209 protein-coding genes and 2 pseudogenes (2 of these 211 running past the window's edge) are annotated in these 228,909 nt (G+C 62.9%); 105 read left to right on the plus strand and 106 right to left on the minus strand.

Translation table 11 applies throughout. From position 1 onward, the window contains the following. From H163_RS0108740 to H163_RS0108760, 5 genes are all read right to left on the minus strand, one after another. Positions 1–2,012 carry the 5' portion of a transglycosylase domain-containing protein gene (locus tag H163_RS0108740; RefSeq protein ID WP_019964191.1) on the minus strand. It extends 175 nt beyond the left edge of the window, so 2,012 of the gene's 2,187 nt are visible here — the first part of the coding sequence; its start codon is at positions 2,010–2,012; the stop codon falls past the left edge of the window. Positions 2,013–2,199: 187 nt separating this feature from the next. Next, entirely contained in the window at positions 2,200–3,093 is an 894-nt protein-coding gene (gene olsB / locus H163_RS0108745) for a l-ornithine N(alpha)-acyltransferase (protein WP_425298539.1), read from the minus strand. 281 nt (positions 3,094–3,374) lie between these two features. Then, entirely contained in the window at positions 3,375–5,762 is a 2,388-nt protein-coding gene (locus H163_RS0108750; protein WP_115336511.1) for a PAS domain-containing hybrid sensor histidine kinase/response regulator, read from the minus strand. Between the two features lie 141 nt (positions 5,763–5,903). Beyond that, positions 5,904–6,815, minus strand: a complete 912-nt coding sequence (locus H163_RS0108755) for a methylated-DNA--[protein]-cysteine S-methyltransferase (protein WP_019964194.1) — start codon at positions 6,813–6,815, stop codon at positions 5,904–5,906. Positions 6,816–6,893: 78 nt separating this feature from the next. After that, positions 6,894–8,333, minus strand: a complete 1,440-nt coding sequence (locus H163_RS0108760) for an aminotransferase class V-fold PLP-dependent enzyme (protein WP_019964195.1) — start codon at positions 8,331–8,333, stop codon at positions 6,894–6,896. Positions 8,334–8,451: 118 nt separating this feature from the next. Here H163_RS0108760 and H163_RS0108765 point away from each other — a divergent pair, with 118 nt between their 5' ends. Further along, the gene (locus H163_RS0108765; RefSeq protein WP_019964196.1) at positions 8,452–8,925 is read left to right on the plus strand and encodes an Lrp/AsnC family transcriptional regulator; all 474 of its coding nucleotides are present in this window, start codon (positions 8,452–8,454) and stop codon (positions 8,923–8,925) included. A 143-nt stretch (positions 8,926–9,068) separates the two neighbouring features. Then, positions 9,069–11,000, plus strand: a complete 1,932-nt coding sequence (locus tag H163_RS0108770) for a polysaccharide biosynthesis protein (protein WP_019964197.1) — start codon at positions 9,069–9,071, stop codon at positions 10,998–11,000. Positions 11,001–11,107: 107 nt separating this feature from the next. Here H163_RS0108770 and rfbC read toward each other — a convergent pair whose 3' ends face one another. Genes rfbC through rfbB form a run of 4 tightly spaced genes read right to left on the minus strand, consistent with a single transcriptional unit; the run spans position 11,108 to position 14,484 of the window. Continuing rightward, positions 11,108–11,653, minus strand: a complete 546-nt coding sequence (gene rfbC / locus H163_RS0108775; protein ID WP_019964198.1) for a dTDP-4-dehydrorhamnose 3,5-epimerase — start codon at positions 11,651–11,653, stop codon at positions 11,108–11,110. Further along, complete coding sequence (gene rfbA, locus H163_RS0108780; protein ID WP_019964199.1) at positions 11,650–12,555, minus strand: glucose-1-phosphate thymidylyltransferase RfbA; 906 nt, start codon at positions 12,553–12,555, stop codon at positions 11,650–11,652. The genes rfbC and rfbA overlap by 4 nt, the downstream gene beginning before the upstream one ends. Beyond that, positions 12,524–13,432, minus strand: a complete 909-nt coding sequence (rfbD, locus tag H163_RS22535) for a dTDP-4-dehydrorhamnose reductase (protein ID WP_019964200.1) — start codon at positions 13,430–13,432, stop codon at positions 12,524–12,526. The genes rfbA and rfbD overlap by 32 nt, the downstream gene beginning before the upstream one ends. Further along, a complete protein-coding gene (gene rfbB / locus H163_RS0108790) occupies positions 13,429–14,484 on the minus strand; it encodes a dTDP-glucose 4,6-dehydratase (protein WP_026355643.1) in 1,056 nt (351 codons plus the stop codon). Before rfbB ends, rfbD begins: the two co-directional genes overlap by 4 nt. A gap of 261 nt (positions 14,485–14,745) precedes the next feature. Between rfbB and wecB the strand changes: the two genes are divergently transcribed. The 6 genes from wecB to H163_RS0108815 all read left to right on the plus strand — a co-directional run bounded on the left by wecB (position 14,746) and on the right by H163_RS0108815 (position 21,452). Further along, entirely contained in the window at positions 14,746–15,873 is a 1,128-nt protein-coding gene (gene wecB / locus H163_RS0108795; RefSeq protein ID WP_081625998.1) for a non-hydrolyzing UDP-N-acetylglucosamine 2-epimerase, read from the plus strand. Then, a complete protein-coding gene (wecC, locus tag H163_RS0108800) occupies positions 15,857–17,098 on the plus strand; it encodes a UDP-N-acetyl-D-mannosamine dehydrogenase (protein WP_019964203.1) in 1,242 nt (413 codons plus the stop codon). The genes wecB and wecC overlap by 17 nt, the downstream gene beginning before the upstream one ends. A gap of 278 nt (positions 17,099–17,376) precedes the next feature. Next, positions 17,377–18,957: an O-antigen polymerase gene (locus H163_RS24355; protein WP_019964204.1), complete on the plus strand. Its 1,581-nt coding sequence runs from the start codon at positions 17,377–17,379 to the stop codon at positions 18,955–18,957. Continuing rightward, positions 18,954–19,541: a sugar transferase gene (locus tag H163_RS0108810; RefSeq protein WP_019964205.1), complete on the plus strand. Its 588-nt coding sequence runs from the start codon at positions 18,954–18,956 to the stop codon at positions 19,539–19,541. Before H163_RS24355 ends, H163_RS0108810 begins: the two co-directional genes overlap by 4 nt. A 1-nt stretch (position 19,542) precedes the next feature. After that, complete coding sequence (locus H163_RS23960; RefSeq protein ID WP_081625991.1) at positions 19,543–20,190, plus strand: acetyltransferase; 648 nt, start codon at positions 19,543–19,545, stop codon at positions 20,188–20,190. An 83-nt stretch (positions 20,191–20,273) separates the two neighbouring features. Beyond that, the gene (locus H163_RS0108815; protein WP_019964206.1) at positions 20,274–21,452 is read left to right on the plus strand and encodes a DegT/DnrJ/EryC1/StrS family aminotransferase; all 1,179 of its coding nucleotides are present in this window, start codon (positions 20,274–20,276) and stop codon (positions 21,450–21,452) included. Between the two features lie 83 nt (positions 21,453–21,535). Here H163_RS0108815 and H163_RS0108820 read toward each other — a convergent pair whose 3' ends face one another. The 7 genes from H163_RS0108820 to H163_RS0108850 form a co-directional block, all read right to left on the minus strand. Beyond that, positions 21,536–22,771, minus strand: a complete 1,236-nt coding sequence (locus H163_RS0108820) for a glycosyltransferase family 4 protein (RefSeq protein ID WP_019964207.1) — start codon at positions 22,769–22,771, stop codon at positions 21,536–21,538. Then, on the minus strand, positions 22,768–24,588 hold the full coding sequence (locus H163_RS0108825; RefSeq protein WP_019964208.1) for a heparinase II/III family protein: 1,821 nt from the start codon (positions 24,586–24,588) through the stop codon (positions 22,768–22,770). Before H163_RS0108825 ends, H163_RS0108820 begins: the two co-directional genes overlap by 4 nt. Then, positions 24,585–26,735: a bi-domain-containing oxidoreductase gene (locus H163_RS0108830; protein WP_026355645.1), complete on the minus strand. Its 2,151-nt coding sequence runs from the start codon at positions 26,733–26,735 to the stop codon at positions 24,585–24,587. The genes H163_RS0108825 and H163_RS0108830 overlap by 4 nt, the downstream gene beginning before the upstream one ends. A 113-nt stretch (positions 26,736–26,848) precedes the next feature. Further along, a complete protein-coding gene (locus H163_RS22540; protein ID WP_019964210.1) occupies positions 26,849–28,456 on the minus strand; it encodes a family 78 glycoside hydrolase catalytic domain in 1,608 nt (535 codons plus the stop codon). A gap of 151 nt (positions 28,457–28,607) precedes the next feature. After that, positions 28,608–29,363, minus strand: coding sequence for an AglZ/HisF2 family acetamidino modification protein (locus tag H163_RS0108840; protein ID WP_019964211.1), 756 nt, complete (start codon positions 29,361–29,363; stop codon positions 28,608–28,610). A gap of 2 nt (positions 29,364–29,365) precedes the next feature. Next, positions 29,366–29,980, minus strand: coding sequence for an imidazole glycerol phosphate synthase subunit HisH (gene hisH, locus H163_RS0108845; protein WP_026355646.1), 615 nt, complete (start codon positions 29,978–29,980; stop codon positions 29,366–29,368). After that, positions 29,977–31,110 carry an N-acetyl sugar amidotransferase gene (locus tag H163_RS0108850; protein WP_026355647.1) on the minus strand — a complete coding sequence of 378 codons (1,134 nt, stop codon included), beginning with the start codon at positions 31,108–31,110 and terminating at the stop codon, positions 29,977–29,979. Before H163_RS0108850 ends, hisH begins: the two co-directional genes overlap by 4 nt. A 440-nt stretch (positions 31,111–31,550) precedes the next feature. On the opposite strand from H163_RS0108850, the gene H163_RS0108855 reads away from it, so the two are divergent. The 5 genes and pseudogenes from H163_RS0108855 (at position 31,551) to H163_RS0108885 (ending at position 36,103) form a co-directional block, all read left to right on the plus strand. Continuing rightward, entirely contained in the window at positions 31,551–32,366 is an 816-nt protein-coding gene (locus H163_RS0108855; protein WP_019964214.1) for a glycosyltransferase family 2 protein, read from the plus strand. 278 nt (positions 32,367–32,644) lie between these two features. Then, a complete protein-coding gene (locus tag H163_RS23965; RefSeq protein WP_081625993.1) occupies positions 32,645–33,568 on the plus strand; it encodes a class I SAM-dependent methyltransferase in 924 nt (307 codons plus the stop codon). 84 nt (positions 33,569–33,652) lie between these two features. Next, positions 33,653–33,811: pseudogene (locus H163_RS24970) on the plus strand (SGNH hydrolase domain-containing protein); the annotation flags it as partial. Between the two features lie 128 nt (positions 33,812–33,939). Further along, on the plus strand, positions 33,940–35,262 hold the full coding sequence (locus H163_RS0108880) for a lipopolysaccharide biosynthesis protein (RefSeq protein ID WP_019964218.1): 1,323 nt from the start codon (positions 33,940–33,942) through the stop codon (positions 35,260–35,262). A 16-nt stretch (positions 35,263–35,278) separates the two neighbouring features. Continuing rightward, positions 35,279–36,103: a glycosyltransferase family 2 protein gene (locus tag H163_RS0108885; protein ID WP_019964219.1), complete on the plus strand. Its 825-nt coding sequence runs from the start codon at positions 35,279–35,281 to the stop codon at positions 36,101–36,103. 47 nt (positions 36,104–36,150) lie between these two features. On the opposite strand, the gene coaBC is transcribed toward H163_RS0108885, so the two are convergent. Both coaBC and H163_RS0108895 read right to left on the minus strand, forming a co-directional pair. Next, positions 36,151–37,368: a bifunctional phosphopantothenoylcysteine decarboxylase/phosphopantothenate--cysteine ligase CoaBC gene (coaBC, locus tag H163_RS0108890; RefSeq protein ID WP_019964220.1), complete on the minus strand. Its 1,218-nt coding sequence runs from the start codon at positions 37,366–37,368 to the stop codon at positions 36,151–36,153. An 11-nt stretch (positions 37,369–37,379) separates the two neighbouring features. Beyond that, positions 37,380–38,642: a penicillin-binding protein activator gene (locus tag H163_RS0108895; RefSeq protein ID WP_019964221.1), complete on the minus strand. Its 1,263-nt coding sequence runs from the start codon at positions 38,640–38,642 to the stop codon at positions 37,380–37,382. Between the two features lie 120 nt (positions 38,643–38,762). Here H163_RS0108895 and rsmI point away from each other — a divergent pair, with 120 nt between their 5' ends. After that, a complete protein-coding gene (rsmI, locus tag H163_RS0108900) occupies positions 38,763–39,692 on the plus strand; it encodes a 16S rRNA (cytidine(1402)-2'-O)-methyltransferase (RefSeq protein ID WP_019964222.1) in 930 nt (309 codons plus the stop codon). Further along, positions 39,689–40,075, plus strand: coding sequence for a YraN family protein (locus H163_RS0108905; RefSeq protein ID WP_019964223.1), 387 nt, complete (start codon positions 39,689–39,691; stop codon positions 40,073–40,075). Before rsmI ends, H163_RS0108905 begins: the two co-directional genes overlap by 4 nt. 43 nt (positions 40,076–40,118) lie before the next feature. Here H163_RS0108905 and H163_RS0108910 read toward each other — a convergent pair whose 3' ends face one another. The 11 genes from H163_RS0108910 to H163_RS23660 all read right to left on the minus strand — a co-directional run bounded on the left by H163_RS0108910 (position 40,119) and on the right by H163_RS23660 (position 51,615). Continuing rightward, the gene (locus H163_RS0108910; protein WP_019964224.1) at positions 40,119–40,319 is read right to left on the minus strand and encodes a DUF2256 domain-containing protein; all 201 of its coding nucleotides are present in this window, start codon (positions 40,317–40,319) and stop codon (positions 40,119–40,121) included. Next, complete coding sequence (locus tag H163_RS0108915; protein ID WP_019964225.1) at positions 40,316–41,947, minus strand: FAD-binding domain-containing protein; 1,632 nt, start codon at positions 41,945–41,947, stop codon at positions 40,316–40,318. The genes H163_RS0108910 and H163_RS0108915 overlap by 4 nt, the downstream gene beginning before the upstream one ends. A 68-nt stretch (positions 41,948–42,015) precedes the next feature. After that, the gene (locus H163_RS0108920; protein WP_019964226.1) at positions 42,016–42,525 is read right to left on the minus strand and encodes an MmcB family DNA repair protein; all 510 of its coding nucleotides are present in this window, start codon (positions 42,523–42,525) and stop codon (positions 42,016–42,018) included. Positions 42,526–42,736: 211 nt separating this feature from the next. Next, complete coding sequence (locus H163_RS23655) at positions 42,737–43,864, minus strand: hypothetical protein (protein WP_019964227.1); 1,128 nt, start codon at positions 43,862–43,864, stop codon at positions 42,737–42,739. Positions 43,865–43,958: 94 nt separating this feature from the next. Beyond that, positions 43,959–44,960 carry an alpha/beta hydrolase family protein gene (locus H163_RS0108930; protein ID WP_019964228.1) on the minus strand — a complete coding sequence of 334 codons (1,002 nt, stop codon included), beginning with the start codon at positions 44,958–44,960 and terminating at the stop codon, positions 43,959–43,961. A 191-nt stretch (positions 44,961–45,151) separates the two neighbouring features. Further along, on the minus strand, positions 45,152–46,936 hold the full coding sequence (locus H163_RS0108940; protein WP_019964229.1) for a SulP family inorganic anion transporter: 1,785 nt from the start codon (positions 46,934–46,936) through the stop codon (positions 45,152–45,154). 121 nt (positions 46,937–47,057) lie between these two features. Continuing rightward, positions 47,058–47,951 (minus strand): MBL fold metallo-hydrolase, encoded by an 894-nt coding sequence (locus H163_RS0108945; protein WP_019964230.1) that lies wholly within the window; start codon positions 47,949–47,951, stop codon positions 47,058–47,060. Positions 47,952–47,973: 22 nt separating this feature from the next. Continuing rightward, the gene (locus H163_RS0108950; protein WP_019964231.1) at positions 47,974–48,432 is read right to left on the minus strand and encodes a YeeE/YedE family protein; all 459 of its coding nucleotides are present in this window, start codon (positions 48,430–48,432) and stop codon (positions 47,974–47,976) included. 5 nt (positions 48,433–48,437) lie between these two features. Further along, entirely contained in the window at positions 48,438–48,869 is a 432-nt protein-coding gene (locus H163_RS0108955) for a YeeE/YedE family protein (protein ID WP_019964232.1), read from the minus strand. A 105-nt stretch (positions 48,870–48,974) separates the two neighbouring features. Beyond that, positions 48,975–50,996, minus strand: a complete 2,022-nt coding sequence (locus tag H163_RS0108960) for a bifunctional DedA family/phosphatase PAP2 family protein (protein ID WP_019964233.1) — start codon at positions 50,994–50,996, stop codon at positions 48,975–48,977. Positions 50,997–51,141: 145 nt separating this feature from the next. After that, positions 51,142–51,615, minus strand: a complete 474-nt coding sequence (locus H163_RS23660; protein WP_019964234.1) for an arsenate-mycothiol transferase ArsC — start codon at positions 51,613–51,615, stop codon at positions 51,142–51,144. Positions 51,616–51,906: 291 nt separating this feature from the next. Here H163_RS23660 and H163_RS0108970 point away from each other — a divergent pair, with 291 nt between their 5' ends. Next, the gene (locus tag H163_RS0108970) at positions 51,907–53,592 is read left to right on the plus strand and encodes a tannase/feruloyl esterase family alpha/beta hydrolase (protein ID WP_026355649.1); all 1,686 of its coding nucleotides are present in this window, start codon (positions 51,907–51,909) and stop codon (positions 53,590–53,592) included. Between the two features lie 125 nt (positions 53,593–53,717). Here the strand turns inward: H163_RS0108970 and ptsP are convergent, their stop codons facing one another. The 4 genes from ptsP to H163_RS0108990 are packed head-to-tail and all read right to left on the minus strand — an operon-like array spanning position 53,718 to position 57,947. Then, on the minus strand, positions 53,718–55,709 hold the full coding sequence (gene ptsP / locus H163_RS0108975; protein WP_019964236.1) for a phosphoenolpyruvate--protein phosphotransferase: 1,992 nt from the start codon (positions 55,707–55,709) through the stop codon (positions 53,718–53,720). Positions 55,710–55,743: 34 nt separating this feature from the next. Continuing rightward, on the minus strand, positions 55,744–56,031 hold the full coding sequence (locus H163_RS0108980; protein WP_019964237.1) for a PTS sugar transporter subunit IIB: 288 nt from the start codon (positions 56,029–56,031) through the stop codon (positions 55,744–55,746). 42 nt (positions 56,032–56,073) lie between these two features. Continuing rightward, complete coding sequence (locus H163_RS0108985; RefSeq protein WP_019964238.1) at positions 56,074–56,541, minus strand: PTS sugar transporter subunit IIA; 468 nt, start codon at positions 56,539–56,541, stop codon at positions 56,074–56,076. Continuing rightward, positions 56,538–57,947, minus strand: a complete 1,410-nt coding sequence (locus H163_RS0108990) for a PTS galactitol transporter subunit IIC (protein WP_026355650.1) — start codon at positions 57,945–57,947, stop codon at positions 56,538–56,540. Before H163_RS0108990 ends, H163_RS0108985 begins: the two co-directional genes overlap by 4 nt. A gap of 297 nt (positions 57,948–58,244) precedes the next feature. Here H163_RS0108990 and H163_RS0108995 point away from each other — a divergent pair, with 297 nt between their 5' ends. Then, complete coding sequence (locus H163_RS0108995) at positions 58,245–59,222, plus strand: sugar-binding transcriptional regulator (protein ID WP_019964240.1); 978 nt, start codon at positions 58,245–58,247, stop codon at positions 59,220–59,222. A gap of 81 nt (positions 59,223–59,303) precedes the next feature. Here the strand turns inward: H163_RS0108995 and gyrB are convergent, their stop codons facing one another. The 8 genes from gyrB to mutM form a co-directional block, all read right to left on the minus strand. Beyond that, positions 59,304–61,757: a DNA topoisomerase (ATP-hydrolyzing) subunit B gene (gyrB, locus tag H163_RS0109000; protein WP_019964241.1), complete on the minus strand. Its 2,454-nt coding sequence runs from the start codon at positions 61,755–61,757 to the stop codon at positions 59,304–59,306. A 175-nt stretch (positions 61,758–61,932) separates the two neighbouring features. Then, complete coding sequence (gene recF / locus H163_RS22555; protein WP_019964242.1) at positions 61,933–63,045, minus strand: DNA replication/repair protein RecF; 1,113 nt, start codon at positions 63,043–63,045, stop codon at positions 61,933–61,935. A 442-nt stretch (positions 63,046–63,487) separates the two neighbouring features. Beyond that, a complete protein-coding gene (dnaN, locus tag H163_RS0109010; protein ID WP_019964243.1) occupies positions 63,488–64,606 on the minus strand; it encodes a DNA polymerase III subunit beta in 1,119 nt (372 codons plus the stop codon). 211 nt (positions 64,607–64,817) lie between these two features. After that, positions 64,818–66,305, minus strand: a complete 1,488-nt coding sequence (gene dnaA, locus H163_RS0109015) for a chromosomal replication initiator protein DnaA (RefSeq protein WP_026355651.1) — start codon at positions 66,303–66,305, stop codon at positions 64,818–64,820. Between the two features lie 165 nt (positions 66,306–66,470). Further along, on the minus strand, positions 66,471–66,899 hold the full coding sequence (locus H163_RS0109020) for a rhodanese-like domain-containing protein (RefSeq protein WP_019964245.1): 429 nt from the start codon (positions 66,897–66,899) through the stop codon (positions 66,471–66,473). Between the two features lie 651 nt (positions 66,900–67,550). After that, a complete protein-coding gene (gene rpsT, locus H163_RS0109025) occupies positions 67,551–67,817 on the minus strand; it encodes a 30S ribosomal protein S20 (RefSeq protein ID WP_019964246.1) in 267 nt (88 codons plus the stop codon). A 176-nt stretch (positions 67,818–67,993) separates the two neighbouring features. After that, the gene (locus tag H163_RS0109030) at positions 67,994–68,767 is read right to left on the minus strand and encodes an enoyl-CoA hydratase (RefSeq protein WP_019964247.1); all 774 of its coding nucleotides are present in this window, start codon (positions 68,765–68,767) and stop codon (positions 67,994–67,996) included. Positions 68,768–68,915: 148 nt separating this feature from the next. Further along, a complete protein-coding gene (gene mutM / locus H163_RS0109035; RefSeq protein ID WP_019964248.1) occupies positions 68,916–69,821 on the minus strand; it encodes a bifunctional DNA-formamidopyrimidine glycosylase/DNA-(apurinic or apyrimidinic site) lyase in 906 nt (301 codons plus the stop codon). 271 nt (positions 69,822–70,092) lie between these two features. Here mutM and ubiE point away from each other — a divergent pair, with 271 nt between their 5' ends. Further along, on the plus strand, positions 70,093–70,842 hold the full coding sequence (ubiE, locus tag H163_RS0109040; protein ID WP_026355652.1) for a bifunctional demethylmenaquinone methyltransferase/2-methoxy-6-polyprenyl-1,4-benzoquinol methylase UbiE: 750 nt from the start codon (positions 70,093–70,095) through the stop codon (positions 70,840–70,842). A gap of 3 nt (positions 70,843–70,845) precedes the next feature. Beyond that, positions 70,846–72,429, plus strand: coding sequence for a 2-polyprenylphenol 6-hydroxylase (gene ubiB / locus H163_RS0109045; RefSeq protein ID WP_026355653.1), 1,584 nt, complete (start codon positions 70,846–70,848; stop codon positions 72,427–72,429). A gap of 102 nt (positions 72,430–72,531) precedes the next feature. Here ubiB and polA read toward each other — a convergent pair whose 3' ends face one another. From polA to H163_RS0109060, 3 genes are all read right to left on the minus strand, one after another. After that, complete coding sequence (polA, locus tag H163_RS0109050; RefSeq protein ID WP_019964251.1) at positions 72,532–75,534, minus strand: DNA polymerase I; 3,003 nt, start codon at positions 75,532–75,534, stop codon at positions 72,532–72,534. A 75-nt stretch (positions 75,535–75,609) separates the two neighbouring features. Next, positions 75,610–76,605, minus strand: a complete 996-nt coding sequence (locus H163_RS0109055) for an acyltransferase family protein (protein WP_019964252.1) — start codon at positions 76,603–76,605, stop codon at positions 75,610–75,612. Positions 76,606–76,762: 157 nt separating this feature from the next. Continuing rightward, positions 76,763–77,248, minus strand: coding sequence for an FxsA family protein (locus tag H163_RS0109060; RefSeq protein ID WP_019964253.1), 486 nt, complete (start codon positions 77,246–77,248; stop codon positions 76,763–76,765). Between the two features lie 277 nt (positions 77,249–77,525). Here H163_RS0109060 and H163_RS0109065 point away from each other — a divergent pair, with 277 nt between their 5' ends. From H163_RS0109065 to recR, 9 genes are all read left to right on the plus strand, one after another. Continuing rightward, a complete protein-coding gene (locus H163_RS0109065; RefSeq protein WP_019964254.1) occupies positions 77,526–78,254 on the plus strand; it encodes a Tim44/TimA family putative adaptor protein in 729 nt (242 codons plus the stop codon). Next, on the plus strand, positions 78,251–79,483 hold the full coding sequence (gene mltA, locus H163_RS0109070; RefSeq protein WP_208975358.1) for a murein transglycosylase A: 1,233 nt from the start codon (positions 78,251–78,253) through the stop codon (positions 79,481–79,483). The genes H163_RS0109065 and mltA overlap by 4 nt, the downstream gene beginning before the upstream one ends. Next, the gene (locus tag H163_RS0109075; protein WP_019964256.1) at positions 79,480–80,091 is read left to right on the plus strand and encodes a Smr/MutS family protein; all 612 of its coding nucleotides are present in this window, start codon (positions 79,480–79,482) and stop codon (positions 80,089–80,091) included. Before mltA ends, H163_RS0109075 begins: the two co-directional genes overlap by 4 nt. Positions 80,092–80,128: 37 nt before the next feature. Continuing rightward, complete coding sequence (locus tag H163_RS0109080) at positions 80,129–80,500, plus strand: helix-turn-helix domain-containing protein (RefSeq protein WP_026355654.1); 372 nt, start codon at positions 80,129–80,131, stop codon at positions 80,498–80,500. 127 nt (positions 80,501–80,627) lie between these two features. After that, entirely contained in the window at positions 80,628–83,447 is a 2,820-nt protein-coding gene (locus tag H163_RS0109085) for a [protein-PII] uridylyltransferase (RefSeq protein ID WP_019964258.1), read from the plus strand. Between the two features lie 22 nt (positions 83,448–83,469). Continuing rightward, entirely contained in the window at positions 83,470–85,080 is a 1,611-nt protein-coding gene (gene murJ / locus H163_RS0109090) for a murein biosynthesis integral membrane protein MurJ (protein WP_019964259.1), read from the plus strand. Between the two features lie 111 nt (positions 85,081–85,191). Beyond that, a complete protein-coding gene (gene trpS / locus H163_RS0109095; RefSeq protein ID WP_019964260.1) occupies positions 85,192–86,271 on the plus strand; it encodes a tryptophan--tRNA ligase in 1,080 nt (359 codons plus the stop codon). A 17-nt stretch (positions 86,272–86,288) separates the two neighbouring features. Next, on the plus strand, positions 86,289–86,609 hold the full coding sequence (locus H163_RS0109100) for a YbaB/EbfC family nucleoid-associated protein (RefSeq protein WP_019964261.1): 321 nt from the start codon (positions 86,289–86,291) through the stop codon (positions 86,607–86,609). A gap of 289 nt (positions 86,610–86,898) precedes the next feature. Continuing rightward, entirely contained in the window at positions 86,899–87,507 is a 609-nt protein-coding gene (gene recR, locus H163_RS0109105) for a recombination mediator RecR (protein ID WP_019964262.1), read from the plus strand. 13 nt (positions 87,508–87,520) lie between these two features. On the opposite strand, the gene H163_RS0109110 is transcribed toward recR, so the two are convergent. Beyond that, the gene (locus H163_RS0109110; RefSeq protein WP_019964263.1) at positions 87,521–88,261 is read right to left on the minus strand and encodes a class I SAM-dependent methyltransferase; all 741 of its coding nucleotides are present in this window, start codon (positions 88,259–88,261) and stop codon (positions 87,521–87,523) included. A 292-nt stretch (positions 88,262–88,553) separates the two neighbouring features. On the opposite strand from H163_RS0109110, the gene H163_RS0109115 reads away from it, so the two are divergent. The 8 genes and pseudogenes from H163_RS0109115 to gshB form a co-directional block, all read left to right on the plus strand. After that, a complete protein-coding gene (locus H163_RS0109115; RefSeq protein ID WP_026355655.1) occupies positions 88,554–89,222 on the plus strand; it encodes a sulfate transporter family protein in 669 nt (222 codons plus the stop codon). 42 nt (positions 89,223–89,264) lie between these two features. After that, positions 89,265–90,200, plus strand: coding sequence for a glutaminase (locus H163_RS0109120; RefSeq protein WP_019964265.1), 936 nt, complete (start codon positions 89,265–89,267; stop codon positions 90,198–90,200). Between the two features lie 253 nt (positions 90,201–90,453). Next, entirely contained in the window at positions 90,454–90,858 is a 405-nt protein-coding gene (gene sdhC, locus H163_RS0109125) for a succinate dehydrogenase, cytochrome b556 subunit (RefSeq protein WP_019964266.1), read from the plus strand. An 11-nt stretch (positions 90,859–90,869) separates the two neighbouring features. Beyond that, on the plus strand, positions 90,870–91,253 hold the full coding sequence (gene sdhD, locus H163_RS0109130) for a succinate dehydrogenase, hydrophobic membrane anchor protein (RefSeq protein ID WP_026355658.1): 384 nt from the start codon (positions 90,870–90,872) through the stop codon (positions 91,251–91,253). A 5-nt stretch (positions 91,254–91,258) separates the two neighbouring features. Beyond that, positions 91,259–93,085, plus strand: a complete 1,827-nt coding sequence (sdhA, locus tag H163_RS0109135) for a succinate dehydrogenase flavoprotein subunit (RefSeq protein ID WP_019964268.1) — start codon at positions 91,259–91,261, stop codon at positions 93,083–93,085. A gap of 12 nt (positions 93,086–93,097) precedes the next feature. Beyond that, positions 93,098–93,940, plus strand: a complete 843-nt coding sequence (locus H163_RS0109140) for an FkbM family methyltransferase (protein WP_019964269.1) — start codon at positions 93,098–93,100, stop codon at positions 93,938–93,940. A gap of 55 nt (positions 93,941–93,995) precedes the next feature. Further along, positions 93,996–94,778 carry a succinate dehydrogenase iron-sulfur subunit gene (locus tag H163_RS0109145; RefSeq protein WP_019964270.1) on the plus strand — a complete coding sequence of 261 codons (783 nt, stop codon included), beginning with the start codon at positions 93,996–93,998 and terminating at the stop codon, positions 94,776–94,778. Between the two features lie 205 nt (positions 94,779–94,983). Beyond that, positions 94,984–95,919 (plus strand): annotated as a pseudogene (gene gshB / locus H163_RS22560) (glutathione synthase); the annotation flags it as partial. Between the two features lie 36 nt (positions 95,920–95,955). Here the strand turns inward: gshB and H163_RS0109155 are convergent. Then, positions 95,956–96,777, minus strand: coding sequence for a cyclase family protein (locus H163_RS0109155; protein ID WP_026355659.1), 822 nt, complete (start codon positions 96,775–96,777; stop codon positions 95,956–95,958). Positions 96,778–96,951: 174 nt separating this feature from the next. On the opposite strand from H163_RS0109155, the gene H163_RS0109160 reads away from it, so the two are divergent. The 3 genes from H163_RS0109160 to H163_RS0109170 all read left to right on the plus strand — a co-directional run bounded on the left by H163_RS0109160 (position 96,952) and on the right by H163_RS0109170 (position 99,919). Beyond that, positions 96,952–98,478 carry a YifB family Mg chelatase-like AAA ATPase gene (locus tag H163_RS0109160; RefSeq protein WP_019964273.1) on the plus strand — a complete coding sequence of 509 codons (1,527 nt, stop codon included), beginning with the start codon at positions 96,952–96,954 and terminating at the stop codon, positions 98,476–98,478. A gap of 119 nt (positions 98,479–98,597) precedes the next feature. Further along, positions 98,598–99,446, plus strand: coding sequence for an AraC family transcriptional regulator (locus H163_RS0109165; RefSeq protein WP_244296181.1), 849 nt, complete (start codon positions 98,598–98,600; stop codon positions 99,444–99,446). Between the two features lie 101 nt (positions 99,447–99,547). Next, positions 99,548–99,919 (plus strand): cupin domain-containing protein, encoded by a 372-nt coding sequence (locus H163_RS0109170; protein WP_019964275.1) that lies wholly within the window; start codon positions 99,548–99,550, stop codon positions 99,917–99,919. A gap of 289 nt (positions 99,920–100,208) precedes the next feature. Here H163_RS0109170 and H163_RS0109175 read toward each other — a convergent pair whose 3' ends face one another. The 3 genes from H163_RS0109175 to trpA all read right to left on the minus strand — a co-directional run bounded on the left by H163_RS0109175 (position 100,209) and on the right by trpA (position 103,519). After that, positions 100,209–101,525, minus strand: a complete 1,317-nt coding sequence (locus H163_RS0109175) for a bifunctional folylpolyglutamate synthase/dihydrofolate synthase (RefSeq protein WP_019964276.1) — start codon at positions 101,523–101,525, stop codon at positions 100,209–100,211. Between the two features lie 215 nt (positions 101,526–101,740). Then, entirely contained in the window at positions 101,741–102,655 is a 915-nt protein-coding gene (accD, locus tag H163_RS0109180) for an acetyl-CoA carboxylase, carboxyltransferase subunit beta (protein WP_019964278.1), read from the minus strand. Between the two features lie 36 nt (positions 102,656–102,691). Next, positions 102,692–103,519: a tryptophan synthase subunit alpha gene (gene trpA / locus H163_RS0109185; RefSeq protein WP_019964279.1), complete on the minus strand. Its 828-nt coding sequence runs from the start codon at positions 103,517–103,519 to the stop codon at positions 102,692–102,694. Between the two features lie 336 nt (positions 103,520–103,855). Between trpA and H163_RS24360 the strand changes: the two genes are divergently transcribed. Continuing rightward, positions 103,856–104,023, plus strand: coding sequence for a hypothetical protein (locus H163_RS24360; protein WP_019964280.1), 168 nt, complete (start codon positions 103,856–103,858; stop codon positions 104,021–104,023). 387 nt (positions 104,024–104,410) lie between these two features. Here the strand turns inward: H163_RS24360 and trpB are convergent, their stop codons facing one another. The 3 genes from trpB to H163_RS0109205 all read right to left on the minus strand — a co-directional run bounded on the left by trpB (position 104,411) and on the right by H163_RS0109205 (position 108,661). Then, positions 104,411–105,616, minus strand: coding sequence for a tryptophan synthase subunit beta (gene trpB, locus H163_RS0109195; RefSeq protein WP_019964281.1), 1,206 nt, complete (start codon positions 105,614–105,616; stop codon positions 104,411–104,413). Positions 105,617–105,631: 15 nt separating this feature from the next. Then, positions 105,632–106,291, minus strand: coding sequence for a phosphoribosylanthranilate isomerase (locus H163_RS0109200; RefSeq protein WP_019964282.1), 660 nt, complete (start codon positions 106,289–106,291; stop codon positions 105,632–105,634). A gap of 87 nt (positions 106,292–106,378) precedes the next feature. Beyond that, positions 106,379–108,661 carry an NADP-dependent malic enzyme gene (locus H163_RS0109205; RefSeq protein WP_019964283.1) on the minus strand — a complete coding sequence of 761 codons (2,283 nt, stop codon included), beginning with the start codon at positions 108,659–108,661 and terminating at the stop codon, positions 106,379–106,381. A 144-nt stretch (positions 108,662–108,805) separates the two neighbouring features. On the opposite strand from H163_RS0109205, the gene mutS reads away from it, so the two are divergent. Beyond that, positions 108,806–111,550 (plus strand): DNA mismatch repair protein MutS, encoded by a 2,745-nt coding sequence (gene mutS, locus H163_RS0109210; RefSeq protein ID WP_019964284.1) that lies wholly within the window; start codon positions 108,806–108,808, stop codon positions 111,548–111,550. A 25-nt stretch (positions 111,551–111,575) separates the two neighbouring features. On the opposite strand, the gene H163_RS0109215 is transcribed toward mutS, so the two are convergent. Then, positions 111,576–112,508: a LysR family transcriptional regulator gene (locus H163_RS0109215; RefSeq protein WP_019964285.1), complete on the minus strand. Its 933-nt coding sequence runs from the start codon at positions 112,506–112,508 to the stop codon at positions 111,576–111,578. A gap of 107 nt (positions 112,509–112,615) precedes the next feature. On the opposite strand from H163_RS0109215, the gene H163_RS0109220 reads away from it, so the two are divergent. The 6 genes from H163_RS0109220 to H163_RS0109245 all read left to right on the plus strand — a co-directional run bounded on the left by H163_RS0109220 (position 112,616) and on the right by H163_RS0109245 (position 118,957). After that, a complete protein-coding gene (locus H163_RS0109220) occupies positions 112,616–113,803 on the plus strand; it encodes a CaiB/BaiF CoA transferase family protein (protein ID WP_019964286.1) in 1,188 nt (395 codons plus the stop codon). Continuing rightward, positions 113,800–114,747 (plus strand): hydroxymethylglutaryl-CoA lyase, encoded by a 948-nt coding sequence (locus H163_RS0109225; RefSeq protein WP_019964287.1) that lies wholly within the window; start codon positions 113,800–113,802, stop codon positions 114,745–114,747. The genes H163_RS0109220 and H163_RS0109225 overlap by 4 nt, the downstream gene beginning before the upstream one ends. 37 nt (positions 114,748–114,784) lie before the next feature. Next, positions 114,785–115,771, plus strand: a complete 987-nt coding sequence (dctP, locus tag H163_RS0109230; protein ID WP_208975359.1) for a TRAP transporter substrate-binding protein DctP — start codon at positions 114,785–114,787, stop codon at positions 115,769–115,771. A 5-nt stretch (positions 115,772–115,776) separates the two neighbouring features. Then, entirely contained in the window at positions 115,777–116,307 is a 531-nt protein-coding gene (locus H163_RS0109235) for a TRAP transporter small permease (protein WP_019964289.1), read from the plus strand. Further along, positions 116,304–117,587, plus strand: coding sequence for a TRAP transporter large permease (locus tag H163_RS0109240; RefSeq protein ID WP_019964290.1), 1,284 nt, complete (start codon positions 116,304–116,306; stop codon positions 117,585–117,587). Before H163_RS0109235 ends, H163_RS0109240 begins: the two co-directional genes overlap by 4 nt. A 197-nt stretch (positions 117,588–117,784) precedes the next feature. Next, positions 117,785–118,957, plus strand: coding sequence for an MFS transporter (locus H163_RS0109245; RefSeq protein WP_040678515.1), 1,173 nt, complete (start codon positions 117,785–117,787; stop codon positions 118,955–118,957). Positions 118,958–118,972: 15 nt separating this feature from the next. On the opposite strand, the gene H163_RS0109250 is transcribed toward H163_RS0109245, so the two are convergent. Together H163_RS0109250 and H163_RS0109255 are read right to left on the minus strand one after the other, a co-directional pair. After that, on the minus strand, positions 118,973–119,617 hold the full coding sequence (locus tag H163_RS0109250) for a DUF2799 domain-containing protein (RefSeq protein ID WP_019964292.1): 645 nt from the start codon (positions 119,615–119,617) through the stop codon (positions 118,973–118,975). 90 nt (positions 119,618–119,707) lie between these two features. After that, positions 119,708–120,247 (minus strand): DUF2244 domain-containing protein, encoded by a 540-nt coding sequence (locus H163_RS0109255; RefSeq protein WP_019964293.1) that lies wholly within the window; start codon positions 120,245–120,247, stop codon positions 119,708–119,710. A gap of 22 nt (positions 120,248–120,269) precedes the next feature. On the opposite strand from H163_RS0109255, the gene nth reads away from it, so the two are divergent. Next, the gene (gene nth / locus H163_RS22565) at positions 120,270–121,112 is read left to right on the plus strand and encodes an endonuclease III (protein ID WP_019964294.1); all 843 of its coding nucleotides are present in this window, start codon (positions 120,270–120,272) and stop codon (positions 121,110–121,112) included. Next, entirely contained in the window at positions 121,109–121,645 is a 537-nt protein-coding gene (locus tag H163_RS22570; protein ID WP_019964295.1) for a GNAT family N-acetyltransferase, read from the plus strand. The genes nth and H163_RS22570 overlap by 4 nt, the downstream gene beginning before the upstream one ends. 4 nt (positions 121,646–121,649) lie before the next feature. On the opposite strand, the gene irrA is transcribed toward H163_RS22570, so the two are convergent. Beyond that, on the minus strand, positions 121,650–122,090 hold the full coding sequence (gene irrA / locus H163_RS0109270) for an iron response transcriptional regulator IrrA (protein ID WP_019964296.1): 441 nt from the start codon (positions 122,088–122,090) through the stop codon (positions 121,650–121,652). A 500-nt stretch (positions 122,091–122,590) separates the two neighbouring features. On the opposite strand from irrA, the gene fabA reads away from it, so the two are divergent. The 3 genes from fabA to fabI all read left to right on the plus strand — a co-directional run bounded on the left by fabA (position 122,591) and on the right by fabI (position 125,314). Beyond that, positions 122,591–123,097 (plus strand): 3-hydroxyacyl-[acyl-carrier-protein] dehydratase FabA, encoded by a 507-nt coding sequence (gene fabA, locus H163_RS0109275; protein WP_026355663.1) that lies wholly within the window; start codon positions 122,591–122,593, stop codon positions 123,095–123,097. Positions 123,098–123,208: 111 nt separating this feature from the next. Then, positions 123,209–124,423 carry a beta-ketoacyl-ACP synthase I gene (fabB, locus tag H163_RS0109280; protein ID WP_026355664.1) on the plus strand — a complete coding sequence of 405 codons (1,215 nt, stop codon included), beginning with the start codon at positions 123,209–123,211 and terminating at the stop codon, positions 124,421–124,423. 78 nt (positions 124,424–124,501) lie between these two features. Continuing rightward, positions 124,502–125,314 (plus strand): enoyl-ACP reductase FabI, encoded by an 813-nt coding sequence (gene fabI, locus H163_RS0109285; protein ID WP_019964299.1) that lies wholly within the window; start codon positions 124,502–124,504, stop codon positions 125,312–125,314. Positions 125,315–125,413: 99 nt separating this feature from the next. Here the strand turns inward: fabI and H163_RS0109290 are convergent, their stop codons facing one another. Beyond that, positions 125,414–125,968: an SH3 domain-containing protein gene (locus H163_RS0109290; RefSeq protein ID WP_050474025.1), complete on the minus strand. Its 555-nt coding sequence runs from the start codon at positions 125,966–125,968 to the stop codon at positions 125,414–125,416. A 269-nt stretch (positions 125,969–126,237) separates the two neighbouring features. Between H163_RS0109290 and H163_RS0109295 the strand changes: the two genes are divergently transcribed. Beyond that, complete coding sequence (locus H163_RS0109295; RefSeq protein ID WP_019964301.1) at positions 126,238–127,224, plus strand: 2-hydroxyacid dehydrogenase; 987 nt, start codon at positions 126,238–126,240, stop codon at positions 127,222–127,224. 308 nt (positions 127,225–127,532) lie between these two features. On the opposite strand, the gene dnaQ is transcribed toward H163_RS0109295, so the two are convergent. From dnaQ to H163_RS0109320, 5 genes are all read right to left on the minus strand, one after another. Further along, positions 127,533–128,255, minus strand: coding sequence for a DNA polymerase III subunit epsilon (dnaQ, locus tag H163_RS0109300; RefSeq protein WP_019964302.1), 723 nt, complete (start codon positions 128,253–128,255; stop codon positions 127,533–127,535). 132 nt (positions 128,256–128,387) lie between these two features. Beyond that, on the minus strand, positions 128,388–128,975 hold the full coding sequence (gene coaE / locus H163_RS0109305) for a dephospho-CoA kinase (RefSeq protein ID WP_019964303.1): 588 nt from the start codon (positions 128,973–128,975) through the stop codon (positions 128,388–128,390). Continuing rightward, positions 128,972–129,814 carry a shikimate dehydrogenase gene (locus H163_RS0109310; RefSeq protein ID WP_019964304.1) on the minus strand — a complete coding sequence of 281 codons (843 nt, stop codon included), beginning with the start codon at positions 129,812–129,814 and terminating at the stop codon, positions 128,972–128,974. Before H163_RS0109310 ends, coaE begins: the two co-directional genes overlap by 4 nt. Next, positions 129,811–130,404 carry a Maf family protein gene (locus H163_RS0109315; RefSeq protein WP_019964305.1) on the minus strand — a complete coding sequence of 198 codons (594 nt, stop codon included), beginning with the start codon at positions 130,402–130,404 and terminating at the stop codon, positions 129,811–129,813. The genes H163_RS0109310 and H163_RS0109315 overlap by 4 nt, the downstream gene beginning before the upstream one ends. Before the next feature lie 133 nt (positions 130,405–130,537). Beyond that, entirely contained in the window at positions 130,538–131,386 is an 849-nt protein-coding gene (locus tag H163_RS0109320) for a pyruvate, water dikinase regulatory protein (protein WP_081625996.1), read from the minus strand. Positions 131,387–131,819: 433 nt separating this feature from the next. On the opposite strand from H163_RS0109320, the gene hemE reads away from it, so the two are divergent. The 9 genes from hemE (at position 131,820) to H163_RS0109365 (ending at position 141,979) form a co-directional block, all read left to right on the plus strand. Next, positions 131,820–132,848 (plus strand): uroporphyrinogen decarboxylase, encoded by a 1,029-nt coding sequence (gene hemE, locus H163_RS0109325; RefSeq protein ID WP_019964307.1) that lies wholly within the window; start codon positions 131,820–131,822, stop codon positions 132,846–132,848. A 10-nt stretch (positions 132,849–132,858) separates the two neighbouring features. After that, the gene (gene hemJ, locus H163_RS0109330; RefSeq protein WP_019964308.1) at positions 132,859–133,287 is read left to right on the plus strand and encodes a protoporphyrinogen oxidase HemJ; all 429 of its coding nucleotides are present in this window, start codon (positions 132,859–132,861) and stop codon (positions 133,285–133,287) included. A 280-nt stretch (positions 133,288–133,567) separates the two neighbouring features. Beyond that, complete coding sequence (gene rho, locus H163_RS0109335) at positions 133,568–134,833, plus strand: transcription termination factor Rho (protein ID WP_026355666.1); 1,266 nt, start codon at positions 133,568–133,570, stop codon at positions 134,831–134,833. Between the two features lie 108 nt (positions 134,834–134,941). Further along, entirely contained in the window at positions 134,942–135,517 is a 576-nt protein-coding gene (locus tag H163_RS0109340) for a GNAT family N-acetyltransferase (RefSeq protein ID WP_019964310.1), read from the plus strand. Positions 135,518–135,839: 322 nt separating this feature from the next. Continuing rightward, positions 135,840–137,192: a tRNA uridine-5-carboxymethylaminomethyl(34) synthesis GTPase MnmE gene (gene mnmE, locus H163_RS0109345; protein WP_019964311.1), complete on the plus strand. Its 1,353-nt coding sequence runs from the start codon at positions 135,840–135,842 to the stop codon at positions 137,190–137,192. Between the two features lie 347 nt (positions 137,193–137,539). Continuing rightward, positions 137,540–139,420: a tRNA uridine-5-carboxymethylaminomethyl(34) synthesis enzyme MnmG gene (gene mnmG, locus H163_RS0109350; protein ID WP_019964312.1), complete on the plus strand. Its 1,881-nt coding sequence runs from the start codon at positions 137,540–137,542 to the stop codon at positions 139,418–139,420. A gap of 13 nt (positions 139,421–139,433) precedes the next feature. After that, positions 139,434–140,120, plus strand: coding sequence for a 16S rRNA (guanine(527)-N(7))-methyltransferase RsmG (gene rsmG, locus H163_RS22575; protein WP_051105358.1), 687 nt, complete (start codon positions 139,434–139,436; stop codon positions 140,118–140,120). Further along, the gene (locus H163_RS0109360) at positions 140,117–140,941 is read left to right on the plus strand and encodes a ParA family protein (protein ID WP_019964314.1); all 825 of its coding nucleotides are present in this window, start codon (positions 140,117–140,119) and stop codon (positions 140,939–140,941) included. The genes rsmG and H163_RS0109360 overlap by 4 nt, the downstream gene beginning before the upstream one ends. A gap of 114 nt (positions 140,942–141,055) precedes the next feature. Continuing rightward, a complete protein-coding gene (locus H163_RS0109365) occupies positions 141,056–141,979 on the plus strand; it encodes a ParB/RepB/Spo0J family partition protein (RefSeq protein WP_019964315.1) in 924 nt (307 codons plus the stop codon). 175 nt (positions 141,980–142,154) lie between these two features. Here H163_RS0109365 and holA read toward each other — a convergent pair whose 3' ends face one another. The 3 genes from holA to leuS are packed head-to-tail and all read right to left on the minus strand — an operon-like array spanning position 142,155 to position 146,367. Then, the gene (gene holA, locus H163_RS0109370) at positions 142,155–143,198 is read right to left on the minus strand and encodes a DNA polymerase III subunit delta (RefSeq protein WP_019964316.1); all 1,044 of its coding nucleotides are present in this window, start codon (positions 143,196–143,198) and stop codon (positions 142,155–142,157) included. Positions 143,199–143,210: 12 nt separating this feature from the next. Continuing rightward, positions 143,211–143,774 (minus strand): LPS assembly lipoprotein LptE, encoded by a 564-nt coding sequence (gene lptE / locus H163_RS0109375; RefSeq protein ID WP_019964317.1) that lies wholly within the window; start codon positions 143,772–143,774, stop codon positions 143,211–143,213. Next, complete coding sequence (gene leuS, locus H163_RS0109380) at positions 143,761–146,367, minus strand: leucine--tRNA ligase (RefSeq protein ID WP_019964318.1); 2,607 nt, start codon at positions 146,365–146,367, stop codon at positions 143,761–143,763. The genes lptE and leuS overlap by 14 nt, the downstream gene beginning before the upstream one ends. 329 nt (positions 146,368–146,696) lie before the next feature. On the opposite strand from leuS, the gene H163_RS0109385 reads away from it, so the two are divergent. Continuing rightward, entirely contained in the window at positions 146,697–147,365 is a 669-nt protein-coding gene (locus H163_RS0109385) for a YggS family pyridoxal phosphate-dependent enzyme (protein WP_019964319.1), read from the plus strand. A 177-nt stretch (positions 147,366–147,542) separates the two neighbouring features. Next, entirely contained in the window at positions 147,543–149,480 is a 1,938-nt protein-coding gene (acs, locus tag H163_RS0109390) for an acetate--CoA ligase (RefSeq protein ID WP_019964320.1), read from the plus strand. A 95-nt stretch (positions 149,481–149,575) separates the two neighbouring features. Here acs and H163_RS0109395 read toward each other — a convergent pair whose 3' ends face one another. The 5 genes from H163_RS0109395 to trmD all read right to left on the minus strand — a co-directional run bounded on the left by H163_RS0109395 (position 149,576) and on the right by trmD (position 155,101). After that, positions 149,576–151,027 (minus strand): pilus assembly protein, encoded by a 1,452-nt coding sequence (locus H163_RS0109395; protein WP_019964321.1) that lies wholly within the window; start codon positions 151,025–151,027, stop codon positions 149,576–149,578. Between the two features lie 141 nt (positions 151,028–151,168). Continuing rightward, entirely contained in the window at positions 151,169–151,726 is a 558-nt protein-coding gene (locus H163_RS0109400) for an HNH endonuclease (protein WP_026355668.1), read from the minus strand. Between the two features lie 284 nt (positions 151,727–152,010). Further along, complete coding sequence (gene leuC / locus H163_RS0109405; protein WP_019964323.1) at positions 152,011–153,423, minus strand: 3-isopropylmalate dehydratase large subunit; 1,413 nt, start codon at positions 153,421–153,423, stop codon at positions 152,011–152,013. 262 nt (positions 153,424–153,685) lie between these two features. After that, on the minus strand, positions 153,686–154,177 hold the full coding sequence (rplS, locus tag H163_RS0109410) for a 50S ribosomal protein L19 (protein WP_019964324.1): 492 nt from the start codon (positions 154,175–154,177) through the stop codon (positions 153,686–153,688). A gap of 225 nt (positions 154,178–154,402) precedes the next feature. Next, complete coding sequence (gene trmD / locus H163_RS0109415) at positions 154,403–155,101, minus strand: tRNA (guanosine(37)-N1)-methyltransferase TrmD (RefSeq protein ID WP_019964325.1); 699 nt, start codon at positions 155,099–155,101, stop codon at positions 154,403–154,405. A 192-nt stretch (positions 155,102–155,293) separates the two neighbouring features. On the opposite strand from trmD, the gene H163_RS0109420 reads away from it, so the two are divergent. Then, a complete protein-coding gene (locus H163_RS0109420) occupies positions 155,294–155,788 on the plus strand; it encodes a VanZ family protein (protein WP_019964326.1) in 495 nt (164 codons plus the stop codon). On the opposite strand, the gene rimM is transcribed toward H163_RS0109420, so the two are convergent. Genes rimM through ffh form a run of 4 tightly spaced genes read right to left on the minus strand, consistent with a single transcriptional unit; the run spans position 155,734 to position 158,655 of the window. Next, entirely contained in the window at positions 155,734–156,291 is a 558-nt protein-coding gene (rimM, locus tag H163_RS0109425) for a ribosome maturation factor RimM (RefSeq protein WP_019964327.1), read from the minus strand. The genes H163_RS0109420 and rimM overlap by 55 nt on opposite strands. Before the next feature lie 58 nt (positions 156,292–156,349). Further along, positions 156,350–156,721 (minus strand): 30S ribosomal protein S16, encoded by a 372-nt coding sequence (gene rpsP / locus H163_RS0109430; RefSeq protein WP_019964328.1) that lies wholly within the window; start codon positions 156,719–156,721, stop codon positions 156,350–156,352. 18 nt (positions 156,722–156,739) lie between these two features. Beyond that, positions 156,740–157,078, minus strand: coding sequence for a chorismate mutase (locus H163_RS0109435; RefSeq protein ID WP_019964329.1), 339 nt, complete (start codon positions 157,076–157,078; stop codon positions 156,740–156,742). Beyond that, the gene (gene ffh, locus H163_RS0109440) at positions 157,075–158,655 is read right to left on the minus strand and encodes a signal recognition particle protein (protein ID WP_019964330.1); all 1,581 of its coding nucleotides are present in this window, start codon (positions 158,653–158,655) and stop codon (positions 157,075–157,077) included. Before ffh ends, H163_RS0109435 begins: the two co-directional genes overlap by 4 nt. Positions 158,656–159,021: 366 nt before the next feature. Between ffh and H163_RS0109445 the strand changes: the two genes are divergently transcribed. After that, positions 159,022–159,405 (plus strand): VOC family protein, encoded by a 384-nt coding sequence (locus H163_RS0109445; protein WP_019964331.1) that lies wholly within the window; start codon positions 159,022–159,024, stop codon positions 159,403–159,405. A gap of 199 nt (positions 159,406–159,604) precedes the next feature. Beyond that, positions 159,605–161,047: a TrkH family potassium uptake protein gene (locus H163_RS0109450; protein WP_040678465.1), complete on the plus strand. Its 1,443-nt coding sequence runs from the start codon at positions 159,605–159,607 to the stop codon at positions 161,045–161,047. Positions 161,048–161,070: 23 nt separating this feature from the next. On the opposite strand, the gene ureG is transcribed toward H163_RS0109450, so the two are convergent. The 8 genes from ureG to H163_RS0109490 form a co-directional block, all read right to left on the minus strand. Next, a complete protein-coding gene (gene ureG, locus H163_RS0109455; protein ID WP_026355669.1) occupies positions 161,071–161,691 on the minus strand; it encodes an urease accessory protein UreG in 621 nt (206 codons plus the stop codon). Beyond that, on the minus strand, positions 161,688–162,377 hold the full coding sequence (locus tag H163_RS0109460; RefSeq protein WP_244296178.1) for an urease accessory protein UreF: 690 nt from the start codon (positions 162,375–162,377) through the stop codon (positions 161,688–161,690). The genes ureG and H163_RS0109460 overlap by 4 nt, the downstream gene beginning before the upstream one ends. 68 nt (positions 162,378–162,445) lie before the next feature. After that, positions 162,446–163,084, minus strand: a complete 639-nt coding sequence (locus tag H163_RS0109465; protein WP_019964335.1) for an urease accessory protein UreE — start codon at positions 163,082–163,084, stop codon at positions 162,446–162,448. After that, positions 163,081–163,692, minus strand: a complete 612-nt coding sequence (locus H163_RS0109470) for a glutathione S-transferase family protein (protein ID WP_026355671.1) — start codon at positions 163,690–163,692, stop codon at positions 163,081–163,083. Before H163_RS0109470 ends, H163_RS0109465 begins: the two co-directional genes overlap by 4 nt. A 48-nt stretch (positions 163,693–163,740) precedes the next feature. Further along, on the minus strand, positions 163,741–165,453 hold the full coding sequence (gene ureC / locus H163_RS0109475) for an urease subunit alpha (RefSeq protein WP_019964337.1): 1,713 nt from the start codon (positions 165,451–165,453) through the stop codon (positions 163,741–163,743). A 64-nt stretch (positions 165,454–165,517) separates the two neighbouring features. Continuing rightward, positions 165,518–165,823 carry an urease subunit beta gene (locus H163_RS0109480; protein WP_019964338.1) on the minus strand — a complete coding sequence of 102 codons (306 nt, stop codon included), beginning with the start codon at positions 165,821–165,823 and terminating at the stop codon, positions 165,518–165,520. Positions 165,824–166,103: 280 nt separating this feature from the next. Then, positions 166,104–166,406 (minus strand): urease subunit gamma, encoded by a 303-nt coding sequence (locus H163_RS0109485; protein ID WP_019964339.1) that lies wholly within the window; start codon positions 166,404–166,406, stop codon positions 166,104–166,106. Between the two features lie 31 nt (positions 166,407–166,437). Next, on the minus strand, positions 166,438–167,328 hold the full coding sequence (locus H163_RS0109490; RefSeq protein ID WP_019964340.1) for an urease accessory protein UreD: 891 nt from the start codon (positions 167,326–167,328) through the stop codon (positions 166,438–166,440). A gap of 329 nt (positions 167,329–167,657) precedes the next feature. Between H163_RS0109490 and H163_RS22580 the strand changes: the two genes are divergently transcribed. Together H163_RS22580 and H163_RS0109500 are read left to right on the plus strand one after the other, a co-directional pair. Further along, the gene (locus H163_RS22580; RefSeq protein ID WP_280176609.1) at positions 167,658–169,046 is read left to right on the plus strand and encodes a D-alanyl-D-alanine carboxypeptidase family protein; all 1,389 of its coding nucleotides are present in this window, start codon (positions 167,658–167,660) and stop codon (positions 169,044–169,046) included. Between the two features lie 27 nt (positions 169,047–169,073). Next, positions 169,074–170,276 carry a CobW family GTP-binding protein gene (locus H163_RS0109500; RefSeq protein WP_019964342.1) on the plus strand — a complete coding sequence of 401 codons (1,203 nt, stop codon included), beginning with the start codon at positions 169,074–169,076 and terminating at the stop codon, positions 170,274–170,276. A gap of 4 nt (positions 170,277–170,280) precedes the next feature. On the opposite strand, the gene tesB is transcribed toward H163_RS0109500, so the two are convergent. Beyond that, on the minus strand, positions 170,281–171,144 hold the full coding sequence (tesB, locus tag H163_RS0109505) for an acyl-CoA thioesterase II (RefSeq protein WP_019964343.1): 864 nt from the start codon (positions 171,142–171,144) through the stop codon (positions 170,281–170,283). Between the two features lie 185 nt (positions 171,145–171,329). Here tesB and H163_RS0109510 point away from each other — a divergent pair, with 185 nt between their 5' ends. From H163_RS0109510 to H163_RS0109565, 12 genes are all read left to right on the plus strand, one after another. After that, complete coding sequence (locus H163_RS0109510) at positions 171,330–172,592, plus strand: ubiquinone biosynthesis hydroxylase (RefSeq protein ID WP_040678539.1); 1,263 nt, start codon at positions 171,330–171,332, stop codon at positions 172,590–172,592. Between the two features lie 36 nt (positions 172,593–172,628). Continuing rightward, a complete protein-coding gene (locus H163_RS0109515; protein ID WP_019964345.1) occupies positions 172,629–173,507 on the plus strand; it encodes an SDR family oxidoreductase in 879 nt (292 codons plus the stop codon). Between the two features lie 77 nt (positions 173,508–173,584). Beyond that, positions 173,585–173,782 (plus strand): twin transmembrane helix small protein, encoded by a 198-nt coding sequence (locus H163_RS0109520; RefSeq protein ID WP_019964346.1) that lies wholly within the window; start codon positions 173,585–173,587, stop codon positions 173,780–173,782. A gap of 52 nt (positions 173,783–173,834) precedes the next feature. Next, complete coding sequence (locus H163_RS0109525) at positions 173,835–174,410, plus strand: cob(I)yrinic acid a,c-diamide adenosyltransferase (protein WP_019964347.1); 576 nt, start codon at positions 173,835–173,837, stop codon at positions 174,408–174,410. A gap of 27 nt (positions 174,411–174,437) precedes the next feature. Then, positions 174,438–175,133, plus strand: a complete 696-nt coding sequence (locus H163_RS0109530) for a rhomboid family intramembrane serine protease (RefSeq protein WP_019964348.1) — start codon at positions 174,438–174,440, stop codon at positions 175,131–175,133. A 214-nt stretch (positions 175,134–175,347) separates the two neighbouring features. Continuing rightward, positions 175,348–176,097: an electron transfer flavoprotein subunit beta/FixA family protein gene (locus H163_RS0109535; protein ID WP_026355674.1), complete on the plus strand. Its 750-nt coding sequence runs from the start codon at positions 175,348–175,350 to the stop codon at positions 176,095–176,097. Between the two features lie 27 nt (positions 176,098–176,124). Further along, the gene (locus H163_RS0109540) at positions 176,125–177,063 is read left to right on the plus strand and encodes an electron transfer flavoprotein subunit alpha/FixB family protein (protein ID WP_019964350.1); all 939 of its coding nucleotides are present in this window, start codon (positions 176,125–176,127) and stop codon (positions 177,061–177,063) included. 184 nt (positions 177,064–177,247) lie between these two features. Next, on the plus strand, positions 177,248–178,129 hold the full coding sequence (locus H163_RS0109545; RefSeq protein ID WP_019964351.1) for a 3-hydroxybutyryl-CoA dehydrogenase: 882 nt from the start codon (positions 177,248–177,250) through the stop codon (positions 178,127–178,129). A gap of 7 nt (positions 178,130–178,136) precedes the next feature. Next, positions 178,137–179,630, plus strand: coding sequence for a class I adenylate-forming enzyme family protein (locus H163_RS0109550; protein WP_019964352.1), 1,494 nt, complete (start codon positions 178,137–178,139; stop codon positions 179,628–179,630). A gap of 63 nt (positions 179,631–179,693) precedes the next feature. After that, positions 179,694–179,894: a hypothetical protein gene (locus H163_RS0109555; protein WP_019964353.1), complete on the plus strand. Its 201-nt coding sequence runs from the start codon at positions 179,694–179,696 to the stop codon at positions 179,892–179,894. 365 nt (positions 179,895–180,259) lie between these two features. Next, the gene (locus H163_RS0109560; RefSeq protein WP_147290465.1) at positions 180,260–180,505 is read left to right on the plus strand and encodes a hypothetical protein; all 246 of its coding nucleotides are present in this window, start codon (positions 180,260–180,262) and stop codon (positions 180,503–180,505) included. Between the two features lie 57 nt (positions 180,506–180,562). Then, positions 180,563–180,787, plus strand: coding sequence for a hypothetical protein (locus H163_RS0109565; protein ID WP_019964355.1), 225 nt, complete (start codon positions 180,563–180,565; stop codon positions 180,785–180,787). 129 nt (positions 180,788–180,916) lie between these two features. On the opposite strand, the gene tlpA is transcribed toward H163_RS0109565, so the two are convergent. Beyond that, a complete protein-coding gene (tlpA, locus tag H163_RS0109575; protein WP_019964356.1) occupies positions 180,917–181,591 on the minus strand; it encodes a thiol:disulfide interchange protein TlpA in 675 nt (224 codons plus the stop codon). 55 nt (positions 181,592–181,646) lie between these two features. Between tlpA and argH the strand changes: the two genes are divergently transcribed. From argH to H163_RS0109595, 4 genes are all read left to right on the plus strand, one after another. Further along, positions 181,647–183,032 carry an argininosuccinate lyase gene (gene argH / locus H163_RS0109580; protein WP_019964357.1) on the plus strand — a complete coding sequence of 462 codons (1,386 nt, stop codon included), beginning with the start codon at positions 181,647–181,649 and terminating at the stop codon, positions 183,030–183,032. A 128-nt stretch (positions 183,033–183,160) separates the two neighbouring features. After that, positions 183,161–183,316: a hypothetical protein gene (locus H163_RS24365; protein WP_019964358.1), complete on the plus strand. Its 156-nt coding sequence runs from the start codon at positions 183,161–183,163 to the stop codon at positions 183,314–183,316. Positions 183,317–183,388: 72 nt separating this feature from the next. Further along, positions 183,389–184,654: a diaminopimelate decarboxylase gene (gene lysA, locus H163_RS0109590; RefSeq protein WP_019964359.1), complete on the plus strand. Its 1,266-nt coding sequence runs from the start codon at positions 183,389–183,391 to the stop codon at positions 184,652–184,654. Between the two features lie 177 nt (positions 184,655–184,831). Continuing rightward, complete coding sequence (locus tag H163_RS0109595) at positions 184,832–187,399, plus strand: TIGR02302 family protein (protein WP_051105354.1); 2,568 nt, start codon at positions 184,832–184,834, stop codon at positions 187,397–187,399. A gap of 50 nt (positions 187,400–187,449) precedes the next feature. On the opposite strand, the gene yddG is transcribed toward H163_RS0109595, so the two are convergent. Next, complete coding sequence (gene yddG, locus H163_RS0109600; RefSeq protein WP_019964361.1) at positions 187,450–188,337, minus strand: aromatic amino acid exporter YddG; 888 nt, start codon at positions 188,335–188,337, stop codon at positions 187,450–187,452. A 204-nt stretch (positions 188,338–188,541) separates the two neighbouring features. On the opposite strand from yddG, the gene H163_RS0109605 reads away from it, so the two are divergent. Further along, positions 188,542–189,030, plus strand: a complete 489-nt coding sequence (locus H163_RS0109605; protein ID WP_019964362.1) for a GNAT family N-acetyltransferase — start codon at positions 188,542–188,544, stop codon at positions 189,028–189,030. 261 nt (positions 189,031–189,291) lie between these two features. Here the strand turns inward: H163_RS0109605 and H163_RS0109610 are convergent, their stop codons facing one another. Continuing rightward, positions 189,292–190,317: a DUF2125 domain-containing protein gene (locus tag H163_RS0109610; RefSeq protein ID WP_019964363.1), complete on the minus strand. Its 1,026-nt coding sequence runs from the start codon at positions 190,315–190,317 to the stop codon at positions 189,292–189,294. A 103-nt stretch (positions 190,318–190,420) separates the two neighbouring features. Here H163_RS0109610 and H163_RS0109615 point away from each other — a divergent pair, with 103 nt between their 5' ends. Next, a complete protein-coding gene (locus H163_RS0109615; protein WP_019964364.1) occupies positions 190,421–190,936 on the plus strand; it encodes a gamma-glutamylcyclotransferase in 516 nt (171 codons plus the stop codon). A gap of 31 nt (positions 190,937–190,967) precedes the next feature. Here the strand turns inward: H163_RS0109615 and H163_RS0109620 are convergent, their stop codons facing one another. The 4 genes from H163_RS0109620 to ftsE form a co-directional block, all read right to left on the minus strand. Next, complete coding sequence (locus H163_RS0109620; protein WP_425298544.1) at positions 190,968–191,738, minus strand: lysophospholipid acyltransferase family protein; 771 nt, start codon at positions 191,736–191,738, stop codon at positions 190,968–190,970. 69 nt (positions 191,739–191,807) lie between these two features. Next, positions 191,808–192,446: a YdcF family protein gene (locus H163_RS0109625; RefSeq protein ID WP_019964366.1), complete on the minus strand. Its 639-nt coding sequence runs from the start codon at positions 192,444–192,446 to the stop codon at positions 191,808–191,810. Between the two features lie 236 nt (positions 192,447–192,682). Continuing rightward, positions 192,683–193,726: a cell division protein FtsX gene (locus H163_RS0109630; protein WP_019964367.1), complete on the minus strand. Its 1,044-nt coding sequence runs from the start codon at positions 193,724–193,726 to the stop codon at positions 192,683–192,685. Between the two features lie 22 nt (positions 193,727–193,748). Further along, a complete protein-coding gene (ftsE, locus tag H163_RS0109635) occupies positions 193,749–194,408 on the minus strand; it encodes a cell division ATP-binding protein FtsE (RefSeq protein ID WP_040678468.1) in 660 nt (219 codons plus the stop codon). Between the two features lie 197 nt (positions 194,409–194,605). Between ftsE and H163_RS0109640 the strand changes: the two genes are divergently transcribed. From H163_RS0109640 to H163_RS0109665, 6 genes are all read left to right on the plus strand, one after another. Next, entirely contained in the window at positions 194,606–195,610 is a 1,005-nt protein-coding gene (locus tag H163_RS0109640) for a zinc-ribbon domain-containing protein (protein WP_019964369.1), read from the plus strand. Next, a complete protein-coding gene (hpt, locus tag H163_RS0109645; RefSeq protein ID WP_019964370.1) occupies positions 195,607–196,170 on the plus strand; it encodes a hypoxanthine phosphoribosyltransferase in 564 nt (187 codons plus the stop codon). Before H163_RS0109640 ends, hpt begins: the two co-directional genes overlap by 4 nt. A gap of 1 nt (position 196,171) precedes the next feature. Beyond that, a complete protein-coding gene (locus tag H163_RS0109650; protein WP_019964371.1) occupies positions 196,172–196,567 on the plus strand; it encodes a response regulator in 396 nt (131 codons plus the stop codon). A 234-nt stretch (positions 196,568–196,801) separates the two neighbouring features. Then, positions 196,802–197,692 (plus strand): HpcH/HpaI aldolase/citrate lyase family protein, encoded by an 891-nt coding sequence (locus tag H163_RS0109655; protein ID WP_019964372.1) that lies wholly within the window; start codon positions 196,802–196,804, stop codon positions 197,690–197,692. Between the two features lie 139 nt (positions 197,693–197,831). Continuing rightward, positions 197,832–198,035 carry a DUF1737 domain-containing protein gene (locus H163_RS0109660; RefSeq protein WP_019964373.1) on the plus strand — a complete coding sequence of 68 codons (204 nt, stop codon included), beginning with the start codon at positions 197,832–197,834 and terminating at the stop codon, positions 198,033–198,035. A gap of 8 nt (positions 198,036–198,043) precedes the next feature. Next, entirely contained in the window at positions 198,044–199,402 is a 1,359-nt protein-coding gene (locus H163_RS0109665; RefSeq protein WP_019964374.1) for an MFS transporter, read from the plus strand. Between the two features lie 59 nt (positions 199,403–199,461). Here H163_RS0109665 and H163_RS0109670 read toward each other — a convergent pair whose 3' ends face one another. The 5 genes from H163_RS0109670 to htpX form a co-directional block, all read right to left on the minus strand. Continuing rightward, complete coding sequence (locus H163_RS0109670; RefSeq protein WP_019964375.1) at positions 199,462–201,558, minus strand: methyl-accepting chemotaxis protein; 2,097 nt, start codon at positions 201,556–201,558, stop codon at positions 199,462–199,464. Between the two features lie 173 nt (positions 201,559–201,731). Then, positions 201,732–203,348, minus strand: a complete 1,617-nt coding sequence (purH, locus tag H163_RS0109675; protein WP_019964376.1) for a bifunctional phosphoribosylaminoimidazolecarboxamide formyltransferase/IMP cyclohydrolase — start codon at positions 203,346–203,348, stop codon at positions 201,732–201,734. A 108-nt stretch (positions 203,349–203,456) separates the two neighbouring features. Next, positions 203,457–205,205, minus strand: coding sequence for a heparinase II/III family protein (locus tag H163_RS0109680; protein ID WP_019964377.1), 1,749 nt, complete (start codon positions 205,203–205,205; stop codon positions 203,457–203,459). Positions 205,206–205,332: 127 nt separating this feature from the next. Further along, positions 205,333–206,778 carry a 16S rRNA (cytosine(967)-C(5))-methyltransferase RsmB gene (gene rsmB, locus H163_RS0109685; protein WP_115336507.1) on the minus strand — a complete coding sequence of 482 codons (1,446 nt, stop codon included), beginning with the start codon at positions 206,776–206,778 and terminating at the stop codon, positions 205,333–205,335. A 195-nt stretch (positions 206,779–206,973) separates the two neighbouring features. Beyond that, positions 206,974–208,017: a zinc metalloprotease HtpX gene (gene htpX / locus H163_RS0109690; protein WP_019964379.1), complete on the minus strand. Its 1,044-nt coding sequence runs from the start codon at positions 208,015–208,017 to the stop codon at positions 206,974–206,976. Between the two features lie 248 nt (positions 208,018–208,265). Here htpX and H163_RS22585 point away from each other — a divergent pair, with 248 nt between their 5' ends. The 7 genes from H163_RS22585 to H163_RS0109725 all read left to right on the plus strand — a co-directional run bounded on the left by H163_RS22585 (position 208,266) and on the right by H163_RS0109725 (position 215,611). Next, complete coding sequence (locus H163_RS22585; RefSeq protein ID WP_050474149.1) at positions 208,266–208,517, plus strand: DUF1674 domain-containing protein; 252 nt, start codon at positions 208,266–208,268, stop codon at positions 208,515–208,517. Positions 208,518–208,639: 122 nt separating this feature from the next. Continuing rightward, on the plus strand, positions 208,640–209,863 hold the full coding sequence (locus H163_RS0109700; protein ID WP_019964381.1) for an aminotransferase class I/II-fold pyridoxal phosphate-dependent enzyme: 1,224 nt from the start codon (positions 208,640–208,642) through the stop codon (positions 209,861–209,863). Beyond that, positions 209,860–212,742: a DNA translocase FtsK gene (locus tag H163_RS0109705; protein ID WP_026355677.1), complete on the plus strand. Its 2,883-nt coding sequence runs from the start codon at positions 209,860–209,862 to the stop codon at positions 212,740–212,742. The genes H163_RS0109700 and H163_RS0109705 overlap by 4 nt, the downstream gene beginning before the upstream one ends. Positions 212,743–212,857: 115 nt before the next feature. After that, a complete protein-coding gene (locus H163_RS0109710; RefSeq protein ID WP_019964383.1) occupies positions 212,858–213,511 on the plus strand; it encodes an outer-membrane lipoprotein carrier protein LolA in 654 nt (217 codons plus the stop codon). A gap of 45 nt (positions 213,512–213,556) precedes the next feature. Continuing rightward, the gene (locus H163_RS0109715; protein WP_019964384.1) at positions 213,557–214,624 is read left to right on the plus strand and encodes a hypothetical protein; all 1,068 of its coding nucleotides are present in this window, start codon (positions 213,557–213,559) and stop codon (positions 214,622–214,624) included. Continuing rightward, positions 214,621–214,941 carry a DnaJ family domain-containing protein gene (locus H163_RS0109720; protein ID WP_019964385.1) on the plus strand — a complete coding sequence of 107 codons (321 nt, stop codon included), beginning with the start codon at positions 214,621–214,623 and terminating at the stop codon, positions 214,939–214,941. Before H163_RS0109715 ends, H163_RS0109720 begins: the two co-directional genes overlap by 4 nt. 16 nt (positions 214,942–214,957) lie before the next feature. Further along, positions 214,958–215,611 carry a DNA-3-methyladenine glycosylase family protein gene (locus H163_RS0109725; protein WP_019964386.1) on the plus strand — a complete coding sequence of 218 codons (654 nt, stop codon included), beginning with the start codon at positions 214,958–214,960 and terminating at the stop codon, positions 215,609–215,611. Positions 215,612–215,622: 11 nt separating this feature from the next. Here the strand turns inward: H163_RS0109725 and H163_RS24370 are convergent, their stop codons facing one another. Further along, entirely contained in the window at positions 215,623–216,306 is a 684-nt protein-coding gene (locus tag H163_RS24370) for a hypothetical protein (RefSeq protein WP_147290464.1), read from the minus strand. Between the two features lie 173 nt (positions 216,307–216,479). On the opposite strand from H163_RS24370, the gene H163_RS0109730 reads away from it, so the two are divergent. Further along, positions 216,480–217,250 carry an energy-coupling factor ABC transporter ATP-binding protein gene (locus H163_RS0109730; protein WP_019964387.1) on the plus strand — a complete coding sequence of 257 codons (771 nt, stop codon included), beginning with the start codon at positions 216,480–216,482 and terminating at the stop codon, positions 217,248–217,250. 7 nt (positions 217,251–217,257) lie between these two features. Further along, positions 217,258–217,890, plus strand: coding sequence for a CbiQ family ECF transporter T component (locus tag H163_RS0109735; protein ID WP_019964388.1), 633 nt, complete (start codon positions 217,258–217,260; stop codon positions 217,888–217,890). Positions 217,891–218,102: 212 nt separating this feature from the next. Here H163_RS0109735 and queF read toward each other — a convergent pair whose 3' ends face one another. Genes queF through queC form a run of 4 tightly spaced genes read right to left on the minus strand, consistent with a single transcriptional unit; the run spans position 218,103 to position 220,366 of the window. Continuing rightward, on the minus strand, positions 218,103–218,570 hold the full coding sequence (queF, locus tag H163_RS0109740; RefSeq protein WP_026355678.1) for a preQ(1) synthase: 468 nt from the start codon (positions 218,568–218,570) through the stop codon (positions 218,103–218,105). Positions 218,571–218,572: 2 nt separating this feature from the next. Further along, positions 218,573–219,301, minus strand: a complete 729-nt coding sequence (gene queE, locus H163_RS0109745) for a 7-carboxy-7-deazaguanine synthase QueE (protein WP_019964390.1) — start codon at positions 219,299–219,301, stop codon at positions 218,573–218,575. Further along, complete coding sequence (gene queD / locus H163_RS0109750) at positions 219,298–219,684, minus strand: 6-carboxytetrahydropterin synthase QueD (protein ID WP_019964391.1); 387 nt, start codon at positions 219,682–219,684, stop codon at positions 219,298–219,300. The genes queE and queD overlap by 4 nt, the downstream gene beginning before the upstream one ends. Continuing rightward, positions 219,677–220,366: a 7-cyano-7-deazaguanine synthase QueC gene (gene queC / locus H163_RS0109755; RefSeq protein WP_026355679.1), complete on the minus strand. Its 690-nt coding sequence runs from the start codon at positions 220,364–220,366 to the stop codon at positions 219,677–219,679. The genes queD and queC overlap by 8 nt, the downstream gene beginning before the upstream one ends. Positions 220,367–220,623: 257 nt before the next feature. Between queC and H163_RS0109760 the strand changes: the two genes are divergently transcribed. Further along, positions 220,624–221,055 carry a hypothetical protein gene (locus H163_RS0109760; protein ID WP_147290463.1) on the plus strand — a complete coding sequence of 144 codons (432 nt, stop codon included), beginning with the start codon at positions 220,624–220,626 and terminating at the stop codon, positions 221,053–221,055. A gap of 375 nt (positions 221,056–221,430) precedes the next feature. On the opposite strand, the gene ftsY is transcribed toward H163_RS0109760, so the two are convergent. From ftsY to H163_RS0109780, 4 genes are all read right to left on the minus strand, one after another. Then, positions 221,431–222,678, minus strand: coding sequence for a signal recognition particle-docking protein FtsY (ftsY, locus tag H163_RS0109765; RefSeq protein ID WP_019964394.1), 1,248 nt, complete (start codon positions 222,676–222,678; stop codon positions 221,431–221,433). A 33-nt stretch (positions 222,679–222,711) separates the two neighbouring features. Beyond that, a complete protein-coding gene (gene mtaB / locus H163_RS0109770) occupies positions 222,712–223,980 on the minus strand; it encodes a tRNA (N(6)-L-threonylcarbamoyladenosine(37)-C(2))-methylthiotransferase MtaB (protein ID WP_019964395.1) in 1,269 nt (422 codons plus the stop codon). Continuing rightward, positions 223,977–224,897 carry a diaminopimelate epimerase gene (dapF, locus tag H163_RS0109775; RefSeq protein ID WP_040678470.1) on the minus strand — a complete coding sequence of 307 codons (921 nt, stop codon included), beginning with the start codon at positions 224,895–224,897 and terminating at the stop codon, positions 223,977–223,979. Before dapF ends, mtaB begins: the two co-directional genes overlap by 4 nt. Before the next feature lie 185 nt (positions 224,898–225,082). Beyond that, positions 225,083–225,649, minus strand: coding sequence for a L,D-transpeptidase family protein (locus tag H163_RS0109780; protein WP_019964397.1), 567 nt, complete (start codon positions 225,647–225,649; stop codon positions 225,083–225,085). 170 nt (positions 225,650–225,819) lie between these two features. On the opposite strand from H163_RS0109780, the gene H163_RS0109785 reads away from it, so the two are divergent. Then, entirely contained in the window at positions 225,820–226,503 is a 684-nt protein-coding gene (locus H163_RS0109785; RefSeq protein ID WP_019964398.1) for a response regulator transcription factor, read from the plus strand. 67 nt (positions 226,504–226,570) lie between these two features. Beyond that, on the plus strand, positions 226,571–227,029 hold the full coding sequence (locus tag H163_RS0109790) for a Crp/Fnr family transcriptional regulator (protein ID WP_208975364.1): 459 nt from the start codon (positions 226,571–226,573) through the stop codon (positions 227,027–227,029). A gap of 4 nt (positions 227,030–227,033) precedes the next feature. On the opposite strand, the gene H163_RS0109795 is transcribed toward H163_RS0109790, so the two are convergent. Further along, on the minus strand, positions 227,034–227,924 hold the full coding sequence (locus H163_RS0109795) for a protein-methionine-sulfoxide reductase heme-binding subunit MsrQ (protein WP_019964400.1): 891 nt from the start codon (positions 227,922–227,924) through the stop codon (positions 227,034–227,036). Between the two features lie 95 nt (positions 227,925–228,019). Then, a protein-coding gene (locus tag H163_RS0109800) for a hemolysin family protein (protein WP_051105360.1) crosses the window boundary here: on the minus strand, positions 228,020–228,909 show its 3' portion. 334 nt of this gene lie beyond the right edge of the window; 890 of the gene's 1,224 nt are visible here — the last part of the coding sequence; its start codon lies off the right edge, out of view; the stop codon is at positions 228,020–228,022.

Below are 228,909 nucleotides of genomic sequence, written 5' to 3' on the forward strand. Positions count from 1 at the left end.
AGACCGGCATGCGCCTTGTCCATCGCCCCCTTCCAGATTTCCGCCGGCAGCGATCCGCCCGTCGCCTTTTTCGTCGGGCTGTTGTCATCGTTGCCGAGCCAGACGGTGGCCGTCAGGTTGCCGGTATAGCCGATGAACCAGGCGTCGCGGAAATCCTGGCTGGTGCCCGTTTTGCCGCCTGCCGGGCGCTGGTCTGCGAGCATCGCCTTCTTGCCCGTGCCGGTCACCAGCGTCTGCGCCATCATGTGGTTCATCTGGGCAAGGCGCAGCGTGTCGATCACCTTGCCCGTTCCATCTCCCTGCCGGGCATAGAGCGTGCGGCCCTCCACCGTGCGGATGCGGCGGATGACATGCGGCACAACCCCGTAGCCGCCATTGGAGAAAGGCACATAGGCGGCCGTGATCTCCAGCGGCGTCACCTCCGATGTGCCCAGCGCCAGCGAAGGATTGGCCGCCAGTTGCGAGCGGATGCCCAGCTTCTGCGCCACCTTCACCACCTTTGCCGGACCCGTTTCCACCGCCAGCCGCGCAGCCACCGTGTTGAGGGACATGGCCAGCGCGTCGGTCAGCGTGACATCGCCGTAATACTGTTTGGTGTAGTTCTGCGGCCGCCAGCCCTTGAGGGAGAACGGTTCATCCCGGCGGATCGTGTCCGGCGTCATGCCGCTTTCAAGCGCCGCCAGATAGACGAAGGGCTTGAAGGCGGAGCCTGGCTGGCGGCGGGCGTTGGTGGCACGGTTGAACTGGCTCTTCTGATAGTCCCGGCCACCCACCATGGCCCGTACGGCCCCTGCCGTGTCCATGATGACGACGGCACCCTGCGAGACCCCCAATTCACGTCCTTGGGCATTCAGCGCAGTCACCAGCGCCGATTCCGCTGCTTGCTGCATCACCGGATCAATGGTGGTGTCGACGATGATGTCACTGTCGATGGATCCGGCAAACTGCGGCAGCAGGTCCATCACCCAGTCGGCCACATAATTGGCGCTGGCGGTGTTGCGGTCGCTGACCACATGGGCCGGCTCGGTCATGGCCGTCCGGGCGGTCGCCGCATCAATGAACCCGGCATCGCGCATGGCAGCCAGAACCACCTTGGAGCGTTCAAAAGCCAGCTCGGGATTGCGCGTGGGGGCATAGCGGCTGGGCGCCTTCAGCAGGCCCGCCAGAACGGCGGCTTCCTGCAGGGTGACCAGCCGCGCCGATTTGCCGAAATAGCGCCGCGCGGCTGCATCCACCCCATAAGCGCCTGCCCCCAGATAGACGCGGTTGAGATACATCTCAAGGATCTCGTCCTTGGAGTATTTGGCTTCCAGCCACAGCGCCAGCACCACTTCCTGCACCTTGCGCTTCAGGGTGCGGTCAGGCTCGAGGAACAGGTTCTTGGCCAGCTGCTGGGTCAGCGTCGAGCCGCCCTGCACCAGATTGCCGGAGGTAAAGTTGACCGTGAAGGCGCGGACCAGACCGATCGGGTCCAGCCCGAAATGGTCCTCGAACCGCCGGTCCTCGATGGCAATCACCGCCTGCGGCAGATAGGCCGGAAGCTGCTCCAGCCGCACGGCCTCGCCGCCCGTGTCGCCCCGGTTGGCCAGAAGCTCCCCGGTGGTGGCAACGATCTTCACATTGGGCGGGCGGGCCGGAACCTTCCACTCGGAAGTGGGCGGCAGATGGGCCGCGTAATAGACGACCACACCGGTGGCGGCGATGCCGCCCCAGATGGACAGGACGAAGCCCCAGTAGAACAGCTTGCGGATCAGCCAGAACAGCGGATTGGACGAGCGGGCGCGGCTGCGCCGGGTTTTCTTTTTGGCCTTGCCCTTGCCGCCTGCCTTTGCGGGCCGCTTGCGGCGGGGGGCGGGGGCATCATCTGCGTCATCGGCACGCGGCCGCCGGGGCCGCCTGGCCGGGCGCTCTGCCGAAACGTCTCCGGTTCCCGGGCGCACATCGTAAAGATCGCCGCTGGCAGGGCCAAACGCCGGTTCAATCCGATTGCTGCCTGCCGGGCGGCGTGCCATGAGCCTCTCGTCACTCTGCGGGCCTGCGCGGGGAACACAGGCATTCTGCATCAAACTAGATCGGCTGGTTTAAGGCGGCGTTAAGCCTTGGGTGCCGGCTGAGGCATGGAGGCGGAGCCCCGCAAGCAAAAACCGCCACCCCGGAGAGGCAGCGGTTCCTGGCTTTGACGGCAACTCTTTAGGCGGCTCAGCTTGAGTAGCGTGAGGCGTCCGCACCGTAATGATTCACGTAGCGCTCGTTCAGCTGCGTCACGGGCATGACGATGAGAACGTCGGTGGTGCCGAACTGGTAGTCGACCACAGCCCCGTCACCGATATAGGCGCCGAGGCGCAGGTAGCCCTTCACCAGCGGCGGCAGTTCACGCAAGGTGGCCTTGTCGTTCAGCTCTTCGCGGGCAACGCGGTTCATCTCGACATAGCGCTCCGGCACGGCGCGCACGCGCCAGGGCTCCGGCGCACGGGCGTGGTGGTGCAGGAAGGAAAGCTGGCTGGCGATCCGGTCCGGATCCGTGCCCTCGATGGAGGCACAGCCAATCATCACGTCGATGCGGTGGCGGATCACATAGGCCCAGATGCCGTGCCACAGCAGCTCGACCGTGCGCTTGTTGCGGTAGGGCTTGAGCACGCAGGAGCGGCCCAGTTCCAGAAAGCGCAGGCCCGGATTGGCATCGACCAGCGGCTGGATGTCATATTCGCTGGCGGTGTAGAAGCCGCCGTTTGCCTCGGCCACGTCCTGGCGCAGCAGGCGGTAGGTGCCGACGATCTGCGGCTGCAGGCGTCCCAGCTTGTTGCGCTTCATCGAGGCATGGTCAACGACCAGAAGGTGATCGCAGATGGCGTCAAAGGCATCCATGTCGCGGCGGGCAGCGAGGGTCTGCGCATCGGCGATGGCTGACATTTCCTCGTAGAAGACGTGATAGCGCAGGCGCTGCGCCTTCTTCACCTCACGCGCGGTGCGGGCGAGGCGCACCTCCAGCGAGCCCACGCGGCCAAGGGAAACATCACCGGCAGGACCTGTTTCACCATGCAAGGGCTTCGCAAAGCCGGGAAAGAAACGCGCGGAAATGCCCTGCTCACCCATCATGGGCACGAACTTCTGCACAAGCTTGCGCGGAGAAAATAGACCTGGCCGCATCATCGAGATTCGGTCCCCTATCTGCCTCGGTTGTTTCCCACCGGGGGCCCTGCGAAACCGGTGCCGCAGGCCTCGTTTGTCCTGTCAGGTTGCTGCGCCGTTGCAGTGATTCTCATCCCTTTAACCGGCGAAATCCTGATCTTGCCGTAGACCATAGTTTTCCAACACTAGCATGACAACGGCCAGCGTTCACAATATTTCGTTATGGTAACAATCCGGGAGCGGCACTATGTCCGGGAGGGCAGATTTTCCAATGCCTCTTCAACGGCTTCGCGGGAAAGCGGTTTTGTGAGGAAACCGGCGACACCGCTCGCCCTTGCCCGGTCGCGGGCAGCCGGCATCACGTCCGCCGTGACGACCAGCACCGGCACATGCGGGCGCCCGCGGGCGGTTTCGATCTCGCGGATCTGCGCCATGGCATCCAGCCCGTCGAGCCCCGGCATGTGCAGGTCCATCAGGATGGCATCGAAACTCTGTTCGCTGGCCGCACGCCAGGCTTCCAGACCATCGGGCACCACCGTCACCTCATGGCCGAGCTTGCGCAGCAGCGCTTCGCCCAGAAGGCGGTTGATATCGTTATCCTCCGCCAGCAGCAGCCGCAGCGGCCGGGCCGGGGCAAGCCGGTGCGGCGCGCCGGGAATGCGCTCGGGCGGCAGGTCTACGGCCGCTTCCCAGGCGAGCGTTTCACCGCCTTCGCCCATGAGGCTGGCAATGATGCGCCGGAGCGTGCGCCCGCGCACGGGCCGCACCAGATAGGCGGAGAAGCCCGCCTCGCGCAGCCGGTCCAGCCGGTCCCGCTCCGGCGGGGTCACGAGAACAATGGCCGGCGCGGCGCAGCCCGCTGCCCGGGCCGTGGCCAGCCAGCCCGCGCCATCGGCCACCGCGCCATGTTCCAGCAGCACGAGATCCGCATGGGGCAGGGCGTCGGCCAGCGTGTCGTCCCCCGGCTGCACAAGCTGCGCCCTGGCGCCATGGGTGATGAACTGCAGCGCCAGCGCTTCACCCTCGATCACGCCCTGTGACACGATCACAACGCGCCGGCCTGTCAGGCATTCAAGACCGGCATGACCGGCAGCATCGGGAGCTTCGGGCAGCGGCAAACAGATGCGGAAGACGGCGCCCTTGCCCTCCTCGGCCAGTGCCTCGACCGTGCCTTCCATCAGCCCCACGAGGCGGCGGACGATGGCAAGACCAAGCCCCGTGCCGCCGTAGCGGCGGGCAGGGCCATGGTCCACCTGCTCGAACTCGCCGAACAGCCGTTCGGCATCGGCTGCCGAGAAGCCAATGCCGGTGTCCCGCACTTCCAGCGTCAGCAGGCTGCCGCTGCCCTGCGGCGTGATGGCAAGGCTGATGAGGACGCCGCCCTCTTCGGTGAACTTGATGCCGTTTCCGGCCAGATTGAACAGGATCTGCCGCAGCCGGTTGGCATCGGCCGTGACGATACGGGGAATTGCCGGGTCGGCGGTGAAGCCGATCTCCAGCCCCTTGGCATGGGCACGCGGCGCCAGCAGCTCCACCACATGTTCGGCAAGGCTTTCGAGGTCCACCGGTCCCGGCTGGATCGTCAGTTTGCCGGCTTCGGCGCGGGAAAAGTCCAGCAGCTCGTCGATCAGCAGCAGCAGCGTTTCGCCGGAGGTTTCCAGCGCCCGCACATAGGCTCTCTGCTCATGGGTGAGATGCGTATCCGACAGGAGCGCCGCCATGCCCAGAATGCCGTTGAGCGGCGTGCGCACCTCGTGGCTGACGGTGGCCAGAAAGCGGGACTTGGCCTCGCTGGCGCTTTCCGCATTCTGGCGGGCGGCCAGAAGCTCCTCTTCCATCTTGCGCCGCGCGGTGACGTCACGCAGCACGGTCTGCAGCACCGGCGTTCCGCGCGGCCCTTCGCGCACGGTCACGTCGATGCGGGAGAACCAGCGCGGGCCTTCGCGGGTGTCGAGCAGGATGTCCCCAAAGACGCCGGTGGCTTCGGCGCTGAGCAGGTCCTGCGGCGTATCCGCCAGCGGCAGCTCCAGCTTTTCGCCGGGACGCGGGCTCTGTTCCGGCCAGAACAGGCTTCCGGCCGCCGGATTGGCATAGATGACGTTTTCTTCCATGTCGCGGCGGATGACCACATCGCCCAGCGCATGGAGAATGCTGGCATGGCGCTCGTCGGATTCGCGCAGCTCCCAGGCGGCATCCTCCAGCTCTTCGATGCGCTGGTTCAACCGGTGGGTCTCCACTGCTGCGGTGCCGAGTGCGGTCTGCAGGCGGTGGCGGTCATCATGAATGACACAGGCGATGGCAAGCCCGCCTGCGGCAAAACCGAGAACCAGCGCCAGAAGCCGCTCGTGAGGCCCGCCGCCGAGCAGCAAAAAGGCAGCAATCAGCGCCAGAATGCCGATACCGGCGGCCAATGTGAGAACCCGTTCGTGACCGAACCGGCGCCCGGCGCGGGTCAGTAAACCGGGCTCATCCGGCGCAGATCCGGGCTGACCGGCCTTGCCCTTCGGCGGACGCTTTGCGTCTTTCGGACTTTGCGGGCGCTTCTGCCCCTCCGGGCCGTCCGGCTGCTGTGCCTTAAGGCCCGTTTCCGCTTCAGCCTTGCTGCCGTTTCCGTCTGCAGATTGCGGTCGCATGCCCTGTCCCCAGCGGCCTGCGCGGCAGGCCTGATCCTGATGAAGGCCCGACAAGGTTCTGCGGGCACAGCCGGAAACAAGCTTGCAGTCCAATCCCTTGAAAAAGCCTTTCGAATTTTAGGCTTTTCCGGTTTGTACAGGTCAGCCTCCCATGCTGGTGATCCCGGCTTCCCAGCCGAGGATGGCGCGTTTGCGCGTCAGGCCCCAGTGATAGCCGCAAAGCCCGCCGGTGCGTCCCAGCACCCGGTGGCAGGGCACCACAAAGGAAATCGGGTTGCGGCCCACGGCCGAGCCCACCGCCCGCGCCGCGCTGGGTTTGCCGAGGCTGCGGGCAATGTCGGAATAGGTGGTCGCCTTGCCCATGGGGATCTTCAGCAGCGTGCGCCAGACGCGGATTTCAAAATCGCTACCGATGAAAATGACCTTGAGCGGCGTTTCCTCAGACCAGCTGGCCGGATCGAACACCCGCGCCGCATAGGGCGCTGTTGCCACGTCATCCTCCACGAAGACGGCCGCAGGCCAGCGGCCGGACATGTCGGCAAAGGCCGTGGCTTCCTCGCCCTCATCGGCGAAAGCGAGACCGGCAAGGCCCCGGTCGGTTGCCATGATCAGCACCTGGCCGAAAGGGCAGGGATGAAAGCCGTAGCGGATGGTGAGGCCCGCTCCACGGTTGCGGTAGTCGCCCGGCGTCATCGCTTCGTGGGTGACGAAGAGATCATGCAGCCGCCCCGGCCCGGACAGCCCCACCTCATAGGAGGTCTCCAGAATGCTGGCTGCATCGCGCAGAAGCTCGCGGGCATGATCCAGCGTGATCGCCTGCAGGAATTGCTTGGGCGTCAGCCCGGCCCAGCGCGAGAACACCCGCTGCAGCTGGATCGGCTGCAGCCCGGCCTCGCGGGCAAGGTCTTCCAGCGCCGGCTGGTCCCGCCAGGTATCGGAAATGCGCTCCAGCGTCTGGCGGACGATGGCATAGTCACGCGCGGCCGCCTCCCCCGTTTCGGGAACGGCGGCCGCCTCGCGTCCGGCAAGGTTCAGGTCGAAAAGCTGGGTCATGGCAACGGCAGGTCCGGTGATTGTCAGATCCTGACCCTAACCCCGGCCCTGCGGCCGCGCCACCCGATAAGCGAGCCCTCAGCCCGCCTTGCGGAAACGGGCCGTGCGCGTGTCGGCCACATAGAGCTTTGCCCGCTCCCCCGCTTCTGCCGCCAGGTCCGCGACCGACTGGTGGATGAAACGGGCGGTTTCATCGCTCATCAGATAGCTGAAGTTGAGCCGCGTCCAGCCGGGCTTCTCGATCTCGTCCCCCGCCTGGATCGAGGCGCGCAGGCCTTCCGAGCGCGCCTGAGAGATGCCCAGCAGCCGGTGCGCATAGGGCCCGGCGCAGGCGCAGCCGCCACGGGCCTGGATGCCGTGAAAATCGGACAGCATGCGGGTGAACAGCTGCGGATGCACCAGAGCGCCGTGGCCGTCTTCCACCTGAAAGGCGAAGATGGGCAGCCGGTCCCGCTGATCCGCCGCCAGAATGCGCAAGGCGGGATGCCCGTCCCAGGCGGCGAAGGCCATGCGGGCCAGCGCCTTGTCACGGGCAAGGATGAAATCGCAGCCCACCGCATCCTTCACCGCAAAGGCGAGGCCCGCGCGGATATCGCCCAGCACATTCGGCGTGCCCGCTTCCTCGCGCGCGGCCAGCGAAGCCGAATAGTCATGCCCCCAGGGCGAGACGAAGGACACCGTGCCGCCGCCCGGCCATGTGGGCTTATTGGCGCGCACCGCCGCATTGCGGATGATCAGGATGCCGGATGCCCCAGGCCCGCCGGGGAACTTGTGCGGCGACACCACCACCGCATCCTTGGCGCAGTCCGCCTCAGGCGCCATGGCAATGGGCAGGTAGGGACCGCCGCCCGCATAGTCCCAGAGGGCGAGCGCGCCATGGCGCTTCAGCAGGCGGGTCACCGCATCCACATCCGTCAGAATGCCGGTGACATTGGAGGCGGCAGAGAAAGCGCCCAGCACCAGTGGCCGGTCCTTGAGGCGCAGAAGCTCGGCCTCCAGCTGATCCATATCCGGCCCGCCCTGCGGCGCTTCGGGGATTTCAACTACCTCCGCGCCGCTCTCGCGCCAGGGCAGGATGTTGGAATGATGCTCATAGGGGCCGATGAGAACCGCCGGGCGGCCACCTTCCTGCCCTGCCCCGCCAAAGCCGAACAGGCTGAGCGCCCGGTTGATGCCGGCCGTGGCGCCGGAACCGGTGAAGATGACCGTATAACTTTCATCCGCACCGGTGCTGCGCGCGATCTGTGCCCGCGCCTCGCGGCGCAGCGTGGTCATCCGCGCCCCGCAATAGGACGCTTCCGTATGACTGTTGGCATAATAGGGCAGAACTTCGGTGAGGATGAACTCCTCCACCTGGCGCAGCGCCCGGCCCGAGGCGGTGTAATCCGCATAGGTGATCCTGCGCGGCCCGAAAGCGCCCTCGATCTCCGCGCCCTCGCCGATCAGCCCGGCGCTGAGCGCCTCGGCGGTGCGGGAGGTGCGCAGGCTGCTCTGGAAGGCTTCAAGGCTCATCGGCATGGGATGGTTCCAATGGAAAAAGACTGATGCATCGAAAATTATGCGATCAGGCTTGAGATATGTTCCCACATTTCACATCATTGCGCATCATAGCGATGAAACTGTTCGACAAAGGCGCATGATGATTGATCAGTTCAACAAGGCCATCCTGAAGGCGCTGCAGGAGGATGGCAGCCTGACCCAGCGCGAGTTGTCGGAGAAGGTCCATCTGTCGCCCAACGCCTGCTGGAACCGCATTCAGGCGCTGAAGAAGGACGGCGTGATCACCGGCCAGACGGTGCAGCTTGACCGCACCCGGCTGGGCCTGGATCTTGTCGTCTTCGTGATGATCCGCACGCGGCATCATTCCGCCGAATGGCTGGAGGTCTTCCGCAGCCACGTGGTGCAGATCCCGGAAGTCATCGACTTCTTCCGCATCGGCGGCGACTATGACTACATGCTGAAAGTCGTCACCCGCGACATGGCCAGCTACGACGCCGTCTACCGCCGCCTGATCTCCGGCGTCGAACTCGACAGCGTCACGTCCTACTTCGCCATGGAAGCCATCGAAGAGCAACGCCCCCTGCCTGTGCGGGAGACGAAGGACCGGTGAGGAGTTTGACCGCCTCGGGCATTGCACGTTGTGCTGAATATCAAAAGTTGTGCATACCTATTTCACTGTACGCTGTTATGCTGACGTGATATCGGCAGCTTTTGGAAGCTTTGAATGTTCATTGAGCAGCTAGAATGTCATTGATGCAGATGGATCAGATCGTAGGACCAATTCTTGCGCTGCCCCGCGGCGCCAAGCGCATCATTGCACTTCTGGCCGATGCCGGGATTTGCGTGCTTACAGTTTGGCTCGCCTTCTTCCTGCGGCTGGGAGACTTTGTGCCTTTGACCGGCAATGCCTTGTGGGCTGCCGTTGCCTCCGTGGGGCTGGCCCTGCCCATTTTTGTGGTAACCGGGCTCTACCGTGCCATCTTCCGTTACAGCGGCCTGCCTGCACTGATGGCCGTGACGCGTGCCATTGGCATCTACGGCATTCTCTATGCGGCGCTTTTCACAGCGGTCAGTCTGCCGAATGTTCCGCGCACGGTTGGTATCATCCAGCCTTTGCTGCTCTGCATTTTCATTGGCGGCTCACGGCTTCTCGCACGGTTCTGGCTTGGCGGCCACTACAACAGCATCCTGCGCCTGTCGAGCCGGCCCAAGGTTCTGATCTACGGGGCAAGCCGTCTTGGCCATCAGCTGGCACTTGCCCTGACAAACAGTCCCGAGATGAAGGTCATCGGTTTTCTTGATGACGACCCGATGCTGCACCGCAAGCTTCTCAACGGCTTGCCGGTCCATTCGCCCGACAGCCTCGAAAGCCTCGTGGAAACACATGATATCGCTCATGTGCTGCTCGCTGTCCCCAATCTTGCCCGCGCCCGCCGGAACGAGATCATCAGCCGTCTGCGCGGCCGGGGTGTGGCTGTGCGCACCTTGCCGAGCGTTGCCGATCTGGCGCGGGGCCGTGTTGCCATCTCGGATCTTCAGGATCTGGACATCGACGATCTTCTCGGACGGGAGCCAATCTCGCCGGATCCGGTTCTGCTGGCCAAGAACATCGCAGGCAAAACGGTTCTGGTGACAGGGGCAGGCGGATCGATCGGCAGCGAGCTTTGCCGTCAGATCATGACAGCAGGCCCAGCGCGGCTGCTGCTCGTCGAGCAGAGCGAGTTCGCGCTCTATAATGTTCATCAGGAGCTGGAGCAGAAGTACCGCGACACAGGGATCGAGGTGACCCCACTTCTGGCTTCCGTTGCTGATCCCCTGCGCATGCAGCAGATCATGAAGTCCTTCTCTCCCGAGACCGTCTATCACGCAGCCGCCTACAAACATGTGCCGCTGGTAGAGCACAATCCCTCGGAGGGCATCCGTAATAATGTGTTCGGCACGCTGTGTGTCGCAAAGGCGGCGCAGGAGGCAGGTGTTTCCGATTTCGTGCTGATCAGCACCGACAAGGCCGTGCGCCCCACGAATATCATGGGTGCGAGCAAGCGGCTGGCGGAAATGGTTCTGCAGGCCTTTGCTCAGTCCTGCAGCACAACCACTTACTCCATGGTCAGGTTCGGCAACGTGCTGGGTTCATCCGGCTCAGTGGTGCCGAAATTCCGCCAGCAGATCCGTGACGGCGGCCCCCTCACGCTCACGCATCCGGAAATCACCCGTTACTTCATGACCGTGCCGGAGGCGGCTCAGCTCGTGCTTCAGGCGGGCGCCATGTCGTCCGGCGGTGATGTCTTTGTGCTCGACATGGGGGAACCCGTTCGTATCATTGATCTTGCCCGGAAAATGATCGAGCTTTCCGGTCTTACCGTGAAGGACGAAGAGAATGAGGATGGCGATATCGAGATCCATATCACCGGTCTTCGTCCGGCCGAGAAGCTCTACGAAGAGCTGCTGATCGGCGACAATCCGGCAAGGACATCTCACCCGCGCATCATGAAGGCCCGTGACGATTTTCTGCCCTGGCCCGAGCTTGAGGCGAAGCTGGCCGAGCTGGACCAGGTTGTCCGAAGAAATGACGTCGCAGCCATCCGGACTCTGATGAGCGACCTTGTGTCTGGTTACGTCAGCTCAAGCAGGATTGTTGACTGGATTCATGTCGAGCAGAGCGCCGGGACAAAGCGCATCGCGTGACACAGCATCATTGCCGGTTGAGAACCAGTGACCGTGTCCCGCACGGCGGCAACACACCGCCGTGCTGATTTTACGGGTACGGGCGCAAACGCTGCCCGTGGGACGGATCAGAAGTAATCGGCAGCCCTGAAGCTCTTGGCTTCGCGGTCCTTGCTGCTCACGACAGCCTCGCCATCAATGGGCCAGTCTATGCCGATGTCCGCGTCGTCCCACCGGATAGACCGCTCGCTTGCCTGATCATAGAACGCAGTCGTCTTGTAAAGAAACTCCGTGCCCTCTTCGAGTGCGGCGAAGCCATGCGCGAAGCCGGCAGGCAACCAGAGCTGGTTCCGGTTTTCAGCGGAGAGCAGCGCTCCTACCCATTTGCCAAATGTCGGAGAGCTCTTTCGCAGGTCGACAGCGACATCGTAGGCAGCGCCGCTGACGACGCGCACAAGCTTGCCTTGGGCATGAGGAGGCAGCTGATAGTGCAGGCCTCTGACGACGTTTTTCCGGGACACAGAGTGATTATCCTGCACAAACGTCACACCGCCGCCCGTGACCGTGTCAAATACCCGCTGGCTGAAACTCTCGAAGAAAAGCCCACGGTCATCTGCAAAGGTCCGGGGTTCGAAGAGAACCACGTCAGGAATTGCAAGGCGTTCGTACTTCACGGCCTGCCCCTCTCGCCAAGAATGCGCTTGAGATACTGGCCGTAGCCGCTCTTTCCAAGAGCTTCGGCAAGCGCGAGCATGTCATCATCGCCGATCCAGCCACTGCGCCACGCGATTTCCTCCGGACATGCCACCTTGAGGCCCTGACGGTGCTCGATCGTGGCAATGAACTGGTTTGCTTCCAGCATGGCGTCGTGAGTGCCGGTATCAAGCCAGGCATAACCCCGGCCCATCAGCTCAACCTTGAGGGTGTTCTTCTCCAGGTAGATACGGTTCAGATCGGTGATCTCGAGCTCCCCGCGAGGAGAGGGCTCAAGCGACTTGGCATAGTCAACGACATTGCTGTCATAAAAATAGAGCCCGGTGACAGCAAAGTTGGACTTTGGCTTTGCCGGCTTTTCCTCGATGGACAGAACTGTTCCAGCCTCATCGAACTCCGCAACACCGTAACGTTCAGGGTCCTGCACATGGTAGGCAAAGACCGTTGCGCCATCGTCGCGGCTGCCAGCCTGTTTCAGCAGAACAGGCAGGTCATGACCAAAATAAACGTTGTCGCCGAGGATGAGCGTCACAGGTGCGCCATCGATGAACTCTTCGCCGATCAGGAATGCCTGAGCGAGCCCGTCCGGGCTGGGCTGCACCGCATATTGGATCGAGATTCCCCAGCGTGAACCGTCACCCAGAAGCTGTTCGAAACGCGGTGTATCCTGCGGCGTCGAGATGACGAGAATGTCCCTTATGCCCGCCAGCATGAGCGTGGAGAGCGGATAGTAGATCATTGGCTTGTCGTAGATCGCCAGCAGCTGCTTGGACACTGCGATGGTCGCCGGCCACAGGCGTGTGCCTGAGCCACCGGCAAGAATGATACCTTTACGCGTCACGTTCGCTTCCTCCGATAGCATTGACCGTCCAGTCCCGCATGGCCTCGCGCCAGTCCGGCGCGTCCACATGGAACGCATCCGCAAGGCGGCTGGCATCGAGCCTGGAATTGAGAGGACGTGCAGCTGGCTGTGGATAGTCAGCCGTCGCAATGGCACGGATGTCTTCAGCCCGCAAGGCAAGCCCGCCTCCGGCAGCCCATGCCTCATTCACGATGAACCGCGCGAGTTCTGCGCGATTGGTCTCGCCGGACGGGGACAGATGATAGAGGCCGGCCAGCTGTCTCGCGTCAGGGGCTTCGGCCAGCCGCTGAAGGGCTTTGACAGTCACCTCCGCGATAAAAGCCGCATCCGTCGGTGCACCAGTCTGATCCCCCACAACGTTCAGGCTCTCGCGTTCGCGCGCAAGATTCAGAATTGCCTGCGGAAAATTGCGATGGCCTGAAGCGTAGACCCACGACACGCGGAAAATCAGATGGCTGCAGCCGGACGCCGCGATCGCCAGATCGCCCTCGAGCTTTGTCCGGCCATAGACGCTGAGCGGATTGGTGGGGTCGCTCTCGACATAGGCTGAAGCCTTGCGGCCATCATACACATAATCCGTCGAGTAATGGATGAGCCATGCGCCGGTTTCCCGCGCCTTCGCTGCCATTATCCCCGGTGCATCACGGTTGATGATGCCTGCCAGCTCTGGCTCCGTCTCAGCCTTGTCCACCGCTGTGTAGGCGGCAGCATTGATGATGATGTCCGGCCTAACCTCGTCGATAACTCTGCCGATCCGCTCAAGATCATTCAGCGGAGCCTCATGACGGTCAAGGCCGGTCAGATGCCAGCCGGATGGAAGAGCGCGGCTGATAGCGGCACCAACCTGCCCGTTCTTGCCAAACAGGAGAACTTTCATGCGTATTGCTCAGCGATCCAGTTGCGGTATGCGCCACTGGTGACACGCTCAACCCATTCGGGATTATCTAGGTACCAGCGGATGGTCTTGCGCAGCCCGCTGTCAAAATTCTCCCCGGCGCGCCAGCCGAGCTCATTTTCAAGTTTTGTTGCATCGATGCTGTACCGGCGGTCGTGGCCGGGCCGGTCGCGGACGAAGGCGATCTGGCTGTCATAGCTGCCGCTGGAGCGCGGGCGCCATTCATCGAGCGTCGCACAGATTGCGCGCACGACATCAATGTTCTTGCGCTCGTTACGGCCCCCGATGTTGTAGGTCTCGCCAAGCCGGCCGTTTGCGAGAACGAGACGCAGTGCAGAGCAATGATCCCCCACATAAAGCCAGTCGCGGACCTGCGCACCATCACCGTAGATGGGCAGCTCCTTGCCATTGAGGGCATTGTGAATGACCAGAGGAATGAGCTTCTCGGGAAACTGGAACGGCCCGTAGTTGTTTGAACAATTCGTCACAAGTACGGGCATGCCGTAGGTCGTGCCATATGCCCGCACAAGATGGTCCGATGACGCCTTGCTTGCCGCATAAGGGCTATTGGGATGGTAGGGATGCGTCTCGGAGAAGGGAGCATCCTCCGGTTCCAGCGAACCATAAACCTCGTCGGTCGAAACATGCAGGAATCTGAAGCTATCACGCGCCGCGCCGGTCAGCGATTGCCAATAGTGGCGTGCCGCCTCCAGCACACGGAACGTTCCGACCATATTGGTCTGCACAAAAGCCCCCGGGCCGCTGATGGACCTGTCCACATGACTTTCCGCGGCAAAGTTGAGGATGGCCCGGACTTCGTGCCGCTGCAGAAGATCTGCAATCAGGGATTGATCTTCAATGTCACCCTTGACGAAGTGATGGCGATTGTCCGCCCCCAGCGAAGAGAGATTGTCGAGATTACCCGCATAGGTCAGCTTGTCCAGATTGACGACGGGCTCGCCCTCTTGCTTCAACCAGTCCAGAATGAAATTGGCTCCAATGAAGCCTGCGCCGCCAGTTACCAGAATTGTCATGACCAAATACTCATAAGTCAGGATTTCAACACGCACTTTGACGCTGTACGAAGGCGCATGAAATGTCTCATTCTCCAGACTGAAGCTATATAGCAGGGGCAGGGGCAGGCCAAGCCCTACCCGCGCTCAGGCCTGAACCCATGGAATCCTGCCACCGAAAGTGGCTCGCGGCGTGATGTGAAGTTGACAAGCGTGCGCCCTGTTGTCATTGACAACCTGCCCGTTGAAGGGCTGCTTGCAGCGGCAGACAGGAGTGAAGGCGTGCGCGTACTTGTTTTATTTGGAACTCGCCCAGAGGCCATCAAGATGGCGCCGGTGATTTCCGCTCTCAAAAAGACGCCAGGACTTCATCCCATCGTGTGTTTCACCGGTCAGCACCGCGCCATGGCCCTTTCGGTCATGGAAGTTTTCGGCATCACGCCTGACATTGACCTGAACGTCATGAAGCCCGGCCAGACCCTTGAGGGGCTGACGGCTGATCTCATGATGGCGCTGCAACCTGTCTTTGAAGAGCATAAGCCGGACATGGTTCTGGTGCAGGGCGACACGACCACGGCGATGGTGGGGGCGCTTGCCGCGTTTTACCGCCACGTCCCGGTCGGGCATGTCGAAGCAGGCCTGCGGACCGGCGACATGAAGCAGCCCTGGCCTGAAGAGGCCAACCGCAGGATCATCGGCCTCATGGCAAAGCGCCATTACACGCCGACGAAGCTTGCGACGGACAATCTGCTCCGGGAAGGGGTGCCGCCCGCAGATATCCTCGAAACGGGCAATCCGGTCGTGGATGCGCTGCTGTTCATGCGCAACCGCCTGCACACGGAAGACGCCCTGCGCAACAAGATGGCCGGAGTGTTTGACTGGATCAATCCGGACAAGAAGCTCCTGCTCGTGACCGGCCACCGCCGCGAGAGCTTCGGCAAGGGCTTCGAAGAGATCTGCCTCGCAATCCGGGAAATCGCCGATACGACCGATGCCGAGGTGGTCTATCCCGTGCACCTGAACCCGAATGTGCGCGAACCCGTCAACCGCATCCTGGGCCCTGCCTCGAATGTCCGTTTGCTGGAGCCGCTTGCTTATGACGAGTTCATCTATCTGATGGACAAAAGCGATCTGATTCTGACCGATTCCGGCGGCATTCAGGAAGAAGCCCCGTCATTCGGCACCCCTGTTCTCATCATGCGCGAGACCAGTGAGCGCCGCGAGGCCATTGACGCAGGTGTTGCACGCCTGGTCGGTGCAAACGCAGAGCGCATCGTCACAGAAACCCGGAAATTGCTGCTTGATGAGGCAGCCTACAGCGCCATGGCGCGTGTACATAATCCATTTGGTGATGGCACTGCCTCCCTTCAGATCGCAGAGGATATTCTGAAAAATGCATCCGCTTCGTAAGGTCGCCGTTATCGGTCTTGGCTATGTTGGTTTGCCGACAGCAGCGACGTTTGCACGCTCCGGGCTGGAGGTTCTTGGCGTCGATGTGAACGAGGAGGTGGTGCGTACCATCAATGATGGCCGCATCCACATTTACGAGCGCGACCTCGACATCCTTGTTCACGACATGGTGGTGGCCAAGCGCCTGCAGGCTGCTACAAAGCCCGCTGAATCAGACGCCTTTGTCATTGCCGTGCCGACCCCGGTCAACGCAGACATGACGCCGAACATGACGCTCGTCGACAGTGCCTGCGCCTCGATCGCGCCCGTGCTGAAGAAGGGCGACATCGTCATCATCGAATCCACCTCGACGGTGGGTACGACCGAACGTGCTTCCCGGCTTCTTGCGCAGGCGCGTCCCGATCTGGTGTTCCCGCATCAGGCTCCGGAAGAGGCCGATGTTTTGATGGCCTATTGCCCCGAGCGTATTCTTCCGGGAGCTACGCTTGAGGAACTGGTCAACAACGCCCGCGTTCTCGGCGGTCTGGATCAGCGCAGCTCGAACAGGGCTCTGGAGCTCTACCGGTTCTTCGTCAAGGGCGAGATGATCGTGGCGCATGCCCGCGCCGCGGAGATGTCGAAGCTTACCGAGAATGCCTTCCGCGACGTGAACATTGCCTTCGCCAATGAACTGTCGATGATCTGCGACGAGCTCGACATCGACGTCTGGTCTGTGATCCGCGCCGCCAACCTTCATCCGCGCGTGAATATCCTGCAGCCTGGCGCCGGCGTGGGCGGGCACTGCATTGCCGTCGACCCCTGGTTCATCATTGATCAGGCGCCGAAGACCGCCCGCATCATGCGCATGGCGCGCGAGACGAACCACGCCAAAACGCGGCTGGTTGCGGAGAGGATTGCCGCCGCTGCAGCAAAGCCGTCAGCCGTCATCGCCCTGCTCGGCCTCTCCTACAAGCCGGATATCGATGATTTGCGCGAGAGCCCGTCTCTGGAAATTCTGGACCATTTGCTGGAGCAGGGCTTCTCCAACATCGTCGTGGTCGAGCCGAACATCACCAAGCTTCCGTCCGCCTATGAAACCAAGCCCGTCCGGTTGCTTGGCCTCGATCAGGCCCTGGCCGAAGCGGACGTCATCGGCGTTCTCGTCGGCCACAAGGAATTCTTTGCCGAACGCAGCAAAGTCTACGCAAAGGGCAAGCCTGTCGATCCGGTTGGCCTGTACCGGTAAGACTGGGAGAACACCTGGCGGGGTTCCGATGGGTCATGCGCCAGGCCGGTGCCAGACAGTGAGGGACCCGGCTATGAATCCGGATCCCTCTCGTCCCTCCGGGCGCATTCAAAACAACTTGCATCGCATCCGGATTGCCGGAGAGGGCGCAGGTCTGTTACCGCTCCATGCTGGCAGGCCGATTGCATGACTGCTGAAGCCGGGCCAGCCTGATACAACTTGCTGACAATCAATTTCTGCCGCATCGGCGACGAAATGAATATGAAACAGGTGTGCTCATGAGCTGGATGCCCGCTTCGACGGTTATTGCCTATTTGCTATGCGCGGCCATGCTGCTTTTCGCATGCGCCTTGCGGGCGCGTTGCGGCTCCTGGTCCAATCCGTCCGTTGTCTTTGCCCTGTTCTGGGGCATGATGACGTTGATGCCGGTGTTTTTCGTGCCGGAGATCGAACCGTCTGCATATGCGATCGGCTATATCGCCGCCGCCGTATTTGCCTTTGGTCTTCCTGCGTTTTTCTTCAACTGGAGCGGCCCCCTTGCGGCTTCCGCAGCACGCAGGCAGAGCAACACATCGAGCACATTTCTATCGGGCAATGAAGCAATGCTCTTATTGTTTGCAGGGCAAGCACTTGTACTCGGCTGTATGGCAGCTAATGTTGCTTATCAAGGCTTCTCCGTAGTCGAGTTCATTCTCGACCCCTTTAGCTTAGGCTGCAAGTACCTTCCTTATCGCTACAACGGCCATCTGAAGCAAGTCCACATAGCTCAAATCGGCGTAATTTTAAATTATATTTCAGCATCTTTTGCTGGACTAATCATTGCAAACAGAAATGGATATTTAACTCCTTCGTTCGCGATATTTTTGTCATTGGTCCCTTCCTTGTATTCGGCATCGGCTTACGGGGATAAAGGAACCATACTGCTCACTATTGCCTTTCTATATGGATCAGTTGTTGTTGGGCGAATTCGCAACGGCTCAACAGCGCTTATAACATTTCGTACAATTGCAGCTATTATTCCAATTCTATTAATTGTCGCGTCGGTAGTCGGTATTGCAATGATGAATAGAGGAGGCGGGTCGTGCGTTAGCCAGGAACCCAAAGACAATCAGGAAGAATTGATGGCGCTTTCAGAGGGCGCCATCGAGAGCGATACAGGAGAAACTGCAGGGGGCAATGCGGGGGACGCTGCGGTGCCGACTGCCTCTGAGCCGGCAACCAGCAGGCTAAAGTTCAGCCTTAGATCGTATGCCTTTGGTCATATCTTTGCTTTCTCTTCCTGGTTCGATCATCGTCTAATCGGCGGTGATATGTTGCCTGAACATACTGAGCCTAAACCTGAATTTCACCCCCAGTGGAATTTACATGGTGAGCCTGCATTGTATAGAAACCCCAAGGACCTCACCTATGGGTTTTGGACATTCATGGCGATTGCGCAGTATATCGACCCCAATTATGCAGCACTTGTACCCGAGGGTTACTACGATGAGTACTTTTTGAAAGAAGGCGTCATCCAAACCAATGTTTACACATTTTTCAGAGGCCTGATTAATGATTTTGGCATAGCTGGCTCTATGATTTCATTGATTTTCATTGGGGCAACACTAAATTACGCATATAGAAGACAGCTTCTATTAAAGGCTTCAGCCGCCTCTCAGGCTCTTTATATACATTACGCTGGATATCTTTATACTTCAGCCTTTATTAGCTTACTTATCTGGAGCAGTGTCATTGCATCTGCAATCGGCACATTTGTGATGCTTGCTGTGATCGACTACATTGATCGCAACGGTGGATCGTTCTGGGACGTGCTTTCCCTGCGCCACAAGCGAACCGGCAGGGCTGGAGAGGCCAAGTGAAGCGTTTTGTCGATGTCGTACTGGTGCTGCTTGCTGCACCGCTCTGGGTGCCCTTGCTTGCCATGCTTGCCATAGTTGTGCGGGTCAAGCTGGGCTCACCGGTCTTCTTCAGCCAGATAAGGCCCGGACGTGACGGCAAACCGTTCCGTCTGATCAAGTTTCGCAGCATGACCAATGCTCGTGACGCATCGGGGGCGCTGTTGCCCGACGCGGAGCGTCTACCGCCATTCGGGCGTCTTCTGAGATCAACAAGCCTCGACGAACTGCCTGAACTGCTGAATGTCCTCAAAGGAGACATGAGTCTGGTCGGACCGCGCCCGCTGTTGATGGAATACTTGCCACTCTACAGCGCCGAGCAGGCCCGGCGCCATGAACTGCGTCCAGGCCTTACTGGCTGGGCTCAGGTGAATGGGCGCAATGCGCTGTCGTGGGAAGACAAGTTCAAACTCGACGTCTGGTATGTCGACAATCACAGCCTTTGGCTGGATTTGAAGATTCTTCTGCTTACACTATGGAAGGTCGTCAAGCGTGAGGGAATTTCAGCGTCTGGTGAGGCTACCATGTCACCATTCAAAGGGGAGTAGAATGAAGCTTTACGGAGTTTATGGAGCCAGCGGATTTGGACGAGAGGTGATGCCTCTGTTACGCTGGCAATTGAATAGTCAGCAAGATATTGAGTTCGTTTTTGTGGACGACGGAGGCGGTCCAGACTTGGTCAATGGACACAGATGTATGCCCTTCGATGCTTTTTTCGCAGAACAAGCAGAAGAACGCGCTATAACTATTGCAATTGCGAACAGTTCGGTGCGGTCGAAGTTGGCAAAGAAGTGCACTGATTTGAACATCCAGATCATTGACGTTGCTGCGAGCAACTCCGTTATAATGGACGACGTATTTATATCTGAGGGCTCTATTATTTGCCCATTTGTGACAATAACCTCGAATGTGAAAATTGGCCGCCATTTTCACGCAAACATATACTCTTATATTGCTCATGACTGTATTGTCGGTGATTTTGTCACGTTGGCGCCCGGTGTTATGTGTAACGGAAACGTGCGCATTGAAGACGGTGCTTATGTTGGCGCAGGGGCAATCCTTCGCCAAGGAACACCAGACAAGCCTCTTGTGATTGGAGCTGGGTCTACTGTCGGCATGGGTGCAGTTGTTACTCGTGATGTCCAACCCGGTTCAACGGTGGTAGGCAACCCAGCAAAACCGTTGATCAGAAGCTGACCATTCGGTGAGAAGAAGCAGTTGTCGTCCCGGATAAAACAATCTTGTCAGTCTAGCTTGTCAAATGTTGCAGGACCTGAAATATGTTGAATTCACCCTTTGCACCGTGGCCAAGCTTCAGCGATGAGGAAATTGCCGCGGTTACGGATGTGTTGCGCTCCGGCCGCGTCAATTACTGGACCGGTACGCTCTGCCGGGATTTCGAGAAGGAGTTCGCGGCCTGGTGCGGCGTGAACCACGCAGTCGCCCTGTCCAATGGCACCCTGGCGCTGGATGTGGCACTCAAGGCGCTTGGTGTGGGACCTGGGGACGAAGTGATCGTTACCCCCCGCAGCTTCATGGCCTCCGTATCCACCGTCGCTACCGCTGGTGCCATTCCTGTGTTCGCCGAGGTGGACCGGGATTCGCAGAACATCACCGCCGAAACAATCCGTGCTGTCCTGACGCCACGTACAAAGGCAATCATTCCGGTGCATCTGGCCGGCCAGCCCTGTGACATGGACCCAATCATGGAGCTTGCCGCAGAACACGGGCTGTTCGTGATTGAAGACTGCGCTCAGGCCCATGGCGCCCTCTACAAGGGCCGGAGCGTCGGTTCGATCGGTCATGTGGGGGCCTGGTCCTTCTGTCAGGACAAGATCATGTCCACCGGCGGCGAAGGTGGAATGGTCACCACCAACGACCCTGAACTCTGGTCCGCGATGTGGTCTTACAAGGATCACGGAAAAAGCTGGGAGGGGGTCCATAACCGTCCGCACCCGCCCGGCCCACGCCTTGTTCATGACACCTTTGGCACCAACTGGCGCATGCTCGAGATGCAGGCGGCGATCGGGCTGATCCAGTTGCGCAATCTGGATACATGGGTTGCACGCCGCAACCAGATTGCAGATGCACTGCGCAGCGCCTGCAGCCGCCACACGCAGGTTCTGCGCACGCCGGTGCCAGCGGAAGACATGCACCACGCCTACTACCGTTTCTATGTTTTTGTAGAAGCCGGCAACCTGGCGGATGGCTGGAGCCGTGACCGGATCATTCAGGAGATCAACGAACGCGGTGTTCCATGCATGCATGGCTCTGCATCTGAGATCTATCTGGAACAGGCGTTCGATGGCACGGGCTGGCGGCCTTTGCAGCGCTTCCCCGTTGCGCGGGAGCTCGGGGAAACCAGCATTGCCCTCCTGACGCATCCCACGATCACGGATGAGCAGGTCGGCAAGGCATGCCAGGTTATTGACGAAGTTTGCAAGCTCGCTGCAGCCTGAAACACATGACGATCAGATCCCGGCGACCAATAACCCCGGGATCTGAATCCATTCAGCCTACGATGTCCAGCAGACTAAAAGCGTCAGAACTGGCGTGATCTGCTCTGTGAAGCGGCCTCAAGCCACTCGACGAAGCGATTTCCCAGGATGTCACGTGCGTAGGAGGCTTCAGCAAGTTTCCTGCCATTTCGCCCCATTGCGGCAAGCGCCTCGCGGTCACCCGCCGCCTGCTCCAGAGCATCGGCAAAGGCAGACGGATCATTTGGCGGAACTGCAAATCCACACTGGTTTGCAGTTATCTGTTCTGCCAGCCAGCCAGGGTAATTGTTGAGCACGGGCAATCCGGCTGCAATGTAGTCGAAGAACTTGTTCGGTGATGTTCCGAAGTAAAAAGCGGGCACATTGGCAAGGATCTGCATCCCGATATCGGCAGAAGCCATGAGACCTGCCAGCCGGGCCTTGTCCACGGGATCGGCGAAGATCACATTGGTCAGCCCATCGGCAGCGGCCCGTTTCTGGAGATCCGGCTTCAACTTGCCGTCACCGACGAGCGCAAGCTTGATGTCGTCCCGGCCGCGCCGTTTCAATTCACGTGCCGCATCCAGCACTGCGTCCAGACCATTCGCAATGCCATGGGTGCCGGTAAAAACAGCCAGGAGGTCGGTCTTGCTGACACCTTCCGGCCTCCAGGCGTCCGTATCGGATGCAAAAATATCCAGATCGCAGCCATTCGGGATCACGGTTATCTTTTCGGGCGCAACACCCCGCGCCTCGATGCCGTGGGCAATTCCGGGCGCCAGAGCAATCAACCGGTGAGCCGAGCGGTAGCTTGCCCATTCGAGCACGCTCATCGCCCACAGCACAAGCGGGTTCCGAATGACACCCATTGCCCTTGGCAACTCGGGCCACAGGTCCCGCACCTCGAACACGAAAGGCTTCCGCGTGAAGAGCCTCGCAGCAATGCCCGGAATCCCGGCTGTCAGCGGCGTTGTGGTGGAGAAGACCAGATCTGCCGGTTCGGAAAAGACCAGGCCAATACAGCGCAAGGCATAACGCAGGAACGTGGCGCTGCGCTTCACAAAGCCATCCCGGTTGGAATAGGCGAGATCGTATTCAATAACCTCAATTCCATCCACCACACCGCGCCGGCAGCCATTTGTAAACGGCTGGGTCAGGCCGGTCTTGCCCGCACTGTAACTGCCGCAGACCATGGTGACATGATGCCCCCTGGACACAAGTCTGCGCGCCATCTCGTAGGACCGGATGCCTGCCGAGCCTTTGGGCGTCGAGAAATGCTGATGAAAATAAAGGATCCTCATGGCCAGACAAACTCGCTTGTGACCGTACCTGCCGACGCAAACTCGTATTCAGCGACTTGAACCGGCTGACGCTCCAGATAAAAAAGAGATTCTTCCCGCACCACGATTTCGGCCCGGACGAGGGGCATCGAGGCGGATATGGTCAGGTAATGGGTGCCATCTGTGACCCGGTTGCCGTCGATCCGCCACGGGCCGCCTGCAAGCCGCCAGCGCAGCACCATTCGTTCGAATGGACCTGCGGCGGTATCCGTCACGATCAATCTGTCCGGCGTCAGACGAACACTCCGTCTGTGCTTGTTTCCCCGCCAGTCAGTGTAGGCAGCGGCCACCTCATTCGATGCACCGTCAAAGCGAACATCCTCGGATCGCAGCCAGGCGCCGAACAGAAAACGCCCGAGACGCGGCATCTGATCCCGGCCATCAAAAGACACCGTATTGTGGCCCGCGGCGCCTGCGAACTCTGCAAGCGCTTCGCTGCCGGCGTTGTAGCTGTATGTGCCTGAATCGCGCAGAAGATTTTGGCTCCCGAGCCAGAGATCCACATGCAGTGCATCCGATTGCGCCGGGCGGAACCTGAAACGCGGATACCTGAAGATGGCGCGGGCCTGGCCGGCCTTCAGGATGGCGTAGCCACCATCATCAAACTGGACCGGCCCTGGCAGCGCGGCCGGAACCGCCGGAAGGTCGAGCCCAAGCCAGGCGAAAGCATCGTTCCAGAGCCCGTCTTCTGCATAAGCCCTTTTGCCGCAAAAAAGCGCCATCGAGAGCTGCACGCAGGGCCTGAAGTCGCGGTAGCCACTGTCCGTCAGCGGCAACAGACGGGCGCCATCATTGGCACCCAGATTGGGTCCATCGCCGCTTTCAGGATCCGTCATGGCAAAGAGCCACTCCGACGCGCGGCTGAGCTTCTCGCGGGTTCCTTTCGAGAACTCCGCAAGTCCGGATCTTCTGCGCCAGACATCCGCCATGACCATGCTGTCAAGGAACAGGCGATGGTAGGTCAGGGAATGCTGCGAAAAGCTGCCATCGGCCGCGACCAGATGATTGACCCGGTTCTCAATGAGCTTGCGGCCCAGGCTGGCGTACTGGCGGCCGTCTGTGTTTCCGCACTCCTCGAGCATGGAGCCGCCAATGAAAAGCGCTGCTGCCTCGGAAGTCCCGTGATTGTTGTCCTGACCAATGGCGTACTGGACCGTCGGCTTGATACGCTTGAGGTGTGTTTCGACAAGGTTGAGGAGACCCGGTGCAGGATTGGTAGCATTGCCCGTGATGATGGCCGCCATCGCCAGATGCATGACACGGATTGAGGCTTCCTGCCCGCACTTCCAGTTGGGCCCCAGATAGGGCGGGTTCTTTTCGCACCAGTCACACAACCAGACTTCGAGCTGTTCCCAGCCCTCTTCTTGTCCGGCAGCCGCCCGCTCGGCAGCGGCAATCATCCAGTTGAAGCGGGAAGGCTCCCATATGACCTTGATGTCGCCGGTTTCTGGATCGAAGTCGGGAATCTGCCACCAGGGTCTTTCCGGCCTTGCCAGATTTTTGCCCTTGTAGGGGTTCCCCATCCAGTCAGGCACGCCCGCCATCAGAGGAAACGAACGGGCATCAAAATACGTGGCTTCCCGCTGCCATGCTCCACTTGGCTCAGGACGCTCAAGGCGGGCCGGGGTCCGCACAAAGAACGGCCCTTGCGGCTTCGGCGCCGAAATCCGCTTTACGCGGCTCAGGCCGGATTTGAGACCCAGCCTGTAAAGTCCAACGCGAACGACATTCAAGGGGCCAAGTGCGGCCAGCGTGCGCGCCTTGAGGCCGAAGCTCATGATTGCTCCCGCAACTGCAACGCAGCCGTGATGGTAGCCCGGGCAACCTCAAAAATCTCTTCTGCCGGGATCGGGGACGGTTCGCCCCTGGCGATTGACTGCAGGAAGGCAGCTGCGCAAGCGTCCTGACCCTTGTCCTGCGACCAGCCGCCCATCTTGCGGAAGCCCTGCCAGCCATAGCCCTGCAGGCGGCGGAAATTGTCCAGATGCAGCACACGGCCGGCACAGAAAGCTTCCACGCGCTCCTTCGGAAAATCCTTTGCGCCATTGGCAAAGTAATGGATCGTGCCGAAGGATCCATCAGCGAAGCCGAGCGTGATGACTGCCTTGTCTTCCGTAATTGCGACGCCCGGTGCATTGCCCATGCGCCTTGCGGAAATCGAAACGATCTCCGACCCGGCCAGGAATCGCATCAGATCGACGTAATGGCAGGCTTCGCCGATGATCCGGCCGCCTCCGATGGCACTGTCCTGCGTCCAGTGATTGGGTGGAATGGCGCCCGCGTTCATGGTCATGATGAAGGACTTGGGCTCCTTCACCGTGTCGAGAAGGGACTTCATCTTCTGGACATGCGGCGCAAAGCGCCGGTTGAAGCCGACCATCAACCGGACCGAAGAGGCTGCATCGCCATTTGCCTTGACGTAGGCCGCCTCTACTGCGTCCACATCTTCTGCCGTAAGGGCAAGCGGCTTTTCAACAAAGACATTCTTGCCTGCCTGCAGAGCCTCAATCACAAAACGGGCGTGGGTATCATGTCGTGTTGCAATGGCTACCGTATTGATCTCCGGCGAGCCGAAAATGACACCGCTGTCAGTCGAGGCGTTCGCAAAGCCTGCCTTGCGGGCCTGCACCGCACCACTCGTGCCTCCCGCAGTCACAATGGAATGCAGCTTCGCATTGGCCTTGCTGAAGGCCGGGATGAGGACACGCGAGGCGTAATTGCCTGCACCGATGAAACCAACGACAGGCGCACCGGGGGCAAATGTCTTGTCAGCCGGCGCCAGCGGAATGGTCCGGCGCTGAAGAGCCTCAGGGTCCGTCTGGGGATAGAGGAGCAGAACACCGAGTGCTGACTTGTCGCTCGTCAGCAGGTCATAGGCCTGCGGAGCATCGTCAAAGGGAATCCGGTTAGAAATGAGCGGTTCCACATTGAGCCGCCCGGAGGCCATCATGTCGAGGACGGCCTCGAAGTTGCGCTGTTCCGTCCAGCGCACAAAACCCATCGGGTAGTCCTGCCCCTTTTGTTCGTACTGCGGGTCATAACGGCCCGGCCCGTAGGAACAGGATACCTGGAAGCTCAGTTCCTTCTCATAGAAATCGGCACGGTTGAGCTCGAGCCCCGTAACGCCGACCAGAACAATCCGGCCCCTCTTGCGCGACATCCGCGCGGCTTGCGTCACGGGATCGGAAGAGGCCGTTGAGGCCGTGATGATCACGCCATCGACACCTGCCCCGCGGCTGAAGGCCATGCCTGCAGCAACAGGATCCTCACCCTTGGCCGGATTGCACGTCTGTGCGCCAAATCCGGCTGCAAGCTTGAGCTTTGCCTCGTCGAAATCGATCGCAAGCACACGGCATCCATGGGCCAGCAGAAGCTGGATGGTGAGAAGGCCGATCAAACCGGCTCCGGTCACGACAAAGGCTTCGCCCAGGGTCGGTGCGGCCAGACGCATGCCCTGCAGGCCGATGGCCGCCACCACGGTGAATGCAGCTGCCTCATCGCTGACTTCGTCCGGAATCTTCGCACACAGGTTCTTGGGAACGCTGACAATATCCGCGTGAGGGCCATTCGATGCCACACGGTCACCTGCTGCAAAGCCCTCGCAGCCAGCCCCGGCGTCCGCAACAACGCCAACATGACAATAGCCAAGGGGCAGCGGCTCATTCAGCTTGGAACGAACCGCATCAATAGTTGTCATCAGGCCGTCCGTACGTGCCTTGTCGATGACCATCTTGACGCGTTCCGGCTGTTTAAGCGCCTTCTGCACCAGAGAAGCCCGGCCGAAATCGACCAGCATGCGCTCGGTACCGGCCGAAATGAGGGTGACGCGAGAGGAGATCAGCAGATGTCCTGCCCGTGAGCCGGGAGCCGGTGCCTCAGCCAGAAAGGTCTTGCCGCCACTCATATCCTGAAGGATCTGCTTCATCCTGATTTCCATCTTTCGGTGCGATGGGCGAAGTTCTCATCCATCGCGAGTCTAAATGCAAGCTGTGTGGCCGGTTTCTGTCAGAGTCTGACTGCCGTGGGGTAAACTAGGGTCTAGCCGCGGTAGGTGACAGAATCCAGCCGCCACTCGCCCATGCTAGACGCCTGCTCAACGAATTTTGCCGCGGCCGGAGCTTCGATCGAACAGGTTCGCGCCGTTCCGTCCAGCTTGATGTGGATCGGCCCCAAGGGTGTCGGGACTGTCGCGTCGATGGACAACCCACCGCGCAACAAGGGGGAAAGCGCCCATTCCTGCCAGCCGGGCTGGACAATACGTACACCCAGCACGTGGCGCTGCAACACGTTCAGGAACGCAGCGCCCCAGGCATGGGTCCAGTCGATGTTTTCCTTGAAAGCCGGGTCCCAGGCTTCGTGGGTGATCGTTGCATCGTGAATGTCCAGCATGTTCATCCAGCCACGCCGGCCCGGATTGAGCATCAGCTGCAAGGCCAGTTCACCCGCTCCGGCTTCAAACAATCCATCGAGCAGATATTGTGCTGCATAGACTGAGCAGGGGAACCCGTTCTCGTTTGCCGCAATCCGGGTTTCAATATGTCTTACTGCCTGCGGGATGTTCTCCGGCGGCGTCAGGCCGAATGCCAGCGGAAAGAAGGTGGCGTGGGCGGATTTGTGAGCAGACCCGAGGCCATCCACGAAAAGCCCATCCGCCGGGTCAATGAGCTTGCCGGTGATAGCCATGCGAAGCCGCCCGGCAGTCTGACGGCAAACTTCGGCCTCCGCTTCACGGCCGAGCGCTGCATAAAGTTCGGCAAGGCGAACCTGACCGGCATAAACGAAGGCGTTGACAACCGTGTTGTATGGCACCAGTTCGTAGCCATCCCGCTCGCCCTGAGGCCAATCAACAATATCTTCAAGATAGTCGGCACCAACGGTCTTTACGAAGTCCGCATTGAGCGGGTCCTGCAGTGTTGTCACCAGCCCGGTATCGTCGATGAACTGCGCCAGGGAGAAGATCTGCAGCCGGTCAATGATCTGCGCAAGATACTTCGTGTCACCGGACATTCTGAAGTCAGCCCAGGCGATGAAGATCATGTGAACCATCCATTCGGATGGCCAGGTGGGCTTTGTGAAAAGCGCTTCCAAGGTGCGGCGCGGCACAGTTGGATCAGCCGTAGCCGTATACCAGCCAAGCTGATTTATGAATCCGTCTGCCTCGTAAGGAAGCCGTTCCCTGTCTCCGTCCACGAAGATGCCCATGAAGCTTGTGGCTTCCATGGTATGGAGCCCGAGCTCCATCAGTCTGTTCAATTGCACGGGCACATCGCCTTCACCAGAAAAACGGATGCTGCCGGCTCTGGCGTAACTTCTGTCAACGACAGCTTCCAAAGTCACCGGAAACGGCTCGAGGAGCTGTCCGCCGCTCTCGATCTCCACGTAACGGAACGGCATGACCGGCTGGCCATAGTCCTCCATTCCGCGCAGGTCTGCAGGCGTAAGCGCAGGCCTCAGGGTCTTGCCGGAAACTGTGACTTCGGCTTCGTAATAGCGCACCGTGCCCGGCGGGGTACGGTCAATCCGCCCTTCAGCGTCAAGCGTTTCTCCCAGCCGTATGGTAAGCGGCGTGCCTGCGGGCAGGCCGGGCTCCAGCACGGCATTTCCGAACCAGACCTTGCCGAAGTCATACTGAAGGACGCCCTTCAAAACTCCAGCCTTTGCAGGCTGAATGAGTCGCGCAGTCAGAGGCTGCCACCAGCGCCCGGTCATGTAAAAGACGCCTGCACCACCGGCAAGTGCTGCCGTCGAGAGGCCCGCCAGCAGCAGACCGCGGCGGCTTACCCCGCCTTTGGAGCTCCTAGGAGACAAGCTGCGACGGCCTTTCGTAATTGATCAGCACAGCCTTGAAGGTTCCCTTGAACACGAAAAGACTTCCGGCAGCCGCGCCGCATACGCCGACTGCGTTGATCAGCGCCTCCAAGTCCGCGATCGATCCGGCACCACCCAGAAATGTCATGGGCAGCTCAGTGGCGGCTCTGGCCCGGCGCGCCAAGTCCAGATCATAACCGGACATCGTCCCATCCCGGTCGATGGCGTTGATGACGATCTCGCCTGCGCCCAAAGCCGTTGCCTGCTCGATCCAGTCGGTCAGGCCAATCTTGTGCTTCCGGGTACCATTATGGGTGAAAACAGTGTCGCCCGAGAACAATCCGCCCTTCTTGACGTCGATGGTGACGACCACGCTCTGGCTGCCGATGGCCGATGCCATCTCGCGAATGAGCTCGGGCCTTTCCAGCGCTGCTGCACTGACCGAGACCTTTTCAAAGCCCAAAGAAATGATCCGTGCCGCCTGTTCGGCAGTCGCAACTCCACCGCCGTAGCACAAGGGCATACGGGATTCGATGGCAATGGATCGCAACCGTTCGAAGTCCGGAGCGCGGCCCTTTGCTGTTGCGTCAATGTCTACGAGGATAAGCTCATCAACCTGCTTCTCGTTGAAGATCTTGACCGCGTTCAACGGGTCGCCAACATATTTCCCTGGCTTGAACTTCTCGGTCTTGTTCAGGCCGCCATCATGAATAAGCAGGCAGGGAATGATGCGGGAACGAAGCATGGTCAGATCTCCGCGAAATTCTTGAAGATTGCGAGCCCGTTTCCGTGGCTTTTTTCCGGGTGAAACTGGAAGCCGAAGACGTTCTTGCGGCGCACGCCGCATGCCAGCTCACCGCCATAATTGACGGTGGAAATGATGTCGCTGCTGCTGTCCGGGTCGAAATAAAAGCTATGAAGGAAATAGAAGCCGCGTTCAGCATCCACATCGGTGAAAATGGGCTGTCCATCTGCGGGAGTAATCGAGTTCCAGCCCATGTGGGGAAGTTTCGGAGCTCGGTTCAGGCGGGAGGCGTCAATCCGGCGCACCCGTCCAGGCACCCAGCCAAGCCCATTGCCTTCACCTTCCTCGCTGGAGTTGGCAAGGATCTGCATGCCGACGCAGATTCCCATGGCCATCTTGCCCTTGCCGATGACTTCTTCATTCAGCATGTCGATGATGCCGAGCTTGCCCAGATCATTCATGACCGTATCGAAGGCGCCAACTCCGGGAAGAATAAACCGGTCAGCCCCTGCGAGTTCGTCCGGATTTCCCGAAACCAGGCATGGAATTCTCAAATGCTTGTAAATATTGGCTATAGCAGAAATGTTGCCTGAGCCGTAATCCACAATGCCGATCATCGTTTGACTGCTCTTTCTACGCCCAGCGCCTTGAGTGCGCGCGCTCCGAAATCAAACATCCATTGCCGGTTCGCATAATCCTTGTAGGTCTTCAGCGGCATCTCGTGATAACCGCGCAGCTCCTCAGGGGTAATGCCAAGCTTCGTTGCAATGTAATCGAACTCTTCTCCAATGGTGTCCGGATCATAGGCCGGCTTTTGCAGACGTGACAGCGCTTCTTCGCGCGTCATCTGTCCGGTGAGGATCAGGCTCGAGAACTGGACACGCCGCGTGTCGTAGCCAAAGCGCGTCGGCAGCCAATAGCCTTCATAGAAGCGGGTGAAGCGGGACTCGAAGTGCTTCTGCGGATAGGCCTTCCAGCCATACACGCGCTCCAGCGTCTCGGTCGCGATCTGCTTCGTGTAAGGCAGGTAATTGAGCGGCTTGACCACCTGAACGCCGCGAATGTAGCGCAGGTAAATTTTGTGAAAGAGAATGCTGGAAAAAGGATAGGTCTTAAGTTCACGAGAGCCGAAGCGCCGGTGAATATCCCGCAACTGCGCCATATCGGTGCCATAGTAGAGCCATTCCAGCGGATTGCGAACGCATTCCGTCGCGAAGTTTCCACCGTTCAGGATATACTTGATGTTATGCTTGTTCGCAAAATGGTACAGCGTTGCAATGAACGCGTGATCCTGCGGAATGTCCAGATGCGGGACACCAGACTTGAAGAAGGCGAGCTGGAAGTCGCGCATTTCTTCCCAGTTGATCACTTCTGTGTAGAGATCGAGGCCCAGCTTCTCGACCAGCATCTGAATGTTGTTGACCGCAATGTCCGTGTTCCAGCCGCCGTCCACATGGAAGACAAGCGGCCGCATGCCAAACTCGGTCACGGCGAGATGCAGAAGATAAGAGCTGTCGAGACCACCGCTAAGTCCGATGATGGAATCGAACGGCTTGCCTTTGCCGGACTCGCGGATCTTCTCTACCATGCCCCGGAAGATCTCTTTGCCCTTGTCGTCGGGGTGCCAGTGCGGTGCGACGTCACATTTGAATGACCGGCAGTGATCGCACACGCCATCGGCATCGAACTGGATCGCGCTGTCGCTGGTGTCCATCACGCAATTGGTGCAGATCATATAGGGTCGCATGGAGAAATTCGCTTGCTCTGAGGGTCATATTTTATCTCCTGCGTTGAGCATATTTTGGAGCGCTAGGTCAAGGTATAATGCTTGTTTCCGGTCCGCAGATGGCATCTGGAAGGGGACAAGACCGCAGGAGTGAGAGGATGGAGCCGGCCTGCCAAAGTGGGGCATGATCCAGACAGGCACTGGCCGCAGCGCTCGTCAAAGTTGAGTGGCTCCAGCTCCCCCCTTAGGGTCTTCGACTGCGGGGGGAGCCGGTTTCACAGGAGGACCGGCTTCGCTGTTTCCCGCCTAGAGCACGATTGACGGGTTGACTGAAATCCTCGCCGGTGCGCATAGATCGGTAGAAGACAGCATTGCCGCTCCCGCTGCTGCTGCAGAGCGGTTCTCCACGCAATGCCACAGTCTTGGAGCGTGAAGTTTGAGCTGGGCAAGGGATTTAGCTGATGAACTTGGGATACGTATGCACCAATTTTAATGGAAGCGCCGTCACCCAGAATGCAATCCGCACGCTTCGCCAGATTGAAGGCCATGAAATTCATATTGTCGTTGTCGACAATGGCTCCTCGCCTGAGCAAGCCGAACTGATCAAGGCCTGTCAGGACGACAAGACAACCATTCTGTGCCTCAGCGAGAATCTTGGGTACTTCGCAGGGCTGAATGCCGGGATCAAATTCCTGCGCGAGCACAGGCCAGACGTAACCTGGATGGTCGTCGGCAACAACGACCTCGAGTTTCCCGTCGATTTCTGCGAGAAGCTGGAAGCCATCAGTCCAGAAATCGCACAATATCCCGTCATTTCACCAGATATTGTCACGATGGATGGACAGCACCAAAACCCGCACGTGATTACGCATATTTCGAAAATCCGTGAGCTGTTCTACGATCTTTATTACAGTAACTATCATGTCGGCCTGCTCGTCCATGCGCTGGCGAAGAAGTTCAGGCGCATATCAGACCGGTCAGACGAACAGGAGTGGGAGACGGCCCGCCTGATTTATCAAGGACATGGATCTGCATATATCCTGTCACCACTTTTCTTTGAAGTTTTTGAGGAGCTTTGGGCACCAACATTTCTAATGTCGGAAGAGTTTTTCCTGAGCAAGCAGCTCAGCGACAAGGGCTATGCCGTTTATTACGACCCGCGTGTTACAATTCGTCATCTCTGGCATGGAACACTGGGCAGCATGCCTAGCCGGCGGAGATGGGAATTCGCAAGAGACGCTCACCGCGTCTATCGCCGCTACGTCAAGGTCTTTTGAACCATGTTTCCTGATCAGAGCCCTGCACAAGCGCAATCTTTATGGATTAGGACCATGGGTGAAGGCATCTATCCCAGCAGCCATTGCCGCGTGACGTTATTTTCTGTCGACCGGCTGCTCAATCTTGTTCGCCCTCACGGGTCTTTTGCCTTGCAGGAGGCTCTGACCCTGCACACATCAGCATCCAGGCCGAATACGGAGGGCGGTCCGGGGGTCGTGGAACCATCTGAATTTTCCTCAAATGATGGTTTATTCCAGTTTGCCGGAGTAAGGATCTGATGGAAAATCAGCACTGCCCTATCTGCAAAGGGCATGACCTTGAGATAAAATTACTGGGCAGACGTCCCAGCTATTACTCCTGCAGAAGTTGCGGGCACAATTTTATCAAATCAGATAAAGAAAAACATGAGGACAGCTTCTTAGAGGCTCAGAATCATTATTATGGCGGAGAGTCAATACTACTTGATGATCGCCTGTCTATATTTGAAAATGAGATCATGAAAGAGCGCTTTCGCGTTTTCGGAAAATTTCTCCCGAAAGGCGCTGATGTGCTTGAGGTTGGTCCAGGGGCTGGACATGTTCTGAAATGGCTTTCAAGGCGCGGGCACCAGGTGACGGGCGTTGAGCATTCGCAAACACTGGCGCAGCAACTTACAGACCGTCACCAATTGCCGATCATAAATGCCGAGTTCGAGACTTACGACTTTGGCGAAAGCTCGTTTGATACGTTTTGTTCGTTCCATGTCATCGAGCATGTACTGGACCCACTCGCTCATCTCATCAAGGCCTTTGAGGTCGTGAAGCCGGGTGGACTTGCCTTCATTGCAACGCCGAATGCCGACTCCTGGGAACAGCGGGCTGCTCCGAAGCTTGGACCGAATTTCGACGCTGCGCATCTGCATATCTTTTCGCCGCAGTCACTGCAGATGGCCTGCGAACAGGCAGGCTGGCAGATCGTCTACCAGTCGACACCGGAAAGTGCTGGTGGCTGGGCGCGGGTGTTCAGTGGGCTGCTTCGTGCAATACGCCAAGAGGACGCAACAGAAACCGCAGGCAAATATGCCCGTTCGTCATCGACTGCCGTCCGGATAATTGCCAGCATCTTCCAGTTCGTGACCATCCCCTCCAGGCTGCTGCAACGCCGGCTGGGAGCTGGAAACGAAATCTTCACTGTCCTGCAAAAGCCGCACAACCATGTTTGAAAGCTGGACAGGCATGTCTCATGCCGCCAGCCTTTCTATATGCTGCAGCTGTTGTAATGCCTCCGCACAAACTATCCGAATGTAAGCGTATTTGATCCGGCCGATGTTCTGTGTGATGGCACAGTCTGCCATATGATCCGGGAGGGTCAGACAATCTTGTTTGACGCCGACCACCTCACACTGAGCGCGGCCCGGCCCGTTGCTGCAGAACTCGTCCGGCAATTGCCGGAACTGGGGCGATAGAACCCGGAAGGTGCAAGGGCCGGCTGCGCAGACACAAGGCTCGCACACCGTTCATCCTCTACTGGCGGACATGCTGCCGAACTGGTGCCCTCTGGGCGGCAATTTTACAATATAGGTAGTCATCGCAAATGACCAAGACACCGAAGCCTGCTCCTGAGCGTCCTGCGCGGCGGTTTCTGCCGTCGGGCCGGGCGCTTACGAATATCGGCTCCCTTGCGTCCATTCAGGTGTTCAACGCCTTTGCGCCGCTGATTGCATACCCCTTTGTTCTGGCCATGGTTGGGCAGGAAAGCTTCGCACAAGTGGTTGTTGCAGAAGCAATCGCGCTGTTCCTGCTGTCGTTTGTGCTTTACAGTTTTGAAGTGGATGGCGTCGCTGCCATCGTCGGGCTCAAGCCTGAAACAGATGGTGATGCCATCTCGGCAGCTTTCGTTCCAATCATCATCTTGCGCCTCTGCTTCTATTGCCTGGGCCTGTCCGTGCTGCAGATCGTGCTGACCTTCGTCCATCCGGAGCTGCGCATCCTGGTTCTGGGCTGGTCTCTGATAAGCTTGTCTTATGCTCTGCAGCCCAACTGGCTGTTTCAAGGACTTGAGCACAATATGCCGCTTGCAGTGTGTGTGACGCTGAGCCGGATCGGTGCTCTTGCGACAGTTTTTCTGCTGATCCGCGCGCAGGAAGATGCGGTTCTTCTGCCTTTCATTCTCGGAAGCTGGTACCTGGCAGGCGCGATCTGCGCCTTGAGCTACGCTGTCATCAAGTTCAAGATCAGGCCAAGGGCCGTCAGCTTCTCTCAGCTGACCAGAATGATCTGGCATGGCAAGGAAGTATATCTCAACAGTGTTGCGACCGGCTTCTACAGAGACAGCAATGTCCTGATCCTCAGCAGTCTCGGGGTGCCTGCTGCCGGAATCGCATCTTACTCTCTGGCTGAGAAACTGACGAAGGCGCTGCAGGCGGCGATGCGGCCACTCAACCAGTTTTTCTTTCCCAGGGCGCTCGCCATAGCAAGGGAAGAGGGCGCACCATCGCCCCGTGCCCTGCGGCGTATTCTGGCGATCACCATGCCGCAGATTGCAGTGGCAGTTGTTCTGATCGCGGGCGGAGCTGCCGGTTACCTCATCTTCGCCCCTTTTGTGCCTGCGCTTCAAAGGATCGATGACCTGGATGTGGTGTTTCACCTGACGCTGATCATGGCTGTGTCTGTACTTCCGGGCGTCAGCGTATTCATGCTTGGAATTGCCGGGCTGAATTCCCTGGGTGCGCGCGGCTATCTTCTAATGGCGCTGCTGCTTGCGGCGGCAGTCAGCGTTCTTGCCAACCTTGCGTTGATCCCCTATTTAGGGGCGCTCGCGTCGGCTATCTGCTTTGTCTTTTCGGAAACTCTTTTGCTTATAGTCATCGTCCGGCGTTACCTTTTAAAAGGAAAGTCTGCGGCTGGGGCATTATGAACCTGGGATTGGAACTATGAAGCTTGGCTATGTCTGCACAAACTTCAACAGCAGTGAAGTAACCCTCCATGCTGTCCGGACGCTTTTGGCCAATGCGGGTCACGATATCCATGTGGCTGTCGTTGACAACCAATCTCGCCCGGAGGAGGTGACAAAGCTCAGCGCCATTGAAGGTCCGGGTGTTGATGTGCTGCGGCTTGAGAAGAATCTAGGCTACTTCGGTGGTCTGAATGCCGGGATTCACCATCTGCGATCTGTCCGTCCGGACATTGGCTGGATCATTGCTGGCAACAACGACCTGGAGTTTTCACCTGACTTCTGTGACCGGCTTGAAGCTATTGAGCCTGAAATCAGACAGCATCCTGTCGTATCTCCAGATATCATCACCGGCGATAACGAACACCAGAACCCACATGTTCTTGAAAAAATCTCGAAAGTACGGGAAGTTTTTTACGACCTTTATTATAGCAACTATTACCTTGGTCTTCTGATTCATAAGGTGGCACTTGCCCTGCACCGCTTCACGGACAGATGTGATGAGGAAAATTGGGAAACGCCAGGATATATCTATCAGGGACATGGCTCGGTCTACCTGATCGGCCCGCGCTTCTTCGAGCTTTTCTCCGAGCTTTGGGCGCCGACTTTCATCATGTCGGAAGAGTACTTCCTGTCGCGGCAGCTTGCAGATGCCGGAGAGAAGGTCTGGTACGATCCGCGCCTCCAGGTGCGCCATCTCTGGCACGCTTCGCTGGCAACCCTGCCAAGCAAGCGGCGTTGGGAATATGCGCGCGATGCGCATAAGGTCTATCGCCAGTACGTGAAGGTATCGCCCTTCGCCTGACAGGCTGCGTCTTGCAGGCAAAAGGCCAGTGCGCCTTTTGGTCTGATCTAATCCAGCGCCGCCGCGATCCTTTCCACCAGCCGCCGGGCGACCTCGGTTTTACCGAGGGTCGGCCAGTCCTCGATGCCGTCACGCGTCACGATGCGCACGGTGTTGGCGTCGCCGCCCATCACGCCGGTTGCCGGGCTGACGTCATTGGCGACGATCCAGTCGGCGGCCTTGCGTTGCAGCTTGCCTTGCGCATTGGCGATGAGGTTCTGCGTTTCGGCAGCAAAGCCGACGACGAGCTTCGGCCGGTTGCCGGCAAGGTGCCCGACTGTGGACAGGATGTCCGGGTTCTCGACCAGCGCCAGGGCAGGGGGCTGGCCGGAACCGTCCTTCTTGATCTTCTCGCTGCCTTCCTGCGCCACGCGCCAGTCGGCGACGGCTGCGGCCATGATGGCCACGTCGGCGGGCAGTGCCGCTTCGACAGCCGCGAGCATCTCCTTCGCCGTTTCCACAGGGATGACCGTGACGCCTGCCGGATCGGGCAGGGTGACGGGGCCGGAAATGAGCGTCACCCGCGCGCCTGCTTCCGCGGCTGCGGCGGCAATGGCGTGGCCCTGCTTGCCGGACGAGCGGTTGGCGATGTAGCGCACCGGATCAATCGGCTCATGGGTCGGGCCGGAGGTGATGACCACGTGCTTTCCGGCGAGGGGCCTGACCTGGGGCGTGCTGCCAGCTTCCAAAAGCGCCAGCGCCCTTTCGGCAATGGCCAGCGGCTCGGCCATACGGCCAAGGCCAGCCTCGCCGCTTTCGGCCATTTCGCCGCTCTCCGGGCCAATGAAGGCAATACCATCGGTATTGAGAGTGGCCACATTGCGCTGTGTCGCCGGGTGGGCCCACATAGCCGGGTTCATCGCCGGGGCCACCAGCACGGGCCGGTTGGTGGCCAGAAGCACGGTGCTGGCGAGATCCCCGGCAAGACCCTGCGCCATCTTGGCCATCAGGTCCGCCGTGGCAGGCGCCACGATGATGAGATCGGTGTCGCGGGCAAGTCGGATATGGCCGACATCCTGCTCCGCCTCCCGGTCGAAGAGGTCGGTATAGACCTTTTCAGCCGTCAGCGCCCCGGCGGCGAGCGGCGTGATGAATTGCTGCGCGGCGGCTGTCATCACCACCTTAACCCTCGCACCGCGCTCGCGCAGGCGGCGGATCAGATCCAGCGACTTGTAGGCAGCAATACCGCCGCCGATGATCAAAAGAACCCGTTTCCCGCCGGTCATGATGGGCCTTCTCAGCTGGGGCTGCGGAAATCGCGCGGGGCGGGGGAGACGGGCTTCACGCCCGAACCGGTGATTTCATAGACTGCGAGGCCGCGCTCGTTCTGGCCGTTCGGCAGGAAGCGGAACACGCCGTCGATGCCGAGGAAGCCATCGCGGTTGGTCAGCGTTTGCGTGGCAAAGCGCTGCGGGCCAGCAGAGCGCACAAGCCCGGCGGCCAGGATCGTGCCATCATAGGCAAGCGATGCGTTGCGCGGCGGCGGGCTGCCATAGGCAGCCTGATAGCGGCTGGCAAGCGCATCAAAGCCGCTCTTTTCCGGACCGGGGAACCAGGCGCCGGCCATCATCGGGCTGTTGGTCACCTGCTGGGTTTCCCACTGGCCGCTGCCGAGCAGCTTGACCGTGCCAAGGTTCGCGCCCTGCTGCACCAGCGTCTGCATGACGAAGGGCGCGACGCCGCCGCCCGCAGGCACAAACAGCGCGTCGACCTGAGGCAGGTTCGGAGCCAGCTGCTGCGCCTTGGCCGCCAGATCCGAGGTGTCGCTGCCCGTCAGCTTGTAGCGCTGGATGGCGACGATGCGCCCGCCCACACGGCCGACTTCCTGGCGGAAGGCCGCTTCGGCAACAGAGCCATAGGCATCATCCGGCAGCAGGGCGGCAAAGGACTTGCGGTTCTGCTGTGCGGCGTAACCGATGATCCGGCGCACGTCTCCGGCAGGCAGGAAGCTGAGCAGATAAACGCCGGGGGCTGCAACAGCCGTATCGCTGGAGAAGGCGACGATCGGGATGCCGGCATTGCGCGCCGCATTGGCGGCACCGGTGACGGCGGGAGCGAAGACCGGCCCGAGCAGCAGCTCCGCCCCTTCCGACATGGCCGCTTCGGCCGCCGCGCGCCCGCCTTCCGCCGTGCCTTGCGTATCCTTCACCAGAAGCTGGATGTTGGAGCCTTGAAAATCATTGAGCGCCAGCTGTGCGGCATTCTTGAAGGTGGTGGCGATGGAGGAAGCAGAACCGCCGCCGCTGAGCGGCAGCAGCAGGCCGACGCGAATCGATCCGTCGCCAATCATCTCGCCTGCCACTGTGGGCGCGGCCGGAGTGGCCGGGAAGGAGGTGTTGTCCTGAACCGGCCCCATGGTGGAGGGCATGCAGCCCGCCAGAAGGCCGAGCGCCCCGGCAAGAGCGGCAAACCGAAGCCGGCTCCGGCGCAGAAAGCCGCGTCCGGACGCATGTGGGGATGCTGTTTTCATGCCCTTGGCGGCTTCAATCGTGTTTTGCACTATGGCCTCCTCGCGTCCGCGTTCAAAAACCTTTACGAATTCAGAACGTTCCTGTCCAGTTTCACGAGACTGGATCATGTGTTGGACAGCCCTCAAGCTGTTGTTGCCCGGAGTTTTGACATGACGATGGCTGAAGCCCCGCCAGAACGGCGTTATTTCGTTGCCGGACAGGTGGTCGAGGCGCCCCGGCAGGAGGCCGCGCTCTATGTCGTCTCGACGCCGATCGGCAATCTTGGTGATATTACGCTGCGCGCGCTGGAAACGCTGGCTGGCGCAGATGTGATTGCCTGCGAGGACACGCGCGTCACGGCAACGCTGGCCCAGCGCTTCGGCCTGCGGGCGCCGCTGCTGCCCTATCACGAGCACAATGCGGAGCGGCAGCGCCCGCGGCTGCTGGCGGCGCTGGCCGAAGGCAAGGTGGTGGCGCTGGTCTCCGATGCGGGTACGCCGCTGGTCTCCGATCCGGGCTACCGGCTGGTGCGCGATGTGCTGGAAGCAGGCCACCGGGTCATCCCCATTCCCGGTGCCTCCGCGCCGCTCGCCGCGCTCGTCGCCTCCGGCCTGCCCAGCGATACGCTGCTTTTTGCGGGCTTCCTGCCGCAGAAGGCGGGTCAGCGCAGCCGCAGGCTGGCGGAGCTCTCGGCCATTCCAGCCACGCTTGCCTTTTTCGAATCGCCCCACCGGCTGGCCGCCTCTCTCGCCGCCATGGCCGGGGTGCTGGGCGGCAGGGCTGCGGTGGTCGCCCGCGAACTGACGAAGAAGTTCGAAACCTTCCAGCGCGGCACACTGCCGGAACTGGCGGCTTTCTATGAGGAAAACCCGCCCAAGGGAGAAATCGTCGTTCTCATCGGCCCGCCGGAGGTGCAGGCTCACGAGGAAGACGCCGCCGATGTGGAAGCGCTGCTCACCGAGGCCCTTGCCGGCATGCCCGTTGCCGCCGCCGCCAAGGACGTGGCGAAGCGCACGGGGCTGGACCGGAACGAGGTTTACAAGCTGGCGCTGGAACTGAAAGCGGCCGCTGGGGCTGAGGGGGAAGAGACCGGATCATGACGGAACGGGGGCGGCGGCAGAAGCGGCGGAAAGCCTACCGGCTGGGTCATCTGGCCGAGAGCCTCGCTGCCCTTTCGCTGCGCCTGCGCGGCTGGCGCATTCTGGAGCGCCGCTTCAAGGCCTCGACCGGTGAGGTGGATCTCATTGCCGAACGGGGCGATGTGGTGGCCTTCGTCGAAGTAAAGGCCCGGCGCACCCGCACCGCGGCGCTGGAGGCCGTCACCCCCACCGCCCGCAACCGCATCATCCGTGCCGCGCAGATCTATCTGCTGCACCATCCGCATCTCGCCGCACAGACGCTGCGGTTCGATCTGGTTCTGGTCGTGCCCTTCCGTTGGCCCGAACATGTGGTGGACGCCTTCCGGCCGGACGGACTGGCGTGAAGTCTCGCGCTGGTTTTGCGTCTGAAGCCGGAGACGGCAGCCTCTAGCGCCTGCGGGAGGAACTTTGCGCCTCCTCCTCAGGATCTTCAGCCAGCGGGCCTCCTCCTTTGCGCGCGCCCCGGCAGCGGTCCGAGCAATAGAGGACGTTGTCCCAGTCACGGGCCCATTTGCGCCGCCAGGTGAAGGGCCTTGCGCAGGTGCGGCAGGTCTTGACCGGCAGATCGGATTTCTTGCGCATCTTCATGGTCTGCCCTTGCCCTCCTCCTCCGGCAGCAGCAGGCCGAAGCTGAGCTGGGCGGTGGTGTCTGCCGGGCGCTTGCGTCCTCCTCCGCCATCGCGGCCCCGGCGGGTGATGCCGGACTTGCGGCTGCCATGCCGCTCCTGAATGGTGTCAGCCGCCTTGTGAAATTCGCGGTCCTTGCGCAAGGACCAGACCTTGTCCCGCGCCGCCCGTGCAGCCCCCACATGATCCACCACCGGCAGCGGATAGGCCTTGTCCAGAACGGCGCCCGCATTGGGAGCCTTCCACGGCTCATGCAGGAAGGCGTCCGGAATGGCCCGCAGCTCCGGCACCCAGCGGCGGATGAAGCGGCCATCCGGGTCCTGATCGATGCCCTGCTTCACCGGATTGTAGATGCGGATGGTGTTGATGCCCGTGGTGCCGGACTGCATCTGCACCTGAGGCCAGTGGATGCCGGGCTCATAATCGGTGAAACAGCGTGCAAGATGCTCCCCTGGCGTGCGCCAGTCCAGCCACAGGTGATAGCTGGAGACGGCCATCAGCATGGCGCGCATGCGGAAGTTCATCCAGCCGGTGGCAAGAAGCGCCCGCATTGTGGCATCCACAAAGGGCAGACCGGTTTCTCCCTTCATCCAGGCCTCCAGCCGCGCCCGGTCCGGCTCGCGCGGGCGCAGGCCGTCATGGGCGGGATGCAGGTTGCTGACCTCGATGCGCGGCGCATCCTCCAGCTTCTGCATGAAGTGGCAGTGCCAGTGCAGCCGGGCGAGAAAGGAGCTGACGGCGCCGCGCCATGTGGCCGCACCCGGCGCAGCCCCCGCAAGAACCAGCTGGTTCAAGCGGTCTTCCGCCCGCTGCGTAATCTCACGCAAGGAAAGTGTGCCGAAGGTGATGTGTGGCGAAAGGCGGGAACAGGCATCGAAGCCGGAGACGGGGCTCGACATGCCAGACCTGTAGGTCTTGCCGCGCCGGTGAAGAAAGCTCTCAAGACAGGCAAGGCCTGCCTTGCGCCCGCCGGGCTGGCGCTGGGGGCAGAGGTCCGGCGCGAGGCCAGGACCGCCGGCCGGGGGCAGGGGACCGGGATCAATGGTGAGGCCAAGGCTTGCCAGCGGAGTGAGCAGGGGCTCCGGCAGCAGGGGCTTGCGCATGTCATGGTCCCAGCGCGTGGCCCAGCCGTTGCGGCTCGCCAGACGGCGCACCACGCCGGTCTGGCGCGGCTCGTGCCAGGGGATGCCTTCGGCCCGTGCAAAGGCCTTCACCGCCAGATCGCGGCGGAAGGTCCACAGGTTGCCGGTTTCCTCATGCGACCACAGGGCGGCAATGCCCCGCGCCCGGTGCAGCGCGTAAAGCACCGGCACCGCCTCGCCCGTGCGGATGATCAGCGGCTGGCCCAGCCGGGCGAGCGCCTCCCGCAGCTCCTCTAGGCATTCGCGCAGAAAGGCGAACTGGCGGCCGGACATGTCCGGCTGCGACCAGAGCCCCGGCTCCACGATGTAGAGCGGCAGCACGGGCCCAAGGCGGGCAGCCTCGAACAGAGGCTGATGATCAAAGGTGCGCAGATCCCGCTTGAACCAGACAACCTGCAGGCCGGACGGGGAAGAGGGTGTAAGAGCCGTGGCAGGTGCTGGTGGCATGACGGGATCTGGCAAGGGCGTGGTTCGCGTGCTGTCTTTGCCTCTTACGCCAGCCCCCGCGCCAAGGATCAGAGCACGCTGGCGATGGCCCTTGCATCCGGGTCCAGAAGGTCATGCAGGCGCAGGGCGGCCTGACGGGCAAAGCGGGAGGTCACGGCCTTGCGCGTGGCGGCGGCCAGGGGATGGTGCGGAGCCTCGCGCAGGATATCGGCGGCATAGCCATCGGACAGGATCAGTCCGGCTTCTTCCGGGAAGATCTCTGACGGCACATCCACATGGGTGGCGAAATAGAGCCGGTCACAATGGGCGCGGTAGTCCGGCCATTTGCTGTCCGCGCGCAAATCCGCGATGGAGGATTTCACCTCGATGATGATGATCTCGTGCTTCGGGCCCAACGCGATCAGATCCGCCCGCCGCCCGGAGGCCAGCGTCAGCTCGGGCAGGCAGGCATAGCCCTGCAGGCGCATGAGCCGGGCCGCCCCGCGCCAGACCTTGAGCGCCGTTTCGGACTGGCGCCCGTCCGTCAGCGGGTCATCAAGAGCAATGCGGTTGGTATGGGCAAGGTCCAGCGGGTTCATCCCGCAAATGTTCCGCATTTGTTCGGAAAATGCAAGGGGGGCTCCCACTCTGAGGTTGATGACAAACTTTCGACCTCTCCATCGTCATCCTCGGCCTTGTGCCGAGGATCTATACAAATCAATGGCTTGCAGATGGTCGGGACAAGCCCGACCATGACGAAAGAGAAGAATGCCTGCCTTGTCATCATCCTCGGCGGAGTTCCGCTCTTTCTCAGCTTTCCGGCAGGTTGATGCCAAGCTCTCCCGCCAGCGCCAGAACCTTTGCGTCATGGGGCATCTGCACGCCGAGAGACCTCAGCAGCTCCGCCGCTGCCGCCTGTCTGCCAAGATCTGCCATCCAGCGGATGCGGGCGAGCGTCAGGTCCTTGCGCCAGCGCTTGGGCAGGGCGGCAAGGCCGGGATGGCTGGCAATCTGCGCCTCGGCCTGTGTCATCAGGGCAAGGGCGGATTCCAGATCTGCGCGCGCGGCAGCTGCATTCGCCCTGAGGCGCAGGAGGCCAATGTGGTCCGGGGCGAGGCCTGCCAGATGCAGAAGATCTGCTTCCTCGGGCACGGCGCCTTGCGCCAAGAGTTCGGCGGCCTGCGAGAAGCCGGCATAGAACGCGGGCGGCAGCGGCCGCAGCAGATCACGGGCGGCCAGTTCCGCCGCCGGATCGCGCTCGAAGGTACGGATGATCTTGCGGATCACGTTCAGCGCATAGAGGTGGTCGTGGCTGGCGTGACAGGAGGCAAGCTCATGCACGTGGATGCCGGCCATCCCCGGAACTGGTTCTTTGCGGCTTAGCACCCGTGCCGCGCCTGCGGCATCGGCGGCATCGAAATGGCCGAAGTAGAAATGCAGCGGATGAGCGGGCGGGGTTTCCAGCTTTGCGAATTCCGGTGCAAGCGTCAGCGCCTGAGCAGCCGTGCCGGGGTGGGGCAGGCCGTAATCGGCGCTCTGGGTACCGGGCCGTCCGGGCTCGAGCTCCGGGCCGAAGCTGTGGACCTCGCCATCTCCCCGGCGCAAGCCCGCCGCCAGCGCCGCATGGCCGCCCATGGACGAGCCATAGTGGATGATGCGCGAAGGCTTTGCCTGTGCAATGGCAGCATCAATCGCCGCATCGACTGCCTCTGTCTGCCCCTCATACCAGCGCCAGCGCAGGTCATTGAGGAAGAGGCAGGTGTGGCGTGTGTCCATGAACAGCCGTTCCAGCCCGAACCGGCCTTCGGGCACGCGCACCTGCGAATAGACGACGGCCAGAATGCCGCTCCCGCCGCACTGCGGGCCAGATACAAACCGCTGCCGCAGACTTGCCTCGGGCGGGTCTTTCTCAGGTATGGGCTGGGGCATCTGTTCCATAGCCCCGACCCTTGCCCGGGTGATGTGCGGAAGGCAAGCGAAAGGTGGACTGGGAAAGGCCGCACAGAGACCAATGCGCTCTGTCTGGTTTGCGCTAGAGGCTCTCTTTCAGGAATGCGGCAATAGCGGCCTCTAGGGTCCGGTGGATGGCAGCCCGGTCAACTCCTGGCGCATCCTTGCAGATCAGCTCCGCCTCTTCTGCCAAGGCTGGAGGGCACGGGTCAATGAAGACAAAGTGCCGTCCGGGCATGGATAGCTGTTGCGGTGGAGCTGGAAGGTTCTGCGCGAGGGCAAGTGCATTGGCTCCCGAACGCATGTAAAGATCATCTTGCGGGCTGACCAGCATGACCGGGAGTTTCAGATCCGCAAGCGCGCGGGCATCGAACATGATGGCCAGAGGATCCAGCAAGACCAGCGCCTTGAACCGGGATTCAGATGGGGCCTTCCAGGCCTTCAAATCCGCCTGAGCGGACTGTATGCCATCGTCATCCGGAGGACAGGACCCGGGATCACTGCGCCCTGCCGGTGTCTGACAGAAACGCAGGGCGAGCTCAAAATCCGGCTTGGCGCCAGCAACGGTCAGTGCGGTGTATCCGCCTGCGGAAAAGCCGATCACGCCAATCCTGCTAGTGTCTGCATGCGGAGCAATCCGGCTGTCTGCCAGCGCGGCGTCCAGTGCCGCGACGGCTTGTGCCGGGCGGCGTGTCAGGATCAGGGGCAGACTTGCTGACGGTTGGCCGGCGGTATCACCTTGATGGACCAGAGCCACGACAATGAAGCCTTCGCGGGCGAGGCTGGCGGCGAGCTCACGGTGGCTCAGCGGAGCGCCCCCTCGCCCGTGCGACAACAGCACCACAGGAAAACGGCCATCCGCAACTGGGCCATTGCGCGCCGCCCGGATCTCGAACGGGCCCGCCTGCCAAGGCGTTTCTTCTGCGGAGCCCGGGTACCAGACGAAGGCCGTGATCTGGCCGCCCGCTTCCTCACCTGTCACGCGTGTCACACCAGCCTTGTAGGAAGCCGCCAGTGCGGCAGGGCCAGGGAGACTGCTGCACAAAGCGAAGAGCAGCAAAAACAGGTTCCGTGCAAGTGTCATTGATCTTCCGGCATGTTCAGGAAGCTGAGCCGCATGACAAAAAGCAAAGTTGCACGCAAGGTCAGCTCACAGCCCAATGGAGCGTTTGAGGGCCTGACAGGTATCAGCTGCGTCGAGATGATGGCAAGCAGCGACTGCGCCACCTCATTCTTGCGAGAAAGGCGTCTCCTTTATCCGTCACGGCAGAACAATCAAATCTCCGGACCATCCCACAGCGTGCTCATGGCGCGGCGTTTGGGGTGGCGGGATTCGGAGACGTGGGCGGTTTCGGGATCAAGACTGCAAAGGGCGTCATATTGGGTGAGAAACACCTGCCCCGTGAGATGATGGGTGAAGTCAGTGCGGTTCAGCCGGTCCATCACCGGGCCCTTCACCTCTGACAGGTGGAAGGTAACGCCGGAATCCTTCAGCCGCCGGTTCAGCTCCTCAAGGCTTTCGAAGGCGCTGGCGTCGATCACGTTGACGGCGGTGCACATCAGCACCACGTGGCGGATCTGCGGCCGTTCTGCCACCAGTTCCAGGATGCGGTCTTCCAGATAGCGGCTGTTGGCGAAGTAAAGGCTTTCATCAACGCGGAGGGTCAGCACCGTGCTGCCGGTCACCACCTTGTGGCGTTGAACATTGCGGAAGTGCTCCGTGCCCGGAACAATGCCGACGACAGCCATATGCGGGCGGCTGGTGCGGAACAGATAGAGCAGCACCGACAGGATGACGCCCGTGGTGACACCCATTTCCACCCCCACCAGCAGGGTGACGAGAATGGTGGCGGCCATGGCGGCAAAGTCGCTGCGCGAATAGATGAAGGTGCGGCGCAGGGCCGGAAAATCCACCAGCGACAGCACGGCGACGATGATGGTAGCGGCAAGGGTGGCCTGGGGCAAATTGGCGAGAAGCGGCGTCAGGAACAGGGTGGCCAGCGCAATGCCCACGGCGGTATAGGCGCCTGCCGCCGGGGTTTCGGCGCCTGCATCGAAATTGACGACCGAGCGGGCAAAGCCGCCGGTCACCGGATAGCCGCCCGAAATGGCCGAGGCCACATTGGAGGCGCCAAGGCCGATCAGCTCCTGATCCGGCAGGATGCGCTGGCGCTTCTTGGCCGCCAGCGTCTGCGCTACGGAAACCGATTCCACAAAGCCGATGACGGAGATGAGCAGGGCAGGGCCCAGAAGGTCCAGCCACAGCTTTGCGTCAAAGGGCGGCAGCACCGGCGTGGGCAACCCGCCGGGAATGTCGCCGACAAGCTTCACCCCCTCGCTGCCGAGGTCGAAGGCCGCAGCCAGTAAGGTTGTTACGGCGACGGCGGCGACGGGACCGGCCTTGGCGATGCTGTCGGCGAGCCTTGGCTTCAGACCGGCACGGATCAGAAGCGGCTTCAGCCCCCTGCGCACCCAGAACAGGAAGCCGATGGCCGGAATGCCGATGGCAAGTGTGATGAGATTGATCTGGTCAAGACTGGCGGCCAGAGACGAGGTGATTTCCACCAGCGTGGTGCCGCCGCCCGGCACGCCGAGAATATGTTTCAGCTGGCTGGCAGCAATCAGCAGGCCCGAGGCGGTGATGAAACCGGAGATCACCGGATGGGACAGGAGATTGGCGAGAAAACCGAGGCGGAACAGGCCCATGACGATGAGAATGAGCCCGGAGAGGAAGGCAAGCGCAATGGCTGCGCCCAGATATTCCGCCGTGCCCTGCGCCGTCAGTTCGCCCACGGCAGAGGCCGTCATCAGCGACACCACCGCCACCGGTCCGACCGCAAGGGCCCGGCTTGTGCCGAAGATGGCATAGGCCACCAGTGGCAGGATGGAGGCATAGAGCCCGACTTCCGCCGGCAGCCCCGCCAGCAGCGCATAGGCCAGTGACTGCGGGATCAGCATGATCGTCACGATGACTGCTGCAATCAGATCATTGGTGGCCGCCGCCCGGTCATAGGTACGGCCCCAGTCGAGGATCGGAAGATAGCGCTGAAGCCGGTTCATTGGGGGCTCGCTGGAGGGAGAAAACAGACGTGGAGAGCAGTCTTTGGCTGATGCCTCGCAGTCCCCCTCCCCCTTGAGGGCAGGGGGACTGAAACGCTGTGCCGTGAAAGCAAAACGCCCCTTAAAGCCCGTTGACCGGAACCTTGAGGAAGGTCTTGCCGCTTTCGTCTGCAGGAGGGAGCTGACCGGCGCGCATGTTGACCTGCAGCGAGGGGATGATCAGCTTCGGCATGTCGAGTTCGGCATCGCGGGCGGTGCGGAAGGCGATGAATTCCTCGCGGGTCTTGCCGCCGCCCACGTGGATATTATGCGCCTTTTCCTCGCCCACCGTGGTCTCCCACTGGATGTCACGGCCATTGGGGCCGTAGTCGTGGCACATGAACAGGCGCATTTCATCCGGCAGGGCGAGCACCTTTTGGATGGAATCGTAAAGCGTGCCGGCATCCCCGCCGGGAAAATCGGCGCGGGCGGAGCCGCCATCGGGCATGAAAAGGGTGTCCCCCACAAAGGCAGCATTGCCCATCACATGGGTCATGCAGGCCGGCGTATGGCCGGGGGTGTACATGGCAAAGCAGCTCATGCTGCCGACCTGATAGGTGTCCCCGTCCTCAAACAGGCGGTCAAACTGGCTGCCGTCGCGCTGGAACTCCGTGCCTTCGTTGAAGATCTTGCCGAAGGTTTCCTGCACCACGGTGATCTGGCTGCCGATGCCGAGATTTCCGCCCAGCTTGCGCTGGATATAGGGCGCGGCGGACAGGTGGTCGGCGTGGACATGGGTCTCGATCAGCCATTCCACCCTGAGGCCGTTTTCCTCGACGAAGCGGATGATCTGGTCCGCCGAGACATAGCTGATCCGCCCGGCGGCATAGTCGATGTCCATGACGCTGTCGATGATGGCGCAGGCCTCCGAGGCCGGGTCCTTCACCACATAGCTGATGGTGTTGGTCAGCGGATCAAAGAAGGCGGTGACCTCGGGGTTCACCGTCATGTCAACCGGATAGGACTGCGTGCTCATGGTGTTCTCCTGAGGTCTCAGGTCATTTGCCGGATGCCAGCTTCGAATGCATCAGCTTCGGCTGCCTCTGCAGCGTGCCAATGGCACGGGCAGCCAGCATGCCCGCGACAACGGCAGCAAAGGCGATCCACGGTTCACTCTGGCCAAGCCCGAGCGCGGGCACAAGCCCGCCAGGGCAGAAACCGGACAGGCCCCAGCCAATGCCGAAGACGGCCGCGCCGCCGATGAGCTTCGGATCGATATCTTTGCGGGTGGGCACGAGATAGCGCGGGGCCAGCAGCGGTGCGCCGCCCTTGTGGAAGAGGATCTGGTAGCCGATGGCCGTCACAGTCAAGGCGCCACCCATGACAAAGGCAAGGCTCGGATCCCAAGTGCCGGCAATGTCGAAGAAGTTCAAGACTTTGGCCGGATTGGCCATGCCCGACAGCAGGATGCCGAGGCCAAAGACGAGGCCGATCGCAAAGGCAGAGAGAATACGCATGGGTCTCAACCTCCGAAGACGTGGCGGACAAGGAAGACGGTCACCGCGCCGGTGGCCATGAAGGTGAGCGTCGCTGCGATGGAGCGGGCGGAGAGGCGCGACAGGCCGCAGACTCCGTGGCCGCTGGTGCAGCCGGAGCCGAAGGTGGCGCCGATGCCAACCAGAAATCCACCGGCCACCAGCGCAAGTGTGGAAACCGGTACGGAGATCTGCGGCATGCTGCCGGCCGCGGCCATGACGGTGATGGGAGCGGCGATCATGCCGGCGATGAAGGCAATGCGCCAGCCGCGGTCGCTTTCGCCCGAGCCCGGCAGAAATCCGCCCAGAATGCCAGTGATCCCGGCAATACGGCCATGAACGGCCATCAGGACAACGGCGGCAAGGCCGATGAGTGCGCCCCCTGCCAGCGACAGGAGCGGCGTGAATTCGGTTGGCATTCTGACCCTCTCTTCATATGCCTGCAGGCGGCCGGAAACGGCCGCTAGTTTCATACATAGGAAACTAGGCAGGCCATGCCAAGACGTATTTTCAATTAAGTGAAACTATTGAGCCGCCGGGGGCTGGACAGGAACCAGGGTTACGGCCGATCCATCCGGGCGCTGGCGCTCCGTCGCACCCGGCAGCAGCAGGAAGGGATTGCGGTCCGCCGGCGGGGCGGCCTGTTCCGTCTTGGGAGCGGAGAACTCGCCAAGAGGATGCAGGATCTCTTCCGAAATGATGCCGCCCGCATAGAGGGGGCTGACGTCCTCACCGCTCCCGATGACGAAGCTTGTGGGCCACAGGCGCAGCACCTGACGGATGTCGTCCTTCTTGTCCGGCGCATTGCTGTTGCGGATCATCACCAGGGCGGCATAGCGTCCATAATGGGTCCGCGGCAGAGCGGGCAGAACCTCCGCGCTGGTCTGGCCTTCAATGAAGCCGGCCGCAGATCTTACGGTCCAGGCCGGAGCCTTTTGCCAGCCCTCCTGTTCCAGCCGGCGGGCAAGGGTGCCGAGATCTCCGGCATATTGCACGATCAACGGCTCTTCCTCATCGCCGCTGAGACCGACGCGGCGCGGGGCAACGCGGGTCCAGCCGCTGTCGAGCCAATCCGCCTCGTCCAGCACCTGCTCGTTCGGCACGGGGCTGTAGGTGGCAAGGGCTGCAGGCAGGTTGCGGGTGATGTGCCAGCCGCCGAACACCACGAAGGCACTGGCGACAATCGCCACCAGAACGCCCCGGCCCACCTTTTCATTGTGGACATGGCCAAAGACGAAGGCAAAGGCGGCGACCATGGCGGTGCCGAACAGCAGGCCCGCCAGCACATCGCTGGTCCAGTGCACCCCGAGATAGACCCGGGAGAAAGCCATGGTCAGCACATAGATGGCGGTGATGGTGAAGATGCCGGCCTTGGACCAGGCCGAACGCTCATGGGCGACCAGAACGGCAATGATGCCGAAAATGACCGTGGTGACCGTCGTATGGCCGGAGGGAAAGCTGAAGCCATGCACACCGTCACCAAAGGCATTGGGCCGGTCGCGCAGGACGAGAGCCTTCATCAGCGGCACGAACAGCGCCGTTGTGCTGACGGCGATAAGGAAACCGGTGCCCCGGCGCCAGGCCTTGCGGCCAAACAGATAGGCCGCGGCCAGCAGCGCAAAGACGGTCAGCAGAAAACCATCGCCCAGCATGGTGATGGGCACGAGGATGCGGTCACCCAGTGGCGAGCGCAGGCTCTCGAACAGGTTTCGGATCGCCAGATCCGCCTGGGTCAGGCTGTCGCCCGGCGTCAGCTGCGTCACCAGCCAGAAGAAGGCGGGCATGGTGATGATCAGCAGGAGCGCGGATGCCAGCATGCCGGTGGAGCGGGGATGCTGCGGATCGAAAGAGCGGGCCACCCACTGCGAGACCGGGCCGGGACGGCGGGCAAACCAGCCGATGATGGCGCCATGGGTGCCGGCAAACAGCGGCATGATGATCTGGATGAGCCAGCGGCCCAGCATGATCACGACAAAGAGAATGACGCAGAGCACGCCCAGCATCACCGCCAGACGGCCGCTGACCTCGCCGATGGCACTCAGCGCGGTGCCGGCAATGAAGCCGGGTCCGAGGTGCGAGACGGCCCAGGCAATGGCCGAGGTGACGTTGACGAACGTGAAGTACCAGGCGTCCATGCCCACCATGCCGGCGATGCCCGGCACGACGGATTTCACCCCCGGCACGAAGCGTCCGATGAAGACGCTTTTGCCGCCATGCAGCCGGAAGAAGGCCTCGCCCCGCTCCATGATGCTCTTGTAGCGGGACAGCGGCCAAACATTGCGCAGCCGGTCCTTGTAGAAATAGCCGACCCAATAGGAAATCGCGTCACCGGCGATGGCGCCGAGGGTGGTCCATATGAAGATCGACACCGGATCGAGCTTGCCGAGACCGGCGAGCGCGCCCGCACCGACCAGAACCACGGTGCTGGGCACAAAGAGGCCCACAATGAAAAGGGCCTCGCCCATGGCGATGAGGAAGCAGATGAGCCCGGCCAGTTCCGGATTATCTCCGAGGAACGTGACGATCTGATTGAGATACTCGGTCAAGAACGGCTTCCACCTGATCGCAACACTTTAGGCCTCACACGCATGGCTGCAGGGTTCTCGGGCCAAGGCCGCCTGCATATAAGTATCGGCCTATGTGCTCAACAGGTATCTAGCACCAGAAAGTTTCGGCAAGGTGCACGCGGTCTCAGCAAGAGGCAAGAAGCAGCTCCTGCGCCTGCCGGTGCACGGGCGGTGTCTGCTGCGCAAGCGTCTGATCGATGCACCTGCGAATGCGGCGGAAGTACTCGCTGCAAGCCGCAAGGCTTTCCGGACGGCTGTCAGCCTCGCAGGCCGCCACCTGCCACAGGGTGCGGCGCGGGTTGCCCGGCCAGTCCGGCTGATGGCCGCCAGCCACACTGTCCGTCAGTGCCACCACGCGGTCGGGCTGCGGCGCATGGGGCAGCATGAAGATGTCCCAGCTCTTGGGCTCAAGGCCCTGCGCATCCAGGCCATGGTCCTGCAGCAGGCGCCGCACCAGCGGATGCAGTGTGCCGCGCGGATTGGGGCCCGCAGAAAAGGCACGGATCCCCTGCGGCGCAAGGCTGTTCAGGTACGCCTCGGCCAGCGGCCCCAGCAGGGCGTTGTCCGGACAGACGAAAAGCACAGTCGACGGGGTCATTCCAGGCCTCTTCGAATCATCGCCCCTTGGGCGTCTGTTTAGTCAGATGACACTACGGACGTGTGACAGCGGCAGTCCGTGCGATACCTTATGCCGCCGGCCGGTTGGAAGGGTGAATGGCGGGTATCTGCCGGGCGGCGGATTTGACTTGTTCCGCCAAATGCAGGCCGGTTACCATGCGATCTGCAATAAGGGTTGCGGCCGGAGTGCACGTTTTGGCTGTTATGGCAGGAGGAGCGCCATTACAGCCTTTGAAACGGTGCAGACCGGATTTTGTTTCGGGAGGACGGAATGAAATTGAGACATGCCTTGCTTGCCAGCCTGCTGGCGGCGCCGCTGCTGCCTGTGGCAGCCACGGAAAATGTACTGGCCGCAGCAGATTGTGCCGCTGCCGCAACCCTGTTCCCGATTGAGGGGCTTGCGGTGACGGGAAGCGAGGCGGTTGCCCGTGATGCCGCGATTGGCCGCAGCGATGTGTCCCCGGTGGCCCATTGCGTGGTGCGCGGCAAGCTGGATCGGCGCACCGGCGTTGATGGCCAGCCCTATGCCATCTCCTTCGAGTTGCGCCTGCCGGAAAACTGGAACGGCGGTTTCGTACATCAGTTCAATGGCGGCAATGACGGCCGTGTGGTGCCAGCCCTCGGCCAGGTGCTGGGCGGTGACAAGAGCCAGACAGCACTGGGCCGGGGCTATGCGGTGGTCTCCAGCGATGCTGGCCATGATGGTGCAGCGGTGAAGGATGCCGGACTTGCAGGCGGGGCGCGTTTCGGCTTCGATCCTCAGGCCCGCCGGGACTATGGCTATGGTGCCGTCGCGCGGCTCAATCCGGTGGCGTTGCAGATGGTCGAAGCCTTCTATGGCCAGCCTGTACAGCGGTCTTACGGTCTTGGCAGCTCCAATGGCGGGCGCCATGCCATGGTGGCGGCAGAGCGGATGCCCGATGCCTTTGACGGGCTGCTGATCGCCTATCCGGGCTTCAACCTGCCGAAGGCGGCCGTGCAGCATGCCCATGACCTTCAGGCGCTGGCGGCCATTTCCGGCGATATCCGCACGTCCCTGTCAAAGGACGATACGGATGTTCTCGCCAGGGGAATTCTGGCCGCCTGTGACGGGCTGGACGGTCTGACGGATGGTCTGGCGCAGGATATCGATGGCTGCCAGAAGGCCTTTGATGTTTCCGCACTCGCCTGCAAGGCCGGGCAGGAAACCGGCTGCCTGAGCCAGCCAAAGATTGAAGCGCTGAAGACGATGCTGAAGGGACCGCACAACAGCAAGGGCGAGCAGCTTTATGCACCCTGGGTCTGGGATACGGCCATGGCCTCGTCCAACTGGCGCATGTGGCGGGTCAACAGCGAGGCGGAAGCCTTTGCCAATTTGCCGCGTATCGTGGCACTGGGCGCCCCCTCACTGGCGCAGATTTTCACTACTCCGCCCACCCGTGTTGACGGCACGCCCGAGGCGCTGATGGCCTATCTCGCCGCCTTCAACTTCGACACGGATGCGCCGAAGATCTTTGCGAAGACGGATGACTTTCCCGAATCCGCCATGGAGTTCATGACCCCGCCAGGCGCGGACAATCCCGATCTTGCTGCGTTCCGGGCGGCTGGCGGCAAGATTGTCCTGTTCCATGGGGCGGGTGATCCGGTCTTCTCCATTCGTGACACGGATGCCTGGTTCGAACGGCTTTCGGCCAATACCGGCGCCGAGCGTGATGGTTTCATCCGCTACTACCGGGTTGCCGGCATGCCTCATGGGGCCAGTGGCCCGACAGCAGACGGGTTCGACTTTTTCGCGAGTCTGACGGACTGGGTGGAAAAGGACAGGGCTCCCGGTGCGGTGATTGCCTCCGTGACGGATGGCAACAAGGAGGGCATCGCGGCGCTGGGCAAAGTGACACGCAAGCTCTGCCCGCATCCGCAGGTGGCCCGCTACAACGGCAGCGATCCGGCCTCGGCGGAGAGCTTCACCTGTCAGTGAGATCCCGTAATACCAAGGCTTTCGATGCTGACGCATCACGCCTTGAAGATGCTCAAGCGCCGCACGGGCTTAGCCAAGAAAAAAAAGCCCCGGAAGCGGTCTTCCGGGGCAGTTGGCGTCTGACCTCAGGGGATCTGAGGCGGGGAGGAGAGGGTGGCAGCGCCGATGACCTGCTTGATGCGGGGGATGGAGGCTGGCGCCATGCTGAGCTCGCGCACGCCGGAATCAAGGAAGATTTGAAGCAGGCTTGCATCGGAGGCCGCCTCGCCGCAGATGCCGCACCAGATTCCATGCGCCTGCGCAGCCTCCGCAACCATGCGAATAGCGCGCAGAACAGCTGGATTGTGCGTCTGGCAGAGGCTGGCGACGGACGGGTTCATCCGGTCGGCGGCCATGACATATTGGGTGAGGTCATTGGTGCCGATGGAGAAGAAGGCCGTCACCGCCGCCAGATCACGGGCAATGAGGGCGGCGGCCGGCGTTTCCACCATGGTGCCGAGATCAAAGCGGCCAAAGGCCTTACCCTCTGCCGTCAGCTCGGCTTCGCATTCAGCAAGGAGACTACGGGTGCGGGCGATTTCTGCCGGATCGCTGACCATGGGCAGCATCACCTTGAGATCGCCGTAAGGGGCCGCGCGTAAGAGCGCCCGCAGCTGCAACTTGAACAGACCCGGATTGGCGAGGCACAACCGGATGCCGCGCAGGCCGAGGAAGGGATTTTCCTCCTGCGGCACCGAAATGCCGCGCACCGGCTTGTCGCCGCCGATGTCGAGGGTACGGATCACCACCGGATGGCCGGGGAAAGCCTCCAGCACGGTCCGGTAGGTGGAAAACTGTTCTTCCTCATCCGGCAGGGCGGTGCGCCCCAGGAACAGAAATTCGGTGCGCATCAGGCCGACGCCCATGGCGCCGTGCTCCTTTGCCAGCTCAATGTCCTTCACCGCGCCGATGTTGGCGGCAACAATGACCGGTGTGCCATCGCGCGTGACCGGCGCCACATCCCGGAGCGCAGAGAGCCGCTCTGCCTCGGTACGGGCTTCTGCGCAGCGCGCCTCGAAGGCCGCAGTGACATCAGATGACGGCTCCGGGTAGACCAGCCCCGATGTGCCATCCAGCGCGACCGTCCGCGCTGCGGCAAGCTTGCCTTGCGGGTCAGCCACACCGAAAACGGCGGGAATGCCGAAGGCCTTGGCCAGAATGGCGGCATGACTGGTGGCCGAGCCGTTGCGGCAGATGAGGCCACCGGTGCGGCGCAGGTCTGCCGCGCCGATTTCCAGCGCGGTCAGATCCCCGGCCACGATGACCGCCCCTTCCGGGCAATCAGCAAGGGACACCGGCTTCAGGCCGTTGACGGCAAGTGCCAGCAGCCGGGCCACCGCATCCATGTCTTCGGCGCGGGCACGGGCGTAAGGGTCCGGCAGGGCAGCGAGGGCGGCTGCCGTCTCACGTCCGGCGGTCAGAATGGCGGTGATGGCCGGTTGTCCGTCAGCCACATGGGCGGCAATGGCTGCGGCCCAGTCTGCGTCTTCGGCAAGGCTGGCGATGGCGGTCAGGATGTCGCGGCTTTGAGGCGACGCGGCGCGGGCTGCATCGTCATGGATCTGCTGAAGCAGCCGGACGCGGGCGCCCTCAACTTTCTCCAGCTCTGCGCTGCGGGCTTCCGGCGGGGTGGGGCCGGCCGGGGCCTCCAGCGCGGGCTGGATGAAATGGAACACCGGACCGATGGCAGGTCCGCCACCAGTACCGATGCCCTTGAGGGCGCCAGCGGGCCCTGCGCCAACGGCAGGAGCGTGTTCCTCAGCAGATGCCGGGATTGCTTTGCTGGCTACAGAGACGGGGGCTTCAGCGGCTTCATGTGCCGTTCCGCCAGTCAGAAAGCCGGAGACGGCGGACAGGGCCTCGGCGGCATCGGGGCCACTGGTGCGCAACTCCACCTCGTCGCCTTCCTTGACGCCGAGCAGCAGCAGCTTCAGCGATGAGCGGGCCGGAGCGGTCTGCGCTCCGGCTCCGATCACGATCTCCGCCTCGAAGCCCTTGGCGAGGCGGACGAGCTCGGCAGCCGGGCGGGCATGCAAGCCCCCCTCGACGCCAACGCGCACGCGCTTCATCGTCTCCATCGGTCCTGTCCCGTTTTCGTGTATCAGACGAGGCTCAGCCTGCGAGGATCTTGGCGATCTTCTCGATTTCCGCCTCCCGGCCGATGCCGGTGAGGAAGGCGAGCGTGACGATCGCGGGCTTGGGCAGGTTGGGCGGCAGCGGCGTGGTGGAGACGACGAGATCGGCCTGATCGATCAGGCTGGGCACCTCGGTTGCCTTGCACTGGCGGGTCTCGATGCGGATGCCGCGCGCGGCCATGGCCTCTTCCAGGCTGTTGGCCACCACGGTGGATGTGGCGACGGCGGTGCCGCATGCCACGAGAACGGTCTTGGTCTGCGCCATCAGTTTCCTCCTGTTGTTCTTCTGCGCCGCCCGCTTTGCGGGTCAGGCGGCGTTCAGCAGCGTCCGTGCTTCGTGAGGATCGGTTGCCTCGATCAGCTTGCGGATTCGCGCCCCATCCTGCAGCAGTCTGCCGATGGATTGAAGCATGCCGATCTGTTCATCCTTGCTCTTCAGCGCCAGCGCGAAAACCACCCGTACGGCCAGCTGATTGTCCGGATCGTCCATGCTGGCAAAGGCAACAGGTTCCGCCAGCGTGGCGATGGCAATGCCGGAGCGGATGACATGCTGCGGATCGGTGTGGGGCACCGCCACCGCTAGCCCGTCTTCCATCGGCAGGCCGGTGGGCATCACCTTTTCCCGGTCGATGACGGCCTGCACATAGGTGTCGGCAACAAGGCCCTTGGCCCTGAGGTGACCGGCCAGAAGGCCGATCACCGAGGTTGCATCCTGTGCCTGCGCCTTGAGGAAGATACCGTCCTCAACCACGCAGTCTGCAAGGGATTCCGTCATGCGTTTGCTCCTTTGGCCGCATCATCCTCACCGCCCGCCAGCCGCTCCAGCGCGGCGCGCTTGCTGATGAGGGCGAGAAGGGCAGCTGCAGCACAGATGGCCAGGATCACCAGCCCGATGATGCCGAAGACCTGCACCAGCTCCAGCGTCACCCAGACCAGCCAGACGAAGCCGTCACCGATGGCGGTGATCTGCGAGGCGCCGGCGGGCATTGCAAAGCCGGAAGAGACTGCGGCCTTGGTGAAGAGCGGGGCGAGCGAGCCGGCCATGTAGAAACCGATACCCAGCGTGATCGTGCCGATGATGACCATGCGCAGCACGTTGCCCCGCACGATGGGTGCGGCGAGCGCCACGACGAAGGGGATCACGGCAAGGTCGGCGAAGAGGATCACCCGGTTGCCCGGCAGCACCACCGACAGGAGAATCGCGATCGGCACCAGCAGCAGGGCGCTGGAGATGGCAGCCGGATGGCCGATGAGGATGGCCGAGTCGAGGCCGATGTTGATCTGGCGGTTGCCGGCGCGCTTCTGCACGAATTCGCGGGCGGCCTCCGAAACCGGGATCAGGCCTTCCATCAGGATCTTCACCATGCGCGGCAGCAGCAGCATCACGGCGGCAAGGTTGATGCCGGTCTTTAGAACCTTGGTGATCATGCCGGCGATATCATCCGGGTTCCAGAAGCCGATGGTGCCAAGCACCACACCGATGACGAGACCCAGCACCACCGGCTCACCCAGCACGCCGAGGCGCTCCTGGATGTGATCGGTGCTGAGGTCTATGTCACGCAGGCCCGGGATACGGTCGATGACCCAGTTCACCGCCACGGCGATGGGCAGGATCTGCACCGACAGAAGATGCGGCACCGAAACACCCGGCAGGCCATAGAAGCGCTGCACGGCCTTGGCGCTCCAGTCGGCGAAGATCAGGCAGATGACGGCAATGATGGCGGCAGCGGCAAGGCCCATGCCGAGCGAATTGGTGGCCGCGACCACCAGCGAGCCGACGAAGGCAAAGTGCCAGAAATTCCACACATCCACGTTCAGCGTACGGGTGAGACCGGCGAGCAGCATCACGACGTTCACGGCAATGCCGATGGGGATGATCCAGAGGCCGACCTGCGAGCCGAAGGCAATGGCGGCCGAGGACGGCCAGCCCACATCGACGATGTCGCGGGTGACGCCGGTGTTCGTGGCAATGGCCTGCGCCACCTCGCTGAGGTTGGTCCACATCAGGCCGATGACGAGATTGATGCCGATGAAGGCGACGCCGATGGTGACACCGGCGCGGAACGCCTTGCCCGGGCGGGCGCCCAGAACCACGGCAATGATGAAGATGATGATCGGCAGCAGAACCGTCGCGCCCAATCCGTCGACGACAGTCTTCAGCCCAGACAACAGGCTATCCATGTGTTTTTCCTCCCAAGGTTCCGGCCAGAGATCCGGGCAGGCCCGGGACGGAAAGCTCTAACGCGGCAGGCACTCTCCCTCCAGGATGCCTGCTGCACTCTCCGCCGGCCCGATGCGCAATGGCCTTCTCCGGCAAAGGATCGGGCAAATGTGCATCTCATGCACTTTTGTCTAAACCCGGATATGGATATGTGTCAAGTGTGCTGATATTGAACATTTGTTCAGGTTGCTGCGACGCTCTGTCTGCATCATCTAGATGCAAGGTGAAATGTCCCGGCAAGGCTCGAGGGAGGAAACATGGCAAGACCCAAGTCCGGTGATGACGATCTGGGCGTGCTCGCCGCATGGCTCTATTACGTCCATGGACTGGGGCAAGAACAGGTGGCCCGGCGGCTCAACCTCTCACGCACCAAGGTCAACCGGCTGCTGGCACAGGCCCGCGACACAGGGCTTGTGAAGATTTCCGTCGAACATGAGATGGCGGAAACCCTCGCACTCAGTGACTGGATCAGCCAGCGCTACGGGGTGGAGGAATGCGTGCTGACGCCGCCGCTGGAGGCTCAGTCCTCCGAACCGGATTTCGCCGAGCGGCTGGGGCGCGAATCGGTCGGCATTGCCGCCAGCAACCACCTCTCCCGCATTCTGCTGAATACGCCGGACATGATCCTCGGCGTTGCCGGCGGGCGGACCATTGCCCGCATGGCCGATGCCATGCGCCAGCTTTCCAAAAGCGACTGCCTCGTGGTGGCCATGATCGGCGCCTCTTCCATTGATGACGGAGTGAGTTCCTATTCCGTGGCCCTGCAACTGGCAGCGACCATCGGCTGCCCCGCCCGCACCCTGCCCTTACCCAGCCACGTGGGCAGCCCGCAGACGCGCCAGACACTGGAGCAGGACCCGGTGCTGCGGGCGATGCTGGACAAGGGCGAGACGGCGGCGCTCAACCTGCTGAGCTGCGGCGGCGTGCAGCCGGGCGGCACCTTCTTCCGGCTGGCGGGCATCGGCGCGCCGGAGGTGGAGGACGCCATCCGCGCTGGCGCCGTCAGCGAGATCGGCGGCTTTCTGCTGGCCGCTGATGGCAGTCTGGTGGACTGCGCCCTCAACGAGCGCCGCGTCGGCATCTCCTTCGAGGCACTGAAACGCGGCACCAATGTCATCATCGCTTCCGGCGCCCGCAAGACCGAGCCCCTGAAGGCGGTGATGAAGGCAGGTCTTGCCCGCACCATCATCATTGATCAGGAAATCGCCCAGGCACTCGCCCGCAAGGGGGCGTGAACAGGGCCTGAGACATCCGCGCTGGCAGGAAGCCAGCCCCTGCGGGACGGAATCCGGCGGGTCAGCCCGCCGGATCCGGCATCACACGTCCAGATTGGCAACGCTGAGGGCGTTGTCCTGGATGAACTCGCGGCGCGGTTCCACTTCGTCACCCATCAGCTTGGTGAAGATGTCATCGGCCGCATCGGCCTCCTTGACCTTCACCTGCAGCAGCGAGCGGACGTTCGGGTCCAGCGTCGTCTCCCACAGCTGCTCCGGGTTCATCTCGCCAAGGCCCTTGTAGCGCTGCAGGCTGAGGCCCTTGCGGCCGAGGGCGAAGATGGTGGACAGCAGCGCCTGCGGCCCCCGGATCGCCGTCTCGGTTTCCTTGCGGCGCAGAACGGCGGCCTTGCCGTAGATCTCATTGAGATGGGCCGAATGGGCGTCAAGGCGGCGGGCATCGGCCGAGGCCAGAAGCGCCGGATCGATGGTGGCAACCTCATCCACGCCGCGCACGGTGCGGCGGAAGACGAGCGCGCCATCGTCACGCACCTCGGCCGTCCAGCCCCGCTCGAATTCATCGGCGAGAATGTCGAGACGGCGGGCAATATAGGCAGCCGCCTGCTCGCCCTTTTCCCGGTCGTTGAGCGTGTCCGGATTGAGCGCGCCGGCAATCGCCGCCTGTTCCACCACCGCACGGTCATAGCGCGAGTGCAGGCCGTCGAGAATGCCGCTGATGGCGCGCGCCTGCTCCACCACCTGCCGCAGATCCGCGCCCATGCGCACTTCGCCATTGGCAAGCGCCAGGGACGTGTCTTCAAGGCCGGTGCCGATCAGATAGTTCTCAAGCGCCGTCTGGTCCTTGAGATACTGTTCCGACTGGCCGCGCTTCACCTTGTAGAGCGGCGGCTGGGCAATATAGATGTAGCCGCGCTCGATCAGCTCCGGCATCTGCCGGAAGAAGAAGGTCAGCAGCAGGGTGCGGATGTGGGCGCCGTCCACGTCGGCGTCCGTCATGATGATGATCTTGTGGTAGCGCAGCTTCTCGACGTTGAACTCTTCCTTGCCGATGCCGGTACCGAGCGCGGTGATCAGCGTGCCGATTTCGTTGGAAGAGAGCATCTTGTCGAAGCGCGCACGCTCCACGTTGAGGATCTTGCCGCGCAGCGGAAGCACGGCCTGGTTTTCGCGGTGGCGGCCCTGCTTGGCCGAGCCGCCTGCCGAGTCACCCTCGACGAGGAAGAGTTCGGCCTTGGAGGCATCGCGCTCCTGGCAATCGGCGAGCTTGCCGGGCAGGGAGGCGATGTCGAGCGCGCCCTTGCGGCGGGTCAGCTCGCGCGCCTTGCGCGCCGCTTCACGGGCGGAAGCGGCTTCCACCACCTTGGACACCAGCGACTTCGCCTTGGCCGGGTTTTCCTCCAGCCATTCGGCCAGCGCCTGGTTGATGATGTTCTCCACCACCGGGCGCACTTCGGAGGACACCAGCTTGTCCTTCGTCTGGGACGAGAACTTCGGGTCCGGCACCTTGACGGAGAGAACGCAGGTCAGGCCCTCGCGGCAGTCATCGCCGGTCAGCGACACCTTTTCCTTCTTCAGAAGGCCTGAACTTTCCGCGTAACCGGTGACCTGACGGGTCAGCGCCCCTCGGAAGCCGGCCAGATGGGTGCCGCCATCGCGCTGGGGGATGTTGTTGGTGAAGCACAGCACCTGCTCATGATAGCTGTCGTTCCACCACATGGCTACTTCGACGGTGATGCCGTCACGCTCGGCCGACATGGAAATGGGCGCATCCAGCAGCGGGTGTTTGGCCCGGTCGAGATAGCGCACGAAGGCTTCCAGACCACCCTCATAAAACAGCTCGACCACGCGCGGCTCGACGCCGCGCTTGTCCGTCAGGATGATGCGCACGCCGGAATTCAGGAATGCCAGCTCCCGCAGGCGGTGCTCCAGCGTGTCGAAATCGAACTCGGTCTTGGTGAAGGTCTCGGTCGAGGGCAGGAAGGTTACTTCCGTGCCCTTGCGGCCGTTGGCCGGGCCGGTCACCTTCAGCGGGGCTTCGGCATCGCCATGGCGGAAGCGCATGTAATGCTCGTTGCCGGCACGCCAGATGCGCAGGTCCAGCCAAGTCGACAGGGCATTCACCACCGACACACCCACGCCATGCAGGCCGCCGGACACCTTGTAGGAGTTCTGGTCGAACTTTCCGCCCGCGTGCAACTGGGTCATGATGACTTCAGCCGCAGACACGCCTTCCTGCGAGTGCAAGTCGGTCGGGATGCCGCGGCCGTTGTCCGTCACGGTGACGGAGCCCTCGGCATTGAGGGTCACGGTCACATGGTCGGCATGGCCGGCCAGTGCCTCATCGATGGCATTGTCGACAACCTCATAGACCATGTGGTGCAGGCCAGAGCCGTCGTCGGTGTCACCGATGTACATGCCCGGGCGCTTGCGCACAGCGTCGAGGCCCTTCAGCACCTTGATGCTGTCAGCGCCATATTCCTGTGCTGCAGAGCTTTCCGCAGACGGGGTGTTCTCGGGAATCGAAGTATCGCTCATCCGAATCAGTCACCATTCGGTCCAGGGGATCAAGATACCCTTATACGGCACTGGCCGGAGGGTTCAACCAACCCGGCCGAATGGCCGGACCTTGGGGGTATGAACAGTGGAAAAACCATAGAAAACCGGCCTTTTGAGGGCGGGTGTTGCAGTGCGGCGGCAAGCCTGCAACCGCTCAGTTGCCCAGAAGGTGGATCTCGCCGCTGTCCGGCAAGGCATCGAACAGGGCCTTATCCGTGCCCGTCATGAAAACCTGGGCTTCCAGCGCGGTCAGACGGGCAAAGAGCGCTTCCCGCCGCCCCGGGTCCAGATGCGCCGCCACCTCGTCCAGAAGCAGAATGGGTGTCATGCCCGAGACAGCCGCCGTCAGGTCCGCATGGGCGAGCACCAGCCCGATCAGCAGCGCCTTCTGCTCACCGGTGGAGGCGAGCGCTGCGGGCATCACCTTGGCCGCATGGGTGACGAGAAGATCGCTGCGGTGCGGGCCGGTGAGGGTGCGCCCTGCCGCCCGGTCGCGCGCCCGGCCTTCGCGTAACCGCCGGCGCAGCAGGTCTTCCTGATCGCTGGCAGCAAGGCCGTTGGCTTCGCTCTCGAATTCGCCGTCCAGCAGCAGCAGGGCGCGGGGGAAGGGCAGGCCCAGTTGGTCCAGCGCTTCGATCCGGCCCTGCAGCAGGCTGACGGTCTCGCGCCGGGCCAGCGCCAGCGCCACACCCAGCTCAGCCACCTGTGCTTCGATGGCTTCAAGCCAGGCCGGTGAACCGCCGTCTTCCAGCAGCTTGTTGCGGTGGCGCAGCGCCTTGTCGAAGTCATTCACCCGCCGCCCATGGGACGGATCAATCGACAGTGTCAGCCGGTCCAGAAAACGCCTGCGGTCTCCGGCAGGCCCCGTAAACAGCCCGTCCATGGCCGGAACCAGCCACAGTACCCGCAGGTACTCCAGCAGCGCTTCGGACGAGCGCGCTTCCGTGCCATCAATCCGCACCCGGCGTCCGCTGTCATTCGGACTGTAGCCGGTGCCAAGCCGTGTTTCGCCCAAAGGGCCGGTGATCAGCGCATTGACGGCAAAGCTGCCTTCGCCACCGCGCCGGGCAATATCCGGCAGGCTGGCGCGGCGCAGGCCGCGGCCCGCGCTCAAGAGGGAGATGGCTTCCAGAATGTTGGTCTTGCCGATGCCGTTGTTTCCGGCCAGCGCCACGAGCTTCCGCTCCGGCGACAGGGCGAAATGCGCATAGTTGCGGAAATCCGTCAGCGTGAGGCGCTCAATCGCCACCTGACCGATGCCAGTCATGGTGACCCGTCATGGCATGGGACTGCGGCAGGACGGAGAGGCATTGGGGCGGCTTTTTCTCTTTTACAAAGCCTCTCGGCCCGCCTCCCTCCGGCGGGACTGCGTTTGCCCCAGCCTGACCAGAGCACCAGTTCCTCTCGCCCCTTGAGGGGGAGATGCCCCCGGCAGGGGGCAGAGGGGGGTAACGGACTGTCTGCTTGAGAGAAAGGCCCTGCTTTGCTGAAACGCTGCCACCCCCCTCTGTCTGCTGACGCAGACATCTCCCCCTCAAGGGGGGAGAGGGGCGCTGCGGCGAAAGAGAGCATTGCTCCTCCTTGCGTCCGTATCAACGATTGCCCCCTCGCCGGGAGAGGAGAGCAAAGGCCCTGCCATAAGCCAGATGCATCAGTGCGGGCACATGTCCGCAGCTGACTTGTGAACTCTTGTCCCGCTTAACCGCCCCTCACACCCGCATCGGCATCAGCACGAAGAGGCTGTCGCCGGTGGCGTTGTCCTGAACAAGGGTGGGAGAGCCGGAATCGGCCAGGCGGAACAGGGCGGTATCGCCCGTCAGCTGGGCGGCGATGTCCAGCAGGTAGCGGGAGTTGAAGCCGATTTCCATCGGCTCGGCATCATATTCGACGGCCAGTTCTTCCGTTGCACTGCCGGAGTCCGGGTTGTTGACCGCCAGCACAAGGCGGCCTTCGGACATGGACAGTTTCACCGCCCGGCCACGCTCGGAGGAAATGGTCGACACGCGGTCCACCGCTTCCTTGAACTCATCCCGGTCGACGCGCATTTCCTTGTCATTGTGCTGCGGAATGACGCGGCCATAATCCGGGAAGGTTCCGTCGATCAGCTTGGACGTCAGAACCACCGGTCCGTTGGTGATGCGGATCTTGGTGTCGGAGATCTCCACCGTCACCTCGGCCTCGCGGTCTTCCAGCAGCTTCTGGACTTCGCCCACCGTCTTGCGCGGCACGATGATGCCCGGCATGCCGGCAGCACCCTGCGGCGCGGGCACTTCGGCCTGGGCGAGGCGATGTCCGTCGGTGGCAACCGCCCGCACCATCTGGCCCTGATCGGTGGCCACCGTGTGCAGGTAGATACCGTTCAGATAGTAGCGCGTCTCCTCGGTGGAGATGGCGAACTGGGTGGTGTCGATCAGCTTGCGGATCGCACCCCCTGCCAGCGTGAACTGGTGGGTGAAGGTGCCGGCCGTCAGATCCGGGAAATCCGTCTCGGGCAGCATCTGCAGCGCAAAGCGCGAGCGCCCGGCCCTCAGTTCCAGCGTGGCATTGTCGCTGGAGGTTTCCAGCACGACCTGCGAGCCCTCGGGCAGCTTGCGCACGATGTCATAGATCATGTGCGCGGGCACGGTCGTCGCGCCGGGCCGCTCGATCATCGCAGGCACCGTCTCCACGACCTCAAGGTCAAGGTCCGTCGCCTTGAGCTTGAGCGAGCCCTGATCGGCGCGCAGCAGCACGTTCGACAGGATCGGGATCGTGTTGCGGCGCTCGACAACCCGGTGCACGTGGGTCAGGGACTTGAGTAGGTCGGTCCGTTCGAGGGTCGCTTTCATGCGCGTCTTCCGTGTACTCGTGACGGTCAGACCGGACGGCCTGACGCAGGAAACCGTAAGCTCCGGCAGGGCAGGAGCGGGGCATCGAACCTGCCCTTTATGGCCACAAAATGCAAGAGGGCGCCCGGTTGGACGCCCTCAAAACATCAATCTTCGCAAGGACAGCGGCAGTTTCCCCCGCTATCCCAAGTCTTCACGCAAGACTTCTGGCTTACGCGTCCAGCATGCGCTTCAGCAGCTCCAGCTCCTGCGCCAGCGTCACATCGGCGCGGGCCATTTCCTCGATCTTGCGCACAGCATGAAGAACCGTGGTGTGATCGCGGTTGCCGAAGCGGCGGCCGATTTCCGGCAGCGAGCGCGGCGTCATCACCTTGGCCAGATACATGGCGATCTGGCGCGGACGCACGATGGTGCGGGTGCGGCGGGCCGACAGCAGATCGGCCTTGGTCACATTATAGTGCTTGGAGACGATCCGCTGGATGTCCTCGATCTTCACCCGGCGCGGTTCGCTGGAGCGGATGAGGTCCCGAAGGGTCATCTCTGCCATTTCCTGCGTCACCGGCTGGTTGGTGAGCTGGTTATGGGCAACGAGGCGGTTCAGCGCGCCTTCCAGGTCACGTCCGGAGGACACCACGTGGCGGGCCACATAGTCCAGGACCGTGTCGGGAACGGAGAAGGCCGGGTAGGACTTCTTCAGATTGGTAACGCGGGCCGACAGGATGTTGCGGCGCAGGGAGAAGTCCGGCTCGTTGATGCCGACAACCAGGCCACCGGACAGGCGCGAGCGCACCCGGTCATCCAGCGTGTCCAGTTCGGACGGGGCGCGGTCTGCAGCCACGATGACCTGACGGGCACCGTCGATGAGGGCGTTCAGCGTGTGGCAGAACTCCTGCTGCACCTGCTTGCCATGCAGGAACTGCATGTCGTCGATGAGCAGAAGGTCGATGCTGCGCAGGGTTTCCTTGAAGGACAGGGCCGACTGGGCCTTCAGCGCCGCAACGAAACGGTACATGAAATGCTCGGCGGTCAGATAGAGCACCTTGCGGCCGGAAGCACGCGCCTTGGCGGCAACGGCCTGCATCAGATGGGTCTTGCCGAGACCAACCGAGGCATGAAGATAGAGCGGATTGAAGGTTACGGCGCCACCGGCGGCCACCTGCTTGGCAGCAGCAAGCGCCAGACCGTTGGACTCGCCCTCGACAAAGGTCTCGAACGTGTATTTCGGATCGAGCGCTGCACCCTGCAGCACGTCGCGGCTGCCCATGTCGGCTTCGGCACGGGCAAGCGCGGCGGTGGCGGCCTGCGCGGCGGCAACCGCATTGGTCGGCTCGCTCAGCGAAATCGGACGCGCCTCGGCTGCAGCTGCAGCCACAGGGCGGGCGGGCGCAGAAAGGCTGCTGCTGCTGGCCATCGGCATCTCGACCTGACGGGGGCGCATGGCGCCGCGCACGGTCAGTTCGATGCGATGCACGTTTTCGCATTCACGCTTCCAAAGGCCCATCAGCCGGTCGCGGTAATGAGACTGGATCCACTGCTTCAGAAAGCGGGTGGGCACGGACAGACGCACGGTGCCGTCTGCATTCTCTTCCAGATCCACACGCGCAAACCAACTGGAGAACACGTCATCCCCCAGCTCCGCGCGCAGGCTCTTTTTGACGCGGTTCCATTGTTCAGCGCCCATATCTTCCTGAACTTGCATGTCGCCTCGCCTCTCGTTCGTTTCGGAAAGCAGTCCGCCACAGCCGCTTTCCCGTGTCATACGGTCAGGACGCCCGGGGGCTATCCCGTGTTTCAAGAACGACAGAACCTTCCGGAACCAGGGAGGTGGTCCCGTTGGGCCTGCCAGAATATTTCAAGAAGGATCCTAGCTTTGGATCCAGGGAAGGCCGCAGGCCTTCCATCCGCCGGCACTGCCCCGGTGACCGGTCCCGTCAAGCGGGCCCTCGAAACCATCGGCAATGTTGAAGCACGATCCGTATCCTGCCTGCGTCATCGCAATGGCTGCATTCAGGCTCCGGGCGCCGGAGCGGCACAGAAAATAGATCTGAACCGTTTTGTCCAGTCCTTTCCGCTCCAGATCGGCCGAAAGTGTGGCAACGAAGTCCGGAACGGGCGAACCGGCCGGAAAACCCTGCCATTCGGTAAAGACGGCCTCCTTACCAAGGGCACGGAGATCAGGTACGCCGACGAAATTCCATTCGGCCCGGGTGCGCACATCAACCAGCACAGTATTAGGGCTGGCACTCAGCGCCTCATAAGCCGCCTTGACGTCGACGTCGCCCGCGTAAGGCATAGAATTCGACAAAAGACCCCCTTCGCAATATTTTGTATTGCGCGCCATCGGTACAGAAATCTGAGGAGAGATCCGGGTTTAAAAAAGCTCGATAGTCGTTGAATCCGTAAAAATAACATTGCTACGCAAGGAAACCATTCCTGATCTCTGCCAGTTATGTCTCTTTGCCTGCCTTGCCATTTTTCTGGTCCACGTTTTGCTGTGCTTTTTATTTAATTTTCGAGCTTGCCCCGATGGATTGAACATACACAGGCAGCCGGAACGCGGCAACAGTTGCCTATTAACAAAATGGCCGCAGACGGCTTTTCCGCTGCGTCAGATTAACGCCTTCGCGAACGGCCTGCGGGTCAAATCCGTTCTGACTCAAGGCCTTTTCTTGATGTGCTCACGGGGGGCCAACAGGCTGGCACTTCTCCAAAAAAAAACTTCGCCACGTACTTGACTCAGGTTGAATCGGGCAGGGGATGCGGGGCGCATGCCGACATGCCCATAACTATTTGAAAAATATGAGAAAAACCTGACAAAGTCCGGCATGAGTATTTGCCGGTATACAGTGATAGTTTTATCGTGATGATTTTTTCCATGAGCTGTTCACGCAACAAAAAACCCGGCCTTTCGGGCCGGGTTTTGAAGCTTTTCTGACAGGCGGTATCAGGCCTGAAGAGCCTTCACGCGGGCGTTCAGACGGGACACCTTGCGCGAGGCGGTGTTGCCGTGAACGACGCCCTTGGAAGCAGCGCGCATCAGCTCAGGCTGGGCAGCCTTCAGAGCTTCGGTAGCAGCGTTGTAATCGCCGGAAGCAATGGCTTCCTCGACCTTGCGCAGATAGGTGCGCACGCGGCTCCGCCGTGCCTTGTTAACAGCCGTCCGGCGGGCAATCTTGCGGGCCGCCTTGGTGGCCGAGGGAGTGTTGGCCATTGGCTCAATCCTGGTCCGAGTGTGAAACAAAAATTCCGTAGAACATCAGAGCGGCAGACATAGGCCTGAAACTGCTCCGCGTCAAACGAATGCGGCGGCGTTTGACCGCCACCGGTTGGCCGAGGCTTATAGTCCCGCCCAACCGGTCCGTCAATGCCAAAACCCGAGTCAAAGCGTCATTTGTTCCGGAACTGGGGCGTGCGCTTTTCGATGAAAGCGGCCATGCCCTCGCTCTGGTCTTCGGTTGCAAAGGCCGCATGGAACATGCGCCGCTCGAAGCGGATGCCCTCGGCCAGCGTGGTCTCGTAGGCCCGGTTGACGCTTTCCTTGGTCATCATCACCACGGGCATGGAGAAGTCGGCGATCTTCTCTGCCGCTTTCATGGCCTCTTCCATGAGGTCATCCAGCGGCACGATGCGGGAGACGAGGCCGGAGCGCTCGGCCTCTACCGCATCCATCAAGCGGCCGGTCAGGCACATTTCCATGGCCTTGGACTTGCCGATGAAGCGCGTGAGACGCTGGGTGCCGCCCGCTCCCGGCAGAACACCGAGGGTGATCTCCGGCTGGCCGAACTTGGCATTGTCGGCGGCCAGGATGAAGTCGCACATCATGGCAAGCTCGCAGCCGCCGCCCAGCGCATAACCGGCCACAGCTGCAATCACCGGCTTGCGGTTGCGCGCCACCCGGTCCCAGGGGGTGATGAGATCGGTCATGTAGGCCTTGGCGAAATCGAAGGGCTGCATCTCCTTGATGTCCGCCCCGGCGGCAAAAGCCTTCTGCGAGCCGGTGATGATGACGCAGCCGACGCGCTCATCCGCCTCGTAGGCGTCCAGCGCCGCCGCCACTTCGGCCATCAGGGCCGCGTTGAGGGCGTTGAGGGCCTTGGGCCGGTTGAGCGTGATGATGCCCACCTTGCCGCGCTTTTCGGTCAGGATGTTTTCATATGCCATTGCAGTCCTCCGCTGACGGGCTGTGCCCCTGTGGCAGCGCCCGGCGGCGGCACCCGGTGGTGCCCCGCTGGCCGGGCCATGGCAACAAGGGGTAACTGACGCGCCGCACACGTGCAAGGCGCTGCCCTCCCGCCTTTTTGGCGGAGCCTCAGCGCTGGCACTTCGCGCAGTGGAAGGTGGACCGGCCCGACTGCACCAGCCGCAGAACCGTGCCCTTGCAGCCTTCCGTGCGGCAGGGCTCGCCCTCGCGGCCATAGACGGCGAAGCTGTGCTGGAAATAGCCGAGCGTGCCGTCGGTCTGCGCATGGTCACGCAGGGTGGAGCCGCCGGCGGCAATCGCCTCTTCCAGCACTTTGCGGATTGCAGCTGCCAGCCGCTCGCGCGCGGCCACCCGCGCCTTGCCCGGCCCCGTGATGTCACCTGCCGCCCGCTCAGGACTGAGGCCCGAGCGCCACAGCGCCTCGCAGACATAGATATTGCCAAGCCCGGCGATCAGCCGCTGATCCAGAAGCGCGGCCTTCAATGGCGCGGACTTGCCCGCAAACAGCCGGTCGAGCAGATCCGCGTTGAGCGCATTGCCCAAAGGCTCGATGCCCATGGCGGCGAAGAGCGGGTGGGAACTGAGGCCACTGCGGGCCACCAGCTGCATGAAGCCGAAGCGGCGCGGGTCATTATAGACAATCCGGCTTGCCGCCTGAGTGCTGGCGCTGCCGGGGGCCGAAAGATGGAAGACGACATGGTCATGCTTTTCATCGCGTGAGCGGGCATGGGTGAAGTCACCCGGCATGTGGCCCGCCTGCTGCTGCTCCACCCGGAAGGAGCCGGACATGCCCAGATGCATGACCAGAACCTCGCCGCTGTCGAGATCGGCAAGCAGATATTTTGCCCGGCGGGAAAGGGCTGTGACAATCCGTCCCTCGGTCCGCTCGACGAAACGCTCGGGGAAGGGAAAGCGCAGATCCGGGCGGCGGCATTCGAGTTTCAGGATGCGCGCGCCTTCAAAATCCGGCTGCAGGCCGCGCCTCACCGTCTCGACCTCGGGCAATTCGGGCATGGGAGGACCTACCGATCTTGAGCAAAAGACTATATGGACTGCACAAACCGCCTATATGAGACGCGGGCCCGGCGCAACAATGGCGCTGGCCTGCGGCTTGTACTAAGGTCCGCGCAATTGTGACCCGCGCCCGGAACACCGCACCGGGCCGTGCGTTGCGGCAGCACTGCTTCTGTTGTCCGTGACCGTCATTCAGGGAGTGACCCGCATGACCGACGAACCTGGCTTTTCCTCCGCAGGCGCCTATGCCTCCAGCCGCGCGCCCGAGGACATGCCGACCAGCTTCGGCTTCCGCACCGTGCGCGAAGGCGAGAAGCAGGGCCTCGTCAACGACGTGTTCCACAAGGTCGCCACCCGCTATGACATCATGAATGACCTGATGTCCGGTGGCCTGCACCGGGTGTGGAAGGATGCGATGGTCTCCACCCTTGCCCCGCCGCACACACCGGGCCGCGGCTGGAAGGTGCTGGATGTGGCCGGGGGCACCGGCGACATTGCCACGCGCATCGTCGAGCGTTCGGGGCGTGCGGTGGAAGCCGTGGTGCTGGACATCAACGGCTCCATGCTGGCCGTGGGGCAGGACCGGGCGGACAAGGCGGGGCTTTCCGGCTCCATCCGCTTCTCGCAGGGCAATGCGGAAGTGCTGCCCTTCCCGGACCGCAGCTTCGATGCCTATACGATCGCCTTCGGCATCCGCAACGTGCCGGAAATCGGCAAGGCGCTGTCGGAAGCCTACCGTGTGCTGAAGCGCGGCGGCCGCTTCCTGTGCCTCGAATTTTCGGAAGTCGACATGCCCGGCCTCGACAAGGTCTATGACGCCTTCTCCTTCCACGCCATTCCGGCGATGGGACAGGCCGTGACCGGCGACGGCGAGCCCTACCGCTATCTGGTGGAATCCATCCGCAAGTTCCCCAATCAGGAGCGCTTTGCGCAGATGATCCGCACCGCCGGTTTCGAGCGGGTGACCTACCGCAACTACACCGGCGGCATCGCCGCCCTGCACTCGGGCTGGAAACTCTGATCCATGGCCCTTGCAATACGTCCCTTGCTGCGGCTGGCGCAGGCCGGTTTCGTTCTGGCGCGTGAAGGCGTCTTCGGTCTGTTCAACATTCCGGACCTGCCGCCTCCGGCGCGTCTGGCGCTGCGGTTTGCGCGCCTGTTCGAACGCCGTTCCGTGCGCGACAAGAGCGCCCGTTCGCGTCTTTCCGATGCGATGAACCGTCTGGGGCCATCCTATGTGAAGCTAGGCCAGTTTCTCGCCACCCGCGCCGATGTGGTGGGCAAGGAAGCGGCGGCGGAGCTTGCCTATCTGCAGGACCGGCTGCCCGCCTTCAGCCAGAGCGAGGCCGAGGCCTGGGTGGCCGAGCAGCTGATGCGGCCGGTGAGCGAGGTTTTCGTGGAGTTCGGCGAGCCGGTGGCCGCCGCCTCCATCGCGCAGGTTCACCCCGCGATGGTGCGCCAGAGCGATGGCTCCCTGCGCAAGATGGCCGTCAAGGTGCTGCGCCCGGGTGTCGCCCGCCGCTTTCAGCGCGATCTTGAGAGCTTCTATCTGGTCGCGCGCCTCGCCGAACGCTTCCACGAGCCCTCGCGCCGCCTGCGGCCGCTGGCCGTGGTCGACACGCTAGCCCGCTCTGTGGCGCTGGAGATGGATTTCCGGCTGGAAGCTGCAGCCCTGTCCGAAATGGCGGAAAACACCGCTGAGGACCCCGGCTTCCGCGTGCCTTCCGTCGACTGGATACGCACCGCCAAGGGCGTGCTGACGATGGAGTGGATCGACGGCACCAAGATGTCCGATGTGGAGGGGCTCACCCTTCAGGGCCTCGATCTGGAGCTTCTGGCGGCCAATGTGATCCAGAGCTTCCTGCGCCACACCCTGCGCGACGGCTTCTTCCATGCGGACATGCATCAGGGCAATCTCTTCGTCGAGGCCGATGGCACGCTGGTGGCCGTCGATTTCGGCATCACCGGGCGCCTTGGCAAAGCCGAGCGCCGGTTCCTCGCCGAAATCCTCTATGGCTTCATCACCCGCGACTACCGCCGGGTGGCGGAAGTGCATTTCGAGGCCGGTTACGTGCCCGCCGATCAGGATGTGGATGTGTTCGCCCAGGCGATCCGCGCCATCGGCGAGCCGATCCACGGCCATGATGCGTCCGAAATTTCCATGGCGCGGCTTCTCACCCAGCTGTTCGAGGTGACGGAGCTGTTCCAGATGCACACCCAGCCGCAGCTGATCATGCTGCAGAAGACGATGGTGGTGGTGGAGGGTGTTGCCCGGACGCTGAATCCGCGCCTCGACATGTGGCGCACGGCCGAGCCCGTTGTGGGTGCCTGGATCGCCCAGCATCTGGGGCCTGCCGGCCGGTTGCGCGATGCCGGGGCCGCCGTGAATGCGCTTGGCCGCATCGCCAGCGACCTGCCCATCTTTGCAGACCGGGTGGGGCGCATGTCGGAAGAGCTGGAAAAGATGGCCCATGAGGGCCTGCGCTTTGATGCCGCGACAGCTGAGGCCATCGGCCGCTCAGAAGCCCGCCACAACCGCTCGGGCCGCATCGCGCTCTGGATCATCGCCCTGTCCATGGCAGCAATCGCAGCAAAGGCCTGGTTCTGAAGCCAGACCGAATCCCGATGAGCTTGGCTCATCGGGATTCGGTCAAGCCTGCGCGGCGCCTGAGCAATTCCAAGACGTGATGCGTCAGCATCGAAAGCCCTGTCAGTGCGCTTCGTCCCAGTTGTCAGCGGCGCGGGCATCGACCTGCAGCGGCACGGAAAGCTTCAGCAGCGGCTCGCAGGCGCCTTCCATCACCCGGCGAATCACCGGGATGGCGGCTTCGACTTCCCCTTCTTCCGCCTCGAAGATCAGTTCGTCATGCACCTGCAGCAGCATGCGGATGTTGAGGCCTGCATCCACCAGCGCATCTTCCATCCGCAGCATGGCGCGGCGGATGATGTCTGCAGCCGAGCCCTGAATGGGGGCGTTGATCGCGGCCCGCTCGAAGAAGGCGCGCATCGACGGGTTGGACGTGTTCACATCCGGATAATGCGCCTTGCGCCCGAAGAGGGTGGTGACAAAGCCCTTCTCATGCACTTCCTTCTTCACCGCTTCCATATAGTCGCGGATGCCCGGGAAGCGCTGGAAATACATCTTGATGTAGTCGCCGGCCTCGCCGCGGGAAATGCCGAGCTGGGCGGCAAGGCCGAAGGCCGAGATGCCATAGATGATGCCGAAGTTGATCGCCTTGGCGCGGCGGCGGACCATCGGGTCCATGTCCTTCACCGGCACGCCGAACATCTCGCTCGCCGTCATGGCGTGAATGTCGAGCCCATCGGCAAAGGCCTTCTTCAACTGCGGAATGTCGGCGATATGGGCCAGCACGCGCAGTTCGATCTGGCTGTAGTCGGCGGAAATCAGCTTGTTGCCCTTTTCCGCCACAAAAGCCTTGCGGATCTTGCGGCCCGCTTCCGTGCGCACCGGAATGTTCTGCAGGTTCGGCTCGGACGAGGACAGACGCCCGGTCGTGGTCGAGGCCAGCGAGTAGGACGTGTGGACCCGCTTCGTCTCCGGATTGATGAAGCCGGGCAGGGCGTCCGAATAGGTGGACTTCAGCTTGGCGAGCTGGCGCCATTCGACGATCTTCACCGGCAGCTCGTGGCCTTCGGCGGCCAGATCATCCAGCACCGAAACCGAGGTGGACCAGGCGCCGGTCTTGGTCTTCTTGCCGCCGGGCAGGCCCATCTTGCCGAACAGGATGTCGCCCAGCTGCTTGGGCGAGCCGATGTTGAAGGTCTCCCCGGCAAGGGCGTAGATCTCCGACTCCACGGCGGCCATGCCTTGGGCAAATTCGCCGGACAGGCGCGAAAGCATCTGCCGGTCGATGGAAATGCCGCGCCGCTCCATCCGCGCCAGCACCGGCACCATCGGCCGCTCCAGCGTTTCATAGACGGTAGCCATGGCTTCCGCCGCAAGGCGGGGCTTGAGCACCAGCCACAGGCGCAGGGTCACATCCGCATCCTCGGCGGCATAGGCCGAAGCGCGGGAAATCTCCACCTTGTCGAAGGTGACCATCGACTTGCCGGACCCGGCCACCTCCTTGAAGGGGATGGGCGTGTGGCCAAGCCAGCGCTCGGACAGCTCGTCCATGCCGTTGCCGCCCTTGCCCGCATCCAGCGTGTAGGACAGCAGCATGGTGTCATCATGCGGGCCAACCTCGATGCCGTGGCGGGCCATCACCTGCCAGTCGTACTTTAGGTTCTGCGCGATCTTGAGCACGCCGGGATCTTCCAGCATGGGTTTCAGCACATCAAGCGCCGCTCGAAGCGGGATCTGGCCGGGCACGAGACCGCCGCCGCCCAGAAGGTCGCCCTCCCCGTCCACGTGGCCCAGCGGCACATAGCAGGCCCGGCCCGGACGGGTGGCCAGCGACACACCCACGAGGTCAGCCTGCATGGCATCCAGCGAGGTGGTTTCCGTGTCGAAGGCAACGATGCCCGTTTCCATCGCCTCGGCCACCCAGGCCTTGAGGCGCTCGATATCCGTTACCGTTTCATAGGTGGAATGATCGACCGGGATGCGGCGGATTTCTTCCGCCCGTGCAGCGGCAAGGCTTTGCGGCGTCATCATGCCGTCCGGCGCAGGCGCGCCTCCGGCCGGAGAGGACGCGGTGGAACCGGAAGCGGCGGGCGCGGCGGATGCGGCATCGGGCCCACGCTCCATCATGCGGCCCTTGGCGTCAGGGGCATGCCAGCCGGGGATGGTCAGCTCCGTGGGGTCGATGTTGGCGGCCTCTGCGCCAGTTGCCTCGGCAATGCGGCGGGTGAGGGTGGTGAACTCCATCGCCTTGAGGAAGCCGACCGCTTGCGGACCGTTGACGGCCTCCACGGCAAAATGGGTAACCGGAGTTTCCACCGGCACATCGCATTTCAGCGTCACCAGCTGCTTGGAAATGCGGGCCTGTTCGGCAAATTCGATCAGGTTTTCGCGGCGCTTGGGCTGTTTGATGCTGGCGGCATTGGCCAGCAGGTTCTCAAGGTCGCCATATTCGAGGATCAACTGCGCTGCCGTCTTCAGGCCAATGCCCGGCACGCCCGGCACATTGTCGACGCTGTCACCCGCCAGCGACTGCACCTCGATCACCTTGTCCGGGCCGACGCCGAATTTCTCGAAAACCTCCGGCTCGCCGATGATCTTGTTCTTCATCGTGTCGATCATGCCGATGCGCGGGGTGATCAGCTGCATCAGGTCCTTGTCGCCGGAGACGATGGTGACGCGCGCCCCCATGGCTGCGGCCTGCGTCGCATAGGTGGCGATCAGGTCGTCCGCCTCGAAGCCTTCCTGCTCGATGCAGGGCACGTTGAAGGCGCGGGTCGCCTGACGGATCAGGCCGAACTGCGGGATCAGATCCTCCGGCGGCTCCGGGCGCTGCGCCTTGTAGGCGGGGTAGATGTCATTGCGGAACGTCTTGGAGGAATGGTCGAAGATGACGGCGAAATGCGTCGGCTCATCGCCCTTCTCAGGGGTCAGGCCCTCGGTCAGCAGCTTCCACAGCATGTTGCAGAAGCCGGAGACGGCGCCGACCGGCAGGCCATCGCTCTTGCGCGTCAGCGGCGGCAGGGCGTGATAGGCGCGGAAAATGAAGGTGGAACCATCGACCAGGATCAGGTGGTCATTGGCGGTGAGGGCGGGGAGAGAAGCATCGTTCGACATGGCGCGGATCATGCCGGGGAACGGGTGCGGATGAAAGGCCTAATAGTGGCTTTGCCCAGTCAGGTTCTGCCCGCTGGCTGTTTCATCTCATGCAATGCGCGCCCAGCCGGGCCGCTCGATCAGGAAGCCGAACCAGCCGGTGCGGCGGATGAACCACAGCAGCAGCAGCGGCGAGAAGGCTGCCACCAGCGTCACCAGCAGGGAAACGGTGCCCGTATCCAGCACACCGGCTTTCAGCAGCAGCACGCGCGTTACAGCCATGGGGAAGAAGAAGGCGAGATAGATGACGATGGAATTCTGGCCAATGAAGCGCAGCGGATCGAGAAAGGAAAGCTGCGCCAGCAGGCTGGAAACGAGCACAATGGCCACAGCTCCGGCAAAGCCGAGTGCAAGCGAAACGCCCGGCAGTTCGCTGTAGCCGGCAAGCACGGCAAGGCCGTTGACCAGCGCCCACAGCCCAAGCCCGGCGAACGCTGCGGCCCGGTGCGCCGCCGCCCAGTCCGCCAGCGCAAACAGGCGGCTGGCAAACACATAGCCGCCGAAGAAATAGACAAACCGCTCGGCAAAATAATCGGCGATGTAGATACCCGTTTCGAGCGGCAGGATCTGCAGCAGGGCCGCCACCGCCAGCGTCAGCGGCCAGGGCACCTTCAGGTCATGCAGAACTTTCGTCACGGCGAAAAAGATGGCGAGAAGATAGATGAACCAGAGCGTGCCGAAGGGCTGGACGAAGGAGATCAGATATTCCTGCAACACGCCCCACCAGCCAAGTTCAGCGGCAAAGGACGGAGCCTTGAGGGCGAACTGGATCGTCAGCCACAGCACATAGAAATAGGCGAAATGCAGCACCTTGCGGTCGGCATAGAGCTGCCAGGGCCGCGACAGGACAAGGGCGGTGAAGAGCCCGGAGATCATGAAGAAATCCGGCATGCGGAAGGGCGCGGCAAATTGCACCACCGGGTGCATCCAGCCTGTCTGCCCGGCAGCATCTTCAACACCCAGCACCGAATGCATCATCACGACAAAGATGATGCAGATGCCCTTGGCGTGATCCACCCAGCCGATTCGCCCCTCTTGCCCCATTCCGCGTCTCCCCCACGGCGTCGCCGTCCATTCCGGACCACAGCATTCCTTCAGGAGGGTGATGCGGTTCAAAATTCCACGAGCCAGCGGAAACTTATCGGACCGAACGGCGGATGGCAGCAGTCACTTCTGTGTGAGGGGCACTCTGCCGCAGAGGTCAATTGCCATCGCGCCAGGGGCTGATGCGCGGGGCGCCGTCATCATCGGGCTTGTGGCGGGTGCTGGTCCATTCGGCGCCGTCCAGATCCACCACCGGCTCGCCCTGCTTGCGGCGGCGGTTGACGACCACGACAGAGGCACGGCGGGAGAAAAACCGCGCCAGCGCCACGCGCAGCGGCGGAATGAACAGCAAAAGACCAACCGCGTCGGTCAGAAAGCCCGGCAGCAGCAGGAACAGGCTTGCCAGAACGATCATCGCGCCCTGCATCATGTCGTCGCCCGGCACGCGCCCGGCATCAAGCTCGGACTGCATGCGGCGGACAAGGGAAAGCCCCTGCTGGCGCAGCAGCACCGTTCCGGCGACGGCGGTCAACACCGTCAGCAGGATTGTCGGCAGCACGCCAATGGCCTTTCCGACCAGAATGAACACGGCAATTTCGGCAAGCGGCAGCAACAGCAGGCCGCCCAGGATCAGCAGAGGCAAGGATTCAAACCCGTTGACAGTTATATAACGTGTACAAGATAGGGTCTGGCTGAGCGAAATGCGAGGGATCTGCGCATTTTTGCCACTCTTCCGCCGGGGCACGGCGGTTATGTCCCCAATCTGGACCATCCGGATGGACAAGACACTTGCCCCGCGCACTGGATGCTGGTTCAACAGAACCTACATATGGGATTGAATGATTGTCCCGCAGTCCTTTCCCGCCCGTCAGGCCGGTCAAGAGAGGCTGCGGATCGCGGAGAGAGCCCGGTAGCACCAAATGAACGATTTTTTTGACGTCACGAACATCATTCTTCTGGGGCTGGCGGTCTTTATCTTCTTCAAGCTCCGCTCCGTCCTGGGCCGCCGCACGGGCAACGAGCGCCCGCCGTATGATCCCTATTCCAAGCCCGCAGCGGACAAGAACGGTCAGGCACGTGCCGAAAGCCCGCGCGACAACGTGGTGCCGCTGCCCGGTTCGCAGCAGCAGCGCCAGGAGCCGGAAGAGCAGGCAAGCCCGGATCAGCTGGCTGACAAGGTGGCTCCGGCCGGTTCCGCGCTGAACGAGGCCCTGCGCCAGGTTCTGTCTGCCGACCGCAGCTTCGAGCCCGAGCAGTTCATTCAGGGCGCAAAGGCTGCCTATGAGATGATCGTCACCGCCTTTGCCGAAGGCGACCGCAAGACGCTCAAGCCGCTTCTGTCGCGGGAGGTCTTCGACGGCTTCAACAGCGCCATCTCCGACCGCGAGGGGCGCGGGGAAACGATCGAATCCACCTTCGTGGGCATCGACAAGGCAGAGATTGTGGAAGCCGGGATGAAGGGCAGCATTGCCCAGGTAACCGTGCGGCTGCAGAGCGAGCTGATTTCCGCCACCCGTGACAAGGACGGCCATGTGATTGATGGCGATCCCAACCGGGTCACGGAAGTGGTCGACATCTGGACCTTCGCGCGCGACACCACGACACGCGATCCGAACTGGAAGCTGGTCGCAACCGAATCGGCAGGATGACGGTGCAGTCAGCACAGGCATTGCGATGGGCCGCAGCCCCTGCTGCGGCCTTTCTGCGTTTGCGGCGGCACGTGCTGCCGGGCCTTGCGGTGGCGCTATGCCTGTGGGGAACTGGCGGGGCAAGGGCGATGACGATCGAGACAGCGCTGCCGCTGAAGCCGGCAGATTTTTCCAGCCTCCCGGGCTGGACCCAGGATGACCATCTGGCTGCTATTCAGGCCTTCCTGAGGTTCTGCGCGGGCGCTGAACAAGGCTTTGCCGGTCCGGCTGCCCTGCAGCGCGCCCTCACAGCCGCCTGCCGCAAGGCACAGGAAGAGGCCCCGGCAACGGATGCTGCCGCCCGCGCCTTCTTCGAGCGGGAGTTCCGCCCCTATCATGTAGCGTCCGATGGCTTCGTCACCGCTTATTTCGAGCCGGAAGTGCGCGGCGCGCGCCAGCCATCGCCGGCCTATTCCACTCCTCTCTACCGCGCTCCGGAGGGCCTGAGCGCATTGAAGCCAGAGAACGCGCCGAAGGGGCTTGCGGGACTCACCCATGCTCTGAAGACGGAACAAGGCTTCCACGAAATGCCCGACCGGGGCGCCATCATGGACGGCGTGATCAAGGGCAGGGGGCTGGAGCTTGTCTGGCTGGCCGATCCGATTGATGCCTATTTCGTCCATGTGCAGGGTTCCACCCGGATCCGCCTTGAGGACGGCTCGGTGATGCGGGCAGGCTATGCCGGCAAGACCGGCCATCCCTACACCGCCATCGGCAAGGTGCTGGTGGAGGCGGGCGAAGGCACGCCGGAAGACTTCACCATGCAGGGCCTGCGCGCCTGGCTGAAGGCCAATCCGGAGCGGATGGACGGGCTGTTCCGCCGCAACCGCTCCTTCATCTTCTTCCGCGAAGTGACAGAAGTGGGACCGGAGCTTGGTCCCATTGGCGCGGCGGGCCTGCCGCTGGTGCCGGGCCGCAGCCTTGCCATTGACCCGCGCTTTCACAGCTATGGTCTGCCGGTCTTCGTCGGAGCGGATCTGTCCGGTGCAGGTCTGGCGCAGCGACAGTGGCAGCGGCTGATGATTGCCGATGACACGGGCTCGGCCATTCGAGGGGCCGCGCGCGGCGACATCTTCATGGGCTCGGGCGATGCCGCAGGAGTTGCGGCCGGAGCCGTACGCCACAAGGCCAGCTTCACCATTTTGCTGCCGCGTGTCCTGACACCGAAACCCTCGGGGCAAGGCTCATGAGCGGACGGCGCGGACGCAAGGATCTTTCCACCGAAGACAGGCAGGTCTGGTCGAAAGTGGCGGCAACGCTGACGCCGCTCAAGACCACGCGGCCTCTGGAGCCGGACCCGGATCTGGAGCAGGAGCTGAGCCTTGCCGAGGAAATGGCGCGGGCCGGTATTGCCATGACGGGCGCCGGACAGGACGCAGGCACGTCCGAAACGGCCATCCGCTCCCCCGCCCAGCCGAAGGGCCCGCCGCCACTGGCGCCGCTGGAACGGCGGGTGCGGCAGAAGATCGTGCGCGGCATGCGCAGCTTTGATGCGCGGATCGATCTGCATGGCCTGACCCAGCACGAAGCACATGACCGGTTGCGCGGCTTCCTGCATGTGGCCTACCAGCGCGGCCATGTGATCGTGCTGGTCATCACTGGCAAGGGCGGGCGCAGCGGGCCGGGCTCCGGCCATGGCGCGCCCTATATGGACGAGCGCGGCATTCTGCGCCGGGTGGTGCCGCAATGGCTTGCCATGGCCGATCTGCGGCATATCGTGCTGGGGTTCGAGGAAGCGCATCTGACCCACGGCGGGTCCGGCGCGCTCTATGTACGCCTGCGCAAGCGCAAGGCGTAACGGCAGGGGCAAGGCGAAAGACAGGGGCAGGAAAGGCATGACACCGCTGGGAGCCAAGATCAGGGAAATGAGGGCCAGGCGCGGCATCTCGCTGAAGGAGATGGCGTCAGGCCTAGCAGTCTCAAGCGCCTATCTGTCAGCGCTGGAGCATGGCAAGCGCGGCAAGCCGACCTGGTTTCTGGTTCAGCGAATCATAACGTTTTTCAATGTCATCTGGGACGAGGCAGAGGAAATCCAGCGTCTTGCCGAGATTTCCGATCCAAAGGTGACCATCGACACCTCGGGGCTGGACCCGAAGGCGACGGAGTTCACCAATCTGCTGGCGCGCAAGATCGAGGGCCTGTCCCCGGATTCCCTCGATCATCTGCTGCACCAGCTGCGGGTCGTTGCCGCCAGGGATGGTGTCTGACCGGCAGATCCTGCCTCAAGTCAGGACCTGCATAGTTTAGAGGCTTTCAGGGCGCGTTACGGGCATATAGGGTCCGGCGCGGCACAGGCCTGCCTTGAAGCGGCGGGCCCGGACAGGACGACCACATATGAAGCTTCCCGCAGCAGACCTGAATGAGCTTGTCGACGCAGATGCCCTGCGTGAAAGGCTGACCGCCCTGACCGCCCCCCACAACGGCAAGGGCACGGACCTTAAGGTGCGCGCTGCCGTGCTGGGCGAGTTGAAGGCTGCCTACAAGACCGGCCGCGATCTGGCGCAGGAAGGCCTGAAGCGCGATGGCAGCGGCCTTGCCTGCGCCCAGCGCCTGAGCCATCTGCAGGACGAACTGATCCGCGTCATCTATGATTTTGCCCTCTGGCACGTCTACCAGATCAAGAACCCCTCGGCCGCCGAGCGCATGGCCGTGGTGGCGGTGGGCGGCTACGGCCGCGGCACGCTGGCGCCGGGCTCCGACATCGATCTGCTGTTCCTGCTGCCCTACAAGCAGACCCCCTGGGGCGAGCAGGTGGTGGAATACATCCTCTACATGCTCTGGGATCTGGGCTTCAAGGTTGGCCACGCCACCCGCAACATCGACGAATGCATCCGCCTTGCCCGGCAGGACATGACCATTCGCACGGCCATTCTCGAGGCCCGCTTCATCTGGGGCGAGGAGCCGCTGTTCGAGGATCTGCAGACCCGCTTTGATGCGGAAGTCGTGGCCGGAACCAGCTCCGAATTCATCGCCGCAAAGCTTGCCGAGCGCGATGACCGGCACAAGCGGCAGGGCACCTCGCGCTATCTGGTCGAGCCCAACATCAAGGAAGGCAAGGGCGGCCTGCGCGACCTGAACACCCTGTTCTGGATCGCCAAGTATCACTACCGCGTGCGCACCCAGTCCGATCTCGTGTCGCAGGGTGTGCTGTCGCGGGCCGAATACAACCGCTTCATCAAATGCGAGGACTTCCTGTGGGCGGTGCGCTGCCACGTGCATTTCCTCACCGGCCGCCCGGAAGAGCGCCTGTCGTTTGACTTGCAGCGGGAAATCGCCATCCGCCTCGGCTACACCCAGCATCCCGGCCAGAAGGATGTGGAGCGCTTCATGAAGCACTACTTCCTTGTGGCCAAGGATGTGGGTGACCTGACGCGCATCTTCTGTTCGGCGCTGGAAGACCAGCATGTGAAAAAGCCGCATGGCTCGGGCATCGGCGGGCTGATGCTGCGCCTGCGGGGCGCGCGCGGCAGCAACGTGCAGCCTATCCGCGAGGCCCCCGGTTTCGTTGTCGAGAACGGCCGCATCAATGCCGCATCCGACACCGTGTTCAAGGATGACCCGGTCAACCTGATCCGTGTGTTTCAGGTGGCGGACAGAATGGAGCACCATCTCCATCCGGAGCTGATGAAGCGGATCCACCGCTCCCTGTCGCTGATCAACGGGGCCTTGCGGGACAATCCGGAAGCCAACCGGCTGTTCCTCTCCATCCTCACCTCCCGCAACCACCCGGAAGAAACCCTGCGCGCCATGAACGAGGCCGGCGTGCTGGGCCGCTTCGTGCCGGATTTCGGCAAGGTGGTGGCGATGATGCAGTTCAACATGTACCACCACTATACGGTGGACGAGCATCTCATCCGCTCGATCGGCGTGCTGGCCGAAATCGAACGCGGCGATGCGGGCGAGGGCAATCCGCTCTCCACCCAGCTGATCAAGACCATCCAGAACCGGAAGGTTCTCTATGTGGCGATGTTCCTGCATGACATTGCCAAGGGAAGGCCCGAGGATCATTCCATCGCCGGGGCACGCATTGCCCGCAAGATCTGCCCGCGCTTCGGCCTCAGCGCCTCGGAGACCGATACGGTCGCCTGGCTGGTGGAGCATCACCTCGACATGAGCACCTATGCCCAGTCGCGCGATCTCTCCGACCGCAAGACCATCGCCGACTTTGCCCATATCGTGCAGAGCATGGAGCGGCTGAAGCTGCTGCTGATCCTGACCGTGGCCGATATCCGCGCTGTGGGGCCGGGCGTCTTCAACGGCTGGAAAGGCCAGCTGCTGCGCACGCTCTATTACGAATGCGAACCGCTGCTGACCGGCGGCCACAGCCAGCTGAGCCGCAAGGAGCGGGTGGCCGATGCCAAGGCGCGGCTGGAGGAAAAGCTGTCGTCCTGGCCGGAGGCGGCACGCAAGGACTATGTGGCGCGGCACTATCCGGCCTATTGGCTGCGCACCGAGCCGGAGCGCACGCTGGCCCATGCCGAGCTGATCCACAACGCCGATCTCAAGCATGAGCGCTTTGCTGCGGCCGTCACCACCCGCGCCTTCGAGGGCGTCACCGAAATCACCCTGCTGGCACCGGATCATCCGCGCCTTCTGTCCTCGATCGCCGGTGCCTGTTTCGTCACGGGCGCCAATATCGTCGACGCCCAGATCGACACGACGACCGACGGCTTTGCGCTGGACACGATCTTCGTCAGCCGCGAGCTGCCCGATGATGCGGATGAAAAGCGCCGGGGTGAGCGGATCACCGATCTCATCCTCAAGACCCTGCGCGGTGACGCGCCGCTGCCCGAGCATGTGAGCAAGAAAACAGCGGTGAAGGGCCGGATGAAGGCCTTCCGCATCACGGCGGATGTGATCGTCAACAACTCGTCCTCTGACAATTACACCATCATCGAGGTGAGCGGCCTCGACCGGCCGGGCCTTCTGTATGACCTTACCCGCGCCATGGCGACGCTGAACCTCAACATCGGCTCGGCCCATATTTCCACCTTCGGCGAGCGGGTGGTGGACGTGTTCTATGTCACCGACCTGACGGGGCAGAAGATCTCCAACATCGCCCGGCAGGATGTTATCCGCGAGCGGCTGGTGCAGGCGGTCGACGGCAAGCTTGAAACAAATTCCGGGGCAGCGGCACTGGTGACGCAATCCTGACCAGCGGGCGGACGAACACCCCATGAGCATGCTGCGGAACTTTGCCACTGTCGGCGGCGCCACCCTCGCCAGCCGTCTGATCGGCTTTGTGCGCGATGCCATGCTGGCGGCCGTCGTTGGCACCGGGCCGGTGGCCGATGCCTTTGTCGTCGCCTTCCGCCTGCCCAATCTCTTCCGGCGCCTGTTTGCGGAAGGGGCCTTCAATTCCGCTTTCGTGCCCCTCTTTGGCCGGACACTGGAGGAAGAAGGCGAGGAAGCGGCCCGCCGGGTGGCCGGGGAGATTGCCGCGGCCCTGTTCTGGACGCTTCTGGCGCTGACGGCACTGGCGCAGGTTTTCATGCCGGCGGTGGTCTGGGCGCTGGCGCCGGGCTTTGCGGCCGAGCCGGAGAAGTTTGATCTCACCGTGCTGATGTCGCGGATCGCCTTCCCCTATCTCCTGTTCATGTCCATGCTGGCCTTTGCCGCCGGCATTCTCAACACCTATCACCGTTTCGCTGCGGCGGCCTTTGCCCCGGTCATGCTGAATGTGGTGATGTGCGCCGTCCTCGGCGCCATTGCATTTGCCGGGGTCTCCGGCGAACGAACCCTGGCCCTATCCTTGAGCGGCGGCGTTGCCCTGGCCGGCATCGTGCAGCTTGTCTTCGTGCTGGCGGGGTTGAAACGCCTCGGATTCCGCGTGCCCGTGCTGCGCCCGCGCCTGACGCCGGCCGTGCGCAGGCTTGCGCTTCTCGGCGTGCCGGGGGTGATTGCGGGCGGCATCACCCAGATCAACATCGTCGTCGGGCAGGTGATTGCCTCGGGCGAGGCCAGCGCCAATGCGCTGCTCTATTACGCAGACCGGCTTTATCAGCTGCCACTGGGCGTCATCGGCATCGCCGTGGGTGTCGTGCTGCTGCCCAGCCTGACGCGGCAGCTGCGCTCCGGTCAGGGTGCCACCTTCCGCAAGACACTGAACGGGGCGATGGAGTTTTCCCTCGCCCTGACGCTGCCTGCCTCGGTGGCGCTGGTGCTGATCCCCGAGGAAATCGTCTCGGTGCTGTTCCAGCGCGGCGCCTTCGGCCGGGAGGCTGTGGAGGGCACAGCGCTGGCGCTGGCCGCCTTTGCCTGGGGCCTGCCTGCCTTCGTGCTGCACAAGGTGTTTGCCCCCGGCTTTTTTGCCCGGGAGGACATGCGCACCCCCATGTGGTGTGCAGGCATCAGCGCCGTGATCAACCTTGCCCTGTCGCTGCTGCTGTTTCCTGAATTCCGGCATACAGGGATTGCCGCCGCCACAAGCATTTCGGGCTGGGTCAACTCCGTGCTGCTCGGCCTTGCCCTGTGGCGCAGCGGCTATTTCGTGCCGGACCGGCTGGTGCTGCGCAAGGTGGCGCTGCTGTTCGTGGCAAGTCTTCTCATGGGCGCGGCGGTGGAACTCCTGTCCGGGCCGCTTGCACCGCTGCTGACCAGTGGCCATCTCTCCATCCGTCTTGCCGGGCTGCTGCTGCTGACGGGATCCGGCATGGCCACCTTCGCGGTCTTTGCGCATATCACCGGCGGTTCCGATCTCATCGGCTTTACCCGCCGCCTGCGCAAGGGCCGGGAAAAAGGCGATGACGGCAAACGTGATGCCATGCCCGGTTTCATGTCCGATTGAAGCCCAAAGCTCCCGGCTTGCCTTGCCGCCAGCGGTTCGCCATAAGAACAGCGGCATTCTGCCTTCCCATTTACGGGCCCTTCCAACCGGCCAACTCTCAGGGACTTGATCATGACGGCTTTCCAGCCCCGCTGTTTTTCTGGTGTCCAGCCAACCGGCAATCTCCATCTCGGCAATTATCTGGGCGCCGTTTCCCGCTGGGTGCCGCTGCAGGACCAGATGCCGTCGATCTTCTGCGTCGTTGATCTGCATGCCATCACGGCCGGGTTCCCGGATGCGGGCGAACTGAAGAGCGCGACCCGTGAGGTGACCGCCGCCTATATCGCCGCCGGCATCGACCCGAAGCGCTCCATCATCTTCAACCAGAGCCAGGTGAAGGAACACGCGGAACTGGCGTGGATTTTCAACTGCGTCGCCCGCATGGGCTGGCTGAACCGGATGACCCAGTTCAAGGACAAGGCCGGCAAGAACAGCGAGAACGCCTCCGTTGGCCTCTTCGCCTATCCGAACCTGATGGCCGCCGACATTCTGGCCTACCGCGCCACCCATGTGCCGGTGGGCGATGACCAGAAGCAGCATCTGGAGCTGACCCGCGACATTGCGCAGAAATTCAACAACGATTTCGCAGAGCGCATCAAGGAGCTGGGCATCGGCGTGCCGAACCCCACGCCCTCGCCGGAAGTGCCGGATGAGCTTTATCTGCCGCTGCCCGAGCCGATGATCGCAGGTCCCGCCACCCGCATCATGAGCCTGCGCGATGGCACCAAGAAGATGTCGAAGTCGGACCCGTCCGACCTGTCGCGCATCAACCTTGCCGATGATGCGGATGCCATCTCCAAGAAGGTCAAGAAGGCCAAGACCGATCCCGAGCCGCTGCCGGGCGAAGTGGAAGGCCTCAAGGGCCGCCCCGAGGCGGACAATCTGGTCGGCATTTTCGCAGCGCTTGCGGGCAAGACGAAGAAAGAGGTCATCCGCGATTACGGCGGGCAGCCCTTCTCCGTCTTCAAGCCGGCGCTGGCGGATCTTGCCGTCGACAAGCTGGCGCCGCTTTCGGGCGAAATGCGCCGCCTGATGGCCGACCCGGCCGAAATCGACAAGGTGCTGAAGGCAGGCGCTGAAAGCGCCTCGGCCATTGCCGAGCCGGTGCTGCGCGACATGCGCAAGATCATCGGCTTCCTCGACGTGCGCTGAACCACAAGGAGACACCCATGGACTTCCTCAAGATGATGAAGCAGGCCAAGCAGATGCAGGAGAAGATGGGCTCCCTGCAGGAAAGCCTGGCCGCCGTTGAAGTGACCGGCAGCGCCGGTGCCGGTCTTGTCACCGTCACCCTGTCGGGCAAGGGCGACATGAAGGGCCTGAAGATCGACCCTTCGCTGGCCAAGGAAGACGAGGTGGAAATCCTCGAAGACCTGGTCCTCGCCGCCCACACCGACGCCAAGGCCAAGGCCGAGGCGATGATGGCGGAAAAGACCCAGGAGCTGATGAGCGGCATGGGCCTGCCCGCCGGCTTCAAGCTGCCGTTCTGAGGGAGCGGGGGGCGTTCGGACGGTTCAAGCTGATTATTTGGCAGGGCGCCATTTCCTCTCCCCCCCTTGAGGGGGAGATGCCCCCGGCAGGGGGCAGAGGGGGGTGTAAGCCTCTCCCGGATGACAGAGATGACCTTCTGCTGAAGCGCCGATACCCCCCTCTGTCAGCTTACGCTGACATCTCCCCCTCAAGGGGGGAGAGGGGCGCTGCGGCGAAAGTTGGAAGCTTGACCGCGAACAGCAACGGCAGATTCCAGATCGTTTTGAACGGTCAGTATAGGAGTGCCTCATGGCCAGCCGGAAGGTTGCAGGACCCGAGATTGAACGCCTGATTCAGCTTCTGGCGAAGCTGCCGGGCCTTGGTCCCCGCTCGGCGCGCCGGGCAGCGCTGCATCTGATCAAGAAAAAAGAGCAGCTGCTCGTGCCGCTCGCCTCCGCCATGGCTGTCGCGGTGGAGAAGGTGGGCGTGTGCTCGGTCTGCGGCACGGTCGACACGTCCGACCCTTGCGCCATCTGCTGCGATCCGGCCCGCGACGAGGGGCTGCTGGTTGTTGTTGAGGATGTGGCCGATCTCTGGGCGCTGGAGCGGGCGGCGGCCCTCAATGCCCGCTATCATGTGCTGGGCGGCACCCTGTCGCCGCTGGATGGCATCGGCCCGGAAGACCTCAACATCGCCTCGCTGGTGGAGCGGGTGAACCGGGGCAGCATCCGTGAGGTGATCCTTGCCATCAGCGCCACGGTGGAAGGGCAGACCACGGCCCATTACGTCACCGGCGAACTGGCCGTCTCCGGCGTCACCGTCTCGCGTCTTGCCCACGGTGTGCCGGTGGGCGGGGAGCTGGATTATCTCGACGAAGGCACGCTGGCCCAAGCCCTGAAGGCGCGTACCCGGCTTTGACCCTTTTTACCTTCTAATGAGACGGCCCCGCTTCGTAGACGATGAAGGAGCAGGGCATCGGTCCGGTCAGGCGGAACACTTCCTGAGCCTGCGCAAAGCCTGCAGCAAGGCCGAGGGATTTCCAGCCGTCCAGCGTCTCGGGAAAATCGAAGCTGTTGATATGCTGCCACATGTGGTCGAACTCATGCGGGGAAAGCACCTCCCAGGCCTGCCTCAATTCGCCCGCCATCCGCGCCATGAAGGCATCACGGGTCAGCCCGTCCGGAAGCACCGGCTCATAGACGGCCATCATCCCGCCCTTGCCCCCGCCCTTGCCAAGAGCATTGCGGGCAAGCGTGAAGAGCTGGCGTTTTTCATCCTGCGGCAGGTGATGCAGTGACAGTCCGCACCAGATCACATCCACCGGCCCCACTACCTCCGGCGAGAGGGCGGCCAGCATGTCGGTTTCCTCAAGCGTCACCGGAAAGGCGGCGCCGGCAAAATTGTCCCGCGCCAGCGCCAGCGCCATGGCCGACAGGTCGATGCCCCGGTAAACGGCCGCCGGATGGCGGCTCAGCACGCTGCTCGTCACCGTGGCATCGCCGCAGGCAAGATCCAGAAAGGAGAAGGGCATAGAGAACCGAGCCGAAATTTCGCGCTCCAGCACCTCGGCCACTTCCACATGGCCGAAAAGCCCGGAGCTGGTGAGCTTGCGGTAGATGCCCCATTCAAAGCGGAAAAGATCCGCCGCATTCTGCTTGCTGCTTGCCGGCATGCTCTCCTCCCATGGAAATAGGCCGCAACCGTCCCGCATGGTACACCAATTTACCCGGGTCACCAATGGACGCTGTTGCAGCCAGAACTGTGAAAAGCGGTTTCGGGTTCCCTGCCTTGTGGCCGGTGCAGGCCGCGCTTATCTCTGCCCTGAAAGACTGTGATACCAAGGCGCAGAGATGCTGACGCATCACGTCTTGAAATTGCTCCGATGCCCGATGGGCTCGATAAACTCCCGGCGAGCCGGGCTCATCGAGAGTTGGTATGAGACGCGCAAGGACTGGAAGCTGCCGATGATTTCCGATGCACTCCGCTCTCTGGGGCAGGTTTTCGAGCCGGCTTTCCGGGCAATCCTGATCAAGTCCCTGGCATTCACGCTGGCCGTGCTGATGGCCGTATGGATCGGGCTGCAGGCGCTGGTCGCCGGGTTTGTGGAACTGCCCTATCCATGGCTCGATACGGTGGTGACGATCCTGACCGGCATCGGCGCCATCTTCGCGCTGGGCTTTCTGGTGGCGCCGGTGACGGCGCTTTTCGCCGGGTTCTTTCAGGATGATGTGGCAGAAATCGTCGAGCGGACCAATTATCCGGCCGATCTGCCGGGCAAAGCCATGCCGCTGGGAACATCGCTGCTCTCGACCCTGCGGTTCACGGGCGTGGTCATTCTGGGCAATCTTTTTGCGCTGGTGCTGCTGCTGGTGCCGGGCATCAACCTCATCGCCTTTTTCGTGGTGAATGCCTATCTGCTGGGACGCGAGTTCTTCGAGTTCGCCGCGTCCCGCTTCATGCCGTTAACGGAAGCCCGGCGGCTGCGGCAGGCGAACAGCGGCAAGGTGTTCATGGCGGGTCTGCTGATTGCGGCCGTTCTTGCCGTGCCGCTGCTGAACCTGGTCACGCCGGTCTTTGCGACGATTTTCATGGTTCATCTTTTTAAACGGCTTTCCTTGACCCGCCGGGTATGATTGGGTCCGCCACCCGGTAACGGCTGAGGAGGAGCCTGCCGCATGCCGGTGACAGAACTTGGGCGGGAGCAGATGCAGGATCTTCTGGACGCAATCGTCAGTGAGGCCATGACCTCGGACGAGCGGGGCAAGGTGGCGGATTACATCCCGGAGCTTTCCCGGGTGGATCCGAATCAGTTCGGCATCTGCGTGGCCAGCGTTTCCGGCGAGATTTATGCCGCAGGAGACGCGGATACGCCCTTCTCCATCCAGTCGGTGTCCAAGGTCTTTGCGCTGGCAATGGCGCTGGGCAAGGTCGGCGACCAGCTGTGGCACCGCGTCGGACGCGAGCCCTCGGGTCAGTCCTTCAACAGCCTACTGCTACTTGAGCACGAGAATGGAATTCCCCGCAACCCGTTTATCAACGCCGGGGCGCTGGTGACCACGGACACCTACCTGGCGGACTCCTCGCCCCGCGAAGCGCTGGGCCAGATGGTACGGTTTGTCCAGACAGCCTGCGATCTTGAGGACATTCGCATCAACCAGAATGTTGCGCAGTCAGAAATTGCAACCACGAACCGGAACTTCGCCCTTGCCCATTACCTTGCTTCCTTTGGCAATTTGCGGAACAGCACCGACAAGGTACTTGGCACTTACTGTCACCAATGCGCCATCGACATGAGCTGCCGCCAGCTGGCGCTGGCCGGGCGGCTGTTGCTGGAAGGGCCGGGCATGCCGCGCCTGATTTCGCGCGACCGGCGCCGGCGCATCAATGCACTGATGATGACCTGCGGCCATTATGACGGCTCAGGCGACTTTGCCTTCCGCGTCGGCCTGCCGGGAAAGAGCGGTGTTGGCGGCGGAATTCTCGTCATCGCGCCGGGCCGGGCTTCCATCGCCGTCTGGTCGCCCGGGCTGAACCAGTATGGCAATTCAAAGTTGGGAACGGAGGCGATGGAGACCCTTGCGCGCAAGACGGGCTGGTCTGTCTTCGGATAAACCTGAAGATTCTTTTCAAGTTAAAGCCGTTTCAGCACCTGCATAAACTTCACGCCATATTAACCCGCTCTGGTCTTTCAATCGTTCAAACCCGCGAGAATCCGCGCTTCGTATTCGAGGGAAAGAAACTCAATGCAGTTTTCACCCTCAGGATACTTTGACGAGCCGTGTTCTTGGCGCTATTACCCCACTAGACAACGCCGCAGATTGCTGACGTTTACGTAAACGGCAGCATGGCGTCGGACGGGAGAGAATGTCCATGCCGGATGTCGATGTGAAGGGCAGCCGCCCTCTGTCGCCCCATCTTCAGATCTACAAGCCGATCCTGACGATGGTGATGTCGATCCTCCACCGCATCACCGGTGGGGCGCTTTATTTCGGGACCCTGCTGCTGGCCTGGTGGCTCATCGCCGCCGCCTCCGGCGAGGCCTATTATGATTTCGTCAATGGCCTGATGGGTTCGATCCTTGGCCGCCTGGTGCTGTTCGGCTTCACCTGGGCCCTTGTTCACCACATGCTGGGCGGCATCCGCCACTTCATCTGGGACATGGGCGCCGGTTTCGGCCGTGAAGCGCGCGAATGGCTGGCCCGTGCCACCATCATCGGTTCGGTGACGCTGACGATCCTGCTGTGGATCATCGGCTACATGGTCCGCTGAGGAGATAGATCATGAGCGATATGCGCACTCCCCTCGGCAAGGTCCGCGGCCTTGGCTCCGCCAAGGAAGGCACCGAGCATTTCTGGCGCCAGCGCGTCACGGCCTTTGCCAACGTCTTCCTCATCTCGTTCTTCATCGTGCTGGTCATTTCCCTGCAGGGCTCAAGCCATGCGGAACTGGTCGCAGCCCTGAAGAACCCGCTGCTGTCGATCCTGCTTCTGCTGGTCATCCTGTCCGGCATCTATCACATGAAGCTCGGCATGCAGGTCATCATCGAGGACTATGTCCACGGTGACGGCGTGAAGTTCCTCGCCCTGATGGCCAACATCTTCTTCTGTGCCGCTGTCGGCCTCGGATCGGTGTTCGCGGTCATCAAGATTGCCTTTGGAGGCTGATCCACATGGCCAAGACCTATGAATTTGTCGAACACACCCACGATGTGGTGGTGGTCGGCGCCGGCGGTGCCGGTCTGCGCGCCACTCTCGGCATGGCCGAGCAGGGCCTGCGCACGGCCTGCATCACCAAGGTGTTCCCCACCCGCTCCCACACGGTGGCAGCACAGGGCGGCATTGCCGCCTCGCTGAAGAACATGACGCCGGACTGCTGGGAATGGCACATGTACGACACGGTGAAGGGCTCCGACTGGCTCGGTGACACCGACGCCATGGAGTATCTGGCCCGTGAAGCGCCGAAGGCCGTGTATGAGCTGGAGCATTATGGCGTGCCCTTCTCGCGCACCGAGGATGGCCGCATCTACCAGCGCCCCTTCGGCGGCCACATGCAGAACTACGGCGAAGGCCCCCCGGTGCAGCGCACCTGCGCGGCGGCGGACCGTACCGGCCACGCCATCCTGCACACGCTCTATGGCCAGTCCCTGCGGCACAATGCCGAATTCTACATCGAGTATTTCGCGCTCGACCTGATCATGTCGGAAGACGGCGTGTGCCAGGGCGTGATCGCCTGGAACCTCGATGACGGCACCATTCACCGCTTCTCCGCGAAGATGGTGGTTCTGGCGACCGGTGGCTATGGCCGTGCCTATTTCTCCGCAACCTCGGCCCACACCTGCACCGGCGACGGCGGCGGCATGGTGGCCCGTGCGGGCCTGCCGCTGCAGGACATGGAATTCGTGCAGTTCCATCCGACCGGCATCTACGGCTCGGGCTGCCTCATCACCGAGGGCGCCCGCGGCGAAGGCGGCTATCTGGTCAACTCGGAAGGCGAGCGCTTCATGGAGCGTTATGCACCTTCCGCCAAGGACCTTGCCTCCCGTGACGTGGTGTCGCGCTGCATGACCCTGGAGATCCGTGAAGGCCGCGGCGTCGGCAAGAACAAGGATCACATCTTCCTGCACCTCGACCACCTGGATCCGGCCATGCTGGCCGAGCGTCTGCCGGGCATTTCCGAATCCGCGAAGATCTTCGCGGGCGTGGACGTCACCAAGGAGCCGATCCCGGTTCTGCCGACCGTGCACTACAACATGGGCGGCATCCCCACCAACTACTGGGGCGAAGTGCTGAACCCGGATGCCGCCAACCCGAACCGCATCCAGCCGGGCCTGATGGCCGTGGGTGAGGCGGGCTGCGCATCGGTGCATGGCGCCAACCGCCTTGGCTCCAACTCGCTGATCGACCTCGTGGTCTTCGGCCGCGCCGCTGCCATCCGCGCAGCGGAGGTTGTCGATCCGAAGTCCGCAGTGCCCACGCCGAACGAGCGCTCCTGCGAAGAAATCATGGCCCGCTTCGACAAGACGCGCCACGCCAGCGGCAGCACGCCGACGGCAGCGCTGCGCGAGAAGATGCAGCGCGCCATGCAGGAAGACGCGGCCGTGTTCCGCACCCAGGAAAGCCTGGAGCAGGGCTGCAAGCGCCTCTCCGCCATCTGGGGCGAAATGAGCGACGTCAAGGTCTCCGACCGGTCCATGGTCTGGAACTCGGATCTCGTGGAAACCCTCGAGCTGCAGAACCTGATGGCCAACGCCATCACCACGGTCTACGGCGCCGAGGCCCGCAAGGAGAGCCGTGGTGCCCATGCCCGCGAGGACTACAAGGATGGTCCGCTGGGTGGCCGTGATGACGACAACTGGCGCAAGCACACCCTGTCCTGGGTGGACGAAGCCGGCAACGTCAAGCTGGACTACCGTCCGGTCGTCCTCGAGCCGCTGACGCCCTACGAGCAGGGCGGCATCGACCCGAAGAAGATCGCCCCCAAGGCACGCGTGTACTAAGGACGGCACCCGATGTCCGCAACCGCCCGGCCAGACACCAGTTCCCCCTTCGGCACCTACCGTGCCGAGGGTCTGGTGCGTCTTGCCTGGGGGCTTGCGGACCGGCATGGCATTTCCGCCTTTCTGCGCAAGCGGATCAGGTCACTGGTGGCCCGCCTGTTCGGCGGCCCCTATGACACGGTGGTGGAGGGACTGAAGTTCCGCGTCTACCCCGGCGCCAACTACGACGACCGCAAGATGCTGGCCCGCGGCCGGCTGCCGGAGCGGGCCGAGCACGGTCTCCTGGCACCGCTCATCCACCGGGGCGTGGTCTTCGTCGATGTGGGCGCCAATGTGGGCACCTACTCCCTGTTCGCCGCTGCTGCCGGTGCCCGTGTGCTGGCGGTTGAGGCAAGCGAGGAGACGGCGGAAAAGCTCGCCTTCAACATCGCCGCCAATGGCGCGGGCAGCATCACGCTGGTGCGCACGGCAGTGGGGGACCGGGAGGGCGAGCTGTCCCTCTGGCGCGAGCCCTCCAACGCCGGTTTTGCCACCGTGGTGGAAGATCTGACCACCGGCGAATGGGCCGGAAACTGGTCCAATGTCACCGTTCCGGTGCGCCCGCTGCTCGATGTGATCAGCGAGGCCGGCCTTGAGCGGGTGGATGTCATGAAGCTGGATGTGGAAGGGTTTGAGGACCGGGTCCTCCTGCCCTATCTGCGTACGGCAAACCGGGACCTCTGGCCCCGGGCTATCCTGATTGAAACAAACTGCCGGCCGCACTGGGCCGAGGACTGCCTGACCCTTCTGGCAGATCTCGGTTACGTCAAGGCCGGTGAAACCAGAGACAACATCCTGTTCCGGCTGGCGGCCTGACGGGGAACTGACTGGCGCGGACATTCATCCGGCGCCGTAACGCGGAGCGACGATAATGGTTCAGCTGACGCTTCCCAAGAACTCGAAGGTGACCGAGGGCAAGGTCTGGGACAAGCCGGCGGGCGCCACCAACCTGCGCGAATACCGGATCTACCGCTGGAATCCGGATGACGGGCGCAACCCGCGCATCGACACCTATTTCGTCGATCTCGACGACTGCGGCCCGATGATCCTGGACGGTCTGATCTATATCAAGAACAAGATCGATCCGACGCTGACCTTCCGCCGCTCCTGCCGCGAAGGCATCTGCGGCTCCTGCGCGATGAACATCGACGGCACCAACACCCTTGCCTGCACCCGCGGCATGGATGAAGTGTCCAAGGGCGCCATCAGCATCTACCCGCTGCCGCACATGCCGGTGGTGAAGGATCTGGTGCCAGACCTGACCCGCTTCTACGCCCAGCACCGCTCCATCGAGCCCTGGCTGAAGACGGTTTCCCCGGCGCCGGAAAAGGAATGGCGCCAGAGCCACGAGGACCGCGCCAAGCTGGACGGCCTCTACGAGTGCATTCTCTGCGCCTGCTGCTCCACTTCCTGCCCGTCCTACTGGTGGAACGGCGACCGCTACCTCGGCCCGGCCGTGCTGCTGCAGGCCTACCGCTGGCTCATCGACAGCCGCGACGAAGCCAAGGGCGAGCGTCTCGACAACCTCGAAGACCCGTTCCGCCTCTACCGCTGCCACACCATCATGAACTGCGCGCAGGCATGCCCGAAGGGCCTGAACCCGGCCAAGGCCATCGCGGAGATCAAGAAGATGCTGGTGGACCGCCGCGTCTGACCCGGCTCAAGGCACACGCAGCTTGCAGCTGATCCGGGCCCGCTCTGCCCCTTCCGCAAGGAACCGGGGCAGGGCGGGCCTTCTTTGTTGCGGGCAGCCGGTTTCTGATCCGGCTGCCTATTCTGGACAAACCGGTCCAGAAATCACATATGTATGTGCCACGCCGCAAAGCGGCCCCTGACATGAAGCTTTCCGGAGAACAGGCATGGCCCTGAAGGTCGCGGTCCAGATGGACCATATCTCGTCCATCAACATTGCCGGTGACAGCGCCTTTGCGCTGATGCTGGAGGCGCAGGCGCGCGGGCACGAGCTTTACCACTACACGCCCGACCGGCTGGCCCTGAAGGATGGCAAGGTCTTCGCCGCTCTGGAGCCTGTCACGGTGCGCGACGAGAAGGGCAACCACTTCACGCTGGGCGAAAAGCAGCGCACGGATCTGTCACAGATCGACGTGATCCTGATGCGCCAGGACCCGCCCTTCGACATGGCCTATGTGGCCGCCACCCATCTTCTGGAGAAGATCCATCCGCAGGTGCTGGTGGTCAACAATCCGGCCGAGGTGCGCAACGCGCCCGAAAAGCTGTTCGTCACCGAATTTGCCGACCTGATGCCGCCGACGCTGATCACCCGCGACCGCGCCGAGATCGACGCCTTCCGCGAGGAGCATGGCGACATCGTCATGAAGCCGCTGTTCGGCCATGGCGGGGCGGCGGTGTTCCGCATCACCAATGATGACCTCAACTACGGCTCGCTCTACGACTTCTTCGCCGCCACCTTCCGCGAGCCCTGGGTGATCCAGCGCTTCCTGCCGAATGTGAAGCACGGCGACAAGCGCATCCTGCTGGTGGACGGCGAATATGCCGGTGCCGTCAACCGCGTGCCTGCACCGGGCGATCTGCGCTCCAACATGGTGCGCGGCGGCTCGCCGAAGGAATCCGAGCTGAGTGACCGCGAGCGCGAGATCTGCGCCCGCCTCGCGCCAGCCCTCAAGGCCAAGGGGCTGATCCTCGTCGGCATCGACGTGATCGACGGCAACCTGACGGAGATCAACGTCACCGCCCCCACCGGCATCCGCGCCGTCAAGCGCCTCGGCGGCCCCGATATTGCTGCTCGCGTCTGGGACGTGATCGAGGCCAAACGCCCGGCCCGAAGCCCGGCTCTCTCTCCTGCTCAGGCTTTACGCCAGCGCGAAGATACGGGCCGGGCCGCCGGTGCCGCCCCGGTGCTTGGGCGCGCCAACGACCAGCGTTGCACCCTTGACCGGCAGCTGGTCCAGATTGGCGATGCATTCGATGCCCCAGCGGTTTGACGGCAGCCAGGCGTAGTGAACCGCGAAATCCGGCGACATGCCGTAGTCCAGCGACAGCGTGTCCGAGGCAATGCCCGAAATGCTGCCCGTTTCCATCAGCATCTGAACCGCTTCCACGTGGAAGCCGGGGAAATGCATCTTGCCATCCGCATCGGCATTGCGGAATTTCTCGGTGTTTACATGCTTGTCCCAGCCGGACAGCATGGCAACGCAGGCGCCATCCGGCAGATCACCGTTTGCCGCGGTCCAGGCCTTGATGTCATCGGGGGTCAGCTGCGCATCGGCGTTTTCCGCCGCCCTCGCGCGGATATCGATGATGCAGAGCGGCACGACGAGATTGGCCACCGGAATTTCCGCCACCGACAGCCCGTCCGCCGAGAAATGCAGCGGCGCGTCCACGTGGGTGCCGGTGTGTTCGTTCACCCGCAGCTCGAACAGGTTGAACTTGTCCTTGGCGTAGTCGAACAGCTTTTCGGCAAAGAACTGCTGCTGGCCGAAGAAGGTGGGGAAGGCCTCGTGCAGCTCATGGGTCAGGTCGCTGACCTTGCTGGGCACCGCCGCCATGGCGGAAAAGGGCGCGCTTACCGCCGCAGCGGCCGCCACAGCGCCGCCCACGGCTGCGGCCCGGAAAAGATCGCGCCGCGACAGCATGCGGTCCTTTACGGCATTCATCACACACACATCACACATGGCTGTTCCCCTTTGCCTGTCCGGCCTCGCGCCTCTTCATGGGCTGATGAAAAGATGCTGCAACCTGTCCCGGAAAAGCGCAAGACCAAAGAAGCGGCGTTAATGTTCTGTTTACGTTCTTGACTCCCTGAAAAGTTGCCGTAATCTCTGATGCGACCCATGGGGGAGGCGCGTATGGTAAGCCGGGTGACGACGGTCGCATTTCAGGGCATCGAGGCAGTGCCCGTTGATGTGCAGGTGCAGGTGGGGCCCGGCATGGTGGCCTTCACCGTGGTGGGCCTGCCGGACAAGGCTGTGGCCGAAAGCCGGGAGCGGGTGCGCGCCGCCCTGCATGCCTCGGGTCTGGCGCTGCCTGCCAAGCGGGTGATCGTCAATCTCGCTCCCGCCGATCTGCCGAAGGAAGGCTCCCACTACGACCTGCCGATTGCGCTGGGCATCATGTCCGCCATCGGCGCCATTCCGCCGGACATGCTGGCCGATTACGTGGTGCTGGGGGAACTGGGGCTGGATGGCACGCTGGCGCCTGTGGCCGGGGTGCTGCCCGCAGCCATGGGCGCCAACGGGCTCGGCAAGGGGCTGATCTGCCCGGAGGACTGCGGGCCGGAAGCGGCCTGGGCCGATGGGGAGATGTCCATCCTTGCCCCGCGCTCGCTGATCCAGCTGGCGAACCATTTCAAGGGCACGCAGGTGCTCTCCCGGCCTTCCCCGCGCCTGCGGGGCCTGCCGGCCAACCTGCCGGACCTTGCCGATGTGAAGGGGCAGGAGACGGCCAAGCGGGCGCTGGAGATTGCCGCAGCCGGCGGCCACAACATGCTGATGGTTGGCCCGCCGGGCGCTGGCAAGTCGATGCTGGCCAGCCGCCTTGCCTCCATCCTGCCGCCACTGTCGCCGAAGGAGCTGCTGGAGGTGTCCATGATTGCCTCCCTCGCCGGAGAGCTGGCCGATGGCAAGCTGACCGACCGGCGCCCCTTCCGCGCGCCGCATCACTCGGCGTCGATGGCAGCGCTCGTCGGCGGCGGTTTGCGGGCGCGGCCGGGGGAAGTGTCTCTCGCCCACAATGGCGTACTCTTTCTGGATGAGCTGCCGGAGTTCCAGCCACAGGTGCTCGACAGTCTGCGTCAGCCGCTGGAGGCAGGCGAAACCATCATCGCCCGGGCCAATCACCGGGTCACCTATCCCTCGCGCATCCAGCTGATTGCGGCGATGAACCCCTGCCGCTGCGGCCATGCGGGCGAGCCGGGGCACCAGTGCCGCCGGGGCCCGCGCTGCGCCAGCGAGTATCAGTCCCGCGTTTCCGGCCCCTTCCTCGACCGGCTGGACCTCAGGATCGAGGTTCCCGCCGTCACCGCCAGCGATCTGCTCACCCCCGGCCGCGCGGAAAGCTCTGCCGCCGTGGCCGAAAGGGTGGCCATGGCCCGTGATCAGCAGGAGGCGCGCTACCGGGCACTGGGCCTTTCCGCCCGCACCAATGCGCAGATGCCGGCCGCCGTGGTGGAGGAGGTGGTGGCGCTGGACCCGTCAGGCCGCCAGTTCCTCACCGATGCGGCCAACTGCCTCTCCCTCAGCGCCCGCGGCTATCACCGCGTCCTCAAACTCGCCCGCACCCTCGCCGACCTCGACGGCGACCCCGCCGTCACCCGTATTCACCTGGCGGAAGCCCTCAGTTACAGAGGCCAGGATGTTCTCAAGCAGGCGGCGTGAGGGGAAAGGCCGGTTGCCCGCCGCTCCGCCCGGCGGCATAATCGGGGGGAATTGAGAATACGTTCCGGGCTTACCGGCTTTGCAAGCCATGCGCCGGGATGATCAGGAAAGACAAGACCTTGCATGCAGGTACGGGCAAGCTGGAGGAGACGCCGGGCGGCAGGGCGGCGGGCTGGATCAATCTGGCGTCCAGCATGGAGGGCTGCGAACGCATAGAGGCCTATTTCTCGGGGCCGGCGTATCAACCGCACCGGCATGACACCTATGCCATCGGCTGCACATTGTCCGGCGTGCAGCAGTTCCGGTACCGGGGTGGGGTCAGCGAGGGCCTTCCGGGCACAGCGATGGTCATTCATCCCGATGAGCTGCACGATGGTCAGGCGGGAACCGAAGACGGCTTCCATTACCGCATGTTCTACCTCGATCCCGCCCTCGTGCAGACCGCGCTCGGCGGGAATCAACCCCTGCCATTCGTTGCTGGTGGCATCAGCCGCGATCCAGGGCTGCTCAGGGCCATTGCCGGCCTCGTCAGCCATATCGGCGAGCCCATGGAGACGATGCATTACAATGATGCCGTTTATGATCTGGCGCTTGCCCTGCAGGCCGCCGGAGAGCCCTCTGCCGCCCGGGTAATAAGTGCGCCAGACAGCCGGGCAGCCCACATGGCGCGCGACTTTTTGCGTCAGGCTTGTGGGCAGTCCGTTTCCCTGGAGCAACTAGAGCAGATGACTGGGCAGGACCGTTGGCAGCTGTCGCGCGATTTCCGGGTCCTGTTCGGCACCAGCCCCTACCGCTATCTGACACTGCGGCGGCTGGATCATGCGCGGGCGCTCATCCGTGCTGGTGCGTCTCTGGTACAGGCAGCTCTTGAGGCCGGGTTTGCGGATCAGGCGCATTTCACCCGCCACTTCCGCAGCAGCTTCGGCATAACGCCCGCCCGCTGGCGGCGGCTCATCAGCCAAATCTGACCCTGGACGCAAGTCCCTGAAGTGCCGCTTGCACGATCGTTCAAGAAGCCGCCTACTGGTCCGGCCTAGCCTGCTGTTCCCCCGCAACGGAGCAGGACAGCATGGACAAGACATACAAGGCCATCAATTTCGCTGAAAAACTGGCACTGATTGACGCACTCTGGCAGCCCCGTGTTGCTGCCGAAATGAATGAGTATCAGTTCAAGCTGGTGCGGATCGAAGGGGATTTCGTCTGGCACGAACACCCGGAGACCGATGAAACCTTCATCGTGCTGAAGGGGCAGCTGAGGATCAACTTCCGCGACGGCGCCGTTTCGATTGGGGCCGGAGAAATGTTCGTCGTGCCCAAGGGCGTGGAGCACAAGCCCTATGCCGCGCAGGAAGTGCATCTTCTGCTGATCGAACCGCGCGGCATCCTCAACACCGGCCATACCGGCGGGGAACGCACCGCACAGAACGATCTCTGGATCTGACGTTTTCCGGGTTGCAGGCCGGGGCTCCAACGCTGCGAGCTTACCCCGGCACGGCGTCTCCCCTTGTCATCCCCACGCAGGTGGGGATCCAGTAGCCGCGGCTGCTGAACTGGCAAAAGCCGGGGGTACTTGATCCCGGTCTTGCCGCTTTGCGGCAAACCGGGATGACAACCGTGGAGGAGGTGCCTGCCCTCGCCATCGTCTTCCCGGACGAAGCGAAGCGGAGATCCGGGACCGGTGAGCTGCGGCGTATCTGCCCGGCAATCAGCTTGCCGCCAACCAGCCACCTTTACTTCGGCGCCATCCCGTTGGCGGCCAGAACATCACCGACGAGATAGAGCGAGCCGCAGACGAGGATGCGGGGGGGCTCGCCGTCGCGGGCGGCGCAGCGGCGGATGCCGGCGACGGCGGCCTGCAGGCTGTCGAAGGGCGTGGCTTCCAGACCGGCGGTGCGGGCAAAATCGGCCAGCTCGAACGGGTCATGCGCCGCATTGGTGGATTTTACCGGCACGGTGGCCACATGGCGCACAAGGCCGTGGAAAGCACGGTAGAAGCCGATCGGGTCCTTGGTCGTCAGCATGGCCGAGATCATGTAGAGCGGGCGCGGGTGGCGCTCCTCCTGCTCGCCCATGAAGGCGGCAACGCGCAGGGCAGCGCCCGGATTGTGGCCGCCATCGACCCAGATTTCCGCCCCTTCCGGGCATTGACCGGCGAAGGGTCCGTGGGTCAGCACCTGCAGACGCCCCGGCCAGACCACGTGCCTGAGGCCGCGTGCGATGGTGGCCTCGTCCGGCAGCAGACCTGCGGTCTTCAGCGCGGCAATGGCCAGCCCAGCGTTGATGATCTGGTGGCCGCCGGTCAGGCTGGACAGCGGCAGGTCGTAAAGCCCGTTGTCATCCTGATAGCAGAGTCGCCCCTGATCCTCGCTGGCGGTATATTCCTGACCAAAACGGGCGATGGGCGCGCGGTTGCGGGCGGCAACCCGGTCCAGCACTGCCTGCACCTCGTCTTCCTGGGGGGCTGAGACAACCGGGCAGCCGGGCTTGATGATGCCTGCCTTTTCGCCTGCAATCTCGCTCAAGGTGTTGCCGAGGAACTTCTCGTGGTCATGCGAGATCGAGGTGATGACCGACACCAGCGGCCGGTCAATCACGTTCGTCGCGTCAAGCCGCCCGCCAAGACCCACCTCGAGCAGCAGCACATCGGCCGGCTCCTCGGAGAACAGCAGCAGGGCGGCGGCGGTGGTGATTTCGAAGAAGGTGATCTCGTGCCCGCCGTTCGCCTCCTCGCAGCGGTCAAGCGCCGCGATCAGGCGCGGATCATCGACCAGCTTGCCGTGCTCGCCGAGGCGGATGCGCTCGTTGAAGGCGACCAGATGCGGTGACGTATAGACATGGCAGCGCTTGCCGGAGGCCTCCAGAATGGCGCGCATGGTGGCCGTGACGGAGCCCTTGCCATTGGTGCCCGCCACATGGATCACGGGCGGCAGGCGCCGCTCCGGATTGCCCAGCGCCGCCAGCAGGCGGTGCATGCGGTCCAGCGACAGGTCGATCTGGCGCGGGTGCAAGGCGAGAAGCCGGTCAAGAATGGCGGTGATCTGGTCCATGGCGTCCCTGGGGTTTCCCTGCGAATGGCACAAACATTCTGGAGCCGCCCGGCGGCACTGTTCTGCCGGGCCAGCCCCGTCTCTTTGCTTTCAGGCAGGCCGTTTGAACGGCCCTGCTCTGGCTTGCGGGAAGGGATGATCCCGCAAGGCGAGCCTCTCATGCTTGTGTCAAACGGACATGAAGCATCGGCAGGCCGCCGTGCGGGTTATTTTTTTCAGGCGGCGGACGCCTGATCCTGCGCGGGCTTCTCTGCAGGCGGATCGAGATCCGGCAGGGTCAGCTCGCGCTTCATGAAGATGCCGGCAAGGCGCGAGATGGTGTCCTTCAGGTCGTGACGCTTCACCACCATGTCCACCATGCCGTGGGCCAGCAGGTATTCGGCGCTCTGGAAATCGTCCGGCAGCTTCTCGCGGATGGTCTGCTCGATGACGCGGCGGCCGGCAAAGCCGATCTGTGCGCCCGGCTCGGCGATGTGAACATCCCCCAGCATGGCGTAGGAGGCCGAAACGCCGCCCGTGGTCGGGTTGGTCAGCACCACAATGTAAGGCAGGCGTGCTTCACGCAGCATCTGGATGCCGATGGTGGTGCGCGGCATCTGCATCAGCGACAGGATGCCTTCCTGCATGCGGGCACCGCCGGATGCTGCAAACAGCACGAAGGGGGTCTTGTGCTCCACGGCGGTCATCATGCCGGTCAGGATGGCTTCGCCTGCGGCCATGCCGAGCGAGCCGCCCATGAAGTCGAAATCCTGCACCGCAGCGGTGAAATCAAGGCCGTTGACGCGGCCTCGCGCCACCAGAACCGCGTCTTCCTCGCCGGTGCGGGTGCGGTATTCCTTCAGGCGGTCGGCGTATTTCTTGGTGTCGCGGAACTTCAGCGGATCAGCGGTCACGGACGGCGTTGCCACCCGGTCATAGCTGCCGCCATCGAAGAAGGATTCCAGACGCTTCTTGGCCGGAATGCGCATGTGGTAGCCGGAATTCGGCACGACCCACAGGTTGGCTTCCAGATCGCGGTGGAACACCATCTCGCCCGTTTCCGGGCATTTGATCCAGAGGTTTTCCGGCATCTCGCGGCGCGACAGGAAGCTGCGCAGCTTGGGCCGTACGACAGTGTTGATCCAGTTCACGGCAAATCCCGTTCGTTGTTGGTGCCTGTTGGCCGGTCAGCGGGCGCGCGCCACGCCTCCGGCCAGGGAGGACACAAGATTTGTCACGGCGGCGACGGTCTTGTCCGTTGCCTGTCCATCTGCATCGAGGCTGTTGCGGATCGCCTCCACCAGCACGGAACCGACGACCACGCCGTCTGCATCCTTGCCAATGGCCTCAGCATCCTCAGCCGTCTTGACGCCGAAGCCGACGGCGACCGGCAGGTCCGTATGACCCTTGATCCGCTTCACCGCCGCCGAAACATTGGTGGTGTTCAGGGCCGCCGACCCGGTGATGCCGGTGACGGAGACATAATAGACGAAGCCGGACGTGTTCTTCAGCACCGCCGGCAGGCGGCGGTCATCGGTGGTCGGCGTCGCCAGACGGATGAAGTTGATGCCGCCCTTCAGCGCCGGAATGCAAAGCTCGTCGTCAGCTTCCGGCGGAATATCGACAACAATCAGGCCATCCACGCCCGCAGCATGCGCCTCGGCAACAAAAGCTTCCGGGCCGCGCACATAGATGGGGTTGTAGTAGCCCATCAGCACGATGGGCGTATCCTGATCCTTCTCGCGGAACTTGCGCACCATGGCGAGCGTCCGGTCCATGGTCTGGCCGGCCTTCAGCGCCCGCTGGGTGGCAAGCTGAATGGGAATGCCTTCCGCCATCGGATCGGAAAAGGGCATGCCCAGCTCGATCACGTCAGCCCCTGCCGCAGGCAGCGCCTCAAGGATCGCCTGCGATGTGGCCAGATCCGGATCGCCTGCCGTGATGAAGGTGACAAGGGCCGGACGCCCCTTTTCGGCACAGGCCTTGAATCGGCGGTCGATGCGCGTCCCGGTCATTCAGCTTCCCATCCTTGAGGATCTGTTCGCAGATCTGGTTTGCCGGACATACCGCCCGGACGGCGGGCGCGCTGAACCTTGAAACCAGCGCTTGGATGTAGGGGGCTTCAAGGCCTTCTGTCAACGCATCGCGGCAGGGAAAGGCAAGAAAGGCTGAATCGCGCCGCTTTTCCTGCAAGGGGAAGACGCATCAGCGGCAGAAATCCTGTCCTTTGAGCCATGCAGCGGTTGCAGGGTTGGTCTGCAATGGGGGGCCTTGAAGCGCACATTGTGCGCCTCTATCTCTTGAGGACAAGGCCGGGTTGGCCAGGAACAACAAGAAAAGGAGCCTCCCCCATGATCATTGAGACCACGCGCCGCAAGACAACGCGCCTCGCCGGAATTGGCCGCATCTTCAGCGACCGTGAGCCGCAGGCCGCTGCACCGAATAAGGACCACAACGGCCCGGGCGCATTCGAGTTTTATCTCACCGCCATGTTCGCCGGCGGCCTGACCGGCCGCTGACCGGACTGGCTTCTCATGCAAAGGCCCCGCAGTTCTGAAGACTGCGGGGCCTTTGGTGTTTGTAGGAAGGGGTGCGGAAAGTTGGTCCGGCTGGCATGCAGCCCCGGAGAGGGGGCATTGAGGCGGCCACACGCTCTCCCCGTGTCATTCCGGTTTGGCGCGAAGCGGCAAGACCGGAATCCAGTGGCCCCGGAATCTCCGTTCATTTCATACGCCGGGCGCACTGGATCCCCGCCTGCGCGGGGATGACAAGGTGAGGGGCTGCGGAGACAGCACCGGCTCCCAATGCGCCTGGCCAGGCTCAGTCACAGCCAAAGGTAACACAGTACCGGCAGAAAACGCCGTGGCTCATGACAAGCCACGGCATAGTGAGGCAAAAACCTCAAATCACAGATCGAAGCCGAGCATCTTGCCGACGGTGAAGACGTCCTTGTCGCCGCGGCCGCACAGGTTCATGACGATGATCTGGTCCTTGTCCATCTTTGGCGCCATCTTGACCACCTGTGCCAGCGCATGCGCCGGTTCCAGCGCCGGGATGATGCCTTCCACCTTTGTCAGAAGCTGGAAGGCGGCCATCGCCTCGTCATCGGTGATTGGCACATAGTTGGCGCGGCCGATTTCCTTCAGCCAGGAATGCTCCGGCCCGATGCCGGGGTAATCAAGGCCTGCCGAAATGGAATGGCCTTCGAGGATCTGGCCATCGTCATCCTGCAGCAGATAGGTGCGGTTACCATGCAGAACGCCCGGCTTGCCGGCATTCAGCGAGGCGCAATGCTCGTGGCCGTCAAGTCCGCGTCCGCCTGCCTCTACACCCCAGATTTCGACGCTCTTGTCATCGAGGAAGGGGTGGAACAGGCCGATGGCGTTGGAGCCGCCGCCGACAGCGGCCACGATGGCATCCGGCAGGCGGCCTTCGGCGGCGAGAATCTGTTCGCGGGTTTCCTTGCCGATGACCGACTGGAAATCGCGCACCAGCTCCGGATAGGGATGCGGGCCAGCGGCGGTGCCGATCAGGTAATAGGTGTCGTCAACGTTGGTGACCCAGTCACGCAGCGCCTCGTTCATCGCGTCCTTCAGCGTGCCCGCGCCAGCGGTGACCGGAACGATCTCGGCGCCCAGCAGCTTCATGCGGAAGACGTTCGGCTTCTGCCGTTCCACGTCCGTGGCACCCATATAGACGACGCAGGGCAGACCGAAGCGGGCGCAGACGGTGGCCGTTGCCACGCCATGCTGGCCAGCACCCGTCTCGGCGATGATGCGGGTCTTGCCCATGCGCTTTGCCAGCAGGATCTGGCCAAGGCAGTTGTTGATCTTGTGGCTGCCGGTGTGGTTCAGCTCATCGCGCTTGAAGTAGACCTTGGCGCCGCCCAAATGTTCGGTCAGGCGTTCGGCGAAATAGAGCGGCGACGGCCGGCCGGTGTAATGGGTGTTGAGGTTGTCCAGCTCCGCCTTGAAGGCCGGATCGGCCTTGGCGTCGCTATAGGCCTTTTCCAGATCGAGAATGAGCGGCATCAGGGTTTCGGCCACGTAGCGGCCGCCGAAAATCCCGAAATGGCCCCGCTCGTCCGGGCCGGACCGCAGGGTGTTTGCCATCGTGGTCAACTCTCGTCACTCCTTCGCATGTTCCGCGCTGCGGGCTGCCGCCACGAAAGCACGTATCAACCCGCTGTCCTTCACGCCCTTGCTGCGCTCGACGCCGGAAGAGACATCGACCGCGGTGGCGCCGCTGAGCGCAATCGCCTGCGCAACGTTGTCCGGATCCAGCCCCCCGGAAAGCATGAAGGGACACGGCAGGTCAAGCGACTTCAGCAGCGTCCAGTCAAACGGAACCCCGTGGCCGCCGGGCACATCGGAGTCTTTCGGGGGCTTGGCGTCAAACAGGATCCGCTCAGCCACAATGACATAGGGCAGGGCGGCCTCAAGGTCAGCCCTTTCGCTCACGCCAATTGCCTTGATGATGCGCCGGCGCAACATCACCCGCCCTGCGGCGCAGGCTTCGGGTGTTTCCTGGCCGTGAAACTGGAAAATATCCGGCTGCACCAGTTCGTTGATGCGCTGCAGGCCATGCAGATCCATGTCCACCGTCAGGGCGACAATCTCGCTGCGCCCGCGGGCAATATCAGCCAGACGGCAGGCATCGGAGAGCGTCACATGGCGCGGGCTCTTGGGAAAGAACACGAGCCCAACCATATCCGCCCCCGCCTCAACGGCCGCTTCCATGGTTTCGGGGGTCGAAAGACCGCAGATCTTGATGATGGTTTTGGGCATTCTGAATTCCTGCGGCTTTCGCATCTTTGACGGACAGTGGGTGCCGCCTGGCTGTCCCTGACGGGACGCAGGCGGCACCCTGATAGATCACGTCACGTTATAGGCTGCAATCGCGGCCATGTTGACGATGTCGCTGTCCTTGGCGCCCATCGGGACGATCTGCACCGGCTTGTCGAAGCCGACGAGCAGCGGACCGATGACCGTGGAGCCGCCCAGTTCCTGCAGCATCTTGGTGGCGATGGAGGCCGAGTGGAAGGCCGGCATGACCAGCACGTTTGCCGGGCCGGTCAGGCGGCAGAAGGGATAGGCTGCCATCTTGTCCATGTTGAGCGCAACGTCCGCAGCCATTTCGCCGTCATACTCGAAGTCGACGCGGCGGCGGTCGAGGATGCGCACGGCTTCCTGCACCCGCTCGGCGCGCTCACCCTTCGGATGGCCGAAGGTGGAATAGGCGAGCATGGCCACGCGCGGCTCATAGCCAAGGCGGCGGGCGACATGGGCTGCCTCTTCGGCAATATCCGCCAGTTCCTCCGCGTTGGGCATATCATGCACTGTGGTGTCGGCGATGAGCACGGTGCGGCCACGGCACAGGGCCACCGACACACCGATCACCCGGTGGCCGGGCTTGGTGTCGATGCACTGGCGCATGGTGTCGAGCGCGACGGAATAATTGCGGGTGATGCCGGTGACCATGGCATCCGCATCGCCCCGCGCCACCATGATGGCGCCCCAGTAGTTACGGTCGTTGTTGACCATGCGCTGACAGTCGCGCAGCAGATAGCCCTTCCGCTGCAGCCGGGTGTAGAGATACTGCGCATAGTCGGCGTTACGGGTGGAGTTGCGGGCGTTCTGGATGCTGATGCCGGATCGGGCAAGATCCACACCCGCGCCAGCGGCGGCTTCCCGGATTTCATCCTCGCGGCCGATCAGGATGGCCTCACCCAGCCCCTGGTTCACGAAGCTGACGGCGGCGCGGATCATCGGTTCTTCTTCGCCTTCGGCAAAGACCACGCGCTTGGGCGCCTGACGCACCTTGGAGAAAATGCGCTGCAGGGTTCCGGCCACCGGATCGCGGCGGGCGGAAAGCTGATGCTTGTACTGGTCCATGTCGATGATCGGGCGGCGGGCAACGCCGGTGTCCATCGCCGCCTGCGCCACGGCGGGCGGAATGGTGGAGATGAGACGCGGATCAAACGGCACGGGGATGATGTAGTCGGGGCCGAACTTCGGACGGCTGCCCCGGTAGGCGGCAGCCACCTCATCCGGCACTTCCTCGCGGGCAAGGGCTGCGAGCGCCTGCGCACAGGCCACCTTCATGGCGTCATTGATGGTTGTCGCCCGCACATCCAGCGCACCGCGGAAGATATAGGGGAAGCCGAGCACGTTGTTGACCTGGTTGGGATAATCCGACCGGCCCGTGGCAATGATGGCGTCGTCGCGGATGGCGGCGACCTCTTCCGGCGTGATTTCCGGGTCCGGGTTGGCCATGGCGAAGATGATCGGGTTCGGGGCCATGGCGCGCACCATATCTTCCGTCAGCGCACCCTTCACCGACACGCCAAGGAATACGTCCGCGCCCTTCAGCGCCTCATAGAGGGTGCGGGCATCGGTCTTCACTGCATGGGCGGACTTCCACTGGTTCATGCCGTCGGTGCGGCCCTGATAGATGACACCCTTGGTGTCGCACAGGATGACGTTCTCATGCGGGACGCCCAGCGCCTTGACGAGTTCGATACAGGCAATACCGGCCGCGCCCGCGCCGTTGCAGACGATGCGCACCGACTTCAGATCACGGCCCGTCAGATGCAGCGAGTTGATGAGGCCGGCAGCTGCGATGATCGCGGTGCCGTGCTGGTCGTCGTGGAAGACGGGAATATCCATCAGCTCGCGCAGGCGCTGCTCGATGATGAAGCATTCCGGTGCCTTGATGTCCTCAAGGTTGATGCCGCCAAAGGAGGGGCCGAGATAGCGCACGGCGTTGATGAACTGGTCCGCGTCTTCCGTATCGACCTCGAGGTCGATGGAATCCACGTCGGCAAAGCGCTTGAACAGCACTGCCTTGCCTTCCATCACCGGCTTGGAGGCAAGCGCCCCGAGATTGCCGAGGCCGAGGATGGCGGTTCCGTTGGAGATGACCGCAACCAGATTGCCGCGTGTCGTGTAGTCATAGGCTCGCGACGGATCTTCCGCGATGGCCCGCACGGGCACTGCCACACCGGGGGAGTAGGCGAGCGACAGATCGCGCTGCGTCGCCATCGGCTTGGTGGGGTTGATTTCGAGTTTGCCGGGCTTGCCTTCCTGATGGAACAGCAGGGCCTCCTGGTCTGTAAAGCTGACGCCTGTCTTGCCCTTCTTGCCTGATGACGACATGGTCTGGCCGGTCCTTCCCTCGTGCTGCGAAGCGTTCGCTTCTCTTATCTGGACCAAGACCTTATCCCCGGAAAATTACCGCCTCAAGGCACCTTTGGGCACAGGAGCTGTGAAAGCTGCGGAGGGCTTTGGTAGGGTCCGCACATGCCGACCGATCAGAGCCCCTACACCCCCGCCCCGAACGATCCCGCATCCGGCGCGAGCGATGCCCGCGTGACGCCGATGATGGCGCAGTTCATCGAGATCAAGGCCGCCAATCCGGACAGCCTGCTGTTCTACCGCATGGGCGATTTCTACGAGATGTTCTTCGAGGATGCCGAAATCGCCTCGCAGGCGCTGGGCATCACGCTGACCAAGCGCGGCAAGCATCAGGGTGAGGACATCCCGATGTGCGGCGTGCCGGTGCATGCGGCAGACGACTACCTGCAGAAGCTGATAGGCCTTGGCCACCGGGTTGCCGTCTGCGAGCAGATGGAAGACCCGGCAGAGGCGAAGAAGCGCGGTTCGAAATCGGTCGTGCGGCGCGATGTGATCCGCCTTGTCACACCCGGCACGCTGACCGAAGAGCGGCTGCTGAATGCGGGGAGCAACAATTTCCTGCTGGCGCTGACAAGGCTGCGCGCCGGCGCTGACACTGCCGATGGCGTCTTCGGCCTTGCGTGGATCGACATGTCCACCGGCAGCTTCCAGGTGGCGGAGACGGATCTGCAACGGCTTTCGGCCGACCTTGCCCAGATCGATCCGCGTGAAATCGTGCTGCCGGACAATCTCTTGCAGGAAACCGAAATCCGCCATCTGGTGGAAGGGCAGGGCGCTGCCATTTCGCCGGTGCCGCGTGCCTTCTTCGACGGGGCAACGGCGGCGGACCGGCTGGCGAATTATTTCCGGGTGAAGACCCTCGACGGTTTCGGCAATTTCTCCCGCGCCGAGTTGACCGCAGCGGCCGGCATTCTCGCCTATGTGGAGAAGACCCAGCTGGGCGAGCGCCCGCCGCTGGACCCGCCCACCCGTGAGGCGGCACGCGGGCGCATGCTGATCGATCCGGCCACCCGCGCCAATCTTGAACTGACGCGCACCCTTTCCGGCGAGCGGCAGGGCAGCCTTCTGTCGTCCATCGACCGCACGGTGACAGGCGCAGGCGCACGCCTGCTGGCCAGCCGTCTGGCCGGGCCGCTCACCGATCCGGCCGAAATCGCCACGCGGCAGGACTCCGTCGGCTTCTTCCTCGACAACGAGATCCTGCGCGACAGCCTGAGGGCCGAGCTGAAGGCCGCGCCCGATCTGGCCCGTGCCCTGTCCCGTATCGCCATGCAGCGCGGCGGCCCGCGTGACCTTCTGGCCATTGCGCAAGGGCTTGAGGCAACGGCACGTATTCTGACGCAGATGAAGAGTGCGGAGGATCTGCCGCCCGAACTCGCCAATGCCTGGCGCGATCTTGCCGCCGCGCCCCATGATCTGGGCGCCGAGCTGAACCGTGCGCTTGATCCCGAACCGCCTCTGCTCAAGCGCGACGGCGGGTTTGTGGCGGCTGGCTATGATGCCAATCTGGATGAGTTGCGTGATCTGCGTGATGCCTCGCGCAAGGTGATTGCCCGGCTTCAGGCGGAATATTCCGAAGAGCTGGGCCTGCGCTCGCTCAAGATCAAGCACAACAACGTGCTGGGCTGGTTCATCGAAGTGCCGGCCGGACAGGCGGACAAGCTGTCTGCTGATCCGGCACGGTTCATCCACCGCCAGACAATGGCGGGCGCCATGCGCTTCACCACGACGGAACTCGCCGATCTGGAATCGCGCATCGCCAGTGCGGGCGAGCGGGCGCTGGCCATCGAGCTGGAGATCTTCGACCGGCTTGCCGCGCAGCTTGTGGCGGATAGCGAGCCGGTGAAAGCGGCAGCCCGTGCGCTGGCCGTGATCGATGTGGCCGCAGCCCTGTCGAAGCTGGCGCAGGACGAGAATTACTGCCGCCCGCTGGTGGACATGACCCTTGCCTTTGCCATTGAGGGCGGCCGCCATCCGGTGGTGGAACAGGCGCTCAGGCGCGGCGGCGGCGATACCTTTGTGGCCAATGACAGCAACCTCGGGCCGCAGGGCAAGGAAGCATCGGGCCAGATCTGGCTGATCACCGGTCCCAACATGGCCGGTAAGTCCACGTTCCTGCGGCAGAATGCGCTGATTGCGGTTCTGGCGCAGATGGGCAGTTTTGTGCCTGCCGCCAGCGCTCATCTGGGCGTGGTGGACCGGCTGTTCTCCCGCGTCGGCGCGGCGGATGATCTGGCACGCGGCCGCTCCACCTTCATGGTGGAAATGGTGGAAACGGCAGCCATCCTCAATCAGGCGGGCGAGCGGGCACTGGTCATTCTGGACGAGATCGGGCGCGGCACGGCCACTTTCGACGGCCTGTCCATCGCCTGGGCTGCCATCGAGCATCTGCACGAGGTGAACCGCTCCCGCGCGCTCTTTGCCACCCACTACCACGAGCTGACCGCGCTGGCCCAGCGCCTGCCACGGCTGACCAATGCCACCGTCTCCGTGAAGGAGTGGAACGGCGACGTGGTCTTCCTGCACGAGATCATCCCCGGTGCGGCAGACCGGTCCTATGGCATTCAGGTAGCCAAGCTTGCGGGCCTTCCGGCGGCAGTGGTGGAGCGGGCAAAGTCCGTTCTCTCCCAGCTTGAGGAAAAGGACCGCCGCTCCCCGGCGGAAACCCTGATCGACGAGCTGCCGCTTTTTGCCGCCGTCGTCCAGACCACCAAGGCCGCTGCCACAACACCCGTGGCCAAGGCCGATCCAGTGCTTGAGGCGCTCGGTGAGATCAATCCCGATGACCTCACCCCGCGTGAGGCGCTGGAAGCGCTTTACCGGCTGAAGGCCCTCAAGGCAAAGGGCTGACGGCGTAGGGGTGATGCAGAAAAGGTCAGGCCTGCTCAACCTTGCGGGCCTGCCACAGGCCGCTGTCGATGGCCTCATGCACCAGTTCGATGACAAGCCGCTGCACTGCTTCCAGTGCATAGGAAGACGGGCGGTCTGCCATCTGGCACAGATGCAGTGTGCGTGACAGTTCGGGCATGATGATGGGCCGGACGGCGAGGGCACCGGTCTCGATATGCTCTTGCAGGAACAGCCGGGTGCCGATGGCGCAGCCAAGCCCCTCAATCAGTGCCCCGCCGATCGCATGCACCGAGTTGAGCTGGAAGCGCGCACTTCCTTCAAGCTTCTTCAGCAGCGTTGCATCTTCGACCAGCGCACGCGCCGAAATGCCCTGACGCAGGATGATCATCGGCAGGCCGAGCGTGTCATGGAAGGCGATCGGGAGGCCCGTTTCGCCAATGATGGCTTCCTGCCCGATCAGCACCATGCTTTCCTCCAGCACGGGAACCGACTTCAGCCGCGGATCTGTGGGCGGATTGTAGACCAGAGCCATGTCCACATCGGCCGCCAGAAGATACGCAAGTGTCGTGCCGGACAGGCTTTCGGAAAGCGAAAGGTTGAGCTTCGGGTAGCCTGTCAGGATACGCCGCAGAAGTGGCACGCCAATAGCCTTGACCGCCGAATAGGCCATGCCGATGGTCACGTCACCGGCAACCTCGCCGCCTGAAGCCTTGATGTCCCTTTCGGCGGCTTGCATGGCGCGCAGGATGGCCTTTGCGTGGGTGTAAAGCCGCTCGCCCGCTGCCGTGGGCTCAAGCCCGCGTGGCCTGCGATGAAAGAGCTTCTGGCCGAGTTCAGTCTCGAGATTGGCGAGGTGATGGCTCAGCGCCGAGACGGCGATGCGCAGTTCGCCAGCAGCAGTCGTGAGGCTGCGTCTTTCAAAGATCGCCTCGAAGTAGCGGAGCTGGCGCGTGTCCATGGTTTCTCGATTTTAGAATGAAGCCTTATAAACTTTATAATTTTTCTACTCCGAGTCGAGCGCTAACTTGCTCCCGTGCTGCCGCCAGGCACTGGGAGGAATAGCAGGTGACGGAACCGTTCAAGCCGCTCGAAGGCATCCGCATCGTCGAGATGAGCCACATGATCATGGGGCCGTCCTGCGGCATGTTCCTTGGCTTTCTTGGTGCCGAAGTGATCAAGGTCGAGCCGCCGGAGGGCGACAAGACCCGCTATCTGTCCGGTATGGGCCGCCCCATGTTTCCGCTTTTCAATCGCGGCAAGAAGTCGGTCCAGCTTGATCTGGCCAGCGGGAGCGGACAGGCCGCGCTCCGCAAGCTTCTGTCCAGCGCCGACGTCTTCATTGAGAATTTCCGCGACCAGTCGCTGGCAAAAATGGGCGCGGACGGCGAGATGCTGCGGCGCGAATTTCCCGGGCTGATCGTTGCCTCGCACAAGGGCTTCCTGCGCGGCCCCTATCAGGACCGCACGGCGCTGGATGAGGTCGTCCAGATGATGACGGGCCTTGCCTACATGACCGGGCCGTCTGGCCGCCCGTTGCGGGTCGGGTCTTCGGCGAATGACATCATGGGCGGGCTTTTTGGCGCCTTTTCGGTTCTGGCTGCGCTGCTGGAGCGCAAGGAAACCGGCAATGGCCGCAATCTGCGCATCGGTCTGTTCGAAAATTGCCTGCTGCTTGTTGCCCAGCACATGGTCCAGTTCGAACTCGAAGGCACGTCACCGCCACCGATGCCGGAACGGGATTTTTCCTGGCCCGTCTATGACATCTTCGACACTTCGGATGGAAAACAGGTTTTCGTCGGTGCCGTGACCGAGGGCCAGTGGGCCACGCTTTGCACGTTTCTGGGTCTGCAGGAGCTGCTGGACGACCCTCGCCTGCAGACGCGCATGGACCAGATCACCGCCCGCAGCTGGACCATACCCGTCGTTGCCAGCGCCATCGCCACCCATGATGCGGAAAGTCTCGGCAGGCAATTCGAGGCGCTAGGCATCCCCTATTCGCCGATCGCCAAGCCTGCCGACATGTATGACGATCCGCATGTGATGCGACCGGGCGGGCTTGCCACATCCCGCATGCCGGACGGCTCGACCTTCCGCGCTCCGTCCCTGCCGTTCGAGGTGGATGGCGAAATGCTGACCGGTGGCGGCGACCTGCAAAGGGTTGGGCAGGATACGGAGACGGTTCTGGCCGGGCTCGGCCTGGATGCGGCAGAGATCATCGCCGCCCGCGGCAAGGCAAAGGAGCGGGCAGCATGACGCGGCTGCGCGATGTCTATCCTGCCGGGCAGGTGGTGCTGCGGGAAGTCGGGCTGCGCGACGGGTTGCAGCTCGTGAAGTCCTATCCTTCGACGGCGGCCAAGATCGAATGGATCAACCGTGAGTACGCGGCGGGCGTGCGCAATTTCGAGGTTGGCTCCTTCCTGCCGGCCTCACGCTTCCCGCAGTTTGCCGATGTGCAGGAGGTGCTGGCTGCAGTGAAGGCCCTGCCCGGCGCCCATGCGGTTGGTCTCGTCCTCAATGACCGGGGCGCGGATGATGCGCTGGCAGCCGGGGTTGACGAGATCATGTGCGTTGTCTCGGCAACCGAAGCGCATTCGCAGGCCAACACCCGCCGCAGCCGCGCCGAAGCCATTGCCCATGTGAAGCGGATTTGCGCGCTGCGCGATCAAAGCCGCCACCGGCCACTGGTCAATGCCGGCATTGCCATGGCCTTCGGCTGTTCGATCACGGGGGCGGTCGATCCGGAAGAGGTGGCTGGCCTTGCCGGGGCGCTGTTCGAGGCTGGTGCCGATATTGCCGGGCTGGCCGATACGGTCGGCTTTGCCGGACCGGATCAGGTGGCGGCATTGGTCAAGCGTACGCGCAGCATTGCAGGGGGCCGCGAAGTTGCGATCCATCTGCACGACACCCGCGGCATGGCCATGGCCAATGCGTCGGCGGCTCTCGATGCAGGCTGCCGTATTCTCGACGGGTCGCTCGGGGGGCTGGGAGGCTGCCCCTTTGCGCCCGGCGCCACCGGCAACGCCGTGTTTGAAGATCTAGTTTTCCTGTGTGAATCCAAGGGTTTTGCCACGGGCATCGACCTCGGGAAGCTGATCGGGGTCCGGGAGATTCTTGAACGGGAAATGCCTTTAGAAACGCTGCACGGCCAGCTGGCCCGCGCAGGGCTGCCCCATGCCGCCGGAGCAGGGGCAATGTAAGCCTGAGATAAACAGGTCAAACCGGGAGGAAACGATGATGACCAGAACATTCCTTGCAACGCTGTTCGCAGCAACAGCCATGACAAGCGCAGCAAGTGCTGCGGAACTGATGCGCTGCAGCCATCAGCTGCCGCCGGGCCACCACATCGCTGAAGTCGTCGATCGATGGGCGGCAGAAGTGGAAACCCTGTCCAACGGCGAGATCGACGTGCAGGTTTTCGGGGCTGACAGCCTCGTGAAGGCGAATGACAACATTCTTGCCGTTGCGCGGGGCGAGATTGAATGCGCCTTCTCGCTGAACTTCCAGTGGGGCAAGACCCTGCCCCTGATGAACGTCACGATTGGCCCCTACACTATGTCCTCCATCGAGGCCTGGAAGAAGTGGCCGGACTCGGAAGCTGCGGCCTATCTTGAAGGCAAGCTCCTCGACAAGGGCGTGAAGAACATCGCATGGATGTTCCAGACCAATGTCAGCGTCTTCACGTCCAAGGGCAAGGCACTGATGAAGCCCGACGATTTCAAAGGCCTGAAGATGCGCGGGCTTGGGCCTGCATTCGACCGTGGCCTGACAGCCATGGGTGCCTCGACCGTGTCGCTGCCCGGCAGTGAGGTCTATCAGGCGCTGGCAACCGGCGTGATCGATGCTGCGGTGACGGATGTCGCAGCGGCCTATTCACGCCGCTACTACGAAGTGCAGGACCACATGACGGTGGTGCCTGTTCTCGCAGCCTATCTGCACGGCTACGTGACGCCATCCTGGTATGAGGGCCTGTCTGACACCCAGAAGACAGCGATTGACGAAGCGGGCAAGAAGGCTGCCATCTGGGCAATTGAAGCGTCCGAGAAAGCTTCCGCCGATGCGCCGAAGCAGCTGGAGGAGAAGGGCGTGACCGTCCACATCGCCACCAGCGAAGAGAACGAAGCCTTCCGGGCGGCGATGCAGCCTGCATTTGAAGAGGGCTTTGCGGCCGAGACCGGCGAGGAAGGCCGTGAACTTCTGGCGCTGATTGCAAAGATTCAGTAGCGCCAATGAAGGGTCCTGCTGAAAGGGAGGGAGGGGCAATCGCCTCTTCCTCACCTGCAGACCGCTTCGCCGCCGCGATTGCCGGCGCGGGAGGTCTCGTAAGCTCCGTCCTGATCCTGGTGGTGCTGGTGATCACCGCCGCCGGCGTCTGGATGCGATACGTGATTGGCCAGCCTATTGCCGGTATCGAGGAAGCGACCGGCTTTTTCGTCGTGGCTATCGTCATGTTCGGTGCGGCGGAAGCCTCACGCAGGGGGGATCATATCCGCATCGACATGATCCTGGACAAGGCCCCGCCCCGGCTGCGCCGCTGGCTTGATGTCTGGGCAGAGCTTTCGGTGCTGGTCTTTTCGGCTGCGCTGCTGGTGACCGCCTGGCACACGGTATCGTTCTCGCGCCGTTTCGGCGCCTATTCACCCGGCTATCTCGAACTGCCCATGTGGATTCCGCAATCGGCGATGATCGCTGGCGGCGTCCTGATCTCGCTGGTGTGCCTCGCGCGCCTCTTCATTCTCCTGCGTGGAGGCAGGACATGACCCTCGTCATCCTGGGCTCGCTGATCGTCCTGCTTCTGACCGGCATGCCGATCTTTGCCGCTCTCGGTCTCACCTCGCTCGCCATTCTCTGGGTTTTCGAGGGCAAGGTCTGGGCGATGGCCGACACGGTCTTTGCATCCCTCAACAATCCCCTGCTCGCCACAATCCCGATGTTCGCCTTCATGGCGCATGTGATGATCAAGGCGAAGGTCGTCGATGATCTCTACGAGATGTCGAACAAGCTGGTCGGCCACGTCAAGGGCGGGCTCGGCTTTGCAACGATCCTCTGCTGCACGATCTTTGCCACGATTTCGGGTTCGTCCGTGGCCACCGCGCTCACCATCGGCACCACCGCCATCCCGCAGATGCAGCGTTTCGGCTACCGCCCGCGCGATACCTACGGAATCATCGCAGCCGGCGGCACGCTGGGCATCCTGATCCCGCCATCAAGCCCGATGATCCTTTATGCCGTCGTCACCAATGCCTCGATCGGCGGTCTGTTCCTCGCCGGCATTTTGCCCGGCCTGCTGATCGCGATCTTCTTTGCAGTCTTTTCCTGGATTCAGGCAAACGCCCATGGCGAGACGCAGACGCAGGACTGGCCAGGGACGCGCGCGGTCCTTGCTGCCTTCTGGAAGTCGATCTGGGCAGTCATGATGCCACCGGTTATTCTGGGCGGCATCTATTTCGGCATCTTCACCGCCGCAGAAGCGGCAGCCGTGGGGGCCGTCTATGCGCTGCTCGTCGCTGTCCTCGTCTACCGGAACGTGTCGCTCCGCGATCTTGGCGAATGCGTGTGGGAGACCATGCGCACCTGCGCCATGCTGTTCATGATCATCGCGGCTGCCGGCATGTTCGGTCATGCGATCACCATCATCCGGCTGCCGGCTGAGGTGATGGAAACCGTGGCTGCGCTCGAACTGTCGCAGACCGGCTTCATTCTGGCCGTCATGATCGCGATCTTCATCCTGGGCATGTTCCTCGAGACGATTGCCATCATCCTGATCACGACACCGATCATCCTGCCTGCAATGACCGCCCTCGGTATTGACCCGATCTGGTACGGCATCATGCTGATGATCAACCTCGAACTGGCCCTGATCACGCCGCCAGTCGGCATGAATCTTTTTGTCCTCAAGGGGATCACGGGCGCACCGCTGATCCAGATCATGCGCGGTGCTGCGCCCTATGTCGGCATCCTGATCTTAGGTCTCTTCATCGTCTGGCTGTTTCCGCAGCTGGCGCTCTGGCTGCCGCAGCAATCCGGCTTTGGGAGCTAGGCGGAGACTTTCCCGTTTCTGCCGTGATGAAGAAGATCCATGGCACTGGCCGCGTCCTGCGGCCAGTGCCGGACAGCACCTGTGGAAGGGGCTGGCGCAGAGCCGTCAAATCGTCTTATTCTGGTGGTCCCTCCATTCAGGGTGCAGACCGTGTGCTGCGCCTTGCCCTTGCCGGTCTGTCCGGCCCGGACCATCTCATGTCTTTCGTCCTGCAGCTGCCCCGTCAGGCAGTCCTCATTCTGCTGCTCGTCTTTTTCGGCGCGCTGTGCACCTCTTCGCTCATTCCGGCGATGGGCTATTTCATCGTCGAGGGCTTGAAGCAGGAGCCCTGGCAGATCGGCCTCTACACCGGGCTCGTGGCGCCGCTGACCATGGTGGTGAACCGGACCTTTGGTGAAAAGCTGGATGGCGCGGTGGCGGTGAAGCCGCTGCTGCTGATCTCAATCCTGGCCTATATGGCGATGGCCCTGCTGCTTGCGGCCATTCCGGATTTTCTGGTGCTGGTGCTTGCCGGTGCGCCGATCATGGCGGTGGCCAATGGCGCGACCTCGACCGAATTCACCTATGGCCGCCTCTATGCGGAGCGGACCGGCCTTGATATTGCCGAGTATAACGCCTGGCTGCGCATGGTGGTGTCGCTAGCTTGGGTCATCGGGCCGTCCATGACCTTCATTCTATTTGATCTTGCCGGCTTCCGGGTGGCCTATCTGATTTCGGCAGGCTTTGCGGTGATCTGGCTTGTGCTGTGGCATCTAGGCGTGCCTGGGGACTTCCGCGCGCCGCAGCGCCAGCGCGGCGCAGCTGGGCTGGAGGGCATCGACTGGCCCATCCTGCTGGCGGCTTTCACCTGTACGCTTTTTGCCGTTGGCAATGTGCTCTTCACCGCCGCGATGCCGCTCTATTATGTCAAGGAAGTGGGCTTGCCCGGCTATACGCCCGGCCTGTCACTGTCTTTCAAGTGCATCGTCGAGGTGATCGCAATCTTCCTTGCCGCACGCATTGCCGCGCGCTTCGGCTCAAGGACAGTGCTCTACGGCGCTTCGCTGCTCGCTGTGGTCACCTTCCTGCTGTTCACCCAGATCAGCAGCGTGCTGCATGTGGTGATCCTCTCGGCCATAGAGGGGCTTTACTATGGCCTTTTCGCCGGGGTCGCGATTTCCTTCGTGCAGAGCTATGCCCCGGACAAGCCGGGACGGGCCACCGCGCTCTACATGAACGGGCTGTTTCTCGGCTCCTTCATCGGCTCGGTTTCGATGGGCCTGATTGCCAGCGCCTTTGATTTCCGGACCGTTGTCTTCGTGGCAGCCGGCAGCGGCCTTGCCGTGCTGGTGGCCCTCAGCCAGCTGCGACCGCCGCGCAGCGCGACCTGAAGCGCCGGTGCTGCCTCAGCCGCCGTAACCGGAAATGAGACGCCGGGCCTCGGCGTTGACGGCCGCTTCCGTTGCCGCATATTCGCCCTGCCGCTGCATCAGACGGAAACGCAGGTCCTGGATATCGAACCGGCCATCGCTGATCCGGTCGCGGAGGCGGTCTGCCTTCTGGCGGCAGGCGTTGCGCTCTTCGGGACTGCCGGAGCCGCAATCGAGCCGTGACAGGTCGAAGCGGGCGCTGTCTGTAGAGGATTCCAGATACCGCAGGCGGGATTCGACATTTTCGACCTCCCGCCGGGCGGAATAGATGCGGTTGCCGAGCTGATAGGCATATTCAAACTGACCGGCCAGAGCAGGCGGGCAGATGTCCCCCTTGCTGTCGCCCTGCCGGCCAATGTTGAAACCATTGAGCGGAGTGCAATAAATCTGCACACCCTCCTGCCAGCCGGACTGGTAGGCCGCCGGATCAGGGGAAATGCCATATTGGCCGCAGTCTTCCGCCACCTTGGAGATGCGATTGGCCGCATGGCCGGACGCAGCATCAGCCCGGCCCAGCGCGCGCCAGTCCCCGGCCTGACACTGTTCCTTTGAAACCGTGTCGCAGCCGCCCAAAAGCAGCGCAATGCCCATGGCCGCAGCGGCCCCCAGCCAGAATTTCATGCAATGCCTCCCCTAGATGCCCAGACCAGAGTGATACGCCTTGCCGGTGAGAACCGGAAGTCCGGTTTCCGGCAAATTATGGGTCAAATATCAGGAAATGGCCGGGATACGCCCCGCCTTGGCATCGGCAATGGCTGCGGCAAAGGCAGTGGCAAAGCTTGTCCGGTCCGGCGGATTGAGGAAGTCGCCGATGCCTATGGTGTCACCGCGTGCGCTCAAGGTAATCCGGGTGACGCCTTCATCTTCAAGCCGCGTCATCGAAAGCCGCACCCAGAACGGGTTAAAACGGTATTCCTGCCGCTGACGGCCCGGCCCGATCTTGCGGACGACAATCTCGTGCGCACTGACCGTCACTTCCTCGCAGCGGTTGGCCGCCGCATAGTTCAGCCGGAAAGCCACCCAGACCAGCAGCACATCCAGCCCGAAGAAACCGAAGACCGGCCATGCGCCGATGGAGAGGAACAAAAGCCCGGCGGCGAAACAGACCGCCCCCGTGGCCAGCATCAGCACCAGAAAACCCTTCGGCCCCAGCGAGCGGTGCGGCGTCAGCACGGCAGCAAAGAGCGGACGCTCGCCCGGCGCCAGCGCCGCGTCATCAGGACCGTCAGGATTGCTCTTGGTGCCGCTCATGAGAAAGCTTTATAGAGGATGCATGACGCAAGCAAAGATCACAAAAGCACCAAAAAAGGGCAAGACCGCTGCTGCGGCGGCGAAAGCGCCCGCTCCGGCGCGGCGCAAGAAGGCCGCGCCCCGCTACTCGAAGGCCGAAATCCACGCGATCTTCGACCGGTTCCACACCGAAAATCCGGAGCCCAAGGGCGAACTGGATCATGTGAATGCCTTCACGCTTCTGGTTGCCGTGGTCTTGTCCGCGCAGGCGACGGACGTGGGCGTGAACCGGGCGACGAAGACCCTTTTCCGTATCGCCGATACGCCGGAGAAGATGCTGGCGCTGGGCGAGGACCGGGTGCGCGAGGAGATCCGCACCATCGGCCTGTTCAAGACCAAGGCGAAGAATGTCATCGCCTTGTGCGAACAGCTGCTGCGTGATCACGGCGGCGAGGTTCCGGAAAGCCGCGAGGCGCTGGAGGCGCTGCCCGGCGTTGGCCGAAAGACGGCGAATGTGGTGCTGAACATGGCCTTTGGCCATCCGACCATTGCGGTGGACACGCATCTGTTCCGCCTGGGCAACCGCATCGGCATTGCTCCCGGCAAAACGCCGCTGGCGGTGGAACTGGCGATGGAGAAGATCGTGCCGGCCGAATATGGGCTGCACGCCCATCACTGGCTGATCCTGCATGGCCGTTACATCTGCAAGGCCCGCAAGCCGGAATGCGCGCGCTGCCTGATCTATGACCTGTGCAAGAGCCATGAGAAGGTGCCGATGGATGCGGTGCCGGACATTGCGCTGCGCACGGCGGCGGAGATTGCCGCAAGACAGGCCGGGGCAGAAGCACAGGCCGGGATACAGGCAGGGGCACTTGCGGCATCATGAAAGTCCCGGACTGTCCGCAGCTTTCCTTCCGTCCGTTCGAGCTTTCCGACGCTGAGTTCCTCATGCGGCTGATGAACGATGCCGCGTTCATCGAACACATCGGCGACAGGGGTGTGAAGCGGATCGAGGATGCGCGAAATTACATCCGCAGCGCCATCCGCCCGGCCTACCGGCGCGGCGGTTTGGGTTTCTGGGTGATTTCGGACAAGGCCAGCGGCATGGATCTGGGCATGGCGGGGCTGACCAGGCGCGACAATCTGGATCTGCCGGATCTCGGCTATGCCCTGCTGCCGGAGGCGCGCGGACAGGGACACGCCCTGGCGGCCTCCCGGGCCGTACTTGCCTATGGCTTTGGAACGCTGGCCCTGCCGCGCATTCTCGCCATCACCAGCCCGCAAAACGGGGCGTCAAACAGCCTGCTGGCCCGCCTCGGCTTTGATGTGGCCGTGCAGGATTACCGCCTGCCGAACGCGCCGGGACGGCCGCAACTGCTGCATTGCCTGGACAGGAAAAGCTGGGAGCGCGCGGCCTGAAAGATCAGGCTGCGCCTTTCGGACGCACGCGCACCACCACGTCGATACGCACGATCTCCATGCCCTCGGGGGCCTGGGGAACACGGCCGATGCCGATGCCATCATGCGGAATGTCAACGACCCGGTTCTCACCTTCCACGAAGAAGTGATGGTGATCATGGACGTTGGTGTCGAAATAGGTCTTGGTGCCGTCAATGGCAACTTCCCGCAGCAGCCCGGCTTCGGTGAACTGGTGCAGGGTGTTGTAGACCGTGGCCAGCGACACCGGCACGGAAGCGCGGACCGCCTCCTCATGCAGGATTTCCGCAGAGATGTGGCGGTGGCCCTTGGAATAGAGCAATTCAGCAAGAGCGACACGCTGACGCGTCGGGCGCAGCCCGGAATCGCGCAGCATTTCAGTCACATCATGGCTGTGGTGGTGGTCGGCGTGATCGGGCGCGGTCATGTCTGACTTTGGATCTCTGTCTCGTCGGCCAGCCTCAGCGGCGGAACCTAGTGCTATTCATAGGCATTCGCAGCGCGGTGCTTTGAAGGCCTGTCCTGATGGTCTCTATGGCCCTTTGTAGGGGACTTTTTCATATCAACAATTCAATTTTGCCATTTCTTGGACCGCGAATGCAAGTTTTTCCTTGAATTGCCGGTCAAATGTCCTCCCGGCAGCGTGATGAGACGGCTCCGGCAGGCCACAAAAGTGGCTGTCCATGCTCCGGTCAGGCCCGCCGCGGACCGCACCGGGCCCTCTGGAAAGGCACCAGCCGCAAATGACGCAGCGATATCCTTGCCTTCAGGCCGCGCTTTCGGCTCTCTTGTGCGTTTGGTGATCTTTCGAAGCTGCACCTGCTGTGTTAGGAAGGCCTCGAACACATGACTGCAGAACCGCCTGCCCATGCGGCAGAAAATGCAAGCCTCAGCGGGCGGGCAAACAAGAAGATAAACGGGAACGGAATGACCGAACGGCGCTCGAGCTACGAATATGAAGACCTCCTTGCCTGTGCACGCGGGGAATTGTTCGGACCCGGCAACGCGCAGCTGCCGCTGCCGCCCATGCTGATGTTCGACCGGATCACGGAGCTTTCCGAGACCGGCGGCGAGTTTGACAAGGGCTTTGCGCGCGCCGAATTCGACATCAATCCGGACCTGTGGTTCTTCCCCTGCCACTTCCAGGGCAATCCGGTGATGCCGGGCTGCCTCGGCCTTGATGCCCTGTGGCAGCTGACCGGTTTCTACCTTGGCTGGCTTGGCCTCGAGGGCAAGGGCATGGCCCTGTCCACCGGCGAGGTGAAGTTCAAGGGCATGGTCACGCCGTCGGTCAAGAAGGTCGAGTATGGCGTCGATTTCAAGCGCATCATGAAGGGCAAGCTCGTGCTCGGCATCGCGGATGGCTGGCTGAAGGCCGATGGCGAGCAGATCTACAAGGCGACCGACCTGCGGGTTGGCCTCGCCAAGACCTGATACCATATCAGCCCATGGGTGCGGCTTGCCCGCGCCCATCCAACATCTGACGAATGAGTTTGCTGCCGCGCCGCCGCGCGCATGGGCAGCCTGGAAAGACAGGAGACCGCGATGAGGCGGGTGGTTGTTACCGGCATGGGTATCGTGTCCTCGATTGGCGACACGGCTCAGGAGGTTCTGGAGAGCCTGCAGGCGGGCCGTTCCGGCATCGTCAAGGCGCAGGAATACGCCGATCTCGGCTTCCGCTGCCAGGTGCACGGCGCTCCGAAGCTCAACCCCTTCGAGGCGCTGGACCGCCGCACCACCCGTTTCATGGGTCAGGGCGCCGCCTGGAACTACATCGCCATGCAGCAGGCGATTGCCGATGCAGGCCTTGAGGACAGCGACGTTTCCAACGAGCGCACCGGCATCATCATGGGCTCTGGCGGCCCGTCCACCTCTGCCATCGTGGAAGCGGCGGATATCACCCGCACGAAAGGCCCGAAGCGCATCGGACCGACGGCTGTGCCCAAAGCCATGTCGTCGACCAACTCGGCGACGCTGGCCACCCCGTTCAAGATCCGCGGCGTGAACTATTCCATCTCCGCAGCCTGCGCCACCACCAACATCTGCATCGGCAATGCGGCCGAGCTGATCCAGTGGGGCAAGCAGGACATCGTCTTTGCCGGCGGCGGCGAGGAACTGGACTGGACGCTCTCCTCCCTGTTCGACGCCATGGGCGCCATGTCGTCCAAGTACAACGAGACACCGTCCACCGCCTCGCGCCCCTATGACGCCAACCGCGACGGTTTCGTCATTGCCGGCGGTGCCGGTGTGCTGGTTCTGGAAGAGCTTGAGCACGCCAAGGCGCGCGGTGCCAAGATCTATGCCGAGATCGTGGGTTATGGCGCAACCTCTGACGGTTACGACATGGTGGCTCCCTCGGGTGAGGGCGCCGAGCGCTGCATGCGCCTTGCCCTGTCCACCGTGGACCTGCCGGTGGACTACCTCAATCCGCATGCCACTTCCACGCCGGTGGGTGACATCAAGGAGATCGAGGCGATCCGTGCCGTGTTCGGCGACAAGATCCCGCAGATTTCCGCCACCAAGGCCCTTTCGGGCCACTCCCTGGGAGCGGCAGGCGTGCATGAAGCGATCTATTCGATCCTGATGATGCAGCACAATTTCATCGCGGCCTCGGCCCATATCGAAACCATTGATCCCGCCTTCGCGGATATGCCGATCGTGCGCGAGCGCGTCGACAACGCCAAGCTTGATTGCGTTCTGTCCAACGGCTTCGGTTTTGGCGGCACCAACGCCTCCGTGGTTTTCAAACGATACGCTTAAACAGATTGATTGCCGGCGCGCCGGGGGCTTTCGAGAAGCCTTCCGGCCGCCTCATGAGCAGTCCGACAGGAGTTTTTTATGGAAGGGCTGATGAAGGGCAAGCGCGGGCTTGTCATGGGTGTCGCCAATGACCACTCCATTGCATGGGGCATTGCCAAGACCCTTGCCGCACATGGCGCCGAGATGGCCTTCACCTATCAGGGTGAGGCTTTCGGAAAGCGCATCAAGCCACTGGCCGAGTCCATCGGCTCCAGCATCCTGCTGCCCTGCGACGTGGAAGACATTGCTTCCGTCGACAACGTCTTTGATGTGCTGAAGGAAAAGTGGGGCAAGATCGATTTCCTCGTTCATGCCATTGCTTATGCGGACAAGACCGAGCTGCGCGGCCGCTATGCGGACACCAGCCGTGACAATTTCAGCAAGGCACTGCTGATTTCCTGCTTCTCCTTCACCGAAATCGTGAAGCGTGCAGCAGCCATCATGCCGGACGGCGGTTCCGTGGTGACGCTGACCTATGGCGGCTCCACCCGCGTCATGCCGAACTACAACGTCATGGGCGTTGCCAAGGCGGCACTGGAATCCTCCGTGCGCTACCTGGCGATGGACTATGGCGAGCAGGGTATTCGCATCAACGCGATTTCCGCCGGCCCCGTGCGCACGCTCGCCGGTTCGGTCATCTCGGATTCGCGCCTGATGTACAATTTCCAGAAGCGCCATTCGCCGCTGGCCCGCACCGTGACGCTGGACGAGATCGGCGGCTCGGGCCTCTATCTTCTGTCCGAACTTTCCGGCGGCGTGACCGGCGAGATCCACTTCGTCGACAGCGGCTACAACATCGTCTCCATGCCGCGTCTCGACGAGCTGAAGCGTCAGGACCGCAGCGACGACTGATCGTCCTGTCACAGGATTCACGTGAAACAGTCTCGTGAAACAGCAAAGGGGCCCGCGCGGCCCCTTTGTCATGTCGGCTGCTGAACGCGCTGCATCCGGTCAGTTGCTGATTTTCTCGTTGGGATAGACGCCGAAGAGCCGGACCTGCTCCACCCAGCCGTCATACCCACGGCCCTGAACACGGCACCAGGTGCCATTGCAGGACTTGATGTCCGTCAGCACCTTGGGCGCCAGATAGGCCCTGATGGCCGCCTCCGGACGCGGCTCCACATGCAGGGGCGTGTTCTCGCTTTGCTCCCATGGCGTCACGAGCGCCGTCCGGCGCGACGAGAGCAGGGTGTGGAACAGCCAGCCTTCCTTGCCTTCCCAATCGCGCACACGGCGCCAGTTCTCGAATTCCTGCGTGATTTCCACCGGCAGGCCGCCCTGAACATAGGTCCAGGATACCTCATGCTCGCGCGATGGGCCCATGCGCACATTTGCCCGGTCAGACTTGATGCTGACGAAACGGGGAAGCGGCAGGCCGGTAGAGCCGGTCTGGGCGGTCTGCGCCAGAACCTGCGGCGCAACGAGCACCAGCGCCGCGGCAGCGGCGGCCAGCAGCCGGAGTTTGCGGGCTATCGTGCCGGACAGGGTCTGATCAAACCGGGTCATGCCGTCCTCATTCACCTCTTCTGCGTTCCCTTTAGCGAAAGCCACCCCCCGTGGCCAGATGCAGCGGTGCGGTTTTGTCCCTCAATCGCCATCTGCGGCCTTCCGCCCCCGACCAAGGTCGATACTGGCCGAAGGGCTGGTCCCCTTGTTTCTCGCAGGCCATCTGATAAGGAAAACAGGAGCGAACCGCCATGCGGGGATACCGCACGGTGAGAACCTAGGTCCGTTAGGGTTAAAGCACCCTCAACGCAACGCAGAAGGCTAGTGGCATGGGCAAGAAGAAGCCTTTGGTTGTCGTGACGCGCAAGCTTCCCGATGTGGTCGAGACGCGGATGCGAGAGCTGTTCGAAACCCGCCTCAACGAAAGCGACCGGCCGATGACGCAGGCCGAGCTGGTGGAGGCCGTGCGGACGGCGGACGTGCTGGTACCCACCGTGACGGACCGGATTGACGCTGCCGTTCTGTCCCAGGCCGGGCCAAACCTCAAGCTCATCGCCAACTTCGGCAATGGCGTCGACAACATCGACGTGGTCAGCGCCAACAACCGCGGCATCAACGTTACCAACACGCCGGGGGTGCTGACCGAAGACACCGCCGACATGACCATGGCGCTGATCCTCGCCGTGCCGCGCCGGATCGCGGAAGGCATGAAGGTCATGGAAAAGGGTGAATGGACCGGCTGGTCGCCCACCTGGATGATGGGCCGCCGCATCTGGGGCAAGCGCCTCGGCATCATCGGCATGGGCCGGATCGGTCAGGCCGTTGCCCGCCGCGCCAAGGCCTTCGGCATGTCGATCCACTATCACAACCGCCGCCGCCTGCATTCGGACATCGAGGATGCGCTGGAGGCGACCTACTGGGACAGCCTCGACCAGATGCTGGCCCGGATGGACGTCGTGTCCGTCCACTGTCCGCACACCCCCGGCACCTTCCATCTGCTTTCGTCCCGCCGCCTGAAGCTGATGAAGAAGGACGCCTATGTGGTGAACACGGCCCGTGGCGAAGTGATCGACGAAACCGCGCTGATCCGCCAGCTGGAGTCAGGCGATCTGGCCGGCGCGGGCCTCGACGTGTTCGAGCACGAGCCTGCAGTGAACCCGAAGCTGGCGCAAATGCCGAACGTGCTGCTGCTGCCGCATATGGGCTCGGCCACCATCGAGGGCCGCATCGAAATGGGCGAGAAGGTCATCATCAACATCAAGACCTTCATGGACGGCCACCGCCCGCCCGACCGCGTCCTGCCCTCGATGCTCTGAGGAGCGGTACAGGATACGAAAAGAGGCCGGATAGGATGCTCTCCGGCCTTTTTGTTGGCTGTGATCCGCCACGCGGGTGCGGTGCTGAAAGGGGGCAACCGCTGCCGTATTCGTCATGCCATGACTTGATCATGGCATCCATTCCCTTGCCGCACACGCACAGAAAATTGAAATGCGGCGCGAAGGAAAACGTTTATTTTTCAAAGGCATGACTTGCAGTTGGCGTCACGGTATGGATGCCATGATCAAGTCATGGCATGACGGAGAGAGAAGAGAGAAGCCTGCGCAAGGCACAACTCTCCAGCCCCTTATTCCCCCGCAGGCTCGTATTTTTTCCAGAGGGCGCTGTCCCCCATCTTGGCGATGAAAGCCGCGTGGGCGGCCTTTTCGTCCTCTGTCAGCCGTGGTGCCAGCGGCTGGGGCCGGGGGCGGGCGGGGGCTGCCACAAGCGGGCCGCCGGAGGCATCGTCAGAGCTGCCGGACTTGCGTTCCGCCTCATCCATGAGCCCCAGCGCCGTCTGGCGGCCACCCAGCAGCTCCAGATAGACTTCCGCCAGCAGCTCACTGTCGAGAAGCGCGCCGTGCTTGGTGCGGCGGGAATTGTCGATGCCGAAACGCGAGCACAGCGCATCCAGCGAATAGGGGCCGGAGGAAAATTTCCGCCGCGCCATGGCCAGCGTATCGAGCACCTGACTCTGCGGGATCGGCGGACGGCCGAGCCGCCCCAGTTCCATGTTAATGAAGCCCATGTCGAACGAGGCGTTGTGGATCACCAGTGTCGCATCGCCGACAAAGGCGAGAAAGTCATCCGCAACTTCCGCAAATTTCGGCTTGTCCGAGAGGAACTCGGTGGAGAGGCCGTGAACGGCGAAGGCACCTTCCGGCACATCCCGTTCCGGGTTGATGTAGACGTGGAAGGTGCGGCCCGTGGCGACATGATTGATCAGTTCCACACCGCCGATTTCCACCAGCCGGTCGCCGCTGCGCGGGTCAAGGCCCGTGGTTTCGGTATCGAAGGCAATCTCGCGCATGGCTGTCTGTCATCCTGATGCACCGGCATCTGCCAGTATTCCGGGGCGAGTGTGGGAACGGACGGGGCAAGGCGCAAGGCTTTCCTAGGCTTTTCCCCGGTCGCTTGGCCGTTTGCGCCCAAGCTTTACCGGTCAGGCTTTTCCGGAAAGCGCGCGGATGACCGAACGGACCGCCCGTCGCGCCGGGTCCAGGCCGGAACCGGTCTCAATGATGAAATGCGCCCTTCGGCGCTTGTCCGCATCCGGCATCTGGCGGGCGAGGATGGCATCAAGCCGCTGTGCCGTCATGCCGGGGCGGGCGAGGGCCCGCTCGCGCTGAACCTCGGCGGGGGCAGACACGACAACCACCGCATCCATCCGCCGTTCGCCGCCGGTTTCGAACAGCAGCGGAATGTCCAGCACCACCATGCGGCGGCCTTCCGCCCTTGCCATGGCGAGAAAGTTCGCTTCCTCCTCATGCACCAGCGGATGGATGATGGCTTCCAGCCTTGCGATGGCCTCCGGCTTGCCCAGCACCGCTTCGCCAAGGCGCGTGCGGTCCACCTTGCCATCCGCCGTGGTGCCGGGAAAGGCGGCCTCGATCAACGGCACGGCGCGCCCGGCGTAGAGCGCATGCACGGCGGCATCAGCGTCATGCACCGGCACGCCGGCCTCGGCGAACATCTTCGCGGTGGCCGACTTACCCATGGCGATGGACCCGGTGAGGCCGAGGCGGATCATTCCGTGACACCCAGATCCTTGAGGATGAGGCTGCGCAGCTCCGCATCCACCTCCGGCCGGATGCCGAACCAGCGCTCGAAGCCATAGACCGCCTGATGCAGCAGCATGCCGAGGCCATCCACTGTGGGATTGCCGCGCTCGGAAGCCGCCTTCAGCAGATCCGTCTGCAGCGGCGAGTAGACCGCATCCGTCACCAGCGCCGTGCGGGGCAGGGAGGCAAGATCGATTTCCAGCGGCGGCTTGCCGGTCATGCCCAGTGATGTGGTGTTGACGAGGACAGAGGCTTGTCCAAGCACTGTCCCCAGCTTGTCCCACCCGTGAGCCACAACAGCGGATCCGAAATGATCAGCAAGAATGCTGGCCTTTTCCTCGGTTCTGTTGACAACATGAACTTGTGTGAAGCCCCGCGACAACAGTGCCCAGATGACTGCACGCGCTGCGCCGCCCGCGCCCAGAACCACGGCGGTGCCGCCGGCCTTGTCCCAGCCCGGGGCCCACTGGTCGAGATTGCCCAGGAAGCCGAGCCCGTCGGTGTTGGCGCCCATCAGGCGGCCGTCTTCCAGCCAGAGGGTGTTGACGGCGCCCATGGCTTTGGCAGCAGGGTCCAGCCAGTCGCAAAGCCCGGCCACCAGCTCCTTGTGCGGCACGGTGACATTGGCGCCGGTGAGGCCTGCGGCGGCAAGATCCCGGTAGAAGGCTTCAGCCCCTTCAGGCTCGACGCCCACCCGGATATACTCCCCCTCAAGCCCGTGCTTCTTCAGCCAGTAGCCGTGAACGAGGGGCGAGCGGGAATGGGTGACAGGCCAGCCGGTGATGGCGGCGCGGCGGATGGCAGTCATGGATGGATTTCTCCCTTCTCCCGCAGGAATCCAAGAAGGGGCAGCAGCGGCAGCCCGAGAATGGTGAAATAATCGCCCTCGATCCGCTCGAACAGGCGGATGCCAAGGCCCTCCAGCTGATAGCAGCCGACGCTCGACAGGGCCGCAGACCCGGCCATCGCCAGATAGGCATCAAGCTCCGCAGCGCTCAAGGCGCGCATCTGCAGGCGGGCGGTGGAGATATGGCTCCAGAGCACCTCGCCACCTTTCGCCACAACCACGGACGAATGCAGCTCGTGCGTCTTTCCGGCGAGCAGCGCCAGCTGGGCGCGGGCGGCGGCAAGATCAGCGGGTTTGGTGAAGCGGGTGGAGCCGAGCCCCAGCACCTGATCGGCACCGATCACCAGATCACCGGGGCGGCGCAGCGCCACATCCAGCGCCTTGGCCTTGCCAAGAACAAGGGCGATTTCCTGCGGTTCGGCACCGGCCTCCAGCAGCGGGCGCTCGATCTCGCGCTCGTCCACGCCTGCCGGATCGACGGCAAAATCAAGCCCGGCATTGCGCAGAAGTGTCGCGCGGATGCTGCTGCCGCTGGCCAGAACAAGGGTCATATGGGGAATTCCTCCAGGCTTTCCGTCTTGATCTTGGAGTTTGTCAGGGAGAAGTGGGCACCGGTTTTCCCGAAAAGACAAACGAAAACAAAGAAACCAGCATCACTCAGGCTCGAATTGATCCTGACTGACGCTAGAAGCCGCCAGCTTCCCGGGCAGTCTGACGATGGCCCCGGAACAGCTCCATGATCTCGGCTGCAGTCTCTTCAATGGAGCGGCGCGTCACATCAATCAAGGGCCAGCCCTGTTCGACGCAAAGCCGGCGGGTCGCGGCAATCTCGCGGGCAATCTCCCGCCGGTCCACATAGGTGTCACCGTAGCCATCGGCATTCAGGGACAAAACCCGGTTCTGGCGGATCTGCTGGATACGCTCCGGCGAAGCGATAAGGCCGACGACCAGCGGATAGCGGAGGCCGAGAAGCTGGTCAGGCAGGGGAATGCCGGGAACAATCGGCACGTTGGCGCATTTGATTCCACGGTTGGCGAGATAGATGCAGGTGGGTGTCTTGGAAGTGCGCGAAATGCCGACAAGGACGATATCGGCCTCTTCCAGCTTTCCGGCGATCTGCCCGTCGTCATGCATCATGGTGTAGTTCAGCGCGTCGATCCGCTTGAAATATTCCGCATCCAGCGCGTGCTGGCCGCCAATGCGGCGGGTCAGCGGCACATTGAGATAGGCCTGGAAGACGGCAAAGACCGGGTCGAGAATGTTGACGAAAGGCACGCCGATTTCGCGGCAGAACCGTTCCAGACGGCCGGAAATCTCCGGATCGACGAGGGTGTAGAGCACGATCCCCGGCGCAGACTCGATCTGAGCCGTCACCCGGTCCAGCTGCTTGTGGCTGCGCACCAGCGGATAGAGATGCTCGATGGACTGCACATCGTCATACTGGACCGTCGCCGCCCGGGCGACTGTCATCAGCGTTTCGCCAGTCGAATCGGACACGAGATGGAGGTGAAAGTAGTGTGTCGACTTTCCCACAACAAAACCTCACCGCTGTTGACGGGCGGGGACAAGTCACCCTTGTGGCCCCTGGAAGCCAAAACTTATGCCCGCTGGCTCTATCTTCTTAACAGAGCGTAAATTTCCGGCAACCGGCGCCGAAACGGTTTCCCGCACATGTGGATTAACATGGGCCTGACTCGTTGCTGACAGGTTATCCACTCATGCCCAATTCCTTAAGAGATCCTTAAAAAATGGGCATGTCTCTGATTTCATTCAGGTAACAGGTTCCGTACAATTTTAATAAAATCTGTTGTCCAGAAACTGCGGCGTTTTCTCCCGGCGCGAAAATGAGCTGAACCGATTGTGGACAACGAATGATCCCGGTAATCCACTCACAAGAATAAGAAACAGATTCAAATCAATCAGAGACTCCCTTTATAGGGGCCTGCCTGGGATAAAGGACAAAGCCATGAAGTCATCCGACCGTGCCGTCATGAGGGTGCTCGCAGGCGAACGCCTGTGGCCGCCTCCCATCTGGATGATGCGGCAGGCTGGACGCTATCTGCCGGAGTACCGGGAGGTCAGGGCGAAGGCGAAGAACTTCCTCGATTTCTGCTACAATCCGGATCTGGCAACCGAAGTCACGCTTCAGCCGATCCGCCGCTATGGCTTTGATGCATCGATCCTGTTCTCGGACATCTTCGTTGTTCCCGATGCCATCGGCTATCCGGTTCGCTTTGAAGAGGGACGTGGTCCTGTGCTTGAGCCCTTGAGCGAAGCGATCCTTGATAAGCTGGACCAGTCACGGGCAGACAAGCACCTCGATCCGGTCATTGAGACCGTAACGCGGCTGCGCCGCGAGCTCCCTGAGGAGACAACGCTTCTCGGCTTCTGCGGTGCCCCATGGACCGTTGCGTGCTATTCTGTCGCCGGACATACGACGCAGGACCAGACGGCAGCCCGTGTGGGTGCCTATCGCAATCCTGCCCTGATGCAGCGGTTCATCGATCAGCTGGTGACCGCCTCGATCCGCTATCTGATCCGCCAGCTCGATGCCGGCGCCGATGCGGTGCAGATCTTTGACACCTGGGCCGGGGTTCTGGATGAGGAAGGCTTCCGCAGGTGGTCTATCGAGCCCACCAGAGCGATTGTCGAGGGTGTGAAGGGTGCCCGCCCCGGCGCACGCATCATCGGCTTCCCGAAGGCCTCCTCGGCCCGTCTGGAGGCATATGTGGCCGGCACGGGCGTGGATGCGGTCGGCCTGGACTGGACCGCACCCGATCATGTGGCGCAGGCGATCCAGAAAAAGGTCCCGGTGCAGGGCAATCTGGACCCGATGCGGCTGGTGGCCGGCGGGGCCGCGCTTGATGAGGGCATCACCCATGTTCTGAAGGCGCTGGGGCAGGGGCCGCTGATCTTCAATCTCGGCCATGGCGTAACACCTGAAACCGATCCGGCGCATGTGGCACGGATGGTTAAACGCGTCCGTCAGGGCTGAGGAGGATAAAATGGATCTCTATCTCTGGCTCAAGTCGCTGCATGTCATCTCGATCATCGCCTGGATGGCCGGGATGCTCTATCTGCCGCGGCTCTTCGTCTATCACTGCAGCGCCGAACCGGGCTCAGCCCAGTCGGAAACCTTCAAGGTCATGGAACGCCGGCTGCTGAAGGCGATCATCAACCCGGCGATGATCGCGTCCTGGATCTTCGGCCTGTGGCTTGCCTATGAAATCAATGCCTTCAGGGATGGCTGGTTCCATGCGAAGCTGACGCTGGTTCTGCTGATGAGCGGTGCGCATGGATATCTGGCAGGACGGGTGAAGGTATTCGCGCGCGACGAAAACACAAAGCCTGCGAAGTTCTACCGGATCCTCAATGAAGTGCCGACGGTTCTGATGATCCTTATCGTCATTCTTGTGATTGGTAAGCCATTCTGATATGTCCGCGCCGTTCTGACGCAGCGGATACAATCGATTTGACCGGCCCCGCGAGAACAGAAGGCTCTTGCGGGGTTTCGTTTTAAGAGTTATGGTCCGCGTCAACTTCACGTAAGGTGCGCCGAGGCTCAAATCCCGGATACACCACTGCCGAAGCAAAGCCGGTTATCCCCTCGACCGGTCTTCCGTGACAGCTTCCACTTCTGTTTCCGTTTTCCCATTCCAGAACCAGAAGCGTCTTTTCACATACCCACCCTCCAACAGAGATTGATCCCTATTGATGCGGGAAATGAAACTCAAAGACCTCAAAGAGAAGACACCCACCGAGCTGCTGGCCTTCGCCGAAGAGCTCGAAGTCGAGAACGCCAGCACAATGCGCAAGCAGGAGCTGATGTTCGCCATCCTCAAGCGGCTTGCAGCCCAGGATGTTGAGATCATCGGCGAAGGTGTTGTTGAAGTACTCCAGGACGGCTTCGGTTTTCTCCGTTCGCCCGACGCAAATTATCTGCCGGGCCCCGACGACATTTATGTTTCCCCCTCGCAGATCCGGCGCTTCTCGCTTCGCACCGGCGATACGGTCGAAGGCCAGATCCGCAGCCCCAAAGAGGGCGAGCGCTATTTCGCGCTTCTCAAGGTCAACACGATCAATTTTGAAGATCCGGAAAAGACCCGCCACAAGGTGCATTTCGACAATCTGACGCCGCTCTATCCCGACGAGCGCTTCAAGATGGAAGTCGCCGACGCGGCCACCAAGGATCTTTCTTCCCGCATCATCGATCTCGTGGCACCGCTCGGCAAGGGCCAGCGCGCCCTGATCACCGCGCCGCCGCGCACCGGCAAGACGGTGTTCCTGCAGAACATCGCCAAGTCCATCACCACGAACCACCCCGAGTGCTATCTCATTGTTCTCCTGATCGATGAGCGTCCCGAAGAAGTGACGGACATGCAGCGCACCGTGAAGGGTGAAGTGGTGTCCTCCACCTTCGACGAACCGGCCGTCCGCCACGTGCAGGTGGCGGAAATGGTCATCGAGAAGGCCAAGCGCCTGGTGGAACATGGCCGTGACGTGGTCATCCTGCTCGATTCCATCACCCGCCTTGGCCGCGCCTACAACACCGTCGTGCCGTCTTCCGGCAAGGTGCTGACCGGTGGTGTGGACGCCAACGCCCTGCAGCGCCCGAAGCGTTTCTTCGGTGCAGCGCGTAACATCGAAGAGGGCGGTTCGCTCACCATCATCGCCACCGCGCTGATCGACACTGGCAGCCGCATGGACGAAGTGATCTTCGAAGAGTTCAAGGGCACGGGTAACTCCGAAATCATCCTGGACCGCAAGATCTCCGACAAGCGCGTTTACCCGGCCATCGACATCCAGCGGTCCGGGACCCGCAAGGAAGAGCTGCTCGTGCCGCCGGAGCGTCTCAAGAAGACCTTCGTCCTGCGCCGCATTCTCAACCCGATGGGCACGGTCGATGCGGTCGAGTTCCTGCTCGACAAGCTGAAGCAGACCAAGTCGAACGACGATTTCTTCGACAGCATGAACACCTGATCCGATTCGGATACGGTTCATTCAACCCCCGGCTGGCAACGGCCGGGGTTTTTTGTTTGAGCCTATGGATTCGGTTTCGTATCAATCAGTTTCGGGAAGGAGACAGCCATGATCATCGAAACGGAACGGCTGGTGCTGCGGCCCTGGCGGGATGAGGATCTTGAACCCTTTGCCGCGCTCTGCGGTGACCCGCAGGTCATGCGCTATTTCTTGAAACCGCTGACGCTGGAGGAAACCGCAGCCCTGATCGGCCGTGCGAGGGAAAAGGAAGCCGAAGATGGCTTCTGCTTCCGGCCGGTGGAGCGGAAGGAGGATGGCGCTTTCCTCGGCATGGTTGGGCTGTCGCGCCCGCAGTTTCCAGCGCTGGTGCCGTTCATGCCGTGCGTCGAGATCGGCTGGCGTCTCGCCCGGTACGCATGGGGGGAGGGCTATGCCAGCGAGGCGGCGGGAGGCTGGCTTCGATTCGGATTTGAAACGCTTCAGCTGAATGAGATCGTGGCCTTCACCACCGTGACGAATACGCCATCGCGCAAGGTGATGGAGCGGCTGGGCATGAGCCATGATCCGGCTGATGACTTTGATCATCCGTCCGTACCAGAGGACCATCCGCTTCTGCGGCATGTGCTCTACCGGCTTTCACGGGAGAACTGGAAGGCCGGTAGAGCGGAACGTGTTTCACGTTGATTCACGTGAAACATGCCGGGGAATATCCGGAGGAAATGAATCGGGTCCGTATTGAAGCATGTCCCTTTCTCTCCGGAGATCAACTTATCTCCGCGCCGTCCGGCCTTGTGCCGGGACCTGTCAGGGTCGTTGTGACTGCACAGGTCCCGGATCTCCGCTTCGCTCCCGTCCGGGACGGCGCGGTGGGTGGATCGCCTTTGTGGCTCATATTGCACGCCTCATTTGAATCGGATGCGGATTGACTGGGTGCTTCCCCCTTTGCAGGGAAGGGCGAAGCAGGTATGGGCCTTGGCATGGATTTTCAGCTGCCAAGGCTTACCTCATGCAGGATACCATCTTTGCCCTTTCCAGCGGTGCGCTCCCTTCCGGCGTTGCCGTGATCCGGTTGAGCGGCCCGTCAGCCTTTGATGCTCTTGGCTCTCTGAGCAGCCCCATGCCGCAGCCGCGTCAGGCAGCGCTGAGGGTGCTGCGGGACCCGCAGACACAGGAGCCGCTGGATCAGGCGCTGGTGCTGACCTTTCCCGGTCCGGCCAGCTTCACCGGTGAGGATGTTGCCGAGCTTCAATGCCACGGGGGCCGTGCAGTGGTGGCAGCCGTCCTGAAGGCACTGACAGACCTTCCCGGCATGCGGCCTGCCGAACCCGGTGAGTTCACCCGCCGTGCTTTCGAGAAGGGCAGGCTGGATCTCACCGAGGTGGAAGGCCTTGCCGATCTCATCGCCGCAGAGACCGAGGCGCAGCGGCGGCAGGCGTTCCGGCAGATGGATGGAGCGCTGGGGCGACTCTATGAGGGCTGGCGCAAGCGGCTCGTTCATATGCGGGCGATGATCGAAGCAGACTTCGATTTTGCCGATGAAGAGGATGTGCCGGGCAGTGTGGCAGACACGGTTTGGGGTGAGGCTGCAGTCCTGAGGGGCGAAGTGGCAGAGCATTTGAATCGGTCCCGTTCCGGTGAGCGGCTGCGCGATGGTCTGCTGGTGGTCCTGATGGGGGCGCCGAATGCCGGCAAGTCCAGTCTCCTGAATGCCATCGCCGGACGGGAGGTGGCCATCGTCACTGAGGAAGCCGGTACGACACGGGATGTCATCGAGGTGCATCTCGACCTTGATGGCTACCCGGTGACGCTGGCTGACACGGCTGGCCTGCGCAGCGGGGCAGGGCGGGTGGAGCAGGAGGGCATCCGCCGGGCAACAGAGAAGGGCCGCGTGGCAGACTTGATCCTCTGGGCGGTCGAACCGGGCGGTCCTCTGCCGGGAGATGAAGAGCAAGGGCTGCCGGAGGCGATCCGCACTGAATCGGTTCCGGTCTGGATCGTCTCCACCAAGGCCGATCTTGAGACTCCTGCGAAACGAGACTCCTCCGGAACGATGCAGGAATTTCCTGTGTCTGTCACCAAAGGCACCGGCCTTGATGACCTGTTCAAGGCTCTCGGACGTTTTGCTTCTGATACGTTCGGAAGCGGTGAGGCGGCACTCGCGACCCGCGAGCGGCACAGGCATTATCTCACTGACTGCCTGGCCGCCCTGCATGATGCGGTAAGCCGGGATCATCTTCCGGCCGAACTCCGGGCTGAAGACCTGCGCCGGGCCGCTGATGCGCTGGGGCGGATCACCGGCCGGATCAATGTGGAAGATCTGCTGGATGTGATTTTCCGGGAATTCTGCATCGGTAAGTGACGTGAAGTGTTTCACGTGAATCCGGTTCGGCTCCGGTTTCGATGAGTGGATCTGCCTGTTTCACGTGAATCATCTCTGTACCGGAATGTGCCTTGCGGGTGTTTCACGTGAATCATATCTGAGCCGTGATGGATGTTTCACGTGAATCCGCTCCGGTCTCGCAGGCGTGATTCACGTGAAATAGCTTTGACCCCTGACGGGTGATTTCCGTATAAGGAAGCCAGTTTGGCCGGTTTGTTTTCTGGTGACTCCTTGTGAGGGGTCCCGGGTGCCGGCCGTGATTTTCTTTTGTCTGGTGATCGACGCAGGCGGGTGCAGTCATGTGCCCGTCCGGGATCGGGATTTGAATGGCGATGGATCAGTCTCTGACCTTTGATGTGGTGGTGATCGGTGGCGGGCATGCAGGCTGTGAGGCGGCTGCGGCTGCGGCGCGCATGGGTGCGCGCACGGCGCTGGTGACACACAAGTTCGAAACCATTGGTGTCATGTCCTGTAACCCGGCGATTGGCGGTCTCGGCAAGGGGCATCTTGTCCGAGAAATTGACGCGCTGGATGGTCTGATGGGACGGGTTGCCGACAGGGCAGGGATCCAGTTCCGGCTGCTGAACCGGCGCAAGGGGCCTGCGGTGCGAGGCCCTCGGGCTCAGGCGGACCGCAAGCTCTACCGGGCGGCGATGCAGGAAGAGATCCGGGCGATCCCGAACCTGACGGTCGTTGAAGGTGAGGCGCATGGCCTCGAGACTGCGGATGGCCGTGTCTCGGCAGTGACGCTGGCGAATGGCCGCCGGATCGTTTGTGGTGCTGTGGTGCTGACGACCGGCACCTTCCTGCGCGGGCTCATTCATATCGGTGACCGCAAGATCCCGGCGGGCCGGGTGGGCGAGCAACCCGCGATGGGTCTTTCCGCTTCACTGGAAGCCATCGGCTTTGCGCTCGGCCGCCTGAAGACAGGTACGCCCGCACGGCTTGATGGCCGCACCATTGACTGGACGCAGCTGGAAGAACAGCCGGGTGATGACGAGCCGGTGCCTTTCTCGACGCTGACAACGGCGATCACCACGCCGCAGGTGCCATGCCATATCACCCGCACTACGGAAGAGACGCATCGCATCATCCGCGAGAACCTGCACCGCTCTGCCATGTACTCTGGCGAGATCAAGGGCAGGGGGCCGCGTTACTGCCCGTCCATCGAGGACAAGATTGTCCGCTTCGGTGACCGGGACGGGCATCAGATTTTCCTGGAGCCGGAAGGGCTGGATGATCACACGATCTATCCGAACGGCATTTCCACCTCGCTGCCGGAAGATGCCCAGCATGCCTTCCTGCGGACGATCCCCGGTCTGGAAAAGGTCGAGGTGCTGCAGATTGGCTATGCCATCGAATATGATCACGTCGATCCGCGCGAGCTGAAGACCACGCTGGAGGCCAAGCGCTGCAAGGGGCTGTTCCTGGCCGGTCAGATCAATGGCACCACCGGCTATGAAGAGGCGGGGGCACAAGGCTTGCTCGCCGGTCTCAATGCTGCGCTTGTGGCATCGGGTGGCTCGCGCGATTTCGTGGTGGACCGGGGGCAGGGCTATATCGGCGTGATGGTCGATGATCTCGTCACCCGTGGCATCACGGAGCCCTACCGCATGTTTACCTCGCGGGCGGAGTACCGTCTGTCGCTGCGTGCCGACAATGCGGACCAGCGGCTGACACCGGCAGGTCTGGATCTGGGCTGCATCGGCAGTGACCGGCGTGAGGCTTTTGATGCAAAGCTTGCCAAGCTGGAAGCTGCCCGTGTGCTGATGCAGGGGCTGACCGTAACCCCGTCGCAGGCGGCAAAACATGGTTTGCCGGTCAATCAGGACGGGGTGCGCCGCAGTGCCTTCGATCTGCTGGCCTATCCGGACATGACCATCGACCGGCTCTTCGGTGTTTGGCCGGAGCTGGCAGGCGTCGAGCCTGCCATCGCCGAGCAGGTGGCGACGGACGCGCTCTACTCGGTCTATCTCGACCGGCAGGCTTCTGACATTGCCGCCCTGCGCCGGGATGAGGCGCTGGCCATTCCGCAGGACTTTGATTTCTCCGCGCTCGCCGGTCTGTCGAATGAAGTCCGGCAGAAGCTGGAACTGGTACGGCCCGGTACAATGGGGCAGGCGGCGCGCATGGATGGCATGACGCCTGCCGCGCTGACGCTGCTTCTGTCTCAAGTGAAGCGGCATGAACGCCGCGGCGCCGCCTGAAGGACCTGTGGATATGGCTGTGAAGAACCTGAGGGATGGCCCCCAGATCCTGCAAGAGTTTCTGTCTGTTTCACGTGAAACTGAGGAGAGGCTGAAGATCTATGTGGATCTTGTGCTGCGCTGGCAGCCGGCCCAGAACCTGATTGCGCCTTCGACCATTCCGGAGATCTGGCGGCGGCACGTGGCGGACAGTCTGCAGCCGCATCTGTGCCGGCCGCAGGCGAAGCGCTGGGTGGACCTCGGCAGCGGGGCAGGCTTCCCCGGTATCGTCACGGCCATCCTTCTGGCCGATGTGCCGGAGGCCCATGTCTATTTCGTCGAGAGCAATCAGCGCAAGGCAGCCTTCCTGCGCACGGCGCTGCGCGAGACCGGCTCGAAGGGCACGGTGATGCCGGAGCGGATCGAATCGGTGGCGCAACAATGGCCTCATGGCAAGGTGGATGCAGTGTCCGCCCGGGCGCTGGCTTCTCTGGCTGAGCTTCTGGACTATTCCCATCCCTTCCTCGCAGAGGGAGCTGTGGCTGTTTTCCACAAAGGGCGCGATTTTCAGCGGGAGATTGATGAAGCGTCTCACGCCTGGAGTTTTGATCTGGTAGAACGGACTAGTCTCATTGATCCTGAGAGCCGCATGCTGACCCTCTCCAGCGTGTCGCCCCGATCCAACGAGGCCGGTTCCATCAAGGAAGGATCCCATAGATGAGCAGGCTTCCTGAATTGCCGCGCGTGCTGGCTTTGGCCAATCAGAAGGGCGGTGTGGGCAAGACCACGACTGCCATCAATCTCGGCACTGCGCTGGCAGCCATCGGCGAACGCGTTCTGGTGATCGATCTCGATCCGCAGGGCAACGCCTCCACCGGCCTTGGCATTGACCGCCGCGACCGTAACCTGTCGACCTATGACGTGCTCTGCGGCGATTGCTCGCTGGAAGAGGCTGTGAAGGAAACGGCCGTGCCGCGCCTCTGGGTGGCGCCATCTACGATGGACCTTCTCGGCCTCGAGCTGGAAATCGCCTCCAGCGCCGACCGGGCCTACCGGCTGCGCAAGGCGATTGAGCGCTTTGCCACATCGGCGCTGTTTGCGGAGCTGAAGTTCACCTACGTGCTGGTGGACTGCCCGCCGTCGCTGAACCTGCTGACGATCAACGCCCTGTCGGCGTCGCACTCCATTCTGGTGCCGCTGCAGTGCGAGTTCTTCGCGCTGGAAGGTCTGTCGCAGCTGCTGTCCACGGTGGAGCAGGTGCGCAATGCGCTGAACAACGAGCTGACCATCCATGGCATCGTCCTGACCATGTATGACAGCCGCAATAACCTCTCCAGCCAGGTGGTGGCGGATGTACGCGAGACGATGGGCGATGCGGTTTATGAAACGATCATCCCGCGCAACGTGCGTATCTCGGAAGCCCCGTCCTATGGCAAGCCCGCGCTGCTCTATGATCTGAAATGCGCGGGCAGCCAGGCCTATCTGCGGCTGGCGTCCGAGATCATCCAGCGCGAGCGGGAACTGCGGAAAGTGGCCGCCTGAGGCTGATGACGGCACGGGCAGTGCAATTTTCATGGAACGCGGCGCTACGCTCCGGTGAGGGCAGGGCCCGCGTTCTTTCATTCGTATGAAGAGACGCGCAAGCGGAGAAGACCAATGGCGGAAGAAGGCGGACGCAACAAGCGGCTGGGACGCGGGCTGGCAGCCCTGATCGGTGATGCAGGCATTACCACGGCTGCAGAACCGTCGGCACAGAGCGCGGACAGGGCGCCGCCGCGGGACTCGCGCAAAGTGCCGGTCGAGTTTCTGGAGCCGAACCCCCGCAATCCGCGCAAGACCTTTGCCGAGAAGGATCTGACGGAGCTGACCGACTCCATCCGGGAGAAGGGCATCATCCAGCCGATCCTCGTGCGCCCGGCCGCCGGCAAGCCGAACCATTTCGAGATCATCGCCGGTGAGCGCCGCTGGCGGGCGGCGCAGCGTGCGGGCCTGCATGAGGTGCCGGTGATTATCCGCGACATCACCGATCAGGAAGCGCTGGAACTGGCGATCATCGAGAACGTGCAGCGCGCCGATCTCAACCCGATCGAAGAAGCTCTGGGCTACGAGCAGCTGACGGCCGAATTCAACTACAGCCAGGGCGAGCTTGCCAAGCTGATCGGCAAGAGCCGCAGCCACGTGGCCAACACCCTGCGCCTGTTGAAGCTGCCCAATGCGGTGAAGGATTATCTGTCCGAAGGCCTGATCACCGCAGGTCACGCCCGGGCACTGATCACGCTGGAAGATCCGTCGGCGTTGGCGGAGCTGATCGTGGAGAAGGGCCTGTCCGTGCGCGATGCTGAGAAGCTGGCGCAGGACCCGGAAATCCTCTCCAAGCTCTCCGGCCCCAAGGACCCGGTAACCCGCGCAGAAAAGGACGCAGACACCCGTGCCCTGGAAAAGCGCCTGACCGATACGCTGGGCCTCAAGGTCGCCATTGGCCACAAGCCGGGCAAGGATACGGGCGAGCTGAAGATCAAATACGCCTCGCTGGAGCAGCTCGACGAGCTGTGCCGCAAGCTGGGTATCGAGACACGTTAATACCAACTCTCGATGAGCTTGACTCATCGAGAGTTGGTCAAGCCCGTGCGGCGCTTGAGCATTTTCAAGGCGTAATGCGTTAGCATCTCAGCGCCTTGGCGTTAATAAGCGTTAACGAAATCGAATCGGAAGCGGTCCGGATGTAAATCCGGGCCGTTTTTTATTTCGGGGAAGATCAGCGGCGGGAGGCGCTGCGGGCGCGGGCGACGCGGGCGAGGGTCAGCAGCGTTTCGGACAGGACCGGCATGCCGATCCGGTCATTCAGGCGGGCGGTGCGCATCGTTTCGGCAAGCCGTGTCATGGCCCGTTCCAGATCGGGCGCAGCCCAGATGGACAGCTGCCGGGTGAGGGCAGCCTTGCGCTTGAAGAACACCGGCGGCTTGACGTTTTCGATGATGGTGGCAGCTTGTCCGCCGGAATCCACGTCTGCCCGCAGCCGGTGCAGCCACTGGAAATGGCCGAGCACCTGACCGGCGATGACGGAGGCATTGCTGCCCGCCGCCTCCAGCCGTTCAAGGCCGTGATCAAGGGCGGCAAGGTCGCCGCCTGCAGCCGCATCAATCAGCTCCGAAAGCTCGAAGGACGAGGCATCGCCGATGATGGCTTCGATGTCGTCCGTCTCGATGCGGCCCTTGCCGAGAGCATAGAGGCACAGCTTGCGCAGCTCGCCCCGGCTGGCCATCCGGTCGCCGCCCAGAAGCCCGTGCAGGCTTTGGCGCGCCTCCCGGCTGATGGTGAGCCCGGCAAGGCGGGTTTCCTCGTCTATGAGCGCTTCCAGGTCACGGGCAGTGTCGGCATAGCAGGGAATGGCAACAGCGCGCTTGTCGGCCTCGAAAAGCTTGCGCAGGCCCGTTCCTTTCTTCAGGTCTCCGGCTTCGATGACGACGACAGCCGGGCAGTCCGTGAGGGCAAGAACAGGCGTGACGGCCGGCGACAGGTTCTTGCCGCCGCCATCCTTGACCCAGATGGTGCGTTTGCCGCCGAAGAGGGGAATGGTCAGCGCCTCGTCGATCAGACGATTCGGGTCTGAAACGATGTCACCGGCATCGATCTTGGCGAGGCTGAAGGGATCGTTGTTGCCGTCGCTGACGGCGGCCACAAGGGCCTGGGCCCGTTCGGACACCAGGCCCGTGTCAGGGCCATAGACAAGGATCGCGTGGACGCTGGCCGGAGGCTTGGCGACAAACCTGTCAATGTCACCGGCTTTGAGCGCGACCACGGAAACCTGTCCTTACTTGCGCGTGGCGAAGTAGCCGGCGATGCGGGCAGTCATGTCCTGCGCTACTTCCTTCGCGGCGCGCTCTTCCGCATCGCGCTGCGCACGGATGTTGGCGAAGCGCTGATTGGAGAAGTCATAGGACGCAGTGGCAAAGGACTTGCCTGTCATCAGCGTACGATTTGTTGCCTTGTCGTAAAGCACGAAAGTGACATTCATCGTCATGGACAGGGCAGCGGGAACATCGGCCAGCTGTTCGATACCGACCGTGCTGGTGGATGCGTTGCCAACCATTTCCAGCCGGTAGGACTTGGTGGCGGAAGGATTGCCGCGTTCAAAGTTGAACATCAGCTCCGTCAGCAGAACCCGGCGTGTTGTCTGCGTCATCGTATCGATCGGCCGGATCTCGATGGCAGCCAGCTCGCTCTGGACGGAAGATGCCGTTGAGGCATCACCGGGAGTGAGGCTGCCATAGAGCGGGCGCACCTGGCAGCCGCCCAGAAGGGCGGCGCCGGCAACGAGCAGGGCAAGGGTCAGTTTGGTGCCGCGAGTGCGGCCAGAGGCGTTAGGCAACGACATTCACGATCCTTTGCGGCACCACGATGATCTTGCGGGGCGGGCGCCCTTCGAGCGCCTTCTGGACGAAATCCTGGGCGAGAGTAGCTGCTTCGACCGCCTCGTTGGAAGCGTCTCGTGCAACGGTGATCTCGCCCTTCTTCTTGCCGTTGATCTGGATCGGCAGGACGATGCTGTCTTCGACGAGCAGGCTTTCGTCCACGGCCGGCCAGCTGGCTTCGGCAACAAGGCCTGTGTGGCCCAGCTCCTTCCAGCATTCCTCTGCCAGATGCGGCATCATCGGGGCCATCATCATCACGAGGCATTCGGCTGCTTCGCGCGCTGACCAGGATACGTCCTCGAAGGTCAGGCCGCCATGCACCGTCTTGCCGATCTGGTTGACCAGCTCATAGATGCGGGCAACGGCGCGGTTGAAGGACAGGGTCTCGATGTCCTTCGACACGGCTGCCAGCGTCTTGTGCGTGGCGCGGCGCAGTTCCAGTGCGCCATCGCTGAACTCCGGTGCCGTGCTGCTGCGGGCCGGGGTGGCGGCGATTTCGCCCACGAGGCGCCAGACGCGCTGGACGAAGCGCCAGGCACCCTGAACACCCTCTTCGGTCCAGATCACGTCACGCTCGGGGGGGGAATCCGACAGCATGAACCAGCGGGCCGTATCGGCGCCGTAGGTCTCGATGATGTCGGTCGGGTCCACCGTGTTCTTCTTCGACTTCGACATCTTTTCGATGGAGCCGATGGTGACCGGAGCACCGGTGGCAATTTCCACGGCGCTGCGCTCAGTGCCTTCCACAAAGCTGATTTCAGCCGGGCTCAGCCACTTGCCGTCTGCGCTCTTGTAGGTCTCGTGCGTCACCATGCCTTGCGTGAAGAGGCCCTTGAACGGCTCCTTCAGATCGAGCGCGCCGACCTTCTGCATCGCGCGGGTGAAGAAGCGCGAATAGAGCAGGTGCAGGATCGCATGCTCGATGCCGCCGATATACTGGTCCACCGGCAGCCAGCCGTTGGCAGCAACCGGATCGGTCGGCTGATCGCACTGCGGGGCGGTGAAGCGGGCGAAATACCAGGAGCTGTCCACGAAGGTGTCCATGGTGTCGGTTTCGCGCCGGGCCGGCTTGCCGCATTTCGGGCAGCTGCAGTCACGCCAGGTGGGGTGGCGGTCCAGCGGGTTGCCCGGCTTGTCGAAATTGATGTCGTCCGGCAGCTTGACCGGCAGGTTCGCATCGTTCTCCGGCACCACGCCGCAGTCATCGCAGTGGATCACCGGGATCGGGCAGCCCCAGTAGCGCTGGCGCGAGATTCCCCAGTCGCGCAGGCGGTAGTTCACCTGACGGGCGGCCTGAGGCGCGCCATCGATCTGGATGGCTTCCAGCTTCTTCGCCACCGTGTCCTTGGCGTCCGCAATGCTGAGGCCGTCGAGGAAGCCGGAGTTGAAGATGGTGCCGTCATCCGTATAGGCCACATCGGCGACGGTGAAGCTGGCCGCATCCGCATCCTTCGGCAGCACCACGGGGCGCACCGGCAGGCCGTATTTGCGGGCAAAGTCGAGGTCGCGCTGATCGTGGGCCGGGCAGGCGAAGATGGCGCCGGTGCCGTAGTCCATGAGGATGAAGTTGGCGATATAGACCGGCAGCTCGATGGAGGCATCCAGCGGATGCTTCACGCGCAGGCCCGTGTCGATGCCTTTCTTCTCCGCTGTTTCGATGGCTTCTGCCGAAGTGCCGATGCGGCGGCATTCCTCGACGAAGGCGGCGATCTGCGGATTGGTTTCAGCCAGCTTTGCCGAAACCGGATGATCCGGCGACAGGCCCATGAAGGACGCGCCGAACAGGGTGTCCGGACGGGTGGTGAAGATCTCGAGGGTCTTGTCACCGGTCGGAGCCGGGGTGGTGAACTCGAAGCGGACGCGCAGGCCTTCCGACTTGCCGATCCAGTTCTTCTGCATCAGCCGCACCTTTTCCGGCCAGCGGTCGAGCGTGTCGATCGCTTCCAGCAGATCCTCGGAATAATCGGTGATCTTGAAGAACCACTGGGTCAGTTCGCGCTGCTCGACCAGGGCGCCGGAGCGCCAGCCGCGGCCGTCGATCACCTGCTCGTTGGCCAGCACGGTCATGTCGACCGGGTCCCAGTTGACCTTGGACTTCTTGCGGTAGACGAGGCCGGCCTCGAGGAACTTCAGGAACAGGCGTTGCTGCTGGGTGTAATATTCCACGTCGCAGGTGGCGAACTCGCGGCTCCAGTCCAGCGACAGGCCCATGATCTTGAGCTGGCCGCGCATGAAGGCGATATTTTCGTAGGTCCAGTCCTTGGGATGGACGTTGTTCTGCATGGCGGCGTTTTCGGCCGGCATGCCGAAGGCGTCCCAGCCCATCGGATGCAGAACGTTGAAGCCTCTGGCGCGCTTGTAGCGGGCCACCACGTCGCCCATGGCATAGTTGCGCACATGGCCCATGTGAATGCGGCCGGACGGATAGGGGAACATCTCCAGCACGTAGTATTTCTCGCGCGGATCGTCGTTGGACGTCTTGAACACGTCCTTCTCATCCCAGAGCTTCTGCCAGCGCGCTTCCACTTCGCGCGCGTTATAGCGTTCCGTTGCCATCAATTCCGCCGTTTCAACCCCTGCGCCTCAGGGCGCATGAACCAAGACCCCGCGCGCGGTGAGCGCGCAAACCGTAAATTCACGCGCGGGAGAGCGCGCAAACCAGATGTCTGCGCGCCGGGAGGCGGCGCACAAACCAAAAACATGTCTGCGGGACTGTCACCAGAAATTCCCTCATGGGTCAACACGGTTGGCAGCAAAAGCGGCTTATTTCGCTGGCGCGCCGGGCCATGGCCGGGCTCAACTCTTGAAACCGGCCTTGCCCGCGCCCTATACCATGGCCGGATTGGCATTCTTCGGCCCGTTTCCCTTGCGATCAGGATCATGACATGGCTCACAGCGCCGTCACCCAGCTCAACGATGTGCTCTCCGGTATCCGCGAGGCGGAGGCCGCGCATGGCCGGGAGGCAGGCAGCGTCTGCCTGGTGGCCGTGTCCAAGACCTTCGAGGCGGAAGATATCCGCCCGGTGCTCGACGCGGGCCAGCGCATCTTCGGCGAAAACCGGGTGCAGGAAGCCATGGGCAAGTGGCCGCAGCTGCGGACGGAGTATCCCGGCATCGAACTGCATCTCATTGGTCCGCTGCAGTCCAACAAGGCGAAGGAGGCGGTTGCCACCTTCGACGTGATCCACACCATCGACCGGGAGAAGATTGCCCGGGCGCTGAAAGCCGAAATGACGGCACAGGGCAGGGACATGCCATGCTTCATTCAGGTCAACACCGGGGAAGAGCCGCAGAAGGCCGGCATCGCGCCGAAGGAGACGGATGACTTCATTCGCCTGTGCCGGGAAGAGATCGGCCTGAACGTGACTGGCCTGATGTGCATCCCGCCCGTGGATGAGGCGCCCGGCCCGCATTTCGCGCTGCTGGAAAAGATCGCCCGCCGCAATGGGTTGACGCAGCTTTCCATGGGTATGTCGTCAGACTACGAGATTGCCGTCTCCTTCGGCGCCACCCATGTTCGCGTTGGTTCGGCCATCTTTGGAGGCAGAGGTTGAACGGATCCTGCCGCAGCAATCCCGGCATTATGTAGCAGTTTCGATGCAAGTCACGGCAGACTCTACGAAAGTTCGAGCGATCCCGTATAGACCTGCCTGCATCCCGGCAGCATAATGCACGCGGAATGCGGGCTGCCGCCAAGAGCATGCCCGCCTGTTTCATCCTGGGAGGAAGGCATGTCGGATAACGTTTTTCCGGTTCCGGCCGAAGTCGCATCACGTGCGCTCGCCGATAACGCCAAGTATCTGGAAATGTACCGGAAATCGGTTGATGACCCTGCAGGCTTCTGGGGGGAGCATGGCAAGCGCATCGACTGGATCAAGCCCTTCAGCAAGGTCAAGAACACCTCGTATGACCCGCACAATGTCTCGATCAAATGGTTCGAGGACGGCACGCTGAACGTTTCGGCCAACTGCATCGACCGGCATCTGGAGACGCGTGGCGATCAGCCGGCGATCATCTGGGAAGGCGATGATCCGGCGGACCACAAGATCATCACCTACAGGGACCTGCACCGCGAGGTCTGCACCTTCGCCAATGTGCTGCTGGCCCATGGGGTGAAGAAGGGCGACCGGGTGACCATCTATCTGCCGATGATCCCGGAAGCGGCCTATGCGATGCTGGCCTGCGCCCGCATCGGTGCCGTTCACTCCATCGTCTTCGGCGGTTTCTCGCCGGACAGCCTTGCGCAGCGCATTGCGGACTGCAAGTCCACCTGCCTGATCACGGCCGACGAGGGCCTGCGCGGCGGGCGCACCGTGCCGCTGAAGCTCAATGCCGACAAGGCCGCCGACAAGGCACCTGTCGAGACGATGATCGTGGTGAAGCGCACCGGCGGCGCCATCGCCATGACCGGGGGCCGCGATGTCTGGTATCACGAGGAAGCGGCGAAGGTTTCTGCCGAAAACACTCCGGCGGAGATGAACGCGGAAGATCCGCTGTTCATCCTCTACACCTCAGGCTCCACCGGCAGCCCCAAGGGTGTGCTGCACACCAGCGGCGGCTATCTCGTCTATGCCTCGATGACGCATCAGTATGTCTTCGACTATCACGAGGGGGACATCTACTGGTGCACGGCGGATGTGGGCTGGGTCACTGGCCACAGCTACATCGTCTATGGGCCGCTGGCGAATGGCGCGACGACGCTGATGTTCGAGGGCATTCCGTCCTATCCAAACGCAGGCCGCTTCTGGGACGTGGTGGACAAGCACAAGGTCAATATCTTCTACACCGCGCCGACGGCGATCCGCTCGCTGATGGGGGCAGGGGACGAGCATGTCACCCGCACCTCGCGCCAGAGCCTGCGCCTGCTGGGTTCGGTCGGCGAGCCGATCAATCCGGAAGCCTGGATGTGGTATCATAACGTGGTCGGGGACAAGCGCTGCCCGATCGTCGACACCTGGTGGCAGACGGAAACCGGCGGCATTCTCATCACGCCGCTGCCGGGCGCAACGGCGCTGAAGCCGGGTTCGGCGACGCTGCCTTTCTTCGGCGTGCAGCCGGCGGTGGTGGATGCGGAAGGCAACATTCTGGATGGGGCGACTGAGGGCAATCTCGTCATCCTCGACAGCTGGCCCGGCCAGATGCGCACGGTCTATGGTGACCATGAGCGTTTCGTCCAGACCTACTTCTCCACCTACAAGGGCATGTATTTCACCGGTGACGGCTGCCGCCGCGATGCGGATGGCTATTACTGGATTACGGGGCGCGTCGATGACGTGATCAACGTCTCCGGCCACCGCATGGGTACGGCCGAGGTGGAAAGCGCGCTGGTGGCCCATCCCAAGGTCTCTGAGGCGGCTGTCGTCGGTTATCCGCACGACATCAAGGGGCAGGGCATCTATGCCTATGTCACGCTGATGGCTGGCGAGGAGCCCAGCGAGGCGCTGCGCAAGGAACTGGTGGCGCATGTGCGCAAGGAAATCGGCCCGATTGCCTCGCCCGATCTCATTCAGTTTGCCCCCGGCCTGCCGAAGACCCGCTCCGGCAAGATCATGCGCCGCATCCTGCGCAAGATCGCCGAGGACAGCTTCGAGAACCTGGGCGACACCTCCACTCTCGCCGATCCTGCGGTGGTGGATGACCTGATCGAGAACCGCCAGAACCGGGCCTGATCCTCTCCAGTGGACTCGTCCCTACCATGAAAGCATCAAGGGCCCGCACCGCGGGCCCTTTCTCTTTACCCCTGCCAATTCCGGCGGGTTGGGATTCACCTGGACAGGTAGATCGACTGGATCTGGCGCGCGATATTGGAGAAGGCGTTGATCAGGGTATTGCTGTCTGTGGCCTTGAAATAGGTGGTTGCCTCGCTGGTGGCGCAGTATTTCATCAGCCTTTCGGAGGACGGCAGTGAGCCGGATGTATTCTGGAAAAGAACCGTGTAGATCGTGATGTTCTTTGCCTTCATCGCATCACAGAATCTTCTCGCCCGGACAGCTGGAGGATCATTGTAATTTGCGTCTATGTAATACTGTCCGAGCCAATATTGTTTCGCGTTCCGGCTGCAACCGTCCCTGAGTGTTTCATAGAGCCAGTAGTAAGAGCCATTCGGGCGCCTGTCGTGGTAGCTCCAGCCCTGATAGGTTCCATTCCAGGAGTTATACTGTGATCTTGTCCGGCAGACATCTCTTGTCAGCACTGTCTTGTCATAGAAATCGTTGAAGTCGCCATCCGTCATGATGAGCGCGATTTTCTTGACCTTGTTTCTGCCATAAGCGGTGGGGGCGCTGGCGGATGGCCAGAGGTTCGACCAGTTTGGCGACAGTGTGTACCAGCCCCAGGCGATGCCAGTCTGGCCCGCGGTGCCGCCGCTGGCGATCAGATTCCTGATGGCAGACTTCAGATTGTTCGTCGAACTGGTCAGGGGCATGAGGGGTGATCCGGAGGAACAGGCATTGGAGCCACCGCCGAAAAACTCTGAGTTCGTGCCGTTATAATTATAGGCTGCATCGGTAAATTGCTCGGGGCCCATACGCTCCGTCACGCAATTTGCTCCAAGAGCGGCCCCATTGGTGACGGCTCTTGCATCGCTGCCGAGGTTGACACCCTGGCTGTAGGGAACAAGTGCGATGCGAACCTTTGATGCGGAATTGCTGTTTTGATCTGCCAGAAGGATGTCGACGACACTGTTGGCTGCTGACTTCAGTGCGTCCATGTCGCCCGACATGGAGCCTGTCACGTCGAGGATCAGTGACAGTTCCACGTCGAACTTCGAGTAGGTCGATTGCGATGACGAACGCACCGGTATCGTTTCTGGGCCAATGCCGCCAATCGAGACGAAGTAGGTGTTGACCGTCCCTGTGACATTGGCGGTGATGATGCCCTCGGCCGGATTGAGCGTGTAGGTCAGATTTGCCAGCTGGACGTTGTCCACGCCTGTCGATGTCAGGTTGGCGTTGAATGCAGACTCCAGCGCGGATTTGATCTGGCTGTCTGTGAGAACGGTGGTCGAAAGCTGACGTGCAACACTCAGGACTGCGGCATCCAGCGCATTGGTTACCGCGCTGCGAACCATGATGGCGCGGCCATAATCAGCGCCTGAGCCGGCGATGACGATCATGATGACAATCAGGAAGGCCGCCAGGGGCAGGATGGAGCCGTCATTCTTCCGGCCGAACTGGCTCATCTTCCGCAGAAGCTGGCGGATCCTGGATCTGCACATGGGTGAACTCCAAAGTTTTTCTGGAGTTCATATTCATCAGAAACTGTTGCGCAACACTAAAATTGTAGTCAATTCAGATCGAAAATCGAACCTTGGTTTACGAGGGTTTAAGCAGTTTGCGCAGTGGCGGTTATTATCTGTTTACGGTTCGAGCTCCGTATCCCAGTACAGGAAGTCAAGCCAGCTTTCGTGCAGATAATTGGGCGGAAAACCGCGGCCGTTGTTGTGCAGGTCCTGGATGGAGGGCCGGAACGGCATGTGCATCGGCCACATGTCCAGCTGCTCGCAGGACTTGTTCGACTTGCGCAGATTGCAGGGGGAGCAGGCGGTGATCACGTTTTCCCAGGTGGTCTGGCCGCCCCGGCAGCGCGGGATCAGGTGATCGAAGGTCAGATCCTCGCGGGAGCCGCAATACTGACACTGGAATCTGTCGCGCAGGAAAACGTTGAAGCGGGTGAAGGCCGGGTAGCGCGACGGTTTGACGAAGGTCTTGAGGGAGACCACGCTGGGTAATCGGAACTCGAAACTCGGACTTCGAACCGTGGTCTCGTATTCCGAGACGATGTTCACCCGGTCGAGGAACACAGCCTTGATGGTGTCCTGCCACGACCAGAGCGACAGGGGATAATAACTTAAGGGCCTGTAGTCCGCATTCAGCACCAAGGCCGGATGGGCGCCCGATGGTACGGCTATCGTCACCTTCGGCTCCTTGTCTCTCAAGGTACCGGCACCGCAGACCCGATGCCGGGTTCTACCTCTACATGCGAGACATATAGTAGTGCCGGTGTGACACTCTTGTGAAGCCTGTAAAAGTGCCGCAGTGCCGAAGATGGAGATGCGGCCTTACTGTGCCCCATCTGGCCGTCAACTCTCTGAAATCAAAAAGACTTCGCGGGTCAAGGGTGAAGCCGGGAAAGGATTTCGGCCAAAAGAAAACGGGCGCCGCGAGGGGCGCCCGTCCACATGTTCCGGTGCTGTCCGAATCAGGGCTTCTGCCACTCGCGGATATCGACGAAGTGGCCCGCAATGGCTGCTGCTGCGGCCATGGCCGGGGAGACCAGATGGGTGCGGCCCTTGAACCCCTGGCGGCCTTCGAAGTTGCGGTTCGAGGTCGAGGCGCAGCGCTCGCCCGGCTGCAGCTTGTCGGCGTTCATGGCAAGGCACATGGAGCAGCCCGGCTCACGCCATTCGAAACCGGCTGCCTTGAACACCTTGTCGAGGCCTTCGGCTTCCGCCTGTTCCTTCACGAGGCCGGAGCCCGGAACCACCATGGCCTTGACGCCGTCCTTCACCTTGCCGTTGCCGATCATGGCAGCGGCAGCGCGCAGATCCTCGATGCGGCCGTTGGTGCAGGAGCCGATGAAGACGACATCGACAGGGATGCCGGTCATCTTCGTGCCCGGCGTCAGGCCCATGTACTCCAGCGCACGCCACTTGGACTTGCGGGTGTTCTCGTCGGCGATGTCGTCCGGGTTCGGCACGACGCCGGTCACGGAGATCACGTCCTCGGGGGAGGAGCCCCAGGTGACGATGGGCGGCAGGTTGGCTGCATCCAGCTTCACCACCTTGTCGAAATGCGCGCCTTCGTCGGTATGCAGCGTCTTCCAGTAGGAAATCGCACGCTCCAGTGCTTCGCCCTTCGGAGACTTCGGGCGGCCCTGGATATAGGCGAAGGTGGTTTCATCCGGCGCGATCAGGCCGGCACGGGCGCCGCCTTCGATCGACATGTTGCAGATGGTCATGCGGCCTTCCATGGACAGCGAGCGGATGGCTTCGCCCGCATATTCCATGACATAGCCGGTGCCGCCGGCGGTGCCGATCTCGCCGATGATGGCGAGAATGATGTCCTTGGCGGTGACGCCTTCCGGCAGCTTGCCGTCCACCTGGACGAGCATGTTCTTGGCCTTCTTCTGGATCAGCGTCTGGGTGGCCAGAACGTGTTCCACTTCGGAAGTGCCGATGCCGTGGGCCAGCGCACCGAAAGCGCCGTGGGTGGAGGTGTGGCTGTCGCCGCAGACGATGGTCATGCCGGGCAGGGTGAAGCCCTGCTCGGGGCCGACGATGTGAACGACGCCCTGGCGGTGATCCAACTCGCTGTAATATTCGATGCCGAATTCAGCCGCGTTGTCTGCCAGCGTCTGCACCTGGAGCGCGGACTCCGGATCATCGATGCCCTGGCTGCGGTCGGTCGTCGGCACGTTGTGATCGACGACGGCCAGCGTCTTCTCCGGACGGCGCACCTTGCGTCCCGTCATGCGCAGGCCTTCGAACGCCTGCGGGCTCGTCACTTCGTGGACGAGATGGCGGTCGATGTAGAGCAGGCAGGTGCCGTCTTCCTGGGTGTCGACCACATGGTCATCCCAGATCTTGTCGTAGAGCGTTCTCGGCTTGGTCATCGGGGTGTCTCCTGAAACCGGGCGGGGCCTTGATCATCCGCCGTGGCGGTTCTGCCCCTTGTCCCTTGCACGGATTGGCCGTTTCCAGCCTGTTCCGGTCTTGCCTCTTCAATGCCCCGAAGCATCATGGGGGTCAATATGCTTCGCAGTCCGCCACTCTTGAGCTTTGTTCAAGTGGCGCTGCGCCGTGGGGCTTGCAAGCTGGCAAAAAGAAAGGCGGCCCGAAGACCGCCTTTCGAAAATCTGCGATGCAGCGCCGTTCTTATTCGGCGGAAGCAGCGGCAGCAGCGGCTGCAGCAGCAGCGGCCTCGGCGGCAGCAGCCTTCTCGGCAGCAGCAGCGGCCTTGGCAGCAACGACTTCAGCGCGGGCTTCTTCGTTGAGGCGCTTGGCGCGGACGTTGGTGGCCTCGACGATACGGGCCGACTTGCCGCGGCGGTCGCGCAGGTAGTAGAGCTTGGCGCGGCGGACCTTGCCGCGGCGGACGACTTCAACGCCTTCGATCATCGGCGAGCAGGCCGGGAACACGCGCTCCACGCCTTCACCGTAGGAGATCTTGCGCACGGTGAAGCTCTCGTTGATGCCGCCGCCGGAACGGGCGATGCAGACACCTTCGTAAGCCTGGGTACGGGTACGGCTGCCTTCGGTCACCTTGACGTTGACCTTGATGGTGTCGCCCGGCGAGAATTCGGGGAGCTTGCGGACGGCTTCGATCTTTGCCTTTTCTTCCGCGTTCAGCTGTTCGATCAGGTTCATGGCATATTTCCCTTGTCAGTTTTCAAAGACAGCCAGAGCGTCCAGCCCACGTGAAGTGGAAAGGACGGGTTCACCGTCTTCGGGCCATGTTGGAGATACCCGGCTGTCCGCAGGATCGCGCAAAAGCAATGCGCGGCGCACAGAACCGGCCACAACGGCTGGCTCCTTACAGGAAGACCGCCGCCTTGTCATGCGGAATCTGGAAAAACCGGCCGAAAAGCTGAGTCAGTCCTTCGCCTGATGGGCTGCCCAGAGATCCGGCCGCCGCTCCTGCGTCAGCCGCTCGGCTTCTGCCTTGCGCCATTCGTTGATCTTGCGGTGGTTGCCCGAAGTCAGCACTTCGGGAATGGTCATGCCTTCGAATTCGGCCGGCCTTGTGTAGTGCGGGTGTTCCAGAAGTCCGGTTTCGAAGCTTTCGGTTTCGCCGCTCTCCTGATTGCCCATCACGCCCGGCAAAAGCCGCACGATGGCATCCAGCACGGTGATGGCGGCAATCTCGCCGCCGGAGAGGATGTAGTCGCCGATGGACACTTCCTCGAGCTGGCGTGCGTCGATCACCCTCTGATCAATGCCCTCGAACCGGCCGCAGATGATGATGGCGCCCGGACCGCCTGCCAGCTCGCGCACCCTGTCTTGCGTCAGCGGCTTGCCGCGCGGGCTCATCAGCAGGCGCGGGCGGGTGTCGCCGGGCAGGGTGGCGGCATCAATGGCTGCGGCCAGAATGTCTGCCCGCAGCACCATGCCGGCCCCGCCGCCGGCCGGCGTGTCATCGACGGAGCGGTGCTTGTCCGTGGCGTGATCGCGGATCTGCCGGGCTTCCAGCGACCAGGTGCCTTCCTTCAGCGCCCGTCCCGACAGGCTGACGCCGAGGGGGCCGGGAAACATCTCCGGGTAGAGGGTCAGCACGGTCGCGGCAAAGCTCATCGCGGTTTCCTGTTCTGCGGGGCGCAATTCCTGCGGCTGCTATGCGATGAAATGCCCGGCTTTGCAACGGTGGCACTCTTTCCCGCTTTCCGGCAAGGGAGTGTCAACCATGCCCGCAGGTTTGTGCTGACGGGCAAGCTGGCCTTAACACCTGCCGCCCGAGACTGGGGCTCTCAAGACCGGAGTTGACCCTTGCCCCGCATCCGTTTCGCCCTGCCGCATGTCATTGCCTATTATGTGGACCGGGACTACATCGACATTTCGCTCAGTCGCGTGCTGCCTCTGGCGGCCTTGTGCCTGTTCGGACTGCTGACCGGGGTGATCTTCAATCATGGCCTGCAGCACCCTTATGACAAGATGCTGCATGTCGGATTCTTCGGCTTGCTGACGCTTTCGATCCACGCGTTCTTCTGCTGCCGGCTGCGAATTTCGGCAATCTCATCGCTGGCGCTGGGCTTCACTGGCGAATGGGTGCAGATGTTTATTCCCGGCCGCGATGCGTCGCTGCTGGATGCGGTGGCCAATGGGACCGGCGTGGTGCTGGTCGTTGCCGCCATCGCCCTGTGGCGGATGGAAAGCCGGAAGATCGACGCAGAAAGGCAATCAGGAGAAACGGCAGGCTTCGGAGAGCTTCAGCCCATCCGGTTGTCATCATCCCCGTCGTCGCGCGGTGTCTCGGACAGGTAACCGTCCGGAATGGCGGTGACGACACGGCGATCGGCCATGCTGACTTCGGGCACGAAATCCCGTGTGAAGGGAATGTAGAAGGAACGGCCTCTGGCGGGGCGCAGTTCCAGAAGGTCACCGGCGCCGAAATTCTGAACCATCACCACCTTGCCGACGGGGTTTCCGTCCGCATCCACGGCATCCATGCCGATCAGGTCCGAATGGTAGAACTCGTCTTCTTCCGTCTCTGGTAGACGGTCGCGCGGGATGTAGAGTTCCAGCCCGTTGAGGGCTTCGGCCGCGTTGCGGTCGCCAATCTCCTTGAATTTGGTGACGACGACGGTTTTTTGCACGCGGGCTTTGGAAACGGTGAAGCGGCGGGAGCCGTCAGCGGTTTCCAGAACGCCATAATCCGTGAAGGAGAGCGGGTCATCGCCAAAGGGCTTGACCCGCACTTCCCCGCGAATGCCGTGGGCAGCGCCAATGACGGCCATCAGGACCTTGTTTTCAGAAGCTTTCGTCATTGCCGGGCTTCCTGTGTCCCAAGGCTGATGTCACGCATGGCGCTGCCCGCAGTTTGCATTACTCGGAAGCTTCTGCTGCAGCAGCTGCTGCTTCTTCGGCCTTCTTCTTGGCAGCAGCGGCCTTCTCGGCAGCCTTCTTGCCCATCTCGGCCTTCTTCGGGTTGCTGCGGGCTTCGCGCTTCATGAGGCCGGCTTCGTCCAGGAAGCGGGCGACACGGTCGGTCGGCGTTGCGCCGTTGGCGAGCCAATGCTTGACGCGGTCGATGTCGAGAACGACGCGCTCTGCGGAATCCTTGGAAACCATCGGGTTGTAGGAGCCGACCTTCTCGATGAAGCGGCCGTCACGCGGAGCGCGGACGTCAGCAACGACGATGCGGTAGTAAGGACGCTTCTTGGCGCCACCACGGGCGAGACGGATTTTCGTAGCCATTTGAGTTTCTCCAGTTGTTCAGTTGCCGTTCGAGGCGGCAATGGCTTCGTGATGCCGGATGACTTCCTTGACGATGAACGCCAGGAATTTCTCGGCAAAGTCAGGATCGAGGTTGGCATCGGCAGCAAGGCGCCGCAGCCGCTCGATCTGAATCTGTTCGCGCGCCGGATCAGCGGCCGGCAGCGCATGAGTGGCCTTGAGGTGGCCGACCTTCTGGGTGCACTTGAAGCGCTCGGCCAGCATATGAACCAGCGCCGCATCAATGTTGTCGATCGAGGCGCGCAGGGCACGCAGTTCGGCCAGTGCGGCGCTTTCCCCGAGCTGGGTGTCAGCGGCGGTCTTCTTCAGATCGTTCATCGCTTCTTGCCCTTTCCTCCAAGGCCGGGGAAACCGCCCATGCCGCCCAGACCACCAAGACCGGGAAGCTTCGGCAGGCCGCCGAGGCCGCCCATGCCGGGAGGCAGTCCACCCGGAAGGCCACCAGCGCCGCCATCGGGCAGACCCTTCAGCAGGTCACCGGCGCCTGGGATCTTGCCGCTCTTGGCCAGTTCTTCGAGCTGTTTCGGATCGATGTTGGGCATGCCGCCGGCCATGCTGCCGCCGAGTGCGCCCATCATCTTGCCGAGCATGCCCTTGTTCTTGCCCATCATTTTCATGACGTCGGCCATCTGGCGGTGCATCTTCAGCAGCTTGTTGACCTCGGCCACATCCACGCCGGACCCGGACGCGATGCGCTTCTTGCGGCTGGCCTTCAGGATGTCGGGCTTGCGCCGCTCCACCGGGGTCATGGACTGGATGATGGCGATCTGGCGCTTGAACATGCGCTCGTCGATATTCGCCGCATCCATCTGCTTCTTGAATTTCGAAATGCCGGGAAGCATGCTCATCATGCCCGACATTCCGCCGAGCTTTTCCATCTGGCGCAGCTGATCGGCCAGATCTTCAAGATCGAAGGTGCCCTTCTGCAGCTTGGCCGCCATCTTCGCGGCCTTTTCCGCATCGATGGCTTCGGCAGCCTTTTCCACCAGCGAGACAATGTCGCCCATGCCGAGAATGCGGTCGGCGATGCGGCGGGGATGGAAATCCTCCAGAGCGTCCGACTTTTCGCCCGTGCCGATCAGCTTCACCGGCTTGCCGGTGACGGCGCGCATGGACAGGGCTGCACCACCGCGGCCGTCGCCGTCCATACGGGTCAGCACGATGCCGGTGATGCCGACGCGCTCGTCAAAGCTGGTGGCAAGGTTCACCGCATCCTGACCGGTGAGGGAGTCGGCGACCAGCAGGATTTCATGCGGATTGGCTGCGGCCTTGACCTCGGCCATCTCCAGCATCAGCGATTCATCGATGTGAATGCGGCCGGCGGTGTCGAGCATCACCACATCATAGCCGCCGAGGCGGGCGGCCTGAATGGCGCGGCGGGCAATCTCGACCGGGCCCTGACCGGCAACGATCGGCAGCGTATCGACGCTGTTCTGCTCGCCGAGAACCTTCAGCTGCTCCTGTGCCGCCGGGCGGCGGGTGTCGAGCGAGGCCATCAGCACCTTGCGCTTGTCGCGCAGGGTCAGGCGGCGGGCGATCTTGGCGGTTGTCGTCGTCTTGCCCGAGCCCTGCAGGCCGACCATCATGATGGCGACGGGGGCGGGGGCGTTGATGTCGATCGGATCGGCGTCGGAGCCGAGCATTTCCACGAGCTGATCGTGGACGATCTTGATGACCATCTGGCCCGGCGTGATCGACTTGACCACATCGGCGCCGACGGCACGGCTGCGCACCTTGTCGGTGAAGGAGCGGACCACGGGGAGGGCAACGTCGGCCTCGATCAGCGCGCGGCGGACCTCACGCATGGCCTCGTTGACATCGGCCTCCGACAGCGCACCACGGCCGGTGAGCTTGTCGAGAATGCCACTGAGGCGCTCCGACAGACTTTCAAACATGGCGCTCGTCCTTTCGTGTTGCGGTCCGGCCCCCGGCGCTCGTGCCGGTGCCCCTCCATCTAAGGTGCCGCTGTTCCGATCTCCAGCCTTGAGCCAAGGAAACCTTGCGCAAAGCAGTTTGACACCCGGGGGCGCATCGCGCTGCCGGGTGTTGACCTCCGGGCGCTCTTTATACCTTTGCGGGTCCCGGTCGGCTGATCATGTCTGGCGTCACTTTCGTGAAGTGCGCCGGACATACAGCGGAAACCGGCAGGGAGTCAAGGAAAGCCGGGCACGGGCGCGAATTTCCGCACGCCCCGGACTTGATGTTCTTTATCTGTTCCTGTTAGAGGCGTAAGGTCCGGACAGTTCCAACGGGAGGCAATCATGAATTTCTACATCACCCTCGGTACACGTGACCTTGCTGCTTCCATCGCCTTTTATGATGCGGTTCTGGCAACGGTTGGCTGGGCTTCCCATGCGCAGTTTCCCGGCTGGCAGGGATATTCGAAGGATGGCAAGGGCGAAGGGGTCACCGTATGGATCTGCGAGCCCTTCAACGGGGAACCGGCTTCGGCGGGCAATGGCACGATGGCCGCTTTTCCCGCAGCCTCGCCGCAGGAGGCCGATGCCTTCTACGCTGCTGCAATGGCGCATGGAGGCGTGGATGAGGGAGCAGCCGGTCCGCGCCCGCATTACGGGCCAGACTGGTATGCAGCCTATCTGCGTGATCCCTCCGGCAACAAGATTGCCGCCGTCTTCAACGGCTGAAGCAGGAGGGCAGGCTGACCCGCACACCGGTCTCCGCACAGGTCTTGCAGCGGGCAAGGCTTGAAATCGCCGCCGGAACAGGGAACATGCGCGTCAGGCATGGGGAAGGGCACAACTTCCCCTGCTGGTCCGCTGGCCTGTCCGGTCAGTCATTCAGGGCCTGTCATGGTTCGTGGTGACTGCCGGCGAAAGAGACACGATGGATTTTCGCGCTGTAATCCTGCCGATTGGCCGACTGCTGATCATCGTTGCCCTGTTCATGATCCCGCCCGCGATTGCCGATCTGATCGAAGGCAATCCGGACTGGATCGTTTTTGCGACTTCGGCCACCATTCTGGTGTGCATCGGCGCACTGATATCGGCGGCGCTGGACCGGCAGGAATTCAAGTTCCGGCCGCGCGAAACCTTCATTTTCGTCAATGCGGCCTGGCTTGCCTTCAGTTTTGCCGGGGCCATCCCGCTCTATGCCAGCGGCATTGGCCTGACCATGGCAGAGGCATTCTTTGAAGCGGCCTCAGGCCTGACGACGACCGGTTCCACGGTCATCACCGGCCTCGACAACATGCCGCCCGGCATCCTGCTCTGGCGCAGCCTGCTGCAATGGATCGGTGGCATCGGTATCGTCGTGATCGGCATATGGCTGCTGCCGGGCCTCAGGGTCGGTGGCTCGCAGCTCTTCGCCATCGAATCATCGGAAAAGACCAGCAAGCCCTATGGCCGGATCGAGCCATTCATTCTGCGGCTGCTGTCGCTCTATCTTCTGCTGACCGTCTTTTGCGGGCTGCTCTATTATCTTGCCGGCATGTCGGCCTTCAACGCGCTGACACACGCACTGACAACGGTGTCTACCGGCGGCTTTTCCACGTCCGACAGTTCGATGGCACAGTTCAACAGTCTGACGATCCTCTGGATTTCCATCGTCTTCATGACCCTGTCTAGCCTGCCGTTTCTCTATCTCATCAAGCTTGCGGAACGGCGCGAGTCACCTCATCCCCAGCAGGTGCGCTTCTTCCTTCTACTGATCCTGGCGGTGAGTTTTGTGCTCTTTATCGGTGTCCGTGACCGGGTCGACGCTGAGCCCTTTGCGCTTTTCACCCATGCCATGTTCAACGTCGTCTCGGTGGTCACCACCACGGGCTATGCCAGCACCGATTATCTTCTCTGGGGCAATTTCGCCATCGTGCTGTTCTTCCTGCTGACCTTCGTCGGCGGCTGCTCGGGCTCCACCTCGGGCGGGTTTAAGATCTTCCGGATCCAGATCCTGCTCAGCTCGATCCGCGCCCTGCTGAAACGCGCGGTGCATCCGCACCGCATCATCGAGCCGCGGTTTTCCGGTGCGCCGGTCAGTCCCAGCGTCATGGAAGGCGTCTTCGTCTTTTCCATTCTCTATGCGGGCACATTCGGTGTCTTCGCGGTCATTTACACCATGATCGGCCTCGACCTTGAAACCGCCATCAGCGCCTCGATCACGGCGCAGGCGAATGTGGGCCCCGGCATCGGGCCGCTGATCGGCCCGTCCGGCACCTTCAGCCAGCTGCCCGACAGTGCCAAATGGCTGCTCGGCTTCCAGATGATCCTGGGCCGGCTGGAACTCATCGGCGGGCTGCTGGTGTTCAGCCCGGATTTCTGGCGCGAGACCTGATCCCGCGCCAGCCGGGTCTGATATCAGGTTTGCGGCAATCCGCCGGCGCGGATGATGAATTCCGCCACCTCGGTCATGCCCTTGCCAGTCTTGGCATTGGCAAAGACAAAGGGCCGCGTCTTGCGCATGCGGGCAGCATCGCGCTCCAGCACCTCGAGGCTCACCTCCACATGAGGGGCAAGCTCGGTCTTGTTGATGATGAGGAGATCCGAGCGGGTGATGCCCGGCCCGCCCTTGCGGGGAATGTCCTCACCGGCGGCCACATCGATCACATAGAGCGTCAGGTCGGCCAGTTCGGGCGAAAAGGTGGCAGCCAGATTGTCGCCGCCGGACTCGATCAGGATCAGGTCGAGATCCGGAAAGGCGCGGGTGAGGTCCTGCACGGCGGCGAGGTTGATGGAAGCATCCTCGCGGATGGCCGTATGCGGGCAGCCGCCGGTCTCGACGCCCCGGATGCGTTCGCTCGGCAGCGCCTGTGCCCGCATCAGGGCCTCGGCATCCTCGCTGGTGTAGATGTCGTTGGTGATGACGGCGATGGAATAGCGGTCGCGCAGGGTCTTGCAGAGCTGGCCGGTGATCGTTGTCTTGCCGGCGCCGACAGGGCCGCCGATGCCGACGCGCAAGGGTCCGTTGGGGGAAGTCATGTGCGGAACAGCCTCGTGTACTGGGTTTCGTGACGCATGGACGCAATGTCCGCGAGGAAGGTGCAGCTGCCAAGCCCCTCGATCCCGCTGGCGGCGGCGGTCTGCGCCGTCTCCAGCACTTCGGGCATCAGGGCTGCCAGCACGCGCTGGCCATCGGTCTGGCCAAGGGGCACGGCGCGCACCGCGGCGGAAATGATGTTGGCGGCAAAGGCGTGGAGATAGGCCCCAAGGCCTGCATCCAGCGGCACGCCGGATGCGGCGAGCGCAAGCCCGGCGGCAACCGGATAGGGCCATGGCTCCGCCGCTGCGCCGTCCTGTGCCAGATCCTGGAACAGGGTTGCGGCCGGGGCAGCGTCCGGCTGGCCGCCGCCCCAGGCATTGCGGACAGTTGTCAGAAAGGCGGTGCCTTGGGCGCTTGTCTCCACATACCGCTCGCGCGAGGGGCACAGGGCCAGGCCAAGGGCAGCCAGCTCGCGCAGGTGAGCCGCATCGCCTGCCATTGCGGCGCGCCAGCTCTCCGCCAGCAGGATACCATCCGTCCGGCCGGAACCATGACGCAGAACGCTGCAAAGCCAGAGGCGCAGGCTTGCGGCATCTTTCACGCCGCCATCCTCGATCACCTGCTCCAGCCCGTGGCTGTAGGTGAAAGCCCCCACCGGAAAGGCCGGTGAGAAGAAGGCCTGCATGCGGTAAAGCTCTGCCAGCCCCATCGCCGGCAGGGGTGTTTCACATGAATCAGGGTGGACTTCAGCGCTCAACGGCCGTGCCCGCCACCAGAACTGTGATCATGCTCATGGGAATGCGAGTGGTCATGAGCATGAGAATGCCCATGAGCATGACTGTGCGAGTGCGCATGAGAATGACTGTGTGAGTGGCTGTGCGAATGCCCATGCCCGTCATGAGAGTGCCCGCCATGAGAATGGCCATGCCCATGATCATGCCCGTGCGTGCGGCCCTGGCCATAGGCGCCGCCTTCCGGGTCGAAGGGCGCCATCGCATGGGTGAGGGTGCCGCCGAGGCGGACCACCATGTCCTCGATCACGTGGTCATGCAGGATGCGCAAGGTTCCGTCCATCAGCTGTGTCGGCAGATGGCGGTTGCCCAGATGCCAGGCGATCCGCATCAATGCGGCCGGTGAGGGCGCGGTGATGTCGGTCACAGCCTCCGGCGCCGCCTGAACCTTGATGATCCGGCCATCCTCCAGCTGCAGCCCGTCGCCATGACGCAGCCAGACGGCTTCGGGAAGATCCAGCAGGAAACTGGTGCCGCCATCCGTTGTCAGCAGCGCCCGGCGCCGGTGCCGGTCTTCGCCGCCGAGGGTGATGGTGTCCAGCGACCAGTCCGGCCAGGTGCCGGCCGGGCGGACGAGACCTGCGCGCAAGGGCGTGCTCATGTCTGAGCGCCCGCAATGCGCTTGCCGGCGGCCTTGAAGGCGGGGCGGCTCGTGGTCCGTTTCACATAGTCCGCAATCGGACCTTCCTTCGGGACGCCGAATTCGGGGATGCTTGAACCCCACATCAGGCAGTTGGTGATGATGATGTCCGCGACGGTGAAAGTGTCACCCATCACGTAAGTCTTTGAACCCAGCCGCTTGGCGAGAACGTCCAGTGCCTTCGCAAGCTCCACCTTGCAGGACCGCATGACTTCGGGAACGCCGACGTTCTCAGGGTGGATCGACGTGTTCTTGAAGCTGGTCCAGAGCGGGCCTTCGATGTCGTCCAGACAGAACATGGTGAAGCTGTCCTGGATGGCGCGGTCAATGGTCCCGGCCTTGAAGGTGCAGCCGCCGTGCTTGTCCGCAAGGTAGTGCAGAATGGCGGTGCTGTCGGCCAGGGCCACATCTCCGTCCATCAGCACAGGGATCTTGCCCGCCTGATTGACCGCCAGCACTTCAGGCGTGTGCGGCTTTGCCGAAAGGGTTTCGTAGGACTGGCCAAGCTCTTCCAGAAGCCAGTAGATGCGGCTGGCACGGCTCTGCGGTACGCCAATGACCTTGTACATTCCGGTTTCCTCCTGCGGCGCGTTTCCTTGCGCGCTCAACTTCTTATTTTAGAAAAGGAAATAACGCTGCGCCATCGGTAGAACCTCTGCCGGCTCGCAGGTCAGCAGCTCGCCATCCGCCCGCACTTCATAGGTTTCCGGATGCACCTCCACATGGGGCAGGGCGCTGTTGTGGATCATCGAGCGCTTGGAAATGCCGCCGCGCGTGTTCTTCACCGGCAGGACAAGACTGTCCAGCTCAAGCCGGTCCTTGATGCCATGGTCATGTGCAGCCTTCGAGACGAAGGTGACGCGGCTTGCCGTCATCGCCTTGCCGAAGGCGCCGAACATGGGCCGGTAATGCACCGGTTGAGGTGTCGGGATCGAGGCGTTGGGATCGCCCATGGGGGCTGCAGCAATGGTGCCAAGCTTCAGGATCATGTCGGGCTTGACGCCGAAGAAGGCAGGCGACCAGAGCACGAGATCGGCCAGCTTGCCGACCTCGACCGAGCCGATATGCTCGTCCAGCCCGTGGGCGATGGCCGGGTTGATCGTCACCTTGGCGATGTAGCGCTTGACGCGCATGTTGTCGTTTTCGCCGGTTTCCTCGGGCAAACGGCCGCGCTGCACCCGCATCTTGTGGGCCGTCTGGAAGGTGCGGATCAGGATTTCGCCGACGCGGCCCATGGCCTGGCTGTCGGAGGAGATGATCGACATGGCCCCCATGTCATGCAGGATGTCCTCTGCCGCAATGGTTTCGCGCCGGATGCGGCTCTCGGCGAAGGCCACGTCTTCCGGGATCGACGGGTCGAGGTGGTGGCACACCATCAGCATGTCGAGATGCTCGTCGATGGTGTTTTTCGTATAAGGCCGGGTGGGGTTGGTGGAGGAGGGGATGACATTTGCCTCGCCCACCACCTTGATGATGTCCGGTGCATGGCCGCCACCTGCGCCTTCCGTGTGGAAGGCATGGATGGTGCGGCCCTTGAAGGCGGCTTTTGTGTTCTCCACGAAACCGCTTTCGTTCAGCGTGTCCGTGTGGATCATCACCTGTACGTCGTATTCGTCTGCCACGGACAGGCAGGTGTCGATCGCCGCCGGTGTGGTGCCCCAGTCCTCATGCAGCTTGAGGGCGCAGGCGCCCGCCAGAATCTGTTCCTCAAGGGCAGCGGGCAGCGAGGCGTTGCCCTTGCCCGCAAAGGCAAGGTTCATCGGGAAGCTGTCGGCGGCCTGCAGCATCCGCGCCAGATGCCAGGGGCCGGGGGTGCAGGTGGTGGCGTTGGTGCCGGTGGCCGGTCCCGTACCGCCGCCCAGCATGGTGGTGACGCCGGACATGAGCGCCTCGTCGATCTGCTGCGGGCAGATGTAGTGAATGTGAACGTCGAGCGCGCCAGCGGTGAGAATACGCCCCTCTCCGGCGATCACTTCCGTTCCGGGGCCCACAATGATCGTGACGCCTGGCTGTACATCCGGGTTGCCGGCCTTGCCGATGCCTGCGATCCGCCCGTCCTTCAGGCCCACGTCGGCTTTCACGATGCCCCAGTGGTCGATGATCAGCACATTGGTGATCACCGTATCCACCGCACCGGCAGAGCGGGGATGCTGCGACTGGCCCATGCCGTCACGGATCACCTTGCCGCCGCCGAATTTCACCTCCTCACCATAGATGGTGAAGTCCTTCTCCACCTCGATGATCAGATCCGTGTCGGCCAGGCGCAGGCGGTCGCCGGTGGTGGGGCCGAACATGTCCGCATAGGCGGCGCGGGGCATCTTGAAGGACATGGGAGAACCTCGAAAATCACGTGTGAAAACAGGGCGTCAGGGACAGGCGCAGCGTTTCGGGCTGTCAGAGCGGTCCCATGACCTTCTGGTTGAAGCCATAGATGGTGCGGTCCCCCGTGAAGGGCACCAGCCGCACCTTGCGGGTCTGGCCCGGCTCGAAACGCACGGCGGTGCCTGCCGGAATATCCAGCCGCTGGCCGCGTGCCGCCTCCCGGTCAAAGGCCAGCGCCGGATTGGTTTCGGCAAAATGATAGTGGCTGCCCACCTGCACGGGCCGGTCGCCGGTGTTGGCGACTTCCAGCTCGGTCACCGGCGCCCCGGCATTCAGCTCGATCTTGCCATCAGCGGGAAAAATCTCTCCAGGGATCATCGTTTCATCTCCTTGTGGCCTTCGTGCGGGCCTGACAGCCAAACTCCAAAAACACTGCAGCGCCCCTCTCCCCCCTTGAGGGGGAGATGTCTGCGTCAGCAGACAGAGGGGGGTGGCAGCGCCTCAACACGGCACGCCTCTTGTATGTTCTGAGTGGCCCAGACCCCCCTCTGCCCCCTGCCGGGGGCATCTCCCCCTCAAGGGGGGAGAGGACCGGGTGCCGGACCCAGCGCAGGGGCTGAACAGTCCAGTCTCAGAAAAAAGCCTGCCCATGCTGCCCTTAGCGGATCGGCTGGTGGACGGTGACGAGCTTGGTGCCATCGGGGAAGGTGGCTTCCACCTGCACGTCATGGATCATTTCGGCAATGCCCGGCATCACCTGGTCGCGGGTGAGAACATGAGCGCCTGCCTCCATCAGTTCGGCCACGGTGCGCCCGTCGCGGGCGCCTTCGACGACGAAATCGCTGATGAGGGCGATGGCTTCGGGATGGTTCAGCTTCACGCCTCGCTCCAGCCGCCGCCGGGCCACCATGGCGGCCATGGAAATCAGCAGCTTGTCCTTTTCGCGCGGGGTCAGGTTCACGTGGGTCCTCCGTTATGTGGCCCTGGTCTGCTCAGCAGGACCAGAGGCGGGGCAGGGGGGCCTGCCGGCAGGTTTCAAGAAAGGTGATGAGGCCATCGCGCAGGCTGCGGCTGTCGGCACTGACGAAACGGGCCACAAGCTGGCCGTTCCAGGCGCTGACACCGCCGCGCAAGGGGCCGCCCTCGGGGGTGATCTGCTCCAGACACTGGCGCGCGCGGGCAAGGCCGCTTTCCGCATCGGGTCCGCAATCGATGAAAGTGGCAAAGGCGCAGCCGCCGCCAGCGGTGGCAATGCCGTCCAGCATCTGCGTGTCCGGCCCGATGGCGAGATTGTCGGCAAAGGCAAGCCGCCCATTGCGCCAGATCCGCCACTGGTCGCGGAAGGAAAGGGTCTTCACGCTCTCGCCCATCGCCTTGCGGCCAAGCACCACCATCTCAAGGCCGGTGAAGCGGGCCGATCCTTCAAGCCGCACCTCCATCTTGCGGGAGAGCGCGCTGGCCTCGAAGAGGATCAGCTCCTGCGGCAGCCATTCCAGATGCGCGCCGTCCTCTGCCGAAAGGCTGTTCAGCACTTCGCCGGTACCGCCGGAGCTGCGATAGGCGCGCTCGGCAGTCTGCGAGGTGAGGATGGCGCGGGTTCCGGCGGCGAGGTGCCCGGTGTAACTGAGGCGGTCGCCGCCGGTAATTCCGCCTGAGGTGTTCAGCAGCACAGCCAGCGGCACGCCGTCGTAAACCTTCGGCAGGCGGATTTTGGCGGAGCCGGATTGATAAAGGCCCTCCAGCCGGGTCTGGCCATCACGCAGGGCAAAGGACACGCGCGCCGTGCCACGGGCGCGCTGCATCACGGGCCGGGTGCTGCCCCCGCCGCCTGCTCCGCCTCCCTCGATGCCCGTTTCCGCCCGCATGCTGACCGTGTTCTCCATCCCCGCGCCCTTCAGGGCGTTTGCTGATCTTGTGCCGGGAGCGCGGTGTTGCGCAAGCGTGTTCCCGGAAGCCGACTCCGGCTCCGAGGGGAGATACTAGCAAAGCCGGGGCCATGTGCCTGCGCCTTGTGCGCCCGTGCCTATGATGTTTGGACTTGATCTCAAAATGTGCAAAAATCAGGCAAATGCCCAGAACGCATGCAATCCAGTTGCTCACGGCCTTTCACATCCCCGTGCCGGGGCTTTGCATTCCTTAACCTTGATCGGGTATGGAGAAATGGGGGCTGCGTTCCGGGGCTGATCCGGGGCATTCGGATGACGAGGGTGTCGTGTTTTCGCGATTGATTGACAAGCGCCTGCTGGGCCTTGCTGCCATTTCCGGCTGGCTGTCCCTGTGCGGGCTGGCCGTTCCTGCCAAAGCGGACATTGGTCCCTATCTGGTGATCGATGCAGCCACGGGCACCGTGCTGGAAGAGCATGAGGCGACCCGGCCCTGGTATCCGGCTTCGCTCACCAAGATGATGACGGCCTATGTCACGCTCAAGACCTTACGCGAGGGGCGGCTGCAGCTGGACAGTCCGGTCACCCAGTCGGCCAATTCCCTCGCCCAGCCGCCCAGCAAGATGGGCTTCAAGGTGGGCACGCAGCTGACGCTGGAAACGGCGCTGACCATGCTGATGGTCAAGTCTGCCAATGATCTGGCCGTGGCGATTGGCGAGACCGTTGGCGGCACCGAAGAGAATTTCATTGCGATGATGAATGCGGAAGCGCGCCGCCTCGGCATGCGCAGCACCCATTTCGTCAATCCGCATGGGCTTCCCGACAACCGGCAGGTTTCCTCCGCTGCCGATCTGGCGATCCTGGCGATGGCGCTGAAGCGGGAGTTTCCTGATGCGCACAAGTATTACCGCCATCCGGGCCTGAAGTTCGGCAAGCAGACGCTGCGCTCTGCCAACCGCGAGTTCCTGCAGCGTGTGGCCGGCGCCGACGGGCTGAAGACCGGTTACATCTGCAATTCGGGCTATAATGTTGCTGCCTCTGCCACGCGCAACGGCCGCACCGTCATTGCCGTCGTGCTGGGCGCGGGTTCCGGGCTGGAGCGCACGGCCTTCACCCGTGAGGTGATCGACCGCGGTTTCCGCCTTGGCGGGCGTGGCCAGCATGTCTCCACCCTGCCGCCGAGCGGCGCAGGGCTTCCGGCGGATGGCTATTGCAAGCGCAACCCGAAGCTCGGACCGGAACAGATTCTGGCCCGCTACGACATCCGCCAAGCTGCGGGCAAGACACGCTCTGCAGTTATGTTCCAGTCTACGGGCGAGGGCCGTCCGGTGATTGCGGTTCCGGCAGGGGATGCGGAACCGGGGGAAGAGGGCGCGGAATTTTCGTCCAAATCCGGCAAGGTTGACTGGAACATGATCCTCGACCGCACGGTCGGCACCGAGCTGGTGGCCTATGCGCCCATCACCGTGCGCACGGGCCTCGCACCGGGCTCTGTCCCTGCTGCTGCGGCCATGGTCCCCGCTGCGGCAGCTGCCGCCACGGTTGCCGCTGAGCTGCCCTCCGTCCGTCTTCCTGCGTCCAAGCCGCTGGATCTCAGGCCTTCCGTGGTTGTCCCGGGCGCGGCACAGGGTGCGGCCCAGACCACCCCGGCCTTTGGCTCCCTCTTCAACGGCAATGTGCCGGCTTCCGCCGTCCCCAGAGCCAAGAGCGGCAACTGACGCAGAGCTGCGCGAAGGATATTCAAGATGACCGAAGCTCAGGATGGTGCTGCACAGCCGCAGCGCGGCCCGAAGCCGCCCATTCCCCTGTCCATCATCACGGGCTTTCTGGGGGCGGGCAAGACGACGCTGCTGAACCGCATCCTCAAGGATCCGGCGATGGCGGATACGGCGGTCATCATCAACGAGTTCGGGGATGTCGGGCTTGACCACCTTCTGGTGGACCAGTCGAGCGAGGGCATTCTGGAGCTTTCCTCCGGCTGCCTGTGCTGCACCATCCGGGGGGACCTGATCAATACGCTGGAAGACCTGCTGCGCCGTCTGGACAACGGCCGCATGGAGCGTCTGGCGCGGGTGGTCATCGAAACGACCGGTCTTGCCGACCCGGCGCCCATCCTGCACACGGTGATGCTGCATCCCTATCTGATGCTGCGCTACCGGCTGGACAGCGTTGTGACGCTGGTGGATGCGGTCAACGGTTCTGCGACGCTTGATGCCCATCAGGAGGCTGTGCGTCAGGCTGCCGTTGCCGACCGGCTGGTGCTGACCAAGACCGATCTGCTGGAAGGCGATGCGGGAGCTGCAACCCTTGACGCCCTGACCGCACGGCTGAAGGCGCTCAATCCCGGTGCGCAGCTTCTCAACGGGCAGAAGGGCGAGGCCGATGCCGCGCATCTGTTCAATGCCGGGCTCTATGATCCGTCCACCAAGATCCCCGATGTGGCGCGCTGGCTGAATGCGGAGGCCTATGAAGCTCACGGGCATCACCATCACGGGCATGATCATGCCCATGGCCATCATCATGATCATCACCACGATCATGGGCACCATCATCACGATGTGAACCGTCACGACGACAAGATCCGCGCCTTCACCCTGACCGCGAACCGTCCGGTACCGGCCTCGGCGCTGGAAATGTTCCTTGATCTGCTGCGCTCCGCCCATGGGCCGAAGCTGCTGCGGGTGAAGGGCATCATCCAGATCGCCGAAGATCCGGCCCGGCCCGTGGTCATTCACGGGGTGCAGCATGTGTTCCACCCGCCAGTCACGCTGGCGGGCTGGCCGGATGGCGACCGGCGCACGCGGCTGGTCTTCATCACCTACGACCTGGCCGAGGGCTTCGTCCGCCGCCTGTTCGATGCCTTCACCGGCGCCATGGTCAGCGACACGCCGGACGCTCAGGCGATGATGGACAATCCTCTGGCCATCTCCGGCTTCAAGCCGGGATGAGGTTTCAGCTGCGTTTCAGCCGGATCAGGCCTTCCTGGGCGGTTGAGGCGATGAGGTGGCCGCTGCGGTCATAAAGCAGGCCCCGGTTCATGCCGCGCCCGCCGGAGGAGGAGGGGGCGTCGGTGGCGTAGAGCAGCCAGTCATCGGCCCGGAACGGCCGGTGGAACCACATGGAATGGTCGAGGCTGGCGGCCTGGATCTGCGGGCTGAACACCGACTTGCCATGGGGAAAGAGCGAGGTATCCAGCAGCGTCATGTCCGAGGCATAGGCCAGAACGCACTGGTGGATGCGGGTTTCGTCGGGCAAGGGGCTGGTGGCGCGCACCCAGACATATTGCTGCGGCGCCAGCTTCTTCTCGCTGAAATAGTGGGTGAGATCGACAGGGCGCAGTTCGATCGGGCGTTCCCGCTCCCAGTAGCGGCGCACGTTCTCCGGTGCCACCTTCAGAAACTTCTCCTTCAGGTCCTGCTCGCTCGGCAGATCTTCCGGCATCGGCACGTCCGGCATGCCGGTCTGATGCTCAAGCCCGTCCTCCAGCGTCTGGAAGGAGGCGGACATGGAGAAGATCGCCTGTCCGTGCTGGATCGCCACAACGCGGCGCGTGGTGAAGCTGCCGCCGTCGCGGATGCGGTCCACGTCATAGATGATCGGCACCGCCGGATCGCCGGGCCGCAGGAAATAGCCGTGCAGAGAATGGATGTGCCGCTCTTCCACCACGGTGCGCGAGGCGGCGACGAGCGCCTGGCCGATCACCTGTCCGCCATAGACCCGCTGCCAGCCCGCCTGGGGGCTGCGGCCACGGAACAGGTTGTGTTCCAGCTGTTCGAGGTCAAGAATGGACAAAAGTGAGTTGATGGCCGTGTTCATTGCCGCATTCCTTGCTAAATGAGCGCATGGGGCTAAATGAGTGCATGGGATGCACCCGTGGCGCACCGTCCGTGAATGCCTGATTGGACGCGGTGTCCGGTCCGTGTCAATGCTGACCAAAGGGAAGACAGCCCGGAATTGTTGCGCAGCGCTTGCGAAACGGCCGGGCGATGAAGGAGATGAAGATGCGCGAGTCCCAAGCCGCTGACAGTCCTGCTCAGGAGAGTGCGGCCGATGTGGTGATCGCCGGCGGCGGATACGTCGGCCTGTCCCTCGCCCTTGCGCTCAAGCAGGCGGATCCGTCGATGGAAGTGGCCGTCGTCGACCCCAAGCCCATGGACAGTCTTGCCAGGGATCCGCGCGCGTCCGCCATCGCTGCGGCTGCTTGCCGCATGCTGGACCAGCTTGGCATCTGGGATGAGATTCGCGCCACCGCCCAGCCGATCAACGAGATGATCGTCACCGACAGCAAGCTGCGCGACACGGTGCGTCCGGTGTTCCTGACCTTTGCGGGCGAGACCGGCAGCGCCCAGGGTGACGAGCCCTTCGCGCACATGATCCCGAACGGTGCGATGCTGCCGGCGCTTTACAAGGCGGCGCTGGCGCTGGGCGTGCGGTTCCATGCGCCCGATACGGCGCGCGATTTCCATCAGGCGGGCGATCATGTCAGAGTGGCGCTGGCCGGCGGCGGGCGCATCAGGGCCAAGCTGCTGGTGGCAGCCGACGGGGTGCGCTCGCGCCTGCGCGATCTGGCGGGCATCCGCACGGTGCACTGGTCCTACGGCCAGTCGGGCATCGTCACCACGGTGAAGCACGAGCGTCCGCACAATGGCCGCGCGGAAGAACATTTCCTGCCGGCCGGACCTTTCGCCATCCTGCCGCTGCCGGGCAACCGCTCGTCGCTGGTCTGGACGGAGCGCACGGGCGATGCGGACCGGCTGGTGCGCGCCGATGATTTCACCTTCGAGCTGGAGCTGGAGCGCCGCTTTGGCCACCACCTCGGCAAGCTGGAGCTGGACGGCCCGCGCCATGCCTATCCGCTGGGCTTGACGCTGGCGCGTGATTTCGTCCGCCCGCGCATTGCCCTTGCGGGCGATGCTGCCCATGGCATCCACCCGATTGCCGGGCAGGGCCTCAATCTCGGCTTCAAGGACGTTGCGGCGCTGGCGGAAGTCATCGTCGAGGCCCGGCGTCTGGGGCAGGATATCGGCGGTCTCGACGTGCTGGAGCGCTATCAGCGCTGGCGCCGGTTCGACACGTTCCAGATGGGCGTTGTCACCGATGTGCTGAACCGGCTGTTCTCCAACGATCTTGATGTGGTGCGCGGCATCCGGGACTTTGGCCTCGGTCTGGTGGACCGGCTGCCGAAGCTCAAGGGCATGTTCATCCGCGAGGCCGCCGGTTTTGCCGGGCCTGCGCCCCGGTTGCTGACCGGCGAAGCGATCTGAGCGGGCATCAGGGATAACTGGGCATCTGGGGGGAAGATGACGGCAACAGTGTCTGCCGGTGCCGAAGCTGGCCCGCGCACCATCCTGATCACGGGCTGCTCCAGCGGCATTGGCGCAGCCTCTGCCCGGCTGCTGCGGGGGCGCAACTGGCGGGTTTTTCCGGCCGCGCGCAAGCCGGAGGACGTGGAAGCCCTGGCCGCACAAGGCTTTGAGGCGGTGCTCATTGATTATGAGCGGCCCGAAACCATTCATGCCGGGCTGGAAAGCGTGCTGGCGAAAACCGGCGGGCGGCTTGATGCGCTGTTCAACAACGGCGCCTATGCCGTGCCCTGCGCGGTGGAGGATCTCCCCGTCGATGCCTTGCGGGCGCTGTTTCAGGCGAATTTTTTCGGCTGGCACGATCTGACGCGGCAGGTCATTCCGGTGATGCGCGCCCAGGGGGCAGGGCGCATCGTGCAATGCTCGTCCATCCTCGGTTTCATCGCCATGAAATACCGGGGCGCCTATACGGCATCCAAATTCGCGCTTGAAGCCTATTCCGACACGCTGCGGCAGGAGCTGCACGGCACGGGCATCCATGTCAGCCTGATCGAGCCGGGGCCGATTGACACGCGCTTTACCGAAAATGCGCTGGCAAACTTCCATCACTGGATCGGCAAGGAAGGCATGATGGCCTCGCCCCACCGGGCCACCTATGAGCGGCGGCTGAAGCGGATGGAAAACGGTGAGCCGGGCCCCTGGAAACTTCCGCCGGAGTCCGTGGTTGAGAAGCTGGTGCATGCCATCGAGGCGAGCCAGCCCAGGGCACGCTACCGGGTGACCAAGCCCACCATCTGGATGAACATCGCCCGCCGGTTCCTGACCACGCGCGCCCTCGACAGGGTGCTGATGAAGGCGGCGGACGGGGAAGAGTGAGATCATCCCCCTTGCGCAGGTCTGCGTAAACGGGGCAAAGCGGCGGCGGGCATCCTGCCGCCTGAGGGGTACAGGAAATGGGCAGTTTCTTTTATTATCTGGTTCCCGTGGCCGTTGGCGCGGTGGCAGTTGTGCTGCTGCTCGGGCTCTGGAACATGATGCGCGGCGGTTCGTCCAACCGCTCGCAACAGCTGATGCGCTGGCGCGTCGGCCTGCAGTTTCTCGCTATCGTCATCATCATGGCAGCGCTCTATTTTCTGGGGCCCAAGCCCTGACGCGCGCCTGACGCGCGTCTTAAAGACATGAGCGCCCGGGAGGCATTGCAGCATGGTTGTTCTGAACAAGATCTACACGAAGACCGGTGATGACGGCACGACGGCGCTGGGCTCGGGCGAGCGGCGGCCCAAGTACGACCTGCGCATCGAGGCCTATGGCACGGTGGATGAAACCAATTCGGTGGTTGGCCTCGTCCGTCTCGCGCTTGCGGGTGCGGATGCTGAGGTGGATGCCATCCTCGGCCGCATCCAGAATGACCTGTTCGACCTTGGCGCCGATCTGGCGACGCCGGAAACGGACAAGGATCTGGGCTACGAGCCCCTGCGGATCACCGATGCGCAGGTGACCGCACTGGAAAATGCCATTGATCTTCTGAATGCGGATCTGAAGCCGCTGCGCTCTTTTGTCCTGCCGGGCGGCACGCCGGCGGCCACCTATCTGCATCTGGCCCGCACCGTCTCGCGCCGGGCCGAACGGCTGATGGTGCATCTGGCGGCGGAAGAGCGAATCAACCCGGCGGCCACGCGCTATATGAACCGTTTGTCCGACTTCTTTTTTGTCGCGTCCCGGTATCTGAATGACAAGGGCGCAGGCGACGTGCTCTGGGTGCCCGGCAAGAACCGGTAATACACAATAGGGATCAGGCAGAGCCGGATGTTCTTTCCCCTCTACGACCATAACCCCCTGCGCCACGTGCTGAAGCCCGTGGTCACGTGGTCGCTGATCCTCGCCAATGTGCTGGTCTATCTGCTCATTCAAGGTGGAGGCCTTGGCGATGCGGCCATTGCCAGCGCCTATTCCTATGGTCTCATCCCGTCCGTGTTCTTCGACATGAAGGATCTGGCACCGGAGCTGACCGTCCTGCCCGCCAAGGTGTCACTCGTCAGCTATGCCTTCCTGCATGCCGACGTCATGCATCTGGCGGGGAACATGCTGTTCCTCTGGGTCTTCGGCGACAATGTCGAGGATGCCATGGGGCATGTGAAGTTCCTTGCCTTCTATCTCCTGTGCGCGGCGGCAGGCGGGCTTGCCTTCGCGCTGCTGGATCCGGCTTCGGATGTGCCGCTGATTGGCGCGTCCGGTGCGGTCTCGGGCATTGTTTCGGCCTATCTCATGCTGCATCCACGGGTGCGGGTCTGGGTGCTGTTCATGGGGCGCATCCCCCTACGCCTGCCGGCCCTGTGGCTGCTGGGTGGATGGATCATCGTGCAGATCGCCAATCTGTTCCTGTTCCAGAAGAGCCAGGTCGCCTGGGTGGCCCATGCCGGAGGCATTATGGCCGGTGCCGTTCTTGTGCTGGTGATGCGCCGTCCGGGCGTGAGATTGTTCGACCGGGATATGAGGACCTGAAGCGGATGAGCTCTGCCCAAGCCTTTGCGTTGCAGCAAGAACTGGGCGGACCTTCCGTAGCGCCATCGTTGACACCCGGCGTCCGGGTGTTTACCGTCGCGCGCCGAATGCAAGTATTGGCTGAAACCCGCCATTTTCTTCGCGGGATGTTAAGCCGGCTCGACCTGTTGACGCAGTGCGGCAAAAAAGCCGCCGAAGCGGGAGGATAAGACCCATGAAAATCCTTGTGCCCGTAAAGCGGGTGATCGACTACAACGTCAAGGTTCGCGTGAAGCCGGATGGTTCCGGCGTCGAGCTGGCCAATGTGAAGATGTCGATGAACCCCTTCGACGAGATTTCCGTTGAAGAGGCCCTGCGCCTCAAGGAAGCTGGCAAGGCGACGGAAGTGGTGGTGGTGTCCATCGGGCCGGCTCAGGCGACTGAGACCCTGCGCACCGCGCTGGCCATGGGCGCCGACCGCGGCATTCTGGTGAAGACCGACGCCACGGTGGAGCCGCTGGCCGTTGCCAAGATCCTCAAGAAGGTCGTGGAAGCCGAAGAGCCGGGTCTCGTGATCCTCGGCAAGCAGGCCATCGACGATGACTGCAACCAGACCGGCCAGATGCTGGCGGCGCTGCTCGGCTGGGGCCAGGGCACCTTTGCATCCAAGGTCAGCGTTGGTGACGGCAGCGTGGACGTGACCCGTGAAGTGGACGGCGGCCTGCAGACCGTGTCGCTGAAGCTTCCGGCCATCGTCACCACGGACCTGCGCCTCAACGAGCCGCGCTATGCGTCCCTGCCGAACATCATGAAGGCGAAGAAGAAGCCGATCGACGAAAAGACCCCGGAAGACTTCGGTGTTGACGTCGCTCCGCGCCTGACCGTGCTGAAGACGGTTGAGCCGGCGTCCCGCCAGGCTGGCGTGAAGGTTGGCTCGGTGTCCGAGCTCGTGTCCAAGCTGAAGAACGAGGCCGGCGTCCTCTGAGGACCCGTCACAGGAGGATAAACACCCATGACGACACTTCTTGTGGCTGAACACGCCAATGGCGCCCTGAACGACGCAACCGGCAAGGCCCTGACCGCTGCAGTGAAGCTCGGCGGTGATGTGCATGTGCTGGTGGCCGGTGAGGGCGCCCGCTCTGCTGCCGAGGCTGCGGCCAAGCTCGCAGGCGTTGCCAAAGTTCTGGTGGCTGAAGGCGGCGCCGTCGCCCATCAGCTGGCCGAACCGGTGGCAGACCTGATCGTTTCGCTGGCCGGTGGCTATGACGCCATCGTTGCCGCCTCCACCGCCAGCGGCAAGAACATCCTGCCGCGCGTTGCAGCCCTGCTCGACGTGATGCAGATCTCTGACGTCACCGCCGTGATCGACGGCGAGACCTTCGAGCGCCCGATCTATGCCGGCAACGCCATCCAGACCGTCAAGTCGGGCGATGCCAAGAAGGTGATCACCGTGCGCACCGCCTCCTTCGCCGCTGCAGGCGAGGGCGGTTCGGCGGCCATCGAGGATGTGGCAGCTCCTGCGGACGGCGGCCTCTCCAGCTTCGCCGGCGAGGAACTGTCCCGCTCTGACCGTCCGGAACTGGCTTCGGCCAAGATCATCATCTCGGGCGGCCGTGCGCTGGGCTCTTCGGAGAAGTTCCAGGAAGTCATCATGCCGGTGGCGGATGCGCTGGGCGCGGCTGTCGGTGCCTCGCGCGCTGCGGTCGATGCGGGCTATGCTCCGAACGACTGGCAGGTTGGCCAGACTGGCAAGGTGGTTGCCCCGCAGCTCTACATCGCCTGCGGCATCTCCGGCGCCATCCAGCATCTGGCCGGCATGAAGGACTCCAAGGTCATCGTCGCCATCAACAAGGACGAGGAGGCCCCGATCTTCCAGGTGGCGGACTACGGCCTTGTCGGCGATCTTTTCGAAATCCTGCCGCAGCTGAAGGCGGAACTCGAAAAGGCCTGATGGCACATCAAAAGGTTCAGGCTGCTGCGGACCTCCCGGCAGCCTGAACTGCTTTTGAAGGGGCAGGCAGAAGGAATGATCCGGTTTTATGGCCGTGGTCCTTGCCCGAAGCGGTGAACCTTGTAAAGAATAGCGCGGTTTGCGTGCATATACGGCACAGCCTGCAACAGGATCGGATGAGACGATGGTGGTCGAGATCAAGAAAGTCGGTGTGATCGGTTCGGGCCAGATGGGCAGCGGAATTGCCCATGTCTGCGCCGTGGCCGGATATCAGGTCTATCTGAACGACCTGTCCCGCGACCGGATCGAATCCGGTCTGGCGTCGATCAACGGCAACATGGCCCGTCAGGTGTCCAAGGGCCAGATTTCCGAGGAAGACCGTTCCGCAGCTCTCGACCGGCTGCATGGCGCGGAAAACCTCGACATGCTGGCCGATGTGGACCTTGTCATCGAGTCTGCCATCGAGAACGAGCAGGTCAAGCGCAAGATCTTCTCCCAGCTCTGCCCGGTGCTGAAGCCCGAAGCGATGCTGGCGACCAACACCTCGTCCATCTCCATCACCCGTCTTGCTGCCACGACCGACCGGCCGGAGCGCTTCATCGGCATTCACTTCATGAACCCGGTTCCGATCATGGAGCTGGTGGAGCTGGTGCGCGGCATTGCCACCGAAGACGAGACCTTCGAGGCCGCCAAGGGCTTCGTCGCCCGTCTCGGCAAGACCATTGCCGTGGCCGAGGATTTCCCGGCCTTCATGGTCAACCGCATCCTGCTGCCGATGATCAACGAAGCCATCTATACGCTCTATGAGGGTGTCGGCTCGGTGGAATCCATCGATACGGCCATGCGCCTTGGCGCCAACCATCCGATGGGCCCGCTGCAGCTGGCGGATTTCATCGGCCTCGACACCTGCCTGTCCATCATGCAGGTGCTCTATGAGGGGCTCGCCGACAGCAAGTACCGCCCGTGCCCGCTGCTGGTGAAATATGTCGAGGCTGGCTGGCTTGGCCGCAAGACGCGCCGCGGCTTCTACGACTATCGCGGCGAAACGCCGGTTCCGACCCGCTGACGGCGGCATGAACCTCGCCCGCTACTGCCTCACCCGCGCTGCGCCCGATCCGGGCGCGGTGGCGCTGGAGGTGGTGGGGCCGGGCGGGGCGCTGCTGGAACGCTGGAGCTACGGCGATCTCACCGCAAGCGTGCTGTCTGTTGCAGGCGGGCTTGCGGGCGAAGGCTTGATGTGGGGCGACCGCATCCTCCTGCGCATCGGCCATTCCAGCGATTTTCCGCTTTTCTTCTTTGGTGCCATTGCCGCCGGTTTCGTGCCGGTGCCCAGCTCCGCGCTGCTGACCGGGCCGGAATGCGACATGCTTATGGCTGATAGCGGGGCGGTGGCCGTCATTCATGACGGGAAAACGCCGCTGCCGCAGCCGCGTGATGGGGTGCGCTTCATCGGGCCGGAGGGCATTGCAGCGCTCAAGAGCGCGCCGCAGGGCAGCTTTGCGGCCACGCAGCGCGATGATCCGGCCTTCATCGTCTATACCTCCGGCACCAGTGGCCGCCCGAAGGGCGTGCTGCACGCACAGCGCACCGCCTCTGGGCGCCGTCCCATGGATCAGGGGTGGTACGGCATTTCGTCCTCTGACAGGCTGCTGCATGCAGGCGCCTTCAACTGGACCTACACGCTCGGCGTTGGCCTGATGGACCCCTGGGCCAATGGCGCGACCAGCATTGTCTATGATGGTCCACGCGATCCGCATGTCTGGCCGGACCTGCTGGAGGCCACAGGTGCAACGCTGTTTGCGGCGGTGCCTAGTCTTTACCGGCGGATCCTGAAATACGGTGATGTTGAGCCGCACCGTTTCCCGCGCCTGCGTCATGGGTTGACTGCAGGTGAGGCCTTGCCCGCAGCATTGCATGAGGAGTGGGCCCGCCGCAGCGGCAGGCCGCTTTATGAAGCGCTGGGCATGAGCGAGATTTCCACCTACGTCTCCAGCGGCCCGCAGGTGCCCACGCGCCCCGGCAGCCCCGGCAAGCCGCAGGCCGGACGTTCCATCGCCATTCTGCCGGAGGAGGGCGGCGATACGCCGTTGCCCCTTGGCGAAACGGGTCTTCTGGCCGTCTCGCGTGAGGATCCGGGTCTGATGCTGGGCTACTGGCAGCGGCCGCAGGATACGGCAGAGGTGATGCGCGGCAGCTGGTTCCTGACCGGCGACCGTGCCCGTCAGGATGCGGAGGGCTATCTGTGGTACGAGGGCCGCGCTGACGATGTGATGAATGCCTTCGGTTATCGCGTTGCGCCGGAAGAGGTGGAACGCGTCATTGCCAGCCATCCGGACGTGGCGGATGTGGCGGTGACGGCGGTGCCCTCGGCCAATGGCATCAGCCTTGTCACCGCCTTTCTTGTGCCCCGTGAGGGCGCAGCGCTGGATGCCGATGCTGTTGCTGCCTTCGCTGCGGAGAGGCTGGCGGAATACAAGCGGCCCAAGGTCTACCGCCTTGTTCCGGATCTGCCGCGCACGCCTTCCGGAAAGCTGCAGCGCAAGGCTCTGTGGCGGGAACCATCCTGAGAGATGTTAACGGCAGATTAACCTTCTTGCCGCACACTGGATACCATCAGGAAAGGTAGATCCATGAGCAGCGCATCCATCGCAGCCGCGCTTGTCGGGGCAACACAGGCCCAGACCCAGCAGCAGCTTCAGGCCAAGATGCTGAAGATGTCCATGCAGCCGGATCAGTCCATTGTGGCCATGCTGGATCAGGCGGCTTCCTCCGGTTCCGGATCTTCGCCGCTTGCCGCAGGTACCGGCGGGCTTGTCGACGTTACCGTCTGACCACCTCCAGAAACGTCCCGCTCAAGCCCTCCCGCCCTGGCCAAAGCCCGTCCGGGCTGGAGCTTTTTGGCCGTTTACCAAGTTTTCCTCTGATAAAATCAACTGGCGGGAATCAGGGTAGTGATTCCGTAATATTTGGCCTCTTTGATTTTATGGTTAATCAATAGTTAAGGCCTTATTTGTGCCCCTCTGATTTTATTGGGTTATTTCTATACTAACCTAGCGTAATTAGACTTTTTAATAAAATTTTAGATAATTTGCCTGATTCGTTGTAATGTTTGCTTTGGGTCTGTGGCCTATCTTATCCTCCGTGGCATTCCAGCAATCTTGCCGTTCGCCGGCAGATGCTCACGATGGAGGTGCACATGGCGGAGATCGAAAGCTACCGCGGTGTTCCAGCCTCTGCGCTGAGAGAGGAGCAAAACCTCTCGGAACGCCGCACTGAACGGTTCGAGGAATTCAACGCAAGGCGCAGCGCCATGCTGGCCGAAGCGGTGAACCGCGAAGCGAACAGTAAGGCGAACCGCGCAGAGCAATTGAGTGAAGATGCCGATCGCATCGCGCGCCGTGCCGTTACCGGTATGGGAAAACGCATCGATGTGACGGTCTGATCCCGGCATTCTCCGGGCTCCGGCTGGCGCAGGCATCAACTGGAAAGGGCTTGAGTTATGGTTGCAATTTCCGGAACTGCATCGGCTGATCTCGCTGCGTCGGGCGTGCGTCCTGACTATTCCGCCAGGGCTGCGCAGGATACTGCCCGGGTTGAGCGTCAGGCCTCGGAACGCCAGACGGAAGAGCGCCGCGAGACCGTGCAGGAGACGTCCCGCCAGGAAGAACAGCGCGAAAGCCGCAAGATTCCTGGTCTCGGCAATGCGGTGGACATCACCGCCTGACGGTGGACGGCTTCACCAGCAGAACCATGGCCCCGCTCCGGCGGGGCTTTGTTTTTTGCAGGGCTGTGTTTTTTGCGGGGCTGGCGGTGATGAAGGGCGGGGTTGTTTCCGCAACCATCCGCCGCCCGCCTAACCTGCCGTCTTGCCCGGTGCCTTTGCCCGTGCCGCATCAATCAGCTGCAGCGCGTCCTCATGGTCCCATTCGGCCGGGCCATACATGGTGCCGATCTCGCAGCCGTCGGGTCCGGCAAGGATCGTTGTCGGCAGGCCGGTGGCGCGGGCCTTGCTGCGCAGGTCCTGGAACACGGCGTTCGACGCATCCGAGTAGTAGGTCAGCGAAGCAACGCCGATTTCGTCAAGGAAGGCCTTGGGTTTTTCCGGCCCGCCCCGGTCGAGGTTCACCGTGACCACCGCGAAGTCATCGCCATTGCGCGCCTGAGCCAGCCGGTCCAGCGCGGGCATTTCCTTGCGGCAGGGGGCGCACCAGGTGGCCCAGAGGTTCAGCAGGACCGTCTTGCCGGTGAACTGTGCGATGCTCACGTCCTCCCCGTTCGGCCCCTTGAACTTCAGATCGCGCAGATCAAGAGGCTTCTGGGCGGGCAGGAAGGCGGCCACATCGCCCTTGGCAAAGGGCTTGGCCGCAGAGGCTGCCGCCATCGAGGCCTGGCAGCTTTTCCCTGCGCTTGTGTTGCCACCGGGGCTGCCAATCACGTATACCGCCGCAATGGCTGAAAGCAGACCGGCCGCAGCGACCGCAACCAGCGGGCGCCTGTAACCGGAGCGGGTCTGTCTTGTCGGCTTCATGTCTTCTTCACCTGGCAAGGGCACCTCTCCGGGGCGTCTATCAAGAGGCAGTCATATGAGCAACCGCATGTGGGGCGGCCGTTTCGCCGAAGGCCCGGACGCGATCATGGAAGAGATCAACGCGTCCATCGGCTTCGATCAGAAGCTATACAGGCAGGATATAGAGGGTTCCAAGGCCCATGTCCGCATGCTGGCCGCGCAGCAGATTGTCGCGGGCGAGGATGCCGAAAAGATCGTTCACGGTCTCGACACGATCCTGTCAGAGATCGAGACGGGCAAATTCACCTTCTCCCGCGCCCTTGAAGACATTCACATGAACATCGAGGCGCGCCTTGCCGAGCTGATCGGTGCGCCGGCCGGACGCCTGCACACCGCCCGCTCGCGCAATGACCAGGTGGCGACCGATTTCCGCCTGTGGGTGCGCGATACGCTGGATACGCTCGATGGCCAGCTGGCCGAGCTGCTGGTGGCGCTGGCCGAAAAGGCCGAGACCCATGCCGCCGACGTGATGCCGGGCTTCACCCATCTCCAGTCGGCTCAGCCGGTCACTTTCGGCCACCACATGATGGCCTATGTGGAGATGTTTGCCCGCGACCGCAGCCGCTTTGCCGATGCGCGCAAGCGCATGAACGAATCCCCGCTGGGCTCTGCCGCGCTCGCCGGCACGTCCTTCCCGATCGACCGCGAAGCAACCGCGAAGGCGCTTGGCTTCGACCGGCCGATGGCCAATTCGCTCGACGGCGTGTCCGACCGCGACTTCGTCATCGAGGCGCTTTCTGCTGCCTCCATCTGCTCGATGCACCTGTCGCGCTTTGCCGAGGAAATCGTGCTGTGGTGTTCGGCCCAGTTCGGCTTCATCAAGCTGTCGGACAAGTTCTCGACCGGCTCCTCGATCATGCCGCAGAAAAAGAACCCGGATGCAGCCGAACTGGTGCGCGCCAAGACGGGCCGGATCTACGGCGGCATGATGGCGCTGCTGGTGATGATGAAGGGCCTGCCGCTCGCCTATTCCAAGGACATGCAGGAAGACAAGGAGCAGGCTTTCGACGCCCTGCCGTCCCTGTCGCTGGCACTTGCCGCCATGACCGGCATGGTGCGGGACATGGAGCCGCAGGTGAAGCGCCTGAAGAAGGCCGCAGGCTCCGGCTATTCCACCGCAACGGATCTGGCCGACTGGCTGGTGCGCGTGCTTGGCATGCCTTTCCGCGATGCCCACCACGTCACCGGCAAGATCGTCGGCTATGCGGTTGCCGAAAGCGTTGAGCTTGAAAAGGTGCCGCTGGCCGTGATGCAGGAAATCGAGCCGCGCATCACCCGCGAGATCTATTCCGTGCTGACCGTCGACAAGTCGGTGAAGAGCCGCACCAGCTACGGCGGCACGGCTCCGGCCAATGTGCGCAAGCAGGCCCGCCGCTGGCTGAAGCAGCTGGCCAAGGGCTGAGGAACCAGTGCGGGCGCCTGTCGCTTGCGGTCTGGGCGCCCGCACTTGCATCCGGCGCGGGGCTTGCCGCGCGCGGGAAGGCGTGCGACGACATCGCACCTGAGACGTTTCATGCAACGAGGTCCGACATGCTGAAGAACCGGCGCTTTCTGACTGCTGCCACCTGCATTCTCTGCCTTGGTCTGGCCGTTTCGGCCTGTGGCCGCCGCGGCTCCCTTGAAAAGCCGCGTCCTGCGGCCGCTGTCGAGGTCATGCCGCATCTGGCCGCCGCTCAGCTGGCCTGATCTGCAAGCTCGATCGACAGCCTGATGCTTCTGCCGTGAGGGCGTGCTGCCTGCGGTGTTCCGGGATTTGCCATGCATCATTTCGAGATGAAAAACGGCGTTCTCCATGCGGAGGACGTCAGCCTCGCGGCCATGGCGGAAGCGGTAGGCACGCCGTTCTATTGCTATTCGGCGGCAACGCTGGAGCGCCACTACCGTGTGTTTGCGCAGGCGCTGCAAGGCATTCCGTCCCTGGTCTGCTTCGCGGTGAAGGCCAATTCCAATCTCGCTGTGCTGCGCACGCTGGCCCGGCTTGGCGCAGGCATGGATGTGGTTTCGGAAGGCGAAGCCCGCCGGGCGCTGGCCGCAGGCACGCCGCCGGAGCGCATCATGTTCTCCGGCGTCGGCAAGACCGAAGCCGAGCATGCCTTTGGCCTTGAGCAGGGCATCTTCTGCTTCAACGTGGAATCCGAGCCGGAGCTGATCCAGCTCTCGCGTGTGGCGCAAGCGCTGGGCAAGACGGCGCGGGTGTCGTTGCGCATCAATCCGGATGTGGACGCCCGCACCCATGCCAAGATCTCCACCGGCAAGTCGGAGAACAAGTTCGGCATTCCCTGGAAGCGCGCCCGCGAGGCCTATGCGGTGGCCGCGCGCCTGCCGGGCATCAAGGTCAGCGGCATCGACATGCATATCGGCTCGCAGATCACCGAGCTGGAGCCTTTCGATGCAGCTTTCTCAAGGCTTGGCGAGCTTGTGGCGCAGCTACGCTCCGACGGGCATGAGATTGATCACGTCGATCTTGGTGGCGGCCTGGGTGTGCCCTATGTGTTTGATAACACCCCGCCGCCGCACCCGGACGACTATGCTGCTGTCGTGCGCAAACATGTGGAGCGGCTGGACTGTCAGGTGATCTTCGAGCCCGGCCGCCTGATTGCGGGCAATGCCGGCATTCTGGTCACCCGCGTCATCTATGTGAAGAAGGGCGAGGACAAGTCCTTCGTCATCGTTGATGCGGCCATGAACGATCTGATCCGGCCGACGCTGTATGATGCCTGGCACGAGGTTGGACCGGTGGTGGAACCGGCCGCTGACAGCGGGCGAATCATTGCCGATGTGGTGGGTCCGGTCTGCGAAACGGGCGACTATCTCGCTCTTGGCCGTGATCTGCCGGAGGTGAAGGCCGGGGACCTGCTGGCGGTTTATACCGCCGGTGCCTACGGCGCGACACAATCCTCCAGCTACAATACCCGCCTTCTTGTGCCCGAAGTGCTTGTGAATGGCTCGCAATATGCCGTGATCCGTCCGCGCGCGTCCTATGAGGACCTGCTGGGACTGGACAGGATGCCGGACTGGCTTTGACGCGGGCAGGACGATCACGGCGGATTTGATCGCCCTTGATCACCGGGGCGGGTTGCCGCCGGGCCCGCTTTGCCCCACTCTAGGTCATTGCGGGGTTGAGGGCTGAACGCGGAGAGATACGGTTTGGCGGAACAGGGCCCAGTTGAGCGTGCTTTTCCATCCGGGCAGGAGATTGCCGTGACGGACAGTGACAGGCTGTCTCTTCCGCAGGATCTGACGCGGGCGGCGGTGGACAAGCGGCTCAAGGCCGTGGTCTGGCGCAGCCGCGTTGCGCTGTTCTGGGAACGGCTCTGGCCTGCACTCTATCTGCCCTTCATCATTCTTGCCCTGTTTGCCGGTCTCTCGCTGGTCGGGACCTGGCTTGTCGTGCCGGTCTGGCTGCGGCTTGTGCTGGTGGCTGCGCTGGCGGGGGCGTTTCTCTGGTCGCTGCGCCCGCTTCCCGGCTTGCGCTGGCCCCGCCGGCAGGAGGCTCTGCACCGGGTGGAGCTGGTCAGCGGCCATTCCCACCGGCCCCTGACGGCCATCGAGGATGACCTGCCGCCCGGCAGTGCCAGCCCGGAAACGCTGGCCCTGTGGGAGATGCACAAGCGCCGCATGGCCGAAGCGCTGCGTTCCATGCGGTCCGGCCTTGCTCACCCGGAAGCCTTCCGCCGTGATCCCTATGCGCTGCGCGTGGTTGCCCTGATGCTGCTGGTGACCGGATTTGCGGTCACACAGGACGGCACGAGACTGAACCGGCTTGGCTCGGCCTTTACCTCGCCTTTGGACTTGCAGGAGGTTGCAAGCCGCATCGACGCTTGGGTGACGCCGCCGCTCTACACGGCCCGCGCGCCCATCTATCTGACCGGGGAGAGCGCTGCCCTGCGCGATCCTTCCGTGCCGCTGAAGGTTCCGGCCGGCAGCGTGCTGACCCTGCGGGCGCAGGGCACGTCCGGCCTTGCCATTTACAAGGATGGCGAGCCGGCCACTCCGGCGCAGGAGGAAGAGGCCGGGGCTGCGCAGAGCACCGGTGTTGAAGAGCAGCGCCTGACGCTTTCCGAAAGCGGTTCCTATGCGCTGCAGCAGGGCGGCGCCGTCATTGCCGCCTGGCCGTTTGACGTTCAGCCGGATCTGCCCCCCACCATCCGCCTGCTGGATGATCCGGAAGCCCAGCTCAGCGGTGCGCTGAAGCTCAGCTATCTGGCGCAGGACGACTACCGGGTGACCGGCGCAGAGGCACAGATCGAGCCCGCGCCGAAAGCGTCCGATAGCAATGAAGAACCGCGCCCGCTGGTCGAGGCGCCGCAGTTTCCCCTTTCCGTTCCGCCGCAGGCCCCCGGCTCGGCCAAGCCCGGCGAAACGATCCGCGATCTGACGTCTCATCCCTGGGCGGGTTCCGAGGTTCTGCTGACCCTGATTGCCCGCGATGAGGCGGGGCAGACGGGCACGTCGGAACCGATGGTCTTCACCTTGCCGCAGCGCCGCTTTTCCAAGCCGCTGGCCAAGGCCGTGGTGGAGCAGCGCCGGGATCTGGCGCTGGATGCCAACTCCCAGCTGCGGGTGATCGATGCTTTCGATGCGCTGCTGCTGGCGCCCGAGGCCTTTGACGTTGAGCCGCGCGTGCATCTGGGCCTTGCCTTCGCCTACCGCAATCTGGTGGCCGCCCGCAGCGACGAGCAGCTGAAGGAGCTGCTGCCGCTTCTTTGGGATCTGGCGCTGTCCATCGAAGATGGCGACCTCTCCATGGCCGAGCGGGCCCTGCGCGACGCGCAGGAGGCTTTGCGCAAGGCGCTGGAAGAGGGGGCATCCGACGAAGAGATTGCCCGTCTGACGCAGGAGCTGCGGCAGGCCTTGCAGGAATACATGCAGGCGCTGACCGAACAGCTGCGCCAGAACCCGCAGGCCATGCAGCCGTTTAATCCCAATCAGCAGAGCCTGAGCACGCGCGATCTCGATGAGATGCTGAACCGGATCGAGGAGCTGGCACGCAGCGGCTCGCGCGATGCAGCCCGCGACCTTCTGGCGCAGATGCAGCGGATGATGGAGAACCTGCAGACGGGCCGCCCGCAGATGGCGCCTGATGGCCTCACCAACGAAATGATGGAGATGCTGAATCAGCTTGGCCAGATGATCCAGCGCCAGCAGGAGCTGATGGACCAGACCCACCGCTTCAACCAGCAGCAACCGCAGCAGGGCCAGAACGGTCAGAACGGCGAGCAGCAGCAGGGCGAAGGGGATCAGCAGGGCGGCCAGAATGGCGGGCAGGGCCAGCAGATGACCGAAGAGCAGCTGCGCAACCTGCTCGATCAGCTGCAGCAGGGCCAGGGCGATCTGGCCCAGCAGCTGCAGCAGCTGATGGAGCAGATGGAGCGCAACGGCCTGTCGCAGAACGAGGGGCTGGGCGAGGCGGGCGACGCCATGGGACAGGCCCAGCGGTCTCTCGGGCAGGGGCAGGGCGATCAGGCGGTCGGCCAGCAGGGCGATGCCCTCGATGCATTGCGCCGCGGCGCCCAGCAGCTGGGCGAGCAGATGATGGGCATGGGCGAAGGGCAGGGCATGAGCCAGCGTTCGCCTATGGATACGGACCCGCTTGGCCGTCCGCGCCGCAATCAGGGGCCGGATCTTGGCAGTCAGGTGAAGGTGCCGGACGAGATCGACGTGCAGCGCGCGCGCCGGATCCTGGAAGAACTGCGCCGCCGCTTCTCCGACCCGGCCCGGCCGAGGCTGGAACTCGACTATCTGGAGCGGCTGCTGCGCAGCTATTGACGGGTGCCGGGGGGTGGTGGATTTGCACCCCGGTTGTTCAGCCCGGTTCCTCAGCCTGCAGCGCGTTTGAAGATCATGTCCTTTGCCGCGATGACCGCGCCGATGGTGATCAGAATGCAGGCTGCGCCGACGATCCAGGTGAAGGTGCCGAAGCCGAAGGCGATGAGCAGCAGCGTGGAGAGGAGCGGGGCCGAATAGGCGGCCGCCCCCAGAACCTGAATGTCGCCGCGCTTGACGCCGATATCCCAGGTGAAGAAGGCAAGGCCGACCGGCAGCAGGCCAAGCGCCACGACGCTGGCCCATTCCACCGTGCCGGACGGCCAGACGGTGTCTTCCAGCACCAGATGGCAGACAGCCGAAAGCAGCGCCGTCATCAGGCAGAAGCCGGCCACAGCTTCCGTCGGTACCTCGCCCATGCGGCGGGAGAGCACCGAATAGGTGGACCAGAACAGGGAAGAGGCGACCGCCGCGCCATAACCAAGGGCAAAGGCGGGATCAAGGCTGAGGCCCTCTCCCTTGCTGACCAGCAGCGCCGCGCCGCCAAGGCCGAGCACGGTCCCCAGGACGTGATGCAGCTTCAGCTTCTCGCCCGGCAGCAGGGCGGAAAACACCACGATCAGCAGCGGCCAGGTGTAGTTGATGAGATTGGCATCGACCGGTGGCGCGTTGCGGATCGCGGTGAAATAGAAGAAGTGAAAGCCGAACAGCCCCACAGTGCCGAAGGCCCAGACCTTCAGCGGCTGGCGCAGGGCGGACAGTTTACCGCGAAAGGCGAGCCACAGGCAGGCGAGAAGACCCGACAGACCGAAGCAGAGCGCATTGAGCAGGAACGGCGGCACCGCGCCGGACCCGGCACCGAAGACGCCAAGAGTGGCCCACATGAGCACGGCCGTGAGGCCAATGAGTGTGGCGCGGAAGCGGGCGGCTTGGTCGGTCATGGCATCCTGAGGAAATGGTGCGGCGGGTCTGGCCATGACAGAAATGCATAGTCCTTGAGGTGGCGCAAGGACAGGCATGCCTCATCTGCGTGCATTGTGCAGCTGTAACAGCTTTAGCAAGGCTCAAGCGCCCATGGGCTGGTTATGCCGCCTCATCAGGTGCTTGATCGTCCCGCCGGTTCGGGACATGTTGCGCATGTAACGATGATCCGATCCATAGCGGAGACCGAATTGACCAAGCTCGACATCAAGGCTCTTGGCCCCGACGATGCCCTGCACCTTGCGCCCCTGATTGCTGAAAATGCCCAGGCCCTCAAGCGCGGCGCCCCGCGCCGTCCGGACCAGTTCTATGCCGAACGCATTCTGGGTGACCGCTCCGCCGAAGTGATCGGCGCCTTCGTGGACGGGCAGCTCGTCGGTTTTGCGGTCTTCTTCGATCTGCCGGAACTGATCACGGGCCTGCGCTCCGGCCAGATGGACCACATCTACGTGCGCCCGGAATTCCGCCAGAAGGGTATTGCCCGCAAGATGATCCAGGCTCTTGTCACCGAGGGCCAGAGCCGCGGCTGGCTGCAACTGCGCTGGATCGTGCCGAGCAAGAACGCCCCGGCACTGGCGCTCTATGACCAGATCGCCGAACCCGATCACCACAAGAGCTACATCATCCCCATTGACCGGCTGGCTTCGGCCTGACGCAGCTTGCGGCGAAGCGCCCCGGGTGTTGCATGCCAGATCCGGGGCAGCGTTGCCGAAGTTTGGCCGGAGATTAGCCCCAGACGCGCTTGCCCCTCCCTTTTTTTCGTCATGCCATGACTTGATCATGGCATCCATTCCCTTTCCGCACGTCAGCGCAGAAGCCAGATGACAGGCATCGGCATGGATGCCATGGGCGGAGCCATGGCATGACGAATGCGGTGGGGTCTGACGCGGTCAAAGCGACCGGAGGTTTCCCCCTCAATACACCGGGTCGATCTGCGCGAAGGGCAGGATGCCGATGCGGGCGGAGCCGTTGGTGAGCTGCACCTTTGCTTCCACCGCAGCCTTTCCATCCACCTGCGTTGCCTTGCCGAAGCTGATGACTGCACCCTGCAGCGCTTCGGGGAAGCCGGAATCGGACGGGAAGAAGGGCGCAAGAACGGCCTTGATGCCATCGGGTTCCACCGCTGTCAGCGGCAGCTCCCCGGACAGGGTGCCGTTGGTTTCCAGCCGGATCTGACCGGTGGTGCTGAGGCGGGTGCCTCCGGAGTTGAGCTCCAGCGAGGTCACCGTCAGAGCCGGACGCCCGTCCGTGCTGGCAAAAAGGGTCTGCGGCACGGTGCCGGACAGCAGCGGCGCGCCGCCGGAAATCTGGCCGATGAAGCTGCCGTCACCGGGCTGGTCCTCCGCCGCCACCTTCAGGCCCTTGAAGCTGACGGCCAGATCCAGATCGTCCGGCTGTGCCGGGTTGGGCCGCAGGTGCAATTCGCCGCCCGCCAGAGACACTTCACCTGCATCGGGGTTCTCGGACGCAAAGAAACGGGGTGCCGCGATCACTGCATCCAGCTGGCGCAGGCTTGTGCCGCTGAAGCGCAGGCTGGCACGCAGGCTCTCCCAGGCGCCTTCCTGGATCGGGCCGTCGCCGGGCGCAAAGGAAGCCATCGGGCTGTCCGCCTCGATGATCATGTGCTGCGGATTATAGGCGAGCGCGACAGCGCGCAGCTCGGCGACACTGACGAAATGGCCCACCGGCGTGCGCAGGGCAAAGTCCTTGCAGGTCAGCTCGAACCGGAACGGATAACCGCCAAGGCCGCGCTCGCTGCAGGCAATCTCGAAGCCCATGGCCGCTGCATTCTGCAAGGTGGCATCAATCTGGCTGTTGACGAAGCTGCGGGCCGCAACCCATGCCGCGCTCCATCCGCCGGCCACAAGCATCACGGCTCCGGCGAGATAGATGAACTTGCGGCTGGAGGATTTGCGCGGCGCGGAAGTCGTTTCGGTCATGTCTGTCCTCTGGTGCCGCAGTCCACTTGCTGCACGGCCATTGAAACTTGCCCGGCGCATTGCTAAGTGCGCGGCTCAGGCGAAACAAGGTATCGTGACCGATATGGGCGATTTGTGGGTTTTTGGCTACGGCTCTCTCATCTGGAAGCCCGGTTTCCCGTTCGAGGAGAAGCGTCCGGCGCTGCTGCACGGTGCCCACCGCTCGCTCTGCGTCTATTCCTGGGTGCACAGGGGCACGCCGGAGCGGCCCGGCCTCGTCTTCGGGCTGGACCGGGGCGGCGCCTGCCGGGGCATGGCCTTCCGCGTCCGGGAACAGGACCGGGACGGCACGATCGAATATCTGCGCGCCCGCGAACAGGCGACCATGGTCTATCTGGAAGCCCTGCGCCCGGTCCGCTTTGCCGATGGCACCAATGCCACTGCACTCACCTATCTAGTTGACCGGCAGCACCCGCAATATGCGGGCGTGCTGCCGCTGGAGCGTCAGCTGGAGCTGGTGGAAGGGGCTGTGGGCCAGTCCGGCGCCAATCCGGAATATGTGCTGAACACGGCGAGCCATCTGGAAGAGCTGGGCATCCATGATGCCCGCGTCTCCTGGCTGGCCCAGCGGCTGAAGTAAATGTCCTGAGCCAGACGGGGCTTCCCCCTGATCAGGCCCCGCGCGGCGCAATGCCAGCCAGCACCGGAGACGGGCGCTGCGCCTGCCGGGCTTCCTCGATCAGCCGGTCTGAAGCAGCTTCGATCTGCCCGGTCATGGTCTCGAAGAAGACTGCAGACTCTAGCCCCGGCTCGATGACGGGCAGGAACTCCACCACCACCGTGCCCGGATGGATCAGAAAGCCCTTGCGCGGCCAGTAAAGCCCTGCATTGAGCGCCACCGGCAGCACCGGGCAGGCCAGATCCCGGTAGAGATGGGAAATGCCGTATTTGTAGGACGGTTCGGCACCGGCCGGACGGCGCGTGCCTTCCGGGAAGATGAGGATCTGGCGGCCTTCGCCAATCGCCTCGCGCGCCGCTGCCATCATGGCGGCGAGTGCCGCAGAGCGCTTGCCCCGGTTGATGGGGATCTGCTTCATCTTGGCCGTGTACCAGCCGAAGATCGGGATCCAGCGCAGCTCGCGCTTCAGAATGTAGGTCGGGTCCGGAAAGAACGGGATGAGAGCGAAGGTTTCCCAGGCGGACTGATGCTTGGATGCCACCAGAAAGCCGCCCTGCGGGATGTTCTCAACGCCCCGGTACTCCACCTTGAGCCCGGCGATCCAGCGCAGCAGCGCCAGATTGACCTTCGCCCAGACTGGCACCACCACCCAGGCGATCCGGCGCGGGGCCAGAAAGACGAAGGGGCTGTAGACCACCATCTGGACCAGTGTCAGCAGATAGAAGGCAATCTGGAAGAGAAGCGAGCGCAGATAGATCATCAGGAAACCGGACTGGAGACAGGAACGGGCTGGAAGCCGGGCAGACTGAGCGGTGCGGCCGGGTTCAGGCCCTCAGCCCGCAGCCGAGACACCCAGCGTGCTCACCCGCAGCCGCGCGAGGGTATACTTCACAAATTCCCTCAGGAGAAGCCGTAAGGTCCGCGGCTCCGCGTACCATCGCTCCACATTGAAGTCGCCCGCGAACACCGGATAGGGAATGACCACCAGATCCGGCATGACTGCGTTCAGCTCCATCTCGGCACGCGGCATGTGATAGGCGCTGGTGACGAGCATGAGCGAGGCATAGCCGTTCGTCTTGGCCCAGATGGCGGCCTCTGTAGCATTGCCAATGGTGTTGAGGGCCTTTTTGTCGAGGTCGATGCAGCAGTTGAAGAGGTCCCGTTCGGCCTCCGTGCGCAGCCGCAGCTGGCGTGCGGTGGTGGCCGGATAGACGCCGGAGATGAGCAGGCGCTGGGCGCGGCCCTGCTGCAGAAGCTGGACGGCGGTCTCGATCCGCTCCTGGCCGCCGGTCAGCACCACGATGGCATCGGCGCGCGGGTCTTCCGGCTGATCGATGGTGACGACATCGACGGTGAAGCGGATGAAGGATATGAGCAGCCACAGACACACGAGCGCTGCTGCAATCCCCAGTGCCTTCAGCGCCAGCCTGCGCTTGTAGCCCCGGCGGCGCGGCGGCAGAGCCTGCGGCACGGGTTCTGGCTGCTGCTCTGCCTGTTCCCCTGCCGGCTGTCCTGCTTCTGGCGCAAGGGTCTGATCTGGCTCGTGACTTGTCCGTTCCCCAGCCGCAGCCAGCAAAGCCTTAGCCCGCACACGGTCCTCCGGGGCCGGTGCAGGGGCGGCGGCATCAGGCTGTTTGTCCGAAGGCGCAGGTTTCATCGTGCGAAGATTATAGACCAATTCCGCTGTTTCTTGGATGGATGTTGCAGCTAGTCGATTTTGGCAAGGTGGGATTTGACCGCAAGGCCGGAAGTCAGCGCCGTCAGCACGGCGACGATGAAGACAATGCCGACCACTCCGAAGTAGCCCGGTGTGCCGACTGCCACGGAGCCGAACAGCGCCGACATCTGGTCAGCACCGGCCATGCCGGACGTTTGCCGGGTGAAGACTTCCAGCAGAATGAAGCAGAAGGAAGCGGCAAGCCCGCCGGCTATTCCTCCCTTGAGACCCAGCACAAGGAAGTGGCGCTGGAACTCGCGGGCAATGAAGCCGTCACTTGCACCGACGAAATGCAGCACGGACACAACGTCGCGGTTTCCGGCCATGGCCGCACGGGTGGCGAAGATCACGCTGAGCACCATGGAAAACAGCACCAGCGCCAGGATTCCGAAGCCCCCGGCCACCACAGCCCCGGCCATGGCGGCAAGGCGGGAGGTCCAGATGCTGTGATCATCAAGGCTGGCGCCGCGCACGTTCTGTTCGATCGACTGCTTCAGCGCCGGAAGATCCAGCTCCTGCGGATTGCTGACCGTCACTTGGATCAGGCGCGGCACGGGCAGCGTTTCGAGGTCAAGGCCGGCGCCGAGCCAGGGCTGCAGCAGCTGGCGGGTTTCCTCATCCGACAGCGCGCGCACCGTGCCGATGCCGGGAAACTCCTGCGTCAGCGCCACGGCCTTGTCGATCTCGCGCAGCATGTCGACCCCGTCGGCGGGGCGGATCTGCACGGTCACCTCCCGCACGAGGTCATTGCTCCAGTCATTCGCCGCTTCCCATACGACAGAGACGGAGCCGACGGTGAGGCAGGCCAGAAAACTCATGATGGCGACGACGAGCGTCAGGGCACGCCCCGCCACGGACTGGGACGGGACGATGGCCGCTGACGGCCGCAGGCGTGCGTCCTGCCCGCCTGCGGCAGCTTTGGCCTTGCCGCGCAGGAACAGCTTCAGCGAAGGGCGCGGCAGCTTGGGCCGGCTCTTCTGCTGTTGCGGCGCCTTTGTGCCGGTCTTCTTTGGTGGCGGGGCCTTGGATGCCATGCGTGGTGCCTTCCCCATGCCCTCAGTCAAAAATGGACAGGCGCCCGTCCGCCAGAACCATCCGGCGCGCCTCGACCTGTTCAAGCAGGGTGATGTCGTGGGTGGCAATCACAACGGATGTGCCAAGTCTGTTGAGTTCAATGAACAGCCGCAACAGCCTGCGGGCAAGCGGCGGGTCGACGTTTCCCGTCGGCTCATCCGCCAGCAGCATGTCCGGCCGGGTGATCAGTGCCCGTGCGATGGCCGCGCGCTGCTTTTCCCCGCCCGAAAGAACCGGCGGCAGCACATGCATGCGCTCACCCAGCCCCACCCATTTCAGCAGTTCCACCACATCGGACCGGTAGCTTGCTTCTTCCTTACCCAGCACGCGCAGCGGCAGCGCGACATTTTCATAAGTCGTCAGATGGTCCAGCAGGCGGAAATCCTGGAACACCACGCCGATGCGGCGGCGCAGTTGCGGCAGTTCCTTCTTGGCGATCGTCGCCATGTCCCGGTTGAACACGCGAATAAGACCGCGCGTGGGCCGCAGCGACAGAAACAGCAAGCGGATCAGCGTCGTCTTGCCCGCGCCGGAGGGGCCGGTCAGGAACTGGAAAGACTGCGGCTCGATGCTGAATGTCAGGTCGCGCAGGATTTCCGGCCCCATGCCGTATCTCAGCCCGACGTTTTCAAAACGGATCACGCAAAACCTCCGTGGACGGCGCTCACCCTAGAGCCATCCCTTTAACGCTTCATTAAACATATGAATGTCCTCTGGACCAGAATTGGGGGAGCTCTGACGCAGGTCTTCCCCCCAATTCAGCACCGGACTGCTATCATCCGCGTCATGGATGGCACCATCAAGGCCCCGTGAGGCCGTGGAGCGAGGGTCTCCCAAATATGAAGATCACCTGTCCGGACTGCGATACCTCCTATGACATCAAGCCGGAAATGGTTGGCCCGGAAGGGCGCAGCGTGAAATGCGCGCGCTGCGGAAACCGCTGGTTCATCAGCCCGCGCAAGGAAGATATCCCTGTCTCCACATCCCCGGCTGCCTCATCCGGAGGCGCCGCAAAGTCGGCTGCAAAGCCTGCCATGGCCATCGAGGACGAGCCGGAGCCCGAAGAGGACGAGGATGAAGCGGCATGGGCGGAGGATGCCACGGAGGAAGAAGCCCTTGCCAGGGGCCGCGCGTTCGAGGACGAGGAGACAGAACCTGCCAAAGGATCTGTGGATACTCAGGGTAAATCAAAGACTGGTAGAGATACGCCGCCGGAATACCCAGATGTAGTGGCCTCCGATGAAAATGATGAAACGGACGAGGAGGAAAATGCTCGCCGTACAATTGACATCGAGTCTCTTGCCAAGCGCAAGAAGATCAAGGTTAACACGAAAAAACCCCGGCGGGAGCGCGACTGGTCATTCCTGACCCGCCACGTGACAGTGAACAACCTGCGCCGCACCGGCGGCCTTGTGATCTTTCTTGCAGCCGCGGGACTCAGCGCGCTCATCTTCACGAACCGCCAGTTCGTGGTCAAACATGTTCCGGACCTTGCCAGTCTGTTCGACATGATGGGACTTCCGGTGAACTTGCGCGGACTTGAGTTCCGTGATTTGAGAACATTCAGGGAAGTCGACGAGGGGACGATCGTTCTGGTTGTCGAGGGGACAATCCAGAGCGTATCGGAACAGCCTGCCGCAGTTCCTGCGGTGCGCCTGTCGCTGCGAAGCGAGGATCAGCAGGAGATTTACGCCTGGACCCTCGAACCGCGTGCGGTGGCATTGGAGCCGGGCGCGAACACGCGCTTCAGGACCAGGCTGACAGATCCCCCCGCAGACGCCGCAGATATTCAGGTCCGCTTTGTGGACCGGAGCCCAGGACAAGCAGCAGAAGCAACAAGATGAAGCCGGTGATCCATACCCTTTACGATGAAGCCGAGATCGCCGCACGGGTGGAGAGCCTTGCTGGAGAAGTCGCTTCTTCCCGTCCGCATCAGCTGCTGGTCGTGGCTGTGCTCAAGGGCAGCTTCATCTTTGCCGCCGATCTGGTGCGTGCCATGCACCGTGCCGGCCTGGAACTGGAAATGGAGTTCATGCATTTGTCCAGCTACGGGGCAGGTACCGTAAGCTCTGGAAATGTTCAGGTTCTGCGTGACGTTGAAAGTCTTGTTAAGGATCGCGATATCATACTGGCGGATGATATTCTGGAATCCGGACGTACCCTGAAGTTCGCCAAGGACAGGCTTCTTGAAAGGGGCGCGCGTTCGGTCAAGGTCGCCGCACTGCTGGACAAGCCGCATCACAGAAAGGCCGATATTCAGGCTGACTATGTGGGCTTCAATTGTCCGGACAAGTTTGTGGTGGGTTACGGGATGGACATGGGGCACGCCTGGCGGCAGTTGCCCTTCATCGGGTATGTGGCCGGGGAAGAGGCTACACCCCCTCGCGAAACAACGGGAGTGTGATATGGCCCGGATTCTTCTGACGGAAGATGACGAGGCGGTTCGCAGCTTTGTGAAACGCGCCCTTGAACTGGATGGCCACACCGTCTGCGCCTCGGAAGATGGCGGAGCGGCGCTGGAAACGCTTGTCCGCGAGAGAGGCAGCTTCGATCTGCTGCTGTCCGACATCAAGATGCCGGTGATGGATGGCATCGCCCTGGCGCTGGCCACCGCCCGCGACTGGCCGAGCCTGCCGATCCTGCTGATGACCGGTTTTGCCGATCAGCGTGAACGGGCCAACGGCCTCGACGAGCTGGTGCATGATGTCATCACCAAGCCTTTCTCGCTGGCCGATATCCGTCAGGCCGTGCGTGACGCCATCCATGGCGTCGTCCGCGAACAGCGCCGCCTGTCAGCCTGAGCGGCAATCTGCTGTCTTACTGGACGCGCCAGATCTGGCATGTGTGAACCCGGCGTTTTCGCCGGGTTTTGTTTTGGCGGCTCTGCGCTGCTGCACCTGAGAGCCCCCAAAAGATACCCGGGAGGTACCCGCCGAAAGGCGAGTGGAAAAAGCGGCGGCCACCGTCTAGCTTTTGCGCTTCAGCTTTTGCACTGCAGAAACCCAGTGCCGCAAAGACCCGCAGGAGGACCGCCCGTGACCGCAAGCTTCAAGCCCCGCCGCTCGGCGCTCTACATGCCCGGCTCCAACGGACGGGCGCTGGAAAAGGCGCGCAGCCTCGGCGTGGATTGCCTGCTGCTGGATCTGGAAGATGCCGTGGCGCCCGATGCCAAGGAAGCCGCCCGCCAGCAGGTGTGCGAGGCCGTGGCGGTTGGCGCTTTTGCAGGGCGCGAGGCGGTGATCCGCATCAATGGCCTTGATACCCAATGGGGCGAGGCGGATCTGGAGGCGGCGATTGCCGCAGCCCCCGATGCCATCCTCCTCCCCAAGGTTTCGTCCCTTGCCGATTTGGAACGGGTGGCGCACCGGCTGAAGCTGGCAGGTGCTCCTGCCTCCGTGAAGCTCTGGGCGATGATGGAAACGCCACTCGCCATGCTGCATGCGGCCAGCATTGCCTCGGCGGGACGGGACCCCGAAACACGCCTCACCTGCTTCGTCATGGGCACCAACGATCTGGCCAAGGAAACCCGCGCCCGCCTGCTGCCGGGGCGGACCGTCATGATGCCCTGGTTGATGACTTGCGTTGCTGCGGCAAGGGCAGGAGGGCTTGATATCCTTGATGGCGTCTACAACGATTTCAACGATCTGGACGGCTTTGCCGCCGAATGCGCGCAAGGGGCGGAGATGGGCATGGACGGCAAGACGCTGATCCACCCCAAGCAGATCGACGCCTGCCATGCCGCCTTCTCGCCCTCGGAGGCGGAAATTGCCTGGGCGCAGAAAATCAACGATGCCTTTGCCCTGCCGGAGAATGCCAGTAAGGGGGCGATCCAGATCGAAGGCAAGATGGTCGAGCGGCTGCATGCGGACATGGGGCTTCGCGTACTGGCCATCGCCAAGGCCATGGCGGCGTCTGCGCAGGAGTGATATGCCGGGGCAGTCCTTATACCAACACTCGATGAGCCTTTCTCATCGAGTGTTGGTCAAGCCCGTGCGGCGCCTGAGCAATTTCAAGGCGTGATGCGCCAGCATCGAAAGCCTTGATATTATATTTGGAAAGATTGCCATGAAACTCTACCGCTTTATCACCGGCCCGGACGACAGCCAGTTCTGCCACCGCGTCACCCAGGCTCTCAACAAGGGCTGGGAACTGGCCGGGGCGCCGCAGCTGACCTTTGATGCCACCCGCGGCATCGTCGTCTGCGGCCAGGCCGTGACCAAGGAAGTGCCGGGCGACTATTCGCCGGACATCAAGCTCGGCGACTACTGAGCCGGTTGATGAGCGCTGCAGGGCGGAAGGCAGGGGCTGCCGGCGTGGCTGGCTGGGTTCTGTTTGACTGGGCAGCCCAGCCCTTTTTCACGCTGGTGACGACCTTCGTCTTCGCGCCCTTCTTTGCATCCGCCCTTGCCGCCACCCCGGCGGAAGGGCAGGCGCTCTGGGGCTACGCCACTTCGGCGGCGGGGCTGGCCATTGCGCTTCTGGCTCCGTTGCTTGGCTGCGTCGCCGATGCGGGCGGCGCGCGAAAGCCGTGGATCGCGGCTCTGGCCGTGCCTTACGTTCTGTCCTGCCTTGCCCTGTGGTGGGCCGTTCCCGGCACCAGCTACGGCATTGCCGTGGCGCTGGCCGGCTATGCGCTGGGCACGCTCGCCATCGAGTTTGCCACGGTCTTCAACAATTCCATGATGGGCTCGCTGGTGGCGCGTGACAGGCTTGGCCGGCTGTCGGGCGCTGGCTGGGCGGTCGGCTATCTGGGCGGGCTCGTCAGCCTCGTCATGGTGCTCGGCTTCATGGCGGCCAATCCGGAAACGGGCAAGACCCTGCTGGGCGCAGACCCGTTGTTCGGGCTTGATCCGGCCGCGCGCGAAGGGGACAGGGCGTCGGGGCCGTTCTCGGCGCTGTGGTTCCTCGTCTTTGTGCTGCCGATGTTCCTTTTCACGCCCGATGAGCCGCGCCGCATGGGGGTGAGGGCCGCTGTCCGGCAGGGCCTTGCTTCCCTGCGCCGCAGCCTTGCAGAGGTGCGGCAGGTGCCCGGCATGGGGCGGTTCCTCATCGCCAACATGCTTTACAACGACGGGCTGGTGGCGCTGTTTGCCTTTGGCGGCATTTATGCGGCCGGTGTGCTCGGCTGGGGCACGATCCAGATCGGCACCTTCGGCATCCTGCTCACCATCACCGGCACCATCGGCGCGCTGACCGGCGGCTGGCTGGATGACCGCATCGGTTCGCGCCCGGTCATTCTGGGGGCGCTTGGCGGTCTCATCCTGTGCGGCCTCGGCCTTGTTTCGGTGGACCGGGACACGGTCTTCTTCGTCTTCGATGTAACGCCTGCAACTCCCGGTGCCCTGTTCGGGTCCCTGCCGGATCTGATGTTCCTGGTGCTGGGCGGTTGTATCGGTGCGCTGGCGGGACCGTTGCAATCGGCGGCGCGCAGCCTTCTGGTGCATTTGGCGCCTGAGGGCCGTCAGGGCCAGTTCTTCGGCCTTCTCGCGCTGTCAGGCAAGGTGACCAGCTTTCTTGCCCCGCTGGCTGTCGCGCTTGTCACCACAGCCACCGCCAGTCAGGCGGCAGGCATGGCGGTGATCCTCGTGTTCTTTGCTGGCGGGGCTTTCGTTCTTGCAGGCCTGAAGCCGCGCTGAAACGGCGACAGCCCCAGCGGGTGCCGGGGCTGTGCATTTGAGTTGGATGCTGCGGCCGGTCAGGCGCTCTGGCGGATATCCCTCAGGAAATGCTCCACTTCCTGCCGCAGCTCGCTTGCCTCCTGCTGGAGGATTGCGGCCGACGAGCTGACCTTGCGGGCCGTTTCGCCGGTTTCGTTGGCCGAAGCGGATACGGCAACGATGTTGCGCGTCACTTCCTGCGTGCCGTTGGAGGCTTCCTGGATGTTGCGGGCGATTTCGGTGGTCGCCAGACCCTGCTGGTCCACGGAAACCTGAATGCCGCCGGAGATCTCGTTGATCTGCTCGATGGTCGAGGAGATCTCCTGAATGGCCTTCACCGCATTGGCCGTTTCAGACTGGACCGACTGGATCTGGCTGGAGATTTCTTCCGTTGCCTTGGCCGTCTGGTTGGCCAGCTCCTTCACTTCCGCTGCCACGACCGCAAATCCGCGGCCTGCCTCGCCGGCACGGGCCGCCTCGATGGTGGCATTGAGGGCGAGAAGGTTGGTCTGCTCGGCAATGGCCTGGATCAGGGCAACCACCTCGTTGATGCGGCTGGCGGCACTGGCGAGGGCCTCGATCTTGCCGTTGGTAGCCTGCGCCTGCTGCACGGCCTGACCGGCGATGCCGGCAGACTGTTCCATCTGGCGGCGGATTTCCGAAACGGAGGCCAGCAGCTCTTCGGCAGCAGAAGCAACAGCCTCCACGTTGGCGGCCGCCTCCTCGGAGGCGGCCGCAACGGCGGTGCTCTTGGCGCTGGTGTCGTCGGCGCCCACCGTCAGCACGTTGGAGGCGTTGTTGAGGTCGCCGACGAGGCTTGAGACCGTCGTGGTGAGCTTTGAAATGCGGGCATCGAAGGACTGGGACAGATCGCGGACGGCCTCGGCGCGCAGGATGCGCTGGCGCTGCTGTTCTTCCTGCTCGGCCACCAGCTCTTCTGCCTGCTTCGCCTTCTCCCGGAAGATCTCGAGTGCCTGATTGATGTGGCCGATCTCGTCACCGCGCTCCTTGTCCGGAATGGTGATGTCGTAGCGCTGGTCGATGAGGGCGTTGATGGTGCTGACGGCCCGCTCCAGGGGACGGCGGACGATACGGTTGCTGAAGAACATGACCGCAAAGGCGACGACGGCGAGCAGGGCCGCACCAATGCCAAGGATGGTGTAGATGATCTGCGTCGAGGCGGCATTCACCGTTGCCATGGGCACGCTGACGACCACCGCCATGGTGGAGCCTGTATTGCCGATGGCAACCGGGCGGACGATGTTGATCATGTCTCCCCCGGCTGCCTCTGCGTAGGCGGTGTAGGAGAAGGGCTGGGCAGACTTGACCGCATTGAGAACCTGCGCGCCGAAGGCAGCTTCCTCAGATCCCTTGGCTTCAGTCCAGGGCTTGCTGAGAAGCGCCGGGTTTGTGTTCGCAACCCAGATGCCGGCCTGGGACAGAAGACTCACCTCACCGGTGCCCATCGGCTTCTGGGCGGACAGTGTGGCCGTGAGGTCGGTCAGCAGAAGGTCGCCGCCGGTTACGCCGATAACCTTGCCGCCATCGCGGATCGGCGAGCTGAAGGAGATGCCGGTCATGACAACGCCGTCGGTTTCCCAGGTGTAGGGCTCCGTGGCAAAGTCTTTGCCGGTCTTGTAGGAAACATGAAACCAGTCGCCTTCAGGCGAGGGCTTCAGCGGCGGAATGGGGCTGAAGTCGACCTTGCCCTGGTTCCGGTAGAAATAGGGGCGCCAGACCCCGGCTTCGTCGTGGCCCGGCTGGCCCGCAAAATCGGCGTCACGCCCGTCCAGATTGTTGTCAAGAACCATGCCCCAGGTGCCGGCCAGTTTGGGGTAGGTCTGCATCGCATCCTGAAGGATGTTGGTCCAGGCCTGCCTGTCGACGGGCCCGCTGCGTTTCAGCGCGTTAAGGGTGCTGCCAAGACCTTGTGCTGGCAGAAGACCCTCCTCGAGAACCCGTGAAACATACTCTGCCTGTTGCTGTGCAATGGCTTCCACTTGCTGGACCGCAAGCTGTTGGGTCGCAGACGTGGCCTGATATCCAATGACCCCGATTCCGACAGCAAGAACTCCGGCCAGTGCAGTCACGCTGACGGCCGCAAGCTTGGTTGCGATCTTTGCCTGCTTCAACATACGGGCACCCCTTCTGGCCTCCGGGAATTCTTTTGTCCCGGCAGGACTCTCCTAGGGTCAGGAAACGCTGAAGCCCGTTAAGAAAAAGCTTCCAGAAGCAGGTTTGGCGCCTCTGGAAGCTAAAAATTTTTTCAATTACTAGACACTGTAATAACTTACAGTGTCACTTACTCTCAGTGACGGAAGTGACGCATGCCGGTCAACACCATTGCAAGACCTGCCTCATCGGCAGCTGCGATCACTTCGTCATCGCGCATGGAGCCACCCGGCTGGATGACGGCAGTTGCTCCAGCTTCCGCAGCGGAGAGCAGGCCGTCAGCGAAGGGGAAGAAGGCATCGGAGGCGACCACGCAGCCCTTGGTGAGCGGCGTGGACAGTCCGGCAGCTTCGGTCGCATCCAGTGCCTTGCGGGCGGCAATGCGGGCGCTGTCGATGCGGCTCATCTGGCCTGCGCCCACGCCAACCGTGGCACCATCCTTTGCGTAGACGATGGCGTTGGACTTGACGTGCTTGGCGACGCGGAAGGCGAACTTGAGGTCGGCCAGTTCCTGCGCGGTCGGCGCACGCTTCGTCACGACCTTGAGGTCGAGATCATCGATGACGCCGTTGTCGCGGGACTGGACCAGCAGGCCGCCGGCGACGGACTTGATGGCCAGACCGGCCGCGCGCGGGTCGGCAAGGCCGCCGGTGACCAGCAGGCGCAGGTTCTTCTTCTTCGCCACGATTGCGATGGCTTCGTCCGTGGCGGCCGGGGCGATGATCACCTCGGTGAAGATCTTGACGATCTCTTCGGCCGCTTCCGCATCCAGCGTGTCATTGAGGGCGACGATACCGCCGAAGGCCGAGACCGGATCACAGCGCAGCGCCAGCTCGTAGGCGGCCTTCAGGCTGGCGCCCTCCGCAACGCCGCAAGGGTTGGCATGCTTGATGATGGCAACGGCCTTGGTGCGCTTGGGGTCAAACTCGCTGACCAGTTCGAAGGCGGCATCCGTGTCGTTGATGTTGTTGTAGGACAGGGTCTTGCCCTGCAGCTGGCGGGCGGTGGCCACGCCGGAGCGGCGCTCGCCGGTGGTGTAGAAACCGGCCGACTGATGCGGGTTCTCGCCGTAGCGCATGATTTCGGCCAGCTTGCCGCCCATGGCGCGGTAATCGGGGGCCTCGTTGCCGGTCTGCGAAGCCAGCCAGTTCGACACGGCTGCATCATAGGCAGCGGTGCGGGCAAAGGCCTTCTGCGCCAGCTTCTTGCGCAGATCGATGGGCGACTGGCCGTTGTTCTCATCCAGTGCGGACAGAACGGCAGCATAGTCTGCCGGGTCCACCACGACGGTCACATAGGCGTGGTTCTTGGCGGCAGCGCGGGTCATGGCCGGGCCGCCGATGTCGATGTTCTCGACACCTGTTGCATAGTCCGCGCCGGAGGCAACCGTGTCCTCGAAGGGATAGAGGTTGACGCAGAGCAGATCGATGCCGCCGATGCCATGGGCCTCCATGGCCGTCTTGTGTTCGGCGTCGTCGCGGATGGCGAGCAGGCCGCCATGCACCATTGGATGCAGGGTCTTGACCCGGCCGTCCATGATTTCCGGGAAGCCGGTCACTTCGGAAATATCCTTCACCGGCAGGCCGGCGTCCGCCAGCGTCTTGCGGGTGCCGCCGGTGGAAATCAGCTCCACGCCGCGCTCGGACAGCCCGCGGGCGAAGTCGAGAAGCCCTGTCTTGTCGGAAACGGAAAGAAGGGCGCGCTTGACGGAAACGAGCGGGGGAACGGGAACCCCCTTGGACACCACGGCCATGGCCTTGCCTCGCAGATCTGAGGATGGAAAGTGGCCGTGGCCCTAGCACGAACAGGGCCGAAACGGAAGCTCAAGAAGGCCAGCGCGGCGAATCAGGGGCCTGACCGCTTACAGCGGCAGTTCCGGCTCCTGAGCCGCGCTGCGTTCACGCCGCGCATTCCGGGCTGTGGCGGTGCGGCGGAACTGCCATGCGGCCTGGCTGGACTGGCTGATGCGGCCATAAAGCACCAGCTGCTGGGTCCGGCGGTGGCCATAGACATCCGATAGATAAACGGATTCTTCCAGTGCCAGTTCTGCACCGGATGCATTGAACTCCCAGGCTTCGCCATCGGGCGCCATCAGCAGTGCGGCGGTGCCTGCCCGCAGCAGGCTCGGCTTGATGAGCGGGTGCAGATGGAAGCGGATGGTGAAATGGTCGTGATGGGTCAGGGCACCCAGCGTCGAGAACAGATCGATGCCGTCCAGCACGGATCCGTCGCTCGACAGGCGGATGTCGCGCTCATGCAGCACGTTGTAGCGGTGGGCATAACCGTCATGGGAGGCGGTGACGCGGGTGCCCATGACGTCTTCCTCGCGGTTGACGGGCACGCTGGTCGGGCCGGTGAGGATCGGTGCGCCAAGCCAGCCGGTAAAGGGTTTCTCCGTCAGGAAGCGGCAGGAGGAGCTGTCTTCCATGCCGGCCGTCGAATGGGCCGCCGTGGAACGGGCCACCTGCCGCCAGCCTTCGCTGGCCCAGCCGGAAACGCCGCAATTGACCACCAGCCGGTGGCGGCCGGAGGACATCTCGAGGGACAGGCAGCCGGCGTGGGCGGATTCGCTCAGCAGCGGCGGTGGTGGCGTGCCGGTGTCCATCAGCACCACCGTGTCACCACCCATCAGCCGCTGATAGCCGGAGAAAGGCGCGTTGCCGGGAGGTGCGCCGCGTGCATCATCATAGGCAAGGATCGTCGCCACCAGATCGGTGGGGGTGGAGCCCATGCCGTTGAAATGGGCGAAGGCACCGTCCATGTGACGGAAGAAGCGCACCATCGGCATCATCCGGTCGATGGCCTGCATCATGCCGGCGGGCGTTTCCAGCCCTTGCGTGACGAAGGCCTGCCGGATGGGCAGAAGATCGGTGAGAATTTCGAGGATCGCGCCGGGATTGCGGGATACATGGCCGCCATCGGGCATGATCTGGCGCTGCAGCTCATGCTCCAGACGCCGGAGGCTCTGGCGCACGTAGCGGCCCTGACCGGCCATGGAGATGCTGGCGGCCGCCACAGCAAGCGCCGCCTGAAGGCGCGGCACGCCATCGGGTGTTTCGTTGATGGTGCGGCGCAGATAGCGCACCTGACGGCCGAGCGAGCGCAGGAAACGGCGGTAGAATTCGGCATCGCCGTCTTCCAGCACCAGCGGCGACTGGGCAAGCCAGGACAGGACGCGCCGTGCCACGACCGGCTGTTCCCAGGCGATGGGAGCCCAGCGGCCGCACAGGCGGATCCAGTCATCGACAAGGGCACGGGCATTCTGGCGGGCGACGAGGCTTTCGGCGGCGCGCAGATCCCGCAGCCAGCCGAAACTGTGCAGCTCGCGCTGCCAGGCCGGATCTTCCCCCTTCAGTTCGAAGGGAGAGCGTCCGCCAGCCTCCACCACCTTGCCGGAAAAAAGGAAGCGTCCGCCATAGATATCGATGGCATTGGTCTGGTCGGCGGTGCGCAGATCCTGGGGGGCGATGAGCAAACGGGAGGGCGTTCCCGCAAATGGCTGCCAGCGGAACAGGGGTCCGCCATGCAGCCAGCGCAGGCCATTTTGCCAGAGATGATGGAGCAGCAGGCGCCCGATGCGCCCCTGCTCACCCATCGCCCGGATCGTCATGGCAGTGTCTCACTGCCCTTGTGCTGGCGCCGGAATGAAATTGACTTGCCCTTTCACCATAAGAGGTAACAAACTGTTAGGGTTAGCTTTCAGTTGTCCATTGCGGGTCAGAGTGGTTACAGGGCAGTTAAAGCCGCCGTAGACGGGCGGCAAAAAATCCGTCGAGGCCGCCTTCCGGCTCCGTGCCGCCGCCCAGATGGCAGGGCAGGGTGCGCAGATAGCCCTCCGGCGTGATGCATTCGGCAAGGCCGCCGATTTCTTCCGGCCGCACCGGCTCCAGAACGATACCCGGCACCCCGGCGAGTAGCGCGGCAATCTGGTCCTCGCCTTCCTCCCGCTCCATCGAACAGGTGCAATAGACCAGAACGCCGCCCGGCTTCAGCCATGTGACGGTCTTGCGCAGCAGCTCGGCCTGAATGGCGGCCAGTGTCGTCACATCTGCAGGCCGCTTGGTCCAGGCCACGTCCGGATGGCGGCGCATGGTGCCGGTGGCGCTGCAGGGCGCATCAAGGAGGATGGCGTCGAAAGGCTCGTCCGGCTCGTAGCTGCGCAGATCTGCCGCGACAACGCGGGCCGAAAGGCCCAGCCGCTCCAGATTGGCATGCACGCGCTTCAGCCGCTTTTCGGAAATGTCCACCGCCGTCACATCGGCGCCCTGCGTGGCCAGCTGAGCCGTCTTGCCGCCGGGGGCAGCGCACAGGTCTGCGGTGCGTTTGCCGGTGAGGTTCCCCAGCAGGCGGGCGGGCAGGGAGGCTGCAGCATCCTGCACCCACCAGCCGCCTTCGTTGAAGCCATCGAACCCGTCCACCGCGCCTTTGCGTGACAGGCGGACCGATCCGGCTGCCACCACACGGCCGCCGAGGCGTTCGGCCCAGCCTTCGGCATCGCTCTTGACGGTGAGATCCAGTGCAGGTTCTTCCAGATGGGCGCGCAGGATCGCTTCAAAGGTTTCCGTGCCATAGGTCTCGCGCCAGCGGGTGGCGAGCCAGAGCGGCAGGCCTGCCGGACCCGAACCGGTTATGGCGGACAGCGTGTCCTTCTCCCGCGCCAGACGGCGCAGCACACCGTTGACGAGGCCCTTGTAAGGCCTTGCCCGCTTGTCTGATCCAGCAAGATCCACCGCCAGGGACACAGCGGCGTGGTCGGCCACGTCGAGGAACAGGATCTGCACGGCAGCGACGTGGAGAATGTCGGTGACGCGGCCCGTGCGCTCCGGAATGGGCCGGTCGAGCAGCTCCGCCAGAATGGCATCGAGCTGTCCCCGGCGGCGCAGGGCTGCAGCGACGATGGCCTTCACCAGCGAACGGTCCTTCGGCTCCAGCGCCCGGAAGCCGGAATGGCCCGAGGTCACGTCATATTCGGCATCCAGCGTGCGGTGCTTGTGCACCACATTGCCCAGAATGTCGGCGGCAACCTTGCGGGCGGCAAAGCCGGGGGCAGGCCGCCCGGGCGAGCCGCCGCCATGTGCCGCGCCGCCTGCCTTGCCGCCCTGTCCCTGCTTGCGGAACGGCGCATCCCTGCCGCCGGCGGGGCGGGAGGGGGATTTCGGGCGGGAGCCGGTGGGTTCGTTCAAAGCGCTGGCCTTCGTTGGGTTGGCTGTGTTGCCGGATTGAGTCAAGGCGCCGCGAACCGGTGCTCGCGGCGCCCTTGGCAAGACATGTCTGGTGGTCCTGCGGCGCGGGACAGGCTGCGGTGCCGTCCGTCGCGCCTGAGGCTGTGATCGGAAGCTTTTACCGCAGATCAGCCATCCGGCTCAACCCCGCAGGTTTCAGCCCCATGGGCCCTTGGGTTTGTCAGAGGGGCGTGCGTTTCCACTGCCGCCCCACGGGCCAGAGGGGCCGGAGTTGCTTCCTGCGCTGCGCCCGGCACCACCCCAAGGCTGGCTGCGGGCCTGCGCCGGAGACGGGCTCCAGCCGCCGCCAAAGCTGCCAGAACCGCCTGAACCTCCAGCACTGCCGCCGCGCCCGCCCATCTGCCCGTCCAGCTGGCGCAGGGCGGCGATGCGGTTGGCGGTGTTCGGATGGGTGGAGAACAGATTGTCCATCCGCTCGCCCGACAGCGGGTTGATGATGAACATGTGTGCCGTCGCCGGGCTGCGCTCCGCATCCGGATTGTGGATCTGCTCCACGCCGCCCGCGATCTTGGCCAGCGCCGAAGCCAGCCACATCGGGTGGCCGCAGATTTCGGCGCCCATGCGGTCGGCGGCATATTCACGGGTACGGGAGATGGCCATCTGCACCAGCATGGCGGCGAGCGGGGCGACGATCATTGCCACCAGCATGCCGATGAAGCCGAGCGGATTGTTGTTCTCCCGGTTGCCGCCGAAGAAGAAGGCGAAGTTGCCGAGCATAGAGATGGCACCGGCAATGGTCGCGGTGATCGTCATGATCAGCGTGTCGTGGTTCTTAATGTGGGCCAGCTCATGCGCCATCACACCCGCCACTTCTTCCATGGAGAGGCGCTCCAGCAGGCCGGTGGTCGCAGCCACGGCGGCATTCTGCGGATTGCGGCCCGTGGCAAAGGCATTCGGCTGCGGATTGTTGATGATATAGACCTTGGGCATCGGCAGCTGCGCATTCTGTGCCAGCTGGCGCACCATGCGGAACAGTTCGGGCGCGCTGCGCTCGTCAACTTCCTGCGCGTGGTGCATGGACAGCACCATCTTGTCCGCATTCCAGTAGCTGAACAGGTTCATCGCACCGGCAATCACCAGTGCGATCATCATGCCGCTCTGTCCGCCGATCAGGAAGCCAATGCCCATGAACAGGGCGGTCATGGCGGCCAGCAGCATGGCAGTGCGGAAATAGTTCATTGCCTTCGGTCCTCGTCGCGCTTAAGTGCGGGCGGTATGCCTGACGGGAGTTTTCCGCTCCCGCCAGTACCCTATATGATAGGCCAAGTCCCTATATGATGGGTATGAGCCCGAATTCCCGCAAGCCTGCCGGTCTTCAACCTGTCTTGAAGCGGCGGCCGGCGGTCCAGACGATGGAGATATCCATGCACGACGACGAGATCACCGGAGCGAATGGCCCTGAGGCCGGTGTTGCGGAGAACCGTGGCGTGGTCGTTCCCTTTCCCCAGCGTGCCGCTCCCGCAGAGCCGGAAGCCGCCGCAGAGCCAGCGCCTGCACCGCAGCGGCGATTCGAGGATCTTCCCCCCGCAGCGCAGCGGGCGCTGAAGGAAGCCGAAGCGCGCCGCGCAGAAATCGACGCCCGCCAGCAGGCGATGGCAAAAGAGCTGGACGGGCGCGGCGGGCTGGAGCCAACCCGTTATGAGGATTGGGAAATCAAAGGCATCACCGTCGATTTCTGACAGTGGACAACTGCCTGTGCGGCAGCGGGAAAAGGCTGCTGCCGCTGCTTGGTTAATGAGGGATTTACCAGAGGCGCGTTACCGTCCGGACCAATAGTGTGTTCGAGTGTCCGGAAGGTCAGATGACGTCCACGATGCCTGCCTCAACCCCGCGCGCGGCCCTGCCCGACGCCAATCCGTTCCAGCGCCTTGCCGCGCTTCTGGGTGATACGCGCCCGGGTGCGGACCCGATCGTGCTGACCATTGGCGAGCCGCAGCATGCGCTGCCGCCCTTCACGGGCGAGGTGCTGATGGAAAATCTGGCCGATTTCCGCCGCTATCCGCCCATTGAAGGCTCTCCGGCCTTCCGTGCGGCCATCGCCGCCTGGCTGGACCGGCGCTATAATCTTGGCGGCACGATCGACAAGGACAAGGGCGTTCTGCCGCTCAACGGCTCGCGCGAGGGCCTGTCCTTCGGCGCGATTTCCGCCCGCGATCAGCTGGCCAAGGACGTGGCGCGCCCGGCGGTGATCCTGCCCAACCCGTTCTACCAGACCTATGCAGCCGCAGCCCATATTGCCGGGGCCGAGGCGGTCATGCTCGACACGGGCGCGGACACCGGCTTCCTGCCGGATCTGGATGCGCTGGAGCCGGAGCTGCTGGACCGGACCATTGCCTTTTACGTGGCATCGCCCGCCAATCCGCAAGGAGCGGTGGCGAGCCTTGCCTATTGGCAGAAGCTGATAGGTCTTGCCCGCCGCCACCGGTTCTACATCTTTGCCGACGAGTGCTATTCGGAGATCTACCGCAGCACCCCGCCTCCGGGCGTTCTGGAAGCCGCCCATGCACTGGGTGAGGGCTATTCCATGGTGGTGGCGCTCAACTCCCTGTCGAAGCGGTCGAACCTTGCGGGCTTGCGCTGCGGCTTTGCGGCCGGTGATCCGGAGTTCCTGTCGCGCTGGGTGAAGTTCCGCGGCCTTGCCGCCCCGCAGGTGCCGCTGCCGGCGCAGGCGCTCGCCGTGCGCGCCTATGGCGACGAGGCGCATGTGATCGAGAACCGCCGTCTCTACAACGAGAAATACGAAATCGCCGAAAGGCTGCTGTCGCCCATTCTGGGGCCGGTAACGCCGGAAGGCGGCTTCTTCCTGTGGCTGGATGTGAGCCGCTGGGGCGGCGCGGTCAGCGTGACCGAGCGGCTGTGGAGCGAGGTTGGCGTCAAGGTGCTGCCCGGTTCCTATCTGGCTTCCACCCAGGCCGATGGCCGCAATCCGGGTGATCCTTATATCCGCGTTGGCCTGTGCGCCCCCTCTGCGCTGACGGGTGAAGCACTGGAGCGCATGGCCGGCTGGCTGGGAGGTGCGGCATGAGACGGGCAACAGCCATGCGCGGGTCCGGACGGGGCGCTGCGCATATTCTCGACACCGAAAGCCCGCTGAAGCGCTTCGTCCGCCGCAATCTGGTGGGCGCGGCCGGGCTTCTGGTCATTGCGCTGGCGGCGGCCCTTGCGGCGAGCCTTGCCACATGGTCGGTCAATGACCCGAGCTTCAATCATGCGACGGGTGAGCCGGTGCGCAATGCGCTGGGCACGCCGGGGGCGATCATCTCCGACATCCTGATGCAGTCGATCGGGCTGGCGACGGCCGTGTTCCTGGTGCCGGTGGTGCTGTGGGGCTGGCGTCTTCTTTCGGGCAAGACCATGCGCATCGGCTTCCGCCGGATCATGTTCTGGTTCGTGGGCACGCTGCTGGGCGCCGGTGCCGTTGCGGCGCTACCCGTGCCGGAAAGCTGGCCGCTGCCGACCGGTCTCGGCGGCTTTGCCGGTGATGCCATGCACTATGTCCCCTCCCTGCTGACGCAGAACCTGACGCCGGGCGCTGCCACGATCACGGGTGTGCTGGGGCTGGGCCTGCCGGCCGTATTCCTGCTGGTGGCTGCCGGTGCCTGGTTTGGCGACATGCGCGAGCGGTATCAGGATGAGGAGGACGATGTCCCGTCGCTGCCGTCCCGCACCGCCCGCCAGCAGATGCGCGGCCGCAAGGCGCAGGAACAGCTTGATTTTGACGATGAGGACGAGGACGAGCGCGAACCGCGTTTTGCCGCTCTCATGGGGGCTGCCGCGCATTGGCGCTTGCAGGCCCAGTCGGCTGTGCAGCGCATGACCGGCCTTGGCCTCTCCCGCCGCCGTGCGCGGGAGGAGGAGGAAGACGACTATGTCGAGGAGGATGCGGAGGATGAGTATGCCGCTCCGCCCACAAGCCGCTTCGGCTCGCTGCGCCGTGCGCTGAAGGACCGTTTCGTTCCCGGTGAGGAGGACGATGGCCTTGGCGATCTCTATCCCGACGCCCGCGGCACCCGCGAGGCACCGCGCCGCGTGACCTCGCGCGGGCCCGTGATGGGCCGTGCGCCGGAGATGGAAGAGGAAGAGGACTATTACGACGGCGAGGAGGAAGCTTCCGCCTATGACGAGCCGCCGTTCGACATGGACGATGACGGCTACGGCATGGAAGAGGCTGTGCCTGTTGCGCCGCGTGGCCGTGGCCGGGCGCGGGAAGAGGCGCCGCTGGACCGCCCGCCGCTGGGCCGTCCCGTTGGCATCGCCAGTCCCGATCAGGGCCGCGCCGCCCCGGGTGCCCCCGCACAGGGCGCTGCCCGTGTCGTGCCGCAGGCGCCGCGCCCGCAGCCGGGCCGCCGGGTTCAGGCCGAGGCCCAGCCTTCGCTGCTGGAAGCGCCCGATGTCTATGAGCTGCCGCCGCTGCGGCTTCTGGCCGAGCCCAAGCCGGCCGGCAAGACGCCGGGCCTGTCCGCCGATGCGCTGGAGCAGAACGCCCGCATTCTCGAAGGCGTGCTGGAAGACTTCGGTGTGCGCGGCGAGATCATCGAGGTGCGCCCCGGTCCGGTGGTGACACTTTATGAGCTGGAGCCCGCTCCCGGCATCAAGTCCTCGCGCGTCATCGGCCTTGCCGATGATATCGCCCGCTCGATGAGCGCGATTTCCGCCCGCGTTGCCGTGATCCCCGGCAAGAATGCCATCGGCATCGAGCTGCCGAACCAGAAGCGCGAGACAGTGTTCCTGCGCGAACTGCTGGCGGCGGAGGATTTCGAGAAGTCGAAGGCAAAGCTCGCCATGGCGCTGGGCAAGACGATCAATGGCGAAAGCGTGATCGCCGATCTTGCCCGCATGCCGCATCTGCTCGTTGCCGGTACCACCGGCTCGGGCAAGTCGGTGTCGATCAACACCATGATCCTGTCGCTGCTGTACCGGATGACGCCGGACCAGTGCAAGATGATCATGATCGACCCGAAAATGCTGGAACTGTCGATCTATGACGGCATCCCGCATCTTCTTACCCCGGTGGTGACCGACCCGAAGAAGGCGGTCGTGGCGCTCAAGTGGACCGTCCGCGAGATGGAAGAGCGCTACAAGAAGATGTCGAAGATGGGCGTGCGCAACATCGACGGCTACAACATGCGTGTGAAGCAGGCGCTGGAAAAGGGCGAAAGCTTCTCCCGCACCGTGCAGACGGGCTTCGACCGCGAAACCGGCCAGCCGATCTACGAGGAAGAGGATCTGCCGCTGGAGCCGATGCCCTTCATCGTGGTCATCGTCGACGAAATGGCTGATCTGATGATGGTGGCCGGCAAGGACATCGAAGGCGCGATCCAGCGCCTGGCCCAGATGGCCCGTGCCGCCGGCATCCACATCATCATGGCCACGCAGCGCCCGTCGGTGGACGTGATCACCGGTACGATCAAGGCCAACTTCCCGACGCGCATCTCCTTCCAGGTAACGTCGAAGATCGACAGCCGCACCATTCTGGGCGAGCAGGGCGCCGAGCAGCTGCTGGGCATGGGTGACATGCTCTACATGGCCGGCGGCGGCCGCATCCAGCGTGTCCACGGCCCCTTCGTCGCCGATGACGAGGTGGAGCAGATCGTTGCGCATCTGAAGCTTCAGGGCACGCCCCAGTATCTGGAAGCGGTGACCGAAGAAGAGGAAATGCAGGACAACCCCTATGACGCGGTGTCCGGTTCCGACGAGGGCAATGATCTCTACGACCGTGCCGTGGCCGTGGTGCTGCGCGACAAGAAGGTCTCGACCTCCTATGTCCAGCGCCGTCTTGGCATCGGCTATAACCGCGCAGCCTCGCTGATCGAGCGCATGGAACAAGAAGGCGTGATCAGCGCCGCCAACCATGCTGGAAAGCGCGAAATTCTGGTGAAAAACGGGGTGGACGAGGACTATTGATCCGCCCCGTCCGCCGCAACCTTGCCACAAGCGGGAACTAGAACGGCTATCAGACATTGAGGGAAGCGGCTGCAGGATTTCTGCCGGGCCGCCTCGAAGGAGCCCTGAGCATACCATGAAGCCCAACTGTTCGCATCGCTTCCTGTCCTGGACTGCGGCCATCATGCTGAGCGTGGCAGCCGCCCTGTCGCCTGCCGCCGCGCAGCAGAAGGCGCCGCTGAGCCCGCAGGACCAGGAAACGCTGAACGAGGTCAACACCTACTTCAATTCGGTGCGGACCATGCATGGCGACTTCGTGCAGTTCGGCCCCGAGGGCGGGCAGGTGGAAGGCAAGTTCTATCTGGAGCGCCCGGGCAAGATCCGCTTCTACTACAATCCGCCCGCGCAGCTCGACATCATCGCCGATGGCAAGTCCGTTTCCGTGCTGGACCGCAAGGTGCAGACGCAGGACATCTGGCCGCTGAGCGAAACCCCGCTGCGCTTCCTGCTGGCCGAGCAGATCGACCTGACCAAGGACACCAATGTGGTGGGCGTGGTGGTTGAGCCCGATCTCGTGACTGTTGTGGTCGAGGACCGTACCACCTTCAATTCCGGCAAGCTGACGCTGATCTTCGACGCCCAGACCTTCGATCTGAAGCAGTGGACCGTGACGGATGCGCAAGGCATGGACACATCGGTGGCAATCTATAATGTGACCGCGAACGGGCCTTCGAATCCGAAGCTCTTCGTCATCGACTATCTGGCAGCCGCCCGCCAGAGCCGGAACTGATCCGGCCGCGCGCAGCGGCTGCCCGCTTCAGGGCGCCGCTGCAGCATGACTTCCGATCCTTCCCGCCGTGAGCCTCTGGCACTGGTGCTTCTGCGGCGCCATGCGGCAGAGCATGGGCTGACCGTTTTTGCCGAGCCCGCCTATGGCTATGCCGGTTATGTGGAGGCTCCGGGCGGGAGGCGTGCCTTCTTCAAGGGCGCGGGCTTCGACATCAATCCCGCTGCCGCTTCTGCCATCGCCCGCGACAAGTCCTATGGCGCCTTCTTTCTGGAGGCTGCGGGCCTCAGGGTGCCGCGCGGGGTGCTGATCAGCTCGCCCCGTTTCATCCGTGACATCGAGGTGAAGAATCCGGCTGTTGCCGCAAGGCTCAACGGGGAGACGGAGGCGCTCGCCTTTGCCCGTGAGACCGGCTTTCCGCTGTTCGTGAAGCCCAATGACGATTCGGAAGGGCGCGGCATCCTGCGGGTGCAGGATGAACAGGGGCTTTCCTCCGCGCTCACGATCCTGGGCGCCTCTTACGACCGGATTCTGGTGCAGGAAGAGGTGAGGGGGCGCGACTACCGGGTGCTGGTGCTGGATGGGGAGGTGCTGGCCGTGTTCGAGCGGCGGCCCTTCTCGGTAACCGGCGATGGCGTTTCCCCGCTTCGGGCACTGATCACGCAGGCAACGCAGGGCTTTGCCGCAGGCGGCAAGGGCTCGAAGATTGCAGCGGATGATCCGCGCATTCTCGCCTTTCTCGCCACCAGCGGCCTGGATCTCACCCATGTGCCGGAAGCCGGTGCGGCCGTGGCGCTGCTGCCCAACGCGAATCTCTCTTCCGGCGGCAGTGCGGTGGATGTGACCGGCACGATCAGCTCCTATTTCGCGGAAATAGCCCGCAAGGCGGGGGAAGCCGTGGGCTTGCGGCTGTTCGGCCTTGATCTCATCTGCCCGGATATTGCGGCAGGGTCTGGCCCCTATGCCATTCTCGAGGTGAATGCGGCGCCGGGTCTCAGCCATTTTCACCGGCTGGGCCCGCAAGAGGCGCTGCGCGTGGAAGAAATCTATGCGAAGATCTTTGAGGCGCTGACCCGTAATCTGAGGTCCGGGGGCAATGCTGGAGATGCAGCATGAAACTTTCCGATCTTGCCGAGAGCCAAATTCTCAAGGCGCAGGCCGAGGGCCAGTTTGACAATCTCAAAGGGGCGGGCAAACCGCTGAATCTGACAGCCGATGGCGGCAGCGCGGAGGCCATCGGCTTTCGCATCATGGCCGAAGCCGGGGCAGTGCCGCGCGAAATCGACCTTCAGAAGGCGGTGCAGGAACAGGCTCTCGTCCTCAAGGAAACGGAGGGCGAAGACGCCCGCAAGCGCGAGATGAAAAAGCTCGCCGATCTGCAAATGCGCCTCGAGATGGAGCGGGAGGCACGCCGCCGCTTCTTCGGCGAATGAAACAGGGGCCGCAGGCATGAGCGTGATCATCGAAACGCCGGAGCATATCGCTGCGGGCCTTGCTGCCCTTGCTGCCGCTGATCCGCGCCTGCCTGCGGTCATTTCCTTTGCTGGCGAAGTGCCCCTGCGCCGCAGGCCTCCAAGCTTTGCGGCGCTGGTGCAGATCATCATCTCGCAGCAGGTGTCCGTCGCCAGCGCCAATGCCATCGGCGCAAGGCTGGCCGCCCTCGTCGATCCGCTGGAAGCACATGTTTTGCTTTCCCACACGGAAGAGGCGCTGGGCGGGGCGGGGCTGTCGCGGCCCAAGATCCGGGCCGTACGGGCGCTGGCTGATGCCGTCGCCGGTGGGCTGGATCTTCAGGCGCTTGCGAGCGTTCCGGCCGATGTGGCCCGGGAAGAGCTGTGCCAGGTCAAGGGCATCGGCCGCTGGACGGCGGATATCTACCTGCTCTTCTGCGCCGGCCATCCGGATATCTTCCCCAGCGGCGACATTGCCCTGCAGAATGCGGTGCGCGATGCCTTTGCTCTGCCGGACCGCCCCAGCCCCCGTGCGCTGGATGAGCTGGCGGAAGCCTGGGCGCCCTGGCGCGGTGTCGCCGCCCGCCTGTTCTGGGCCTGGTACAAGGCTGCCCGCGAGGGGCGCGACAGCCAGCCATCAATACTAATATAAAAATTATAAAGTCATATTTCTTTCGGACCTATGTAGATCAGGCAGCCATCATAGTTTTGTATCTTAGACTTTGACAATATTGGCGTCTCTTTTATGTAAATACCATTTTTATCAAAAATATTTTTTATTAGTTTCCCTTCATTATCTCTTTGCTTGGCGTCTTTGCAGTGAATCATTAATCCTGTTTGAGACGGATCGTCAGGACTAAATGTGCTTAGATGACGTGTTTTTATTCCAGATCTTTCTATTGATTCGCTAATTGAACTATGAATAATGGAGTTTTCGGCTGTTATGTAATATGATACTGCAATTTCATCTATTTTTTCCTTATTATTAAATAATTCTATTGATATTTGTTCAATTTGATCTTTCGATAGAAATTCTTTTACAAAGTTTGATCGTATGTCGTCTAAGGTATTTTGGTATGAATCTCTGATCATGCTCAGTTCTTGAATCGAATCATCTAATTCTTTTTTTTGATCTGTATATGTTTTGTATCCAGAAATATAAATTATGGACAATAAAAATATTACTCCAAATTTTCTTGCTATTGAAAAAATATTTGAAACTTCAACATTAATATTTAGCATTCGAAAGCTAAATTCTAATACGCTAATTGTGCCAATTATAAAAGTTGAAACAAACAAAATATAGTTTGAAAATAAAATCAAATTATAATTTATAAATGAGCTCATTTGCATCTCCGGTTTGTGCTGTTTTTGTACTGGAAACTACATGCTGACTTTTTGTTTTGGTTGTTCAATCTATTTTTCTAACGATCCACACCTTCAGTTGAAGCATCAGCCTTTGACATTGCCGCGGCGGCGGAGAATATGCAGGCCGCAACAGAGGGAACGGATCACCGCCCATGGCCTTTTGGCGCCTCAAATCCGGCAGCGGCAAGACGGAGACGGCTTGCGACCCGCGCCGGGCTGATTATGCCGTGTTTGATCAGGTGAGCCTGAAGCGCGGGGGCAAGACCGTGCTGGACGGGCTGAGCCTAACTTTGAGCGAGCGGCGGATTGCGCTGATCGGGCTGAATGGGTCTGGCAAGAGCAGCTTCGTGCGCCTGCTCAACGGCCTGCTGCTGCCGGACAGCGGCACCTTGCAGATCTACGGCGCGGACACGCGGCAGGCGCGGGCGAGCCTGCCGCGCCATGTGGGCTTTGTCTTCCAGAACCCGGATCATCAGGCGATCTTCCCGACGGTGGAGGAGGAGATTGCCTTCGGCCTGACCCAGCTGGGCCAGTCCCGGCAGGACGCCCGGCTCAATGCCCGGCGCTTTCTGGAGGCCCACGGCTGCGCTCATCTGGCGGAGAGGCCATTTCTGGACCTGTCCGAGGGGCAGAAGCAGCTTATCTGCATTCTGGCGGTGCTGGTGATGCAGCCGGGGCTGATCGTCTTTGACGAGCCCTTTTCGAGCCTCGATGGCCTCGCCACCCGTCAGATCATGTCGCTGATCCGGGGGCTGGAGCAGAAGCTGATCATGGTCAGCCACGATCTGGAGCTTATCCGCGATTTTGACCGGGTGCTGTGGCTGCAGGACGGCCAGATCCGCATGGACGGCGAGCCTGGCGCGGTGCTGCCCGCCTATGTGGATGATATCGAGCGGCGCGCCGCCGTCTCCGGCCTGTTGTGAGGCACGTGTGATCTCGCTCTATCTGCCCGGAACCAGCCTTCTCCACCGCCTGCCTGCGGGTGTGAAGCTCACCGGTCTGGCCGCCGCCAGCCTGATGTTCTTCCCCGTGGACAGTTCCGTTGTTCTCGCGGCTGGCTGCGGCGCGGTACTGGCCGTCTATGCGGCGCTGGGCCGGACCGCGCTGAAGCAGCTCTCGCTCCTGCGCCCGCTGCTGCCGCTGTTTGCCGTGCTGCTGGCGCTGCACTGGCTGTCCGGCTCGCTCATGGGCGGTGTCATCGTGCTGCTGCGGCTCTTGCTGCTGGTGATGCTGGCCAATCTCGTCACCATGACAACGCGCATGGATGACATGCTGGAGGCGGTTGCCCCCCTGTTCCGGCCACTGGCCTTCTTTGGCGTTTCGCCGCGCCGTCCGGCGCTGGCCGTTACGCTTGTCCTGCGCTTCGTGCCGGTGCTGCTGGCGCTGAGCGCTGCCCAGCGGGAAGCCTATCAGGCCCGCACCGGCAAGCGCAGCAGCTGGCGGCTTCTCGCCCCCTTCGCCCTTCAGGCCCTCGCCATGGCCGACCACGTGGGCGAAGCCCTCGTTGCCCGTGGTGGTGCCGACGGGTTTGGTGCGGCGGAACGGGGGAAGAGGCGGGGGTAGTGGTTCGAGATTCTCCCCGCCTTCCCTCACGGTGTTTCTATCCGCATTCGTCATGCCATGACTTGATCATGGCATCCATTCCCTAGCCTGTCCGCGCAGTGATGCGCTTTGATAAGGCCTTATATTATCTTTGTTATTTCCATTTTGGGGGCGTAACGGCGTGGATGCCATGATCAAGTCATGGCATGACGGAGTGGAGGGGAAACGCCCCGTCACCCCCGCCCGCGATAGGGCTGAACGCCCTGCTCGGGGATCCACACGCCCCCTGGTGCCGGGCCGGTCTGGTAGAACACGTCGATCGGGATGCCGCCGCGCGGATACCAGTAGCCGCCGATGCGCAGCCATTGGGGTGAGAGGAAGTCCACCAGCCGCTTGCCGATCGACACGGTGCAGTCCTCGTGGAAGGCGCCATGGTTGCGGAAGGAGCCGAGGAAAAGCTTCAGGGACTTGCTCTCCACCAGCCAGTCACCGGGCACATAGTCGATGACGAGATGGGCGAAATCCGGCGCGCCGGTGATCGGGCAGAGCGAGGTGAACTCGGGTGCCACGAAACGCACCATGTAGCCGGTGCCCGCCTGCGGGTTGGGCACGCGCTCCAGCACGGCGTCTTCCGGGCTCTGTGGCAGGGCGGTGGAGGACCCGAGCTGGGTCAGGTTCTGATAGATGGTCTTGTCACTCATGGTCACACTCCGCGAAGGTTGCCCCAGATGAGGGTATGAAGTTGCGGCAGGATGCTGGCCTCGAACCAGCGGTCATTGGCGGCCCGGTCGATCAGCCAGCGCATCCGCGCCATGATGCCGGGAATGTCGATCACCGCATCCTCCTGATCCGCAGGCGGCGGTGTGTGGTTGCCGGGCTGCAGATAGACCGGCAGATGCGGATAGGCGCCTGCCACCTCTCTGGCAAAGCCGTAGTCCGGCTCGTCAAAGACGACGAATTTCAGCGCAATGGCCGTCCCCGGTCCGGCGGCAGCGATAGCATCCGCCAGCGCCTTGCGGTCAAACGCCATGCTGCTGGACGGCGGCTTGGGGCTGAGGCTGAGGACGTCGAGTGCCGCAAACCAGTCCCGCGACAGGCTGCCTTGGGTTTCCAGCGCGAACCGGTAGCCCTCGCGCTTGCCCAGCTCAATCAGACGGCCCAGCGGCTGGATGGCCGGGTTGCCGCCCGAAACGGTGATCATCAGCGGCGCGCCGCCGGACAGGCGCCGCACTTCGTCCATCACGGCGTCCGCGCTCATCGGCGTCCAGGTTTCCCGGTAGGCGCTGTCCACTGCATGCAGCGTGTCGCACCAGGAGCAGCGGAAATCGCAGCCGCCGGTGCGCACGAAGACGGTGGCCATGCCGATCAATGCGCCTTCGCCCTGAATGGTGGGGCCGAAGATCTCGCTGATGCGCAGGGTCTGGCCGCTCATGCGGCGCACCCGCAGCCGCAGCTGCCTTTTGGACGGTACTCGGCCACGGTCTTGGGCGTCTCGCGCACGCGCACCGCGCTCACCTCCGGCCAGCGTGCCTTGCACCAGTCGTAGAAGAGCCGGGCCATACGCTCGGCGGTGACATTGTCGTTGCCCAGCACATCGTTGAGGTGGCGGTGGTCGAGAGTGTCATCGAGCCAGGTCTTGAAGGGCCCAAGCTCCCGGTAGTCCCGCACGAAGCCGATGCTGTCCAGCGTCTCGGACATCAGCTCCACCTCGACCACATAGTTGTGCCCATGCAGCCGGGCGCAAGGGTGGTCATCGGGCAGGCCGAAGAGCTGGTGGGAGGCGGAGAAGTGAAACTCCTTGGCGATCCTAAACACCGCAGGCCTCCTTCCAGAAATCCGGGTCGGCATAGGTGGTGGGATCTTCCGCGCCCGCCAGATGGAAGGCCTCGCGCCGCTCCACGCAGGTGCCGCAGCGCCCGCAGTGGGTTTCCCCGCCCTTGTAGCAGGACCAGGAGCGGGTGTAGTCGACGCCAAGCCGCACGCCTTCGGCCGCAATGGCGGCCTTGTCCGTGTGGACATAGGGCGTGTAGAGCCGCACATCCGCGACACCCGCCAGCGCCTGGCGCTGCATGATCTCGAAGGCTTCGGTAAAGCCGGGGCGGCAGTCGGGATAGATGAAGTGATCCCCGCCATGCACGGCGGTTGCGACCGCCTCGGCTCCGCGCGCAGCCGCAATACCAAAGGCAATGGCCAGCATGATGGCATTGCGGTTCGGCACCACGGTGATGCGCATGGTTTCTTCGGCATAGTGGCCATCGGGAACGGCCACGTCATCCGTCAGGGCCGAGCCGGAAAGCTGGCGGCCGATGCCGGAAATGTCGATGACGATGTGCTCTACGCCCAGATCATCCGCACAGGTTCTGGCAAAATCCAGCTCCTTGAGGTGCCTCTGGCCGTAGTTGAAGGAAACGAGCCCGATCAGCTCGTGTTCTTGCGCAACCTTATGCGCAAGGGTGACGGAATCCATTCCGCCGGAACAGACGACAAGCGTTTTCAAAGATGTGTCCCTTGTTTTCGCTGGAACCGGGTAGGCTGCGACCGGTTGACTGCCCCGGAAGGCAGACGGGCGCCCTTTTAGCAGCAGTTCTGCAAAAGGGAAGGGCAAAGCGCCCGGATTTTGCCGTTTACCTTGCGTAAAGAATCGTTAACTCTTTGTTGAGATGATTCGGCCATGCCCCGCTGAAAAGGGGCAGAGACGGAGGGCCAGAAGGCCCGGCAGGCCGCCACAGGCAGCAGAAAGGCCAGGAGGGCCCCATGTCATCAGGATTGGAACGGGTGTTACCGCCATCCGGGATCGTTCATGCCACCGAGCATAGCGATCAGCGCCGCCGCGAGCGGGAACACGAGCAGCACAACGACCAGCAGCAGTCTGGCGAGGGCTTTGAAGGGGCTCTGACAGGCGAAGGCCATGCGCTTGCTGCCAGTGCCGGACCGCAGGCCGAGGAACCGGCCGTTCTGGTCGAGACAAATCAGGAAGTCAGCCATACGCTGGATGGCATCGCGGCCTACAGGGCCGCCGCCGAACGGGCCTTGCACCAGCCGGCCGGGCCGCACAGCGCCCTTCCGGCCAGCCGCTCCCTGCCGCTGCGCGCCACCCGCGACCATCAGCCCCCCGCCGTCGTCCGCCATGCCTACGAGGACCACGGCGGCCAGATCGAGCATCACGCCGTCAACGTCGCGACGTGAGGGTTCAAGCATCAACTGCCAGCAGAAGCCTGCTATAATGCATTTGGCTTCTGGCAGGACGTTCGCGGTCCTCTGCCTCCCTGAAGGGGCAGTGTTTGCATCAGACGCAAGGCGGAGGAACGCACTCTCCTTTTGCCGCAGCGCCCCTCTCCCCCCTTGAGGGGGAGATGTCTGCGTCAGCAGACAGAGGGGGTTAGCAGCGCCTAAATACGGCAGGATCTTTCTCACAAGCGGACAGTCCATCACCCCCCTCTGCCCCCTGCCGGGGGCATCTCCCCCTCAAGGGGGGAGAGGAGTTGGTGCCCGGCTGGCAGTCCGAGTAGACACTTCCCTCTGACGGGCAGAGGCCGTGCCGAAGCGGTCAAACTTCGGTCCTTACCGCGCCAGACCGGCAATCGCCTCGGCAAAGTCTTCGGCGGAGAAGGGTTCCAGATCGTCGATGCCTTCGCCGACGCCGATGAAATGCACTGGCAGCTTGTGCCTTGCGGCAATGGCCACGAGGATGCCACCGCGGGCGGTACCGTCCAGCTTGGTCATCACAAGGCCGGTGACGCCGGCCACCTTGCCGAAGATTTCCACCTGGTTCATGGCGTTCTGGCCCGTGGTGGCGTCCAGCGTCAGGATCACGTCATGCGGGGCATCGGGGGTCTGCTTGCGGATGACGCGGACCACCTTTTCCAGTTCCGCCATCAGCTCGGCCTTGTTCTGCAGCCGGCCGGCGGTGTCGATCAGGAGCACGTCCACGCCTTTGTCCTTCGCCGCCTGCAGGGCATCGAAGGCCAGACCGGCTGCATCCGCGCCTGCCTCACCTGCAATCACTTCGGCGCCGGTGCGCTGGCCCCAGATCTTCAGCTGTTCGACGGCGGCAGCGCGGAACGTGTCGCCTGCCGCCAGCATCACCGTCTTGCCTTCGGCGGTGAGTTTGGCTGCCAGCTTGCCGATGGTCGTGGTCTTGCCGGTGCCGTTGACACCCACCATCAGCACCACATGCGGGCGGTGGCCCCGGTCAAGGTCCAGCGGGCGGGCGGCAGGCTCCAGCACCTTGCGCACCTCTTCGGCCAGAACCTTGCGGACTTCCTCCGGCGAGATCTCCTTGTCGAACCGCCCTTCCGACAGGCGCTCCGTGATGGCGCCTGCCGTCTCGAGGCCAAGATCTGCCTGGAGAAGAATGTCCTCCAGATCCTCCAGCATCCCCGCATCCAGCTTGCGCTTGGTGAAGATTGCCGAGATGCCTTCGGTCAGCGCCGAAGACGAGCGGGCAAGGCCCTTGCGCAGGCGCTGGAACCATGACAGCTTTTCCTGCGGTTCAGTGATGGCAACCGGCGCAGGAACGGGGATGGAAGCGGAGGGTGCTGCCTCTTCCGCCGGCTTATCCTCAAGCTCATCCACCGGTTCGGGTTCTGCTTCGATGGCCGTTTCCGGCTGTTCTTCAGGACTAGCCGCCTCAACGGTCACTTCGGCAGCGGCTTCCGGCTCAGCCTCAGCCTCAGCCTCTGGGGCCGGAGATGCGGCCTCTTCGCCGGTCAGGATTTCCGTTTCCGGCTTCAGCTCTCCGGCAGCCGTGCCGGCGCTGTCCTTGCCGCCGAACAAACGGCCCAGAAAGCCGCGCTTCTTCTCGCTCATGAACCTGTCCTGCCGCTGAAGTCTGTCCCGCCCTCAGGCGGCCTGTGAAAGAAGCGCGCCGAGAAGATGGCGCCCGGTGTGGCCGGTGATGCGGGTTTCGATGATCTGCCCGGCCTCGCCGCCATCCACCTCCACCTGTGTGAACTGCTCGGTCCGGCCCAGCCCCTCGCGCTCCAGCAGAATGGGGCGCAGCAGTCCGACTTCGGCACTCAGATGAGCTGCGAGCGCCGCCTCACCCTTGATGCGCAGCCGTGCGGCACGCTCCTTGATCAGGCCCTTGGCCAGCTGCGGCATGCGCGCGGCCGGGGTGCCCGGACGGGGCGAGAAGGGGAAGACATGCAGATGCGTCAGCCCGCATTCATCGACGATCGCCAGCGTGTTGGCGAACATCTCTTCCGTCTCGGTCGGGAAGCCGGCGATGATGTCGGCGCCGAAGACCACATCCGGGCGCAGGCGCCGCACCTCGTCACAGAAGCGGATGGTGTCGGCCCTCAGGTGCCGCCGCTTCATGCGCTTCAGGATCATATCGTCGCCGGCCTGCAGCGACAGGTGGAAATGCGGCATCAGCCGCTCGTCTTCGGCAATGACGCGCATCAGCTCGTCATCGGCCTCGATGGAATCAATGGATGACAGCCGCAGCCGCTTCAGCTCCGGCACCAGCTTCAGGATCTTGGCCACCAGCGTGCCAAGGCGCGGCGTGCCGGGAAGGTCCGAGCCATAGGACGTGATGTCCACCCCGGTGATGACGATTTCGCGGTAGCCGTTTTCCACGAGGCGGCGCACCTGATCGACGACGACGCCCATGGGCACCGAGCGCGAATTGCCCCGGCCATAGGGGATGATGCAGAAGGTGCAGCGGTGGTCGCAGCCGTTCTGCACCTGCACGAAGGCGCGGGCGCGGCCTTCCAGCCCGTCGATCAGGTGACCGGCGGTCTCGCGCACGCTCATGATGTCGTTGACGCGCACTTTCTCGCTGGCATCAAGGCCGAACTGGGCGATGCGGCCATAGGAGGCGCGCTCCAGCTTTTCCGAATTGCCGAGCACCAGATCCACTTCCTCCATTTCGGAGAACTTGGCCGTTTCGGTCTGGGCGGCGCAGCCGGTGACGATGATCTTGGCTTCCGGATTGTCGCGGCGGGCCTTGCGCACGGCCTGACGCGCCTGACGCACCGCTTCGGAGGTGACCGCGCAGGTGTTGATCAGGATGGCGTCCTTGAGGCCCGCAGCTTCCGCCTCGCGCTTCATCACTTCCGATTCGTAGGAATTCAGCCGGCAGCCGAAGGTGACGACATCAATGCTCACAGGGCGGTCTCCATGGCGGGGGCAGCGGCATCCAGCTCTGCGTCCCCCGGTCCGGTGCGGGTAAAGGTCATGGTCTCGAAGTCCACTTCACCCTCGTATTCAACTTCTGTCATGCCGGTCATCAGCACGTGATTGTCGCTATCGCGCCAGCTGATCGTCAGCGGCCCCCCGGGCAGATGCACGGTGGAAGTGCGGTCCGCGCGGTTGTCACGGGCAGCCGCCACGGCCACGGCACAGGCGCCGGTGCCGCAGGCGCGGGTGAGGCCTGCGCCACGCTCCCACACCCGCACCCGGATTTCCTTTCGGGACATCACCTGTGCCAGCGAAATGTTGGCCCCTTCCGGGAACAGCGGATGATGCTCCAGCAGCGGGCCGATGCGGCCAAGGTCATAGGCGTCCAGATCGGACACCCAGAAGACCGCATGCGGATTGCCCATGCTGACCACGGCAGGCGTGTGCAGGATGGGGTCATCGATGGGACCGATCTGCAGCTCCACCGCCCGGGTGTCGGCAAATTCCTCGGCGAGCGGGATTTCGGTCCAGTTGAAGCGCGGCTCGCCCATGTCGACGGTGACCGAACGTGCGCTTTCATCTGCCTTGCGGGCCAGCAGCAACCCGGCGCGGGTTTCGATGGTTACCGCATCAACGCCCTGTTCCTCCAGGAGCAGGCGGCCAATGCAGCGGGTCGCGTTGCCGCAGGCAGAGACTTCCGATCCGTCGCAATTGTGAATGCGCATGAAGGCATCTGCGCCGGAAGGCGAGCGCTCGACGGTGATCATCTGGTCAAAGCCGATGCCGGAGGCGCGGTCTCCCAGCGCGGCAATCACCTCCGGGCTCAGCCGCAGCGGTGCCTCGCGGGCATCCCAGACAACGAAATCGTTGCCAAGGCCATTCATCTTCAAAAACGGTCTGCGCATCGGCGCTGTGCCTGTCAGGTTCTGCAGGCCGGGCTGCAGAAGGTTTGTGCCGGGAGGTTCAGGGTCAGCGGACCCCGTTTCCCCCTATATGGCGGAAATGGCGGCGGATTGCCAGAGTTTCGACCTGTAGCTTCGGCCTGTAGCTTCGGCCTGTAGCTTTGGCCTGTAGCTTCGGCCAGCAGGGCTTAACGGCGGATGTTCATTACCGCGCCGGGGCGCAGGGTCTTCAGCAGGCGGCGCATATGGGCTTCCGACACGGCCACACAGCCCTCGGTCGGCGTGTAGCCGGGCCGGGCGAGGTGGAAGAATATGGCGCTGCCCTTGCCCTTGATGGCAGGCCTCAGATTGTAATCCAGCACCACGACGATGTCATAGACCCCGTCCTGCCGCCACATCTTCTCGTGGCTGGCGGCAAAGGGCAGGCGGACGGGGGCATTGTAGCGCGGGTGGCGCGGTTCGTCGCACCAGCCATCGTCCGGGCTCAGCGCCGTGACGGGCAGGGCCGTTTCCGGCCGCCGTCCCCGGTCGGGCCGGTAGAACACGTCCAGCACGGCAAAGCGGCCAACGGGCGTTGCGCCGTCGCCTTCGCGCTTGCGCAGGGTCAGCCCGCCCTTGCCGAGAGCGCAGGGCACGGTCACGCTTCCCAGCGTCAGGGTGCCGCGTGAGGGATGGCCCGGCAGGGGACGCACGATGAGGCTCTTCTCCGCAGAGGCGGCAGGATAGGTCATGGTCTCTTTTTGCTCGCATTGCATCGGGTTGATCCATCGTCATCAATCGGATGTAAAGTGGATGTGAAGCAGAATTGACGGATGAAGCTAAAAACCACCGTGATTTTTTCCCGCCTTTACGCCATTGCATGAAAGGCACTGAATCTACCGCAGCCAATCTGGTCAGAAGTGCCGAAAGGGAACGAGGACTGCAGATGAACGCACGCACCATTCTCATCGTGGATGACGACAATGACCTGCGCGAGGCGCTGGTCGAGCAGTTCTCGCTCTATGACGAATTTACCACCCAGCAGGCCTCTAGCGCTTCCGAGGGCATTGCAGCCGCCAAAGCCGGACATGTTGATCTTCTGCTGATGGATGTCGGCTTGCCGGATCTGGACGGGCGCGAGGGGGTGAAGCTTCTGCGCAAGGCCGGGTTCAAGGCGCCAGTGATCATGCTCACCGGGCATGACACGGACAGCGACACGATCCTGGGCCTTGAGGCTGGGGCCAACGACTATGTGCCCAAGCCCTTCAAGTTCGCCGTGCTTCTGGCCCGGGTGCGCGCCCATCTGCGCCAGCACGAGCAGAGCGAGGACGCGACCTTCACCATCGGCCGCTATTCCTTCCGCCCCGCTGCCAAGCTGATGGTGGATGACCGCGGCAGCAAGGTGCGGCTGACGGAAAAGGAAACCTCGATCCTGAAATTCCTCTACCGCGCGGGCGAGCGGGCGGTGACCCGCGACGTGCTGCTGCATGAGGTCTGGGGCTATAATTCCGGCGTCACCACCCACACGCTGGAGACCCACATCTACCGTCTGCGGCAGAAAATCGAGCGTGACCCCTCCAATGCCGAGCTTCTGGTGACGGAAGCCGGTGGATATAAGCTTGTGCCCTGAGCCATTTGCGGCATAACACTGAGGCATGAGCCTCGTTCAGGACATCGCGATTCTTCGGCAGATTCCCATGTTGTCGGATTTCTCCGACGACCAGTTGCGCCTGCTTGCCTTCAGCGCTGAAGCCATGGATCTGATTTCAGGGTCCTTTGTCTTCGACGAGGGTGAGCGGGCCGACAGCGGCATCGTCATTGCCAAGGGCAATGTCAGCCTGCAGCGCAAGAGCACCCACGGTTTTCTGGAAGTCGAAATGGTGGGCCCCGGCGTGCTGCTGGGCGAAACCGCCATGCTGGTGGAAACCCGCCGTCCGGCCCGTGCCGTCTGCATCGGCCCGGTGCGCGTCATCCGCATCCGCCGCGCCCTGTTCAAGCGCATGGTGCAGGAGTTCCCGGAACTCGCCCGGCGCCTCTTCGACAGCTACGCCGCGCGCTTTCAGACCACGGTCGCAGGGCTTGTGCCCATCGGCGAGAAAATGGCTGAACTGAACACCATCATGGATGAGCTGAAGGCCCGCGTGAAAGGCGAATAGGCTTTCAGCGCTGCCGGCGCACCGGTTGCGGCAGCAGCCTTGCGCTGATCATTGGCAGCAGCGCCGTGATCAGGCCGGCCAGCGCCACCCACCAGGACGGACGGATCTGAGCGGGCATGGTGAAGAGCTGCCAGTTGAAATTGGCAAGGAACACCCGCTCCGCCGGAACCCCTGTGGCAAGGTGATACCAGAGATATTCGATGCCCGCCGTCCCAAGGCCAGCCAAAAGGCCAAGCCCCGCCAGCACCAGCGGTGAGGAAAGCGGCAGTTTCAGGCGTGCGGCCCCCCGGTAGATCATCACCAGCAGGAATAGCCCCGCCAGCAGGGTGGCCTGGCTCACATCCGATTTGGATTGCAGGAAATAGTGAAAGGCGGCCAGCGCGGTGGCCGGATAGACCAGCTCGTGCAGCCGGTGCCAGCGCGGCCCCATGCGGCGGATGGCGCTGTCCGTCGAGGTCACTCCAAGCGCCACGAGTGCTACCAGCGCGGCAAAGCCGATGGTGAGATAGAAGCGCAGCACGATTTCGGACGTGACGCGCCACAGGTCGAGATTTTCGCGGATCACATAGAGCATCAGATGGGCAAGGCCATAAGCCAGAGCCGTGAGGCCCAGCATCCGGCGGATGCCTGCCAGCTTGCCCCAGCCGGTGATGCGCCGCAGCGGCGAAACGGCGAGCGTTGCCACCAGAAAACGTATGGCCCAGTCACCGCTGACAAAGACGAGCTGGCGCGCCGGTTCTGGCTGCACCAGCCCCATGGCGGCGCGGGTGAGATACCAGAGCGCCGGAGCAAGGGCGATGAGGAAGACGGCAAGCTTCAGGCCTGACAGCCGTCCCTGCCGGTCCGTCCAGGGCAGAAACGCCGCCACCGGGCGCAGGCCTGACACATTGCTCATCTCGTCAATCGCTCCGGAAAATCCAAACGCATCCTTGTACCGCTCTACGCAACACCTGCGTCTCAGGATTTTTCAAGCTTGCGTGAGTTTGCGCCTCACTCTTCCAGCTTGCGCACCAGCAGCTTGTCGACCCGCCTGCCATCGAGGTCGAGGACTTCGAAGTGCCAGCCCTTGGCGGTGAAGTTTTCGCCGAGGCTGGGCAGATACTTGAGCGTGTCGAGCACGAAGCCCGCGACGGTCTCGTAGTCCGGGTCCGGATCCAGCGGAAAACCCATTTCGGCAGCGAATTCGTCCACCGGCATCCAGCCGGCGACCAGCCAGGAGCCATCTTCGCGCTGGAACAGCGCTGGTTCTCCCTCTTCTCCCTGTTCGAAGGCGCCAGTCACGGCCTCCAGCACGTCGCCGGGGGTGATGATGCCTTCGAAGTGGCCGTATTCGTCATAGACCAGCACCATATGCGCCGGAGCCTTGCGCAGGGTTTCAATAACGGCAATTGCGCCCGCGCGGTCGGATACTGCCGGAGCGTGGCGCATCAGCGGTTCAATGGCTGCGTCCGGTGTATCCAGATAGGCTCCGAGTACGTCCTTGACCGCGACCACGCCCAGAATCTCGTCAGAACTGCCCTGCCGGACGGGCAGGCGTGAGCGTGCGGTTGCGCGCAGCCTGGCGCGGATTTCCTCCGGACTGTCCTCAAGGTCCAGCACTTCAACGTCGCGGCGCGGTGTCATCAGGCCGCGTGCGTTGCGGTCGGCAAGACGCATGACGCCGGAAATCATCTCGGACTCTTCGTCCTCGATGACGCCCGCGCTCTGCGCTTCGGCCAGAACGGTGCGGATTTCCTCATCCGTGACCGTTTCGCCCGTGCTGTCCTGCTGGCCCAGAAGCCGCAGCACGCCACGTCCCGAACGGTCTAGCAGCCAGACGAGCGGCGCGGAGATCTTGGATAGCATCAGCATGGACGGTGCCACACGGGCGGCAACGCTTT

Source organism: Pannonibacter phragmitetus DSM 14782 (genome assembly GCF_000382365.1).
GTDB classification, from domain to species: Bacteria; Pseudomonadota; Alphaproteobacteria; order Rhizobiales; family Stappiaceae; genus Pannonibacter; species Pannonibacter phragmitetus.

Bases quoted from the DNA above. Each gene is read 5' to 3' on its own strand.
- H163_RS0108970 (WP_026355649.1), top strand. From the start codon at position 51,907: ATGAAATTGAGACATGCCTTGCTTGCCAGCCTGCTGGCGGCGCCGCTG.
- H163_RS0109530 (WP_019964348.1), top strand. From the start codon at position 174,438: ATGTTCTTTCCCCTCTACGACCATAACCCCCTGCGCCACGTGCTGAAG.
- hpt (WP_019964370.1), top strand. From the start codon at position 195,607: ATGAAGCCGGTGATCCATACCCTTTACGATGAAGCCGAGATCGCCGCA.
- hemE (WP_019964307.1), top strand. From the start codon at position 131,820: ATGAAGTCATCCGACCGTGCCGTCATGAGGGTGCTCGCAGGCGAACGC.
- H163_RS0108905 (WP_019964223.1), top strand. From the start codon at position 39,689: ATGACGGAACGGGGGCGGCGGCAGAAGCGGCGGAAAGCCTACCGGCTG.
- H163_RS0109525 (WP_019964347.1), top strand. From the start codon at position 173,835: ATGGTTGTTCTGAACAAGATCTACACGAAGACCGGTGATGACGGCACG.
- H163_RS0109660 (WP_019964373.1), top strand. From the start codon at position 197,832: ATGAAACTCTACCGCTTTATCACCGGCCCGGACGACAGCCAGTTCTGC.
- irrA (WP_019964296.1), bottom strand. From the start codon at position 122,090: ATGACCGCGCCCGATCACGCCGACCACCACCACAGCCATGATGTGACT.
- recR (WP_019964262.1), top strand. From the start codon at position 86,899: ATGGCCAGCCGGAAGGTTGCAGGACCCGAGATTGAACGCCTGATTCAG.
- queF (WP_026355678.1), bottom strand. From the start codon at position 218,570: ATGAGTGACAAGACCATCTATCAGAACCTGACCCAGCTCGGGTCCTCC.
- rpsT (WP_019964246.1), bottom strand. From the start codon at position 67,817: ATGGCCAACACTCCCTCGGCCACCAAGGCGGCCCGCAAGATTGCCCGC.
- H163_RS0109630 (WP_019964367.1), bottom strand. From the start codon at position 193,726: ATGGCATCCAAGGCCCCGCCACCAAAGAAGACCGGCACAAAGGCGCCG.
- sdhC (WP_019964266.1), top strand. From the start codon at position 90,454: ATGTCCATGCCGGATGTCGATGTGAAGGGCAGCCGCCCTCTGTCGCCC.
- H163_RS0109205 (WP_019964283.1), bottom strand. From the start codon at position 108,661: ATGTCGTCATCAGGCAAGAAGGGCAAGACAGGCGTCAGCTTTACAGAC.
- H163_RS0109540 (WP_019964350.1), top strand. From the start codon at position 176,125: ATGACGACACTTCTTGTGGCTGAACACGCCAATGGCGCCCTGAACGAC.
- H163_RS0108920 (WP_019964226.1), bottom strand. From the start codon at position 42,525: ATGAACCCGCTGGACCTTGCCCATACCAACCGCATTGCTCTTGATGAC.
- H163_RS0108940 (WP_019964229.1), bottom strand. From the start codon at position 46,936: ATGAACCGGCTTCAGCGCTATCTTCCGATCCTCGACTGGGGCCGTACC.
- H163_RS0109310 (WP_019964304.1), bottom strand. From the start codon at position 129,814: ATGACTGCCATCCGCCGCGCCGCCATCACCGGCTGGCCTGTCACCCAT.
- ffh (WP_019964330.1), bottom strand. From the start codon at position 158,655: ATGTTTGAAAGTCTGTCGGAGCGCCTCAGTGGCATTCTCGACAAGCTC.
- rsmG (WP_051105358.1), top strand. From the start codon at position 139,434: ATGGCTGTGAAGAACCTGAGGGATGGCCCCCAGATCCTGCAAGAGTTT.
- H163_RS0109240 (WP_019964290.1), top strand. From the start codon at position 116,304: ATGACCCTCGTCATCCTGGGCTCGCTGATCGTCCTGCTTCTGACCGGC.
- H163_RS0109565 (WP_019964355.1), top strand. From the start codon at position 180,563: ATGGTTGCAATTTCCGGAACTGCATCGGCTGATCTCGCTGCGTCGGGC.
- H163_RS0109730 (WP_019964387.1), top strand. From the start codon at position 216,480: ATGGCCTTTTGGCGCCTCAAATCCGGCAGCGGCAAGACGGAGACGGCT.
- H163_RS0109490 (WP_019964340.1), bottom strand. From the start codon at position 167,328: ATGGAGAACACGGTCAGCATGCGGGCGGAAACGGGCATCGAGGGAGGC.
- H163_RS0109085 (WP_019964258.1), top strand. From the start codon at position 80,628: ATGAAGCTTCCCGCAGCAGACCTGAATGAGCTTGTCGACGCAGATGCC.
- H163_RS0108750 (WP_115336511.1), bottom strand. From the start codon at position 5,762: ATGCGACCGCAATCTGCAGACGGAAACGGCAGCAAGGCTGAAGCGGAA.
- mnmE (WP_019964311.1), top strand. From the start codon at position 135,840: ATGCAGGATACCATCTTTGCCCTTTCCAGCGGTGCGCTCCCTTCCGGC.
- H163_RS24370 (WP_147290464.1), bottom strand. From the start codon at position 216,306: ATGAGCTCATTTATAAATTATAATTTGATTTTATTTTCAAACTATATT.
- H163_RS0109175 (WP_019964276.1), bottom strand. From the start codon at position 101,525: ATGGACCAGATCACCGCCATTCTTGACCGGCTTCTCGCCTTGCACCCG.
- H163_RS0109715 (WP_019964384.1), top strand. From the start codon at position 213,557: ATGACTTCCGATCCTTCCCGCCGTGAGCCTCTGGCACTGGTGCTTCTG.
- H163_RS0108840 (WP_019964211.1), bottom strand. From the start codon at position 29,363: ATGCTTCGTTCCCGCATCATTCCCTGCCTGCTTATTCATGATGGCGGC.
- H163_RS0109100 (WP_019964261.1), top strand. From the start codon at position 86,289: ATGGACTTCCTCAAGATGATGAAGCAGGCCAAGCAGATGCAGGAGAAG.
- H163_RS0109110 (WP_019964263.1), bottom strand. From the start codon at position 88,261: ATGCCGGCAAGCAGCAAGCAGAATGCGGCGGATCTTTTCCGCTTTGAA.
- hisH (WP_026355646.1), bottom strand. From the start codon at position 29,980: ATGATCGGCATTGTGGATTACGGCTCAGGCAACATTTCTGCTATAGCC.
- H163_RS0109020 (WP_019964245.1), bottom strand. From the start codon at position 66,899: ATGCCTTACGCGGGCGACGTCGACGTCAAGGCGGCTTATGAGGCGCTG.
- murJ (WP_019964259.1), top strand. From the start codon at position 83,470: ATGAGCATGCTGCGGAACTTTGCCACTGTCGGCGGCGCCACCCTCGCC.
- H163_RS0109315 (WP_019964305.1), bottom strand. From the start codon at position 130,404: ATGACCCTTGTTCTGGCCAGCGGCAGCAGCATCCGCGCGACACTTCTG.
- H163_RS0109785 (WP_019964398.1), top strand. From the start codon at position 225,820: ATGAACGCACGCACCATTCTCATCGTGGATGACGACAATGACCTGCGC.
- H163_RS0109080 (WP_026355654.1), top strand. From the start codon at position 80,129: ATGACACCGCTGGGAGCCAAGATCAGGGAAATGAGGGCCAGGCGCGGC.
- H163_RS0109445 (WP_019964331.1), top strand. From the start codon at position 159,022: ATGAATTTCTACATCACCCTCGGTACACGTGACCTTGCTGCTTCCATC.
- H163_RS0109705 (WP_026355677.1), top strand. From the start codon at position 209,860: ATGAGACGGGCAACAGCCATGCGCGGGTCCGGACGGGGCGCTGCGCAT.
- H163_RS0109115 (WP_026355655.1), top strand. From the start codon at position 88,554: ATGATTTCCGATGCACTCCGCTCTCTGGGGCAGGTTTTCGAGCCGGCT.
- H163_RS0109435 (WP_019964329.1), bottom strand. From the start codon at position 157,078: ATGAACGATCTGAAGAAGACCGCCGCTGACACCCAGCTCGGGGAAAGC.
- lptE (WP_019964317.1), bottom strand. From the start codon at position 143,774: ATGTCGTTGCCTAACGCCTCTGGCCGCACTCGCGGCACCAAACTGACC.
- H163_RS0109560 (WP_147290465.1), top strand. From the start codon at position 180,260: ATGGCGGAGATCGAAAGCTACCGCGGTGTTCCAGCCTCTGCGCTGAGA.
- H163_RS0109365 (WP_019964315.1), top strand. From the start codon at position 141,056: ATGGCGGAAGAAGGCGGACGCAACAAGCGGCTGGGACGCGGGCTGGCA.
- H163_RS0109710 (WP_019964383.1), top strand. From the start codon at position 212,858: ATGAAGCCCAACTGTTCGCATCGCTTCCTGTCCTGGACTGCGGCCATC.
- queE (WP_019964390.1), bottom strand. From the start codon at position 219,301: ATGAGCGGCCAGACCCTGCGCATCAGCGAGATCTTCGGCCCCACCATT.
- H163_RS0108945 (WP_019964230.1), bottom strand. From the start codon at position 47,951: ATGAGCACGCAGTCCTATCCGGTTGACATGACGGTGAACCCCGAGGTC.
- H163_RS0109075 (WP_019964256.1), top strand. From the start codon at position 79,480: ATGAGCGGACGGCGCGGACGCAAGGATCTTTCCACCGAAGACAGGCAG.
- H163_RS0109725 (WP_019964386.1), top strand. From the start codon at position 214,958: ATGAGCGTGATCATCGAAACGCCGGAGCATATCGCTGCGGGCCTTGCT.
- H163_RS0109550 (WP_019964352.1), top strand. From the start codon at position 178,137: ATGAACCTCGCCCGCTACTGCCTCACCCGCGCTGCGCCCGATCCGGGC.
- H163_RS0108815 (WP_019964206.1), top strand. From the start codon at position 20,274: ATGTTGAATTCACCCTTTGCACCGTGGCCAAGCTTCAGCGATGAGGAA.
- lysA (WP_019964359.1), top strand. From the start codon at position 183,389: ATGCATCATTTCGAGATGAAAAACGGCGTTCTCCATGCGGAGGACGTC.
- rfbD (WP_019964200.1), bottom strand. From the start codon at position 13,432: ATGAAAGTTCTCCTGTTTGGCAAGAACGGGCAGGTTGGTGCCGCTATC.
- H163_RS0109120 (WP_019964265.1), top strand. From the start codon at position 89,265: ATGCCGGTGACAGAACTTGGGCGGGAGCAGATGCAGGATCTTCTGGAC.
- H163_RS0109140 (WP_019964269.1), top strand. From the start codon at position 93,098: ATGTCCGCAACCGCCCGGCCAGACACCAGTTCCCCCTTCGGCACCTAC.
- htpX (WP_019964379.1), bottom strand. From the start codon at position 208,017: ATGAACTATTTCCGCACTGCCATGCTGCTGGCCGCCATGACCGCCCTG.
- H163_RS0109465 (WP_019964335.1), bottom strand. From the start codon at position 163,084: ATGAGCACGCCCTTGCGCGCAGGTCTCGTCCGCCCGGCCGGCACCTGG.
- ubiE (WP_026355652.1), top strand. From the start codon at position 70,093: ATGCCGACCAGCTTCGGCTTCCGCACCGTGCGCGAAGGCGAGAAGCAG.
- polA (WP_019964251.1), bottom strand. From the start codon at position 75,534: ATGATCCGCGCCATGTCGAACGATGCTTCTCTCCCCGCCCTCACCGCC.
- H163_RS0108820 (WP_019964207.1), bottom strand. From the start codon at position 22,771: ATGAGGATCCTTTATTTTCATCAGCATTTCTCGACGCCCAAAGGCTCG.
- H163_RS0109145 (WP_019964270.1), top strand. From the start codon at position 93,996: ATGGTTCAGCTGACGCTTCCCAAGAACTCGAAGGTGACCGAGGGCAAG.
- H163_RS0109510 (WP_040678539.1), top strand. From the start codon at position 171,330: ATGCGCGAGTCCCAAGCCGCTGACAGTCCTGCTCAGGAGAGTGCGGCC.
- H163_RS0108825 (WP_019964208.1), bottom strand. From the start codon at position 24,588: ATGAGCTTCGGCCTCAAGGCGCGCACGCTGGCCGCACTTGGCCCCTTG.
- H163_RS0109680 (WP_019964377.1), bottom strand. From the start codon at position 205,205: ATGACGATCCGGGCGATGGGTGAGCAGGGGCGCATCGGGCGCCTGCTG.
- H163_RS23655 (WP_019964227.1), bottom strand. From the start codon at position 43,864: ATGGAACAGATGCCCCAGCCCATACCTGAGAAAGACCCGCCCGAGGCA.
- H163_RS0108980 (WP_019964237.1), bottom strand. From the start codon at position 56,031: ATGGCGCAGACCAAGACCGTTCTCGTGGCATGCGGCACCGCCGTCGCC.
- H163_RS24365 (WP_019964358.1), top strand. From the start codon at position 183,161: ATGCTGAAGAACCGGCGCTTTCTGACTGCTGCCACCTGCATTCTCTGC.
- H163_RS0109215 (WP_019964285.1), bottom strand. From the start codon at position 112,508: ATGGACACGCGCCAGCTCCGCTACTTCGAGGCGATCTTTGAAAGACGC.
- tlpA (WP_019964356.1), bottom strand. From the start codon at position 181,591: ATGAAGCCGACAAGACAGACCCGCTCCGGTTACAGGCGCCCGCTGGTT.
- H163_RS0108880 (WP_019964218.1), top strand. From the start codon at position 33,940: ATGACCAAGACACCGAAGCCTGCTCCTGAGCGTCCTGCGCGGCGGTTT.
- H163_RS0109795 (WP_019964400.1), bottom strand. From the start codon at position 227,924: ATGAGCAATGTGTCAGGCCTGCGCCCGGTGGCGGCGTTTCTGCCCTGG.
- H163_RS0109700 (WP_019964381.1), top strand. From the start codon at position 208,640: ATGACGTCCACGATGCCTGCCTCAACCCCGCGCGCGGCCCTGCCCGAC.
- H163_RS0109760 (WP_147290463.1), top strand. From the start codon at position 220,624: ATGTCATCAGGATTGGAACGGGTGTTACCGCCATCCGGGATCGTTCAT.
- H163_RS0108855 (WP_019964214.1), top strand. From the start codon at position 31,551: ATGAACTTGGGATACGTATGCACCAATTTTAATGGAAGCGCCGTCACC.
- mutM (WP_019964248.1), bottom strand. From the start codon at position 69,821: ATGCCCGAATTGCCCGAGGTCGAGACGGTGAGGCGCGGCCTGCAGCCG.
- rimM (WP_019964327.1), bottom strand. From the start codon at position 156,291: ATGACGAAAGCTTCTGAAAACAAGGTCCTGATGGCCGTCATTGGCGCT.
- H163_RS0109160 (WP_019964273.1), top strand. From the start codon at position 96,952: ATGGTAAGCCGGGTGACGACGGTCGCATTTCAGGGCATCGAGGCAGTG.
- rfbA (WP_019964199.1), bottom strand. From the start codon at position 12,555: ATGCTATCGGAGGAAGCGAACGTGACGCGTAAAGGTATCATTCTTGCC.
- H163_RS0109225 (WP_019964287.1), top strand. From the start codon at position 113,800: ATGACGCGGCTGCGCGATGTCTATCCTGCCGGGCAGGTGGTGCTGCGG.
- hemJ (WP_019964308.1), top strand. From the start codon at position 132,859: ATGGATCTCTATCTCTGGCTCAAGTCGCTGCATGTCATCTCGATCATC.
- H163_RS0109610 (WP_019964363.1), bottom strand. From the start codon at position 190,317: ATGACCGAAACGACTTCCGCGCCGCGCAAATCCTCCAGCCGCAAGTTC.
- H163_RS22570 (WP_019964295.1), top strand. From the start codon at position 121,109: ATGAAAGTCCCGGACTGTCCGCAGCTTTCCTTCCGTCCGTTCGAGCTT.
- yddG (WP_019964361.1), bottom strand. From the start codon at position 188,337: ATGACCGACCAAGCCGCCCGCTTCCGCGCCACACTCATTGGCCTCACG.
- H163_RS0109780 (WP_019964397.1), bottom strand. From the start codon at position 225,649: ATGCAATGCGAGCAAAAAGAGACCATGACCTATCCTGCCGCCTCTGCG.
- olsB (WP_425298539.1), bottom strand. From the start codon at position 3,093: ATGGGTGAGCAGGGCATTTCCGCGCGTTTCTTTCCCGGCTTTGCGAAG.
- H163_RS0108950 (WP_019964231.1), bottom strand. From the start codon at position 48,432: ATGCGTATTCTCTCTGCCTTTGCGATCGGCCTCGTCTTTGGCCTCGGC.
- ubiB (WP_026355653.1), top strand. From the start codon at position 70,846: ATGGCCCTTGCAATACGTCCCTTGCTGCGGCTGGCGCAGGCCGGTTTC.
- H163_RS0109200 (WP_019964282.1), bottom strand. From the start codon at position 106,291: ATGCCCAAAACCATCATCAAGATCTGCGGTCTTTCGACCCCCGAAACC.
- H163_RS0109470 (WP_026355671.1), bottom strand. From the start codon at position 163,692: ATGTACAAGGTCATTGGCGTACCGCAGAGCCGTGCCAGCCGCATCTAC.
- H163_RS0108910 (WP_019964224.1), bottom strand. From the start codon at position 40,319: ATGAAGATGCGCAAGAAATCCGATCTGCCGGTCAAGACCTGCCGCACC.
- H163_RS0108850 (WP_026355647.1), bottom strand. From the start codon at position 31,110: ATGCGACCCTATATGATCTGCACCAATTGCGTGATGGACACCAGCGAC.
- rplS (WP_019964324.1), bottom strand. From the start codon at position 154,177: ATGAACCTGATCGAACAGCTGAACGCGGAAGAAAAGGCAAAGATCGAA.
- H163_RS0109515 (WP_019964345.1), top strand. From the start codon at position 172,629: ATGACGGCAACAGTGTCTGCCGGTGCCGAAGCTGGCCCGCGCACCATC.
- purH (WP_019964376.1), bottom strand. From the start codon at position 203,348: ATGGCCGTGGTGTCCAAGGGGGTTCCCGTTCCCCCGCTCGTTTCCGTC.
- leuC (WP_019964323.1), bottom strand. From the start codon at position 153,423: ATGACCAAGCCGAGAACGCTCTACGACAAGATCTGGGATGACCATGTG.
- trpS (WP_019964260.1), top strand. From the start codon at position 85,192: ATGACGGCTTTCCAGCCCCGCTGTTTTTCTGGTGTCCAGCCAACCGGC.
- H163_RS0109670 (WP_019964375.1), bottom strand. From the start codon at position 201,558: ATGTTGAAGCAGGCAAAGATCGCAACCAAGCTTGCGGCCGTCAGCGTG.
- mltA (WP_208975358.1), top strand. From the start codon at position 78,251: ATGACGGTGCAGTCAGCACAGGCATTGCGATGGGCCGCAGCCCCTGCT.
- H163_RS0109665 (WP_019964374.1), top strand. From the start codon at position 198,044: ATGAGCGCTGCAGGGCGGAAGGCAGGGGCTGCCGGCGTGGCTGGCTGG.
- H163_RS0109250 (WP_019964292.1), bottom strand. From the start codon at position 119,617: ATGAAATTCTGGCTGGGGGCCGCTGCGGCCATGGGCATTGCGCTGCTT.
- H163_RS0108930 (WP_019964228.1), bottom strand. From the start codon at position 44,960: ATGACACTTGCACGGAACCTGTTTTTGCTGCTCTTCGCTTTGTGCAGC.
- H163_RS0109235 (WP_019964289.1), top strand. From the start codon at position 115,777: ATGAAGGGTCCTGCTGAAAGGGAGGGAGGGGCAATCGCCTCTTCCTCA.
- H163_RS0109790 (WP_208975364.1), top strand. From the start codon at position 226,571: ATGTTGTCGGATTTCTCCGACGACCAGTTGCGCCTGCTTGCCTTCAGC.
- fabI (WP_019964299.1), top strand. From the start codon at position 124,502: ATGGAAGGGCTGATGAAGGGCAAGCGCGGGCTTGTCATGGGTGTCGCC.
- rpsP (WP_019964328.1), bottom strand. From the start codon at position 156,721: ATGGCTACGAAAATCCGTCTCGCCCGTGGTGGCGCCAAGAAGCGTCCT.
- fabA (WP_026355663.1), top strand. From the start codon at position 122,591: ATGACCGAACGGCGCTCGAGCTACGAATATGAAGACCTCCTTGCCTGT.
- H163_RS0108985 (WP_019964238.1), bottom strand. From the start codon at position 56,541: ATGACGGAATCCCTTGCAGACTGCGTGGTTGAGGACGGTATCTTCCTC.
- trpB (WP_019964281.1), bottom strand. From the start codon at position 105,616: ATGGCAAACACCCTGCGGTCCGGCCCGGACGAGCGGGGCCATTTCGGG.
- H163_RS0109460 (WP_244296178.1), bottom strand. From the start codon at position 162,377: ATGCAGGCCTTCTTCTCACCGGCCTTTCCGGTGGGGGCTTTCACCTAC.
- acs (WP_019964320.1), top strand. From the start codon at position 147,543: ATGTCGGATAACGTTTTTCCGGTTCCGGCCGAAGTCGCATCACGTGCG.
- H163_RS0109640 (WP_019964369.1), top strand. From the start codon at position 194,606: ATGAAGATCACCTGTCCGGACTGCGATACCTCCTATGACATCAAGCCG.
- rsmI (WP_019964222.1), top strand. From the start codon at position 38,763: ATGACGATGGCTGAAGCCCCGCCAGAACGGCGTTATTTCGTTGCCGGA.
- H163_RS24360 (WP_019964280.1), top strand. From the start codon at position 103,856: ATGATCATTGAGACCACGCGCCGCAAGACAACGCGCCTCGCCGGAATT.
- dnaA (WP_026355651.1), bottom strand. From the start codon at position 66,305: ATGCAAGTTCAGGAAGATATGGGCGCTGAACAATGGAACCGCGTCAAA.
- H163_RS0109605 (WP_019964362.1), top strand. From the start codon at position 188,542: ATGATCCGATCCATAGCGGAGACCGAATTGACCAAGCTCGACATCAAG.
- argH (WP_019964357.1), top strand. From the start codon at position 181,647: ATGAGCAACCGCATGTGGGGCGGCCGTTTCGCCGAAGGCCCGGACGCG.
- ureC (WP_019964337.1), bottom strand. From the start codon at position 165,453: ATGTCCTTCAAGATGCCCCGCGCCGCCTATGCGGACATGTTCGGCCCC.
- H163_RS0109055 (WP_019964252.1), bottom strand. From the start codon at position 76,605: ATGGGGCAAGAGGGGCGAATCGGCTGGGTGGATCACGCCAAGGGCATC.
- ftsY (WP_019964394.1), bottom strand. From the start codon at position 222,678: ATGAGCGAGAAGAAGCGCGGCTTTCTGGGCCGTTTGTTCGGCGGCAAG.
- dnaN (WP_019964243.1), bottom strand. From the start codon at position 64,606: ATGAAAGCGACCCTCGAACGGACCGACCTACTCAAGTCCCTGACCCAC.
- coaBC (WP_019964220.1), bottom strand. From the start codon at position 37,368: ATGACCGGCGGGAAACGGGTTCTTTTGATCATCGGCGGCGGTATTGCT.
- H163_RS0108755 (WP_019964194.1), bottom strand. From the start codon at position 6,815: ATGACCCAGCTTTTCGACCTGAACCTTGCCGGACGCGAGGCGGCCGCC.
- mnmG (WP_019964312.1), top strand. From the start codon at position 137,540: ATGGCGATGGATCAGTCTCTGACCTTTGATGTGGTGGTGATCGGTGGC.
- ptsP (WP_019964236.1), bottom strand. From the start codon at position 55,709: ATGGAGACGATGAAGCGCGTGCGCGTTGGCGTCGAGGGGGGCTTGCAT.
- H163_RS0108990 (WP_026355650.1), bottom strand. From the start codon at position 57,947: ATGGATAGCCTGTTGTCTGGGCTGAAGACTGTCGTCGACGGATTGGGC.
- H163_RS0109170 (WP_019964275.1), top strand. From the start codon at position 99,548: ATGGACAAGACATACAAGGCCATCAATTTCGCTGAAAAACTGGCACTG.
- mutS (WP_019964284.1), top strand. From the start codon at position 108,806: ATGCCGACCGATCAGAGCCCCTACACCCCCGCCCCGAACGATCCCGCA.
- tesB (WP_019964343.1), bottom strand. From the start codon at position 171,144: ATGAACACGGCCATCAACTCACTTTTGTCCATTCTTGACCTCGAACAG.
- fabB (WP_026355664.1), top strand. From the start codon at position 123,209: ATGAGGCGGGTGGTTGTTACCGGCATGGGTATCGTGTCCTCGATTGGC.
- H163_RS0109545 (WP_019964351.1), top strand. From the start codon at position 177,248: ATGGTGGTCGAGATCAAGAAAGTCGGTGTGATCGGTTCGGGCCAGATG.
- H163_RS0109255 (WP_019964293.1), bottom strand. From the start codon at position 120,247: ATGAGCGGCACCAAGAGCAATCCTGACGGTCCTGATGACGCGGCGCTG.
- H163_RS0108830 (WP_026355645.1), bottom strand. From the start codon at position 26,735: ATGAAGCAGATCCTTCAGGATATGAGTGGCGGCAAGACCTTTCTGGCT.
- H163_RS0108995 (WP_019964240.1), top strand. From the start codon at position 58,245: ATGGCAAGACCCAAGTCCGGTGATGACGATCTGGGCGTGCTCGCCGCA.
- H163_RS0108915 (WP_019964225.1), bottom strand. From the start codon at position 41,947: ATGCCACCAGCACCTGCCACGGCTCTTACACCCTCTTCCCCGTCCGGC.
- H163_RS0109500 (WP_019964342.1), top strand. From the start codon at position 169,074: ATGACCGAAGCTCAGGATGGTGCTGCACAGCCGCAGCGCGGCCCGAAG.
- leuS (WP_019964318.1), bottom strand. From the start codon at position 146,367: ATGGCAACGGAACGCTATAACGCGCGCGAAGTGGAAGCGCGCTGGCAG.
- H163_RS0109245 (WP_040678515.1), top strand. From the start codon at position 117,785: ATGTCTTTCGTCCTGCAGCTGCCCCGTCAGGCAGTCCTCATTCTGCTG.
- recF (WP_019964242.1), bottom strand. From the start codon at position 63,045: ATGACTGGCATCGGTCAGGTGGCGATTGAGCGCCTCACGCTGACGGAT.
- H163_RS0109360 (WP_019964314.1), top strand. From the start codon at position 140,117: ATGAGCAGGCTTCCTGAATTGCCGCGCGTGCTGGCTTTGGCCAATCAG.
- H163_RS0109720 (WP_019964385.1), top strand. From the start codon at position 214,621: ATGAAACTTTCCGATCTTGCCGAGAGCCAAATTCTCAAGGCGCAGGCC.
- nth (WP_019964294.1), top strand. From the start codon at position 120,270: ATGACGCAAGCAAAGATCACAAAAGCACCAAAAAAGGGCAAGACCGCT.
- rho (WP_026355666.1), top strand. From the start codon at position 133,568: ATGCGGGAAATGAAACTCAAAGACCTCAAAGAGAAGACACCCACCGAG.
- H163_RS0108770 (WP_019964197.1), top strand. From the start codon at position 9,069: ATGCAGATGGATCAGATCGTAGGACCAATTCTTGCGCTGCCCCGCGGC.
- H163_RS0108765 (WP_019964196.1), top strand. From the start codon at position 8,452: ATGATGATTGATCAGTTCAACAAGGCCATCCTGAAGGCGCTGCAGGAG.
- dnaQ (WP_019964302.1), bottom strand. From the start codon at position 128,255: ATGCGCGAGATTGCCTTCGATACCGAAACCACGGGCCTTGACCCGCGC.
- H163_RS0109295 (WP_019964301.1), top strand. From the start codon at position 126,238: ATGGGCAAGAAGAAGCCTTTGGTTGTCGTGACGCGCAAGCTTCCCGAT.
- trmD (WP_019964325.1), bottom strand. From the start codon at position 155,101: ATGAGCTTTGCCGCGACCGTGCTGACCCTCTACCCGGAGATGTTTCCC.
- wecC (WP_019964203.1), top strand. From the start codon at position 15,857: ATGCATCCGCTTCGTAAGGTCGCCGTTATCGGTCTTGGCTATGTTGGT.
- trpA (WP_019964279.1), bottom strand. From the start codon at position 103,519: ATGACCGGGACGCGCATCGACCGCCGATTCAAGGCCTGTGCCGAAAAG.
- H163_RS0109385 (WP_019964319.1), top strand. From the start codon at position 146,697: ATGGCTCACAGCGCCGTCACCCAGCTCAACGATGTGCTCTCCGGTATC.
- H163_RS0109290 (WP_050474025.1), bottom strand. From the start codon at position 125,968: ATGACCCGGTTTGATCAGACCCTGTCCGGCACGATAGCCCGCAAACTC.
- rfbB (WP_026355643.1), bottom strand. From the start codon at position 14,484: ATGACAATTCTGGTAACTGGCGGCGCAGGCTTCATTGGAGCCAATTTC.
- H163_RS0109480 (WP_019964338.1), bottom strand. From the start codon at position 165,823: ATGATCCCTGGAGAGATTTTTCCCGCTGATGGCAAGATCGAGCTGAAT.
- coaE (WP_019964303.1), bottom strand. From the start codon at position 128,975: ATGATCCGCCTCGGCCTCACCGGGTCCATCGCCATGGGTAAGTCGGCC.
- H163_RS0109520 (WP_019964346.1), top strand. From the start codon at position 173,585: ATGGGCAGTTTCTTTTATTATCTGGTTCCCGTGGCCGTTGGCGCGGTG.
- H163_RS0109395 (WP_019964321.1), bottom strand. From the start codon at position 151,027: ATGTGCAGATCCAGGATCCGCCAGCTTCTGCGGAAGATGAGCCAGTTC.
- ureG (WP_026355669.1), bottom strand. From the start codon at position 161,691: ATGACTTCCCCCAACGGACCCTTGCGCGTCGGCATCGGCGGCCCTGTC.
- H163_RS0109535 (WP_026355674.1), top strand. From the start codon at position 175,348: ATGAAAATCCTTGTGCCCGTAAAGCGGGTGATCGACTACAACGTCAAG.
- H163_RS0109450 (WP_040678465.1), top strand. From the start codon at position 159,605: ATGGATTTTCGCGCTGTAATCCTGCCGATTGGCCGACTGCTGATCATC.
- H163_RS24355 (WP_019964204.1), top strand. From the start codon at position 17,377: ATGAGCTGGATGCCCGCTTCGACGGTTATTGCCTATTTGCTATGCGCG.
- H163_RS0109030 (WP_019964247.1), bottom strand. From the start codon at position 68,767: ATGGCATATGAAAACATCCTGACCGAAAAGCGCGGCAAGGTGGGCATC.
- dctP (WP_208975359.1), top strand. From the start codon at position 114,785: ATGACCAGAACATTCCTTGCAACGCTGTTCGCAGCAACAGCCATGACA.
- H163_RS23965 (WP_081625993.1), top strand. From the start codon at position 32,645: ATGGAAAATCAGCACTGCCCTATCTGCAAAGGGCATGACCTTGAGATA.
- H163_RS0109615 (WP_019964364.1), top strand. From the start codon at position 190,421: ATGGGCGATTTGTGGGTTTTTGGCTACGGCTCTCTCATCTGGAAGCCC.
- H163_RS0109340 (WP_019964310.1), top strand. From the start codon at position 134,942: ATGATCATCGAAACGGAACGGCTGGTGCTGCGGCCCTGGCGGGATGAG.
- sdhA (WP_019964268.1), top strand. From the start codon at position 91,259: ATGGCCAAGACCTATGAATTTGTCGAACACACCCACGATGTGGTGGTG.
- H163_RS0109065 (WP_019964254.1), top strand. From the start codon at position 77,526: ATGAACGATTTTTTTGACGTCACGAACATCATTCTTCTGGGGCTGGCG.
- gyrB (WP_019964241.1), bottom strand. From the start codon at position 61,757: ATGAGCGATACTTCGATTCCCGAGAACACCCCGTCTGCGGAAAGCTCT.
- sdhD (WP_026355658.1), top strand. From the start codon at position 90,870: ATGAGCGATATGCGCACTCCCCTCGGCAAGGTCCGCGGCCTTGGCTCC.
- H163_RS23660 (WP_019964234.1), bottom strand. From the start codon at position 51,615: ATGACCCCGTCGACTGTGCTTTTCGTCTGTCCGGACAACGCCCTGCTG.
- H163_RS0109650 (WP_019964371.1), top strand. From the start codon at position 196,172: ATGGCCCGGATTCTTCTGACGGAAGATGACGAGGCGGTTCGCAGCTTT.
- H163_RS0109155 (WP_026355659.1), bottom strand. From the start codon at position 96,777: ATGTGTGATGTGTGTGTGATGAATGCCGTAAAGGACCGCATGCTGTCG.
- H163_RS23960 (WP_081625991.1), top strand. From the start codon at position 19,543: ATGAAGCTTTACGGAGTTTATGGAGCCAGCGGATTTGGACGAGAGGTG.
- H163_RS0109555 (WP_019964353.1), top strand. From the start codon at position 179,694: ATGAGCAGCGCATCCATCGCAGCCGCGCTTGTCGGGGCAACACAGGCC.
- H163_RS0108955 (WP_019964232.1), bottom strand. From the start codon at position 48,869: ATGCCAACCGAATTCACGCCGCTCCTGTCGCTGGCAGGGGGCGCACTC.
- dapF (WP_040678470.1), bottom strand. From the start codon at position 224,897: ATGCGCAGACCGTTTTTGAAGATGAATGGCCTTGGCAACGATTTCGTT.
- H163_RS0108885 (WP_019964219.1), top strand. From the start codon at position 35,279: ATGAAGCTTGGCTATGTCTGCACAAACTTCAACAGCAGTGAAGTAACC.
- H163_RS0108760 (WP_019964195.1), bottom strand. From the start codon at position 8,333: ATGCCGATGAGCCTTGAAGCCTTCCAGAGCAGCCTGCGCACCTCCCGC.